Source organism: Amphritea atlantica (assembly GCF_900111095.1).
Taxonomy (GTDB): Bacteria; Pseudomonadota; Gammaproteobacteria; order Pseudomonadales; family Balneatricaceae; genus Amphritea; species Amphritea atlantica.
The window spans coordinates 115,344-346,029 of record NZ_FOGB01000001.1 but is presented as its reverse complement, the minus strand read 5'-3'; the positions used below and the strand labels follow the sequence as shown (position 1 = coordinate 346,029).

The following is a 230,686-nucleotide window of genomic DNA, read 5'->3' as shown; positions in this document are numbered from 1 at the left end:
AACCGGTAATAATCCAGCCATCACATTCATTCACGGCCTGCGGAAACTCACCCAGTCGAACATCCCAGCACTTAAAGCTGAACTGAGCGTCCGATAGCATGCGTTCAGTCATCAGCGCAAATGAACCGAACTGTTCCTGTAAAGCACTACTACTGGTACCTGCAGCGAGAATACCTATCTTCACTTCTACGCCCTCCCGATACAAAAAAACCGCTGTAGACAGCGGTTCAAATAAGAATCCACAGCTTAGGAAGCAGTGATAAAATCCACCATCCAGCGTGCAACACGCGCTGAATCTGTTGCCGCATCACTTGCCTGCAACTGTGCCAGTCCGGCATTGGCAATATCATCCGGGATCACTGCCCCCTTACGTATCGTCACCAGGTCCGTTTCAAACTGCAGATTGAATTCAGGATGCGCCTGCACAGTCAGGATATTGTCGCCATACACCAGCCCCGCATATTTACAGAAATCAGACTGAGCAAAAGTCCGGGCATTTTCCGGTTTTTCAGTCACCTGATAACGATGCATCGCACTGATCGAGAACGGTTCAGCACCATCCTTTATAAACCCGTTGTCGCCAAGCAGCTGATAACGGTGTAGTCCAACACCCCAGCCACCCTGATAGGCCTCAACTTTTCCGCCAAAGGCTTCAGCGATAATCTGGTGGCCAAAACAGATCCCCAGCAAAGGTCGCTTGCAGGCATCGATCTCCAGAATCAGCTTTTTCAGCTTTTGCATCCAGTCGCGATTCTCATCGACGTTGAACTTTGACCCGGTAATCACCCAGCCATCACACTGTTCAGCGCTATCAGGAAAAACCCCATCGCGCACATCAAATACATCGTATGTAAAGTCAGCATTGACCAGTGCAAACAACTGCTCAAACATATCCGCATAAGAGCCATACTGGCCCAGTAGCTCATCCGGTGTAATACCGGTTGCCAGAATACCTATTTTCATAATCGCTTACTCACCCTAAAAACCAAAGCGCCCACTCAGAGTGGGCGCTGACATAAAGCCCGGAACTACCCTACCCCTGCTTCTCCAGCAGTTTCGCCTGCCGTCGCATCTGATACATCGCAGCTGTCACTCCGATCGCCACCACGGCAATCATCAGTGTAGCCAGTGCGTTAACTTCGGGGGATACACCCAGACGCACTTTGGAGAAGATCACCATCGGCAGCGTACTGTTACCCGGACCAGAGACGAAACTGGCGATAACCAGATCGTCCAGCGACATGGTAAAAGACAACAACCAGCCGGAGATCACCGCAGGCATAATCAGCGGCAACGTCACCAGAAAGAACAGCGATGAAGGTTTTGCACCCAGATCCATGGCTGCCTCTTCCAGAGTTTCATCCAACTGGGACAGACGCGATTGTACAATTACCGCTACATAGGCCATACAGAAGGTGACATGGGCGATGATGATAGTGCTGGTACCACGTCCTGCAGGCCAGCCAAACGCGCCTTCCATCGCCACAAACAGCAACAGCAGTGACAGACCAGTTATTACCTCAGGCATCACCAGTGGCGCACTGACCCAGCCCGCTAATAGCATCTTGCCACGAAAACGTCTGAAACGACTCAGCACAAATCCCGCCATAGTTCCCAGCACCACCGCCACACTGGCGCTGATAAAGGCGATCTTAAAACTCAGCAGGGCCGCATCGATAATCTGATCGTTACGGAACAGCTCGCCATACCACTTCAGCGACCAGCCACCCCACACCGTTACCAGCTTGGATTTATTAAAACTGTATACCACCAGCGCGATCATCGGCGCATACAGAAAGATAAACCCCATGGTTGCGGTCGTATTTAAAAACAGTGATCTACGCTTCATCAGACCGCCTCCTCTTTACCCTGACTGTTGCGGATCATCATGATCGGCAACACCAGTACAATCAGCATCACAACCGCAACCGCTGACGCCATCGGCCAGTCCCGATTGAGGAAAAACTCATCCCACAATACCCGTCCGATCATCAGCGTATCCGAACCACCGAGCAACGCCGGGATAACAAACTCACCAACCGCGGGAATAAACACCAGCATACAACCAGCGATAATGCCAGGCATCGCCATCGGTACGGTGATCAGAAAGAAGCTGGTGGCCGGTTTTGAACCCAGATCTTCAGCCGCCTCCAGTAGCGTGATATCCATCTTTTCCAGCGCGCTGTAGAGAGGCAGCACCATAAAAGGCAGGTATGTATAAACAATGCCGATATAGACGGCAAAATCGGTCTGCAACATGATCAGAGGCTGATCAATAATACCGGTACTGAGCAAAAACTCATTGATCAGACCATTCTTTTTAAGAAACCCCATCCAGGCATACACCCGCAACAGGAAAGAGGTCCAGAAGGGCAGAATCACCAACGACAGTAGCAACGCCCGGGTTGTTGGTTTACTGCGGGCGATCATATAGGCAATGGGAAACGCTATCAGCAACGTCAGAACAGTCGAGATCGCTGCAATTTTTATCGAGCTAAGGTAAGCATCGATATAAAACGAATCTTCAAACAGGAACAGATAGTTCCCCAGATTCAACTTCAAATTGATAAATGCTTCATCCAGATTCCAGTCTAACAATGCCGTATAGGGCGGCACCGCAATGGCTGTTTCCGACAGTGAGATTTTAAACACCACCAAAAAGGGGATAAAGAAAAATACGGCCAGCCAGAGCATAGGTACTGCGATAACAGAAAAGCGCCCCCAGTTTAACCGCTTAAAAATATTGTACTTTGCCAGGCGTGAACCGGAGCCCTCCACCCAGGCAGAACCGGTCTGAGTACTCATGATGTCAATACCACGCTGCTGTCTTCATCCCAGTAAAGATAAACTTCATCGTTCCAGGTCAGCCTCGCACCCAGATCCCGGGTGGTGTTCGGCTGGGTGACACGCACCTCCATACCACTGGCCAGGCGCACCCGATAAACCGACAGGCTGCCCATATACGCGGTCTCTTCGATGATGCCCTTGATGCAGTTCTGCTGACCTTCCGGTTTCTCTTTGCTGATCTGAGTTTTTTCCGGACGCAACGCGACATGCACCTTCTGGTTCGGCGCACAGCTGATACCATGGTTAACAAACAATACCGCACCCGCATCTTTAGAATCGATACGGACAGAGTCAGGCAGATCCTCAATTACCCGCCCTTCAAACAGATTGACCGAACCGATAAATTCAGCAACAAAGCGACTATTGGGGTATTCGTAAACATCATGGGGCTCCGCTGTCTGCACAATCACACCATGATTCATAACACCGATCCGGCTCGCCAGTGTCATCGCCTCTTCCTGATCATGGGTTACCACGACAAAAGTTACCCCCAGCTCTTCCTGAATATTGATCAGCTCAAACTGCGTTTCCTCGCGTAACTTCTTGTCCAGCGCCCCCAACGGCTCATCCAGCAGCAACAGCTTAGGCCGTTTAACCAGAGAGCGGGCCAGCGCCACACGCTGCCGCTGTCCACCTGAAAGCTGATCTGGCTTACGCTTACCCAGATGCCCCAGCTGCACCATCTCCAGCATCTCTGCAACACGCTGCTTAACCTCTGAGCGATCCAGCCCTTCACGCTTCAGACCGAAGGCAACATTTTCTTCAACCGACAGGTGTGGAAACAGGGCATAGGACTGAAACATCATATTCACCGGACGTTTCCATGGCTGAATACCCGCCATATCAACTCCATCAATGATAATCCGACCACTTGTTGGCGACTCAAAGCCAGCCAGCATTCGCAACAGGGTGCTCTTACCCGAACCGGAACCACCCAGAAGACAGAACAGCTCGTTTTTATATATATCCAGTGAGATATTATCGACAGCGGTAAATTCACCGAATTTTTTGGTGACATTTTCTATCCGCAAAAAAGGTTTTGCCCCCTCCTGCTTCCAAAGAGGCATTTTGGAAGTCTGAGGAGATGCCGCAGGTACACTATCAGACTGCGGCTCAATTGTTACTGTTGAAGTCATACTACACCCTATACCATATTCATATACTGAACTCTGTCGGGAGCTCAGAGAGTTATTTATGAAGCCTTCAGTGTGGCAGCTATCTCGTTAGCCGTTAATCCCACTACCTGAAAGCGATATCTCTCTGGCAGAGGCTCGCCTCTGCCAGGGGCAGACTTACCGACCAGTTTTAATCTGAGTCCAGGTGCGGGTCAGCAACCGGTCAAACTTGGCGCTATGTGCATTCTGAGGAAACAGATTAGCCTTCACCTCGTCTGTGGGATAGATACCGGGATTATTTAATACCTCTTCCAGAACCATTGGCTCTGCCGCCTTATTGGCTACCGCATAGTAGGCATAGTTAGAGACCGCTGCGCCGCTGTCTCCTCTGAGGATATAATCTACCAGCTTATAAGCCGCATCTTTATGAGGCGCATCAACTGGAATCGCCATCAGATCAAACCATGCCAACGTACCCTCTTTCGGAATGACATAGCCGATGTTCACCCCCTGTCCCGCTTCTTCAGCACGACCCTGAGCCTGCAACACATCACCGTTGTAACCCAGGGACACACAGATATCACCATTGGCCAGGTCAGAAATATACGCAGAAGAGGAGAATTTACGATAATTGTCACGAGCAGACTTCAGCAGATCTCCTGCTTTTTTCAGATCTGCTTTATCCTCAGAGTTTGGATCAAGCCCCAGATAGTTGAGCGCGATTGCTACGATCTCAGCAGGAGAATCAAGCAGGGAGATACCACAATCATTCAGTTTGGCCGCTATCTCAGGTTTAAACACCAGATCCAGTGTATCAACAGGCATATCGCCCAGCCGCTCTTTGATCATATCAACGTTATAGCCGATACCGATCGTTCCCCAGGCATAAGGAACATTGTGCTTATTACCAGGATCATGACGGGCAATTTTCTCGAGTATTGCCGCATCAAGGTTACCGTAATTGGTCAGCTTACTGCGATCAAGCTCAGTGTAGATTCCGGCCTGTACCTGACGTTCAAGGAAAGAACCGGTTGGCACAACGACGTCATAGCCGGCGCCGCCAGACATCAGCTTCGCTTCAAGCACCTCATTCGAGTCATAAACGTCATAGTTAACCTTGATCCCGGTATCTCTGGTGAAGTTCTCAAGGATCTCAGGGCTGATGTAATCGGACCAGTTGTAAAAATTCACAACCTGCTCTTCAGCCATTACAGTAGTGGAAACGGACGCAGCCATTACTACTGCAAGACCAAGCTTCTTCGGATTCATTGTATTACTCCATCTCTGGTGCTTCAGATGTCGCAGCATGTGCTGACCCATCTATTAGCATTAACTCTTTAGATGCCGCAAAGCGGCGTTCATCAGAGCCACATCTTTTTGTTGTTATTGTCATGGCCGCCCCTCTGATCAGTAAGGCGGCGCTCAAGCTTCTCAAACTGTCGCAGTATTTTCTGCAACTAGTAAAAATGTACTGCAACCTCCCTGTCAGCTATATACCCTCCAGTAGGTATTAGAAAATAATAAATAAATATCAATAAGTTAAAGCAATCCCAAGTAAGATTCATACTCAATATCAGAGATCTGCTCGTTAAGTTTCCGTTGCTCCTGACGCTTCGCTGCAGCAAATACCCTGACAAACTCCTCACCAAGATACTCCTTCAGCACATCACTTTCGGCAAAAAGATCGGTAGCGATATCCCACTTATTTGGCAGAATCATCTCCTGATCTCCGTCAGCATAAGCATCACCTTCAATGGGAGCCGGTGGCATCAGCTTATTCTCAATACCGTATAACGCTCCAGCCAGAATGGCGGCTAACACCAGATAGGGGTTTGCATCAGCGCCGGACACCCGGTGTTCGATCCGACGTGCCTCACAGGGGCTTTCCGGAATTCTGATCGCCACGGTGCGGTTCTCATAGCCCCAGGTGGCAATCGTCGGTGCATGGGCGCCCGCCATGAAACGGCGATAGGAATTCATATGTGGTGCAAAGACCAGCATGCTGTCAGACATGGTATGCATCAGACCTGCAACCGCATTCTTCAGCACATCAGTACCGTCTTCGCCACCATCATCAAAAACATTATTGCCCGCCTCATCCAGCAGACTGAAATGAACATGGAAGCCATTGCCACTCTTATCCGAATAAGGCTTGGCCATAAAGGTGGCAGAGTAGCCATGTTTACGGGAGATCCCTTTGATCAGACGTTTAAACATAATCGCCTGATCTCCCGCCATCAGCGGGTCATTCACATGCAACAGGTTGATCTCAAACTGGCCGGGCCCTAATTCAGAAATAATAGTATCCGCCGGAACGCCCTGAATCTCACAAACCTCACGCACCTCAGCAAAGAACGCCGAAAGACCATCCATCTCATCGATTGAGTAACAGTCGGTTTCACTCAGACGGCGCCCATGTCCTTCGGATAAGATAGGAGGCTTTGGACGCTGAGTCTCTTCAGACTCGCCATCCATAAGATAGAACTCCAGCTCGGTCGCCATCACCGGGGTCAGACCGATCGCTTTAAAACGTTTCACAACACCGGCCAGTACCTGGCGGGGGTCACAACCAAACGGCGTCCCATCAGGGTTGGACATCATTGCCAGAATCTGATCTCTTGGTTCCTCAGCCCAGGGAACGGGGATCGGCCGGTCCCCTACAGGCATACAGATACCATCCATATCGCCCGTTTCAAACACCAGGCCATTGTCCAGCACATCGTCTCCCCAGAAATCGAAACCAAGCACTGAGCGCGGCAATTTAACGCCCTCTTCAAAAACCTTAACCGCTGCACTCGCCGGCAGCCGCTTACCCCGCAAATTACCATTCAGGTCAGCTATAAACAGATCAAACTCTTTATCTTTCTCTTTCTTAAACATCATAAGATTCTCACTCGAAATCTTTCATCCCCACACGCTGGCGGGTCACAACATACTGTTGCAATCAGTTTAGCTTAACCTACATGCTTTTGTGATCACAAAGAATAAAGTAATGTGATCACATTTTTTTGTGGCGGTCAATATCGACATCTGTTAAAAATGTCATGTAACCTATTTAATGATCGCATTACTAATAAGAGAACCTGCTAAGAGGTTCCCAAGAGAACAAGGCCAGAACCAACGTTGATTATGGACAAGAAATCTCCGATAAAAATAACATTAACTGAACGTGATGAGTCTGTAACTATCACCCAATGGGTATACCAGACTCTGCGCAACGCAGTGATGTACGGTGAGATCCTCCCCGGAAGGGTACTTACCATTCGTGAACTGGCCGGCATTCTTGATGTCAGCCCTATGCCTGTCCGGGAAGCCCTGCGACAACTGGCGGCCGAAAATGCACTGGAAATTCAGGGCAACCGCAGAGTAATGGTGCCAAAAATGACAGCAATGAAGTTCAATGAACTCTGTGAAGCCCGGATCGCCATTGAGTCTCATGCGGCCGCCCGGGCACTACCCTATATCGATAATGACCGACTGGAACAGCTTCGTTCACTGGACAGCCTGATCGATCAGGCACAGGAGGAAGACAACCTCAGTCAGATCAGCATTCTCAACCAGAACTTTCACCGCTCCCTCTATACCGCCAATCCGCATCAGGTAACCCTGCCACTGATTGAAAGCCTGTGGCTGCAGCTGGGCCCCTTCATGCGAATGGCCACCAGCGAGCTGGAGGAACACTATCTGGTAGACCGGCACAATGAAGCGATGTCCGCTATCGAACGAAGAGATGCCTATGCCCTGCAGATGGCTATCGCTGCCGATATCCGCGAAGGGATTGCGTTTGCCGGAACCCCGGAGATGCTGCATACCTTTATTGAAAACTCAGGCCACTGAGTTTTAAAGCCACCTGTTTCTTTACTCATAAACAGATTCGCCCCTTAAAAGCCGCTGAAGAGAGCTAAAAACTTTTGCGGCTTTTTTGTTGACTTTATCTTTTTGTGATCACAAAATAGTGATCACAAAATTAGATTTGATCCTGCTAGCTTCAAATCTTTTGATCGTTTTATTTATTCACCGGCAGACTGTTCACATCCGGTGACAGGTTGGGAGAGAGTCAATGCTCGAAAATAACAGCACTTCAGTAAACACAGCGGACCTACAGACCATCGATGCCGCACACCATATGCATCCCTTTACCAACACCGGTGCACTGAACAAGAAGGGAGCACGGGTGATTACCCACGCTGAAGGGGTATACCTGTGGGACAGTGAAGGCAATAAGATTCTCGACGGTATGGCTGGCCTGTGGTGTGTCAATATGGGCTATGGCCGCTCCGAACTAATTGAAGCAGCCAACAGTCAGATGAAGCAACTGGCGTATTACAACACCTTCTTCCAGACCACCCATGCACCTGTTGCTGAACTTGCCAAAGAGATCGCCAGCGTGACCCCGGGCGACCTGAATCATATCTTCTTTGCCAACTCAGGCTCAGAAGCGATCGATACTATTATCCGGATGGTACGCCAGTACTGGTCTATCAAAGGTAAGCCTTACCGCAACATCATTATTGCCCGTGAAAATGCTTACCACGGCAGCACCATCGGCGGTACCAGCCTTGGTGGCATGAGCGGTATGCATAAACAAGGCGGCCCTCTGGTACCTAATATTGAGCGGATACGCCAGCCCTACTGGTATGGCGAAGCCGGGGATATGACCGAAGAGGAGTTCGGCATCGCCTGCGCCAAAGCCCTGGAAGATAAAATTCTTGAAGTCGGTCCTGATAATGTTGCTGCTTTCGTCGGCGAACCGATTCAGGGCGCCGGGGGCGTCATTGTTCCTCCAGCGAACTACTGGACAGAAATTCAGAAGGTCTGTGATAAATACGATATTCTGCTGGCAGCCGATGAAGTCATCTGCGGCTTTGGCCGCACGGGCAGCTGGTTTGGCTGTGAAACCCTGGGCTTTAAACCTGACATTATGTCGATGGCTAAAGGACTGTCTTCCGGTTATCTGCCGATTGCGGCAGTTGCCGTGGGTGATCGCATCGCCAACGCTTTTATTGAACACGACGATGACTTCAACCACGGTTTCACCTACTCAGGTCATCCCGTTGCGGCTGCGGTTGCGATCGCTAACATCCAGCTGATGAAAAAAGAAAATATCGTTGAGTATGTAGCCAATGATATCGGACCTTACTTCCAGCGCAAACTGCGTGAAACACTGGCAGACCAGCCATTGGCTGGCCATATCGAAGGCACTGGACTGGTTGCAGGCATCGCTCTGGTAAAAGACAGAGAGACTAAAGAGTTTTTTGGAGACGATATCAATATCGGGCTGATCTGCCGTGACCACTGCTTTAACAACGGCCTGATTATGCGTGCAGTAGGCAGCCGTATGGTACTGTCTCCACCACTGGTTATCAGCCATGCAGAAGTGGATGAGCTGTGTGAAAAAGTCCGTCTGTGCTTTGACCTGACACTTAAGTCAGTCAGCTAATCAACACCCATTTTACCTGTGTAATACTTTCACTATCGTTATACAGGCAAAGGTCAGTGGCAGAACACCCTGACCCCCTTATCCGGCTGCAGTGGATCGGTATTACCGGTATTGGTCCCGTCATCTGTCATAAGTTCAGCTTAACTGACAGATGCAGCCGGATCTTTTTAATCCGTTTTAACGACCAGCGCAGGAGCCTGGCTATGCAAAGTATAAGTGCACAGCACAACGCATCTGAAAACTGGCAAAAGGAACTTGCTGCTGTTATCGACACCATACGCCTGCCTAGTTTTGGCGGTATGCTGGAAAAATTTCTCGCCACACAGTGCCATTTCGACACGATGCTGGTAGTGACTTTCAGAAAGTCACTTAAACCCTTAATTCTTCACCCCACCAACCCTGCAGAGCAAAGCCTGACACTGCATAACTATATCAACCGGGCCTACATTCTCGACCCACTGTTTAATGCGATCCGCAGTGGTACCCTTGGAGAAGGCGTCAGCCGACTGATCGACATCGCACCCGACAGCTTTGAAACCACCAAGTACTACCAGAGCTGCTACAAAGAGTTTGATCTGATTGATGAGATCAATCTGGTCATTGAGCTCGACCCTAAGGTCAGCTGTGCTATCTCACTCGGGCGCAGAACCAGCCGGGGCACCATCACCCGGCCCGAATTAAACCGTTTGAATACTATTTATCCGGTGATCAAATCACTGATTCGTCAGTTCTGGTGGTCACAATCACAGGAATTCGTAAAATATGAAAAATCCGAGGGCGCAATGAATCAGGCGATCAGCACCTTTGGCAGCGGCGTTCTCACCCCCCGTGAGCAGCAGATTGCTGGTCTGATCCTGCAGGGACACTCATCAAAGGCGATCGCCAATATGCTGGACATCAGCCTGGGAACGGTAAAAGTACACCGTAAGAATATTCATACCCGGCTCAACACCTCAACCCAGTCAGATATCTTTACGCTATTCCTCGCCCACCTGAAAGAGCTGGATCCAACGACCAGTTAGAACGGCGCTTCGCGCCTGCTAGTGGTTAGACGGAAAGCTTCGCTTTCACTTGCTAGAAAAAGCCGCCGCTCGTTGTGGTTGCTCAGAATTATCGCCCTGCACCCAAGCTGTGCAACAACTTTCTTACAGAGCTCATCACTCAAATACAGATCAGCACTAAAAAAGAAGGCTTTTATCGAGCAACAAACAAGTCACGCTTTTTGTGACGTCGAGCTACGAGCAACGGCTTTTAAAGTTATTTATAACGATCAATCAGAGACTATACTTTTAAAAGCAACTGATAAAACGACTAATTTAAAGCGGCTAATTTTAAGCGACTAATTTAAAGTGCTACCCCTCAGTATTATCAGAACTGATCCTGATCAAACGAGGCCACCTTGCCATCGTTTACCAGAAACTCCCGTCGCTGCAGATAGGCATCACGCATCGCGGTGTAACGATCTCCGGTAAGCAACTCTTCCGCGGCCAGCAAGTTTGCCCGGGTATCAATAATACGCAGCCCATAAAGCTGATTACGGGTGCGGATGGGGTCGACCTCACCTACCGGATCAACCATTGAATCCGGTATCAGACCAAGACCATCACGAATATTGGAGGGGCCTAACAGCGGCAGCACCAGATAGGGGCCCGTTTCCACTCCCCAATAGCCCAGCGTCTGACCAAAGTCTTCATTATGCTCCGGCAGCCCCATAGGCGTAGCGACATCAATAATACCGCCTAAACCGATAGTCGTATTAAACACTACCCTGGCCAGGCTCTGACCGGCATCCTCCCCCTTCAACTGCAAAGCACTATTCAAAGTACTGCCTACATCCGACAAATTACCAAAAAAATTACTTACACCGGTTTCAATAATATCCGGCGTAACCGCCTTATAACCCTGCGCCGCAGGTTTGAGTGCATAACGGTCAACCGTATCATTAAAGCTGAACATGGCACGGTTAAATCCCTCCCATGGATCAACATCCAATCGATCATCCGCTACAGCACTAACAGAAAACATAAACAAAATGGAGAGCAGACTATTTTTAATGAGCATCATGCAAAACTTCCAAAACCATATCTAAAACGCAATTGTGCCTCAGATCATATTTTTTTGCGACCGCAAAAAGCCTTATCACAGATGGCTGTTATTATTTTCAGACATAAAAAAAGGACCCTTCAGGGTCCTTTTTATCAGCTTAATCTTAAATTAAGATTAGAAGCTTACGTTGTAACCTACAGCGAAAGTATCAACTGCGTTAGTTGCATCTTCAGCTTTGCCATTTGCTTCAATGTAGTTAGCAAATACAAACGCTTGCTTGCCCAGCTTCTGCTGAACTTCAGCAATGTAACGCTTACCACCATCAACATTAGAAGCATCATCACCGAAATCAGTGATAGAAGCCAGCAGCTTGGTGTTACCCAGAGCGTAAGAGCCAGCCAGAATGATTACATTGTCAGCACCGTTACGGTTGACTTCGTCGTCTTCAACAGACAGCGCTACGTACGCATCACCAGCAGAGTAGCTCAGACCAAGAGAGTTGATGTTCTCATCAACAGTTCCTTTGTACTGCAAAGTAGACAGAGCCACACCGAAACCAGCTACAGAGTAAGTAGCAGCCAGGTGAGTCGCATCAACGTCAGCACCAGTATCACCACCAGCATCAACGCCAGGAGCCTTACGTGCAACAGCAGCAACTGCCAGTTGCAGACCACTCAGATCTGGAGAGATGTAGGCAGCAGCATTACCCTGACGACCGCCAGTACCGTAGCTGTGAGTTGTTTCAGTGTTAGCAGCAGCCATGATGTCAGTTTTACCAACAGTCCACAGGTAAGCTGGCAGCCACTGACGACCAACAAGTACGGTACCGAAGTCACCAGTAGCACCAACGTAAGCCAGACGGCCTTTATTTGGAGTACCGAAAGAACCGGATTCAGTATTTGCGTAAGTCTCGAAGTGAGCGATTGCAGTCGCACCAGAGAACAGTTCAGAAGTAGCCTTGATACCGATACGTGAAGTGTTGTCCTGGATATCCAGATCACTACCATCAGCGTCAGCAATTTGAACACGCAGTGAGCCGTACAGAGTAGCATCTGCTTGAGCAACCATTGGAGCAGTCAGAGCACCAGCAACAGCCAGAGCGATAATTGACTTTTTCATTAACATTTCCCCTTCAATATTTAACGTACTAGTAGTTAAACTTTATTATTTCTTACTTCGCTTCACGTCATCAACTACGCTCAGCTAACAAGAAAATACTATAATTCAGAAATATTTCAATGCTGTGCATGAAATAAATTCTTACACTCAATATTTCTGGCGGGCTGACTAGCGTAACAGCCCTTAGTATCTTTTAGTTGTAATCCGGTTAACATCCTGCACTTCAACCGATTCAACCAACCCATTATAGGCTATAAACCGTTTAAAACCGAGGTTTCAGAACAGCATTTAAATAAATTTGACGCATTACAGCATAGCTCCCCAGTGTTCGCAACCATTTGTTCTGGTTTTTTAAACAGTTAAGGCCTTTTTTGCAGTAATCCATTAGCAAAAACTGATACAGATCAAATTCGAACCCTGAATCATGGGCTACAGGCAGATAAAAAGCTCACCTTCGTTTATCGCTCGATCTGTTGCCACTGCTGTTTAAGCCGCTTCTCTGAGACTGTTATCCGGGTACCCAACTGCTGGGCAAACAGTGAGATACGATACTCTTCCAGCATCCAGCGGTATTCATCCAGAGCAGCATTATACCGGTTATGCTGACGGTCCAGCTGTAGCTGTCCCTGATACTGTCGGGTCAGTTGCTGCAACTGTTCGCTCAGCATACGCTGTCGTGGCAGTTCGCGTTGGTATTTTTCCAGTCTGAGCACAACACCTTGCAGATATCTTGGATATTGCTGTAATTGCTGCACCGGCACTTCGGCTAAAAAACCTTTAAATATCAGTCCATCCAGTTGCTGCCGAATATCGTTAAGGATGGTAACGGCCTGAAGATTAACCGAACCTGAAAGTTGTTTCTGTAGACGGTGATACTGTTTGGCAATCTCTTCCAGTAACAGCGCCTGTTGTTCTGCCTGCTGACAAAATTCACTTCGATACCGGTTTAACCGGTCGGTAAACTGCTTTTCAGACTGTATCTCATCGCCTTCTGCGAGAAATGTAGCGGTCACTGCACTGAACAAACAGTGCTCATGTAGCTGATTACGGTTTTCTACTTTAGCCAGTAAAATCGCTGTTTGCTGAAAACCGGGCAATCGGTTTTTGACAAATTTTATCTGCTCTGTCAGTTGTAACATCAGTAATCGGGTCAGCCCCAGACGGTTCTGTTTTACCGCCATCGCCTGGTCTTCAAACACTTTCAGTTCAACGCTGTCACCGCAGTCCTGCAACCCAGGATACACCTCCAGCTCCAGCCCTCCGGCCTGCTTCAACCTGATCGACCGGGGCAGATCACCAAAGTCCCACCCGGTTATCCCTTTTCGTCCCCAACTCTCAGACGGCGCTTGCGTCAGTGCCTGGCGGGCCTGTGAACCGAACTGCTTCTGCAACCGCTGCAGATCACGTCCTTCGGCAACGAGTTTGTTGTTCTCTCCGATCAGACGAAGATTTACCCGATAATGATCATCCAGATCGACAGCGTCCAGATCATCCCGACTGATTCTGACACCGGTCATTCTTTTAAGATGCAGCGCCAGTGCTTCATTCAAAGATCCCTGAGCAAAGACTGCTGCTTCAACAAAGGCATCCACATAATCAGGAATCGGCACAAAGTTTTTGCGTAGCGATTTAGGCAGCCCCTTTAACAGCGCCACGCACTTCTCTTTAAGCATCCCCGGCACCAGCCATTCGAGTCGCTCTGGCGGAATCTGATTCAGCAGTACCAGCGGCGTCTGAAGGGATACCCCATCATCTTTGGCCCCGGGCTCAAAATGATAACTAAGCTGCAGTTTTGCACCATTCAGCTGTAACTGCTCGGGATAACTGGCCCGGGTAACATGATCCGCCGAACGTTGTAACAGGTCCTCCTCCTGCATAAACAGGATTTTAGGATTGTCCTGCTCTACCTGTTTGCGCCACTGCTCAAAGCCTGCGCCATTGACCACGCTACTTCCGTTATGTTGCTCCAGCCGTGAAGCATAAAACTCAGCCAGAGTCTCTTCATCCACCAGCAGATCACGCCGCCTGCTTTTGGCTTCCAGATCTTCAATCGAGTTAAGCAGATTCCGGTTATGACTGAAGAACTGCCCCCGGGTATTGAATTGCCCCTCTACCAGTGCGCTACGAATAAAGATCTGCTGACTGACCCTGGGATCGACACTGCCATAGTGCACAGTCCGCCCGGGGACAATAATAAGCCCGTATAAGGTCACCTGCTCCTGCGCCACAACCTGAGCCTTTTTCTTCTCCCAGTGTGGTTCCAGATAGCTACGCTTCAGCAGATGTGCTGCCAGAGGCTCTGCCCAGAGCGGATCGATCCGAGCCACCATACGGGCATACAAACGACTGGTTTCTACCAGCTCTGCCGCCATAATCCACTTAGGCGCTTTCTTATACAACATCGACCCGGGAAAGATACTGAAGCGACGATTACGAGCGCCAAGGTACTCTTTATTTTCCTGTTTAAAGCCCATATTGCCCAACAAGCCGGCCAATAGTGATCGGTGCAAAGCGTCATAGCCGGCAGGCTGAGGGTTCTCATTATAATCCAGATTACGACAGATCAGATGCAGCTGACGATGCACATCGCGCCACTCACGCATGCGCATATAGGAGAGAAACTGTTTCTGACAGAATTTACGCAGCTGATTCTGGCTCAGATCCTGCCGCTGCTCCTCATAGAGATTCCAGAGGTTAATCAGAGTGACAAAGTCAGACTCTTCATCAGCATATTCACGGTGCTTCTGATCCGCAGCCTGCTGCTTGTCCATAGGACGTTCGCGGGGATCCTGCACACTCAGGGCGCTGGCAATAATAATCATCTCTTTAAGACAGTTATTTTCTACCGCTGCCAGCAGCATCCGGCCAATCTTTGGATCAACAGGCAGGCGACTCAGTTGCCGCCCCAGTTTTGTCAGATGACGCTTATCATCGACGGCACTCAGCTCCTGGAGCAGATTAAAACCATCGTTGATATAGCGGGAGTCCGGTGGGTCGATAAAGGGAAACTGATCGATCGCCCCCAATCGCAAGTTGAGCATCTGCAGAATAACCGCGGCAAGATTGGTACGACGAATCTCGGCATCGGTAAACTCAGGCCGGGCATTGAAGTCCTCCTCTGAGTAGAGGCGGATACAGATCCCCTCTGCTACCCGACCACAGCGGCCTTTGCGCTGATTTGCACTGGCCTGAGATACCGCCTCAACCGGCAACCGCTGCACCTTAGAGCGGTAGCTGTAACGACTGATACGCGCCTGTCCCGGATCGATAACATAGCGGATTCCAGGGACGGTCAGCGAGGTTTCCGCAACATTGGTAGCAAGTACTATTCGCCGCCCCGCCCCTCTCACCGATGTGAAAATCAGGTTCTGTTCTGCGACGCTGAGGCGGGCATACAGGGGCATCACCTCAATATGCTTGATACGCCCCTGCTGAACGGCCTTCCTCAGATATTCCGCCGCTTCGCGGATCTCCCGTTCACCGCTGAGAAACACCAGAATATCACCGGCACCCGTGATCCCCTTTTTGCGCTCCAGCTGTATCAGTTCTTCTGTAGCACAAACGATACCTTCCGGAATGCTTTTTTCACTACTGTCATCCAACTCTTCAAGGGGACGGTAGTGCAACTCAACCGGGTAGGTACGACCCGATACTTCGATCACCGGTGCGTTATTGAAATGTCTCGAGAAACGCTCCAGATCAATAGTTGCCGAGGTGATAATCACTTTCAGATCTGGACGTTTCGGCAGAATCCGGTGCAGATACCCGAGCAGAAAGTCAATGTTCAGGCTGCGCTCGTGGGCTTCGTCAATAATCAGGACTTCGTAGCGTTCGAGATAGCGATCATTCTGGGTTTCTGCCAGCAGGATACCATCGGTCATCAACTTGATCAGGGTATTGTCGGCAACCTGCTCCGTAAAACGCACCTGATAACCGACAGTACTACCCAGAGAGGTTTGCAGCTCCTCGGCGATCCGGTTGGCAACCGTTCTTGCCGCCAGTCGGCGAGGCTGGGTATGACCAATCAGCCCCACCCGGCCCAACCCCAGCTCAAGACAGATCTTGGGCAACTGAGTCGTCTTACCCGATCCGGTTTCACCAGCAATCACCACCACCTGGTGCTCTGAAATCGCTTTGGCGATCTCTTCCCTGCGGGCACTGACAGGCAGGTCCGGATAGTTCACCGGCAGACTATAGGCCCGTTTTGCTACCCTCTCTTCAGAGCGTGATAGCAGCGTCTCAACCTCGCTCAGCAAGCGGTCAGAAGGCTTATGCTCTTTCAGACGGCGCTGCAGCAGTTGGATTTTCTTTCGAATAGGAAAACGGTCGGCAATAAGACAGTTATCCAGCCGGGTATACAAATGCTTGATAGTGGCAGTCACAATGAAGTTATCAGTTAAAAAAATGGTTTAGATCAGGCGTGACCAAAACAACGACTCAGAGGTTGCTGTACACCTTCGCGAAAAACAATCATCTCGCCTGTCTGCAGCTTACGCCAATGTTCATTATTGGTCAGCGGTTCGGTGGTAACCACTGTTACTATATCGTTAGGGGTCGTTTCTTTGCAGAAATCGACCGTCAGTTCTTCGTCGGTCAGGCGCGCCCTGCCAAAGGGGGCCCGCCGGGTGATCCAGGAGAGTTTAGTTGAGCAGTATGCCAGCAGATACTCAGACTCGGTCATCAGCATATTGAACACGCCGAGCTCCCGTAACTGGTCACAGCAGCAATGTATCAGCTCAATCACCTCGGAGAAATTCTTCGGCCGCTGAGGAAACCGCTCTCTTACCTGTCCCAGCAGCCAGCAGAAAGCATATTCACTATCGGTCGTACCAACAGGGTGATAGTAATGCAGCGGCAGGTCAAACAGTTTCGGGTCCAGTTGGCCATTGTGAGCAAAGGTCCAGGAATAACCCCAGAGTTCCCGGGTAAAGGGGTGAGTATTTTCCAGACAGATACTACCGACATTCGCCTGACGGATATGACTGATGACGGTCTTACTCTTGATAGGGTGGTTTTTAATCAGGTTCGCTATTTCAGACTGGCAACTGGGAGCCGGATCATGAAACGTCTGCAACCCCTTACCCACATAAAAAGCGATCCCCCAGCCATCCTTATGGGGGCCGGTTTCCCCACCACGCTGCATCAGTCCACTGAAACTGAAGCAGATATCGGTTGGAACATTGGCACTCATGCCAAGCAGCTCACACATCGTTCAGGCAGATTCCTTATCCGCTTTGATCGTTACTTTATCCGGCAGGGAATCAATTGCATCAACACCGGACTCAACCGGCGGTGTGTGCTCTAACACACCCACCTCTTTCATACGTCGCTCACCGATAAAATTGCCTTCCGGGTGAATCGCCATTACTTTACTGATAACCGTAGCAACAACTTTGCCGCCGCGGTCAATCTCCAGTTCATCACAGACAACTTCCCCCTCAAGCAGGCCACACACCGTAATATGATTGGCTTTTACCACGCCGTGTACATGGCCACTTTTACCGATTGAGATATTATCCAGGGAGGAGATATTACCTTCAAATGTACCGTCTATATGCATCCGGCCGATAATACTCATATCGCCACTGAACTTATTACCTTCAGCTATGATAGTTATTGCTGAGCCGTTTGCAACGCCTGATTTAGCGGGTACATTTTTCGTAAAGAAGCCCATTTTACACCTTTTACTTCTGAAAACAGTGATTCGAAATTGCTTATATTCCAGGCCACAAATGGCGCCGGATCGACGGGTCGGAACAGATAGCGAACTTCATAATGCAGATGAGGGCCGGTAGAGATACCAGAATTCCCCGTCAGACCGATCAGTTGCCCTTTGCTGACAAAAGTCCCGCTTTTAACTTTGACATCACTCAGATGAGCATAATACGTTTTAAACCCCAGCGCATGCTGCAGAATAATCAGTTTGCCAAAACCACTCTGCTTATGTAACCCGGCATACTCCACCGCCCCATCGGCTGTGGCATAAACGGGTGTACCGATATCGGCTTTAAAATCTATACCGTTGTGCATAATCCGTTTCTTGTGGATGGGATGCATACGCATACCAAAGCCATCAGTGATCCGGATTCCCTGCGTCGGCTCACCATTTGGCAGCACGCTGAGAAAAAACAGCCGCTGGTTGGTCATCACAGTCAGGGCATCGGCCCGGTCAGAGGTCATCTCTTCAGAGGGGGGTAAACCCAACAGATCTTCCAGCCCATAGAGACTGGCATCCAGGGTTTCATTCAGCTCACCGATACGCAGGTTCTCTTCCTGTAAGTGATCGCGCTCAACCTTCAGCTCCTGCAGGGTAGTGGAGAGCTGATCGAGCTGGCCTTTTTGCAGTTCCTGAGCCCCCAGAGTCATCTCGTACTGGCTCGCCAGGGAATTAATCCCCTGCTCCAGATCGTCCAGTTCATCCGAGGTTTTGACCAGCAGCAGGTTGGAGACAAAAAAGCTACAAACCGACATCACCAGAAACAGCGCAAGCAGATACCTGGCCAACTGGCCCAGAGTATACTGCCGCGATCCCCGTGCAGTTGTTAATGTAATAACCAGCTTTTTACGCAACATGACCGGCAAACCAATATTTACAATAAAAAATATCGGTGAAATATACCTTTATTGGTGCTAAAAGTCATAAAAACGACATCAAAAATACACCACTTTATGACATTTAGCTGACACGGCTCACACTGCGGCTAGCGCTCCCCCTTGTCATCCCCCCCGATAGCAGGGGCTGCAGCGATAATGCGGTCTGCAAGGCGGGAAAACGGCAGACTCTGAACCCAGACACTGCCAGTCCCGGAGAGTGTCGCCAGCCACAGACCCTCTCCCCCCAGGAACATCGACTTTAACCCCTTAACCATCTCAATGTCATAATCGATCCCCTCACTGAAGCCAACCAGACAACCGGTATCAACCCGCAGGGTTTCATTGTTCAGCTCTTTTCTCACCACTGAACCACCGGCCTGAATAAAGGCCATTCCATCCCCCTCCAGCTTCTGCAAAATAAAGCCTTCACCACCAAAAAAACCAGCCCCAAGCCGGCGGGAAAACGCCACTGATAAACGGGTTCCTAAAGCCGCACAGAGAAACGCATCTTTCTGGCAGTACAGTCGCTCTCCGGTCTGAGACATATCCACCGGAACAACCATCCCCGGATAGGGTGCGGCAAAAGCAACCTTGCGTTTCTGACCTCCTGTGTTTGAGAAGTGGGTCATAAACAGAGATTCACCAGTGATCATCCGTTTCCCGACAGAGAATAGCTTTGAGAACACCCCTTCCTCAGGATCGGCGCCGTCCCCCATCTTTGTTTCAAAGCTGATATCCCCCTCCATATAATTCATGGAGCCGGCTTCTGCGATCACCGTCTCGCCCGGATCCAGCTCCACCTCCAGCATCGGCATTGAATTGCCTATAATTTCATAATCCACTTTATGACACTTCATATCGCTCTCCATAACAGCTTTCTTTAACGGGCTACTAGCCACCCCATTGTTTCATCAACGGCAGCAATACAGCCAGGGTAATCAATGACACCAGGGTGGTCACCATAATCGTTGCCGAGGACAGTATTATCCGGGTGTTGTATTGTTGCGCCAGCACAAACACCATCGCCCCGGTTGGCAGACCGGCAAGCACTACCGCGCTAGCCCCCCAGAAAGGATCTAAACCAAACAGAAGCGCCAGACCAAAGGTTGCCAGAGGGTGTATTATCAGCTTGACCACTGTCAGCCAGGTTAATTCAAAACGCCCGCCCCTGACCTTCAGACCGCTGAGGGATATCCCCAATGCAAAAAGTGCCACCGGGGCTGCAGACGGAGCCAGCATCTGCATCGGTGTTAACACCATTGGCGGTAGTGTTATGCCGCTCACCGATACCAGCATTCCCAACAACGGCGCCATCATAACCGGGTTTTTAAGCAGCCCCTGTAACAACAACGTTTTCAGTTTCCCCAGCACACCGCCCCCACTGTTCTGCAACTCGGACATCACCGCCAGCACCAGTATAAAAATAAGATTACTGGACAGTGTTGCGATGATGACTGGTAAAGTGCCCTGCTCACCAAAGATAAAATAGAAGATCGGCACACCCATATAAACGGTGTTGGCCCAGGCAGAGTTCAGCGCAACCACAGTCCAGTCGAGAGGAGACGACAGCTGCATCTTTTTCCAGCCCAAAAACGCAACTCCAACCGCGATCACAGATCCCCCCAGATACACGGCGATGAAGTTCCACTGCAATACCGAGGCTATATCAACAGAAGCGGTCGAGGTAAACATCAGAGCGGGCACTGCAATGAAATAGACAAAGCGGTTCAACGCTGCGGCGCTGGACTCCTCCAGTAAACCGGACCGCCGGGAAACCCAGCCCAACACCATGAGGATAAAAACAGGAATGACGATATCAAACAGCAAATGCATCAGTTGTTCTCAGAAAATAGATGGCCGAGCGAAATTGTTATTAATGTTTCACTAATTGGCTAGAGCCTTTAGTGCTGACCGGTGATATGTTATCCCCCTGACTGCACTACATTGCAAACTATAACAATAATTACATACAGCTAATATACAGGATCCAACTATGAGCAAGAGAGAAGTAGTCGTACTGAGCGGAGTCCGGACAGCGATTGGCGGTTTTGGTGGCAGCCTGAAATCACAGACGCCCTGCGACCTGGCCAGCACTTGCGTCAGTGAAGCGGTCGCCCGTTCCGGTGCCGCACCTGAAGATTTCGGCCACAGCGTCTTTGGTAACGTGATTCATACCGAACGACGGGATATGTATCTGGGCCGGGTTGCCGCCGTTAACGGTGGCCTGCCGGTTGAAACCCCTGCGGTCACCATGAACCGTTTGTGTGGCAGTGGCCTGCAGGCGATCATCTCCGCAACACAGCAGATTGAGCTGGGCGTATGCGATGCGGCTGTGGCCGGGGGCGCCGAGGTGATGAGTCAATCCCAGTACTGGATGCCAACCGCCCGCTTTGGCCAGCGGATGGGTGATGCCGCCATTGTTGATGCAATGGTAGGCGCGCTGACCTGCCCGTTTGATAATACCCACATGGGTATTACCGCGGAAAATATCGCTGAAAAGTGGCAGATCAGCCGTGAAGATCAGGATGCTCTGGCTGTAATGAGCCACAACAATGCTGAACGGGCCATCACCGAGGGCCGGTTTAAAGAGCAAATTGTGCCTGTTGAGCTGAAATCGCGCAAAGGCGTTACCCTGTTTGATACCGATGAACACCTGCGCTATGGCTGCACTATCGATGATATGGCTAAACTGCGTCCGGCGTTTAAAAAGGATGGCAGTGTCACCGCCGGTAACGCCTCAGGCCTCAATGATGCAGCAGCAGCAGTAACACTGATGGCCGCCGAAACCGCTCAGGCGAAAGGTTTACAACCGATGGCCCGGCTGGTCGGATACAGTTTTGCCGGGGTTGAACCTAAATATATGGGTATTGGGCCGGTTCCAGCGGTACGTAAACTACTGGCTGACAATCAACTGGCTACTGGCGATATTGATGTCTGGGAAGTCAATGAAGCCTTTGCTGCTCAGGCACTCGCGGTTTGTCGTGATCTGGAACTACCGCTGGAGAAGGTTAACATCAACGGTAGCGGCATCTCGCTGGGTCACCCGATTGGAGCAACCGGTGCGATTATCACCGTAAAAGCGCTGTATGAGCTGCAACGCAGTGGTGGTCGCTATGCGGTCGTGACTATGTGTATCGGCGGTGGCCAGGGTATTGCTGCTCTGTTTGAGAAAATCTGAAACGCCCCCGCATCATTGTTTTAACCCAAGCCCGCTGCGTCATAACAGCGGGCTTTTCTATTGACCACGCGCAACGATACACGCACCATTTTCAGGCTACCTGATACGGATCACATACGGGTAAGCTATGCTCTGTCTGACATTCAATTAATTCACTGACAACAGGCTCCCTATGTTTCCTCTCACGTTATATTTCACAGATCAGCAGGTTAAATGGAACGCAGCGCAGCTGTGGAACAATATCCCGGCGTACTACTGTGCAGATGAAGCGACGATGGAGTCTCAGCTCACAGAACTGACAGCGCAGTTACAGCTTCCCCCTCTCAGAGCGCTTGTCACTGACGATATACAGCAGGGAGCCCTGTGCTGCCCCATTGAACTGAAAGATGCTGACAAACTAACCGGTGATGAGCAGATCGCGCTGACCTCTCTGGCCGAAAGACTGCTTTACCTGCCGGATCAAAACAGTATTACGCGATTTATAGAGGAGAAGCTGACCCCGGCTAACGGGCAACCTTTCTTTGAACGAAACTCCACAGCAATACAACAGACACATACCTGGAAGCAAGCTATCCGACAGCAGAGAATCACTGTGTCCATCCAGGCCCACAACATATTCAGTCAACTGGCTGAACGGTTCGATTATCCTTTTATCCGCACCACCCTCAGCGATACCGTCACGCGTCTGAGACAGAGAATCATCTTCAGCGACAGTATCCCGCAGATTAGCGAGATTCCGGAAAACTACGCCTACAGTCTTCATCTGCTGACTGAAGGGGTGGTCACGGCAGAGGCAGCCAGAATCGCTCTGAACCGATATCTGGACGCGATCAAAGCGATATCAGCACAGAAGCCCCACTGCCGCGCTACCCCCTCCCTTTCCGTCAAACTGTCTGCACTAACCCCCCGTTTCGCCCTCCTCAAAGCACCTGCAGTGATTGAAGAGGTAACGCAAAGGCTGTTGCATCTGCTGATTCTCGCCCGCACTGAAAATATCACGATTACTCTTGAAGCCGAGGAATCCTGCCACGTGGATCTGACACTGAAGGTTTTTGAAAACCTGCTACGCAGTGATCTTTGCTGCGGCTGGGGCGGACTGGGGGTGACTGTGCAGGCCTACTCTAAACGAGCCCTGCCGATCCTTGGCTGGTTAAACTTTCTTGCCCAGGAGCTACAGACAGATATTCCGGTGAGGCTGGTTAAAGGTGGTTATCTGGACACAGAGATAACCCGTGCGCGGCAGCAGGGGCTGGCGGATTATCCGGTTTATACCCGTACCGAAATAACCGATCTCTCTTATCTGATATGCGCCGCCTATCTGTTACAGGATCAGTGCCCCCGACTTACTCCACAGTTTGCCAGCCACAACAGCAACACCCTTGGTCAGATAGTAACGTTGGCCGAGCAAAGCACTAAACCCATTGAGCTGCAACAACAACCGGGGCTTGGCGAAACCCTGCTTACCCAGCGGCAAAACGCCAATAGTGCGGTGACACAAAGAGTTTGCATAATCATTGGCTCTCAGGCGCAACTGCCCCCACATCTGTATCGCCTGCTACATAACAACCTCTCCGTTGCTCCGACAAGTTTATCGGTCAATGAAAGTGCGGAAGCTGACGTTTCTGCCGAAATAAGCGCAGCCGCTGTGATGATCGACACGCAATCCCAGCGCCAACAACTACTGAAAAAGGTCGATGCATTTCGTGACCAGCAATGGCTGGCTGCACCGCTGATAAATGGCGAGCCAGTCAGATCCCAGCCACCGGAGGCCCGGTTTTCCCCCTTTAATCTGAGCTGGCAAACCGGAGAGCTGTTTCCCAGTACCCCGGATGATGTCCGCGAAGCCTACGCAGTCACCAGAGCAGGCTTTACTGGCTGGAACAGGGTCTCGCTATCCGAGCGGGTAACGATTATCCGCCACTTCGCAGACCTGCTGGAGCAGCATCGTGAAGAGCTGATCGCTCTTTGCATCCGTGAAACGGGTAAACCCCTGCGCGATGCTATTGATGAGCTCCGTGAAGCCGTTGAACTATGCCGTTTATACGCCGCACAGGCCCTCAGCCGTTTATCTCCACAGCAACTGCCACCGATAGCGGGAGAAAAGCAGACACTGCGCTATCACGGCCGGGGAATATTTGTCTGTATCAGCCCCTGGAGCTTTCCCCTGGCTATCGGAACCGGTCAGGTCGTTGCGGCACTGCTGGCCGGCAATTCAGTGATAGCCAAACCCGCCAATAGCACCCCTCTGATCGCTTATCGCGCAACCCAGTTATTATTAGATGCAGGGGTTGCCAGAGACGCTATCGCCCTGCTCCCCGGCAGCAGTGAATCAATCAATGAATCACTGCTTAAAGACTTTCGCCTCAGCGGCATCAGTTTCACCGGATCAAATCAGAGTGCAGCCTCTATAACCCGGCTACTGGCACAACGGGAGCAACCCCAGCCCGTCCCGCTGATAACGGAAACCAGCGGATTAACGGTAATGATTGCCGACTACACGGCCCTACCTGAGCAGATCGTCAGAGATGCCATTGAAGCGGCGTATAGCGGCACCGGACAGCGCGGTTCAGCGTTACGGGTGCTCTATCTGCCAGAGGAAACCGCAGAACAGCTGGAATCGATGCTGACAGGGGCGATCATGACCCTGAAGACTGGTAACCCGGATGAACCGGATACTGATCTGGGACCGGTGATCGATAACCATGCCCTGCAAGCCCTGCATGGGCATATAGAGCACAGCAGGATACATGGCCGACTGATATATGAAGGAGAATTGGATACACAGCACGATAGTGGCTATTTTGTTGCGCCTACACTGATTCGTCTGCACTCAATTGATGAACTGAGTGAGGAACATTTTGGCCCGATTCTGCATATCATCCGTTACCAGAGCGACAACCTTACCCGCATTCTGGAAGAGATAAACCGCACCAGTTATGGTCTGTCTCTGAACATTCTGTCCCAGGATAACCAGACTATTGATCAGATCTGTAACCTGATGCGCCCCGCCAGTATCACTATCAGGCGCAATCAGAGCACTGCCCATACTCATGGGCAGCGCTTCGCATCAAGAGGGCTATCGGGTACCGGTCCGAAGGCGGGCAGCCCCGATTATCTGCTCGGTTTCACCCAGCAGACGATCTGTTCCTCCGACAGTGACGATAACGTTTACAGGGTCTGAAATCAGGCGATCTCCGCCTGGACCAGACGATAACAGGGATCATACTCCTCATAATCGATCTTCATACGCCGTTGCAGCACAAAGGATGACAGCAGCACATCGAGCTCATTCACCAGTTCCGGTTCGCCAGTGAGTTCAAATGGACCAAACTCCTCGATAGCACGAATACCCGGCGCTTTTACATTACCCGCAACAATACCGGACAGTGCCTGACGCAGGGTAGCCGCCAGCAGATAATCCGGCTGGTCCCGGCTGAGATTAAGCGCCGCCATATTTTCATGGGTCGGTTCAAAGGGTTGCTGAAATTCAGAAGGGATATACAGCTGCCAGTTAAAGTGGAACGATTCGCCGGTCGCTTTACGATAGATGGTCACCCGCTCAAGCCCCGCCTTCATCTTCACCGCCACCTCGTAGGGATCGCCCACCACAATTTCATACAGTGAAGCCGCCCGGTCCCCCAGGGTAGACCGGATAAAGCGGTCCACCGTTTCGAAATAGACCTCACTCCCCTCAGGGCCGGTGAATATCAGCGGAAACGGACAGGTGCTGTTGCGTTCATGCAGCAGGATACCCAGCATGTAGAGAATCTCTTCTGCCGTGCCCGCCCCTCCGGGAAAGACAATGATGCCATGCCCCAACCGGACGAACGCTTCCAGCCGTTTTTCTATGTCCGGCATGATGATCAGCTCGTTGACGATGGGATTGGGGGACTCTGCCGCAATAATGCCCGGCTCAGATATTCCCACATAGCGGGCATCGCTGATGCGCTGTTTCGCATGAGCGATGGTGGCGCCTTTCATCGGCCCCTTCATCGCACCGGGTCCACAACCGGTACAGACGCTCATCCCACGCAAGCCAAGCTCATAACCAACCTGTTTGGTGTAGATATATTCCTCCCGACCAATGGAGTGTCCACCCCAGCACACCACCAGATTCGGCTTCACATGGGGCTCTATCGCTTTGGCGTGACGCAGAATATGAAACACCATATTGGTAATCTGTTCCCCCTCCTGCAGGCCATCACAGCACTTATCCAGTTCATCGCCAACGTAAAGCAGATCCCGCAGTACAGAGAACAGATGCTCGCGGATACCCTGAATAATCTCCCCATCAACAAACGCGCTGGCGGGTGCATTGATCAGCTCCAGCTGCACACCGCGGTGTTTCTGGCTGACTCTGATATCAAAATTCTTATGTTTTTCCAGCACCTGTTTGGTACTGTCCTCTTCACTCCCGCAGTTAAGTACTGCCAGCGCACACTGTCGAAACAGGGGATATAATCCCGCCTGGTTACGGTCCTGTAGTTTTGCAACTTCAAAAGGTGAAAGTGTATCCAGACTATCCAGTGGCGTAATATTAGCGGTTACATATTGTTCGGTCATCATGGTCCTGCCCCTCTGATCAATACCCCAGCACAGGAACAGTTCCCGGCCGTAAACAGGGCTTAACGGGTCCCTCCATTTCAATTGGACCCGTCTAAAAAATATAAAGTTCAGGTTACAATATAGTTACATTTTCTACACTACACCATTAACCCCTTGATACAAAAGAATTAACTACTGATCAAACTTTCAACAAACAGAGGCACTTCGCGGCTGGCCGGACCATAAATATGGCGATCAAATGCAGACTGTTTTTTTGAAGGCTCAAGATTAATCTCCACTGTTTCGGCCCCGACACTGTTAGCAATTTCAACAAAGCCGGCGGCGGGATAGACATGCCCCGAAGTGCCAATGGAGATAAACAGGTCGCAGCTTTCCAGGGCGTCATAAATCAGCTCCATCTGCATCGGCATCTCACCAAACCAGACAATATCCGGTCGCAGGGTGCCCATTTGACCACAACAACCACAGCGGGCATCCGGCCCGACCGGTTTGTGATGGGTAAACACCTGACCGGAGGTAGTACAACGCAGATTTAACAGCTCCCCATGCATATGAATCAGATTGCGGCTACCGGCACGCTCATGCAGATTATCAATATTCTGGGTTACCAGCAGCACTTCCCCTTTAAAGTACTGCTCCAGCTTTGCCAGCGCCAGATGTGCTGGGTTGGGGCGGATATCCGGCATCAGCAACTGCTCCCGGCGCTGATTATAAAATTGATGAACCAGCTCAGGATTGCGGGCAAACGCTTCGGGGGTAGCAACATCTTCAATACGGTGGTTTTCCCATAAACCATCCGCCGCCCGAAATGTTCTTATTCCTGATTCAGCCGATATTCCGGCACCGGTCAGAATCACAATATTCTGATATTGCACAACCCTGCTCCTCAAAAATGGTGACAAGTGGGTTTTATCCTACGCCAACTTCTGCTTAACTAACTATACAGGCCGGTTTTTTTTTTACCGGTTACTGTGTAAACATCTGAGTCGGCTCGAGAAGGAACCCCTGTATGAGTGCTGATAAGCTCTATATCCTCGATACCAACGTTTTACTGCACGACCCTAACTGCCTGTACGAATTTAAAGAACAGGATGTCGCTATACCGATGACAGTTCTTGAAGAACTGGACAACATCAAAGATCGCAAGCAGAGCGTGGCGCAGGAAGCGCGCCACGTTATCAGAGCTATTGATAAGATTCTCAGTGCCGCCACCCCATCCCAGATACTCAAAGGGGTACAGATTAAGGTTCCCGGCACCGAAGACACCACCCGGCTGGGCAAACTGAGTATATTCCCCGACCACGAACTCACCACCCGTCAGGGTTTTTTGCCTGACAATAAAAACAACGACAACCATATTATTAACTGCGCTCTGCACCTGCAGGGCAGCGATCCACACCGTGAGATCATCCTCGTTACCAAAGATATCAATATGCGCCTCAAGGCGCTGGGGGCGGGACTTCAGAAGGTTGAGGATTATCGCAAAGACCAGTTGGTATCCGATCTGGATCTGCTGCCATCCGGCCATCACCATATCGAAGGCAACTTCTGGGAAAAAGTCGAACAGGTTAAAAGCTATCAGGAAGGACCTAACACCTACCATAAGGTCAATCCCGATCTGCTACCGGATGCCTATCCCTGTCAGTATATTTACGATGATTCAAAAGATTTTGCGGCACGGGTGGTTTCAGTCAGCCATGAAGAGACTGTGCTGCTCGACCTTGGCTACGATAAGCTGATGCAACAGGAGTGCTGGGGCATCCACCCCATCAATATCTATCAGGCGTTTGCCATGCAGTCGATTCAGGACCCGGATATCGATCTGTGTCTGCTGAACGGTGCAGCGGGCTCCGGTAAAACCCTGATCGCACTGGCCTGTGCCCTGGAGATGGTGATCGAAGAGGGACGCTTCAACAAGATTATCGTCACCCGCTCTACCCCTCCGGTGGCCGAAGATATCGGTTTCCTGCCAGGTACTGAAGAGGAGAAGATGACTCCGTGGCTAAGTTCTATCCACGATAACCTGGAAGCGATGCACGAAGGTGATGAACGGCCTCAGAGCAGTGTTAAATACGCGATAGAGAAGGCCAACATTCAGTTTAAGTCGCTCAACTTTATCCGTGGGCGAAGCATTCAGAATGCTGTGGTGCTGATCGATGAAGCACAGAACCTGACACCCCAACAGTTGAAAACCATCCTCACCCGTTGTGGTAAGGACAGTAAGATGATCTGTCTGGGTAACCTGGCACAGATCGACTCCAACTACCTGACCCCACTCACATCTGGTCTGACCTATGTCGTGGAGCGCTTTAAAGACTTCGAGGGCGCATCAACTATCCACCTGGAGGGCATTTTCCGCTCAAGACTGGCGGAGTACGCTGAAGAGCATCTCTGATCTGCCCGAAAGCAGCTGTTATCAAACTTACTGCTATCAAAGCCGCGCTGTGACGCGGCTTTTGCTTGTCTACGGCTCCCCGACAGCGCTACACTTAAACGATGATTCTACGACGCTGCTTTATCTTCCTGATCCGCACCTACCAATACCTGATAAGCCCGTTTCTGGGGCCTAATTGCCGGTTTTATCCAACCTGCTCAGCGTATACCCTTGAAGCGATCGAAACCCATGGCGTGATCAAAGGCTGCTGGCTGGGTATTAAACGCCTCGGCAAATGCCATCCTGGCCATCCCGGAGGGTATGACCCGGTACCGCCTGCATGTTGCAGTGCAAATAAAGTAGACCAGGAAACCTCTTCAACACCGCCGGAATAAGTTTTTGGGTAACCTTTAATTGACCTGAGAAGCGAAGCCAGCTATAGCTTAACTGTCTGATTTACAAACTAAGCCGTTGAAGTAAGGATCAGGATGTTTAGCTCTCTTACTGTAATTCTCACCGTGACTTTGTATATGGCGGTACTTTTCGGTATCGCACAATTAGTTGAAAGACGTAGCGAGACCCGCAGGGAGAGCTTTAAAAGTCCCTGGGTTTACTGCCTCTCGCTGGCGGTCTACCATACCTCCTGGACCTTTTATGGCAGTGTCGGCTTTGCCGCCAGCTCTGGCCTGCAGTTTCTCGGCGTTTACCTTGGCGCGATGCTGGGCATTGCGTTCTGGTGGGTCACCCTGCGACGCATGGTGTTTGCCAAAGAGGTTTTTCGCATCACCAGTATCGCCGACTTTATCTCCACCCGCTATAACCGTTCCGAAACCATTGCCGCGCTGGTCACCCTGATCGCCCTGTTCGGGGTTCTGCCCTATATTGCCCTGCAGCTGAAAGCCGTAGTCGCCTCCTTTCAATTGATTACCGACCATGAAAGCTCCACCATGGGCTGGGGGTTATCCGGCTTACTGATCACACTGTTCATGATCGCCTTTACCATCATGTTTGGTATGCGCCGTTTAGATCCCACCGAACGACATCAGGGGATTATGACCGCCCTGGCAGTGGAGTGTCTGGTGAAACTGGTTGCCTTTATCACCATCGGGCTGTTTGTCAGCTTCGGCCTGTTTAATGGTTTCGATGATATTACCGAACGTCTGTTTGACCAGGGATTCGAACGGGTGATTCAGGTCAGCGGCACCTCTAACTCCGGTATTATGTGGCTGACACTGATCGTGCTCAGCTTCGCTGCCATCCAGAACCTGCCCCGCATGTTTCATGTTGCAGTGGTGGAAAATGCAGATCACAAACACATTAAAACCGCGATCTGGGTATTGCCACTGTATATGGTTCTGATCAATCTGTTTGTGGTACCGATTGCCGCCGGGGGGCTTCTGATGGGGTTGCCACAGGAGTCCGCCGACTACTATGTGTTGTTACTGCCACAACTGGCGGGTAATAACGCCCTCACATTGCTGGCATTTATCGGTGGTTTTTCTGCCGCCACAGGAATGATCATCGTCACCACGATGACTCTCTCCACAATGGCCTCCAACCATCTGATTCTTCCGGTACTGGAAAGAGTGCCTGCCTGCCGCTTCATTAAACCCTTTCTGCTACAGATTCGCTGGCTGCTGGCGGCGATGATTCTGCTGGGCAGCTACGGCTTTGCCATCGAGTTCACCGATTCCTATATTCTGGTGGCGATCGGCCTGATCTCATTTGTTGCGGTGCTTCAGTTCTCTCCAGCTCTTTTGGGTGGCCTGTTCTGGAGCAGGGGAAATAGCGCCGGAGCACTGGCTGGTTTGCTTGCTGGATTCCTGATGTGGATCTATACCCTGATGATTCCGGCCTTTGTCAGCCATGGATGGTTTCCTGAAACGATTCTCGATGAAGGACTGTTTGGCTTTGCCCTGCTGCGACCTGAAGCGCTGTTTGGCTTTGATGAGATCGGTTCCATCCCCCACAGTGTATTCTGGACCCTGCTGGTTAATATCGGTTTCTACATCTTCGGCTCACTGCTATACAATCCACACAAAGCAGAGCGAAACCTTTCCACCGAGTTTCTCTGCTCAATGAAACCCGCCCCCTCTCAGAGAGCCCGTCCCACAGGGCTGGACCGTTACATCCCTCTGGATGACAAACTTAACGAAGCACAAACTCTGCTGGAAAGTTATCTCAACAAAGACAAGACTAAAGCCGCCCTGCTACAAATCACCGAAGACCTGCAAGTCACAGGTAAGAGCCATATCGCCATTATCGAGTTGCTCGAGTTCCATCGTATGCTGGAGCACATACTCGCCGGTTCAATTGGCGCGGCCAGTGCCCATAAAGCGATGGAGAGCAGTATTCGTTATAACACCCGTGAGGCCACCGACCTGAAGGCACTCTATAGCCATCTGGTGGTTGAACTTAATCAGCAGCGAATGCCCGCGAATGAGAACCTGAATGAGGCTGAAGCAGGTAGCCAGAGCTATGGCCTGATCAATAACTTGCAAAATAAGATCAAAAAAAATGAGCAGACGATCAAAATGCTGAACAAGCAGATTGAAGATCTGGAAGCCCGCCTTGAGCTCCGTTATCAGGAGATCTTCCGTTCCCGCCTTGAAACCCAAAAGGTACGGCAGGAAAATGAAACCCTCAGAATACAGTTAGAAAATAGCCTGCTGATTGAAAAACCGTTAGACCCGGCAGAGAAACCGCTTAAAGAGTAGGAAAAAACAGCCGCATATGCGGCTGTTTCGAAAGCAGTCAGAACTACTCGCTGTCGTGCTTGTACTGATGAATATCCATCTGTGGGAACGGAATAGAGATCCCTTCCTCATCAAAGCGCAGTTTCACGCTTTCAGTAGTATCGAACTTCACTGCCCAGAAATCAGCAGACTTTACCCATGGACGCACCACGAAGTTAACGCTGCTATCCGCCAGTTCAGACACGGCAATCACCGGTGCCGGGTCCTGCAGGACCCGTTCATCACTGGTCACAATCTCTTCCAGCAATGCTTTGGCTTTCTTCAGATCATCGCCATAGCCAATGCCAAAAACCATATCTACACGACGGGTGTCACGGGCAGAATAGTTAGTGATAACCCCGCTGTAGATATTGCCATTCGGTACTATGACCTCTTTGTTATCGCCGGTACGCATAATGGTATTGAAAATACTGATGTGCTCAACAACACCGGCAACACCCGCCGCTTCGATAAAATCCCCCTCTTTGAAGGGACGGAAAACAATCAGCATTACGCCTGCGGCAAAATTCTGCAAAGAGCCCTGCAGTGCCAGACCAACCGCCAGACCGGCAGCACCCACCAGAGCGATCAGCGAGGTCGTATCAACCCCCAACTGGTCCAGTGAGGCCACAATCACCACTAACAGCAGCAGGATATTGGCAATCGAAGAGATAAAGTTGACCAGAATCTCCTCCATTTTACTTTTGCGGAGCGCTTTACCCAGCAGGTTCACCAATACCTTTGCGACCATTCGACCGACGATAAAGATAGCCGCCGCCAACGCGATATTTATAGCCCAGGGCAACACATAAACATCGATAAAAGATAGATCCATTTCCATTTCCTCTTTTGTCATAGACACTGCATTGAATAAATATTATTTCAGAATAGACGCAATTCGATCACCCATCGACAAAAATGCGCAACGCCTGCTTTCTATAAGCAGAAATATCTCACAATAACGGACAAAAATCCCGTTTAAATCAGCCATTTCCACGCTAAAATAGTCGTATGCCTCTACCCTGTCATGCAGATCAACTGCTCATCAATTCTGAACGCACATCTGGTTATTTTTATGGCCAATAGTTTTCAGCTGCGTGATTATCAGCGGGATGCGGTAGCAGCAACCCTGAACCATTTTCGCAATAGCGATGAGCCGGCCGTCATCGTTCTGCCAACCGGCGCAGGTAAAAGCCTGGTTATCGCTGAACTGGCACGCCTGGCACGGCGAAAAATTCTGGTGCTGGCCCATGTCAAAGAGCTGGTTGAGCAGAATCACAACAAATACCTGAACTACGGACTTGAAGGCGGCATCTATTCTGCAGGCTTAAAGCAGAAACAGAGTCATTATCAGGTCACCTTTGCCAGCGTGCAGTCAGTCGCCCGCAACCTCAGGGATTTCGCCACCGAACACTCACTGGTGATTATCGATGAATGCCACCGGATCAGCGACGACGAAAACAGCCAGTATCAACAGATTTTCGCGCAACTGAGGGAGTATAACCCCCGGCTGAAGCTGCTGGGTTTAACCGCAACACCCTACCGCATGGGGATGGGCTGGATCTATCGCTATCACTATCGCGGCTTCTGCCGCAGCAGCGAGTCACGCCCCTTTGAGCACTGCATCTATGAGCTCCCTCTGCAATACATGATCAAACGGGGCTTCCTCACCCCTCCCAAAATGGTCGATGCGCCGATCACTCAATATGATTTTTCAGCCCTCAATGCCAACCGTTTTGGCCACTATGCAGAGGCAGAGGTGAACCAGTTACTGGTCCGTCATCCACGGGTAACCCGGGCGATCTGTGAACAGATCGTGGAACTGGCAGCAGAACGCTGCGGGGTCATGGTGTTCGCCGCAACCGTCAGGCATGCCCATGAGATATGCAGCTACCTTCCGGAAAAGGAAACGGCGCTGATCACCGGAGATACGGCACATACAGAACGGGACCAACTAATCAGTCGCTTTAAAACAAGGCAGATAAAATATCTGGTCAATGTCGCGGTGCTGACCACCGGTTTCGATGCCCCCCATGTGGATTTTATCGCCCTGCTCAGGCCCACCCAGTCCGTCTCTCTGTTTCAACAGATCGTGGGTCGGGGACTCAGGCTGGCTGAGGGCAAACAGGACTGCCTGGTGATGGATTATGCGGGTAACGGCTTCGATCTGTACTCGCCCGAAGTGGGGCAGCCAAAACCGGATAGCAGCAGTGTGCCGGTACAGGTGTTCTGTCCGGTCTGTGAATTTGCCAATATTTTCTGGGGCAAGACAGATGAGGAGGGCAATATTCTCGAACACTTCGGCCGACGCTGTCAGGGTACCATTGAGGGTGTAGACAGCACCCCGTCTCAGGATAAAAAGTCACAATGCGACTATCGTTTCCGCTTTAAGGAATGCCCCCAGTGCAATGCGGAAAACGACATTGCCGCCCGCCACTGTCATCAGTGCGGTCACGCCATCATCGACCCCGATGATCAGCTCAAAGCAGCTCTTAAGCTGAAAGATGCCATGGTTATCCGCTGCGCCGGTATCTCGTTAAGCGAATCAAACAGCAGACTCAGAGTCATCTATCACGATGAACAGGGCGAAGAGCTGAGTGAGCTGTTTGATATGCATAATAGCAAGCAGCGAAAACGGTTTAACGACCTGTTCGGACGACGCTTTGGCCAGAGTTTACAGCCACGTCAGTTCAACTCGGTTGAGGAGGTGTTAGCGGTATCCCATCTGTTTACCGCCCCAGACTTTGTTGTCGCCCGTAAAGCCGGAAAGTTCTGGCGGGTACAGGAGCGCATCTTTGATTATCAGGGCAACTACCGCAAAGCCAATCAGCTATAACTCATGGGATCAGTCTTAAATAGCCTTATCCCGGTTTGGCAGCCAGCGTAACGAGTCAAACAGTGCCTCGATCACGTTCAACGCTGGGGTGCTGCGGTGGCGGATAAACTGGGTCGGCACTAGAGATACATCATCAGGCAGGGGTTCAAACTCCAGGTTATCACGATAGATCGATAGCTCGACCACATTGCGGGGCATCAGTGTCACCCCCAGCCCCTGAGCCACACAGCCGAGAATCCCCTCAAGTGTGCCCAGCTCACTCAGACCGTAACCGTTATTCTGATGGTTCCGTGACCACTGCAACGCTTTTTGTCGATAGACACAGCCTTCCCGGAACAGTACCAGATTATCCGCCGGAGCCACGCTCCCGGGTTTCACTAATACCAACTCCTGAGTCATGACATCAATAGTGACCAGATCAGGATGATCTATCGGCCCCGCCACAAAGGCACAATCAATATGATGCTCCAATACTGCCCGAAGCAGCTCCGCGGTCGTTGCAGCCGTGACCTGTGGTTTAAGTTTTGGGCAGCTCTCTCTCAATGCCCCCAACAGCTGTGGCAGGTGGGTTGCCGTAAATGTTTCCATGGCACCAATTTTAATCTCAGCAGCACCTTTATCCGCCAGCCTGACAGCGACACCTGCTTGCCGCTCCAGTTGAAGAATCTGTTCGGCATACTCGAGAAGAATCATACCCGGGCGGGTTAATTCAAGCCCACGCCCCTTGCGGGAAAACAGTTTAGTACCTAACTCCTCTTCCAGCCGCTGAATCCGTGTAGTGACATTAGACTGCACTGTATTCAGTTGCTTCGCCGCAGCCAGTATGCCGCCCTCTTTCGCTACCTTTTCAAAGGTTTTCAGTGCTATCAGTTCCAACCTTATCTCCATACAACCGTCAACAGATGCAATATAAGCAAACAAATCATTCTTTATTAAAGAACATATGGTTCTTAATAATTCATTAGTAACGAATAATATTAATACATACACTTACAAAAAACATAAAAACAGTCTGAGTTCTATGGATACAACTGCAAACAGGCAACATCTCAAAGTACTGGGCTCCGGTCTGCTCGGCCTGATTCTTACCATCGGTATCGCCCGCTTCTGCTATACCACCCTGCTACCCGCGATGCAGGCAGAAGCCGGTTTGAGCGACCTGGGCGGAGGCTATCTGGCCACCATTAATTATATCGGCTATATGTGTGGCGCCCTGCTGGCTGCCACCGTTGGTAACCTGAAAATCAAAGATACCTTCTACCGTGCAGGTCTGATAATAGCGGTGATTACCACCCTCGGCATGGCTCTGACCAATAACATCTGGCTCTGGGGAGTATTGCGATTTTTCTCGGGACTAAGCAGTGCCAGTGGCATGCTGATCAGTGCCGGGCTGATTATGAACTGGCTGTTGCGTCACGGCCACCGACCTGAACTGGGTATTCACTATGCAGGAGCCGGGCTGGGTATCATTGTCAGTGGTTTAGCAGCCGAACTGATGATCGGTCACCTCGACTGGAGAGAACAGTGGCTGGCCGTCGGCGTGCTGGGGTCTCTGATTGCTATCCCCGCCTGGCGCTGGTTGCCCCGTCCGGATACCAGCCATCAGACCACTGCCGGTCAGCGGTTGCAGGACAACCCTCCCAGCCGGCGCTGGTTTATACTGCTGGGTATCATGTATTTTTGTGCCGGTTATGCCTATGTGATCAGCGCCACTTTTCTGGTGGCAATCGTTGAAGCGCAGCCTGCTCTGCAGGGTGATGGCCAGATTGTCTGGGTCTTTGTCGGTCTGAGTGCGACCCCTGCGGTGATTCTGTGGGACAGAGTTGCCCGCCGACTGGGAGAGTTAAATACCCTGCTGATCGCTTTTCTGATTCAGATTATCGGCATCATACTGCCCGCCCTGAACGATACCCTCTGGGTCGTACTCATCAGCGCAGTCCTCTATGGCGGCAGCTTTATCGCGATCGTCAGTCTGGTGCTGGCGATGGCGGGTCGTTTCTACCCCACCAAACCGGCAAAACTGATGGGCAGACTGACACTACTCTACGGTATCGCTCAGATCGGAGCCCCCGCCATCGCCGGGATTATCGCCGACCAGGGTGGCAGTTATGCTGACTCCCTCTATATTGCCGCTGCGATCTCAGTGTTGGGGGCGGGAATGATTCTGATACTCAAGGCCGGTGAGCAACGAGAGCTGGCCCTCAAAACAGCTTAAAAAAAACGGCTCATCTGAGCCGTTATAATCATCTGATGCATTAACTGACCAGCCAGACCTCTCTGGCCCACTCCCACACAGTGGTCCACTCCTCAACTTCACCACTCTCCGGCGTCCAGTAAACCACAGAGCCTTCAATGGTGACCGCATAAAAACCACCATCATGGGCACAGATCGGGGTTTGCTCGCGGGACAGGCCAATCGACCAGGCATACGCAGCGACTTCAGGCAGATGGGTATGCGAAGAGGGGTCGGCCACGGTCACCGGTTCGATAGAACCGCAGATAACATCACTGACCGTCAGCAGAAACTCTTTAAAATCCGGATAAAGCGGTACACAGATCTCCTCTTCCGCCGCGACAATATCGTCAAAATCCGGCAGTTCCAGAGGCGTTACTACGTCGATATTAGCATCACGCAGCGCATCAATTACATCTTGCATAGGTGTCCCACATTACTCACTGACTTAAATGAAACGGATTGTATCAGAGCAGCTCAAGCATCGCTTCAGCGCTACTCACTTCAAAGGTTTTTGGTTCCTCGACATTGAGAGCGGTCACTACACCATCTTCAATAATCATTGAGTAACGCCGTGAGCGGATACCTCCAAATGAGCCGCTGTCCATATCCAGCCCCATCGCCTTAGTCAGATCAGCACCACCATCCGCAATCATGGTAATCTGCTCAGCATTCTGCGTTTCAGCCCACGCCTTCATAACAAATGCATCATTCACCGAAAGACAGGCGATCAGATCGACGCCTTTGCTGAAGATATCATCCGCATGAACGATATAACCCGGCAGATGCGATGCAGAGCAGGTCGGCGTAAACGCACCAGGCAAGGCAAACAAGACCACTTTCTTATCAGCAAAAAGCTGATCCGTGCTCACGGCAGACGTTTCACCAGCAAAAATAGTGCTGACACTGACAGCCGGAATTTTATCACCCACTTGAATCATAATCGTTACCTATAGATATTATTTAATGCTTAGTTATACAGATCAACATAGAAACCGGATCATCCGGGATTTCGTTCTATAACGGAAGTTTAGCAGAGCCAAGAGTAGCATCTGATAACAACCGCATCACTATAGCCGGGTTTTACTCCGTTTAATCGATTATTTCACAGCTCGTAATTAAGAATTCGTACTTGAGAGTTCGTACTTGAGAGTTCTACTGATCATTTCTACCTGATAGTTTTTACCTGACAGTTTTTATCTGATAGTTCCGTTCAGCGTTTGCTGTCACCTGAGCCCAGTAAGAAGATCGGGTTCGTGCCTGGTGTGCCTGAAATGCGGCGCGATCAGAAAACTCTTCAAAAACAACGAAGCGACAGGGATTAGTCTGACACTGAGTCACCTCGAATCGAAGACAACCCGGCTCATCCAGCGTCAGTTTTCGATGATTTACCAGCTCCCGGATGACGGCATCAAGATCCGGCTCAGGAACCCGTATAAACCCTGTTAATCTGATCTTTAACGTCACTCCTTCACCCACTTATCCATATCCATGTTAACTACGCCAATACAGAGACCAGCTCATCCTCTTGAGGTTCATTACATACTAATGCTGCAGAAATTAACAAGACCGTCACCAACAAATAAGAGAACCTGCGAAGAAAAGGAACAACCACTAAAGGCTAAGAAATTATTGCTTCTGCGCCTCTTCCAACGCTGCCGCCCTTTTTGCCGCTTCGCTCTGAATATAATCGCTCATCTCTTTGCCAAACTGCTTAACTTCATCGGGACGGGTAGGCACTTCTGGAACATCCGGGGCTGTATGCGTGGAGTTGAGGTCGGCTGATGCATCAGGTGCAACGGCTTTCGGTGCCATCTGCTGAATAGTCAGCAAACCAACAATAAGCAGCGCAACCATCAGTATGATCAGTTTCATCAAACGTCCTCACTATTCATAACTGCCGTTAAACAACACATCAGTTTAGCAAGAATATCAGACTTATAAGATCATTGATTCCTGCCAACAAAATGAATGACGTTTCCAAAAGTATTCGAATCCCTGAGCGGGTGTAGGGGTGCACCAGGCAAGGCCTGGCAAGCGACGTGTAGCTCTTCTTACACCAGCGAGCGTAAAAGCACATGGTGCTCCCCAGTATTCGAAGAACTGAGCGAGTGTAGGGGAGCATCAGGCAAGGCCTGGCAAGCGACGTGTAGCTCTTCTTACACGAGCGAGCGTAAACGCAGCATAGACATTCCCAAAACTGAGCGAGTGTAGGGGAGCATCAGGCAAGGCCTAGCGAGCGACGTGTAGCTCTCTTACACGAGCGAGCGTAAACGCAGCATGGTGATCCCCTACACCCGCTCAGCAGATGCGGGGGAGTTGCTCGGCCGAAATCCAATCCACCATCCGCCGTCCACCAAACACCGTTTCCATCTGCACAAACTTCAACGGATCTGCGGTCACTTCACCAATAATCGCAGCCTCTTGCCCTTTCGAATGTTTCCGCATCACGGCCAGCAGTTGCTCCGCTTTATCAGCCGGACAAAACGCTACCAGTTTGCCCTCATTAGCCACATAGAGCGGATCCAGCCCGAGAAACTCACAGGCGGCACTGACCTGAGGTTTAACCGGTATAGTTGCTTCGTAGATGGTAACCCCGACATGGCTGCTCTGGGCGATCTCATTCAGGGTTGCGGCCAGTCCGCCCCGGGTGGGATCCCGCATACAGTTAATCTCTGGTACTTCGGCCACCATTGCGGCTACCAGATCATGCAGGGACTGACTGTCAGACGCTATAGTGGTTTCAAAGGTTAAGCCTTCGCGCAGAGACATAATGGCAACCCCGTGATCCCCCAGGGTGCCGGAGAGGATAATCTTATCCCCCGGTTGCACCCGGTTACCGGAAAGATTCAGCTGTTCCACCAGCACACCGATGCCGGTGGTGTTGATAAAGCAGCCATCCCCTTTGCCCCGTTCCACCACTTTGGTGTCACCGGTGACGATAGCGACACCGGCCTCCTCTGCGGCCCGAGCCATGGATTGTACAATGCGTTGCAGATCTGCCAGCGGGAACCCCTCTTCCAGAATAAAGCCCGCGGAGAGGTACTTTGGTACCGCACCGGACATCGCCACATCGTTAACCGTGCCATGTACTGACAACGAACCGATATCCCCTCCGGGAAAAAACAGCGGCGAGATCACATGGCTGTCGGTGGCCATCACCACACGTCCCGGCGGCAGGGTAAAACAGGCCTGATCGTTCATCTGCTCCAGCCAGGGGTTGGAAAACGCCTGCAGAAACAGCTCATCAATCAGCTGTGCCATCGCTTTACCCCCGCTGCCGTGGGCCATCTCTACCCGGCCATTCTGCAGGTCCAGCGCATGGCTGTATTCAGTTCGCTTGGTCATTATGTATAAACCCTTATCTCTGAGCCACTTGTATTACTTGTCGCGATGTTTCATTTTGATCAGGCATGCTCTTTGGCGATCAGCGATTCCTGATGCCGGCCGTAGCTATAATAGGCCGCACAGGCGCCCTCACTGGAGACCATACAGGGCCCCAGCGGATTTTCCGGCGTACAGGCCCCACCAAACAGCGTGCAATCCCGCGGGGATTTCACTCCGTGTAAAATTGGTCCGCACAGACAGGCAGAGTTTTCCGCTGAACTGCGATATTCCACCGGAAAACGTTTTTCCGCATCGAACCCGGCAAACTCTGCTCTGATCTGCAGCGCGCTACGGGGGACAAAACCCAGACCTCGCCATTCGAAGCTATCCCGCTCTTCAAAGGTTTCATCGACAATCTGTTTAGCGCGCTCATTACCCTGCCGTGTCACGGCACGGGAGAACTCATTCTCAACCTCTGCCCGGCCCTCATTCACCTGGCGGATCAGCATCAGAATCGCCTGCAGCAGATCCAGCGGTTCAAAGCCGGCAATGACAATCGGTTTACTGTATTCGACAGCAAAACGCTCATAGGGCTGGCTGCCAATCACGGTGCTGACATGGGCCGGGCCAACAAAGCCATCCAGTTTAAGCAGCCCAAGTTCTCCCGCTTCAGGGGAATCAAGAATACTGCTGATCGCTGCCGGGGTGAGCACATGGTTACAAAACACACTGAAATTCTTCACCCCCAGCTTTTTCGCCTGATGAATCACCAGTGCTGTGGGCGGGGTGGTAGTTTCAAATCCGATGGCAAAGAACACCACCTCCCGATCGGGATTATCCTGTGCCAGCTTAAGCGCATCCATAGAGGAGTAGACCATCCGCACATCAGCCCCTTCTGCCCGCGCTTTCAGCAGACTGCGCTTGCGCGAACCAGGCACCCGCATCATATCGCCATAGGAACAGAGAATAACGTCATGGGCGACCGCCAGCTCGATCGCAGTGTCCAGACGGCTGATCGGCAGGACACACACAGGACAACCCGGCCCGTGAATCATGTTGACATTATCCGGCAGCAGATCGGGAATACCGTAGCGAAAAATGGCGTGGGTATGCCCCCCACAGAACTCCATCAGGTTGTATTGCCGTGACGGCAACGCTTCGTTACGGATACGTTCGGCGATCTCCCGCGCCAGTTTGCCATCCCGGTATTCATCAACATACTTCATGGGAGCACCTGCTGATTATCGTTGATTGCCGCTTGCAGCTCGCCCAGTTCAGCGAACAGTTCCAGTGTTTTACGAGCCTCTTCCGGATCGATCTTATTCAGAGCATAGCCCACATGCAGAATCACATAATCACCGACCGTCAGATCCTCGATCAGCGCCACATTGATCTCTTTACGAACGCCTCCGATATCGGCAATCGCGGTGTCACTATCGAGTATTTCAACCACCTCTACGGGTATTGCTAAACACATTGGGATAACCCCTTTACCGGTTGTTTATCGTTGTTATTTTGCCGGGCCAGCAGATGTGCTATCTGTGCCTGGCCAAGACTGATCCCCGCATCATTGCAGGGTAGTTTTGCAGCACTATAGACGGTTATCCCCGCCTGCTGTAAATTTTCTGTGAGCCCCTGTAACAGTATCTGATTGAGGAAACAGCCGCCCCCCAGTACCACAGTGCTGATATTAACCCTCCGACTCTGAGTGATAACCCAGCGACTCAGCCCCTCAATCAGCTGACAGTGAAACAGCGCGGCACCCCATTCAGGGTCTTCAGTATCCGCAATACACTGTAGCAGTCGATTCAGCATTGGCTGGCCGGACTCACTGAAGTCGATCAGCAAATCCAGCTGCGGATGATCAGAACGTTGCAGATAACGGCAGGCACTGGCCTCAAGCTGCATCGCCGCATCCGCCTCAAAACTGTTGCTATGACAGATACCTAACAGGGATGCGACCGCATCAAACAATCGACCTGTACTACTGGTTTGCGGGCAGTTAAAGCCCTGATCCAGCATCTGTTTAACAGTGATCGCGGCGGGTTGAGAGAAGCGGGCCGAAATCTCATCGCCACGCCCTAACCGATGCAAAACAGCCGCAGCGGAACGCCAGGGCTCGATTGATGCGCGGTCACCACCGGGCAGTGCCAGTTGAGGCAGATGACCCAGGCGGCTATAGCGATGTCCATCCACTTGCAGCAGTTCACCTCCCCATAACTGCTGATCAGGCCCCAGCCCAAGACCATCCAGCGCCAGACCCAGCACCTCTTCACTGATATTCTGTTCGGCCATGACCGAGGCGAGATGCGCATGATGATGCTGAACCCGATACAGAGGGATATCGTTCTGCTGCGCATATTCCCGGGCAAACCGGCTGCTATAAAAATCGGGATGCAGATCGCAGACCACCTGCTCAGGCTGAATGCCCAACAATGAAGTCAGGTGCCCGGTCATCTGGGTCAGCGACTGACAACAGTCCGGGTTATCCAGATCACCAATATACTGGGATACGTAAGCCCGATTCCCCTGCGTCAGACAGAGGGTATTCTTAAAAAACGCACCAACCGCCAGGGTCGCCGGACCACTCTGTGGTAAGCGAATCACCTGTGGGGCCAGCCCCCTGCCCCGGCGAATCAGCGGCATCAGATCCGACAACCCATTCACCACGGAGTCATCACAACGGATATGAATATCCCGGTTATGCAGCAGAAAACCATCGGCGATCCCCTGCAACTGAGTAACCGCCTGCTGATTATCGGTCACCAGCGGGTTGCCGCTACGGTTACCGCTGGTCATCACCAACAGCGGAGTCTGAGGTTGGCGGAGCCAGTCGGTTCCGGCAGGACTACCACATAAGCGGTGTAACAGAAGATAGTGCAACGGGGTATGGGGCAGCATTACACCACACCAGGCCAGACCAGGAGCAATGCCCTCAGGCAACTCATCCACTGAAGGACAGAGTAAAACCGGCGCATCCTGGGCCTGCAATCGTTGTTCCCGTATGACATTCAGCGACACTATCGACGTCAGCGACTGCGGATTCAGCCCCATCACAGCAAACGGCTTAACCGGGCGACTCTTACGCTGACGCAGTCGTTGAACGGCCGCCGGGTTGCGTGCATCGCACACCAGATGAAATCCGCCAATCCCTTTAACGGCAACAATCATCCCCTGCTGAATCAGCGCCACTGCGGCGGCCAGCGGATCCCCCTGTTGAGGTTCTCCCGTCCCCGCAACAAAACTCAGGTGGGGGCCACAGACCGAACAGGCATTGGGCTGAGCATGGAAGCGACGGTCGGCAGGATTAGAATATTCACGCTGACAGGCAGGACAGAGCGCAAACTCAGACATGGTCGTCTGATGACGATCGTAGGGCAGCGCCCGGATAATACTGTAGCGCGGGCCACAGTTAGTGCAGTTAATAAAGGGATAAAGATAGCGCCGGTCACCCGCATCAAACAGTTCATCTAAGCAATCCGGGCAGACGGCAGCATCAGGGGTTGCCGCCACCTGCAGATCGCCCTGGCGGCTTGCAACAATGCGAAAACCGGAGAGGTGTTGCGGCGCCGCAGGTTCCGCCTGAACTGCTTCAATCAGCGACATTGGAGGTTGTTCCTGCTCAAGCAGCTGCTGGAACAACAGCAGATCAGAGGCCGGTCCCTCTGCAAAGATCTCCACCCCTGAAGCAGAGTTGGCAACGGTACCCTTCAGGCCAAGACGGCAGGCAAGGTTATACACAAAAGGTCGGAAACCAACCCCCTGCACCTGCCCTCTGATCCGGATACTGATTGCTGCAATAATAATAGTCCGCCCCTGCTCACACCTGTTCTGACCTGGCTAACAGTCTACAAGTTATATGCCAACAGACAGAATATAACCCATCAACAGCTGTAACGGGGAGGGTTACAGTTAAACCCTGTTATATATATGGAAAGCAGCTTGTCAATTTATCAGGCATGCGGTTAGCCTACTTACAAAAAGTGCTTCTAAATATATCAAACGTTATAAACCGAAACCAAACCTGAGCAACATAAAGCACAACATGCCGGCAACAATAGTCGTCAGCAGATCCCGTCGCCAGAACGACACCAGTGCAGCGAATCCCCCCGCCAGCAACCAGGGGTTATCTGCCCGTAACCATAACTCCCCCCGGGGCAACAGAACCGCCGGAACAATAATGGCCGTCAGTACCGCCGGCGGTACGAAACTCAATCCGGTTGTCAGCCAGGGAGGGAAACGCACCTTACCCGCAACACCAAACAGCACATAGCGAACGCTGAAGGTCACCAGAAACATCCCCAGAATCAACAATGCTTCATTCATGCTCACTCTCCGGTGCTGACTGGCGTTTAAGTAGCAGGTGCAGGGATAATCCGGTTGAGATACCGCACAGTGCCGCCACCATTAACCCCAGCTTATGGGGCATGCCAATGGTTGCCATGGCGATGACACCGGATACGACTACCGCCCCCCACATCGGTTTACTCTTCAGGTAGGGAACCACCATACCGATAAAGGTGACCGACATCGCAAAATCCAGCCCCCAGTCGGTCATATCGGGGAACAACTCCCCCAACGCGATACCCAAGCCCGTGCAGAAAACCCAGTTGCCATACATCGCCAGCCATGACCCCAGGTAAAACCAGTGTGCATGCTCGGTATTGTCCTGCAGCAGAAAACGGTTGCTGACCGCAGCAAAAGTCTCATCGGTCAGTCCGAACGCCATCATCACCCGCCAGCGATGGGGCAGATGAGCAATTTTGGGTACCAGATTGGCTGCATAGAGAATATGCCGTAGATTGACGACAAAGGTGGTGGCAATAATCACAGGGATTGCGGCCCCCGCCGCCAGCAGTCCAAGGGCGATAAACTGAGCAGAACCTGCAAACACAAACACCGACATCGCCAGTGCCCCCAGCGCGGATAAGCCACTGGGCCCGGCAAGGGTACCGAAGATAATACCAAACGGGATAGCACCGATTATCAACGGCACGGTGGCTTTGGCGCCGTCGAGCATCTCCCGACGCTTTAAAGAGGTATTATCCTGATCCATAACGTTACAATTCATAGCCGTAAACTCATGCCCGTAAAGTCAGTGTCATATAGATATCGGCCCTGTCATAATAAGACTGGCCTTCAGGATGGAGAATATCCCGGAATCCCAGATTCCGATATAGCTGTAAAGCCCGCTCCAGTTTGCTCGAACTTTCAAGAAACACCTCTGAAGCGCCCAGCTCCCGGGCTTTATCCAACGCAGTCATCAGCAACCTGCGACCGACACCGATCGTTTGCCAGCTGTCATCGACTCCCATTTTCGAGATTTCATAACGCTCATTGTCATGCCTTGCCAGAGCCACACAGCCAACCACCTGGTTATCTGCCTGGTGTCGGGCAAACCAGATATAGCCTCCCTGGGCAAGATAGTAGCCTTCAGGATTATTCAGCGCCTCGCGGTCTCTTTCCAAAAGATGTCCATCAAAATAACGGTTAAGCCAGGCCAGATTGAGACGACGGAAATCATCCCGCAGCTCAGCATCCCACCCCTGAATAACGATATCCTGCCCCTCATTACGACGTGCCAGCTGTTCCACGACCGGGGTATAGAAACCTCGCTGTTGCAACAGGTTTTCAAACTCTGCAAGCGAATCCAGCAGGGGGTACTGCTGGCAACTGATCAGGGTATCAAGCTGACCCTGAATCGCCGACCAGACCGGGGTGATCTGCTCCAGCAGTTGCTCACTTTTTGGCGACAAAGCCAGCAACTGACGCCGCTCATCATCAGGATCAGCGGTTTTACTCAGCCACTCCTCCTGCTGCATTTTGCGGGCGATCTTACTGATAGCCGGATGGGTTACCCCCAGCTTCTCTGCCGCCTCAGTGACGGTCATAGCGCCCTGTTGATGCAGCATATTGAACAGTGGAAAAAAAGTCGGGTTAAGCTCTATACCCTGGCTCTGATACAGACGAATCACATCCTGCACCAGCCGGTCCGACAGCCGCTTCAACCGGCTGCCCAGTGACAGACTGCCAAAACTTCTCATGTAATCCATAGAACCCAACCCCAATACAAGACAAATATACAATACTAATTACGTAACTAGTTACATAACTTACTATAAAAAAGGGGACTATGCATCCCCTGAATGGTTGGGTGAATCGCAGGAAGGAGATTTACTGATCCGCCCTTCTAAAAAAAAGGCTTAATAGGATCAGGATATCAACATCCCTACGTGTACCAGCATGGGCGATATACCGATCACTAAACCGACTACCACCATCAGAACAGTTGAAACGATACCGATAACCTCAACACCTTGCTCTTCATGTACCATGAGTCAATCTCCAGATATGTTTTTACGATACCTCTCTTGAAGCAGAAACAGGGCCAACTCAACATACTCAATATATTTCAATTAGTTAGAAGATAAATACAACCAAAACGCCTACCGCCCCACCTCCTGCAGCGCCATCCATGTCAAATGATTTGTCATAATTGACACGCAACATACTCAATAGCATTCGCACCTCGCCTTATAAAACGGACAGCGTTATTAAGCTGAAATACAGCCGCAACAGATAAAAATGATGATGAATAAGCAACTAAACCCTGCCAGGAAAAGGCCGATAGCATTGTAAGAGTCAGGGAAGCCATTATTTGAGTCGGGGATGACAGCAGCGCCAGCAGGTTTTAATGATCAGCTTTGAGGTGCACTATGCCTAAACACTACCTTCGTCATCCGGCAGAAATTCCTATCCTGCTGAGTACGGCACAGGAATCTCAGCCTCTTAATTTTTGTTACCCGCTAAACAGAGAGTTCAGTCCGGCGGGGCTGAGCTGTCTTTCCGAAGCGTATATTTCACCGGGCTCTACAATCGAAATCAGTACCACCCTTTCACACCCCAGCCTGTCAGCCACCGGCCATGTTATCTGGTGCCAGCAGGAACAACCGGGCTTTCTCCTGGGGATCGGTTTTGATGATCCGGATCAGGCTTTTAGTGTCAGGATGATTGAGCAGGTTTGTCAGATTGAAAGCTACCGTTTAAAGCAACACAGGAGGGGCCGCCAGCTCTCAAGCGAACAGGCAGCCGTTGAATGGATCAGGCTTCACGCGGCAGATTTTGCTGCCATCGGAGAGCTGCAATAACAAGGCTAAAACAACCTCAGATATGATGTTCCGCTATAAAATCATGCAGTGAATCGTAACTCCAGTCGCTGCCATCGGGATGCTTATGATCATGCTCATTAAGCTTCTCCATCATCTGTTTCACATTATCTCCCTTCTTTCGCAGCCCCTGTACAAAATGCACCGCCTCATCAATGCGTTGTTGCATCTGCGGGTCGACGCCACCATCCCGTTCACCTTTTTTACGGATGCTAACTTTAATTCCCGGTTTCATGCTATGTTTCTCCTTCTCACTCGATTTTCTATAACGTTACCCCAGCACTCAACAACTGAAAAGGGGCAGATTCAAATGCAGCTAAAAGAACGGATTCTACACCGGTCACTTATCTTGATTCTGATCAGCATGATGCTATTGAGCAGCGGTTGCCAGCTAATATCCAGAGTGCCACAGAATCAGCCTCCAACCGGTGCTGCACAATCATCAGAGGGGACGAACGATGCCCACCCTCTGAACGGGAAAATTATCGCTATGACGACTGGGGGAGCGGTCAGTCGTGAAGCCCTGCTCGCAAAAATTCGTCACAGCCGTTTTGTCCTGATCGGTGAAAAGCATGACAATCCTGAGCACCATCAGCGAGAACTTCAGCTACTGAAGGCGCTTCAACAGGGCCCCCAGACCCGGCTGGTGCTGGAGATGCTGGACGAACAGCAGGGCGAAGCGATCAACGGACTCAACAGCGCAAGCAGCGAAACACAGATCCAAGAGCAACTTCACTGGAATGATAATAGCTGGCCCTGGCAGGATTATGGCCCACTGATCGGTGCTGCACTCAGTAATAACAACCAGCTCAGAGCAGGTAATCTGAGCAAGCCATTTTTGATGCAGATCTACCAAAGCGGCGTGCCGGATCAGCCCCGTCTGACAACCGTCAGGGGTATTTCGCAAACGATACGCTCGACAATTCAGCAGCAGGTGTATGAAAGTCACTGCCGCACGATGCCATTTGAGCAGATGGGGCCGATGACAGATATTCAGATGAGTCGGGATGCCAGTATGGCTTACGCATTAAGCGACCAACTGGGCAAACAGATGCAGGCGATTCTGATCACTGGCGCGTTCCACGCCAGGAAAGACACCGGGGTACCGCAACATCTGAAAGAACTCACATCAGACCCGGTTATCACCATCCTGCTGACCGAGGTCGATGACAGCATCAAAACAGTTCAGGAGGCGGTCAATAATAACGCTGGAATAGCTGATTATATCTGGTTTACCTCCAGATCGGAGGAGAAAGACTACTGCGCATCACTGCGGCAGCAGCCTCATAAGAAGGAGCCTTAAAAAAGAAAGCCCTTAAGCAAAGCTCTTAAGCAAAGTTATTAAAACAGCAAAAACGCTTAGTCTTCGCGGCTGGTCACTTCCAGAAGATGATAACCAAACTGGGTGCGTACTGGCCCCTGTACCTCACCCACAGGGGCAGAGAAAACCACTTTATCAAATTCTGCAACCATCTGGCCCGGTCCGAAACTGCCCAGATCGCCACCCTGACCACCGGATGGACAGCTAGAGTGTTTTTTAGCCAGGTCAGCAAAATCAGCACCCGCCTCAATTTGTGATTTAAGATCAGCGCACTGAGTCTCACTGCTTACCAGAATATGTCGGGCTGTCGCGCGTGCCATATATAAAATCCTATAGTTCAATTGATAGTCCGCACAGGATCGCTTTTTTTGCTATCGCCTGCAACCCCGGGGGGAAGGATTGACGTTATCAGTATTACTGATATGCTTGCCCGATGGAACTGGCCCGTATCAACCTCAATCTACTGATCTCTCTGTACTATCTTTTGCATAGCAAAAGTGTCACAGCGGCAGCGACGGCCCAGCATATCAGCCAGCCAGCGATGAGCCGTAATCTTCATCAGCTGCGGGAAATATTTAACGATCAGTTGATGGTTCGGGTGGGGAACAGCATGCACCTCACCCCCCGGGGCGAACAGCTATGGCTACAACTGCCTGAAGCACTGAATCATCTTGAAAGCCTTCTGATTCCGGGTCAGTTTGAACCCGCCGGTTATATTGGCGAGTTTAATATCGCAACCACTGATTTCATTACCCACGATCTGATGCCGCCACTGATAGCAGCGCTACAACAGGATGCTCCGGGCATCAGCCTGCACTTCCACCTGTGGCATCCGGGCATGATGGAAAGCCTGCGTCAGGGACGAATGGATCTGGCTGCCTGTATCCTGGACTCTGTCCCCGATGATATCTATGGAAAACAGCTGGGAAGCGGTGGCTACAGTTGCCTGATAAACCGCCACCACCCTTTGGCCGATCAGCCCCTCACCCTGTCTGACTATACTCATGCAGATCATATCGGCATCAGTGCAGGGGGCGATAAGATCAGAGCCGTGGACGAAGCGCTGCAAACGCTGAATCAGCAACGCAACATGAAGCTGACTGTCCCCTTTATCCACTCGGCCATGGCGATCACCAGCAAAGCAAACTATATACTCACCCTGCCAACCCGTATCGCAGAACACCTGGGGCCGGAGTATGGACTTAAGATCAAACCATTGCCGCAACAGCTGACCCTGCCCGCCAGCCAGTACTACCTGATCTGGCATCAGCGCCTACAGGGCGATCCGGCCCATCGTTACCTGCGCGAACGGATGCTGCATAGTTTAAGCGAATGATCACAAGTGCTCTACAAGGTCATAACTAAAACTGATAACTGCTATCTGAATACAGTATTCGCTACCTCCCTCCTCAGCCACTAGAATTCGCGGCATTAACCGGGGAGGAATGTAATGACTGAATGGCTTATTTTTGCTGGTGTAATGCTGCTTGGGGCGATGCTTCCTGGCGCTAACACCGCCATTATTCTACGCAACACCCTGCAGGGATCACGGCGCACCGGGTTTATTACTGCTCTGGGGCTCGCCACGGCTCTGGCGATCCATGTCGTGCTATCCGTTATCGGCCTGGCGGCGCTGATTGAACGTACGCCAATACTTTATGAAGCAATTCGCTGGCTTGGCAGTGCCTATCTGATCTATCTGGGAGTTGTCTATCTGGCAACCCGCTCCAGCGGGGAAAATGATGACCCGGAAAAAAGCAGTGGCAACCCCTTCATTGCCGGGATGATGGTAAGCCTGTTTAATCCCAAAATTCTGATTATGTTTGTGGCAATTTTCAGCCACATTATGGCCGAGGTGAATAGCATAGGGATGCAGGTTCTCTATTGTGTTACCCCTGTACTTGTCGAGCTTAGCTGGCTTAGCATGATTATACTGATGCTGACCCGCCCAGCCATTCAAGTCTGGCTAAAAAAAGTGCGCTCCCGTATCGAACGGGTGATCGGCGGTGGGCTGGTGCTTCTCGGTATCAAGCTGGGTCTGGGATAAACCCTTCCAGCACTCAGAGATCTATTCGATCGCTCATGACAGTTGCCGGGCGGGAATATCTCCCTGGTTCGCCGCCTTGCGTTGCCGCTGCTTATTCTGAGATAACTCGATAGCACACTGATCATCGTTATTCAGAATGACGATACACTCCATACACTGAATACACTCATTGTAATCGACCGAACCATCCCGGTTGATTGAATCAATACCACAGCGGACCTTGCATAACTGACATGGCTTGCCACACTCAGCCCGGCGGTGCAGCCAGCGAAACAGACTGAACTTGCCCAGCACTGCCAACCCCGCCCCCAACGGACAGAGATAGCGACAGAAGAACTTATGGATAAACATCCCCACAACTAATAACAACAGGGCGTAGACAACAAACGGCCAGCTACGGACAAAGACCAGAGTTATAGCAGTCTTGAAAGGTTCCAGCTCAGCCAGACGTTCCGCCAGAGTAACTGACCAGAAGGCACTGCCCACCAGGACCAGCAGCAACAGATATTTCAGTTTCTGCAGGGTTTGATGCACTTTCGGCGGAATTTTCACCTGTTTCAGTTTCAACAGACTACCCACTTTCGCCGCTATCTCCTGCAACACGCCAAAGGGACAGAGCCAGCCACAAAAGACTCCCCGTCCCCAGAGGAACAGGGTAATAAACACATAGGTCCAGAGAACAAAAAGCACCGGGTCTAAGAGGAATACCTCGATGTCGAACCCCTTCGCGATTTGCAGCAGCAACGTATAGATATTCACCACCGACAACTGGCCCTGAGCATAGATACCGATAAAGAACAGAGTGACCAGCATGACGCCCCAACGCACCTGATGAAAGCGGCGACTGTGAGCAGATAACCGGTGCTGCCAGATAAACGCTGCAGTCACCACCAGCAAGGTCATGACGAGCCCGGCAATCTGCAACCAACGATCCAGCCATAGCCGCTGCCATAGCGGCATAGGTTTAACCTCTTCTGTCACTTCAATTTTAAACAGCTCCGCGGGCAACTGATAACTGTCCTCAAACTGCGCCTGATCACGGATAAGATGATTGCGGGGCAGGTCCAGATCCAGATTCAGGGTCATAGGCTGCGATGGATCAAAGCCAGACTGGGCCTTAATCCTAAACACCCGCAGTTCTTCAAAGGCGGGGGCGTCTGCGGGGAACTGCGGCCGGGTATTATCAAAGAAGTCCAGGTCACGGATATCGACCGGCAGCCCGTTCTGAGACATACCCAGCCGACTGGGTACTGTCCCCCGGCGAAATTCCGGTTCGAGAAAACCGTATGCGCCTACCGATGCCACCAGTATGGCATGCTCACCGGGACGCAATACCGTCATCAACCGCTGATATTCCTGTTCGCCCAGAATATTCTTTCCGGTCACCGGCGTATTAAGGTAGGCATAATAATAACGCCCGGGCAGATCAGACTCAGCTAAAGCCTGCTGCAATTCAGGGTCCTGGTAATCCTCCAGCGCCAGTGGAAAACCTTGTTGAAGCTGCGCCTGAGAGACCGGCCAATAACGCAGCAGACCGTTGCTTTCCATTTGCTGCCAACTGTAGGGCTGAAAAACATCCTCACGCACGGTTACTGTCGGCGGACGCTCAAACCCTTCAAGATAGGCCCGGGCCACCTGAAGTGCAGCAGACAGTACCGTATCATTCATCACCAGCACAGAAACAGTCGCCTTGGTTATGCCGTCGATATAGACCGTTCCGGAGCCATCGGGATCCTGCCCGCTATGGCGACTATCGACAATTATCCGTTTATCAACCGTAATCCCCTCGTATTGATGGATAAACTCAACCATCGGCTGTTCCCCCAATCCGTGGAGAAAGATCGGCTCATGATGATTCAGAACCTTCAGTTTAACCAGGGTTCCAGAGGCATCCAGACCGATCAGCAGATTGATCCGTTCGCCTGAAAAGCCGGGCAAATTAGTCAGATCGTTGGTTTCGAAGACATAGCCTAATAGCTGGTCGAGCTGATACACAGGCACCACCGAAGGGTTTTCGAGGGGTTCACCAATGCGGGTCAGTTTGGGGAAAATTGAACGGATCTCTGTTTCAGACACCTGCGCCAGTGCAGTACCGCTCTGCAGCAGCATACATAAAACCAGCACGACTCTGATAAAGGCAAACGATGGCATATAGAAACTCCACGGATCAACTGTTAATAATCCATTTAGTTTCTTTACTCAGCCATAGTACTTTGCGCCTGATTAATCTACTACTTTAGCGCCACGCACTGCATCTCAGATCACTTGCAAAATTCGCTGCCTGATCCAGCGGCACATCGGGTCCCGGTGGTGCCGCTCATGCCAGTACAGATAGAAATTGATCGGAGCAGACCTCAACTCATCCGGGACCGGCTTGAGAATAATATTGCGTCCCAACGCGATACGCTGAGCAACAATCTGGGGCAGATAAAACAGCAGGTCTGAGGTTTCACAAAAATCTGCTGCGGTCATAAAATTGGACAGACGCAGCGCCAGATGCCGTTTACGACCCAGCTGTGCCAGCCGTTCATCCACATGTCCCGGTCCCTGACCGGTCATAGACACCAGACCATGACTGGCAGAAAGATAGTTATCCAATGTCAGCTCTTCGGATGCCAGCGGATGATCCGCCGCCATCATACAGACCACACCAGACTGTGCGATCAGCAGCCGGCGGTACTGCCCCTCCCCTGCCTGCGGCTCCATTCCCGTCAGCGAGAACTGCACCTCTCCCTTTTCCAGCAATTCAAAATGGTTGCGTGGCTCGGTGCGCACCTCCAGACGCATTTTTGGCGCCTGCGAGCGCAGCACTTTCATCAGCGGTGAGACAAAGCACGCCACTTCCAGATCAAGACCATAGACCCTGACCACATCCTCCGCTTCTGCAGGATTAAATTGCGGTTCCGCGATCAACTGCTCCATGCCGCTGATAAGCTTCTGCAGCCGGGGAAGAATATCAGCCCCCCGGGCACTCAGATCATACCCCTGAGCGGTTCTCACCAGCAGCGGATCATCAAAGGTGTCCCGCAGCCTTTGTAAAGCGCGGCTGACCGCAGGCTGACTCATATTCAGCCGTTCAGATGCACGGGTAACATGGCGGGTTTCCAACAGTTGTTGCAATACCACCAGCAGATTGAGATCAACGGACCTAAGATTCACTTCACGCATAACAATCATCACAACAATGCATTAGATGAATTTATTATGAACCATTAGAGTAACCATGACTACGGGAAAACAGCCCGGCAACACAACTTAACGAGGTACTCTTCATGTCGGATCAGGTAAAAGTAGCAATCGCATATCACAGTGGTTACGGGCACACTGAAGTACTTGCCCAGGCGGTTGCCGCTGGGGTAGAAAATGCAGGCGCGGTCGCGATCACAGTGTCTGTGGCAGATCTGGATGCAGTCAACTGGGAAGGCCTGGCTGACGCCGATGCGATTATTTTTGGTTCGCCAACCTATATGGGTTCAGTCAGCGGTCCGTTTAAAACCTTTATGGACGCCAGCTCAAAGATCTGGGCTGAACAGGGCTGGAAAGATAAACTGGCGGCAGGCTTTACCAATTCAGCCAGCCTCAGCGGCGATAAACTGAACACACTGATTCAGCTGTCGATCTTTGCTGCACAGCATGGCATGAACTGGATTAACCTGGCCGTCGCCAACGGCAACAACAGCAGCCAGGGTAACCCACAAAGCCTTAACCGCATTGGCAGCTATCTGGGAGCGATGGCGCAGAGTAACGCTGATGAAGGTTCGGATGTTGCGCCGCCGCAATGCGACCGGGATACCGCTCAGGCACTGGGGGCCCGGGTTGCTGCTGCCGCCAAACGCTGGAAACAGTAACCACCAGACAGTAATAACCAGATAAGATGACAGGCGGCCGATGCCGTCTGTCACCATGGATGACAACGATGGCAATACCTGTTACAGACAACCCTAAATCCTTTGGCCTGGGTTCAATTCTGCTGCACTGGTTCACTGCGCTGATGATTATCGGTATGTATCCGCTGGGGCTCTATATTGGCACCCTGACCTATTACGATGCAGACTACCATACCGTGCCTTACTGGCATAAAAGCATCGGCATGATTCTGATGGGGCTGATGCTGGTCAGAGTTCTGTGGCGCACCATGAATACGACACCGGCACCACTGCCACAGCCTAAACCACTGCTATTAGCAACCAAGGCGGCACACCTGCTGCTATATCTGCTAACGGCCACTACACTGATATCCGGCTATATGATATCCACGGCTGACGGTCGGGGAATAGAGGTGTTCAACTGGTTTGAGATACCAGCACTGCCTGCGGTAACTGAAAACCAGGAGGATATAGCCGGTGAGATCCACTATTTAACGGCAACAATGCTTATCAGCCTGGCGGCAATACATGCCCTGGCTGCACTGAAACACCACTTTATTGATAAAGATAAAACCTTAACCCGCATGATAAACATGCGTCAGGAGACAAACCAATGAACTTGAAGACCGTTATTGCTGGTGCAATTCTGGCCGGAACCATCACATCGGCTCAGGCAGCCGATTATGTGATCGATGACAAAGGCGCCCACGCTTCTATCAACTTCAGCATTAAACACCTTGGCTACAGCTGGGTTGTTGGCCGTTTCAACGAGTTCAACGGTTCATTCAGTTACGATGAAGCAAACCCTGCGGCCTCCAGTGTTACTGTCAATATCAAACCGGCCAGCGTCGACTCCAACCACGCAGAGCGTGACAAGCATCTGCGTAGCGAGGACTTCCTGGCGGTCGATAAATTCCCTGAAGCGAAATTTGTCAGCACCGCCTTCACGCCTGCTGACGATGGAAGCGCAGTACTCAGCGGCAATCTGACCCTGCGTGGTGTCACCAAACCGATCGATATCTCCGTCACAAAGATCGGTGAAGGTAAAGACCCATGGGGTGGATATCGCGCCGGTTTCCGTGGCACGACAGAATTAAAACTGAAAGAGTATGGTATCAACTTCAACCTGGGCCCCGCTTCAGAAAGCGTCTACCTCAACCTGAATGTTGAGGGCATTCGCCAGTAAGCATTACCAGCCTCTCGACTCAAGCGCGCAAAGAAGACTCAGCTTCGCGCGCTTTTTTATATACTCTGCGCCCTGACTGGCTGTGGTCGGCCATCGCTGCCAATCGCAACAAAGGTAAAATTGGCCTCGGTTACTTTCTCAATTGATTCACTGTGATGACGCTGAACCCAGGTTTCCACATGAACCACCAGCGAAGTATTGCCGTAACGCACAATTTTGCAGAAACAGCTGACATCATCACCAATATAAACCGGCTTATGGAAGGTCATCGCATCAACAGCAACGGTTACGACCCGTCGACGCACCTCCTGAGAGGCAAAGCTACCGCTGGCAAGGTCCATCTGCGCCATAATCCAGCCACCGAAAATATCTCCGTCCGGGTTAGCATCTCCCGGCATCGCAATGGTCCTGAGTGAAGGGCGTCCTTCCGGCATTTTTGACATACTGACTCCAAAGTGACTCAGGCAGGCCAGACAGTCTGCCGTCATTAAATAATGTAATTTGATCTGCATGAGCGGATGACGTCAGCGATCCACTCCTTTACTCCACTCAGGTCTGTGCGAGCTTTTCGGACAGTCGGGACAGCAACCCTTCAGGATGATTATCCACCAGCAGGAAATCCCGGTACTCATCCCGAATAAACTCCTCATCTGCGGCGTGGGCAATAAAGGCCAGAAGATGATCGAAATAGTTATGGATATTCAGTAAACCAAACGGTTTATGGTGAATACCAATCTGTCGCCAGGCCCAGACCTCAAACAACTCCTCCAGTGTGCCGGTGCCTCCCGGAAGGGCAATGAATGCATCCGCCAACTCCATCATCACCGCCTTGCGCTGATGCATATCTTCGACCACATGAAGCTCACTCAGACCGACATGAACCTGCTCCCGATCCACCAGCACCTGAGGTATCACCCCACAGACATGGCCTCCCGCTTCAAGCACACCATCGGCAACACTGCCCATCAGCCCGATACTTGAACCACCATACACCAACTCAATATTTTGCCGGGCCATCAGACTGCCCAGTTTTCGCGCTTCACTTTGATAAGGCCCCTCTGCAGGTCCAGACGAGGCGCCACAATACACAGCAATTTTCATGTCGGTCATTCGCACAGGTTTCTATTGTAGAACCACTATTCAACAACAGTGCGCAGTGAGATTAAAGAAGAAAAAAAGCAGAAGAGAAAATAACCACCGATGAAGGAGCACCGGTGGTAAGGCAGATCAGGCTGTAACCGTCACGTTATCCGCCTGCAAACCTTTCTGGCCCTGGGTAACTTCAAAGGTTACCTGCTGACCTTCCACCAGCGAGCGCCTGCCAGTGCCATTGATTGCGCGATAGTGCACAAACACATCAGCACCACTCTCCCGTTCTATAAAGCCATAACCCTTCTCATCGTTAAACCATTTAACGATGCCGGATAGAAGTTGATCAGACATAGTATCCCCGTATCTTTTATTATGTAATTCTCAGCGGCGCTGGTGACACAGCGCAATTGATTTCAGCCTTCGGTTCCAAACAGAGCCAGAATATCTTCAATGCACCCAGGACTGACAGCGGAGACTGTCAGAACAACACGACACCGTGATTCCGACTCTATTGCCGAAGCGCTAAACTCCTTTTACTGAGTAATTTTTATTTTTTCAAGAAAATACCCGTATTTTTTATAATGGATTAGCCCCAGATCAACATAACCAACGAATTCATTCAACTTTAGTATAACGTCAATCTAATCAGCAGTTGATCTGGAGCTAAATCCCGATGTCCGATATAGTTCACATCCTGAATGCGACAGAGACAGGGTAAACATCATGGCAGGATCTCTACAGGATCAGCTTCTTAAAGCAGGACTGGCAAATAAACAACAGGCTAATAAAGCCAAAGCCGAGAAGCGCAAAAAGAGTAAGCAGGCAAAAGCCGTTAAAAAAGGTGAAGTATTTAAGGATCAGGAACAGCTGGAGCGGGAGCAAGCGATTGCGGCGGCTAAAAGTGAAAAGCTGAAACGTGATAGAGAGTTAAATCGCCAGCGGGAGGATGAACTCACCCGGCGCTCAATTGACGCATCCTGCCTGCAGATGATGCAACAGAACCGTGTGCATATACCCGAAGATGGCGATATTGAGTACAACTTCGTCGATGGCACCACCATCAAGAAGCTCTATGTCACCAAGACACTGCAAGAACAGCTGGCTAAAGGCAATCTGGCCATTGCCTCAGGTAAAAATGGTTATACGGTGATTCCGGCCGGTGTTGCTGAAAAGATAAGCGAGCGCCGACCCGAGCTGATTATCAGCCGTCAGGAAGTGGCAGAGATCGATCCGGATGATCCCTATGCTGACTTCCAGATCCCCGATGATCTTATGTGGTAGTGATGCCAACCCTATTTTAGTACTCCCCCCTAAGACAACGCTGAAGAGGGGAAAGCGCCAGGGCCCCTTCTGCATTGCCTGGCCGTGCAGGAACGGGGGCAGGCCCGCCATCCTGCCCCCGTAAAATCAACACCGCTCATGCCTGACAGATAACCGTATAACCTGTCTTCCTTTCGGAACAGTACCAAAGACCCGTGAATCTACTCGGGTGACCGGAGCAGCCCAGTCTGTCATCACGACAATAAACGGTAATTATCGGCATTAACTTTGATGTAAAAAAAACCCGATAAACTAGCCAGGAGCCATATTGCAAGAATTACAGGCCCGATCAAAAAGCCAATAAGACTATAAATAACAACAAGTTAAACACATAAAACGATTTGAAAATAACGCTTTTACTATTTTGGCAAATGTCTTAGAATAAAATCAGCTTGAAAGTAAGGCCCGATTTTTATGCATCAAAGAGTCCATCAGATCAACCTGTGTGTCCCTTAGTCATAAATGTAGTTCCTGCATTCTTAGCTTAACCCGTGTATCTGATTCGATTCAGAACGCAATTATTTAAAAAAAAACTATTGTAGGGAATACAATTATGTCTACATCTACTGGTACCGTTAAATGGTTCAATGCCGATAAAGGCTATGGTTTTATCGAACAGGATAACGGTCCTGACGTATTCGTTCACTTCCGCGCTATCAACTCCGATGGTTTTAAGACTCTGAACGAAGGACAGCAAGTTTCTTTCGAAGTAACTCAGGGCCAGAAAGGTCCTCAGGCTGAGAACGTTACTATCCTGTAATGCTTTGACTGCCCGGCTGTAACCTCCGGGTTACAGCCTTATCCACCCCGCCGCCATACCAACAGCTGATTATTAGCTGGCATACCGATATCACACTCCAGCATTAAGTTCGCAGCGTGCGCCAGTGAATTAACCTGTTCGAAATCCCGGACCCCGCTATCAGGATTACGCGCTTTCAGCCAGTGATCAAACTCAGCGTTACTCTCGCTGGTAAAGGCATTATTGTAACGAAACGGACCATAGAGAATAACCCGGCCGGCAGGTTTCAGAACCGCTTCTGCACGTGCAAACAGTGAAACAACTTCAGTCCAGCTAATAATATGCAGAGTGTTAGCACTGAATATCAGATCAACCTCAGGCAAGCCGTTATCCCAGTTCTGATGGCGTAGATCCAGCACCACCGGCTCGTCGATATTGGCACAACCGTGGGCATCAAGGTTCGTCTGTAATAGCGGCAACTGCGGCGCGACCTCTGAGGGCAACCAACGGAGGCCAGTAAGCTGCTCGGTGAAATAAACAGCATGCTGGCCATTACCACTACCAATCTCCAAAACAGACTCATCACCGCTCAGGAGCGAAGTTAATTGCTGCAAAATAGGTTGGCAATTTCGCGCCGCTGATGGCGAGAAAGCGATAAAATCACGCGCTTCAGTCAAACCGGTCTGCCTGTTTCTGCAGCATCTCAAACAGATCTGCCGCTAAGGACTCGGTAGATTGTTGCAACTGGTCATTGTGCAAACGGCCATCCTCTCTGAACGCCTGCCCTGCCAGCCCTAACGAAACCTGCCCAGGAAGCGTCATTATCCCCAGATTCTGAAGATAGATGCGCAGAATAGTCAGCCCCCGGGTGCCTCCCCCCGCACCGGGAGACGCCGATAGCAAGGCCGCTATTTTATGCTGGAAAGCAAACATGGGGGGCTCATGTTCAGCCTGTTTGCGCGAGAGCCAGTCAAAGGTGTTTTTCAGCAATGGCGTTGGAAACCCATTGTACTCTGGCGATGCAATCAGCAATCCCTGATGCTCTACCATCAGCCGTTTCAATTGAACAGCTGCCTCGGGAATACCTTCTTTATATTCAAGATCCTGATTGTAGAGAGGCATCGGATATTCACTAAGATCCACAACCGTTACCTCAGCGCCAGCCTGCCGGGCACCAGCCACAGCAATGTCAAGCAATCTGCGGTTGAAGGATTCCGCCCGGGTACTTCCTGATAACGCCAGTATCTTCATGCTAAATCCTCTGGCCTAAGCCGATTCAATAAATTTAATCAACTATACTCAGGCCTAAAGGTCAGGTAAATACACAGGGATGACTCAAATTTGATTGTCTTCCTCATGCCAAAGTAAACGACCATCCAACTGATGAATTTAACTCATCATTTATCTGAAAATTGATCAGTTAACACACCTCAGACGAAAGTCTAAAATGCGCGCATATTCCGAAGGGTGATCCCTTTCTGTTTTCTGAATTTCGTTCTGACAGATCAACGCTGATCAACTGAATATATTCTCTGAACTGAATTCAACGTATGGTGAGTAAAATGGCAATTCCTGAAACCCACAACAGTATCTACCAGCAGGCAGTAAGCATGCGCTCTCAGGTACAGGCAGAGCTTATTCTGAGAGCCTTCGCTTTCGTTAAACACCGTGTTACATCAAAGACCCCAGCTTTCGGGCCACTGTCCAGCCATACAGACTACAAAATGTCGATGAAGGCGTTGGATGGTGATACAGCTGCAATCTGAAACGATTCTCTCTAAAGAGCATATGACTGGCACAAGACAGGCCGGTCTTTTTATATCGCTCTTATTTTGACAGGCCTCTGGCCTGTTTTTTTTTACCTAAACAGTGCCCCCTGCCCGCATCCTTGCTGTATACGCGTCAATCAATCCCCCCTGCTTTACACTTTATCTTTAGTTGAATTTTAAAGACTGATCTGTCGCCCGGGTCTGTTTTAAGACCAGACAGACTTCAGTCCAAACAACCCTCGCTATTTTCTTAAAAAAGTCCTGTATATTTTTCAGCCTCAGTTATAAACTGCAAATCTGCCATCTGTATAATCAAAAAACGGACAATAAAACATATTTAAAATCAAATATTTAACAGTAATGACTCAAATAACATACACAATAACTATTTGATTTATATGAAAAACAATCACAAGCCCTATTTTGCGTATCGAAACAGCAACACTTTTTTTCAGATAAAGATTTAATCGCGATAGAAAAACACACAAAATAAAAGCAACCCATTGATATCCTTCATTTTATAAAAAACAGGCACCAATATTGTATATATAGGGGTATTACTTCGGCTGATACCACCCGAAAGTTGAGCACCCCCCCCCATTGAGCCTGATGATTAAGGTGTTTCAGCTGGAGCAATAAGAATTACGAAAAAAACCGCCTTATGGCGGTTTTTTTTTGTATCGACAGGGCGTTTCAGGCACCCCTCAGGCGTTGCAGACCTCCACTATTTTCTGGCTAAAGCTGCTGAATGGTGTCGATGCCAGTTGCTCATCCTTGGCTTCATCATCCCAGCGTCGCAAACGTATCGCCTGCTCATAAAAAGGTTCTGCAAGAAAAGCGGTGATCTCATCTTCCGTCATAAAGCCGCCCTGATGCTCCAGAGAGTAGCGAGAGGCCTCTGAAAGACTATCGATATAACCCGCTTCAGTGGTACAGAGATAGCGTTTTGCGCTGACATGCAGGCGCACAGGCTCAGTCACACCAGGAGGGAAGTATTGGCTAAGATATTCAGCGCCAGCCTGGTCATGACAGAAGTCCCCATAACCAGGGTTCACCCCGGCAAACAGGTGCCCTATATCATGTAGCAAAGCCGCGACAACCATATCTGCCCGTTCACCATCTTCCACCGCCAGACGTGCGCACTGCACTGCATGCTCAATCTGGCTGACCCCTTCACCATAGTGGTTATGGCCCATCTCGCTGTAGATCTGTTCAATGTTACTAAGGATATCAGTCATCTTAGCCTCCATAGGTTATACCAACAAAATGCCTGAAAGATATGAAGCTGATGTTACGGTGTTGTTTTGGATAATCGTCGTAACACAAAAAAGGCGGATCAGTTTCCTGATCCGCCTGGGCACCTGTTCATAAGGCGACTATTGAAAACACCGATTTATCATTCAGTTAAATCGGGTCGTCCATATAGGTTTCGATAGCAGGGCAGGAACAGATAAAGTTCCTGTCGCCGTACACATTGTCTATCCGGTTTGAGGTCGGCCAGAACTTGTTTTCCCGGGTCGCGCGACTCGGAAACACCGCTTCCTCCCGGGTATAGGGGCGGTTCCACTCTTCAGCCATCATATCAGCCTGGGTATGTGGAGCCAGGCACAACGGGTTGTTATCCGCAGGCCAGTGTCCGCTGCGCACCTTCTCGACCTCCCCTTTAATCTGCACCATCGCATCAATAAAGCGATCGATCTCCACTTTTGATTCAGATTCGGTCGGTTCGATCATCAGTGTACCGGCGACCGGGAATGACATGGTCGGCGCATGAAAACCGTAATCCATCAGACGCTTGGCGATATCCTCCTCAGTAACACCGGAAGCCTCCTTCAGCGGGCGAATGTCGACGATACACTCATGGGCCACTTTGTTATTACGCCCCCGGTAGAGAATCGGATAGTGCCCTGAAAGCTTCTCCGCCATGTAGTTAGCGTTGAGAATCGCCATCTGAGTGGAACGCTTCAGCCCCGACTTGCCCAGCATCAGATTATACATCCAGGTGATCGGCAGAATGGATGCAGAACCATAGGGGGTTGCCGCGACTGCACCGTTCTCTGGGTTCAGACCTGTAACCGGGCTGACCTTGTGACTCGCCAGAAACGGCGCCAGATGGCTCTTGACCCCGATCGGCCCCATACCGGGACCACCGCCACCGTGCGGGATAGCAAAGGTTTTGTGCAGATTCAGGTGAGACACATCAGACCCGATCAGACCCGGTTTGGAGATCCCTACCTGAGCGTTCATATTGGCGCCATCCATATACACCTGGCCACCATTCTTGTGAATGATGTTACAGATCTCGACAATATCCTCCTCATATACCCCATGGGTAGAGGGATAGGTGATCATCAGACAGGAGAGATTATCCTTATGCAGCTCTGCCTGAGCCCGCAGATCAGCGACATCCACGTTGCCCTTCTCATCACAGCGGGTGACGATAATCTTCATATCCATCATCGCCGCCGAGGCCGGGTTGGTACCGTGTGCCGAAGACGGTATCAGACAGACATTGCGATGCCCCTCCCCAATGGATGCCTGATATTTGCGAATCGCCAGCAAACCGGCATATTCCCCGGACGCACCTGAGTTAGGCTGCAGCGACACCTTATCGTAACCGGTAATCTCCACCAGCTGCTCTTCAAGAAGTGTGAGCATCTGCTGATACCCTTTAACCTGCTCTGCCGGTGCGAAGGGGTGAATGTTAGAGAACTCCGGCCAGGTAACCGGAATCATCTCAGCAGTAGCGTTCAGCTTCATAGTACAGGACCCCAGCGGGATCATGCCGTGTACCAGAGAGTAATCTTTATTCTCCAGCCGCTTCATGTAGCGCAGCATATCGGTTTCGCTATGGTAACTGTTAAAAGTCGGATGGCTCAGAATCGCGTCGCTGCGACGCATCTCAGCGGTGATACCGGTTGCCGCACCGGCGACGATTGCCGCATCCAGCTCAGCCACCGACAGACCGTGCCCTTCACCCAGCACACAATCAAACAGATCGGCAATATCCTCAGGCCGGGTGGTTTCATCCAGCGAGACTCCCAGTTTATCCACGGCAGTCTGACGCAGGTTGCAACCGGCATCCAGCGCTCGCTGATAGACCTCAGCAGCGGTTTCGGGCAACGTCAGCGTCAAAGTATCAAAGTAACTGTCATTGACCACAACGCCTTTGGATTTAAGGCCATTGGCCAGAATAGCGGTCAGGCGATGCACCCGCTCAGCAATAGTTTTGAGGCCATCCGGACCGTGATAGACACAGTAGAACGACGCCATATTCGCCAGCAACGCCTGCGCCGTACAGATATTGGAGGTCGCCTTCTCACGACGGATATGCTGCTCCCGGGTTTGCATCGCCATCCGCAATGCCTGGTTACCATTGGCATCAATAGAGACACCGATAATACGGCCAGGCACCGAACGCTTGAGCTTTTCACTGGCAGCAAAGAACGCCGCGTGTGGGCCACCAAAGCCCATCGGCACACCGAAGCGCTGGGACGACCCTAACACCACATCAGCACCCAGCTCGCCCGGGGATTTCAACAACACCAGCGCTAAAGGATCGGCCGCGACAGACACCATCGCCTGCTGCGCTCTGGCTTTTTCAATCAGGGTTTTAATATCCGTAATATCACCGTAGGTGCCCGGATATTGCAGCTGAACGCCAAAGGCATCGCAGTGATCCAGATCCGTCAGCGGATTACCCACCACAATTTCAAAACCGAAATACTCCGCCCGGGTTCTGATCACATCGATAGTCTGCGGATGCACGTCATCAGCGACAAAAAAGATATCGCTTTTTTTGCGGTTGGAACGTTTGCACAGGGTCATCGCTTCCGCTGCGGCAGTGGCCTCATCCAGAAGAGAGGCATTGGCCAGATCCATACCGGTGAGATCCATCACCATCTGCTGATAATTCAGCAGCGCTTCAAGACGTCCCTGAGATATCTCTGGCTGGTAAGGTGTATAGGCGGTATACCAGCCGGGATTTTCCATCACGTTACGCAGAATCACGTTAGGTACCAGAGTATTGTGATAGCCCATACCGATATAAGAGCGGTTCACCTGATTCTGATCAGCCAGACGACGCAACAGTGCCAGCGCATCGGCTTCAGACACAGCATCCGCCATATCCAGCGCATCATCCAGACGGATTGAATCCGGTACGGTCTGCGTCATCAGCTCCTCTATAGAACTGATACCCAGCTCAGCCAGCATCGCTGCGGTCTGATCGATGTCCGGACCAATATGCCGACGGGTAAAATCGGTGGTCTGCTGAAGCGTACTTAGCGGAACAGGAGTCAATATCTCGGTAGCCATTACAATAACCTGTGTAAACTGATCGGCAGTATTACTGCAGATCTCAAAGTAAAGGGTGCGGGAAGGCCTTAACAACCTCCCCGCGTTTGCGAAAGACCCGATCGGGGGACAGTGATAGCCTGTCGTCCGATACGACAACAGTTATCAGCATAGATCAGATCTATTCAGCAATCGTAGCTGCATAAGACTCGGCGTCCAGCAACTCATCCAGCTGAGATGCATCAGCCAGTTTAATTTTAACTATCCAGCCACCATCGTAAGGCGCGTTATTCACGGTTTCAGGCTGATCTTCCAGCGCTTCATTTATCGCGACGACCTCGCCGGTTACCGGTGAATAGATATCCGATGCGGCTTTGACTGATTCAACCAGTGAGAACTCCTCTCCGGCATCGACTTCACGTCCCACTTCCGGCAGTTCAACAAAAACCACATCACCCAACAGCTCCTGCGCATGATCTGAAATCCCCATAGTGACGGTACCGTCACCATTATCCAGAACCCATTCATGGCTTGAAGCGAAACGGTAGTTAGATGGAATGCTCATAATTGTATGTCCTTTGTAAGATCAACACTGGCGCAGAACCAGCATAACGTTTGTTGGATAATAGGGTTATTTATACAGCGGAAAGCGTTTGCACAGGTTTTCTACCTGAGCGCGCACCTGCGCTTCAACTGCTGAGTTGTCATCCGGGTTGGCCACCAACCCATCCAGAACATCACTGATCAGATTGCCAATCAGGCGAAACTCTTCGACACCAAAACCGCGACTGGTTCCTGCAGGTGTACCCAGACGTATACCCGAAGTCACCATCGGCTTTTCAGGATCAAACGGAATACCATTTTTGTTACAAGTGATGCCGGCACGCTCCAGGGCTGCATCGACAACATTCCCTTTAAGGCCTTTGGGACGCAGATCCACCAGCATCAGATGGGTGTCGGTACCACCGGTCACAATATCGCAACCTCGCTCAACCATGACCCCGGCCAGCACCTGCGCATTCTCAACAACCCGATCGATGTAAGTTTTAAATTCCGGACGCAGCGCTTCGCCGAAAGCCACAGCCTTGGCAGCGATAACATGCATCAGAGGCCCACCCTGCAATCCAGGGAAAACCGCTGAGTTAATTTTTTTGCCGACGTCCGGATTATTGGACAGAATCATGCCACCGCGAGGGCCCCGCAAAGTCTTATGGGTGGTGGTTGTCACAACATCAGCATACGGCAGTGGACTCGGGTGCACACCGGTAGCAACCAGTCCGGCGATGTGCGCCATATCGACAAACAGAAAAGCCCCCACCTTATCGGCAATCTCACGGAACCGGGCGAAATCGATTATCCGGGGAATGGCAGAACCACCCGCGATAATCATCTTTGGCTGGCATTCAACTGCCAGCGCTTCCACTGCATCATAATCAATCCGGTTATCCTCCCTGGAAACTCCGTACTGAACAGCATTAAACCACTTACCCGACAATGCCGGGCGCGCGCCGTGGGTCAAATGGCCACCCGCATCCAGAGACATTCCCATAACGGTATCGCCTGGCTGTAACAGTGCCAGCATGACCGCACCGTTAGCCTGTGCACCAGAATGTGGCTGAACATTGGCAAATTCACAGTCGAACAGCTTTTTTGCACGCTCAATTGCCAACTCTTCCGCCTTGTCAGCATATTCACAACCACCGTAATAACGACGTCCCGGATAACCTTCTGCATACTTATTGGTCAGCACAGTTCCCTGAGCCTGCATCACCGCTTTAGATACGATATTTTCAGAAGCGATCAACTCAATCTGCGTTTCCTGGCGGCTAAACTCTTCGTTTACCGCAGCCATCAGTTCGGCATCCCGCTCAGCCAGATTCTGAGTAAAAAAGGCTTCACATATCGTGTCACCGCGGTACAGTTCAGTGTTATTCATCGTGTTATTCTCTATTCAGATTCAAGCAATTCAAAATCAGCAGGCAACGACGTTAACCGCCAGTCCGCCCTGCGAGGTTTCTTTATATTTGTCCTGCATATCAACACCGGTCTGACGCATAGTTTCTATAACAGAATCAAGGGATACGTGGTGTTTGCCATCGCCCCGTATCGCCAGCCGGGCAGCATTGATCGCTTTAACCGCCCCCATGGTATTGCGTTCAATGCAAGGGACCTGCACCAGCCCGCCAACAGGATCACAGGTAAGACCCAGGTTATGCTCCATACCGATCTCGGCCGCATTCTCAACCTGTTCAATAGTGCCACCCATCACTGCACAGAGCGCACCGGCGGCCATCGAACAGGCGACGCCGATCTCACCCTGACAACCAACCTCAGCAGCCGAGATAGAGGCGTTCTTCTTAAACAACATACCGATCGCTGCGGCCGTGGCGATAAAATCAAAGATACCCTGCTCACTGGAACCATGAACAAAGCGGTCGTAGTAAGCCAATACCGCCGGAATGACGCCGGCTGCACCATTAGTCGGTGCAGTCACAACCCGGCCACCGGCAGCATTCTCTTCGTTCACCGCCATAGCATAGAGGTTTACCCAGTCCATTACTGTCAGTTGATCTTTAAACGACGCTTCCGGGTTGTTACGCAACTCTTCACAGAGCTCGTGGGCACGGCGCTTTATCCGCAGACCTCCCGGCAGCTCGCCGGTTTCCGCACAGCCACGTCGAATGCAGCTGTCCATCACCTGCCAGATGTTTCGCAATCCGGCACGAACCTCATCATCACTGCGCCAGACCCGTTCATTCTCCAGCATAATCTGAGCTATGCTCATACCGCTCTGTTTACACAGCGCCAGAAGTTCTGCACCGCTATTGAACTCATAGGGCAGCGTTACACTATCCGCAATGGCGGCCTGTTGATCGACCTCAGCATCACTGAGCACGAAGCCTCCCCCAACGGAGTAATAGACCGCGTCATGCAAGACGAGGCCCGCTGCGTCAAATGCCTGAAAACGCATACCATTCGGATGCTTAGGCAGTGACTCACCAAATTGAAACAGCAGATGTTCATCAACCCGGAACTCAATTAACCGTTGACCAGCCAGATTCAGACGGCCAGTTTGCTGAATCTGGGTAACAAAAACCGGCACCTGATCCGGATCGACCCGATCAGGCATTTCACCCATCAACCCGACCAGCACTGCCACATCCGTTGAGTGCCCTTTTCCGGTCATCGCTAATGAACCATAGAGCCTGACTTTAACCTTACAGACCTGTTCAAACTGCTGGCGATGCTGCAACTCATCCAGAAAACGATTGGCTGCAATCATCGGCCCCACGGTATGGGAACTCGAAGGGCCCACGCCTACTTTAAAGAGATCAAAAATACTCAAAGCCACTGACAGCTACTCCAGCCTGATGCACAACGATTACTCCAATCTGCCATCAAATCTATAAAGCCCGGACAACAGTTCTAAACAGATTGATAGCCAACTGGCGCTCAGACTAGCAGCGCATTTTCCTAAAATCAACAAAAAGTTTCTTTTAGGAAACTTTTCCATATTATGCCATCAAACTAGAAAATATGGCCTTCTTTCAATGCCCAGATCGGTTGTGTACTATTATCGGAAACAGGGAGAACACCCCCTTGCCAAGCAGTATTAACGTATAAAAACGGAGTAACCGATGCCAGATAAGCCATCCTTTCTCAAAGAAGAGCAGCAGTTCTTTTCGGTTACCCGGGATAATGCAGAAGCCAGTGTCGAGCCACTTGAACTTGGCAAGCGAGTACGCGAAATCCGCCTGAGTCAGAACCTGACACTGGAAGAAGCCAGCAAACTGACAGGTCTTGCCCGTTCGACACTCTCAAAGATTGAAAATGAGCAGATATCACCCACCTTTACCGCCGTTAATAAACTGGTTAAGGGGCTGGGCATCGATATCCCACAACTATTCACTCAGCCGAAAAAGAAAAGCCCCGCCAGTGGCGGCCGCCGTGACATCACCCGTCGCGGCGAGGGAAAGCCTCACCCGACACCCACCTATGAACACGAACTGCTGGCAACGCAGCTGTCCAGCAAGAAGATGATCCCCTTTAAAACCACCGTACGCACCCACTCCTGGGATGAATATCAGGACTGGATCCGCCATGACGGCGAAGAGTTTCTCTATGTGCTTAGTGGCAGCATCATGTTCTACACCGAGTTCTATGAACCGATCGAACTGGTCGCCGGAGACAGCGCCTACTACGATTGCGAAATGGGCCATGCGCTGGTATCCACCAGCAAGAAAGACGCCGAGGTGCTCTGGGTTACGGCTTAAAAACAGAACCCAGTTTTCTTTGCTCGTTGCTCGGGATACCCTTTACCAACCAAACTCAACGACTTCCTTACAAAGCGCTCAACCTGATCGCTTAATCATGGAACCATTTAGAAGGCTCTTACGAGCAACGAACAAGTTACGCTCTTTGTGACGTGCGAGCTACGAGCAACAGCTTTTGAAGCTCTTTGTGACGTCAAGCTACTATCAACGGCTTTTAAATATTTCAAAAACGACCCAAACTTTCTCGTCAACGTAACTTTCTGCTTGCAAACTATTCCCTGATCAATTAACTTTGTTTCCTATTGGAAACTTTTCCCTTTTGCCAGAATTTTCTCTGCTAATCTGTTGGCAAAGAACAAAGGCGTTATTTAGAACATCAACAATGGAGACTCCCATGTCAGAACTGAACAAAACACCGCTTTACGATCTGCATATTGAACTGGGAGGCAAGATGGTTCCCTTCGCAGGTTTCGAGATGCCTGTTCAGTATCCGATGGGGGTTAAAAAAGAGCATATCCATACCCGCGAACAGGCGGGTCTGTTTGATGTTTCTCACATGGGTCAGGTAAAACTGACCGGCGCTAACGCCGCTTCTGAACTTGAAAAACTGGTACCGGTGGACATTATCGACCTGCCCGCTGGCAAGCAGCGCTACGCACTGTTCACCAATGCCCATGGAGGCATCATGGATGATCTGATGGTCACCAACTATGGTGATCATCTGTATGTTGTCGTCAACGCAGCCTGCAAAGCTCAGGACATTGCCCATCTGCAGGCGAACCTTGGCGAAGGGGTCGAACTGGAAGTGCTGGATGACCGAGCTCTGGTGGCATTGCAAGGGCCTGAAGCCGCGACAGCACTGTCGCGTATCTGTCCTGAAGTCAACGAACTGGTATTTATGGACTCACGCCATATTGCTATCGATGGGGTTGAGTGTTTTATCAGCCGCTCCGGTTACACTGGCGAAGATGGTTACGAGATCTCCATCCCCGAAGCGGAAGCTGAACGTCTCTGCCGTCTGTTTCTTGCGCAGACTGAAGTTGAGTTCATCGGCCTCGGCGCCCGGGACTCTCTGAGACTGGAATCCGGTCTCTGCCTCTACGGTCACGATCTTGATGAGAACACCACACCTATCGAAGGTAGCCTGATCTGGGCGATCAGCAAATGTCGTCGCGCTGAAGGCGAACGGGCCGGAGGTTTCCCCGGTGCGGAGAAGATCTTTGACCAGATTGCCAACAAGAGCTTCACCCGCAAACGGGTGGGTCTGATCGCCCAGGGCAAAGCCCCTGTCCGCGAAGGTGCTGAACTGGTCAATGCCGAAGGAGTCCGCATTGGTGAAGTGACCAGCGGTAGCTTTGGTCCAACCGTGGGTGTACCAATTGCGATGGGATATGTCGCTTCTGAGTATGCAGCACTGGAAACAGAAATATATGCTCTTGTGCGCGGTAAACTGTTGCCAATGGTGGTATCTAAGACCCCCTTTATCGAACAACGCTATTATCGCGGTTAAAGCAGAACCTGGTAAGACAGACAGATCGACTCAAAAGATCTGCTTAATAAGGTCGACACAGTCAGTCGGGTGACGGAGAACAGGCCCAGCATAACCGCCAGGCGCTTCGTCACCGGCTACACAGCACATGACACAGATTTAGACGCAGCGGAGGCCTCCCCAGATGGCGATGATTCCTTTAAAAGAGCTGAAAGGCGAATCAAAAATGTCCCGTCTGCGGGAAAAACCCGATCCCACCCGGGAGCGACTACGTAAGCCGGATTGGATCCGCATCGATTCGCACTCCAACGCCAATGTTAAAAAAGTTAAGCAGCAGCTTCGCGAACTCAATCTGCATACTGTATGTGAAGAAGCCTCCTGCCCTAATCTGGCTGAGTGCTTCAGCCACAAAACAGCAACCCTGATGATCATGGGTGCTATCTGTACCCGGCGGTGTCCATTCTGCGATGTCGCTCATGGCCGGCCGATGCAACTTGACCCGGATGAGCCCAAGAACGTCGCCCGCAATATCGCTCAACTGGGACTACGCTATGTGGTAATCACCTCAGTAGACCGGGATGACCTGAAAGATGGCGGCGCAGGCCACTTTGCCGAGTGCATTAAAGAAGCAAGAGCCCTGAATAAAGAACTGAAGGTTGAAATACTGGTGCCGGATTTCCGGGGCCGGATGGATATCGCTCTGGAAAAGCTATCGGAGCAACTGCCCGATGTGCTCAACCATAATCTGGAAACAGTGCCCTCCCTTTATAGCAAGGTACGTCCCGGCGCTGATTATTTCTGGTCACTGAATCTGTTGTACCGCTTTAAACAGCTGCATCCACAGGTGGATACCAAATCCGGCATTATGGTCGGGCTGGGTGAAACCCAGGAAGAGGTCGTTAAGGTGATGCAAGATCTGCGGGCTAACAATGTCGATATGATCACGATTGGTCAATACCTGCAACCGAGCAAGCATCATCTGGCCGTGGAACGTTATGTCACGCCTGAAGAGTTTAAGGAGTATGAACAGATTGGTTATCAGCTGGGCTTTAAAAATGTCGCCAGCGGCCCGATGGTGCGCTCTTCGTATCATGCGGACCTTCAGGCCCAGACAGTTTAATTAAACCGTATAAATACTCTGAACACACTACAACTGAACACCGAATAACAGGGTTGTCACCGACGACCGAACGAGTAAAGGAACTGACGATGTCTGTTTACACACCCGTCACCCGGGAGCAACTTGAAAGCTACCTGCAACAGTACAACGTGGGCAAGCTGATCGATTTTCAGGGCATTGAAGCCGGTGTGGAAAACACTAACTATTTTGTCACCACCACAGAGGGGCCGTTTGTCCTCACGCTGGTTGAATCGATCAGCAGCGATCAGCTCCCCTTTATTCTTGATTATATTGAGCACCTGACACAGCATGGCGTGGCCTGCGCTAAGCCGATCCACCTGAATGACCAGCGTCTGTCCGGGCAACTCAATGATCGTCCTGCCGTGCTGATGTCCCGGCTGGCTGGCAGCCCATTACAAACCCCCAACGATCAGCAAGCCAGTGTTATCGGTGTAACACTGGCGCAGATGCATCAGTTGGCAGAGCAACTGGAAAACAAACACACTATCGATATCCACCAATGGTGTTCAGATCTGGGGACAAAACTGATGCCTCATCTGGCAGAAGATGAGCAGCAGAGCCTTCACTATAATCTGATGGATTCCGGACATATCCCCTGGGAAAGCCTGCCAGCCGGCCCTATCCATGCCGACCTGTTCCCCGACAATGCACTGTTTGAGGGCGACAAACTCTGTGGCCTGATCGATTTCTACCACGCCTGTTCAGCCCCCTATCTGTATGACCTCTGTGTCACGCTGAATGCCTGGTGTTATGACGAGCGCACATCCGAATACGATTTCAACAAAGCGTTACTGATGCTCGACAGCTATCAGTCGGTTCGCCCACTGAATAGTGATGAACAGCGCAGTTTCAGCACCATGTTACAGGTTGCGGCAATGCGTTTCTGGCTGTCCCGATTGAGGGATATCCACTTCCGCAAGGAGGGTGAGGTTGTCACCCGTAAAGATCCACAAGGTAAACTGCAACTACTGAAACTCCTGTGCGGGCACCAACAGCTGAAGATGACCGGCTGAATCACTCAGCGACCGGCTCAACCCGATAACCACGCTGCTGCAACTGATTAATAAGCCCCTCTTTACCGGCCAGGTGACCGCTGCCCACCAGCACAAACTCCACCGGCCGGTCACGCAACATAGCATCGATCTGCGGCAGCCATTGCTGATTTCGGTCGACCATCAGGGCACGAAAACTGGCGGGCGATTCGCGACGCATGTCATCAATAACCAGATGTTCAAGATCAGCCAGACGGCCACCCCGCCAGGCAGCCACCATCTCGTTGATGATCCCGCCAGACTGGTCCAGTTCATCCAGAGAGATCCGCATGAATTTTTCTTCATCACCGGCGCCCATACCCGACAACAAGCGGATCTGCTGCTCCACCGATTCCAGCCCAGCGACGGGTTTGCCATCCGCAGTGGCCCGACTGTGATAAAAGTCATCAATACCCTGCGCGTCCACGCCTATCTGTTTCAGGTTAAGCATCGTCAGAGTAATAACGATGCCCGAGGGACGCAACCGATCCAGAGCCTCTGCCGGCAAACCATACTGAGTCCAGACTCTGACGATACGCTGATACAGGGGCGCAGAAACCCGCTTATCCAACCCACTGATCCCCTCAGGGTAACGCACTGCCTGTTGCATTCGCTGCAGCACCTCAGCAGAGTGCAGCTGTTCAAGATCCGTTTCAAAAACCAGCTTATCGGCGTGCTGATAAGCGCGATCAAATTCTGGAGGAAGCGGGTAGTCGCTCTGACGCAGAACATGCAGCGTCCCGCCAACATAGACCACATTATCGCCTGAACTCACCTTCCAGACACTGGTTGCTGCCGTGGCTGTCACTGTAACAACCGATACGACACAAAGCACAACAGCTCTGAACAGCCTCGCTGTAAATCCCACCATAACCCTTTCCTTCCTCTGCAAACTTATGCGCTGTATTCCCGCACCACCTCGACAACCTGAACCCGATATGAGGTATACCACCGGGCTCGCCCCTTTTGCTGAGCTAACCGATGCCCGGCATTCTCTTTCCAGGCACGAATCTGCTCTTTGCTGCGCCAGTATGAGATCGCGATCTCATGATTCCCCTCTGTCACGGCGGTAAACTCCAGGCAACCATACTCCTGCAACGCAAGGTCCCGCATCCGGGCAGCCATCTGGTTGTACTCATCATCTAACTGGGCGATCTCTGCCCGGAAAATCACCGCATACATATCGGTCTCCCTGAATTAACAGTGCTACAGCGCTGTCCCTGTATATCATTTCTTAACGCAGATTACCGCCCGCTGAACAATATAAAACAAAAAACCGGCACGGGGCCGGTTTTAAAACGTCTGATCAACTGCATCTATTCGTTTATGTAACGCTTATGCACCCGACGGGTAATGCCGGTAAACAGCGTATAAGGGATTGTATCGCAGTAGGTTGCAACCTCTGCAGCAGTCACATTTCGTCCCCAGAACTCCACCTCTGTACCGATGCCAGCGTCTGGTATACCGGTCAGATCAACCCCCAGCATATCCATCGACACCCGGCCAATGATCCGCGCGCGCTGACCATTGATCCACACCGGTGTACCGGTGACAGCATGGCGCGGGTAACCATCAGCATACCCAAGGGCAACCGTCCCTACCCGGGTCGGCTTATCGGCAACGAAGTTACCACCGTAGCCGACGCATTCGCCTGGTTGTACATCGCGTATAGCGATGACTTCAGAGGTCAGCGTCATGGCCGGTAGCAGTTTATCAGCCTGCTCCTGCGCTTCCGGGAAAGGTGTCGCACCGTACAGCATCAGTCCGGGACGCATCCAGTCACGACGCGCATCCTGCCAGGCCAACACTGCGGCAGAATTAGCCAGGCAGTGGGGTGCATCCAACCCCTCACTGGCGCGGTTGAACACCGCCAGCTGCTGCTCAGTCGTCGCTTTATCCAGTTCATCAGAACTGGCAAAGTGGGTCATCAAAACGATATCTGATACATTTTCCAGTTGCTGCAAACGCTGAAACGCCGCCTGATAATCATCCGGATGGATACCTAAGCGGTTCATACCGGAATTCATTTTCAGCCAGACCGTAATCGGTTTACTCAGAGAGGCTTGCGCTATCTGCTCTATCTGATACAGGCTGTGCACCGCACACCACATGCCATGTTCACTGATATAGGGCAGCTCACTGACTTCAAAGAAGCCCTCGAGCAGCAAAACAGGTTTTTGTATACCGGCTTCAATCAGCTCGATTCCCTCTTCAATACAGGCAACACCGAATGCATCCGCTTCAGCTTGCAGCGCCCGGGCCACCTTAACGGCGTTATGTCCGTAAGCATCTGCCTTGATAATTGCTGCAGCATTACCCGCTGTATTAAGGGAACGTGCCAGTCGGTAATTCTGTCGGATAGCCTCCAGATCAACCGTAATTTTTGCTGCTCGACTCATGTAACTCTTACCTTAAGCTCTCACTTTTATTCAGATGCCTGCACAACACAGGCATCAAAACCAGAATCCTGCGGCTCAGCCCAGAACCATCACCGCTTCAACTTCGATATCGGCATCTTTTGGTAACGCCTTCACTGCATACGCAGCACGGGCGGGATAAGGCTGATCAAAATAGCGTGCCATCACTTCATTGACCGTGGCAAAATTAGCCAGATCGGTCAGCAGAATGTTCACCTTCACCAGATCATTCATTGAGCCACCCGCTGCTTCAGCCACCGCTTTCAGGTTATCAAACACCTGCACAGCCTGGGCTTCAAAAGACTCAGTAACCATCTCCATGGTTGCCGGTACCAGTGGAATCTGACCCGACATATATACAGTGTTATCGACTTTAACAGCCTGCGAGTATGTGCCGATTGCAGAAGGTGCATTTTCAGTGGCAATAATAGTCTTGGTTGGCATGGTATAAATCCTAAGTAATCGTTCTTAAAATAGTTTGTCAGCACTGGCCCGGAGCATCTCTGCGCTGGCCATTGCTGCTCAGATTGGTTTACTCTCCAGCAACAGAGTGCCGCAGATTATAGCCTGTAATAAAAAGTGAACACAGAGGCAGAAAAGGTGCTTACGAGGTGCGTAAAAGCCCCTGTGTTCAAAACCGTTATTGCTTAATTCTGGCCATAACGGGCGACGGAAAGTCCTTCTGGATCGATATCGGTTTTGTTACCGCTGATGACATCGGCAACAAACTTGCCTGACCCCAGAGACATGGTCCAGCCCAGGGTGCCATGACCGGTGTTCAGATAGAGATTCGGATAGCGTGTCCCGCCAAGAACAGGTGTACCATCCGGGGTCATTGGCCGCAGACCGGTCCAGAACTCAGCATTCTGAATATCCCCCCCGCCGGGAAACAGATCACCCACGGTAAACTCAACATTCTTACGACGCTTCTCCTGCAGCGAGGTGTCATAGGAGGTAATTTCAGCCGTACCACCCACACGAATACGATCATCGAAACGGGTCACTGCAACTTTATAGGTTTCATCCATCACGGTTGAAACCGGCGCTTTGGTTTCATCAACAATCGGCAATGTCAGTGAGTAACCTTTAATCGGATAGACCGGAATCGCAACCCCGACATTAGCCAGTAACAGGGTGCTGTAGCTGCCCAGACACATCAGGTATCGGTCAGCGGTGAATGTGCCCTGACGGGTTTTAACGCCTACAATCTGGTTATCATCGCTGATCAGACCTTCGATCTCAGTATCAAACTTAAATTCGACCCCCAGCTTCTTACACTCTTCAGCCAGCGCGCTGGTGAATTTGAAACAGTCACCGGTCTCATCACCGGGCAGACGCAGGCCACCGACGATTTTCTCTTTAACAAAACCCAGAGCGGGTTCACGGGAAACACAACCGTCACGGTCCAGCAGTTCATAATCGACGCCGCACTCTTCCAGCACAGAGATGTCTTTTGCCGCCGCATCCACCTGTTTCTGGGTGCGGAACAGCTGCAACGTGCCCCCGGTACGGCCTTCATAATCAATTTCGATATCAGTACGCAGATCTTTGAAACAATCGCGGCTATACTCAGCTAAACGCATCATACGGGCTTTGTTGGTGTGATATGAACTCTGAGTGCAATTGGATAGCATCTTGGTCATCCACTTCAAAGTATTGGCATTCACTTTAGGGTTGATCATCAGCGGCGCAAGATCCTGCATCATCCACTTGATCGCCTTTAATGGTACACCCGGTGCGGCCCAGGGAGCGGAATAGCCAGGCGAGATCTGACCGGCATTGGCAAAACTGGTTTCCATCGCCGGTGCGCTCTGGCGATCGATGATAGTAACCTGATGGCCCTGTTTAGCCAGATACCAGGCGCTGGTTACACCGATAACGCCGCTACCCAAAATCAAAATCTTCATTGCAACATACCTATCCGTTTTTATATTTATCACCAACAAATGATTTGACTAGTGTATTGTATCTTTGACAGATTATTTTTTTGTATTTAAACTATTTTCAAAACTATTACCCTGCAAAATAGCGCCTGTTATAAATTTTACCTCCAACCGGAGACTGCGGACGAAGTAACCCTATGAATACAAAACAAAAACGTAAGCTGGATAAGATCGATCTGAATATACTGAGAACCCTGCAGGAAAACGGCCGCATCAGCTATGTCGACCTGGCAGACATTGTTGGTCTCAGTACGACACCCTGCATGGAACGGGTTAAACGGCTGGAAAAGGATGGTTTGATTCAGGGTTATTATGCCCGCATTGATCCTCAGGCAATGGGTTATGGGATGCTGGTTTTTGTTGAGATCTCACTCTCCTACCAGTCACCGGATGCCTTCCTTAAGTTTAATAAAGCGGTAGCGTCCCTGCCCTATGTGCTGGAGTGTCACCTGGTTTCGGGGGATGCTGATTTTCTGATTAAAGCGCGGATTGCCGATATGTCCGAATACCGGGCGTTATTGGGAGAGATGCTGCTGACCCTGCCCGGCGTGAAAAACTCCAAGAGTTATATTGTCATGGAGGAAGTCAAAGAAACTCTCAGCCTGCCAATTAATCCGAGTAGTCCGCGGGGCTAAATAGTAAGTTGACGGCCATTACGCTCAGCCTGGCTGACTGCCAATCTCGATAAGCCAGTCATGCACGGCTTTAATCCTTGGATTATTCAGGGCGCCATGAGCATAAACAATATAATAACGGCAGCGACACTTTTGCTTTGCGTAAGGAGCGAATAAGCGCCCACGAATAATCTCATCCGTCAGTAGCGACTCCCGGGCAATTGCCACGCCCAGCCCTGATTCGGCAGCCTTAATCGCCATATCACCGCGATTGAAGTAGTGCCCCCGGTCAGTTTCAATCGTATTCATGCCACTGGCTCTGAGCCAGTAGCGCCACTCCGAATCGGGTTCGGCATCCGCCCAGGGGGCGGTGTCATGCAACAGTGGTACCCGATTCAGCGCCTCCGGAGTACTCCAGTCAATGTCACTGAAGTACTCAGGACTGACAACCGGAAAAAGATTTTCATTCATCATCAATGAACAACTCAGGCCGGGATAGCTTCCCAGGCCATAATCGATCGCAATATCGAAGTCCCGGTTTTTCAAGTCCAGCAGACTCCCCTCTGCTATCGTCTCGATGCGAATATCAGGATAGCGCTTCTGGAAACCGCCCAGACGCGGAATCAGCCACTTAAATACAAATGAGGGAATCGAACGCAACCTGACACTACCTTTCAGATCGGATCGTTTGATACGACTGAGGCAGTTTTCGATACTCACCAGCGCAGGCCTTACCGTCTCATAAAACTGCAACCCCTCTGCCGTCAGCTCCACCTGTCGAATCTTACGCGTAAAGAGCATAACCCCCACCTGGCTTTCCAGATTTTTGATCTGTTGGCTGACCGCCCCGGGAGTAATCGACAATTCACTGGCCGCCTGACTGAAACTATGTAACCGTGCCGCTGCTTCGAACGTTCTCATGGCCGCGAGAATCTGACTATTAGTATGCATAGGCTCCGTTTTTATTCTTGCTTAGTTTAGTTGAACTTAACCATACAATAGAAATCATCGTTTGTTTAGCCCGACCTAAGATCACAGAATACACCCACTGCACCATACAAACATAACAAACTGCAGAGCGATCTATGGGTAAACTAATTGATACACCACTGGGAAAGGCTCTCAGTACCGGCAAGCCAATACTCTGGCTGAACCCTGAATTACACGCCAAAAAAGCCTGCCACAACACCGAACTCACTCTTTCTGATATCCATCAGGCAGACCAGCGCCTGCGCCGTTGTGCAGCGCTGCTACAACAACTGTTTCCTGAACTCATCAGTAGCAATGGACTGATCGAGTCAGCCCTCCTCTCAGCGACTAACCTACAACAACAGCATTATCCCGAATTGTCAGGCAAACTAATGATAAAAGGTGATCATGCTCTGCCTGTTGCCGGATCGGTCAAAGCCCGGGGCGGCATTCATGAAGTACTCTGTCATGCAGAGCAACTGGCACTGGAACATGGCATCATCAGCGGCTACGACGATAACTACCTTAAATTACTCAGTGCAGATGCTCAGGCACTTTTCAGCCGTCATGAGATAGCGGTCAGCAGCACTGGAAATCTTGGCCTGAGTATCGGCATCATCAGTGCAGCTCTGGGCTTCAGATCGGTAGTACATATGTCGGTTGAAGCGAAGCAGTGGAAAAAACAGCGACTGCGTGACCGCGGCGTTACCGTTATCGAGCACAGCGATGATTACAGCGCTGCCGTGGCTGCGGGCCGGGCCGCCTCCAACGCCGACCCAGACAGCTATTTTGTCGATGATGAAAACTCGCCTCGCCTATTCCTCGGCTACGCCGTTGCCGCCCTGCGCTTGCAACAGCAACTGATTGAACAGCAGATCCCTGTTGATGCAGAACACCCTCTTTTTGTTTATATACCCTGCGGGGTCGGCGGCGCACCTGGCGGTATTAACTTCGGTTTGAAGCAGGTTTTTGGCCCTCATGTGCACTGTTTCTTTGCCGAACCGGTTGAGGCACCCTGCGTACTGATCGGCATGCAGGCTATCGATAAAGAGCACCCGGACTCGGTCTATCAGGTCGGCCTCAGGGTTGACACCGAAGCAGATGGTCTGGCAGTTAGTATGGCGTCCGGTTGGGTCTGTTCTGTTATCGACAATATGCTTAGCGGTATTTTTACCGTCACCGATGATGAACTGTTCAAAAACCTCTTCCGGCTAAGCCAGAGTGAAGGTATTGAGATAGAACCCTCAGCCGCAGCAGGATTTTCAGGGCCTACCTGGCTAACCGGAACAGAACAGGGACAGAACTATCTGCAACAACAACGGCTAAATCACGCAATGCACAACGCCACTCACCTGCTGTGGACCACCGGAGGCCTGTTTGTACCGGCAGAAGAGATGCAGAAATTTCAACAGCGCGGCAATCAACGTCCCACACGGTAAAACCAACCTCTTTTCCCAGCGCTAAGGGGCTGGTTGAAGAGGCCTGAACAACCAGTATTTCAGAATATCCGGGTATAAAAACCAAGGGCGCATCCGCCTGGATTATTTATCCGTTTTTTCAAAAAACGACCATTAAAACGGCAACGTTCCCAGCCGGATACTCAGGTGAAAAGCCTGCTGGAAGGGAACAACAATAATTAAGGAGTTTATATGGAAGCTATCACCTCAGTAATCCACACGATTAACGGTATCGTCTGGGGACCGATGATGCTGGTCCTGATCCTCGGTGTCGGTCTGTTTCTGATGTTAGGTCTGAAACTGATGCCGATTCTCAAACTGGGGACCGGCTTTAAGCTGCTCTGGAGCGGCCGCTCAGCAAAAGGTGAAGAGGCCAATGAGGGTGAAATCCCTCCTTATCAGGCACTCATGACAGCACTATCAGCAACCGTCGGTACCGGTAATATTGCAGGTGTTGCGACAGCCGTTTTTCTTGGCGGCCCCGGTGCGCTGTTCTGGATGTGGTGTACCGCACTTGTGGGCATGGCCACCAAATACGCCGAAGCGGTGCTAGCCGTAAAATATCGTGAGGTTGATGAAGAGGGCAACCATGTCGGCGGGCCAATGTATTACATCAAGAACGGTCTGGGCACACACTGGGCCTGGCTGGGCACCGCATTTGCTATCTTCGGTGCAGTTGCCGCTTTTGGGATAGGCAACACCGTTCAGTCAAACTCGGTGGCCGATGTTATCCATTCCAACTTTGGACTGAATGTCTGGGTAACCGGCGCAATTCTGATGGTACTGGTAGGCGCTGTTCTGATCGGTGGTATCAAACGTATCGGTAGTGTTGCGGGGGCTCTCGTGCCTCTGATGGCGATCGCATACCTGGTAGCAGGCCTCGCGGTTCTGGCAATCAACGCAGATGCAATCCCTGCCGCGCTGAACCTCATTTTCACTTACGCCTTCACTGAAAGTGCGGCTGAAGGCGGCTTTGCCGGCGCTGCAATCTGGATGGCGATCCGCTTTGGTGTTGCCCGGGGTATTTTCTCCAACGAAGCAGGCCTTGGTTCTGCGCCGATAGCGCATGCGGCGGCCCAGACGAAAGACCCTGTGCGTCAGGGTTTGGTCGCGATGCTGGGCACATTTATCGATACCATTGTCATCTGTTCGATTACCGGACTTGTGATCATCACCTCCGGAGAATGGACCTCTGGCGCGTCGGGCGCCGCGCTGACGTCAGCTGCTTTTTCTCACTCACTGCCAGGTATCGGTAATTATCTGGTCGCAATCTCGCTGGCGATTTTCGCCTTTACCACCATCATCGGCTGGTCATTCTATGGTGAGCGCTGCATTGAGTTTCTTTTCGGAGTCAAAGCGATCACCCCCTACCGTGTCCTATGGATTATCGCCGTACCAATCGGTGCCGGCGTCAGCCTTGATTTCATCTGGTTGCTGGCAGATACCCTCAATGCAATGATGGCGATCCCTAACCTGATCGCACTGGCATTGCTGAGCCCGGTTGTCTTCAAACTGACCCGCGAATACTTCGCCGCTAATAAATAGTTTTACAAAGAGATGTTAAAAAGGAGGCCCTGGCCTCCTTTTTCATGTCTGTTAGTTGTTCTACCGGTGACCGATCAGGACATCACAATTTATAGTCCCCTGAAATAAGTCTGTTCATCGTTCTAACTGATTCACGAATTCCGACTACACTTTATTCTGTATCTCAGTGGGAGGAATCGATGACAGAACTTGGACAAGCAGCAAAATTGTCATCTGAGCCGATACAGCGGGTTCATCCCGGCCTGACAGACCGCTGTCTGCCAGAAATGGCGCTGCTGGAGGAGCTGATCTGCGAACATGCCAAACAGCTTAAAGTCCGAACGCTGGCGTTAATAGAGCATCAGTCTGACAGTCAGCACCATCAGCTACCGATCTACAGCCTGCAGTTTGGCTCCGACAATCCAGATGCACCTACCCTGGCATTTGTCGGCGGGGTGCATGGGGTTGAACGGATCGGTACCCGGCTGCTGCTCACCTTTCTCAGTTCACTACTCAAACGTTTAACCTGGGATCGCGGTCTGAACTATGAGCTGCAACACCTGCGGCTTGTTTTCTGTCCTCTGCTCAACCCGTCCGGAATGGCCCTGGGGCAGCGCAGCAACCCTCAGGGGGTCGATCTGATGCGCAACGCGCCTCATAACGCCAGCGATAAAACCACCTGGATGGTGGGCGGTCACCGGCTCAGCAACCGCTTGCCCTGGTATCGTGGCGAAGAGAAAAAACCGATGGAAACAGAGGCGCTGGCGTTATGCGACTGGGTGCATGATGAGCTGTTTAACTCACCCCTGAGCATTGTTCTGGATTGTCATTCCGGTTTCGGGCTGCGCGATCGCATCTGGTTTCCAATGGCCGGTTCCCGCGAACCTCTGCAACACCGGGCAGAACTCGCCGCGCTGGTTCATCTTTTTGAAACAAGCAACCCCCATCATAATTACATTATCGAGCCCCAGCACCATAGCTACCTTACCCATGGCGACCTGTGGGATTATCTGTACCACCAGTCACTCAGCCTGGAGGCGACAGTTTTCCTGCCATTAACGCTGGAGATGGGGTCATGGCGCTGGGTAAAGAAGAATCCGCGACAGTTAACCTCATTTATGGGCCTGTTTAATCCGTTGGTACCGCATCGGGAAAAACGCACCATGCGCCGCCATCTGTTATTACTGGAGTTTCTTATCCGCAGCTGCTGCGCCTATGAAACCTGGTTACCGGTAAGCCCAATGAGCCGACTGCGCTACGAACTTGAGGCAAAGCAACGCTGGTATGGCTGAACAACACTGGATATTACTGCGCGGACTGTGCAGGGAAAGCCGGCACTGGGGAAAGTTCCCACAACAGATGCAGAAACTGCTGCCCGACACCCGGGTCAGCTGTATCGATCTGCCGGGCAACGGAAAACGTTATCAACACCCCAGCCCCACCTCAGTCAATGAACTGATCAACGATCTGCACCGCCGCCACCGCCCTGAACAGCCGGTGTATCTTCTGGGGCTCTCTCTGGGAGGCATGATCGCCTATCACTGGATGCAGGAATATCCGGATGATCTGCGGGGGGTAGTGATGGTTAATAGCAGCCTCTCGCCCTGGAACCCTCCTCATTACCGCTTACAACCCGGCGCCCTGCCAAAACTGGTGCGGGCGATGCTCACAAAAGGTTATCCGCGGGAGCGAACCATCTTTGATCTGACATGCGCATCGCAACGCTATCGAAATGAGTCCCTGTCTTTCTGGCAGATGTACCAGTTGGAGTATCCGGTCAGCTTCAACAATTTTCGCCGCCAGCTGCAATTGGCTATTGCCTGTAGTGCCCAGCCCTACCCGCCCAAAAAACCGGTGCTTCTGGTCAGCGGAGGACAAGATAAACTGGTCAATCCGTACTGTTCAGAGCAGCTCGCAAGCGCCTGGCATTCACCCCATATCAGCCACCCGGATGCCGGTCACGACCTGCCCCACGACCAGCCGGAATGGCTTATTCAACAGATCAGTCAATGGCTCAAAGAATAAACCTGGAGCGCTTACTCCAACGCCTGAATGTGCTGAGTCAGCAGCTCAATAAACAGATCCCTGGGTTTATTCAATGGGCCCGAACGGCGACTGATCGCCGCAACCTGTAGATTATAGAACCGGGTGTCGGGCAACAAAGCCCGCATCCGTCCCTGCTCAACCCACTGCTGAGCAAACTTCTCAGCCAGAAAGCCCACATAAACACCCGATAAAATCATCGTCGCCCGGGTTTCGTAGTAGTAGGCTTCTGCTGCCTTATTCATCTCGGCCAGCTGCATACTCGCTTCAGAGCTGGTCAGCACGCCGGCATGTACCAGCTTACAGGCTTTCAGTGATTCATTAAGCTGCTGCGCATCCTGCTCATGAAACAGCGGATGGCGGTCGCCACAATAGAGCAGTGACTTATCTTTATACATCAGCAGAAAATCCAGCCCCTCGATATCTCTGTGATGGGGAATAAAACCGACATCCGCCTCTCCGTTGATCACCCGTCGCTCAATCTCTCCCAGCGGGGCGGTATCAAAGCTGATATACACATCCGGTGCCAGGGCGGCAAACTCGGCCAGCACCTTATCCAGGCCACAACGCTCATCCAGACTGATGGTATCCGATGTCAGAATTCTCACTTCACCGGTCATCTGCTGGTGCAGGGCGTTAACAGTAGAGCGAAACTCCGCCAGTCGGGAAAACAGCTGTCGGGTGGCGTTGTAGATAGTCAGCCCCTCCTCGGTCAGGGCAAATCCGGAACGCCCCCGCTGACAGAGTTTAAGCTTCAGACGCGCCTCCAGGTTGGACATATGCACCGAGATGGTTGAACGACTGATATTCAGTTCCACCTCAGCCGCAGAAAAACCACCACACTCAACCACCGTTTTAAAAACCCGCAGCAGACGAATCTCATAATCCCCTACCTTGGCCATGCTTTGCAACGCCTTACCCACCATCAGACGACCCTCAAAATAGTTTTATAAACATCAAAGTAAGCATTCAATGTTTGTTATTTATAAGACTTTAACACTAGCGTTACTATGACTCCATAAGGCCACCCTTTAAAAAAACCGTTCTATGCTGAACTGATCTCAGTAACCGGCCATTACTAATAACTTAAACAGGGTTTTCCCATGAGCACGAACATCAATATGGATGCGTTCTGGATGCCATTTACGGCGAACCGGGACTTCAAAAGCCAGCCACGCATTATCCAGCGTGCTGAAGGCGTTATGTATTACACCAACGAAGGTCAGGAAATACTGGACGCCACGGCGGGCCTGTGGTGTGTCAACGCGGGACACGGTCGTAGTGAGATCGCTGATGCAGTCAGCCAGCAACTGCGTGAACTGGACTATGCTTCACCGTTCAACTTTGGTCATGAGATCGGTTTTGAATTTGCCAACCGGCTGATCAGGCACACCCCCACCGGGCTGAACAAAGTCTTCTTTGCTAACTCCGGCTCTGAAGCCGTTGAGTCAGCCCTGAAGATCGCACTGCAATACCACAAGTCACGGGGTAAAGGAGGAAAAACCAAATTCCTTGGACGGGAGATGGCTTACCACGGCGTTAACTTCGGTGGTATCTCCGTTGGCGGCCTGACTCCAAACCGTACTGGTTTTGGTCCGCTACTGCCAGTTGACCATCTGCCACATACTCTGGATATCGCTAACAACGCGTTTAGCAAAGGTCTGCCTGAACAGGGTATCGATAAAGCTGAAGCGCTGGAGCAACTAATTCACTTCCACGGTGCCGACAGCATCGCCGCAGTTATCATTGAGCCAATGAGTGGTGCCGGTGGCGTTATTATGCCACCGAAGGGTTACCTCAAACGGATGCGTGAGATCTGTGATCAGTACGATATTCTGCTGATCTTTGATGAAGTGATCACCGGCTGGGGTCGGCTGGGGTCCGCTTTTGCTGCAGAGGAGTTTGATGTGGTACCGGACATGATCACCTCTGCCAAGGGGATCACCAACGGTGTTATCCCTCTTGGAGCCGTGTTTGTTAAGGATGGGATCCACGATCAGATCGTCAATAACGTAGCGGTCGGAGGTATCGAGTTCTACCACGGTTATACCTATTCGGCGCACCCGGTTGCCTGTGCAGCCGGTCTGGCAACCCTGGATATCTATGAGAAAGAGGGATTACTGACCCGCGCCAGCGGCGACATTGGCACTCACTTTGAAAACCAGCTGCACAGCCTGAAAGACGCTCCTAAAGTGATCGATGTGCGTAACTACGGCCTGGTTGGCGCAGTGCAGTTTGACGCCTCGGTAGCTTCTAACGGCCCGATCGGACTGGACTTCCAGAAAGGCTGCTATAAGCGCGGAGTGATGGTGCGGACAATGGGCAACATTGTTGCGTTCTCCCCTCCTCTGACCATCGAAACCAACCATATCGACCGCCTGGTCAACGTGCTGCGTGAAACCGCAGAAGAGATGTTCGGTTAAGCCCGCCCTGGCGTTTTAAAACCACTGGAGTCGGATGGTCGTCCCCCACCGGAGCCGGTTTTTTATCGGACCTCTTGAAAAAGAGGTCCGCTTTTTTATTTCCCCACCCAACGGCACTCATTGCAACAGGCTACTCTGATTAGCGAGCTTGCTTAGTCCAGAGTCCAGAGTCCAGAGTCCAGAGATAATATTTACCGGTTAACGTTTAAATAACAGTTAACTAACGCCTGACTACCTTCTACTATCGGTTTATCAACAGAGGAAATCTGCCAACCAGTTGAGAATTTCCCGCGAGGAATCGGTTATCATCTGACCCACATCCGGCTACAGCACTCTAAACAACAGATGAGACTGAGCAGACCGGAACCAACCATGGGGGAACCTATGAAACGCTATTTTGAAAATCTGGCGAAAGCCCTTCTGGGGCAGAGCTACAGCTCGCTGGCCGAGAAAGAGCAGAAAGTCATTAACAGTATCGCCGAACACACCACGGTATCTGAAAATGTGAACAACGCTTTCAGTGATAGTCTGACGACCGGACAGAGAATCGCGGATGTTGTCGCTCGCTTTGGCGGCTCATGGTGGTTTATCAGTCTGTTTTTTCTCTTTATCGTCGCCTGGATAGGCGTCAATAGCTATCTGCTGATTGATACCCCCTTTGATCCCTACCCCTATATCCTGCTAAACCTTGGGCTTTCCAGTCTGGCCGCGTTTCAGGCGCCGATTATCATGATGTCGCAGAACCGCCAGGCCGCAAAAGACAGGATCAAGCAGGATGCGACCTATGAAATCAACCTGAAGCTGGAGCTACAGATCATGCGCCTGCATACCAAACTGGACCAATTGAGCGCAACGACAGAGCATACAGATAATTCTGACCATAAAGATAATCCAGACCCGGAGATAAAAAAGGGATGAAATACCTAATCGTTATCGTGCTGATTGCCACCTATGCCATCGCGATCCGCTTTATTAACCGCAATATCAACCGGCTGGGGAAGCTGAAAGACACAGACCCATATCGTATTAAGTATATTGCCAAAACACTTAATATCGCCCTGACGCTGCTGTTCTTAACACTGCTGACACTGCTATTAGGGATCCACTATTCTCAGCTATCGGTATTTCTCTCGTCGGTTTTTGCAGTGATTGGCGTGGCGATGTTTGCCCAATGGTCAATTCTGAGCAATATAACCGCCAGTCTGATTATTTTCTTCGGTTTTCCCTACCGGGTTGGCGATTTTATAAAGATTGTGGATAAGGATGAAAATATCAGTGGCATCGTCGACGAGATCACGCTATTCCACGTCATTATCCGTCGTCAGGGAGAGATCATCACCTACCCCAACACACTGATTCTGCAAAAGCCGGTGATCAAACTGGATGGGGACACCCCCTCAGACACAACAATCAGCACCCAGGAAAAGCCCGCCGCTGAAGCGGCAGAAAAAACGCAAGCCAATGGTTAAACCGATGGGTTAGCGCTGATTATTTCGCACACTTCATCCGAAATATTACGAAAACGATGGGGCCGGTTACTGTTGAAATAGTAGCCGTCCCCCGCTTTCAGATGGTACACCTCAAAGCCCACCGTCAGCTCAATCTCACCACTGATCACCACCCCACCCTCTTCGCCGGGGTGTTGCAACATCTCAGGTCCGGTTTCCGCACCGGGTTCATAGCGCTCTTTCAGAAGATCCATTGAACGCCCCTTATTACGCGCACCTATCAGCTTAAGACTGACATTATTGGAGCCGATATCGGGCATATCCTCAGCCTTATAGACGACACTTTCAGACTCCATCTCATCAATATCCAGGGTGAAGAAATCTCCAATAGAGATCGGGATACCCGAGAGCACTTTCTTTAATGAACTGACCGAAGGGCTGACACCATTCTTTTCGATCATTGAGATCGTACTGTTGGTCACGCCCACACGTTTTGCCAACTCCCGTTGTGAGAGCCCCTTCATCTTGCGAATCGCCTTTAACCGTTCGCCAACATCCATATTTTCCACTTCAGTTACCGCCGTCTGTATTGAGTTATTGGAATCAACATCCGCGCATGAACAGCATCAGGTGTGCAAAATATTTTATAGAAAGAACAGGAGGGAGTAAAAGGCTGGCTCATGGTAGGTCGTTAGAAGGTCGCTACGCGAATCGTTAGACGCGGCTTCGCCCCTTGCCAGGCGCTAGAAAAAGCATAGAGAGTCAGACGACTCTAAGCTCAATTCAATCATAAAGAGACGCCCCTCAAAAATCCGATCTTCTCGCAAAGCGTACTTTCCACCCATATAGAGGAAGGTCCAAATAACGAGCAAGGTGCGAAGCGCTGTTGGAACAACAAGCAGCGTCTTGAAAATCAAGACGCTGCTTCAGTTATCATCGATAAGACTTACATCAAACCCAGTAGTTTGGGAAAGAACAGTGACAGCTGTGGCACTAAGCTGGTGACCACCATCACCGGCAGACCGACTAACCCCATCAGTGCGATTGCCGGCATAACAGCCTTATGAATAGGCACCTGTCCAATTCGGCAGGCCATATAAAGAATCGGCGCTACCGGTGGGCTGTTGGCTCCGATAACAACAGAACAGGCAACAATTGAAGCGTAATGAATCGGGTCTACCCCACTGGCCACCATCAGAGGCATAAACAGAGGAGCAACCACGACCGTCACAGAGACATCATCCATAATCATGCCGGCCACAATCAGAAAGATATTGACGGCAATCAGAATCATCAGAGGATCTTTCACCAATCCGGTAATAACCTCAGTCAACTCCTGCGGAATCCGCTCAGATGCCAGTATCCGACCAATCATAAAACTGAACAGCAGGATAAGAATGACGGTACCTGTTGTTTCAGCCGCGGCAATAACACTTGAGCTCAGGCGCTTGATATTCAGGTCACGATAGACAAAAAATCCGATCAGGATCGCCATAAAGGCAGCAATCGCAGCGGCCTCAGTCGGCGTACAGATACCGCCATAGATCCCCCCCAGAATAACGACTGGCAGAGACAGTGCAGGCAGCGCATGAAATGCAGCAGTCCCTTTGGAGGGCAGCTCTTCCAAACCATCTTTAGCCTCCGCCGACACCTCCTGAAAAAGGCGGCCAACACTAAAACGGTTTGCCAAAATCAAACCAGCGATTAACAGTAGTGCGGGGCCGATGGAGGCGGCAAAACAGGCGGCAACTGACTGTCTGGTAACCACGGCAAAAAGAATCATTGTGATCGAGGGAGGAATCAGAATACCCAACAGTGAGGAGATTCCAAGCAACGCAGAGGAGTAACCGCGGGGATAGCCACGCTTCTCCAACGGGCCGATCATAATCGTGCCAATCGACGCGACAGCTGCTGTGGCAGTCCCGGCTATGGCACCAAAAATACCGGATGCCAGCACCATTGAGGCTCCCATCCCTCCCTTGCGCTTACCCACCAGCACTTCAATAAAATTCACCAGCCTCAGAGCGATTCCACCACTCTGCATCAGGTATCCGGTGAGCACGAACAGCGGCAGGGCAATCAGAATGACCGAATCAATAGAGCGGTATCCCTGCAGCATCAAAGTATTAAAATTAGCATCATATGCAAATGTCAGATACGCCAGTACACCGGCAAAAGACCAGGCAACAGGCACACCGAAAATCATCAGGAACAATAATATTCCTACTGCAATTAAACCTTCCATCAGCGAATATCCTGCTGGTTTACTTCAGCGATAACTACCGGCTCCGGATGGTAACCGATCAGGCATTGAATAAAATCCCTCAGGGCGTAAAGGGCGCAACCGATACTGGCAAAAAATATTGCGCTTTGAGGAATCCACAGGGGGATTGACAGGCCCGGGGTATGCTGTGGCCGACGCAGGCCCCAGGTCAGCATCCGGTAAGACAGATAAACAAAGAAGGCCGTGATCACCAGCGTTATCAGGGAGATGAAGCCCTGATGCAAGCGGCGAATCTGCCGGTCGCGGATACTGGTCTGTAGAAAATCGACTACCAGGTGTTCCCGTTTACGGCTGGCAATCAGTCCACCCACCATATACAACCACATACCAAACAGCATGATCAGTTCCAGCAGGCCGATAATCGACCAGCCAAAAATATAACGGGCCACAACGAGAAACAGCATAAGCCCTACCAGCATAAGACTGCTGATAAGCGCCATTGCATTGAGCAGCCAACCGACTCTCTGGTCCAGCCCAGTAAATAAACGCACAATCATGGTACTACCTCTGAAAGCAAAACGGCGGAGCAGTCTCTGCTCCGCCGTCGGCGACTCTAAACGTTACAACGGCGTTGCGTTTTTCCGAATGGTGTCCATAATTTCAGAGCCAATCTCCTGATCCATCAGCGGCCATACTTTTTCACGGGCAGCCCGGGCGAACTCTTTAATCTGCTCGTCAGACAGCTCAAAGTATTTCATACCCGCTTTTTCAGCTTCAGCAACATAGTGCTGATCCTGCTCTTTAGCGGCTTTGAACTGGGCCATCATCACTTCATTTGCGGCATCAGCAACTACTTTTTGCTCAGCTTCAGTCAGCCCTTCAAACGAATCCTGATTCATACTCAGAACACCGGTCATGAAGAAGTGCTTGGAGCGTACGTAGTAGTCCAGCAGATCACGGAAGTACTCATAGTCCCAGTAGATTACGTTACCCGCTTCACCATCTACGACACCTGTCTGCAGGGAGGTATATACTTCACCCCAGTCGATTGCAGCTGTCTGATAACCCAGCGCCTGCATTGTCTGAGGCGCAGGAAATACTGTCATGGTGCGAACTTTAAGCCCTTCGGCTTCGGCAATATTCGTGGCATATTTGCCCCGGGTCGCAACACCGTTAAAGCCTTCAGGCCAGGGACCAAAGAACTTCAGGCCGATATCGGAATAGATGCCTCCGAGCATATTGTTGACCCAGCCACCCGGACTATAGGCTTTGAGGGCCTCATCCCAGGAGAGAGTCATGTAAGGGGTATAGATAACGCCAATTCGTTTATCATAGGAGGTCATTGGCCAGTTGAGCATGAGATCAACATCACCTGCCACATGCAGATCGAATACCTCATTCTGACTGCCCAGTTCGTTCTGATAGAACACCTTTACATCGATATCACCACCTGAATTTTTCTCAATCAGTTCAGCCCAGCGATCCAGAGTGTCACCGGCAGGCGAACCCTTAGCGCCGGAGTCAGTAGCCATCTTCAGAGTAACTGCCTGTGCCGAACCCGCCATCAGGGTTCCGGCAGTCACCAGACCGGCCATAAATGAAAATAAGCCTTTCTTACTAAATACAGACTTACATTTCGGGGTATCAATCTTGCTCATCTCTTCTACTCACCGCTGTTCTTATAGTTGAAATAACCACTGCATCACTGCAGCAGAATCCGCTCTGTTTTTCCCGGGAACACATAGATACCAGCAATAAATATCATCGGTCAATTACATCCAATACAGAAAAATACATCTGAATTTTTCAATATATACAGATGATACAGATGGAATACAAAATAAAGACAGGATAATAATTCACGCATTTAATTTATGGCGATTTGATTACCTTAAACCGATTTTTTAGCCACTTCGCAAACAGATAGGCTAAGCGTCGCTTCTGAAATAGTCGATAAAAGCTGCAGCAAAAAAACGCCATAATGGCAATGATAAAGGTCAAGTGAAGCAATGCTGATAAGGACAGGATCTGAAATATTTAAAGCGGGAAAAACGAAGCACAAAAAAGGAGCCATGCAGCCCCTTTGTAAACAACATTCTGAAAACAGCTTTCGTGGATAATACTCAGATGAGATGCTAATCGATCATTATGCGGCTGCAGGCGCCGTGACGCTTAACAACCGGGTCTTTCTCCATGGCTACCGGAGTAACCTGATGGTTCCGGAGAACACCACCCTTCAAGGAGGGTCTGATCCGGTTTATAAATCTCAACATGCAGCGGATAGCAGGCCGCTGTATCGCTGGAATGTTCAGCACTGCAATCTCCCCCCGGACAGGCTGACAACGCCCCCAACAGATCGATCTCGGCGAAAAACTCCAGATAGTCCCCTGGCCTGACCGGACTGGCCTTCATAAAGTATTGATGACTATCCCGGGTAAAACCGGTGCACATAAATACATTCAGAACATCGTGCACATGAGTTTCAGCCTGCTGCAGTGACAGCCCGGTTTCAGCGGCCAGTGCCCGGGTCAGATTCGAGTGACAGCAGTGGTGGTAATCCTGACCACTCAGCAGATGATGGGTATAAGGGTCGCAACGGGTGCCGATAACATCGTGAACCGACCCGCCATCTGAATCAAAACCATACCAGTCGAGCGTATCCCAGGTAATGGTCGCCATCGGCCGCAAATGAGGAAAACTGCTCCACATCCGGTCGCCGGTACTCAGATGGGTGCCATGCAGCGCCCGGGTTTTGCCGCTGTAAAAGCGTTCATTCAGATCGCCCTCTGACCAGAGATTCAGATCGCCAACCTGCGCGCCCTCAACACTGACAATACGGAAGAAATGACCTGCCGGAACCCGGAAAACGCTGGCTTCACGGGGGGCTACAATTACCGTATCAACCAGTTTCATAGTTTTACGCGCGGCTGTATAAAGGTGCATTTCAGGCTTGGGTAACGTATCGACCGGATAACAGATAACCGGCCGGATCGATTTACGGGCGTCGCCATCTGCCGGGGCGGTGTTGTGTCGAGTGTGCTTCATATTCCCCGTGTCCTTCTGTAAGTATCAGAATATCCACCGCTCGGGAGTCAGATGACCAGGATCATCACCTGTCACGGGTGACCGGTTAAAAGGATGGTATAGCAACCCACTTCTGAAGATGCAAATATTCAGCAATCAGCCTCAGACGCACAGCCACTGCTAAAACATACGGTAAGGTATAGGGGTAGAGTTAGACGCAGCCAGATAGGATTCAGAGAACCCCCATCTGGCTGCAGCAAGACTATTTCAGATAGCTACAGAACCAAAACTGGGCTCAGCCTGCGCCGAATGTAACACCGCAACAGACCGCTTCATACTGGCGAAGAAACCGCTCTCTTCAATTGGCTCTTCGACCTCGACACCGCTCTGCTGCTGAGAAACCGGAGTCACCCCTTTTCGTTCATCTCTCGGGGAGATGCCGATATGTTTGCGATAGCAACGGCTGAAATGGGGGGTCGAGACAAACCCACATGCGGTGGAGATCTCTACAATCGCCATACTGGACTGTTTTAACAACTGTCTCGCCCGGTCCAGCCGCAGTTTCAGATAATAACGGGACGGCGAGCAGTTGAGATATTTAAGAAACATCCGTTCCAGCTGGCGCCGCGATACATCAACGAACGCTGCCAGCTCATCCAGCCCTATCGGCTCCTCCAGGTTGTTCTCCATCAGCTCAATGACATCCACCAGTTTCGGCTTGCTGTCGCCGCAATTATGTAACTGACGCAGGGGGACACGCTGCTGGTCGAACTCACTGCGAATACGGTCGCAGATAAACATGTCCGACACTGCCATCGACAGTTTCGGACCATGCTGCAGAGTCACCATATGCAGGAACATATCCATCGGAGAAACGCCGCCGGATGAGGTCATACGGTTTCTGTCTATGGTGAACAAACGGTTATTACAGTTTACCTTTGGATAGTGCTCCTGCAGGGAGGCCATGCACTCCCAGTGAGTGCTGCAGTCATAACCATCCAGCAAGCCTGCATGGGCAAGCAGATAAGCACCGGTACAGATGCCACCCAGTGTCACTCCTCGACGCCCCATTAACTGTAACCAGCTAACCTGCTTGTGGGTAAAACTGCGGGTGATATCAACGCCTCCACAAACGATCAGCAGATCGAGCTCAGGCATATCCGCGATGGAAAAATCGGGTGTGAAACTCAAGCCATCACTGGCGCTCACCTGTCCGCCGCTTTCGGACACCATATGCCAGCTATAAAGCTCATGACCGGAAAGCTGGTTTGCCATCCGCAGAGGCTCGATGGCTGACGCCAGCGCGATCATAGTGAAGTTATTCAGCAATAAGAAACCCACACGGGTAACTTTTTGGTAATCCTTGATCGGTTCCAAAGCTGTGGACGTAGTCATAGTCGTGCCCCCTTATTTAACGCGTAATAGAAGATGCAAAGAGCCTAGCAACGTCGCACCGATGCTACTCACGTTAGTTTTCTTATTTTCCAGGACAATTAAGAATGGCCGAAGAACTCACAGAACTGTGATTTCGCCTGCCCCTTTTGTCGTTTTTTTACTCAGCTTTTTACTGTATGTTTTATCTTCTTGCTGAACGACTCGATCAATATTATTTGATTTAGATCAAACCAAGAATACCTGAAAACGACCTGACTTCAGTTTCACATACCCCTGAGCGACATCAGCCAACGCATTAATTGATCAACATCAATGTACATAAGAGCTGTCAACACACAGTTTCACCGTCAAAAACTGCGTTTCACTGAGATTTTTCTGTTTCACATGTCGGTTCTGATCAATTCCTGCGCGGTGGCAGGCAGTCGAAGCCTGCAATCAGCGCCTATGATGTCCTGACATCTGCCAGCCTTAATGACGGCAGAGGAGTAGAAACACAATATTGGATCCAAAATTTAATTATTTAATATCTAATATTGTAATTATTGCGTTATTGTATCCAATACATCTATTTCAGGTGTACCAATACAAAAATAACAGGAGTATTACCATGTGTAGCAACCATGCCAACCGTGGTGTTGTCTATAAAGGCCCGGGTGAAGTCGCAGTTGAGTCAATCGCCTTCCCAGAACTCTCTCTGGGTAAACGTAAGTGCAATCACGGTGTCATCCTGCGGGTGCTGACCACCAATATCTGTGGTTCCGACCAGCATATGGTGCGTGGACGGACCACCGCGCAGGCCGGTCTGGTACTGGGCCACGAAATCACCGGTCAGATTATCGAGTGCGGTAATGATGTCGAATTCCTTAAACCGGGTGATATCGTGTCAGTGCCTTTCAATATCGCGTGCGGCCGCTGCCGCAACTGTAAAGAGGGTAACACCGGAATCTGCCTCAACGTCAACCCCGCCCGCCCGGGTGCCGCTTACGGTTACGTCGATATGGGTGGCTGGGTAGGAGGACAAGCAGAGTATGTCATGGTGCCTTATGCTGACTTCAACCTGCTGAAATTCCCCGATTCCGATCAGGCGATGGAGAAGATCCGTGACCTGACACTCCTGTCTGACATCTTCCCAACCGGCTTCCACGGTTGTGTGACGGCTGGCGTTGGCCCTGGTTCAACTGTATATATTGCTGGCGCAGGTCCTGTGGGTCTGGCAGCGGCAGTATCCGCCCAGCTGTTAGGGGCAGCCTGCGTCATCGTTGGCGACATGATTGAGGATCGCCTGGAGCAGGCGCGCAGCTTTGGTTGTGAAACTCTCGATCTGCGTCAGGAAGGCGAGATGGCCGATAAGCTGGAAGCGATTCTGGGTGAGCGTGAAGTCGATGCATTCGTCGATTGCGTTGGCTTTGAAGCCCATGCCTGTGGTTGCAACCACGGCAAAGAAGCTCCGGCGACGGTACTCAACTCTGCCATGCAGATGACCCGTGCCGGCGGTGCTATCGGTATTCCAGGTCTGTATGTCACAGAAGATCCGGGCGCTATCGATGACGCGGCTAAACATGGCGCTCTGAGTATGCGCTTTGGCCTGGGCTGGGCGAAGTCCCACTCCTTCCACACCGGCCAGTGCCCGGTTATGAAATACCACCGTGCACTGATGCAGGCTATTCTGTTTGACAAAGTTGATATCGCTAAAGCGGTCAACGTACAGATGATCTCCCTGGATCAGGCGCCGGATGGCTATGCTGATTTTGATGGTGGTGCAGCGAAGAAATTCGTTATCGACCCCCACGGTTCAGTAGCCGCTTAAGATCTCAGCGGTTATAGCAAAAAAAAACCACCGGACACACCGGTGGTTTTTTTTGCCTGTTGCCATCCGTCAGATCCAGAGATCACTGATCGGTACAGAGGGACTATAACGGTGCTGAATCTGCGCCTGTAATAACTCTGCGGTGGCAATGGCATCAGTCAGCGCATGGTGCTGTCCATAATGTGGCAAGCTATACCGTAGTCGACTGTCCCCCAGGCGGATCGACTCCTGTTTTGCCCCTAACAGACGTTTAATCTGGCTGCAGATACCGCGCCGATAGAGCTGCGCTTCCAGCTCCATAGTATCGACCATTGGAAAGAGGATCCCCTCCCCCAACCGCTTTTTCACCGCTGTGTAAAAAAACTCCCGCTCAATATAACGGTAATGCACGACAACAATTTTACCGGCAACGGCAGCCAGCACCTGTTCCAGAATATGAATAAGGTCGGGGGCATCATCCAGCTGCGAATGGGTAATACCATGAAAAGGAACAGATGTTTCTGTTAATCCCTGATTGGGCTTTAATAACCAGTAACGACTCTCGCGCAGACGGATGCGGTTCAGATCAAAAGGAACCAGACCGATGCTGATGATCTCATCCTGCTCAGCACTCAGCCCTGTGGTTTCAAAATCCAGCGCCACGAAAGAGACCTGATCCAGCGGCGTTTCGGCAGCAACAACTCCCTGCTGATAAAACCAGCGAAGTCGCTCATCATCGACAGTATCCACCCTGTCCCGATAAACTGCGGCCCAGTTCTCCCCCTCCTCCGCAGTGATCTTGGAGTGGCCACCTTCCCTGACGCCGGGGGGGATACGAGCACTTTTATTGGTCACAATAGTCACTCTCTATCTGCCAGAAAATGGGTAGCGGAATTTCAGGAATCGCTGACTATTACTGAGCACCTGAAATGCCTCTTTCAGATTACGACGATCAAAGTCGGTCAGCTTCTCTGGTTTTACGTTATTGGAAGGTTCCCGTCCGGCCTCAATATCAGCCGCCTGATGACGAATCCTGACCATCGAAATGAACTCCAGCGCATCTCTCAGGTCGGCAGCTTTGCCTGGTGGCAGAATATCAGCATCCACCACATCATCCAGCCGCTCGAAAGAGTTTTGTACTCTGGAACCAACTGCCAGTGCATGTACCCGGATCAGGTCGGCAAGCGGGGCGGTACCCCGGCGTTTAAGGTTAATAGAGTTACGGTGCTGACCATCCTGCTCCATAACAAAATTCTTAAAGAACCCTAACGGCGGTGTCCTGTTCAGGGCGTTACGCGCCAGACTGGCAAGAAACTTTGGTGACCGCTGAGCCCGTAGAGAGATAAAGGTATTCAGCTGCGAGGCCCACTCAGTTTTCCCCCAGACGCCATCAAGATCAAAAAATATTGAACAGTTGAGCAATGCTTCCGGCAACGGATTATCCATCCAGTCAGCAAACGTCGATTCCCACTGCTGCCGGGTTTTGCGCCATTCAGGATTGGTCGCCATAATCTTTCCGGTGCAATAGGTATAACCGCATCTATTCAGACCATCACTGACAAAGGTCGCCAGCTGTTTGAAATACTCACCATGAATTTCCGGCCGATAGCCATTATCAAGAATCAGGGCATTATCCTGATCAGTCACCACCAGTTGCTCGTCCCGGGCCATTGAGCCCAGCGCCAGGAAACAGTATGGCAAAGGGGGTGGTCCCAGCTTCTCCTCTGCCAGCTCCAGCAAGCGTTGCTTAAACGTTCTGCCTATCACCGACATCGCACTGCCAATCATATGGGAGTTAGCATCTTCACTGACCATACGCACAAAACACGCGCTGATCTGTGGCTGTAACTTGGCCAGTTCCTCAACGCTGGGTTGACGCATGATATTACTGACCATATAGAGACTGCTTTGCGACTCATAACGAACAATATCAGAGGTTGCCAGCACCCCAACAGGCTTATCATCATGTAGCACCGGCAGATGATGAAGGTTATAGCGCAGCATGGTCAGCATCGCTTCAAAGGCATAAGCATCATCATCCAGAGTAACCGGATCCTGGGTCATCACCTGGGTCACCGGGGATTCCAGATCAAGACCGGTAGCGACCACCCGGGTGCGCAGATCACGATCAGTGATAATACCCGCCAATGTGTACTCTGCCGATCCATCATCCCCCCGCTGCGGCTGCATAATCAGCAGCGAAGATACCCCCTCCTCGGTCATCTTCTGTGCTGCCTGGCGAATCGTGGTAGAGGTATCTAACCAGACCGGCGTCCGGCTGATCAGTGCGGTCACTTTAGACACCATCAGATCACTGCTTTCCTGTTTGCTGGATACCGCCTGGCGCAAACGGTTATCGTCCATCTCAACAAAATAGGCAAATGAGTCAAACCGTTCACACAGAGAGCTGAACAGCGTTTCGGGGATAAAGTAGATCAGCGAGTCCTCTATCGTTCGGGCGGGCAATCTGACTCGCTGACTCATCAGCAGACTCAGCTGGCCAAACAGCTCTCCCTCACTCAATCGGTTATACAGATCCCCATTGCGACGATAGATCTCAACCGCACCGCTGCGGATAACACACAGATCATGGATCTCATCGCCAAACTGAAACACATCGCTATCAGCCCTAAAATAGCTGATCTCAACCTGACAGGCGATCTCATCGATCACCGGTTCAGGCAACGCATTGAAGGGCGGGTACTGTTTCAGAAAACCTGCAATCTCTATCTGTTCTGCCTGCATCGTATCGTCCGGCTAATATTGAGTTAACAACTGACTGTACTCAAAGCGACTGCTTTAAGCGAAAAAAATCGCCCGCAGGCGATTTTTTAATGTTTCCTGAACAGCCGTCAAAAATCGATCACAACATCTGTTGTTGCTGTGGTGCAGCAGGAAAGCACATATCCATTAGCCACATCGTCGTCGGTTATACCGCCGTTATGCTCCATGACGGTTTCCCCCTCTTTAACCAGCACTTTACAGGTACCGCAGATCCCCATACCACAGGCTTTTGGAATCAGCAGATCGAGTTTAGCCGCGGCAGTATGCAGGGTATCACCAGGAGCGATATGAATACTCATCCCTTTACTGGCAAACTCAACCCGTATCATATCCTCCTGCGTCAGCGCCTCCGCTTCTTCCTGAGCGATCTCGGCATTTTCAAAGGCTTCCTCTTCAATCTCTACCGGAGTCGCACCAAATGACTCTTCATGATAATGGCTCATATCAAAGCCGTTATCCTGAAGCAGCTTTTTAATGGCATTCATATAAGGCGTCGGACCACAGCAGAACACTTCACGCTCAAGAAAATCTGGCGCGATCAGTTCCAGCTTGGCCTGATCCAGGTAACCACGATAACCGTGCCAGGCCTGACCATTTTCAATCTTTTCACAGATCAGATGCAGGCCGAAATTACTGACTCGTGATGCCATATGATCCAGCTCTCGCTGAAAGATAATATCTTTAGGCGTGCGGGCACTGTGAACAAAAGCAATATCAACATCGGCATTGGTATCAAACCACCAGCGCGCCATCGACATCATGGGAGTGATGCCGACACCACCGGATAACAGCAACACTTTTCTGGCGGGGAAATCGATACAGTTGAACAGCCCTACCGGACCATGCACCGCCAGTTCATCGCCCTCTTTGAGGTTCTCATGCAACCAGCTTGAGACCTGTCCATTAGGGTCTTTTTTCACCGTAATGGAGAAACTATAAGGCACCGATGGTGAGCTGGAGATAGTGTAGGAGCGCATCACCATCTGCCCTTCGATCTCTAACTCAAGGGTGACAAATTGTCCTGGTTTAAAAAAGTACATCACCGGCTGTTCAGACATAAAACAGAAGGTACACACATCCCAGGTTTCATGGATCACTTTGACACAACGGACATTGTGACGACCATTGACCCAGGTCTGGGTATTGACCGGGATGAAGCTATCGGAGCCAACGGTGGCAGGGATGGTATTTGTCATAGCGTATCTCTCATCTGTGCACAGCTATAAATCGGTTCAGTCATCAGGCTGAAAGCTTGTCCCAACATCGGGTTATACAAACTTCAGCCCATCAATCATACTCAATGAGTGCATTGTCTGCCCAGCAGGTTTTGAAATATTAACTACAAACGACATTTATTTGCTTATTGCGACCATCCCAATAGATATGGGCATTACAGGTCGATTTATGTACTTATTCCTGTCGTTAATGGTCAATCCTGTAAATACACCTTGGAGGAGGATTAGCTCGTTCTATATCACTATTCAGATCGGGGTTATTCCTGATCGACTATAATAAACAGCACAGCAGTGCATTGAAGGAAGATCGAACTGATGAACCAAAATGATCTATTAAACACCACCTGCGCGACTATCCATGATGCGCGCCAGGAAATGGCGACAATGCTTGAGGCCCGTCCGGCGAATTACTCCCTGCCTCAACCACTGTATAACGATCCACTGATGTTCCGGATCGATGTTGAGGAAGTATTCCAGAAAGAGTGGCTGTTTGTGGGTATGACCAGTGAGATTCCGGCTAAGGGCGATTATTTCACGGTTGAGATCGCACAAAACCCAGTGCTGGTAGTGCGCGATGCGGATGGCAGTGTCAATGCTTTTCATAACACCTGCCGTCATCGTGGTTCACGTGTGTGCACTGAACATCGCGGTAAAGTGGCGAATCTGGTTTGCCCATACCATCAGTGGACCTATGACCTGAAGGGCAACCTGCTGTTCGCGGGCACCGAGATGGGTGAAAGCTTTGAACTGAAAGAACACGGCCTGAAAAAAGCGTTCTGCAAAACCGCCGGTGGATTTATCTTTGTCTGCCTGGGTAAAGAGGAACCTGAAGGCGACTTTGACCAGTTCCTTAGCACACTGGATGAATATATGGAGCCCTACGATGTTGAAAACACCAAACTGGCGGTGGAATCCAACATGTATGAGCAGGCTAACTGGAAACTGGTTATCGAAAATAACCGTGAGTGCTACCACTGCGTTGGTAACCATCCAGAACTGCTGAACACGCTGCTAGAGTGGGACGACACCAACGATCCACGCGCATCTCAGGAATTTAAAGATTACTGTAAAGACCAGGCCGCACAGTGGGATGCCGAAGGCATCCCTCACGAGCATCGCAGTTTCGGTCCAGGCCTGCGCAACCGTATCGTCCGTATGCCACTGAAAAAGGGCACCAAGGTCATGACGATTGATGGAGAAACCGGCTGTAAGAAAATGCTGGGGCGGATTAAGAATCCACAGCTGGGCTCAATGCGCATCCTGCACCTGCCTAACTCCTGGAACCACATGCAGTCTGACCATTTTATCGTCTTCCGGGTGCTGCCAATCTCTGCACAGGAATCTATCGTAACAACCAAATGGTTTGTTCACAAAGATGCAGTTGAAGGTGTGGATTACGATCCAGAGCGCCTGCGTCAGGTCTGGGATGCCACCAACGATCAGGATCGTATTCTGGGTGAAGAAAACCAGCGCGGTATTAACTCTGTCGGCTATCAGCCAGGCCCTTACTCAGAAACTTTTGAGTTCGGTATTGTTAACTTTCTGGAATGGTACAGCGACACCGTACAGAAGAACCTGAAGGCAAAATAAGCGTCTCTCATATACGCAAAAAAGGCTGATGTGTCATAACATCAGCCTTTTTTATTTGTATACAGCTCGATTTTTTACGACAGTCTTTGCTGCCACTTACCTCAACATCACTCTGGCAGCAGCTACTTACTTTCAATATCCGCCCCCTGAAAACCGGTTAAACACATCCAGTCTGCTGACCGCCATCGCTCTCATTAACGTAAACCATTACCGTAAACGACACAGCCACCAACCGCTTTTGCGACACCAGGTCAGCAGGGCACAAAAAAGCCGATAAATAGCTTATCGGCTTGATACACTATCGTTTTCAGATCAGCCATTTTCAGACCAGCCAGCAATCGCCTATAAAGCATCGGCCAACACAGCTAAAGCATCCTGCACCTCGGGCAACATCACCGGTATCTGTTTCTGCAACAGAGCAACAGACTCAGCGAACTGAGCACGTCCCAGCTCATCCTGAGTGGACAACCAGTGCAATGCAGCCTTACTACACTCCCATGGAGAAAGCCCTTGCTCAAGCGGCACACCTGCGCCTTTCAGATACTCATAGAAATCATCCTGATCAATCAGGTCAGTAATCATCATATTGACGTTCTCGCACTATTTTTCCTGAATCACACTTACGCCGCATTTAAACAGAGAAAGCTAAACAGTCTGAATTAAACAAAAAAAGCTGGCACCAGGCCAGCTTTTTCCTAAACGATGAATCTCAGACTGGCTTATACCTCTGTCTTCAATCCCTTGTAGATACTGATACACATCAACAACAGGATAACAGTAAATGGCAAGCCGGTGGTTATCGCGCCAGCCTGTAATGCTTTAAGTGCTTCGGATCCACCACCATACAGCAGAACACCCGCAATCAGCCCTTCCAATACCGCCCAGAAGATACGCTGTGGCACCGGTGCATCAACCTTACCACCTGCGGTAATTGAATCAATTACCAGCGAACCGGAATCGGATGAAGTGACAAAGAAAACCAGCACCAGAAGAATTGCCAGAGCGGAAGTAATCTGAGCCATTGGTAAGTTTTCCAGCATCTGGAACATCGCCAGCGACACATCACCCAGACCATTTGCCAGTGCACCTGTACCACTCTGAACCTGATCCAGCGCCTGAGCACCAAATGCCGCCATCCAGACCGCTGAAACCACTGTAGGAATCAGCAGGACTGCGATCATAAACTCACGCACTGTGCGACCTTTTGACACCCGCGCAATAAACATACCGACAAAAGGAGACCAGGATACCCACCAGGCCCAGTAGAACACTGTCCAGCCGCTGTAGAATTTCTCATCTTCACGGCCAATCCAGTTACTCAGCGGCAGAATTTCAGTTGTATAACTGCTGACGGTCAGCCACAGGTTACTGAAAAAGCCTGACAGCGAACCAGCAACGATCACAAACAGAAGCAGCAGTGCAGCAAGCCCCATATTGATATTACTGAGTATCTTTACACCACCATCAAGTCCGCGGACAACGGAGAAAATCGCGATTGATGTCACGACGACAATAACCGCAATCTGGGTAGAGATCGTATTATCCACACCGAACAGGAAGTTCAGCCCTGCTGAAGCCTGAGAAGCCCCCAAACCGAGGGACGTTGCCAGACCGAAGATAGTTGCCAACACTGCAACAATATCAATAACATGACCGATTGGGCCCCATACCCGCTCACCCAGTAGTGGATAAAAAGCAGAACGAATTGTCAGTGGCAGACCTTTATTGTAAGTAAAGAATCCCAGCGCCAGCGCTACGACACCATAAATGGCCCATGGGTGTAGTCCCCAGTGAAACATGGTGGCGCCCATCGCTGCAGCTTCACCGGCAGGGGTTTTGGCTTCCGCGTTCAGAGGTGTTCCCCACCAGTCGGTGTAATAAGCCACCGGCTCTGCCACACTCCAGAACATCAGACCAATACCCATACCCGCAGCAAACAGCATTGAGAACCACGACATGCGGCTAAACTCCGGTTTGGCTGCAGCTCCACCCAGGCGAACCTTACCCACCGGCAGAACAATCATCAGCAGACAGAACAACACAAAAACGTTGCCGCCAATCATAAACAGCCAGTCGAAAGTTTCAATCGACCAGGTTCGCGCGCCCTCAAGTATCGCTTTTGCGTCTGCCGGGAAGATCAGAGTCAGTGTGATAAAAGCCAGAATGGCCACTGCACTGGTGGTAAAAACAGGGTTATGGATATCCATCCCCAACACCTGAATATTATCCTGCCCAGCTTTATAGTCCGAGGTATATTCCTCAGACTTAGGGCGGAAGTGAACTTCTTCATTCATAGAACTACTCCAGTTTCTTTTTATATATCTATCAAGCCTGCACGCAGACCCCCAAGAATCGCCAGAGCCTATGGCGATATGATCTGCAACTTTTCTGACAGTTCCTGCATCAACTCTTAACTGCTGTAGCCAGCAACGACTTCCGGTTAATTATTAAACAGGTCGCTTCGATTCTACGACCAAAGGCTAGTCAACAGCTGACTTATAACGACACAAAGAATCACAAAATGACCGTTCTCGACAGATAGCTTTTAACGCAGAAAAGAGGAGAAAAACAACAAAGCAGATATAAAAGGCAGACCATAATGGCTGGTTTAGGACATATATAATCCGGCATGAAACAAACATTAAAAGCCCGGAGTCCCAGACTCCATGCCAGATTAAATCCTATCTGCAGCAACATCGGAGTTAGTCTAACAAAACAGAGGGCAAACCGCTAACGGACCCAAATCGGACCAGGGCAAAAAAAAACCACTCCGAAGCCGTGAACCTTCGGAGTGGTCAACAATTGCCTGGTGAATCGGATTAGAGATTCAGTTTTCGGGTCAGGCTGTTTCTGATAGAAACTAAGTGCAAGAAGCAGGATCAATAGTACAGAACAAAAATCACATGATACCCACAGTAAACGGCACTTTATTTACAATTAACGACAATTCATAGCATTATTACCAACTGTCGCTATTTTAAATAAAACAGGATTCTGACCCGATCCGCCAAACCTTAGCGAAGAACCCCCTCCTCTTTGAGCAGATCAAAGATCGCCTGCGCCTGCTCAGCTGCAGACTCATTCTTCATCACTTTACCACCATCACCCTGGGATTTTGCAGTCGCCGCCTTAAAGCGCTCTGCAGCCGTTTTAGCTTTGACAACTTTCAGACGCTTAGGCCGTTTACGGGCCGCCGCCTCTTCCCAGGCCTGACGTACGTCATCAACGGAAGCGCTGACCACTTCGATATCCATCAGTGCGCGACTGGCGGGGCCGAAGGCGCTCTGCCTGGCCTCAGGGGCAGCAGAATCAACACTGGCGATGAAGGGTAGCTTGACCATTACAGAACGTCTCTGACCCCGTGGCAATGCCTGTAATACCTCAGCCACACCACCTTTCACAGAAACGATATCCGCCACCCGTGGCACTATCGGCCAGCCGAGTTTTTCCGCCAGTTGATAGGGTACCATTCCGGAGGACTCACCACTCTCGGCGCGTACACCGGTCAGTACAATATCGGCACCGCACTGTTGCAGATGCTGCCCTAGCGGCAAAATGGCATCGGCGGCCGGATCAAGCTGTAATACCCGTACCGATTTTAGCCCCATCCCCGCATAGCTTCTCAGGTTCGGCTCGCCGGGATCACCTGCGTGCAGTACCACCAGACTTTCGCCTGAGTGGTTATCACCGGTCAGTTTAAGGCCCAGCTCGACAGCGCGACTGTCCTGATCTGCCCGACGCATACGGCCAGACTGAGGATGTTTCCCCACCGACACCAGCGATACTATTTTCAGTTTATTCGCCGCATCGACGTTGAATTGATTAGGCTGCATCGCGATCACCTCCGGCAGATTGCTGGGCACGGAAATCTTCTGCCAGCTTTATCAGTTCACCCAGTATTGCTTCACTATCACCAATCACACTGAGCGCGGCACGCTTAACCATATCGCAGCCCGCATCAGTATTGATCGCGATCACCTTGTCACACTGCCCAATCCCCTGCATATGCTGAATCGCACCGGAGATCCCCACCGCCAGATAAACCCGGGCAGTCACCCAGGTACCCGTGGCACCAACCTGACGGAAGCGCGGCATAAAGCCATCATCCACCGCGACCCGGCTGGCACCCTCGGTGGCACCCAGCACAGCAGCCGCTGAGTGGAACTGATCCCAGTTATGGATACCGTTACCCGCAGAGAGAATAAACTCTGCCTCAGCCAGCGAGATCGCATTCGGATCAACGGCTACCTGTCCCCGATCCTGCAGCTGAGCAATTACAGCAGGCACCGAATCCAGTTCCACCGGTAGTGCTTCGTGACGGGTTTCATCGATCGGATCGGCACACTCCTCTGCCAGCATCAACAGACGCGGTGTACTGCGGGTGATATCCGTAGTCCCTCCCGCACCCCGACAAACTGTGGAGTCACTATCGACCAGCCAGGCTTGTACCGCCGGACGCTCGCCAATACGCGCTGCCAGACGGGAGCCCAGATCAGAACCACCATTGACACTGTCGGGAAATAACCAGAATTGTGGCTTATAAGCAGACTCGACCTGCACCAGCGCTGCCAACCGCTGTTCGGGACGGTAGCCTTCATAGCACTCATCCTCCAGCAGCAACAGGCGGTCAACACCGGCCGTGTCAAAATGTTCCTCTTTACTCTGACCAAAGCAAACGGCCAGCACCGCGCCGTTACCTTCAGCTCCGGTAATCAGTTTATGCGCCTGACCAATGACATCTTTATCGTGAGCGGTCAGACGACCACCCACCATATCCGGTACCACCACAACATAGAAGTCGGGGTTTTCCACCTGGTGCAACGGCAGCTGAATATCCTGTGCAGCACTGCTGCGGCGGCCTTTTCCGGCACCCGCTGCATTGCCTTTTAAGCGATCGATACGCTTAATACCATTGGGACCAATAAAGCCAACCTTATGGGGGTTTTTACGCAGCAACCCTGTCGGCCCGCGCACCTCACCCATATCAGCACTGACAACAGAGCCATGCAGAGGGTGTAAACGGTTACGGGCGATCCACTCAGCACGGGGATCCCGGCGCAACAGATCCTGTGAATTATGAGCGCTCATCAGTGCACCTCCTCAGCCAGTCGATCCTGACGTGAATTTTCAGCCGATGGATCGACAAGCTGATCCATCAGAATCTCGGCAATATCTTTCACCTCAGGGCGGGGCTCAACAACACCCTCGAGCATCGCAGTACACTGCTGGCAGCCAACAGCTACCAGCTCAGCACCGGTGCTGCTGGCATCTTCCATCCGCATATCCGCGATACGGCGTTCGCCCGGAATATCGGTAATCGGAGCCCCCCCTCCGCCACCGCAGCAGCGGGAACGGAAGCCGGAACGTTCCATCTCAGCGATCTCGATACCCATGGAGCGCAACAGCTCACGGGGCGCTTCATATTCACCATTATAACGTCCCAGGTAGCACGGGTCGTGATAGGTTACTTTTGCGCCACTAAAGTTATTCAGTTTCAGACGGCCCAGTTGAACCAGCTGATTCAGGAAGGTTGTATGGTGCAGCACCTCCACTCCATCCAGGGCATCTGAACCAAAGTCACTGTATTCATTTCGCAGACAGTGATACGCATGGGGATCGGTGGTAACGATCTTACTGAATGTATACTGTGACAATACCTCAAGATTACGCTTCGCCAGACTCTGGAAAGTGGCATCATCACCCAGACGACGGGCAACATCACCACTGTCCAGCTCTTCATCACCCAATACCGCAAAGTCAACATTAGCCGCTTTCAGCAGTTTGACGAAAGCGCGCAGGATGCGCTGGCTACGCATATCAAACGCACCATCAGAAACCCAGAACAATACCTCGGCTTGTTTCACATCGCGCATCAACGGCAGGTTCTGATCCGCAGCCCAGTTAGTACGACTGGCCGGCGCATAACCGTTAGGATTATCGGTGGCGATAATGTTATCCAGTACCTCTGCACCCTTGTTAGGCGTTTTACCTCTTTCCATAGTCAGGTAGCGGCGCATATCGACGATGGCGTCCACATGCTCGATCATCATCGGACACTCTTCGACGCAGGCACGACAGGTGGTACAGGACCAGAGGGTTTCAGGATCGATCAGGCCATCGGTAATAATATGATCAGGACCGCCCTTGGCATTACCGACCTCTTTACCCGGGTAAGGGCTACCGGCATAGTTAGCATCCGTTCCGCCGGCAAGACCCACCACCATATCCTGAATCAGTTTCTTTGGATTCAGAGGCTGACCGGCCGCAAATGCAGGGCACATCGCTTCACACTTACCACACTGAACGCAGGCATCAAATCCCAGCAGCTGGTTCCATTTAAAGTCGGTTGGCTTCGCCACGCCCAGCACACCACCAATCTCTTTAGCCAGAGTCAGATCAACCGGCTTCAGGCCGGTCGAACGACCGCCACCAAAGCGCTCCTGACGGCGATGGAACGCCAGATGCAGCGCGCCAGCAAAGGCGTGCTTCATCGGACCACCCCAGGTCATCCCGAAGAACAGCTCACCCATACCCCAGATAATCAGCGCAGTCAGTATCACGGTCAACAGCACGCCGCCACTACCGTCAGGCAGTACACCGGCAGCCGGCAGTGTCAGCACAAAGAATGCGCCAGCAAACGCCAGCAAACTTTTGGGCAAACGCATCCACGGACCTTTTGAGATCCGGCTGGGGGGATGTAGGCGACGCTTAAATACAAACAGCGCGCCGACAAACATCAGAGCCAGTGCTGCCAGCAGCGCCCAGGCCAGAATCTGGTTGTCGAAGCCCAGCAGATGAACCAGGATGATTAATAATGCGGAGAGCACAAAACCACCGCCAGTCGCAGCGTGGGTTTTGGACATATATTTGTCGCGCTCGACGATATCATGCAGGTCATGCAGATAACGTCCGGGCATCGCCATGAGACCCGCGATCAGATTGATCCGATCCGGTTTACCGGCACGCCACAGATTCACCCGGCGCACAGCACCGATCACCGCCAGCACCAACGCTGTCGCAATCAGTAAAGGATGTAACCACTCAAAACTCATAGGGTACCCCAACAAAAAACAGCTATCGGGCTGTTACGTCAGCCCTGTTATTCTTACCAGCCCGGTATCACCGTGCTTAATATTTCTCAGGTGTTGCACTGACCAAACACGTTATAAGCGCATGCAGGGAGCAGCCAGGGCCAGGCGAAAACAATACGCCTCGATTAGCCCGAAGAGCGCCCGTAACTGCTGCCGGAGGAGCGAAACAGCGATACTCCCCGGCAACATTTACACTCCCCTGCCAAGCGCAGTCGCGTTACAGGTCCTTGCAGAGACGCAACGCGTCGTACATAGCCGCATGTACATTACGCTGAGATACACAGTCACCCAGACGCCACAGAATCATGCCATCACCAGACTCACTCAGGACTGGCTGCGGTTTGATATCAAACAACGCCTCGTTGTCGATCTGACCGTTGTTACGTGACTCAGCTTTCAGTGCGTAATACAGCTCCTCATTAGGACGGGTGCCGTTTTCAACAACCACCTGATCCACTACCCGCTCTTCACGCTGACCGGTGTACTCGTTTTCCAGCACTGCTACCAGACTGTCACCTTCGCGATAGACTTTTTCCAGCAGGAAGTCAGAGGTCATAATCACCTCTTTCTCATACAGAGAGCGGTAATAGGTTGGGAAGGTTGTGCCGCCGATCCCCACACCGGGCTTGATATCGTCGGTGACGATCTCAACCAGCGAGCCTTTCGCTGCCAGATAATCCGCTGCTGATAACCCTGAGAATTCACAGATGGTGTCATAGATCAGCACGTTTTTACCCGGCTCAACCTTACCGCTGAGGATATCCCAGCTAGAAACCACCAGACCCTCTTCAGCACCCCATTCAGGGTTCTGATCGATAAACGGACGTCCGCCGGTAGCGATCACACAAACATCAGGCTTCAGCTCGCGCACTAACTCCTCGTTAGCTTCAGTGCCCAGACGAATATCAACACCCAGACGCTCCAGCTCCATGACCAGCCAACGGGTAATACCAGCAATCTGATCACGCTGTGGCGCTTTCGCTGCCAGGGTAATCTGACCACCCAGCTCGTCAGCTTTTTCAACCAGCACAACATTATGGCCGCGTTCAGCTGCCACACGTGCCGCTTCCAGACCACCAGGGCCACCACCAATAACTACGACTTTACGCACCTGACCGGTGGTTTTCTCGATAATATGCGGCAGTCCCATATACTCGCGGGAGGTCGCGGCATTCTGGATACAAAGCACGTCCAGACCCTGATACTGACGATCGATACAGTAGTTCGCGCCAACGCACTGACGGATCTGATCCACCTGATCATTTTTAATTTTGGCAATAATATGCGGATCAGCAATATGTGCCCGGGTCATGCCGACAAAATCGACATAGCCGGCTTCAATAATACGCTTAGCCTGATTCGGGTCCTTGATGTTCTGAGCATGAATAACCGGAACAGAAACAACCTCTTTAATACCCGCCGCCAGATGCAGGAATGGCTCCGGTGGATAACTCATATTCGGGATAACGTTTGCCAGAGTGTTGTGAGTATCACAACCGGAACCAACTACGCCGAAGAAATCCAGCTCGCCGGTGGCATCATAGTAAGCGGCGATCTGCTTCATATCGTCATGATTCAAACCGTCCGGGTGGAACTCATCACCGGTAATCCGCATACCGACAACAAAGTCACGCCCTACTTCAGCACGGACTGCTTTCAGTACTTCCATACCGAAACGCATACGGTTTTCGAAGGTTCCGCCCCACTTATCGGTGCGCTTATTCACCCGGGGAGACCAGAACTGATCAATCAGGTGTTGGTGTACTGCAGACAGTTCAACGCCGTCCAGACCACCCTCTTTCGCCCGACGTGCAGCCTGAGCGAAATCACCGATAACGCGCCAGATCTCTTCCTCTTCAATCACTTTACAGGTGGCACGATGCACAGGCTCACGAATACCGGACGGAGACATCAGGTTCGGCCAGTTTTCACCATCCCAGCGGGAGCGACGTCCCATATGGGTGATCTGAATCATGATCTTGCCGCCGTGCTTATGCACCGCATCGGCCAGATTCTGGAAGTGTGGAATAATCCGGTCGGTGGACAGATTTACAGAACTCCACCAGCTTTGTGGACTGTCGATGGAAACTACACTGGAACCACCACAAATACAGAGGCCACAGCCACCCTTGGCTTTTTCCTCATAGTATTTTACATAGCGATCAGTAGTCATACCGCCATCGGTGGCATACACCTCGGCGTGAGCGGTACTGACAACACGGTTACGAATTGTCAGATTGTTAATCTTTAGTGGCTCAAACAGAACATCAAACTGGGACATGATATCTCACCCCGATATATTTTAAGTGGGAGTGGCTGCTTAAAGCTCTTATCCTTTTAGCAACCATCTCTGCCGGTATTAAATTTATTATTTAACTTTTTACAGTGGAGTTACTTCAAAGTAACCGACGTCACAGCCGTCCTCTGCAGCACACTGTGTCTGGACCGCTTTGGTCCGTACCGAATAGCCAAGGCTCTCAGCTATCTGATCCAGGGCACCCGCAAACCAGCCGGTAAACATGTAATCAACTTTGCGGTTAACTTTGCCGTACTGGTAAACAAAAGCTGAATTTTCCAGCCGTACCTTAGCAGTGCCCGCTTCGATATCCAGCTCTTCAGTAATGAAGAAACCCCAGCCGCGCTGAGACAGACGCTTCATATAGTGATCCCAGACATCTTTCCCGGAGATCCCATGCTCAGCAGCTTCCTTTTCACACCAGTAATGAGCAGATTTATAACCTGCCTTGTAGAGAATATCGGCATAACGCTCTGCTCCAATCTCCTCTTCAATCCCCATGTGGTTATTGACAAAGAAATGGCGCGGAACATACAGCATCGGCAGCGCGTCAGTTGTCCATACTCCGGTTTCATCATCTACTTCAATTGGCATTTCTGGCGCATGTACACCCATCGTCTCTACCTCAAAATTCTTTATGTTTTGTACTAAAAATTATATTTACTTTGTAAAGCGTAGTAGCTTTAAGAACCCCAGACATCCTTCAACAATGTCATCCAGTTCTCACCCATAATCTTGCGCACCTGGGTTTCAGAGAAACCATCCTTCAGCAGCGCTTCGGTCAGATTCGGGAACTCACCCACTGTACGAATACCCTTTGGATTGATGATCTCGCCAAAACGGGTCAGACGACGGGCATAGCCTTTGTCGTGTGTAAGGTACTCAAAGAAGTCATGGCCATGACCCTGAGTGAAATCGGTACCGATGCCGATGGCATCTTCACCAACGATGTTATAGATGTAACGGATCGCTTCGACGTAGTCTTCGATAGTGGCATTCACCCCCGCTTTGAGGAATGGCGTAAACATAGTAACGCCAACAAAGCCGCCTTTATCGGCGATATATTTCAGCTCTTCGTCGCTACGGTTACGCGGATGCTCTTTCAAACCGGATGGCAGACAGTGGGAGTAACAAACACGCTGCTTAGACTCATCAATCACCTCTTTCGCGGTGTTCGGGCCAACGTGAGACAGATCACATAGCAGACCATGCTTATTCATCTCAGCAACAATCTCACGACCAAAACCCGATAAACCGCCATCGCGCTCGTAGCAACCGGTACCCACCAGGTTCTGAGTGTTGTAACACATCTGCACAATGCCCACGCCCAGGTCTTTAAAGACCTTAACGTAGCCGATCTGATCTTCAAACGGATTGGCATTCTGGAAACCCATCATGACGCCAGTCTTACCTTCACGCTTGGCGCGTCTGATATCTTCCGTGGTGCGCACTTTGACCAGCAGATCACTGCTCTCTTCGATCAGTTCATTCATCTCAACGATATTACGAACCGTTCCTTCAAAGTTCTCCCAGAAAGCCACGGTGCAGTTAGCGGCAGTCAGGCCACCTTTCGCCATATCTTCAAACAGGGCGCGCTCCCATTTGGCGCAGATCAGACCATCAATAACGATGGCATCATTGTGCAGATCAGCTGCATTCATTGTTGGTATCCTTCTGAATCAGAGTTTAGCAGCACCCGGTGAACCCACAGGCCTGCAGGCAAAAAGATCCACATCAGACCTTTTCATCATTAAAGCCAGTGTAGTTATTCAGAAAAATGAAACGGGGCTGGAAACGACTTACACACTACTAAAAGCGACGATGGGTGGTGATTTTGTTCTGTAATCGACCTCCCAACTGAGAAAGGAAAGTAAGGGGCTATCGATGCTAAACCCGCTATAAACATGCTCCGGAAGGCTCCACCACGTCAGTAGATAGCGCTTCAACTGAAAATACAGACGCACTTCTCAAACAAGATACTGGCAATCACGAAACAGGTAAAACAGAGACTCCAAACAGTATACGGGTCAAAGAGGGGCATCATCTTACTGATGATGACGCTCCCCCTTATTATCTTCTGGCTCCTTTTTGATGGAGAGTTACAACCCAAAAAAACCACTATAAAGCGTGCCCGCTACGATGGCGAAAGCGATAATAAAACGCAGTGTCGAGGGAACCATTCCATGAGCCAGTTGAAAGCGGTTCCATAGATCGAGTTTCTGTTGCAACTCATGCTCGTCACCCGGCAGTAAAACCGGGTATTCAGCCGGACAACTGCCGGCATGCGGCGCGACCTCAAGAGCCTTGTTTTGCAACAGATGCTGAGCAATTTTCTCTTCACTTGCAACCAACTCTTCAAGTGTCGCAGACTTGATTTCACTGAAGGTATACAGCAGATTGTTCATCAGTGTCGAAGCCGCTTCACACCATTCGACCCAGTTCTTTTTGTTAACGTCGGCGATATCAAACTCAGGAAATCGCTCTGACCAGTTTTCAAAGCCCGTTGCTTCCACGATTGGCTCTGGCAGCACAATTTTTGCCGCAACAGCGGAGATTTGCCGCATCTCATTCTGTACAGCGTTGCACACTTTAAGTATACGCCGCTTCTCAAAATGACCCACTTTGCCATCGGCGGTGATCACTTCCCAGGTGTTAACCAGGAGTGCGATCTCATTTTCAATGTTGGCATGCAGGTGTTCGCTACAATGAAGCAATCGAATCAGGGACTGCAAATAGTTTTCCCACCCCTGTCCACACTCTCTGGCACCCTGCAGATGAGCAGCACGACAGCGGGCATCATGTACCTTTAAATGTTCCGCTACCGCTGCCCGCTCGGCATGAACCTGCTGCAGCGCAACGGGAATATCGTTTTTCTTCAGCTCATTACCCCGATGACGGATAACGCCGCCGGAGGGTTTAAGTTGTCCGGACGCTAGCCCTTTCAGGGTATAACTTTCCAGATCCAGACTCCTCGCCAGGTCCAGCTGCTGTGCCAGCGATTCAGGGTAGAGTGATGCAATTGACTCAGCTGCAGAGCCCTTCAAATCAGCTGCATGCAGCATCTCATCGATACTAGCGAAATGACGCACCGGGCTACGACTCAGGTAGGTACCCCTATATTTGGATGCAAAGGAACGCTTGCTAAAGCGGTCAACAACGGCATCTTCAGCAGCAATCGGCTCCATTTCCGCAATTTTCTCTGCATTATAAAAATTCAGGCTAACTTTCTGACGCAGCCCGGCCGGATCAGAAAAGACCTGCCAGGAAGATCGCCGATCAATATTCGCAGCGATATAGATATGCTTTGCGTTGTCTTCACGATCCCTGTTCGCCGGGTGTGTCGACCACATTTGCGGTGGCCGGGCCATATCCTCAGAAAACACCCGGTGTTGACTGACATCATCGCCATCCGGCTGTGGCACTACGCCATAGCTCGCGTCATTGAGCACCTCACCAATAACACTCACCGCTTTTTTCTGGGCACTGAACAGATCGCTGATAAACTTGCCTTTACCAGCCTCAACATTGGCAACACCAAGAGTTGTCTGCCAGGCATTATCGGCGGACTGCAACTTATGTAAAGCATTGACCAGGGCATCACTGCCGGTGACTGAGACGGCGACCAGATCAGCGTTAAACTCCATCTCCCGGCTCAATGCCCGTTCAGCAATAATCACCAGCCGGAACAAGGTATCCATCAGTGAACGGATCGACCATATCACTAACCCCAGGATCCAGCCTACCCAGGCGATACGCAGATCAATACGTGAGATAAACCGTACGACAGAGTCAAGCCAGTCACGGGTAGACACCATATGGGCGATAATTTGCTGCGCGATATATACCCAGCGGCCCACCATCATCGAGCCTTGCGCAAAGTGACCAAACTCATGCGCCAGCACCGCCTTAAGCTCACCCAGATTGAGCACGTTGACCAGACCTAAACCGATAATCAGATTCTTCTTCGAAGGGAAGATCATATTGATCAGTGACAGATCATAGAACACAGCGGCATTGACATCCGGCGTGATAAAAACCCGGTGAGGTCTCGGGGCCCCTATCTCATCGGCGAGGGTATGCAAAAAGTCGAAAAGTTTCGGCTCTTCCTGGGCGGTGACCTCTATACCATCAATACGGTCAGACTTTCGCACTGAGAATAAAGACTTGATCATGAACAGGCTCAGCAGAGATGCGATGCCGGCAAACAGCAGATTAAACAGATCCGAATGACCTGCCTGAATTTTTACAATGTTGCTATAGGCAATCCAGCCAAAACATGCGGCTAACGCCAGATAAAACAGCATAAAGACCGTGAGCCCAACCATGGCTAACCAGGCCTGGCGTTTATAGCTGGCGGTTGCGCGGGTCAGATCTTCAGGTATATTACCTGGACTGGATGGATAGAGCGATAAATCAGACATGTTACGTCTCCCTGTTAGTCGTGTTCGTCCTTGCTAATCAAAACGGATAACATTCAAAACCGTTATCCAGCGTTATTCTGTTTCTCACATTTATCAATTATCGGTTCAGGCGATTACAACCTGCCGTCTGACATATCATCTGTCATCCAGGCGCAACAGCTCCCTGCCCCATACAATACAGGGAGGAGAGGACAACAATGACTGCGCCAGATTACAGAAGCCCCAGTGGCAGGAAGACTATGAGTAAAAACCTCACCGCAGCCAGAGATAGCCGGGAGAGCAGACAGCATCCTTGTCCACGATCAGTACAGCCTGTGGCAGCAGGCATATCCCTAAACCTTGAATATAAAGCATTTTAACTGGATTCAGAGTTATAATTGATAACCCCGGCGGCTGCAAGTTTTCTCCCCCCTGATACCCGCGAACCTTTGCTTCAAACAGGAAGATTTAACCGGATCTGATAATGCAGGACTCCTTTTAAGGGGGAGTCTAAGGGCGATTCGCGCGTCAGGACAGTCTGGGGCTAGTTCATAGTCAGATATTCAGCGGCGGCATGCACCTGATTACGTCCCATTCGCTTGGCGCGATACAGAGCAATATCCGCTTCACGCAGCAGCGGTTCAGTACCATCCATCGCTTCCGGCACAATCGTTGCAGTTCCAACACTTACGGTAACCACGGTGCCGGCAGAGGAATGCTCATGTACAATCGCCATATCCTGCACCGCCTGGCGGACAGTTTCGCCGACTGTAGCCGCACCTTCAGCATCGGTATCCGGCAGTATAATCATAAACTCTTCTCCCCCGTATCGGGCAATCAGATCGGCCGGACGAAATAACGTTTCCCTCACCTTTGCAGCCACCGCAATCAGACAATCATCACCCGCCTGATGGCCATAGCTATCGTTAAATGCCTTGAAGTGGTCAACGTCCAGCATAATCACCGACAGCGGTTTCTTTTCCCGCCGCAGTCGTCGCCAGACTTCAAGCAGATAGGCATCCCCTCGGCGACGGTTAGCAACCCCCGTCAGGCCATCACAATCCGCAAGCCCCCGTAGTTCAAGATTGAGTTGCTCCAGGCTGGCGGTCCGCTCAATGACCTTCTCCTCCAGTGTCCGGGAGTATTCCTGAATCTGCTCGTACAGACGCGCGTTCTCGATGGCAACCGATGCCTGAGCCGCCAAAAGGCGAATAACTTCCACTCTCCCCGAGGTAAATACACCACTGGCAAGGTTATTCTCTATATATAAAACGCCAGCGAAACGCTCACGCAGGAGGGGCACACAGAGTACAGAGGCAGGCTGAACCTCAAGAACATAGGGGTCCTGTACAAAGGCGCCCTCTGAGGCAGCATCCCGGAGCACCACAGCCTCACCGCTGTGCAGCACTTCACTGATCAGCGTCACCGGCAGGAAAACCGGCGCTCCCTGAGAGCTCTGCACCAGCGAACGCCCCGGCAGATCATCTGCTGATAAGCCGGATTCGGGGAAAGTACCCGCCTCGACAACCAGCCCTGCTTCGCGTTTAACCACTAAGCAACCCCATTGTCCTCCGGCATTTTCCAGCAGAATCGTCATGGTTTTTTTCAACAGCCGGTCGAGGATGATCTCTTCTGAAATCGCCCGGGAGGCTTTCATCACCGAGGCGAGATCCAGATCACCAACCGCATCAGTACCATAGGGCGTACCCGCCAGCGGCGATAGCTCACGCAATACCGCAAACTCCTGTTCCAGCAGAGCCACTTTACGATGGGCGCCCCAGCGATCATATATCCGGTGTGCCGCGCGCAGATAGCCTTCCGCTGAGCGTCGCCGACCGATAGTCAGAAGATGACGCGCAGCCCGCTCACAGGCGGTGGCTTCATCCCGTAGAAAACCACTCTCACGCGCTGCGTCGATGGCGATATCGTAACCCTCCAGAGCGGCCTCATGCTGACCGTCCAGCCGTTGCAATTCTGCGTCCATCAGCAGCTGCAGATGACGAAAGTTAGTCTCGCAACTGTCGGCCCAGCGTTTCATGCGCGCCAGGTCTCGCTCAAGCCGGGCACGGGTTTCTGCCTGCTGTTCCACCTCCATATCGGGATACAGCGTTGACAGTGTCAGAAACGAAGTGATGTAAAAACGCACCAGTTGAGGCAGTGACATCGCCGACTTTATCAACACATCCTGAGCCCTGACATGCTCAAGGGCACGCTCATATGCACCGTAAAGAAAGCAGATCTCTGCACTGTAAATATGGTAGTTGGCAATTCCGGTCATGAACTGACGCTGACGCATCCCCTCCAGGCAGAGCGCTTCGTCAAACTGATCATCACTTAACGAACAGGGAGCATCCGTCAGTCCCAATAGATTACGTTGTAACTGTAAGAACAAAGTGCCGGAATCCAGCGAATCCTGATAGGCGCATTCACGCACGATCTCCATATTATCACTGTGCAACCGGTAAGCGGTTTCCAGATCCATAGAGGGATCCCAGATGACACAATCCTGAGCACTGTAGGCAAGATAAAGCAGATCGCCGGACTGATAACCCGCTTCAATCCCCTTTCGAAACAAAGAGGTCAGCCCTGACCAGGGCTTACTCCAGTGATAGACAAACATCGCATAGACATAGATAACCCGCGCCCGCAGCGCCAGATCATCCAGTTTTTCATTAATCGCCAAACCCGCACTGGCATACTGGAACCCCTCTTCGGGCTCATCATATTCACCACACAACAGCATCCCATAGGCGGCATAGGCGAAAGCGGTTTCCGGACAATTACCATGACTCAACGAGAGATTGACCGCTTTTGTCACCAGATAGGGAAACAGATTGCCACTGCCCGACAGAAATGCCGCAGCAAAGGTCTCCATCAGCAGTCTCATAGCGGTGAGCGTAGCAGGGTTATCAACCGGCTGAGCGTTAACCAGCTCAGCAATAGCCCGGCCACCTAAATTCTCTGTAACCCGTTGCCGTTCCCGGGCGACATCCTCCACTCCGGGATGTTGAATGAACTCAACACCCAGAATAGCCAACCCCTGAATGGCTGAAAGAATGGAGTCTTCCATCCGCCCGAGGGTTGCATATTGCCGGGTGCGGATCGCAAGAATATGACTGCGTTCCAGATCGGATTGAGCGTTTTCCAGCATCACTTCAATCCATTCATCTGCCTCTTCAACCCGCCCGGTCAGATAAGCACATTGCTGGGTTTCCTCTGCCAATGCCTGCATCAGTGATGGCACACTCTGCCAGGGGTCGGCAGGTAAAAATTCGGCACTGATCTGAAGATATCCGAGCGCCACCTCATAGGCAGACGCCTGTTTGGCACGAATGCCTGCGCGCAGATTAAGCTCAGCCAGCGACCGCTGTTCATCAGCAGAGGTTATCAACTGCCGGCCTTCATTGAGATGCGCAACAATATCGATCAGTCTGTCATCGGGCACCTGGTTATCGGCATGCTGTAACATCAAACGCCCTACCGAAAGATGAACAACCGGCCGCAACGACAAGTCGATTAATGCATATGCAGCCTGCTGCACACGGTCATGCTGGAACCGATAAACGGGATTAACAGTCACCGGGGCCTCAGAGTCAGTTGCCGAAACATCCCCCACAAGACGGTAATCACTGTTGAGCGGCTGCACAGTATGTTGTTTGAGTGCCGGCAACAGCGCCATAGCCGTTGCATCAACTGAAGCTTCATAAATGGCTGCAAGGGTCAGCAGGTCAAACGTCCCGCCAATACAGGCCGCTAACTGGAGGACCTGCTGCGTCTGCGGTGTAAAGCGTCGCAGATTGTCCACCATAAACTCGACCACATCGTTACTCACACCAGACCAGCGAGCTGCATCTAAATCCCAGCTCCACCGTCCGCTAATCTGATCGGCGACGATAGCGCCCTCTTTATGCAACTGACGCAACAGTTCAGTGGTAAAAAAGGGATTTCCCTGAGCCTTATCATAGAGCATGTCACTCAGTGGTCGGGTTTGTTCCACATTGCTGCACAACGCATCAGAGACCATATGTCTTACAGAGTTGCGATCCAGCTGGCCGAGATGAAGCTGATGGATATTCTCCCGGCCACCCAGATCCTCAAGCAATAGTCGCAAAGGATGACTCACACCAACTTCGTGATCCCGATAAGCCCCAATCAGCAATAAGTGACTCAGCTCTCTGGAGGTCACCAGACGGCGCATGAGTTCTAAGGTAGGTACGTCACTCCATTGCAGGTCATCGAGAAATAACACCACCGGGTGCCCATCGCTGGCGAACACCCGGAGAAATGCGATCAACGCCCTTTGCAAACGGTTGCGCGCCTCGGCGGGAGGAAGCTCGGCCACCGCCGGTTGTGGCCCGACAATCAGTTCCAGCTCAGGTACCAGATCAATCACTAACGCTGCGTGTGAAGCCAGAGCAGCCAGTAAATCTTCCCGCCACCGGGCAAGTTTTTCCTCGGGCTCTGTCAGGATCTGCTGCACCAGACCACGGAATGTGGCGGCAAGCGCCGTATAAGCTTCACCATGTTGAAACTGTTCAAACTTACCCTGAACAAAGAAACCCCGTTCACGCACAAGTGGCTGATCAATCTCATTCACCAATGACGATTTACCAACACCGGAATACCCTTTAACCAGGCAGAAGACATTCCCTCCAGTGACAACGGTTTCAAACAGATCGAATAGTTGCCCTAATTCTGCTTCACGGCCATAGAGTTTTTGCGGCACCAGAAACTTCTGTACAACCTCTTTTTGCCCCAGCTCAAAGGGGTCGATCAACTGCCCTGCAGCCAGTCGATCAGCGCAATAACTCAGATCATAAATCAGTCCCCCGGCACTCTGATAACGCGCCTCGGGACTTTTGGATAACAGTTTCAGGATGATGGCTGAGACAGCCTCAGGCACCTCAGGATCTATTTCGTGAGGTGCCGGGGGGATTTGGCTGATATGACTGTGCACCCACTCCAGTACGTTATCAGCCTGAAAGGGTTGCTGTCCGGTAAGCAGCTCAAACAGCAGCACCCCCAGAGAGTAATAATCGGAACGGTAATCCAGGTCGCGATTCATGCGCCCGGTCTGTTCCGGAGAGATATAGGGTAACGGCCCCTCTAACTGACGCGACATTTGCAAAGCCTGTCGCTCCTGATCCAGCTCAGAAGCGATACCGAAGCCAGCCAGCCCTGTCGCTCCGTTGAGCGGATTAAACAACACGTTCCCAGGCGTCAACGCTTTATGAACAATATCCCGGCTATGAATACCACCGAGAGTGTGAGCAAGACTCAGAGCGATTTCGAGACATTCGGCCAGCGGCAAACCACCGCCCCCCCTGAGGGCAAGGTGAGATCTGAGAGACTGCTCAAACGGTTCGCACACAAGCGCCAGATTGCCACTGCCATGGGAGATCACGGCATACACTTTACGCACACCAGCAACATCAGCTAATCGTTGCGCGATCTCACCTTCACGACGAATTTCAGCCACCTGCTGACGATCTGGAAACTCCGCATCCAGAGTCTCAACGGCCACCACCGCGCCATCCACCGCACTACGTGCGCGATAAACAACACGCCCATCCGCACGGCATATTATCGCCTCAGGCTGATAGCCAGGCAGTTGTGGCAACGGCTCCTTCACACAGATTCTCCTAACCGCCGGTCAGACACCGAAGATACGCTGGAAGGTGGCGTGATAATCCTCATAAGCGGTCTCACGCAGTGGATCGCCATGACCACACAGAGCATGCCTGAATGGCAATGTTTTCAGGCGTGCAAAATCATCTCCCTCAGGTGCAGCAGCCTGAAGCCAAACCGGGCCCAGATTAGCAGGGGTAAAGAACTCCATCGTCTGCATCAGCTCCCGTGAAGCATCAGAAAAATACTCATCCGGCGCCAGCCAGTTTTGTAATGCATCACAGGCAATCAGAATCCCACCTGCGCGATCAATACGCAGTATCGCTTCCGGTATCTGAGTAGTCCGGAACAGGAACAGAGAGGCATCCGAAATTGGTAACGTACCATCCTCTGTCAGTGTATGTGTCGCTTGCAAGCCATCTGCCTGCTCAACCCCGGGCAGTGTCCAGTAATCAGCATGATAGCGGTCAACATAGAACTGATCATCCCGGCCATGCAAGCAGCCCAGCCTGACCACATCAGTAACACGCCCCAGCTGATCAAGCTCAGCGAGGCTCTCATCGCTCAGACGAACACTGTTAATGATGATCAGGCGGTCGCCATCACGCACCACGGTCATATTGCGGCTGAATTGCCAATCCATCCCCTGAAGAACGGTTTCCATCGCGCCGCGGACGAAAAAGATATCCGGAAATACCTCTTCAATGGCGCCATGTGCAAGTACCTCTGGAAACTGATTCATTACTCTATTCCTTACTCAGTATTGTCGTTGGTGTTGTCGTTTGAGCTGTCGCAGGGTTTGAGCCGTAGTCGAAACGACCGACGTAACGGTACTCTCGGGCATACTCATTGAGATAGCTGTTAAGGTAGCGCCATTGGGCATCACTGATACGCCCCTGACGGATATCTTCCAGCGACTCATTACCGTCACTGCTATCCAGTCGTTTAATGTGGTACAGAGTCATATCCCTTCCACCAAAAAAAACCTTCAGGTAATCATGTAACGGCCGGGCTTCAGACATATCAAAAACAGCCCCGTACAGTGCGGTATACAACGGCTGATTCGCCAGTGTCGTCGCGTTGAATCGGGGGTAGTCGCCTGCCGGCGGTTTGAACCGCGGGTATTCATCTGGCTGATGAACCGGGTGCTCTGTCAGGTAAGATACAAATTCTGATGCTAACCCAGCGGATCGAGCCCCTTCGATCAACAGGTTAAGATAGCGTTGGGTTGGCAGGCAGGCATCATTGATAAACTCTGGCATCCCGACATAGGCGAAAGCTGATGCCTGAGTACCACCATCATCCTCTACCTCAACAGTGATACGGTCATAACCATGGCCGTAAGCTTCCATGGCATCCAGCGAGGTAAGCGCCTCGTCCGGGCAGTCATACAGTACACCCAACACCCTGTCATCCGGATTGCCGGAACGTTCGATGTTGCCAACCCCCCCTTCATGACGAAAGAAATGTTGTACATTAAAACGCAGTCGCCAACCCCGTAAAACCGCTCGTCTGGATGCCAAAGGCTCAACACCCTTCGCCCGCAACGAAGTCATGTTCATGTTGGATCCAAAACCAAAATAGCGAAACATCTATATTACCATCCACGATGAATCGAAAATATTACCCGCCGAAGCTGTTTTAATAACACCTTAAACGCCTAACAATACAGGGTTAAAGGTCGAAATCAATAGGTTACAACTCTGGCACTTCAGGCCTGGCGAACGAACGTGGACATTTCTTCCCTTTACCTGCATCGCTACTGCGTTTTATCGCAGTTCGGGATTAAACCACACTTAATCAGACGCTCAGTGTCTTATAACACAGACAGAACATTAATGGGGAAATTCTGTAGCCGGGCATGAGGGGGAATAATCGGGTTTTCGCTATTGCTTGCAGCGTCAAAGACAGGGCTGAAATCAGAGCATTCCCTGCAATCGCCAGTTGCATCTGAAATACCCATCGGGTATCTGGCAATACCGGTTGAAGCCTGGAAAATCGGCAGCCTGCGCCCTATTTATCCCGCTTTCCTTTCAGATGAACCGAACCAAAAGTTGACTCCGTTTTCGCTTCGGAAAGGGTATCTCTGGAAACAAACTCTTTTGCCTCAGATGGTAACCTGGTGAACTGAGCAGACTTGATAGCGGCCGCCTCGAACAGCTCTTCATCATCCCCCTGAACCGCCAGGGTACGCTCATCCCGGGGCGGAATCCCCATCTGTTCGCGATAACACTTACTAAAATGGGGACTAGAGACAAATCCACAGGCCGCAGCGATATCAATAATCGACATCGAGGTCTGTTTGAGCAACTGCCGTGCTCTGAGCAAACGCAGACGCAGGTAATAACGGGAAGGAGAACAGTCGAGATATTTCTGGAACAGTCGCTCCATCTGGCGACGGGACAGGTTGACATAATGCGCCAACTCATCCATCTCGATCACCTCTTCAATATTGGCCTCCATCAGCGCCACTATTTCCAGTAATTTTGGCTGGGTTGTCCCCAACACATGGCGCAACGGAATCTTCTGCTGATCACTTTCATCACGAATGCGATCACAGATAAACATCTCTGATATCGCCGTTGAGAGCTGATAACCATGCTCCAGCTTAATCATATTGAGCATCATATCCAGAGGCACGGTGCCACCGGTGCAGGTCATTCGATTGCGATCAAAACTGAACAGCCGGCTGGAACACTTCACACGTGGAAATGCTTCTTGAAGCGCAGCGAGATACTCCCAGTGGGTACTGCACTCATACCCATCCAGCAGGCCTGCTGCGGCTAACAGGTATGCGCCGGTGCAGATCGCCCCGATTTTACACCCTTTGCGCTCTCTTTCCTGCAACCAGTTGATATGGATACGGTTGTAAACTTTAGTGACATTCAGACCACCGGCAACGATCACGGTATCCAGCCCGGGACAGTTATCAAAACCGGCATCAGGAGTGATGGTAATCCCGTCGCTGGCACTCACGGGCTGACCATCGATAGTGATTGTGTACCAGACGTACAGCTCTTCACCACTAAGCTGATTGGCCATCCGCAGGGCTTCAACCGCCGCTGCCAGAGAGATCATAGTGAAATTATTTAACAGCAGGAATCCAATGCTTCGCGGACGCCCACCGTTAATCTCATTCGTCATAAGCAAACCTGTAATCACGCAGCATTCCTTACGGAACTGCATAGGGAGTGTTAGTTAGTCTCTAGAATCTGATTTCTTCAATCTGATCTCTTGAATCCGACTATACCTCAATCGGCCCGCCAGGGATTCAAAAACGCCATTTTAGTGATAAATGGCGTATATCTGAACCCTGTCTTTCAAAAAAACAGACGTGTAATAAAGAGATTATAGTGCATTAACTATCAATACCCTTAACACTCGATTGCGTTTACCGCCAAACCGCCGCGGGAGGTTTCCTTATATTTATCCTGCATATCCATACCGGTGTCGCGCATGGTTCTGATCACTTTGTCCAGCGAGATAAAGTGTTTACCATCGCCGCGCAGCGCCATCTGAGTGGCATTGATCGCTTTCATGGCACCAATAGCGTTGCGTTCAATACAGGGCACCTGCACCAGTCCACCCACCGGGTCACAGGTCAGACCCAGATTGTGTTCCAGACCGATCTCTGCAGCATTTTCTACCTGTTCAGGGGTGCCCCCCAATACTTCACAAAGACCTGCCGCCGCCATGGCACAGGCAGAGCCGACCTCTCCCTGACAGCCCACTTCTGCGCCGGAAATTGAAGCGTTTTTCTTACACAGGGCGCCAATTGCCGCCGCCGCCAGCAGGAAATCGACAACGTTTTCCTCGGTCGCATTCGGGGTGAACTCGGTGTAATACATCAATACCGCGGGAATAATACCTGCCGCGCCGTTAGTCGGTGCCGTAACCATCCGCCCACCGGCAGCATTTTCTTCATTCACAGCCAGTGCATACAGGTTCACCCAATCCATCGCTCCCAGTGTGGAGGAGATAATATTGGGTTTAGTCGAACGGATCAGCGACTTGTGCAGCCCCATCGCCCGCCGTTTGACGTGCAAGCCCCCAGGCAGTATCCCTTCACTATGAAGACCGTTAGCGATGCACTCTTTCATCGCCGCCCAGATATCCATCAGTCCATCGCGAACCTCTTTCTCGCTGCGCCAGACCTTTTCGTTTTCCATCATCAACTGACTGACAGTGAACTTGTTCTCCTGACACAACGTCAGCAGTTCGACGGCATTATTAAACTCATAGGGCAGCTCAACCTGGGGGACCACATGAGCATCTGCAGTTGCTTCACTTTCATCGATGACAAACCCACCACCGATGGAATAATACACATTGTCATACAGCAGATTATCATCGGCGTCGAATGCACTCAGACGCATTGCGTTCGGATGGTAGGGAAGGTTCTCCTCCAGCAGATTCATATCCCGCTGCCAGATAAAGCTGATCGGGAACTGCCCCAACAGATTGAGGGTGTTGCTCTCTTTTACTGCGGCAACCGCAGGCAGAATCATCTGTGGGTCAATGCTATGGGGTCTCTCCCCCATCAGGCCGACAATAACTGAGTTATCTGTTCCGTGTCCCACGCCTGTGGCGCTCAGAGAGCCATACAGATCAACCCGGATCTGCACAACCGCCTGAGCCAGATTATGCTGTGCCAGATGGTCAGCAAAATTTGCTGCTGCAACCATCGGACCAACGGTATGGGAACTGGACGGACCGACGCCTATTTTAAAAAGATCAAAAACAGAGATAGACATAGAGTCTCCACCGCGCATTCTGAGCGCAGAAATTGATAGTAAAAGTCGATTATCAGCTTATATAAGTGTAGTTGTATGTCAGTTAACGACCTGAAATTTTCTTAAAACGATTAATATCGTTTTTGCAGGCTTATCGACTGAAAAAAGTAAGAAAAAGAGGCCAGTCAGGATGAGCCACACACTACATACCTCTCTGGAAGAGATAATCCTAACTGCCCTCGAAAAAGATACGCAACACAACAATTTGTGCTGCGTAAATCAGCGATAGAAAGGGGAACTTTATCAGCTGGAAAACACAATGGTACGTCCGCCATTGAGAAATACCCGCTTCTCAATGTGATAACGGATCGCGTTAAACAGGGTGACCCGCTCAACATCCTGCCCTTTGGAGATCAGATCCTCTGGATAAAATGCATGATCGACGGTCTGGATCCCCTGGGTAATAATCGGACCTTCGTCCAGATCATTATTGACGTAGTGAGCAGTGGCACCAACCATCTTAACCCCTTTCTCCCAGGCCTGATGATAAGGTCTCGCACCCTTAAAGCCCGGCAACAGGGAATGGTGAATATTGATCGCTTTACCATTCAACTGATCGCACATCCACGGGGACAGAACCTGCATGTAACGAGCCAGCACAACCAACTCGATATCGTACTGTTCCAGCAGCTTAACGATCTCTGCTTCCTGGTAGGGTTTGGTCTCCGGGGAGATCGGCAGATGGTGGTAAGGGATACCATGCCACTCAGCCAGATGCTCCAGATCAGGATGATTGGAGATAATCACCGGTACTTCAATATTCAACTGACCGGTGCGATAGCGGTACAGCAGATCGTTGAGACAGTGATCGTACTTAGACACCAGAATCGCCACGCGGGGACGGTGATCCGGCTTAGTCAGATCCCACTCCATGCCAAACTCTGCAGCTCTGGGCGCAAACTCGGCGTTAAATTTTTCCTCGCTAAACCCGTCCTTGATTGGCTGAAACTCAATACGGATAAAAAAGCGTTTAGAGACCCGATCATCAAATGAGTGGATCTCATCCACATAGTTACCCGCTTCAGCCATATAGCGGGTGACCACATCAACGGTACCCAGCATGCTTGGACAGCTGGCAGTAAAGATCCAGTGCTTTGGTTTTGTTGTATCTGTCATTTGAGGACTCCTGCTCTTATCTGCTGCATTGAATTGCGGCTAGCCGTCACAAACTCAACAGAAGCAAACGGATAAAGCCAGCCCCGGTCAGGGCTGGCATCTGGTTCAGTATAATCAGGCTTCGATCACCAGGCCGTACTCACGGCTGGCATCCTGCAACCAGAGCCAGATATAGTCCGCAAACGAACGACGGATAACCAACTCATAGCGCTGCTCACCAGAGCGGCGAATGACCGCCCCGCTCTTAGCAAACAAAGTCGAAACCACTTTCCCAACCGGGAACGCCTTAGGATGCAGATCCACCGGCGTAGACTTTTTCAGCACTTCAAGCACATTTGCACCGGACAGTTCCAGAACGGTCGATCCACCACTACTGTTTACCAGTGAATAGTGGCCCGGCATCTCGTCGCGGAACTTCGTTTCAATATCAAAGGTTTCCATCCCTGGCACCAGAATCAACCACTCATCCGGTGACATCCAGCGAATGGAGTAAGCACCGTTCTCAGCAGAAGTCAGAGGCTGAAGCGGCAAGGCAACACCCAATACACGCTCAACGGCTGCCAGTTGCTCGGCATTTTCTGCATTACAACGCAGGGTCAGATGGCCCAGCAGCTTTAGTTCACGCAGATGTACGCCACCAGTTTTAGGGCCTTTCTGTGCCAGGCTTTCCAGGTCCGCATGGTGCAGCGGAGACTGGCCCTGAATCTCAGGGCCGGGAACCTGATTCATTACTGCCGCTTTAGTGGCTGCGCTCTCTTCAGGAGTCATTACATTCAGATCAGACATTTTGACGCTCCCCTTTCGGATCAAAGAAGATCGGGCTGCAAATTTCAGCTTCAATCACAGTGCCATCAGCCTGTGGGTAGTAAACGGTTTCACCCATCTTATCCAGGCCGCCTTTAATAAAGCCCATCGCAATCGAGTGGCCCAGGTTTTCACTCCAGTAACTGGAGGTCACATGACCTTCTAAAGGCATCGGAACCGGCGCCTTCGGATCAAGTACCGCCTGAGAACCTTCCGGAATCACCTGCTTAGGATCTTTAGTTTTCAGACCGACCATCTGCTTACGGTTTTCACGGGTACAGTCACTCCGGTTCATACCACGCTTACCAATGTAACTGAACGGTTTCTGGTTAGATACACACCAGCCCATACCCAGGTCGTAAGGATGTACCGAACCATCGGTGTCCTGACCGGCGATAATGAAACCTTTTTCAGCCCGCAGAATATGCATGGTTTCAGTACCGTATGGCGTCAGGCCATATTTTTCACCCGCTTCATGCAGTTTTTCCCAGACATGCATACCGTAGTTCGCCTGAACGTTAATCTCAAACGACAGTTCGCCGGTAAAGGAGATACGGAACACCCGGGCAGGTACACCAGCCACAGTGATCTGTTTCCAGTCCATGTATTTAAAGTTTTCGTTGCTGACATCATAATCGGTCAGCTCAGCCAGCAGCTTACGGCTGTTCGGCCCGGTAATCGTCGCTGTCGACCAGTGATCGGTTACCGTATTGAAATACACTTCCAGTTCCGGCCACTCAGTCTGATGGTAGATTTCCAGCCACTCATACACATGTGCTGCACCACCGGTCGTGGTAGTCATGACGAAGTGGTTCTCGCCCAGACAGGCGGTAACACCATCATCAAATACCATGCCGTCTTCGCCACACATCAGACCATAACGACACTTACCTACCGCCAGCTTGGCCCAGGCATTCGTGTAAACCCGGCCCAGGAATTCACGCGCATCTTTACCCTGAATATCGATCTTACCCAGTGTTGATGCATCCAGAATACCGATAGAATTCCGTACCGCCAGACACTCACGATTCAGCGTCTGTTGCATGGTTTCCCCTGCTTTCGGGAAATACCATGGACGTTTCCACTGACCGACATCCTCAAACTCTGCACCGTGCTCAACATGCCACTTGTGCATCGCTGTGAAACGCTTCGGCTCAAACAGAGCACCGCTATGGCTGCCCGCAATAGCACCAAAAGCAATCGGCGTGTAGTTCGGACGGAAAACCGTGGTGCCGGTCTCAGGAATAGACTGGTTCAGCGCTTTCGCTGCCACTGCCATACCATTGATATTACCCAGTTTACCCTGATCAGTACCAAAACCCATCGCGGTATAACGCTTGACGTGCTCAATCGCTTCAAAGCCTTCACGACATGCAATCTCGATACCCGCAGCCGTAACATCGGTCTGATAATCGACAAACTGTTTCGGTGCCTGAGACGTTGGCTTCAGATGCGGAACATGGAACAGGCTCATTGGCGCTGCCACTTTAAGCATCTGCGCTTGCGGCAGAACCACTTCTGCGGCTGCCAGACCCACTTCAACCAACGCTTTCTGACCGGCGTCAAAACCCTCTCGCAGAGCGGCGGCAGTTTCATACTGACCGTTGATACCGCCGGCGGTCAGTTGCTTCTGTACCGTCTCGCCTGGCAGGAAGCCAACGATCTCTTCATTCCATACCGGACGACTACCGGTATGACAGGACAGGTGAATCACCGGACTCCAGCCACCGGAAGAGGCAACCGTATCGGCTTTCAGCTTAGTCACAGAACCGATCACTTTAGAGCCGGACGCACTGATCGCCGCCACAGACACACCCGTGACCCGTTTGCTGCCCTGCACTTCAATCACCGCAGAACCGGAAATAATATTCAGGCCTCGCTTGCGTGCTGCTTCGGTACGGTCACCGACCGCTGCTTCACGGGTATCGACGATAGCCACGACCTTACGACCCGCATCAGCCCAGTCCAGCGCTGCCTGATAACCATAGTCGTTGGTGGTCATTACGACCAGTTCATTACCCGGTACAACACCATAGCGATTGATGTAAGCAGAAACCGCACCAGACACCATACAGCCAGGCACATCGTTATTCGCGTAAACCAGTGGACGTTCATGAGCGCCAGTGGCCAGAACAACCCACTTAGCACGCACCCGATGCATCCGCTGACGCACCTGATTGACCGGCGCAATATCCGCCAGATGATCAGTACAACGCTCATGAATCGTGAGGAAGTTATGATCGTGATAGCCGTTCACGGTTGAACGCGGCAGCATCAGCACATCTTCATAGGTCCCCAGCTCTTCTACGACAGCGCGTACCCACTCAGCAGCAGGCTTGCCATCCAGTGTCTCTTTGCCATTCAGCAGGCTACCACCGAACTCATTCTGCTCGTCGGCAATAATCACACGGGCACCACCACGGGCAGCCGTCAGCGCCGCCGCAAGACCAGCAGGACCCGCACCCACTATCATCACATCACAGTGCTGATTAATGGAGTCATAACGATCCGGGTCACCTTCACGAGGTGCACGTCCGAGACCTGCAGCCTTACGAATCACTGATTCGTAGGTATGCCACATCGACTGTGGAAACATAAAGGTTTTGTAATAGAAACCCGGTGGCATCATATTGCCACCAACTTTACCCATCAGGCCCATGACGTCGGTGTCAACACTTGGCCAGCCATTGGTCGAAGCCGATACCAGGCCATCAAACAACTCTTGCTGAGTGGCACGTACGTTAGGCACCTGAGTCGCTTCAGTCGCGCCCAGCTGCAGCACCGCATTCGGTTCCTCTGCACCACAGGCGACAATCCCCCGCGGACGGCTGTATTTAAAACTTCGGGCAACAACGTTGATGCCGTTTGCCAGCATCGCAGATGCCAGCGTGTCGCCCTGAAAACCTTGATACTGCTTACCGTTATAGGTAAACGTCAGCGGCTTGGAACGGTCAATTCGACCTCCGCTGGTGAGGCGGTTCTGTTGTGTCATTATTCCGCTCCTGTTACTCAGCCACTACAGATGGCTGCTCGCCGATCTTGTAGACTTCTTTAATTTCATAGGTCTGGGTGTCGCGGGTCATATTGAAGAACTTACGACAACCGGCTGCGTGTACCCACAGTTCATGGTGAAGACCACGAGGGTTCTTCCGGAAAAACAGATATTCGCCCCACTCCTGATCGGAGCAGGCTTCCGGGTCTAGTGGACGCGCTATATGCGCCTGACCAGCGCAGTGAAACTCTTCTTCTTCGCGATATTCCGCACAGTGCGGGCAGTAGATATGCAACATGTTAATTAGCCCCTGTTAATGTGCTACACCGGCAGCGCCGTGTTCATCGATCAGTGCACCGGTATGGAAGCGCTGTATAGAGAAAGGCTCCGCAATCGGATGAGGTTTGCCATGTGCCAGCGTATGCGCGAACAGGTTACCGGAGCCCGGAGTCCCCTTAAATCCACCCGTACCCCAGCCACAGTTGAAGAACAGGTTCTTCACCGGCGTATCGGAAATAATCGGACTGGCATCAGGACAGGCGTCGACAATACCACCCCACTGACGGTTCATGCGCACGCGGCTGGTGCACGGGAACATCTCAACAATCGCCTGAAGCGTATGTTCGATAATGCCGTAAGAGCCACGCTGGCCGTAACCAACCCAGCCATCGATACCGGCACCAATCACCAGGTCACCCTTATCTGACTGGCTCATGTAACCGTGCACATGGTTAGACATCACAACCGTATCAAGGAAAGGCTTGATCGGTTCAGATACCAGCGCCTGCAGCGGGTGGGATTCAACCGGCAGTTGGAAACCGGCCATCTTAGCCAGCACACCACTGTTACCGGCCACTACGCAACCCACACGGTCAGCCTTGAGGACACCGTACTGCTTGGTTTTGACACCCGTAATCTTGCCGTCACTGATCTCCATATCAGTTACTTCGCAGTTCTGAATCAGATCGACACCCAGCGCATCGGCTGCACGGGCATATCCCCAGGCCACGGCATCATGACGGGCGTTACCGGCACGACGCTGCACAGACGCTCCCATAATCGGGTAACGGGCACCCTTAGAGCAATCGAGGGAGGGAATCTCTTTCTGCAGCTGTTCGGCATCAACCATTTCGTTGTCAATACCCTGCAACCTGTTGGCGGAAACCAGACGTTCGTTGGCACGCATATCCTGCAATGTGTGACAGGTATGGTATACGCCGCGCTGGGAGAACATAACGTTGTAGTTCAGTTCCTGCGCCAGACCTTCCCACAGTTTCATGGAATGCTCGTACAGAGCAGCGGACTCGTCCCACAGGTAGTTTGAACGCACAATAGTGGTGTTACGAGCAATGTTACCACCAGCCAGATGCCCCTTTTCCAGCACAGCCACGTTGGTGATACCGTGTTCTTTCGCCAGATAGTATGCAGTAGCCAGACCATGACCGCCGCCACCGATGATAATCACATCGTACTTCTTCTTCGGCGTAGGGTTACGCCAGACACGCTGCCAGTTCTCGTGATGACTCAGACTGTGTTTCAACAGTCCGAAACCAGAATATTGCTGCATATCATCAGCTCCAAAAATAGGGGCAACCATCGATAACTGGCTGCCGGGTGTTTAAATAAGTTTTTGCTACACCGACCTGCTTATCTGCAGACCGGTGACGAAACCATCTTTACTATAAGACTCAGCTATAAACCGGGAAGTCAGCACACAGCGCTTTAACCTGCTGCTGCACTTCAACGATCTTCGCTTCCAGCGCTTCTGGCTGATTCAGCACATCCAGCAGATCAGCAATCCAGCCTGCCAGCGTACGACACTGTTCTTCTTTAAAGCCACGGGTAGTCACAACCGGAGAACCGATACGCAGACCAGAAGTAACAAACGGTGACTGAGGGTCGCCCGGTACCGCATTCTTGTTAACCGTGATATTGGCACGACCCAATGCAGCATCTGCATCTTTACCGGTCAGCCCCTGCTTGATCAGGCTCAGCAGGAACAGGTGGTTTTTAGTGCCGCCAGAAACAATCTCGAAGCCACGCTCAACCAGCACTTCAGCCATCGCATTGGCATTTTTTACCACCTGCGCCTGATATTCTTTGAATTCAGGTTCCAGTGCTTCTTTGAAGGCAACCGCTTTAGCGGCGATCACATGCATCAGCGGGCCACCCTGACCACCTGGGAATACAGCAGAGTTAAGCTTCTTCTCCAGCTCGTTATCGCGGGAGATAATCAGACCACCACGGGGACCACGCAGAGTTTTATGGGTAGTGGTAGTGACAACATCAGCGAAAGGCACAGGATTCGGATAAAGACCCGCAGCTACCAGACCAGCAACGTGAGCCATATCCACAAACAGATAAGCACCAACTTTATCAGCGATTTCGCGGAAGCGAGCCCAGTCAACAATCTGAGAGTAAGCAGAGAAACCTGCAACGATCATTTTAGGCTTGTGCTCAACCGCCAGCGCTTCAACCTGATCGTAGTCGATCTCGCCGGTCGCTTCGTTCAGACCGTACTGAACAGCGTTGTAGATCTTCCCGGAAAAGTTCACATGAGAACCGTGGGTCAGGTGACCACCATGGGCCAGACTCATCCCCAGAACGGTATCACCCGGCTCGCACAGCGCCATGTAAACGGCCGCGTTTGCCTGAGAACCAGAGTGTGGCTGCACGTTGGCATAAACAGCACCAAACAGCTCTTTAGCACGATCCAGCGCCAGTTGCTCAACCACATCCACATATTCACAACCGCCGTAGTAACGCTTTTCAGGATAGCCTTCAGCGTACTTATTGGTCAGTACAGATCCTTGCGCCTGCATCACCCGGGGACTGGTATAGTTTTCAGAAGCGATCAGTTCGATATGCTCTTCCTGACGCACCTCCTCTTTGCAGATCGCATTCCACAATACATCATCATATCCCTGGATCAGGTCTTGTTTCTTAAACATCTGTACCTCCGCACCAAACCGGGTCTGGCGAGTCATCTCTGTTATCGTTATTAAGGTTGCTTCTGACACCACAGCAATAGCCACACGCCAGAAGCATTTTTCATGAGTTTGATAGTAGCGGGTCTGATAAACAGCCCTATGCTCGAACACGCCGGGTGTATGTCCAAATACGACAGGGGCCGAAAAAGTTCAGGAAGCGGCGCTTTACCTGCAACAGGATTAGCTTAGATTCTTTCTGAAGCGCTCCCTGAGCTGACTGGGTGACAAACCAAAATAATCTTTAAAGCAGTTGCTGAAATGACTTGATGTTACAAAACCAGAGGCTATTGCAACATCAGTGACTGAAGCGTTGCTCTGTAACAATAATCTGCGGGCATAAGTGACGCGCAGCTCCAGATAGTAACGCCCCGGAGATGTTTGCAAATAATTCTGAAACAGCCGTTCTATCTGCCTTCGCGAGATGCCTAAACACGCCACCAGATCATCCATACTTAACGGATCGTCAATGTTAGCCCGCATCAACTGAATAATCTCCAGCAGATTTTGTGGCATGACCGGATTTTCTTCGATACTCAGGAGTCTTGTATTACCCGGATCCACGACCTGATCACAACTGAGAATTTCCCGGATCGCCCGCATGATAGCCCGGCCTTTCAAGCGACCAATCAACTGCAACATCATCTCCAGCGCACTGGCCGGACCTGCACTGGTCACAACCTGTGACTCGATCTCTAATATATTTCCAGTGACAGATACTTTCTGAAAGCGCTCACGCATAAACGCATGATTATCAGGATGAAGTGCACAGTTGAGGTTATCCATCAAACCTGCATACGCCAGCGGAATAGCTCCGTTCCAGATTCCCGCAAAAATAATGTCGTTCTTTGCCGCTGATCTTAATATGTTGCTTAACTGATGATTTTCAGTCATTGAGCAGCGATATCCGCCACACAGAACAATCAGATCATATTTATCCAGACGACATGATTTAAGATCACTCAGTCCGCCATCCGTTGAGATCTCTATGCCCAGATCACTTCTGACCGTTGCATCACCTGCCGCATAGGTTTCAAAACTAAATAATGGTCCAGTGTGTACCAGATTCGCAGTCACTAAAGCATCCACAGCAGCAGTAAAGGACAACATCGAAAAGTGCTCTGGAAGAATAAAACAGACTCTTCGTATCTGAGTATCAACCTCGTCAAAAGGCAAAAAAGCTCTGTTAGCTTCCCGCCACAAGTGACTAAATTCTTTTTTGTTTTCCTGCGCTACAGACCTGAAAGCTCCTGGCAGGACTGTTTCTGTACTATCGGTATGATCAATATGCTTCAGCATTATTCTTATTCTCCATATCAGCACCCCGGCATCTCTTACGCTTAGAGCCAGAATGTAAGCACTGCTCTTCTAGGTTCAGTGCGTAGATCTCCCATGTTAAAAATCACACCAGCATAAGTCGAAGCAATAGTTTTAATAACAGCATTTGCATTACTTATGACTTATGGCGTAGAGTTCTTTTTAAGAACACCTCCTGTATAACAACCAAGCTTAGGCCTGACACAATGAAAAACTTGCCGATGGATCTACTGAGAACTTTTGTTACCATCAAAGATCTGGGTGGTTTCACTCACGCGGGTGAAATATTAGGTCGATCCCAACCCGCCATCAGCTTGCAGGTAAAACGTCTCGAAGAGCTACTGAACATCCAGCTTTTCAACCGGGCGGGCGGGTTAAAGCTCACAGAAGAGGGCCACCTGCTTTATGAATACGCCTGCAAAATTCTGGCGATGAATGACACTGTTGTTTCAAGGCTGGCAGCCCCTTCTGTCAGTGGTTCGGTACGCTTAGGCACCCCAAACGATTTTGAAGTATCCTTCCTCCCGGTATTATTATCAAAATTTTCTCAGTCTTATCCCAACATTACTCTAGATGTTATTTCTGACCTCAGTATCAACCTGCGGGAAGACTATAAAAAAGGGACTTATGATCTGGTTATGTCAATGGATGAATATCCAGAGCACAATTTTGAAGAAGACAACTTCATAGTTGAAAGCCTTTCATGGATAGCAAATCCCGGTTTCTCAATTAATAAAGATCAACCTATTCCTCTTGTTCTCTATCCAGAGGGGTGCATATATCGTAAGTACATTACCACAGCACTTAATAAAGCCAATATTCCCTGGCGGGTTATGTATTGCTCATCAAGCCTTTTAGGCATTCAGTCTGCTATCAAAGCTGGCTTAGGCATTAGCGCACTGGTTTTGAATACTATTCCTGATTTTTTTCGTGCTGCACACAACTTTAATGAGCTTCCAAAATTGGGCAAAGTAACTATTGGCTTAAACTATGATAATGCAAATCCAACGCCGGCAGTTGCCTTGTTACTCGACTCGTTACGTCAAGGACTAAAACAAAACCAACCTTATCAGGTACCACTTTCACCATTCCTTCAAAATTGAAATAATCTACCAACCAAGCACCAAAACAAAAAACACCGGCAACCCTTTCATAAAAACAACTAAACAATCCATAAAGTAGAAACAGCATTACAACTAGTAATTAACACAGCCTTTAATCCTGTCTATAGAAAATTCAATCTTCAGGTTGGGTGATAAACGTTGAATTGCTACTATTAAATTCATTTCAACAATAGGCCGTGTCAATCGAATCCTGATTTTAGAAGTAAACGATGTATCTCTATTCAAAAAACTTCTCGAATGATATTGATTAAGGTATTCAACAACTCCTCCATGACTCTCTAGAATATTTCGAATATCATGATCAAGCCCAAAACGATATCGTCCCTTTATATTCAGAATCATACAGTCAGAAAAATTAGAGTACTCACTATCGATATCATTAACGATAATATCAAGACCTTTAGCTGAATACTCTTCAAACATTTTACGAGCATACGATACATAAGCCATTGGCAAACGAACAGTGTACATCGTTGAAACATGCCCAGCGACAATAGTCTCTTGACTATTAAGAAAAACCCCTTCCATCAAAGCAATAGTCTCAACGAACTTATATTGAAGTTCAGGATTATCTCTACCCATCGTAGTTATTAACCAATTTTTCATAATCACTCGAGAACCTAAAACCCAAAAAAAATAAACGGAGTAATGTTAAAACATCGATAATTGACACAGCATACTTATCTTTAGTGAAAGATAAGCGAAAAAAGGCAATGTTCCGATGGTAAATTACTAATATTCACAACCGGAACATAAATTCAGTTAGTCTGAAAATTGCATTTGGATACTAGAGGAGATCCCCTTAACACAGACATCCATGAGTAGCTTGCCACTTTCCGCTGTTGCCTTACGAGCTGAAGAAAGAGTTCCATGTGATGGAACCCAGCCTCGATCTGAAGGAAAAATATCATATGGGGGAAAAGTTGCAGGAGCCTGATCAATAACTTTATCCATATTAACCAGCTCAGGATGCAGATGCAGCATCAGCGACGTTTCTAAAACGCCGCCATGCTCAACATCCCAACCAGTAAACCCATCAGGAAAAACTTGCTCAATGGTATCCTGATTTACATAATCCCAATATGACAACAACATCACATTAGCATCAATACCATCATGACGAAGGCGTTCAAGTGCCAGATCAATACCCTCGACAATGAACATCGAATTCTCATAATGACCATTGACCAGTACAAACTTTCGGTTACCATGCCGAGCGTATGCGACGACCACATCCCTGATCATATCAATCAACGTCTTACCATCGATACAGGTTGTACCTGGGAAAAAATTCCCTCCACCTGACTTCACCTGAGACTTGTAACCATAAGAGATTGGATGTGCTACCAGTGCATTAACAAGCTGCTCTGCAACACTGCAAGAAATAGCTTCAGGAATTAATACATCAGGATTCATTGACATATGAGGACCATGTTGCTCTATTGCGCCTATGGGAAGCAGAATAACGGCTTCACCATTAGCTACACGTGACTCATAAGTTTTCCAGTCGAGATCTGCCAGTTTCACCATCGTTAAACTCCTCTTTCAGTCATTACGACACTATATGATTCTTGTTTCAATCGGGATTCTTCCCTTACACCTTTAGCAAGTGCAAAACACATAAGCACCATCAACAATGAAAAAGGTAGAGCTGCAGTTATTGAAGCCGTCTGCAAAGTACTCAGTGCCGCGCTTCCTCCTGTGACCAACAATACCGCAGCCATTGCTCCCTGAATAACCCCCCAGATAAGACGGTGGCGTTTCAGCGGATGTTCTTCCCCTTCACTCATAATAGTTGTGAGCACCAAAGTTCCAGAATCAGAAGATGTTATAAAGTAGGTAGAAACCAACAGCGTTCCGCCAATAGTCGCTAAGTACCCTATAGTTCCTGCGTCCATCGCGGCAATTGTCGCGTACAGAGCATCAGCGACATTATTCTTAACTATGTCCGCAATCCCTCCTGGTCCAATCAGATCAATGTTCAGCGCCGTCCCGCCATAAGCCGCCAACCAGACAAATGATAATAAGGAAGAAACCCCGACAACACCGAAGATAAACTCTCTGATCGTACGCCCGCGTGAGACCCTGGCGATGAAGACTCCAACAAAGGGGGCCCAAGACATCCACCATCCCCAGTAGAAGACACTCCACCAACCTTGCCACATACTCTTCCATGTTGCATCTGCATCTCCCCATGACTGGGTTTGAGGCTCAATATAAACATTCATTGGGATAAGGTTAACCATGTAATCTATAGAAGCACTAACCAGAAGTTTAACAATATAAACGGTAGGTCCCAGCAACAGAAAAAATGCCAGCAATACAAAGGTAAGCCACATGTTAGCAACTGACAGGTACTTTATTCCCCGCTTTAAACCCGTTAGAACAGAGACCAGAGCACATGCACTAATCACAACAATCAAAACTAACTGGACTTTGATATTCTGGGGGATATCCCAGATTGCACTCAGCCCCGCATTAATCTGTTGCACCCCCAAGCCCAAGGAAGTTGCTATGCCAAATAAAGTGGCAAATACTGCAATGACATCAACAGCCACACCAATCCAACCATTCACCTTTTCACCCAGTAAAGGATAAAGTGTATAACGAATGCTTAGCGGCTTTTTAAGTCTGTAGCAAACAAATGCTAAAGATACTCCAACCACACAATAGATTGCCCAGGCGTTTAGTCCCCAGTGGAAAAAAGCCACCTTCATAGCATCTTCAGCCGCCCTGGTTGTACCAATATCTTCACCAAAAGGAGTACCACTAGAGAAATGATACATTGGTTCCGCGATAGACCAGAATATTATTCCAATCCCCTGCCCTGCAGCATATAACATGGCAAACCAGGCAAAATAGCCAAATTCCGGGCGTTCATTATCGTCTCCTAAACGAATTTTCCCATGACGACTAAATGCTAGCCATGTACAGAATGCCAGGAAAAAAGCTGTCAGCCCTACATACCAGGCATTTGCTGACAAAGTTATAAAAGTACGGGTTTGATCAATCAGAGCTGCTGACTGCTGAGGCGATATAAGTGTATATAGCGTAAATGCTGTAGCGACGGCTATAGAAATAAAGACAATATAAGGATTAACTCCTTTCATTGGCCCACTAGTAATAATCATTTTAGAACCCTCGTTGGACCTTATATTTAGGTCCTTTTTATTCTTATTAGAAAGACCCGCTGTCTAACATAACCAATGCTCAAATAAATCAGTTTAAGGTTCAAAACATTTATTCAGAACCTGAATTGATAAACAGCGGACGAGTACTACACTAAAAATCAGGATTTAACGATGTTATGTTCCGGACCGAACGGGAACTTAGTGATGTTTTCAACACTGTCTTCTCCGACTACAAGAATGTCGTGTTCACGGTAACCACCGGCACCCGCGAGTCCTTCAGGTAGCATCAGCATCGGCTCCATAGATACCACCATGCCCGGCTCAATGACGGTATCGATATCTTCCCTCAACTCCAGACCTGCTTCACGACCATAATAATGGCTCAGAGTCCCGAAGGAGTGGCCATAACCAAAAGTCCGATACTGCAGGACATCGTGCTCCAGGAATATCTCATTCAGTTCAGCAGCAATATCGCAGCAGCGGGCTCCTGGGCGAATCAGTTCCAGTCCGCGACGATGCACCTTACAGTTGATCTCCCACAGTTCCAGGTGACGATCTGAAGCAAACTCGCTGAACAAAGTACGTTCCAAAGCAGTGTAGTAACCTGCGATCATAGGGAAAGTGTTCAGGCTGAGGATATCGCCCGCTTCCACTTTGCGGCTGGTAACGGGATTATGTGCACCATCGGTGTTGATACCGGACTGGAACCAGACCCAGGTATCCATCAGCTCGCCATGGGGATAAGTGGCTGCGATCTCGCGCACCATCGCCTGCACGCCAGCCAGGGCAATTTCGTATTCAGGAACACCGACTGCAATCGCTTCACGAATAGCAGCACCACCAATATCAGCAACCCGTGCACCGTTTTTAATCACGGCGATCTCTTCCTCTGACTTGATCATGCGCATCTTCATAGTCGGCACGCCGATATCGGAAAAATCTGACGAAGGGAAAGCCGCTTTCATTTTTTCCAGGTTCTGCAACGGCATATGATCATATTCAACGCCGATGTTCGCGCCATCCTTTATGAGGTTTTTCAGGGCATAGAAGAAGTTGTCTTTCTGCCAGTCGGTATACACAACATTGTCACCTAACTGGTTGCGCCGATACGGCTGACCGCCATCAATATTCGCAGTGACGGTGGTATAGGAGTCCTGTGTAACAACCAGCCCATAGTCACGCCCAAAACGGCAATAAACAAAATCGCTGTAATAGTTAATATTATGGTAAGACGTAAACAGCACGGCCTCCAGATTACGTTCAGACATATACTGACGCAGTTTTGCCAGGCGGGCTCCCAGTTCCTCTTTTGAGAAAGTAGGCCTTACCTTTTCACCATTAGGGATCGACAAAGTTTGTGGCATCTGCATATTTAAAATCCTCTTATTTTTAATTTTATACGTATGACCTAAGACGCTTTTGCTGGTCTGAAGGTGATATCAGCAAGTTATTGGATGCTGTGAAATCAGATTAACCGTCACCAGGACATAATAGAAATCAATAGTTCTTATACAAACATTTACAATACAAATGACTCGCTATCATGTTCATCTAAGAGGATTTGTAGATATATCAAAGGAGAGAAAAGCACTTACAACAGAGCTTATCTCTAGCTCCGATTAACGATGTGAGGAAAGCTTTGGGCTTTATACATACAGAAACCTGACCGCCAGCAAGTGGCACACTCCTTCCCTGCAGCCCGACAGATCAAACGTGTCTAACCACTGATAAACCGCAATACCCAGAGACACAGCATACCGCCCATGACCGGCCAGAACACACTGCGGCTAAACTTAGCGATCAGAATCGCCACCAGGGCCGCCAGCAACTGAAAAGAATCAACCTGATATGCTGTCAGTGGCCGGGTAAAGATGATTGCGGGAATACACAGCGCCGCCAGAATCGCCGGGGGCAGTAACATCAGAATATGCTTGCTACGGGCGATCAGCGCTTCGGCGCTGCCATGCAACTGAATAAACGACAGCCGTATCAGAAAGGTGCCCAGCCCGACGGCAAAAAACAGCAACCAGAGCTGCAGATTCTCACTCATCAGAGGACGCCCCCTTCTTCAGCAACCCGGGCAACAGCAGACCAGCAGAGACACCGGCCACCACCGCCACAATAAATCCGGTATTAAAAGGTAACTGTTGGAACAGCACCGCACAACTACCGGAAATAATCGCCACCATAAACAATAACCGACTGGTAATGGTAGTCACCAGCATCGCCAGAAAGGCCAGAGGGATGGTGAACTCAAGTGACCAGCCCGGCGGGATTCCGGCACCCAGCACAATACCCAGCAGAACCGAGATCATCCAGGTGACATACAAAGCCAGGGTCGCCCCGGCCAGATACCAGATACGTTCTGCCGTGTTTTTTTGCATCTGCTCAGGCATTGAACAGAGTCCGTAGGTCTGATCCGACAGCATATAGGCCAGGGTAAAGCGATACCGTTTGGGCAACGGCCCCAACAACGGTGCAAAGGTGGCACTATAGATGGAAAACCGCAGATTGATCACCATAGCGGTTGCCAGAATAATGACAAATGGCGCGTTATCCTGAATCAGAGAGTAAGCAGCCAGCTGAGCAGATCCGGCAAAAAACAGCGCCGTCATCCCCATCACCATCTCCGGGCTCATCCCCAGCGATATACCGGTTGCCCCAACAATCATGCCAAACGGGGCCGCCCCGGATACCAGTGGCAACAGATCCCTGACACCCAGCCAGAACTGCTGACGATAGTCCTTCAATTAATCTTTCCTTACGACAAAAACAGAACCCAAGCCCTGTCATTAAAGTTCATAAAACCATATAAAGACATTGGGCTACTGAAAAAATCAGAGGTAACATCAGACAATAATTTTACGGGACAGAGAACATAACAGCAGATACTTATAGCGGCAACGTTGTACACTTAACTTTTCAGGGATATTGTTCAACGGATCAACCTGCTACTGAAACAATCCCGCACGCTCAGCTCAACGGTATAGCCCGATAACCAGAGATTCAAACATGCACGACACCAGCAAAAAACGTGATTTCAGCTCAGCCATGCGCAGCAGTAACAGTTGTTATCTGTCTGCTGGGGTCGCACCGGACAAACCGGTCAAGGTCGGGTTTGTGCTGCTGGAACATTTTTCGATGATGGCTTTCACCGCGGCAGTCGATGCGCTGGTCACCACCAATCTGGTACGCACGGCGCCGCTGTTTGAGCACATTATTCTCGGCGTGGATTCGCGCAAAGTCCTGAGTGATCTGGGTATTGAGATCGCTACCAACACCACACTTGAGCATTTCACCATTGAGCACCGCGGCAACATCGATATTCTGATCGTCTGCGGTGGTTTTCGTTGCGACCTGAACGAAAATCCGCAACTGACTGAAACACTCAAAGCAGCCGATAAACTCGGTCTGACCCTTGGCGGTATCTGGAATGGCAGCGTTGCTATTGCTCATGCAGGTCTGTTAGATCAACAACGCTGCGCTGCGCATCCGGATAACCATGCGTATATCCGTGAGCAGTTTCCCCGGGTTGAAGTGGCTGATACCGCACTGGTCATCACAGAGCGATGTGTCACCTGCGCAGGCCCTGTCAGCGCACTGGAAATGATGTTAACCCTGATCCGAAAACAGTATGGCGGCGATATTGTCCGGGCAATCCGCGAGATTCTCAGTTGCGATCAGGTTGCCGAAAGCGGCGGTAAAATGAAGTTACAGGCCGGGGACGATCCCACCCACCCTGAGAATCTTCGTTCCCTGATGCAACTGATGAACAACAATATTGAAGAGCCTTTAACCCTGGAAGAGCTGACCGCCCACGTTGGTGTCTCCCGACGGCAGATGGAACGGCTGTTCCAGACCCATCTGGAAACCAGCCCTTCCCGTTATTATCTGGAACTGCGCATTACCCATGCCCGACGCCTGCTGCTGCAAACCAATGAAACCATCACCAATGTCGCTCTGGCCAGTGGCTTTGTCAGTACCAGTCACTTTAGTAACTGTTATAAGGATTATTTTGGCATGTCACCCAGCGCGGCACGCCAGAAACAGCACAGCTGAGTTCTGGCCGTTTTTCAACCCGCTCACTTAACCTTTTTACCTTTCTACCTACTTTCCCTTGCCCTACGCCCCTTTCCAAACGCACCTGGCTATTATCACCCTTCTGTATCAGACATTTTCGCCCCACCCTTCTGTGCTTCCATTCAGCAGCTACAACCAGTTAACAAACACCGGGGGCCGATGAGCCAAGAGCAACACTCAATGCCATGACCGATATTTCACCGGTTATGTTTACTGCCCGTTCACGCCAGAAATATATCTTTTTACGACACCACAGTAAACAAATGTATAAATTTCAACCAGAACAAAAATATTGAATTAATTGATGTAAATCAGACAGTTATAATAAGACACACAGAAAAATATAAAAAAACACTCTCTATAATCGCTGGCACCAGCCTTTAAGATTCTAAAAACGACACCGATCTTTTTTTGACATTTGCCTATAAAGTAGCCAGTATTATTTTTAATTAAACGATCAATTAATAAAAATCATCATGGCAGATGGCTCTTCATTGTCTCTCAGTGGCCAAGTTTATTTACGTCACTTTGCCAGTATGAGTGAAATACCAATAGCGATGCCGGATGCAGATCTCTGGCAGCGAAGATACGAGATAAAAACCGATGCAAACCGCTTTATATATCAATGGCCGTTATCAGGAAGCCACCTCCGGTGAAACCTTTACTACGATCAATCCTGCCACCGGGGAGACCCTGGCAGAGGTGCAACAGGCGTCACTGGCGGATGTCGACCTGGCTGTTGCATCAGCCAAAGAGGGCTTCAAAGTCTGGTCTGCAATGAGTGGCGCAGAACGGGGCCGGATTCTGATGCGAGCGGTCGCACTGCTGCGCGAACGGAATGATGAACTGGCACTGCTGGAAGTACTGGATACCGGTAAACCACTACAGGAAGCCAACTGCGTCGATATCGTCACCGGCGCTGATGTCATTGAATACTACGCCGGGCTGGCGGCAACCATTCATGGACAACAACAGGATCTGGGCGGCACCAACTTCTTCTATAGCCGCCGCGAACCACTGGGAATCTGCGCCGGTATCGGTGCCTGGAACTATCCGATTCAGATCGCTATGTGGAAATCGGGCCCGGCTCTGGCGGCCGGCAACTGCATGATTTTCAAACCCTCAGAGGAAACCCCGCTGAGCGTGCTTAAACTGGCAGAGATCTTCACCGAAGCGGGTCTCCCCAACGGCGTATTTAATGTCGTACAGGGTGATTATCGCGTTGGTCAGGCACTCTCCCGCCACCCGGAGATCGCCAAAGTCTCTTTCACCGGCGAATGCGGTACCGGCAAGAAGGTGATGGCCGATGCGGCTGGCTCCCTGAAAGAGGTCACCATGGAGCTGGGTGGTAAGTCACCGCTGATCGTATTCGGGGATGCCAATCTTGAAAATGCGGTTGCAGGCGCAATGCTGGCCAATTTCTATACCCAGGGGGAGGTTTGCACCAACGGTACCCGGGTGTTCGTCCACGACAGTATCTACGATGAGTTTGTGCGCAGAGTCGCTGAACGTACCGAGCGAATGATTATTGGCGATCCAACGGACCTGAAGACCCAGGTCGGAGCACTTATCTCTGCCAGTCATATGGAAAAAGTCCTCGGCTTCATTGATGCGGCTAAAAAAGCAGGTGCCCGTTTGGTGTGTGGTGGAGAGCAGGCAGTGGAAAACGGTCTGGACAAGGGCTGCTTTGTAAAACCAACCGTATTTGCCGATTGCACTGATGAGATGCCTAACGTCAAAGAGGAAATCTTCGGACCGGTGATGTCGATCCTGCGTTTCAGCGACGAAGATGAGGTGATCCAGCGGGCCAACGATACCAGCTATGGACTAGCCGCGGGCATTTTCTCGACCGATTTCTCCCGTGCTCACCGGGTGATAGCCCGCCTCCAGGCAGGCATCTGCTGGATCAACACCTGGGGCGCATCCCCCGCCGAAATGCCGGTTGGCGGCTATAAGCAATCGGGTATTGGCCGGGAAAACGGTATCGAAACCCTAAATCACTATACCCAGGTCAAAAGCGTCTATGTCGAACTGGGCGATATTGAGTGTCCGTATCAGTAACAGTTTTTTAACGGTAGCAGTATGACAGATCAGAACAGATACGATTACATCATTGTTGGTGCTGGCTCCGCCGGTTGCGTCCTGGCCAACAGGCTCTCTGAGGATGGCAACAGCAGTGTATTACTGCTTGAAGCAGGCGGCAGCGATAAAAGTATTTTTATCCAGATGCCCACCGCCCTCTCCTATCCAATGAATACCCCCCGATACGCCTGGCAGTTTCATACGGAAAAGGAACCCTATCTTGATGGCCGTTCGATGCACTGTCCCCGGGGTAAAGTGCTTGGGGGTGGTTCCTCGATTAACGGTATGGTTTACGTGCGCGGCCACGCCTGTGATTTTGATGAATGGGAGGAGCACGGCGCCAAAGGCTGGGGTTATCAGCAGTGTCTGCCCTACTTCAAAAAGGCTGAAAGCTGGGCTAAAGGGGGTGATCAGTATCGTGGGGATAGCGGACCTCTGACCACCTGCGGTGGCAACGACATGCAGCTCAACCCACTCTATCAGGCGTTTATTGATGCCGGCAAAGACGCCGGTTATCCAACCACTGAGGACTACAACGGTTATCGTCAGGAAGGCTTTGGCACGATGCATATGACCGTCAAAAATGGCGTGCGGGCATCCACTTCAAACGCCTACCTGCGTGATGCAATGAAACGTAGCAACCTGACACTGATCAGCGGCGTTCTGAGCCGCAAAGTGCTTCTGGATGGCAAACGCGCTATCGGTATCGAGTTTGAAAAAAATGGCCGGATCACTGAAGTGACTGCGGGCAAAGAGGTGATTCTGGCAGCCGGTTCTGTGGGGTCTCCCCAGCTGTTGCAACTGTCCGGTATCGGCCCTGAAAAAGTCTTGCGGGATGCCGGGGTTAATGTGGTGCATCACCTGCCCGGTGTCGGTGAAAATCTTCAGGACCATCTGGAAGTGTACTTCCAGTATCACTGTAAGCAACCGATCACACTAAACAGTAAACTGGGGCTGATCAGTAAAGGCCTGATCGGTACCCGCTGGATGCTCTTCAAAGATGGTCTTGGCGCCACCAATCATTTTGAATCCTGTGGCTTTATCCGCTCAAGAGCAGGCCTTAAATGGCCCAATATCCAGTATCACTTTCTCCCGGCGGCGATGCGCTACGACGGTGGTAAAGCGATTGAAGGCCATGGTTTTCAGGTGCATGTCGGTCCAAATAAACCGGAAAGTCGCGGCCGTATCTGGATCAGATCTGCCGATCCTGAAGATAAACCCGCTATTCTGTTTAATTACATCAGTACCGAACAGGATAAGCAGGACTGGCGCGATACCATTCGCCTGACCCGTGAACTACTTCATCAACCGGCCATGGATAGCTACCGGGGCGATGAGATCCAACCGGGGGCACGAATAACCTCCGATGAAGCGATTGATCAGTGGGTTCGGGAAAACGTTGAGAGTGCCTATCACCCCTCCTGTAGCTGCAAGATGGGCGCGGACGACGATCCGATGGCAGTGCTCGACAGCAAGTGTCGGGTGCGGGGGATTGCGGCGCTCCGGGTGGTCGATTCATCGGTCTTCCCAACCATTCCCAATGGCAATCTCAATGCCCCTACGATTATGGTGGCGGAAAAAGCAGCAGACATGATTCTGGGTAAACAGCCTCTTGCTGACGCCAGTGCTGAAGTCTGGATTGATGAGCAGTGGCAAACACGGCAACGACTGGGGTGTGCAAAAAGACAACTGGTTTAACGCTGGCAGGCAGGCTGACAAGCTGCCTCAGGCTGTACCGAAACCCGGTGCAGCTCGAAATCAATAATGGGATAAGAGAACCGTTAGCACATATAAAATTACTAAATAAAGGGTATCTATCAATGACGACACAACGGAAAAAAATCAGCAGGAAATCTTCCCTTCGCAGGGGTCTATCAACCGTACTGGGGCTGGCTATGGCAGCGGGATTCTCTGCTTCGGGGGCATTTGCGGGAGAGTGCGATAATGTTCGTTTCTCAGATGTAGGCTGGACCGATATTACTGCAACCACCGCAGTGACCAGCGAGCTTGTTTCTGGTCTGGGTTATAAACCATCCACCCAACTGCTCTCTGTGCCGGTCACCTATACCTCTCTGGCCAATGCCGATATCGATGTTTTCCTCGGTAACTGGATGCCCACCATGGAAGCGGATATCGCTAAATATCGCGAAGCCGGCAGCGTAGAAACCGTTCGGGCCAATCTTGAGGGTGCAAAATACACGCTGGCAGTACCTAAATACGCCTATGACGCAGGCCTGAAAAGCTTTGCCGACATCGCCAAATTTAAAGATAAACTCAAAGGCCGGGTCTACGGCATTGAACCAGGTAACGATGGCAACCGCCTGATTCAAAGTATGATTGATGATGATGCCTTTGGCCTGAAAGGCTTCAAACTGGTTGAATCAAGCGAAGCCGGAATGATCTCTCAGGTATCCCGCGCAGCTAAACGGGAACAGTGGGTTGTCTTCCTGGGCTGGGCACCTCATCCGATGAACGCCAACATTGAGATGGAGTATCTGTCCGGTGGTGACGACTTCTTCGGCCCTAACTACGGCGGCGCCAATGTCTATACCAATGTACGCAAAAATTATACTGAAGAGTGTCCGAATGTCGGACACCTGCTGAAGAACCTCTCCTTCACACTGGAGATGGAAAATCAGATCATGGGGTCTATTCTGGATGATGGCATGAAGCCAGATGCGGCAGCCCGTGCCTGGTTAAAGGCTCACCCGGAGACACTGAACGACTGGCTACAAGGTGTGACCACACTAGACGGCAAAGATGGCCTGACCGCTGTTCGCGCCCATCTCGAACTTTAACACGCTGATACGTTCCCTCGCTGAGGGTTCGTCTATCACGATCGTTCAACCGCAGGCAGATTAACCATTGATCCCCGATCTGCCTGCGCGGTTGTTTTCCACCGCCCGTATTCGCCTGTCTGCTTTGAATACTGGCGATCTAACTGTAACAAAGGCCGTTGTATGAACTGGATTACAGAACATAAAATCCCTCTGGGTAGCTGGATGGAAGCTTTCGTTGACTGGCTGACATTTAATGCAGCGGGTTTTTTCGATGCTATCTCTGTCTCTCTGGAATGGGTAATTCTCTCAGTTGTAGAGATCTTTCAGTGGTTTCCCCCCTATGTGCCGATGATAATGGCCGCAGCCCTCGCCTGGGCTCTGCACCGCAGTATTTCACTGGTGATTTTTGTGGTACTCGCTCTGCTGCTGATCCTCAATCTGGGATACTGGCAGGAGATGCTGGAAACCTTTGTGCTGGTGCTTACTGCCACCACGCTATCGGTGGTAATGGGTGTTCCCATCGGAATACTGGCGGCACACAAGCCCAAACTCTATACCTTTATGCGGCCGATACTGGATATGATGCAGACCATTCCTACCTTTGTGTATCTGATTCCAACGCTGGTGTTGTTTGGTCTGGGGGTAGTCCCAGGACTGATCTCAACGATTATCTTTGCCATCGCAGCGCCGATCCGTCTGACTTATCTGGGCATCAGCAAAGTACCGGAAGAGCTGATCGAAGCCGGTAAAGCCTTTGGTGCTACACCATCAAAACTGTTGTTTAAGGTGGAGTTGCCTGCTGCGATGCCCAGTATTATGGCGGGTATCACCCAGTGCATCATGCTATCACTCTCCATGGTGGTCATCGCCGCACTGGTTGGCGCCGATGGTTTGGGTAAGCCGGTCATACGTGCACTCAACACCGTTAACATCTCTCAGGGGTTTGAAGCAGGCCTGGCAATTGTCCTGGTCGCCATCATCCTTGATCGTATCTTTAAAAACCCGGGCTCAAAAGAGGAAAGCTAATCATGTCTGCTATCAGTATTCGCAATCTGGATGTGGTTTTCGGCGATAAGGTCAGCGCCAGCCTCAACCTGCTTGATCAGGGTAAAACCCGACAGGAGATTATAGACCTGGGCGGCAATGTGGTCGGCGTACACGATGCCAGTATTGAAGTCGCCGAAGGAGAGATCTGTGTTCTGATGGGGCTGTCCGGATCGGGGAAATCAAGCCTGCTGCGGGCTGTAAACGGATTAAACCCGATCAGCCGTGGTGAACTGCTGGTCAGAGATGGAGAGCAGATGGTCGATATCGGCTCCTGCGACGAAACAACCCTGCGCCATATGCGCACCCGCCGTATCTCGATGGTCTTTCAGAACTTTGCGCTAATGCCCTGGCTGACCGTATTGGATAACGTTGCCTTTGGTCTTGAGATGCAGGGCATGGGCAAACAGGAACGCCGTGAGAAAGCGATGGAAAAGCTGGAGATGGTTGGATTGCATGAGTGGAGTGATAAATATGCACATGAACTGTCCGGCGGTATGCAGCAACGGGTGGGTTTAGCCAGAGCCTTCGCGATGGACAGTGATATCTTGCTGATGGATGAACCCTTTTCTGCGCTGGACCCACTGATTCGCAGTCAGCTGCAGGATGAACTGATTGAGCTGCAACAGCGGCTGAATAAGACCATTCTGTTTGTCAGCCATGACCTGGATGAAGCGCTGAAAATCGGCACCAATATCGCCATTATGGAATCTGCAAAGATTATTCAGCACGGCAGACCAGAGGATATCGTGCTGAATCCGGTCAACCATTACGTTGAACAGTTTGTTGCGCATACCAACCCGCTCAATGTCCTTAAGGGGCGTTCACTGATGACCCAAACCTCCGAGTTAGAGCGTCTGGAAGATATGCTGGTGCTCAACCGCAATGATAACACCTGTGTCAGTACCAACAGTTCCGGTCAAGTAGTGTCTGCCTGCCGTCAGGGCAAACCACTAGCACTGCATCACTGGCAGGAAGGTCAGAATATCAGTCAACTGCCGGAAGATACCCTGGTGATGGCAACACCGGATATCTCTATGCGTCAGGCGATCGAGATTCGCTATCGCACCGGACATCCGGTGTTACTGAATGAGAAAGAGAGCCTGGTTGGCATACTTTCTGACAAAGATTTCTACCACGCATTGCTGGGGAAACACTTCTCGTCAACCAACGCCAGTGCGGCTATCTGACCCTGGTCGTCCCACTGAAACCGTAAACTGATCGTTTAAAAACCTATTTAGCCACTGCCTGACACCTCAGGCAGCGGCCAAACTCAGCCCAAAATTCGGCAATATAACGAATATGGGAACACAACCATCCTAAAGTCGGGGATTAACCATGTTTAAAAAACTACTACTCAGCAGCCTAATCGCCTCCTCTGCAACCTTTGCGCTGCAGGCACAGGCCGACGTTTCCGCCACCGTCACTCTGGTGTCCGATTACGTCTATAACGGTGTCAGCAATACCGATGGCGACCCAACCCTGCAGGGCAGCGTTGACTGGTTTAACGATGCCGGTTTCTATGCCGGAGCCTGGGCTTCAGGCCTGGATGAAAATGCCTATAGCAGTGCTGAAGTCGAGATCGATTACTATGCGGGATATGCTGGCAGCATCAATGATGATTTCGGTTATGATGTGGGTTACGCATACTATACCTACCCGGGCGCTGACGATGCCGGTGCTGAATCGGATTATGGCGAAGTGTACGGTTCAATCACATACAAGGAAAACACCACCGCTAAGGTGCTTGTCTCGGATGATTATTTTGGTGAGATGGGCAACTCAGTGGTCATCAATCTGAGCCACACCATTAGCCTGCCGGAAGATTTCAGTCTGACCCTTGAAGCGTCTCACACTAAACTGCTGGATAGCAAAGTAAATGCTTATTTTGGACCTGGTGCGGATGACGATTCTTACTCTCACTGGGGCGCATCTGTGGCAAAGAGCGTTGCTGGGTTTGATCTCTCTCTCGCCGTCACAGACACCAATATTGACAAAGATTACTGGGGTGATACCGCCGATGCCAGGGCAGTACTGAGCATCAGCCGCACCTTTGAGTGAGTTACGCTTCAGAGCATACAGAAACAGCACTCCCCCTTCAGCGCTGTCGATGTAAAACAGAAAGCCCCCGAAAATCGGGGTCTTTTTTCTCTGCAAGAATCACCAGAAATCAGCTTAACTGATGCTCCAGATAATCGGTGATCATTCGCTGGGCCAGTTCGGCATTAATCCCCTGGGGAGAGAGCGCCCCACGCAACCAGATACCATCGATCAGCGCCGCAATTCCCTGAGCAACAAACGTCGCTTTTTCTGGCGGCAAGACCTTCTTCAATTCCAGCGTCAGATGAGAGATCAGCCGTTTCTCATTCACCCGCTGAAGACGAAACAGCATGTCGTCATGCATCGACTGCGACCAGAACGCCAGCCAGGTCTTGACCACTTTACTGTCCAGTTGATCCGGTGAGAAATTACCGCCAACGATTGCCTGAATCCGCGCGATAACATCATCAGGCCCCGCCTCCTGCAGACGACTCCTGACGCCATCCGACAGCTGTTTAAGAATCGACCGCATGGTGGCTTCAAGCAGACCACTTTTTCCGCCAAAGTAGTGATTAATAATGGCAGGAGAAACCCCCGCATAACTGCTGATCATCACCACACTGGCCTTTTGCAAACCCACAGAATCAATCGCTTGCATGGTGGCGTTAATCAACTGAGGCTTCCTGATTTCAGGCATTCCTACTTTAGGCATTTACAAGATCCGTATACTTAAATAGACGTTTAATTAAAAATGCCTTTCTGACTCTTAACTGTCAACCCCACATAAGTAGGCATCAGGCTGAAAACGGCAGGAAAGGTTCCTCATTATCAGAATGGTAAACTACGGCGGCGTCATCTTCTTAACCTGTTGCCGCTCCTCCTCAGTCAGTTCGCCATAGCCTCTGGGATAAGACCAGCCATAACCCCAGCGAAATCCAGTCGGTAAAGCAGGAGAGCCTCCAACCCTGACACCCACCAGCATCAGCAGCGCAGTTTTTGGCTTACCCAGTGCAGCAACACACTGTTTAAGCTGCTGATCAGCATCAAGACGCTGCTGATATGTGCCCCCTTGCCAGTACGCCCGGTCATGCTCCTCACAGCAGGCTAACCAGAGTGTATTCTCTTCCAGTGTGCCATCAGGAAACGCGCTGCAACCATCACTGGTAAAGGGTTTCAGCTGATCGGCAAAAGCGTAACCGGGCAGCAGGCAGATCGATAGCAGCAGGATCAGATATTTCATCCCCGAAACCTCTTCTGATTAGTGAATATACCTGGATCAGGTCTGCTAATTATGTCTGCAACTCCGTCAATCACCATTGATACAGATTAGCTCTTGCGAAAAAGATCTCTGAGAGAAGCAGACCAACATCCCACCCCGATAAGCGTCACCTCAGACATGAGGAAACAGACATAAAAAACTGTTCATAAATTGAGCAATCTGAAAAATCTTTCCTATACTGCTTTGTCACCGAAACACAAAACAGAGGAACAGGCAATGAAAGCCCTGCGTCTGAGAAACGTACCCAAACCACCTGCAGCCAAAGAAACCCACGAGTCTATTCGTCATCAGACCAGCCAGTTTTTACAGCAGGGCGGCAGAATTACAGTAGTACCTTCCGGCTTTAGTGGTATCCCCAGGTTACAGGGCCCACAGCAACGAACCGGCAAAAAACTACTGCTCTGAACCGTCGCGGCTATTCCGCCAGTTTCAACTGCAGCGCTGCTACGGTGCGCTCGAGTTCAGCAATACGCGCCTCCAGAGCCTCTATCGTCTCACGACTGACACGCGGGCTGCTTGCCGTTGGTACATAGTCAGACGGATCAGCCGCTTCGACCTCACCACTGAACAGGTGCGCATAGCGGGATTCCCGCTTACCCGGCTCCCGGGGCATACGCACCACCAGCGGATATTCCTCCCGCTCGCTCATCTTCTGCAGTACCGCTTCGGTCTCATGGACATCACTGAAACTGCACAAACGGTTAGTCCGGCTGCGCAGTTCACCCGGCGTCTGCGGACCTCTCAGAAACAGCGTACAGACTATTGCCAGCTCTTGCTCGCTTAGCTTCAGCTCAGAAAATTCGGTGTTACAAAAGCGGTGTTTATACTTGGGGACGCGGCTGCCAAAACTGCTCTCCTCGCGAATCAGATGTTTCCTGTTCAGTTCATCGAGCACCTCCTGAACCTCGGTGTCTGACAGGTCCAGCACCGGGTCTCGATTACTTTTCTGATTACAGGCAGAGGTGAGGGAGTTCAGCGTGAGAGGATACTGATCCGGCGTGGTTTTCTCTTTCTCAATCAGACAACCAATCACCCGGGTTTGCAAAAGACTCAGATCCATATCCATGTTATGCCCTCTTACAAAAAATAATTAACACATTCATAAGGTTACCCTATTTTCAGCAAATGGCACCTTAATTATTCAGACAAATTCAACTTTAGCCCGCCGCTCCAACTGGTGATTTCAGTCACGCCACTCTACACTGTTCCACTGACTCAACAGAGGACAGAAACATGCAGTCACGCTCAGTATCAGTTGATGGTATCTATATCGGCCAGCTAAACACTATCGGTCCTGACAATACGCCAACCGGTATTTTTAAAACGTTGTCGGAGGGCAGTCATGAGATCACCGGACTGGGACTCAATGGCGATATACAAGTGGACAAACGTGTTCACGGTGGGCCAGAAAAAGCGATCTACCACTACCCGGCTGAACATTACGCATTGTTTCAACAAGCGTTGCCCCATCTGAGCGACAGTTTTGTCCCGGGCTCTATGGGTGAAAACATCTCCACCTGCGGGTTAACCGATAACGAAGTCCATATCGGCGATACCTTCCGTTTGGGCACAGCTATTGTGCAGGTATCGCAACCCCGTCGTCCCTGTTGGAAAGTGAATCAGAAATATGGCAACGCCCATATCGCCTCGCTGATCATGTCCGAAGCGATCTCCGGCTGGTATTACCGGGTATTAGAAACCGGCCAACTGAGCCCCGGCGATTCACTGGAATTACTTGATAGAATGGAAAACAGCATCCCGGTTGCAGAGATCTGGCAGATATTTATGGCTCGCTTTGATAAAAGCCTCAGTTACACAGCACCACAAGTGATTCCGGGACTTTCCGAGGAGTGGCGGTTTGAATAGGGTTTACACCTCACGCGCCTTCCAGCTGTTTCAGTTTGCGGTACAGGGTGGCACGACTGATGCCCAACTCTGTCGCTGTTGCTGAAATATTGCCTTCGTTCTGTTCCAGAACCTGCTGAATGGTTAAGAGTTCACTGGTTTTCAATGTCCCAACAACCGGGTTAAACGACATATTGCCCTCAGCAGATTGTCCCTGACTGTTCAGCTCTTCGAGAAAATCATCACTGATATGACAGCTGTTAATCTCCACTTCATCCGGTTCCATAAAGGCGATAGCCACCCGCAGTGTAGTTTCCAGTTGACGTATATTACCGGGCCAGTGATAAGCTAACAGCTGCTCCATCAGCTCAGACGCAATCTCAATCTGGCGACCATCCGGTGTCAGTTGCTGCAGGAAGTAGCGAATAAAATCCGCTTTATCGGTACGGTCACGGAATGCAGGAATACGCAGACAGACACCGTTGAGGCGATAGTACAGATCTTCACGGAACAGACCTTCAGCCACCAGCGCTTTCAGATCCCGATGAGAGGCACAGATCACCGCGATATCCAGCGCGATCTCATCTCCACCTCCCAAAGGCGCAATGGTGCGTTCCTGCAATACCCGCAGCAACCGGGCCTGCAATGCCAGCGGCATATCGCCGATCTCATCAAGAAAGAGGGTTCCTCCCTGAGCCTGTTCCAGCCGCCCGATCATCCCGCCTTTGCGGGAACCAGTGAAGGCTCCTTCCCGATAGCCAAACAGTTCCGATTCGATCAGCCCTTCAGGTATCGACGCACAATTCACCGCGACAAACGGCCCGCTATTACGACGACTATCGAGATGCAGTGATTTAGCCATCACCTCTTTACCGGTACCGGTCTCCCCCTGAATCAGCACCGGCAGTTCGTGGGACAGTGCCCGGCTGCCCATTCGCACACCTTTCTGTAAGCGGGGATCCTGTCCCGCCAGTTCTTGCAGGGGAGGCGCATTCAAAGGAGCCGGAGCGGGCTTACTGCGATTTGATTTGAGCGGAGCTTTATAAGTTGTCGGAAAGCTATTGGGAAAGTGCAGCAGTTCACAGTAGAAATCACCGCCGCGGGTTCGTAACTGCCCCCGTCCTTTACGGTGCAGATCGGTCAGCAGTACTTCAGGACGCACTCCAAACAGCTCTTCAAGATTACGCCCCACCAGCTGTTCCCGCTTACGGTTCAGCAGTTGGCAGATCTGTTCATTGGCCGCCTGAATATGGCCATCCAGCTCCAGTGCCAACATCCCCTGCCATGAGGAGCGCAGATACTCCGGACGGCTATGAACACTGAGAACAATATGCTGCTGAAACTGGCCGCTGAACATGCGATTCTCGATAGAACGCACCGCCTGCTGCACCAGACTGAGATTGGGCGGAAGATCCCGATTATCGGTGGGTGAGGTCAGATCCAGCACTCCCAGCAACTCACCTTTAGGGTCGGTAATCGGCGCAGAGCAGCAGGAGAGGTAGCCGATGGAATCGAGAAAATGCTCATTACCCCGGATCATCAGGGGGGAGCGGTTAACAATAGCGGTGCCCGGACCATTGGTGCCGCGTAATTCTTCGCCCCAGTTAGCCCCCGGTGCAAGTGCATAGCGGGTGGCAGAATCCAGATGCCGGGTTTCACCCTTGATCTTGAGAATCGTCGCCGATTCATCAGTCAGCATCACCAGTCCGCCATCGGAACTAAAATAGTCAACCAGCTGTTTAATTTCAGGATGAGCCGCTTCGATCAGCCCCCTGTTTTTCTCTTGCAGGGTGTCAATCCTGTCTCTGGAGAGATTTTCCAGATCAAGTGGAGCTTCACAGTTAAGACCGGCATTGACACTTCGCTGCCAGGAATCTTCAATCTCACTGCGTAAGACGCCACTGGGAACTTCGCCTTCCTGAACAAGCCGATTGCGGGCGACCTTCACCGAATGAAGGGGGTCGGTAGGTAACACGGAATCTGTCGACTTCTTCATAGTACTGATTACTCGCTACTGCTTAATTGAACAACTCAAATACAGGCTATCAATTTTTTTACCGTATCTGTGTAACTATAGCAATCAAATAGTGTTCCACTGATCGGCCTGTGACTTTTTTATCGGAATTGATTAACCACCTGTTTCAACAGCAAAAAGCCACGGCGCCGGAAACCGGGCCGTGGAAAGCGACATGAAGGTAACCGTGAAACTACCTTTTTATCGCGGCTGAAGGAGCAGGGCCTCCCTTACAATGACATCAGTTCAACGGTGTTGATTAGTAAAGATTTTTAATTAGTAAAAGTACATCAGCACCGCCTGCAGGTAGAGATTGCTATTATCATTGGCCTGATTGGCGATCACGCTGCTGCCATCCGGGGTGTAGTAACCGACCATCGGGCTGAAGATGAAGTTATCGTTGATCGACCAGAGCGCATAGAGGTCCACTTCGTTACCGGCGGTGTCAGCTGCATCAGCCTCTTTACCAAAGTCCCAGTACTGCAGACCAACCGTCAGATCTTCCCTCGGTTGCAGCATCAACTCGACACGATCCACCCTGTTGCCACTGTTGGCAGGACCCGCATAGTTAGATGCCACTTCCCCCTGGAACCAGGTGCCAAAACCACGGGTAAAGCCGAAAAACAGGGGATCAAAGGCTTCGTTATCGGTGGTCGATGCATCGTCTCCGGAGAACTTAGCATGACGATAGTTGAGGGTTGGTGACCATGGTAGACCGGTAAACGTCCAGCCGCCTTCGACATACCAGGCATTAGCATCATTTTTGACTGCTGTATCACCGCCACTCTCATTGACATATTCAAATGACAGAAACAGGTTTTCCACCCCCATACTGCCCTGCCCGCGCAGGCTGACAACATCCATCCCCTTACGCTGATCCCAGATACCAAACCCGGCTCCCTGGTCAACATCCAGCACCGATAGATAACTCAGACCCAGTGTGCCTTTAGCCTCATAAACCCATTCAAGGTTGACTCCGCCCAGCTCTGTATCCTGATGATAAGGATTATCTGACTGCAACCAGAACAGATCACCCCGCACCGGGCCTTCGGGATCGACTTTCAGGATCGCGGTCTTGTCGAAGCTTTTCTGTCCCGCCAGATAGTAAGCACCACCACGGTCAACATCGACACCCGGAATCCCCATATCACCGAGGCTGATCGCATCACCGGCAATAATAAAACCATCCCCCAGCATGAACTGCTGACGACCGGCTGACAGATCGAAAACACCATTACTGCTTTGCCAGCCGACAAACGCGTTTTCTATTTTCAGCTCACTTTCATCACCCGAGGTATAACCACCAGCATCGCCGTCACCACCGGTGCCCAGCGCAATGACACCCAGTCCGCCATAGACGGAGCCGCTGCCAGTCGCCTTGCGGCCCACCAGGTCCCCCTTCAGATAACCTTCCTGCCAGTGATTGCCGCCATCATCGACACCGTTATAGTTCTCATCGGTAGAGAAAATACCTGCCATACCCTCGACATTAAATTCAAGGGACTTGCCATCCTGGTCATAAACCGGAGCGGCCTGCACCGCTGATGCAGAGAGCAACACAGCGACCAGTGCGTTTAACTTCAGGAATGTACTGTTATTGTTTTTCATATTCAGATTCCATAAAACGATTAAAGATAGTCTGCCCGTTATCAGACCCGGCTGATCAGCCGTCTATTGTTTCGGCCAGATATTCAGGCAAAGTCCCCCCTGAGCAGCTTCAGTTGAAGCTACCCGGAGGGAGTATTCAGCGTTAAAAAGGAGTGTTAGCGAACAAATGCCTGGGCGGTGGTGGTGGACATATCCCCACCGGGCAACTGAATGGTTTTCAGCCGTTCAAGGCTATCGCCATCGAAGACAGCGACATGATTGTTGGTACCCGCCAGATAGACTTTGCTGCCGCTCTGGTTGACTGTCACGCAGTAGTAGGAGTGATCCAGCTCAGCCGCTTTCAGCAGCGTCTGCTTCTCAATATCATATTTGGCCAGTCGGTTAAGCACGCCATACATAATGTTGGGGTCTTTCGGTGAACGGGTGCCGGTGAAATACAGCTCGGTGATCGGGCCGAAATCTTTGGTTTCCGTTGCCCCGGTGTCCAGATTGATATTGAAATAACCATACAGCCAGTCGGCGGTATCCAGGTCTTCAGAGCCTTCCTGAAAGCGCGCCGTGGTATACAGAATAGTGAAGTCTTTAGTCGGTGTTTGCACCGCCCAGACGTTCAGTACATCTGGCTGGACATAGCGCTCACGTTTCCAGTTACGACTTGGAACGGCCACCTCGTATTCACCGGTTTTTACATCCATTTTATAGATGTCTGCACCGGCCATATACAGACCACCATCTTTACCTACCTGCATTGCCGTCACCAGGCGGGGTGAGGGGAAGATCCGCACCGGTTTGGCATCCATCCCAGCGTCGGTGCTATACACCGCCAGCCGGGTTGGCTGAACTACATAATGATCCCGCTCCATCAGGGTTGGGTTCTGTACTGCATATAACTCTTTGCCGTCATAACTCAGGGCAAAGGCATAGATGGTTTTAGTCCGCTCTTTTTTGCTTTGCGCCATCTTCGCGTGGAATTTTACCTCGCAGGTGTCCATATCCACACCATAGATATCCTCATAACCATTGTTGAGGATATAGGCAGTTTTCTTGTCCGGCGCGACCTGCAGTGCTCCCGGACCAAAACGGCCCGGCATATCGCAGGTTTTATAAAGTGTATCGCTTTGCAGATCCAGCACGTGCATCTGGTTGGGATAGTTAGCCACCACCATATATTCGTTGCCAGCTTTCAGCGCAGGCCCCTTTGCGGCAATCGCCAGACCACTGGTTAAAGCGGTTACACCCAGCGTTAAGGTCGTCAGCATGACAGTCATGCTGCGAGGAAGCATATTTCTTTTTCTCATCGTTAGCATCCTGTTCGGTTAGTCTTTATCAGCCGGGAACACGGTTCCCAGATTGCGCCAGTTATCCAGCGTGCTGGCTGCATTTTCATTCCAGTCCGGATAGGTATTCATGGTATCCGGCACCTGGGCTGGCCACCAACAGGGGTCGGCACAACCATACAGATCGGACTCCATCGGCTGACACAGGGAGGTGACACCACCAAAGGCGTCAATTTCCCAGCCGGGATCGGTGGTGGCGGTACAACCGGCGATGGACTGCATCGCCACGACTTCTTCTACCTGATCATCGGCAACGGCCTTAGTCAGAGTGTGTGCTTTATTATTAACAGGCTTGAGATGTTTCATATCAGTGAGCCCTCCGGGGAGATATGTAACTGTCGATAAAGGCCGGATTCTCGGCCATGATGCGGCTGTAGACTTCGATACCGAAGTCCACCCAGTCACGCATCAGATCGCAGTAGTGATAAACGGGTTGAGTCGGGTCTTCAAAACGGGCATAGCTTTCATGGTAGCAACCACCGGAACAGAGATTACGGATACGGCAACTGGAACAACCGGTATCGGTACGATCCAGACGCTGCTCAAGGAAGCCGCCCAGACGCTCTTTATTGATACCGGTCTGTACATCACCAAAGGTCTCCAGATCTGATCCGGTAAAACGGTGACAGAGGTTCAAACCACCCTCATGATCCACCGCCAGCAGTCCCACACCGGCGCCACAGGGCAGTGCTTTCTTGTTGCCCTCATGGAGGTCGGTGATCAGCTGATGCATATTGGAGAAACCGATATTACGGTGCTGCAGCGCAGCCTCCAGATACTGCTGACCGAGCAGCTTCATATTATGGAAAACCTCGGCCAGCTCCTCATCACTGAGGTTGTAATGGCTGATATCACCGGAGGTAACCGGTGCAAAACCAACCTCGGCGAAGCCCAGTTCATTGAACAGATGGTCCCAGATCCGCTGCACATCGGTAATCCCTCTGGTCAGCGTAACCCGGGCACCCACCGGGCGCACACGAAAGCGGGACAGCAGCATTTTCGCTTTGCGGCTGACCACATCATAGGTGCCTTGCCCACCCACGGTGATCCGGTTCTTATCGTGAATCGCCTTCGGGCCATCCATACTCACCGAGAGCCCGAAGCGGTGTTCATTGAGCCAGTCAGCAATATCTTCCGTCAGCAGGGTGGCGTTGGTGGTCATGGTAAAGTCCACCGGCTTACCGAGCTCAGCGAAGCGCTGTTCAGCGTAACTGACGACATCCTTTATCAGGCCGAAATTCGACAGCGGCTCACCGCCAAAGAAGACGATGTTATAACGCGTCTCATGGGGTGACTCAGCGATCAGCATCTCAAGCGACTGTTTCGCGGTGTCGAACTGCATCTTCCTGCCTTCAGAGGGTTTATCCAGATCCTCTTTGTAACAGTAGCTGCAGCTAAGGTTGCAACCGGTATTCACATTCAACACCAGGGTATTGATGGGAAACTCGGTAATCTTCTTCAGTGCAATCTCCGGCGTTAACGGCGAACCATCACTCACCAGTTCCAGTGCGATCAGCTCTTGCAGCGTTTCTGCAATCTGATCTGTGGGATACTGTGCTGACAGTTCACCAATCAGTTGCTCTGCGGTTTGCTCTGGCCGCTGCCGCAATAGCTCAATCAGCTGCGCAGTCAGACCATCCAGCTCAAACAGACTGCTTGAAGGTATATGAAACAGCATCTGCCGCGAACTGACAGCCACCAGATGCAGATTCTGCTCTACCAGATTTAATTGGGCGCCCATAGAACGACCCTCCTCACTATTATTTTTTCGGTATGCTGTGATCTCTTCTAACAGACCAGCAACATCGCTCATTAGTAGTCAGGAACTGCTTATGGCAGGGGTGGATTATTCCAGCGCTGTACAGTCACAATCATCTGGCCTTCAGCACTCAGAGTCTCGGCATCCTCCTTAACTTCGGCCACCACTTTCAGATTGCCGGCATTATTGGTTGACATGCGACGCTCGGGGTTTGGACCTGATCCAGCGGTAGTAAATACACCGGTTGTCTCATCCATCCGGCCGGTAAAATGGGTATCCCGGTCGGCAGCCGCCTGCTCATCAAATGGCTCAACATGCCATTTAGCCGGGACAAAACCGATGCGCATATCATCCTCAGTGCCAGGCTTGCCATCCGCACCATTCATCCATGCTTCCGCCTGGAAATGGCCATTATATTTCGGCGTAGAACCGCCATTTCCACCGACGCGAGCCACCGCAAAATCGGGCACCACTTTAACACTGCCGATCTGATCATAGACGGTCAGCATGGCGCCATTGGCCTTACCTGCAACCACATTGCGGGAGCCCGGTTTCGCCTGACTCTCAGCCGTCGCCTGAACAACCACTTTGTTATCATCGCGGTAGAGTTCACTGATAACCCGGATGCCATCGCCCAGGGAGACCTGTTTACCCAGCCCGGTGCCGACCAGTGTCAGCACGCCGGTACTACCTGCACGGATATAGCCCGGCTGAACAGCGAGCAGGGTTGGCGTAGTGCCGGCTTTCACTGCAGTGAAGTCCATCCCCGCTTCATCGTGTACCGCTTCAAACATGCGGCCGGTCAGTTCGGAGCCATCCTTCGACAGGGCAAATACCTGACGCATTTTCACCCCATCAATGGTCAGATTGGCACGCCACTCATAACCGGTGTAAACGATAGCGCTACCGCTGCCTTTCAGCGCAGAGCCATCGGCATACTCACCGTCGACACTCACCTTATACTGATCATCTTTACCACCAGAGACCGTCATGACGCCGCGAATATCGCCTTTTCCTGGCATCTGAGCACTGAAACTCCAGCTACCGCTGGCAGGCATTTTCTTAGCGCTCTGCCATTTATCCCAGCTGGCTGATTGCAGTGGCAACTCTTTCGCCAAAGCAGGCACCATCTCGTTGAGGGCCAGACCTATCCAGTCACGATCCCGCGCCAGCGCCTGATATTCCAGAGAGGGCCACTGTCCCAGATGGAAGTTCACCAGATGCTTCCACTCCGATTCCGGCCGACGCTGAAGTTTCACCCGGGCACCGGAATGACAACGGGCACACATATCGGTGAATTCTGGTGAGTCAAAGTTTTCCATGGTGTTCAGACGACGCTCCATGGCATAGCGGGAACCTGCAGTTTCTTCCGGTGCAAGCCCCTGCTTATCAGCAAAGTACTTCACCAGTGTGCGCCGTTCATCGTCGGTGACTTCCAGGCCATGCATCACCTGCATCCGGGCGATCGTCATCAACCATCCCTCAGGGGTTTTACGCTGATGACTCATGCGGCTCATCTGCAGAGGCTTGGCGCTCTCCTGGGTATGACATGCCACACATTTATTCTGAATAATGGCTTCAGCATCACCCGCCTGAACAGCCCCTGTTGGCAAGAATAATCCTGCCAGCAGAAGCCCACCCGATAGCCGGGGTAATCTCAATTTCTTCATCAAGGCCAGACTCCTTTTGTTGTTTATTTAGTTGAGCTGCTGAACGCAACCCAAAGTTCTAACCTGAAGGGATATAAAGCACGGCCTGTGCCAATAGAGATATCTGTATATTTTTCAATGAATTATGAAAAATCAGGGTAATCCTGTAGAAAAAATCAAGACGGCCACTGTTCAATAACGCAACACCGTTGTTCAAAAATGTAACAGTCAGGCAAAGCCAGAACGGTAACCGGGTGCAACATCCATCTGATGGCACACAGACAGAGCGGCCAACTGACTTATTTTTTAACACCCTGTCTCAGAGTAAAACAATCAGGCAGCGCATATTCCCCATATGAATTCTCATATTTATTCATATAAAACAATCAATTAAGACTATTCAAGCACTCTGGCACAGCCCTTGCGATAACCGTATCACTAAGTGTCGGGTTGCCTGAGCAGTATTCAGGCCTCTCTTAATATCTGCATACAACTATAAACAGGTCTATAAAATATGAGCGAATCACAATTTTCACCATCGGCACAAGCGATGGACTTTATTCAGCGGCAACATAAACTCCTGATTGGTGATCAGTGGCTGGACGCTGAAGATGGACGGACACTGCCTGTCATCAATCCCGCAAACGGCGAACAGATCGCTGCGGTCCCAAGCGGCAATAAAGCAGAGATTGATAAAGCGGTCGCTATGGCCCGCAAAACCTTCGAAGATTCAGACTGGAGCCGAATCAAGCCAGTTGATCGACAAAAACTACTGTGGAACTTCGCCGACCTGATAGAGAAGCATGCCCGACTGCTGGCAGAGATTGAATCGCTGGATAATGGTAAGAGTGTAGTGATCGCAGAGCATGTGGATATCCGCCTGGCGATCGATTTCCTGCGCTATATGGCCGGCTTCGCGACAAAGATCGAGGGACGCAGTGTCGATGTATCTGTACCGTTTATGCCGGACGCCCAGTTTCATGGTTATACCCGCCGGGAAGCGGTGGGCGTCGTCGGCGCCATCGTCGCCTGGAACTTCCCCCTGCTATTGGCCTGTTGGAAACTGGGCCCGGCACTGGCAACCGGTTGCACAGTTGTTCTTAAACCTGCCGATGAAACCCCGATGACCGCACTGATGCTGGGCCAGCTGGCACTGGAAGCGGGTTATCCACCGGGTGTCCTGAATGTGGTCACCGGCACCGGTATCGAAGCGGGTGCCGCCCTCTCCCATCATCCGGATGTGGATAAACTCACCTTTACCGGCTCCACTGAGGTGGGCAAACTGATCGGCAAGGCCGCGATGGACAGTATGACCCGGGTCACCCTCGAGTTGGGTGGTAAGTCCCCCACTATCGTGTTGGAAGATGCCGATCTGCAGACCGCCGCAGCTGGTGCCGCCAACGCGATCTTCTTCAATCAGGGCCAGGTATGTTGCGCCGGTTCACGCCTTTATGTGCATAAAAAGCATTTCGATAATGTGGTCGCCGATATCTCCGCTATTGCTGAAGGAATGACCCTGGGCCATGGTCTCGATCCCAATGCTCAGATGGGGCCACTGATCTCAGCCAAACAGCAAAACCGCGTGTGCAACTACATCGAACAGGGACGTAACGGCGGAGCCACTGTTACCACCGGAGGTATTGCAGTACCCGGCCCGGGCTTCTTTGTTAAACCCACGGTGATGGTGGATGTAGATCAGAACGCCAGCGTGGTGCAGGAGGAGATCTTCGGGCCGGTACTGGTAGCGATGCCGTTTGATGATATTGAAGAAGCGGTGCGTATCGCCAACGACAGCCAGTACGGCCTCGGCGCCAGCATCTGGTCAAACAACCTGTCACAGGTACACCGCATGATTCCGCGCATCAAGTCCGGTTCCGTCTGGGTCAACTGCCATACCGCCCTCGACCCTGCCCTGCCGTTCGGAGGCTTTAAACAATCCGGCCTGGGCCGGGAGATGGGCAGCGATGTCATTGAACACTACACCGAGGTTAAGTCGGTGCTAATGAGTATCTGAATCAGATAAAGGTTCACCCGAAAAGAGCTGCAGAGTCTGCGGCTCTTTTAACTTTCTCTGCCAAACGACACCCAGTCTCGATAATTACTGGCTGATACAGGAAACTATTTACCACCAATCGCCGTCCTCCTGAGCCCACAGGCCTCCTCTCTGATTCGCTGCTGGAAGCAGCTCCTACTCCCCTACCCCAAATACGCTAAGAGAAAGGGACACCGACTTTTTTAACAAAGTATCGCTTTTAGTAAGCGCTTGTCATGTATCAGTATTCACTATTAATCTTTGGAAACAGAGTTTGGCTATCCATTATGCCGCCCCTTCTGATTAAGGTTTATAATGAATGAAAATTCATACAGCCACCCTTGAGTTGAATTACCTGATTCCAATTTGTTAGCCGAGATATCATTCATAAGCAGATAATCGGATAGCCGGGATCATCAACCCTGGCCTCTGTATTTTATCGGCCTCTCGATTACGTGGAGAAACAAAGATGTTTTTTAGCCCCAAGAGTGCGAAGAAACTACTAACGCTGACCCGGATTGATCCCACTAACCCGCTGGCCTCATACTCTAAACACGCCTTCGAACTGGATGGTTATGAGTGGCCCTCAGTCGAACACTATTATCAGGCGATGAAGTTTGACGATACGCTATATGCTGAGCAGATCCGCCAGGCCCTCCATCCAGCCGATGCGACCAAACTGGGCAAAAGCAAAAAGCACGAAAAACGCAATGACTGGGACAGAGTTAAAGTGACCGTCATGACCCGCGGTACCTATATCAAATGCCGCACTTATCCGGAAATTGCACAAATGCTACTGGATACCGGTGAGATCGAAATTGCCGATGTCACCCAGTACGACTACTTCTGGGGCAGTGGCCGCGATATGCGCGGCAACAACGCCTTTGGCAAAATGCTGATGGAGATTCGCGATAAACTGCGCGAAGAGATGGCGCAGCAAACATAGAGCAAAAAGAGGACCGAACTATTAACGCTTCAGACGCGCAATAAACTCTTTAAATTTATCAACTTCTCCTTCCCGCTCAGCCCACTTTTCAATCTCATCAGGGCGATACTCCCCAACCTGATCATGGGCAACCCAGACGGCCTGTTCGAGAGCCTGTCGATCATTCCAGTGAAAATAAGCTGCAAGGCGGTCTTTTATGCAATCTTCCGGGGTAATCAGTGTAAAGGTTCCTAACGGTGTACTCAAAGTAGACCAGTTTCGAACAGGGTCATCACCCACTGAGAGCGGTCCGGAAGGAAACTCAACGACAAATGGCGAATCCGGATGTTCGAAATAACGCCCAACCGGTGTGAAGCCGATTTCAGACATCGCATCCTTAAGCTTTTTGCCTGGCGTATATGAGCGGTCAACAAAATCAAGGTCGTCCGATTGATAGAAGTTATCTGAGTAGATTGACACACAAGTTCCACCTACCAGAGTGACCTCGATCCCCTTTGCCGCCAGGTGAGAAGCTATCAACCCGGCCAGGTCCCGGGCAGTGATCGCTTTATGAATCACAGACTGATCAGCCATTGGCACGGGTCAATTTCAGGGGTTTCTCTGGTTTGCGGGGGCGACGACGATTATTCATCAACGCATCGTAAATATCTTCTGGATAGAACTCCAGTATCCGGTTTATCAGTGCTGTAAGCTCGTTGATATATACACAACGTGGATTCAGTGCATATACACGGGATCTGCCGACAAACCGGCTATACAGAACCCCAGCGGATTCCAGATTCTCAGCCTGTTTCTGAATAGGTGTAAGCGGGGCATTAAAAAATGCGGCTATCTCACGGGGATAGCCGTCACCCCGTGCTATCAAATATACCAGAACCCGTTCTTTGTTGATGTTGCCTAGTACACCTTCCAGCATTGTATTTTCCTGCCTGCACCACCTATTTAAACCCAGGTGTATGAGTAAAGCGTCTGTTAAATTGCTTGTAATCACACCATATCGAACCAATTATAGGTTCAAATGAACCGCTTAGTAAATCAAATAAACCTAAATAAAGGTCATAAAACCAGCTAACCTAAAGAAGCTCGTTGATAAGTATCGGTTAATTACGTGTATCTATTTCAGGTAAAACAATAAAAAATATTTATAGTCGGCTTTTCTATCAGCGTTCCACCTTCAACCAGCGGTTCTGATACAACCAACGGGTCAGCCCAGCGGCGATGTCGGGACTCATCCCCAATACTGTTTCAAGACAGGAATGCGGACTGGTCCCCTGCTCTCTGCTCTGCAGTGCCCGTACTACCGGCGCCATCGGTATACCATTAAGGTGCCATATCCCCAGCGGCTGGTCATTGGTGGTCACCACCTCATGTTCCTCAATCAGTCCATTGCTGACCACCGGCATACTGACTACCCGGAGTGAGTCAGGATCCGTTTCCTGGTGCAGGGGTTTGCTATCCGGCCAGTTGCGGCGAGTGGCCCAGAACGGGTTATCCCACCAGCGCTCTTCTGAGGCGTAAAAGTCCCGACCTATGCGGGCAAAACGGTGGAACAGATGATCAACCCGCTGCTGATAAAACTGTTTCGCCAGGGATCGGTTCTGAGGTTGTTGCAGCAGGGTATTAATTACCGCGGGAGCCTGCAATGCGCTGGAGAGTGCCTGAAAAATTCCATTACCTGAGAGAGGATCAACCGCCATCGCGGCATCGCCAACCCTGATCCAGTTGTCGCCGACGGCCTCACGGCAGAGTATCGGTGTGCTGGTGCGGGCGTGGATAACCCCGGTTGGCTTAGCGTTGGCAATAAAGGGTTGAGCGCTGGGCAGAGTGCGCAGGATAGCGTTACAGTGATCGATCAGCTGGGCTTTGTCCGGCAGATCGGCGCTGGCGACATCAAAGGTCAGTTGCAGATAGCGGGTACCATCGGACCAGGCGGCCATCCAGGCCCAGCCATCCTGAAAACTTTCAGCAGCGGACTGCGGCTGACAGGGTTCACCCTGCCAGTATTGCAACAGGGACACGGTTTCACTGCCCCGCAACCGCGCCAGTCCCGCTGCAGGCGCACTGCGACCACGGGCCTCCACCAGAAAGTCAGCCTTTAGCGGAGCAGCGTCCTTTAGCGGAGCTTTCTTTAGTAGAGCAGTCTCTGAGTCTTTCAGGGCAACGGAAAAACCGGCATCGGTCTCACTGACTTTGCCAACCCGCCCCGGTATCAGCTTCACCCCGGCCGCCTCGAGATCCCTGCCGATTCCCCGGTCCAGTTCACTACGGTTGATCAGCATCTCGGTATTGGCGCTGTTGGTTGCGCCGTTCCAGCTGGCAAGGCGTGGTGAGGGTGGCGGCAGGTTCACCAGGGCTTGCTTAAACCCCGCATTGCGCAGCCCTTCCAACACCCGCTCGGAGATCCCTTCGACCGCTTTAAAGGGTCTTGGCTCGGCGATCACGGTGACATCATAGCCCAGTTTTCTCAGGCCCAGAGCGGTGGCTCCTCCGGCAGGTCCGCCCCCCAGCACAATAATATGGGATAACGATTTTTGTTGAACCATACTCATCAGGCCTCACCTCGACTGTCAGACTTAACCGCCTGAGGGAAACGGACTTCAACACCAAAATAGTCCGCCTGACTCTCCAGCCAGCGATCCACTGAGGCCAGATCGGCAGCACCACCCTGGCTCAGATAGCGGCCGATATGGCCGGTTAACTGAGCACATCCCGCACTGGCCCCGATCACGCCGTTGCGGGCTGTAACATAGCCACCAAAATCCGCGTACTGGGTTTTCAGACAGGAAAGCTGCTGCGGATTTTCACAACGGGCATCGCCGGTCATACGCAGCACACCGGGATAAGCCGAGGGATAGACCGGATCGCCTTTAGCCGGTGAGGAGGCACAGATAATCACCCCGGCAGCCAGTGCCCGCTCGCAGGCAGTGCGTAAAATCTCGCGATCATTGCGCAGCCCCAGACTGAGGTTGATCAGATCCACCTGCTGTTCTACCAGCCAGTCGATCGCCGCGGCAACCTGAGCCGGAGTTGTCGCTAATCGCTCGGTGAATATCTGCGCAATAGCAAACTCAGCATCGGGTGCCTGCTCAGCAATCACCTCTAATAGCGCTGAGCCGTGCCCCAACTGATCATCAATGACCGGTGTTAAAACGATACCCTCATCGAACCGGAATGCCTGAGAAACAACCACCCGATCAGTCCCGGTTGGCGGTGATCCGGCAAAACCAAAACCGCTGTCGACCAGACCGATCAGCACTTTATCAGACTCCTTGCGCATCATCTCAGCTCACCTCCGGCAGCCTTTTTTCAGCCACTAACTGGCCACGGTTTAACTCAATTCGCACATCAACACCGCTTAATGTTGAAGCCCTGTGACTGATCAGAATGCGGGTTTTACCGGCAAAGATACGGTTAACATTGGCGATCACTTCGGTTTCGGTGGCTTCATCCACCGCCGAGGTCGCTTCATCCAGTATCAGGATGGCCGGTTGTTGCAGAATCGCCCGGGCGATCGCTACCCGCTGTTTCTGACCACCGGAGAGCTGACTGCCCCGCTCACCCAGTGGCGTTTCCAGCCCCAGCGGCAGAGAGCCGATCAGCTCCGTCAGTTGTGACTGTTCACAGGCAGCGATAACATCAGCATCGCGGGCTTCAGGTGCGGCATAACGGATATTTTCCATCAGGGTACCGCGGAACAGGGTGATATCCTGACTGACCAGCGCCACCCGTTTACGCAGCGCCATCGGCGGCAGTTGTTTCAGATTCACGCCATCGATGAGAATGCGCCCCTGCTCTGGGTCGTAATAACGCATCAGCAGATCGATCACGGTGGATTTACCCACCCCGGATGGCCCGGTCAGGGCGATACTGGCACCCGCCGGAAACACGGTATTCGCATGACTCAGAATCGGCTCATTTCGACCCTCATAACTAAAACTGACCCGGTCAAAACTGATCTCACCGCGCATATCATCCGCCAGTGAAGCGGGTTGTTCCGGAGTGGTGATATCCGGTTCTGCCCGGCGCAGATCCATCACCCGGTCGAGGCTTACCGACATCCGTTGGATCGCCACATACAAGCCTAACAGGCTCTGTACCGGGCCGGTAGCCATACCTAAATAGGTGGAAAATGCGATCAATGAACCCAACTGCCACTGCCCTTCGATCACCCAGTAACCGCCGATCAGAAACGCCGTGGCGCGGGTCAGTGAGGTCAGTGTGCCAGGAATCGCCTGGGTAAAGAATTCGGTCACCTGCAGCTTTAGCAGGTCGGTCAGATAATTGTCGCTGAGGCTATGGAGTTTGCGTGATTCCCGTTTTTCCTGGGAGACCGCCTGAATAAACTTCATCGCCGGCAGGGTTTCCACCAGAAATGAGCTAAGATCGGCTGAGCGTTCACGAATGATACGCGCCTGACGTTCGACTTTACGGCGCATCCAGCGTAACCAGAGTACCTCCAGCGGAATCAGCACCAGCACCAACAGCGACAGTTTCCACGACAGGGTCACCAGCAACACCAGCGCCCCCACCAGTCCCAGCACACTGCTCAGGGCGGAGAACATACTATCGACTGCAAAACGCTGAATCTGTGATACATCACCGTCCAGACGGGAGAGAATATCGCCGATGCGGCGGCCGCCAAAGAACTGCGGCGACAGGGTTTGCAGATGTTCATAAAGATGTTCGCGCAGGGAGAAGAGAATTTTGCCCGATAGCCGGGTATGCAGATAACGGTTGATACCCGACAGCGTGGTACTGATAATGCCGACGAAAATCATGCCAACGGCCATCGTCACCAGCATGCCGTAATCTTTTGCCAGCAAACCTTCGTCGATCAGCAGCTTGGTCAGCCAGGGTTGCAACAACACCAGGGCGGAGGCAAACGCAGACAACAGCATCAGACCGATGATAGCCCTCGATTGCGGCCGGACAAAAGTGTAAAGCCAGCGGAACGCCTCTTCTAACCGGCCCCGGTCCTGGCCATCAATTGCTGCACTTAGCCATCTGATCATGCTTACGTCATCTCTTTTCAGCAGATACAAAAAAGGCTGTCAGAGGACAGCCTTTACTTACCAGACTATCAGTCTGGTTATCGGAGTAATAGTCCCGATCTACTTCAATCCCGAATTACTTTAGATAAGCAATGCGCATGCCTGAAGTGGACATATCACCCGGTAACTGAATTGAACCAATTTTTTCCAGGGTATCCGGATCATGGATCGAGATATCACTGGAGGTACCGCCCACATAGATGGTGCGGTCATGGGTCATGTTCAGATCGTAATAGGTATGTTCCATGTTATGCACAGCCAGCGTTTTATGCTCACGAATGTTGTGCTTTGACAGTGTATTAAACGCTCCATAGATTACATCACTATCTTCCGGATCGGTAATAAAGTTGAAGATAATAAACTCAAAAGGCACGGTTTCGGTTTGCTCAACTTCACCGGTTTTCAGATCAACCCGGCTCATCCCCCACCAGAACTCAGCCTTCTCCATATCACCCGGATCGCCATTCCACTTGATGGTGAAGTACGGCATGATAAATTCGTCGACATGTTCACCCAGAGAGTGCATGGCGAACGCATCAGGCTGCACCCACTTATCAGCGGGTCTGTCCCAGTGTTGCAGCTTACTCAGCATCCGTATCTCACCGGTTTGCGGATTAATCGCCTGCAGGTCTGGCCCACCGAGAATCACTTCTCCGGTATCCATCGCCGTGATTTTAGTAATCTGACGGCCCACAGGGAAAGTTCTGATCGGCTTGGCATCCAGACCTGCACTGGTATCGTAAACAGCCAGTTGGGGCTCCATCACCTCATACCGGTCAGATAACTTACGGGTTGGGTTCTGTATGGTATACAGTTCCTTACCGTCCCGGCTGACCGCCAGAGAGACAAAGCTTTTAACGGTGACGGTTTTATCCGACTGCTTAGCAAAGAACACCATATCGCAGTTGGTAATATCAAATCCGGCAACGTCTTCCCACTTGTTGGTACCGACATAGGCGATCCGGCCATCCGGTGAGGGTTCAACCGTTCCCTGACCGAACACACCCGGAACATCACAGCTGCGGACAATCTTATTGGTTTCGGTATCAATCACATGCAGCTGATTAGGACGGCTTACCGTCAACAGATACTCATGACCACCACCTTTCATACCATTGAGCGATGCGGATGGGTTGGTTGAACAACCGGACATCAGCGCAACACTGCTTACAGCACCGATCAGCGCTGCGGCTTTTATCATATGGGTAAATTTCATCTGCGCCTCCGTTACTTCTGCTCTTCCGGGAAAATGCCATCCAGCTTGCGCCAGTCTTCATTTGCCTTGGATACATCCTGAGACCACTCAGGGTAGTTACTCATAGTGTCTGGCACCTGGGCAGGCCACCAGCAGGCATCCGCGCAGCCATAGAGGTCAGATTCCATCGGCTGGCACAGGGAACCCAGACCACCAAAGGGATCAACTTCCCAGCCCGGATCATTCGTAGAGGTGCAGCCGACTATAGTCTGCATCGCGACGACTTCTTCTACCTGATCAGGGGAGGTAGTCTGATCAAGCATTTTCGCTTTTTTATTAAACGACTTCAGATGTTTCATTTAAGCACTCCTTCTAGGAGAGACGTGGGCTTCGAAAAAGCCCGGATTCTCTATCATGATGCGGGTGTACGCCTCGACTCCGAAATCGACCCAGTCTCGCAACAGGTCGCAGTAATGGTAGGAGGGTACGGTCGCATCACCGTATTTTGCGTAACTTTCGTGATAACAACCGCCGGAACAGATATTACGGATACGGCAGGTTTCGCAACCGGTATCACTGCGGTCCAGACGGGTTTCGATAAACTCAGCCAGAGCGGGCTTATCCAACCCCTCACTGACATCACCGAACAACGGCTGATCCGACCCGGTAAACCGGTGGCACAGGTTGACGCCACCTTTGGTATCCACCGCCAGCAAACCCACACCAGCACCACAGGGGAGCTGTTTTTTGTTGCCCTCATGGATGTCGGTCATCAGCATATGCATATTGCCGAAACCCAGGTTTTTACCTTCCAGTGCTGCCGCGAGATACTTCCGGCCCAGACGTTTCATCCCCGCAAACACCTCAACCATCTCCTCGGCAGTGAGATTAAACGAGGTAATATCACCGGAGGTAACCGGGCCAAATCCGACTTCAGAGAAACCAAGATCGTGATAAAGATGGTCGAAGATCGCTTCCACATCGGTGATGCCCCGGGTCAGAGTAACCCGGCAACCGATCGGCCGTGCGGTATAGCGCGAAAGCAACATCTGCGCCTTCTGCTTCACCACATCGTAAGTACCCTGCCCACCGACGGTAATCCGGTTTTTATCGTGCATCGCCTTGGGACCATCCATCGAGATCGTCAGGCCAAAGCGGTGTTCGTTAAACCAGTCCACCAATTCTTCGTTGAGCATGGTGGCGTTGGTGGTCATGGTAAAGCTCACCTCAGCTTCCAGCGTCGCAAAACGCTCTTCACAGTAGGCCACCACATTACGGATCAGCGGCATATTGGTGAGTGGCTCACCACCGAAGAACACCACGTTGTACTGACGCTGGTCCGGAGACTCTTTCAGCATCATCTCAACCGACTGCACCGCGGTGTCAAAGCTCATCTTGTCACCCTTTGACGGGGTGGTCAGATCCTCTTTGTAGCAGTACGTGCAACTGAGGTTACAACCGGTATTGGTGTTCAGTACGATGGTGGTCAGCGGAAACTGCTTCACCGGCTTGGGCTCATTATTAATCTGCGCCCAGGTGCCCGCTTCAGCAATGACCTTCAGTGTCTTTAACTCTTCCAGAGTATCCACCACATCACCAGCACTGAACCGGCCATCAAAGCGGTCACGAATCTGCAGCGCAGACACTTCCGTTTCAGATGAAAACAGTTCGATCAGTTCCCGGCCCAGCGTATCCAGCTCAAACAGGCTACTGGTCGGCACATGGAACAACATCCTGCGTTCCGCTACATCAACCAGATGCAGGTTGGGTTTTACCAGAGTTAAAGATCCCATTGTCAGTCTCTCTTCTTGTTATTCGCTACAACAGATGTTGGCGGTTGTTATCAGTGTTACTGAATAGCGCGTTTGATATAGCTCGGAACAGCCACCAGCAGGTCTGACTCACCCTCAACAGTGCTATCGCCATCTTTAACGGAAGCCACCACTTTCAGCATGCCAACGTTATTGGTAGACATCTTGCGCTGTGGGTTCGGGCCAGTATCACCCGGAGTAAAGACGCCGTTGCTGTCGATGGTGCCGGCAAACTCAACATCCCGATCCTCTTCCGCCACTTCATTCTGTGGTTTCAGCGACCAGGTGGCAGGCATATACCCCAGCCGCAGATCATCATCAGTGCCTGGTTGGCCATCTTTACCAGCACTAAACGCCAGCGCGCGGTAGGTTGATTGCACTTTTGGAATCTTACCGCCGTTGCCACCGATACGTGCCAGCGACTGAGGTGGTGATACCTGCACGGTTGCAACCTTGTCATAGACAGCCAGTTGCGCTTTGGCTTTGGTTGCGCCCACCGCGACATCACGCATTCCGACAGTGGCTGAAGCAGACGCTTTAGCCGCTACTACCACCCGGTCAGCATCACGGGACAGGACTTTAAGGACTTTGACACCAGCCCCCAGATTAACGCTGCCTTTCAGATAGCCGCCAAAAATGGTGACCTCGGATGTTTCACCCTGCTTCAGGGCACTCGGAGACAGACCAACGATGGCACTGCCATTGACCGCTCTCAGATCCCCGCCAATCTCATCGTGGGCACTCTGATACATACGACCGGTCAGGGAGGTGCCATCTGTAGAGGCGGCCATAACCTGACGCATGCTGACACCATCAATCGTCAGAGACGCGCGCCATTCATAACCGGAAAAGACCTGCGCGGCACCATTACCACTCAGTAAAGAGCCATCGGCATAATGGCCATCCAGATTAACGGAATACTTATTATCTGAAGTTTTTACTACTTTCAGGATAGCGCTGTAATCACCCTTAGCAGGCATATAACCCGCGACAGACCAGCTACCTTCCAGCTTAGGTTTTGCCATTTTCTGCCACTGTTTCCAGGCAGCATCATTGAAAGCATAATCCATCGCCAGCTTAGGGGCTGTTTCATTCAGGGCGATGTCGTACCAACGACGATCCCGTGCCAGAGCATGTAACTCGGTAGTGGGATGGATCGCCATGTGAGTGTTCACCAGCTCTTTCCACTCATCCTCGGTACGGCGCTGTAAGCCGAACCGGGCGTTAGAGTGACAACGGGCGCACATCTCTTTGTACGCTGGATCAACGTCTTCAACAACGTTTGGCTTCTGTTCCAGCACATAGCGGAACGGCGCGGCTTCAGAAGGCGCCAGCCCCTGGGTGTCAGACAGGTATCGGATCACTGCCTGAGTCTCTTCAGAGGAGAGCACCAGACCGTTCCGATGCTGCATTCGCTGCAACGTCATCTGCCAGCCTTCAGGCGTTTTACGCTGCTGACTGATTCTTGAATATGGCGTTTCGGGGTTTCCGGTGCGCGTATGGCAGCTCAGACATTTTTCCTGAATCACCTTCTCACCATCCATCGCCCAGGACGCCGCCGGGGTCAGCATAGTCCCCATCAGTGCCAGTGCACTCACACTGAGTAGTGCATGCTTGGATTTATTATTGTTCAAGGCCAATCACTCCTGTAAGAATTTTCTGTGCAGCATCTGTTGCGGTAAATCGGAACAGATGCAGGCCCTCATCGATTTTTTTAGTTCGCCGGTCTCCCAACTCCAACTAACCTAACCGTCCGGTGTAAATGAATTTCCGTGAATTTGTGCTAAGTTGTTATCTAATGTAACAGGATGTAACTACGAATCTTTGATCGAATATAACTCATTATTAATAAAAGATTTTTATCTGAAACATGATACAACACAACTTATTGAAGATATCTGTTCCGAATCGCGATAGCTTGCTAGACTCAAGTCTGACGATCAACCAACCCCTTATAATAGTAGTAGACCATGACCGCTCCCACTGAACAGACGCACATCCTAATCGTAGAAGATGATTTTGCCTCCCGCTCTCTGCTGGTCAGCTACTTTGAAAACGAAGGTTATCGGGTGAGTGAAACCGACCATGGTGAAAGCCTGGTACAGCGGGTGCTTGATGAGAGAATCGATCTGGTGCTGCTGGATATCAATCTGCCCGGCAAGGACGGACTGACACTGACCCGCGAACTCAGAGCCCACTCAAAAGTCGGCATCATACTGGTGACCAGCAAAGGCGATGAGATTGATCGTATCGTCGGACTGGAGCTGGGCGCCGATGACTATGTCACCAAGCCCTTTACCCCCCGCGAACTACTGGTGCGGGCCAAGAATCTGATCTGGCGGGTCACCGATCAACCGGGTAAAGCGGAAACCAGGGAGAAACACCTGATTCAGTTTGAAGGCTGGACGCTGGATTGCAGCAAGCGCTTACTGGAAAGTCCGGAAGCTGTTTCAGAACGTCTGCCAGAGGGCGAATTCAAACTACTGAATGCACTCATCAGTCGCCGGGGTCAGGTGCTCAGCAGAGATCAGTTGATGGATGCCATTCATGATCGGGAATGGAACCCCAATGACCGCTCTGTCGATGTGCTGGTTGGACGCCTGCGACGTAAACTTAACGATAATCCGCTTGATCCCCACTTTATACTCACGGCACATGGCGCTGGGTATATGTTCGCCGGGGAGATTGACTGATCTATGTCCCATGTTCCCGGCTTTCAGGTCCAGACCATTATCCACCGGGGTAAACACTGCACGGTCAGTCGCGCCCTCAGGGAGAATGATCTGCAGCCAGTCATCATCAAACAGCTCAACAAAAACTCAACCACTCCCGAAGATATCAGTCGTTTTGAGCATGAATATGAACTGCTCAGCAGCCTGGATATCAGGGGGGTTATAGCACCTTCAGTTCTGACCAGCGTCAACCACCAGACCACGCTGATATTTCCTGACCAGGGAGGCATATCCCTGAGGCAGATGATGCAAAAAAAACAGTATTCCTGGGAACAGATTCTGCCGATGGCAATCGCGCTTTGCGAGCTGCTGGGACGGCTGCACAGCGAGCGGGTGATACATAAGAAACTGTCTCCGGATAATATTCTCTGGTTAGCAGAAACCGGAGAGGTGCAACTGATCGATTTCGCCATTGCCACCCGGCTGACCCGCGAACAGGCCAGCTGGAACTCACAACAACTCTCCGTTGATGACCTGCGTTACATGGCGCCGGAGCAAACCGGGCGGATCAACCGACATATCGATTTTCGCAGTGACTTTTACAGCCTGGGTGTCACCCTCTATGAAATACTCTGCGGACGTCCACCCTTTACCGGTAAAGATCGTCTGCAACTGATCCACAGCCATATTGCCAAACACCCGCAGGCACCCCACAAAGTTAAACCTGAACTGCCGGAGATGCTCAGCCGGATTGTCCTGAAACTGATGGCCAAAGATGCCTCGGAGCGGTACCAGTCAAGCTTCGGTATCTCTGAGGATCTGAAACGCTGCCTGACGCTTTGGACGCAGCACCAGAGTATTCCGCTGTTCAGCCTGGCCCGTAAAGATATCTCTGAACACTTCTCCATCCCTCAACGTCTCTATGGGCGTGCGGCAACCATCCAGAAACTGCGTAACAGTTTCGATCAGGCGAATCTGCGACGTCAGGAGCTGATTCTGATTACCGGTTACGCGGGCGTGGGGAAGTCGAGTCTGGTTCACGAACTGCGTCACTATATCCATGAACAGAACGGGCGGTTTATCAGCGGCAAGTTTGATCAGTTCCGTCGAACCCGCCCCTACTCCGGTATTTTTCTCGCCCTGCAGGGTCTGATCAGGCAGCTGTTAACCGAGAACGAACAGGAGATTACAGGCTACCGGGATCAGATCCTCAATGCCCTGGGGCAGAATGCCCACGCCCTGATACGCCTGGTGCCTGAACTGGAACTGATCATTGGCCCACAAAAAAATACGCCCCGCTTTTCTATTCTCGAAGAGCAGAACCGCTTCTCCCGTCTGGTGAAATCACTGCTCAGCGTATTTGCAACGGCAGAAACCCCGTTGCTGCTGTTTCTCGATGATCTTCACTGGGGGGATCTGGCGTCATTCAACCTGATCACCTCATTGTGTGAAAAGGGTGATATGTCAAACCTGCTGATTGTCGGCAGCTACCGGGATCAGGAAGTGAGTCCGACTCATCCCATGACGCTGGCGATCAGTAAGATAAAACAGGGCAGTAGCAACATCAGTGAGATCTTCCTTGAACCGCTGAACAAATCCCAGATTATCAGACTGATTGCAGATACCCTGAGAACCGAACCGCAACACTGCACCGAGCTGGCGCAGATCTGTCTGGAGAAGACCCAGGGCAACCCGTTTTTCCTCATTCAGTTTCTTTACTCACTGCATGATGAGGGACTGATCCGCTTTCAGAACAACCGCTGGCAATGGGATGAACAAAAAATCCAGTCACGGGAGATGAGTGATAACGTCATCGACCTGATGGTCAGTAAGATACAAAAGCTGTCTCATGCGAGTCAGAAAGCGCTGCAGATGGCCGCCTGTATCGGCAGCCCGTTTGATCTCAACACCCTCGCCGTTGTCTTAGAACAGAGTCCCCACAGCACCACCGGAAACCTGATGGATGCCATGCGTGAAGGGCTGCTCATTCCGCTGGATATCAACTACTCAAGCCGCTCAGGACTGCGCTTCGAACGTCACCGCTATCGCTTTGTCCATGACCGGATTCAGCAGGCGGCCTACTCTCTGATCCCCGAAAATCAACGGCAGCAACTGCACCTGCAGATAGGCCGGCTGTTACAACAGCGTTTTCCTGATCAAAACAGCCGGCCGGTGTTCGAGATAACCAACCATCTGAACAGCGCCCGCACGCTGATCGAGTCCACCGCGGAGCTGACCGAGCTGGCATCACTCAACTGCCAGTCTGGCATGCAGGCACTGGATTCAGCTGCCTTTGATGCCGCCCAGGAATATTTTCAGACCGGCATTGAACTACTGCCGGATAACAGCTGGCAACAACATTACGAACTGACCTTAACCCTCTATAAAAGTGGCGCTGAAGCCGCCTATATCCGCGCCCAGTATGAGCAGATGAACTATCTGATCGATCAGGTGATACAGAATAGTGAAAACGTGCTCGACCGGGTCAAAGTCTTCGAGATCAGAATTCAGTCGCATATTGCCAGGAACCAGTTCGACCAGGCGATGAAAGTGGCCCTGCAGGTGCTTAAACTGCTGGGGGTAGAGCTACCCTCAAAACCCAGCAGACGACATATCTGGCAAGGCGTTTTAAGAACCCAGTGGTTACTGCACAGACGCAGCCGGGAGCAGATACTCAACGCCGCCCCCATGCAGGACCCTCATGATCTGGCAGCCCTGTCGATACTGGCCAGTATGTTCGGGGCGGTAAAATTTTCCAGCTCGGCCCTGCGGCCACTGGTGATGGCCAAAGAGGTCGAACTCACCCTCACCCGGGGTATTACAGCGCACTCCCCGATGGCCTTTGCCGGTTATGGCGGTATCCTCTGCGGCAAGTATTTCGCCATTGAACAGGGATATCGATTAGGTTCCATCGCCATCGAGCTAGACCAACGCCAACCCGACCGCCTGTTGCATCATCGCACCATGTCTCTGTTCGACTCTTATGTACGCCACTGGAAAGAACCGCTGCAGAACTCACTGAGTTCGCTGATGGAGGGACATCAACAGGCGATCAACTGTGGCGACATTGAGTGGGGCAGCTATAGCCTGGCAGCCTGGATCCAGTATGCGTTTACCCAGACAGACAATTTTGCAGAGTTACAGCCGACACTGGAAAACTACACCAATGCACTGCTGCAATATGGGCAAAAACCATCGATACAGTATTCACTGCAGGCATTACAGGCAATCGATAACCTGCTGGGGAAAAATGAAGATCCAACCCGGTTGTTTGGCCGCTTTTTCAATCAAACAATGCTGGATGAACACCACAGTGAAGACCATCGCACCGCGATCGCCACCTATCACCACTACTGTGCGCTGCTCTGCTTTATTTTTGAAGACTATCAACAGGCTAACTGGCATTGCGAAACAGGCGCGCCCTATCTACCGCATATCGTCGGCACCTACTCCTCTCCCTGCTTTGAATATATAACCGCCCTGTCCAGGCTCGCACTTCTATCTGATATCAGTATTCTGCAGCAGAACAAAAAGCTGAAACCTATTCGCAGAGCACTTCGCAGAGCCAAACGCCAGGCTCGCCACTGCCCTGAAAATCATCAGCATTTTGCTTCTCTGCTGCAAGCTGAACTGTATCGGGTCACTCGCCAGTTTCACAAAGCGATGGACTATTATGATGCGGCCATCAGCTGCGCTCAGCGGAACCATTTTCATCTGATAGCCGCACTTGCCGCAGAGATGGCCGGCCGTTGCTATATCGAGTGGGATAAACAGAATATTGCCCACACCTATCTTAATGATGCCTGGGACCGGTATCAGCAGCTGCAGGTCAAACCAAAGCTGCAACAGCTACAGAGCCGCTATCCGGAGTTATTCGCCAGTCGTAGCATCAGCCACAACGAAAAGAACAAAACACTGACCAGCACAGATGACGGCGACACCTTTTCCAATCAGCAGCTGGATACCATTTCGGTTATCCGCTCTTCCCAGGCCATTTCCGATGAGATCGTGCTGGAGAAACTGCTCGGCAGGCTGATGGCACTGGCGCTGGAGAGTGCCGGAGCACAACGGGCTATTCTCATACTTAAAGAGCGGGACGAATACTATATCGAAGCGGAAACTGAGCTGGATCAGCCGCCCCGGTTCTTCAAAAATCTAACGCTGGATGACTGCACCAGGCTGCCGGTCAGTATTGTTCACTATACCGCCCGCACCAAAGAGATTGTGGTGCTCAGTGATGCCCACAGTCATGATATGTTTATGCAGGATAGTTATATCCGGGCGCACAAACCCCGTTCGTTGCTGTGCATGCCGATCCTCTACCACGGCGAGCTGACCGCCCTGCTCTATCTGGAAAACAATGAAAGTCGAAATGTATTCGATCCATCACGCATGGAAACCCTGCAAATACTCTCGGCCCAGGCGGCCATCTCCATCGAAAATGCCAAGCTATACTCCAGCCTGGAACAGTCAGAACAGGAGTTTCGCTCACTGTTTGAAAACACCGTTGAAGCCATTTTCAGGGCCAGTGCGCAGGGGCATTTTATCTCTGCTAACCCGGCTCTGGCTGAACTGTTAGGCTATTCCAATCCACAGGAGTTTCTGCACACCATCACCGATATTGGCAGCCAGTGCTTTGCCAACAGCATCGACCTGCACAGCTTCCTCAGTCAGTTATCTGCCGATAACCGGGTGCTAGGCTTCGAAACCGAGTGGCTGCGCCGCGATGGTACCCCCGTAAATGTCTCCATCTCGGCACGCCGGGAGCTGGATGACCAGGGTAATGTTGTTTACTACGAGGGATCACTGAGCAATATCACCGAACGTAAAGCGAAGGAACAGGCGCAGCTGAATCTGCAGAAGTCAGAAGCCGCCAGTCAGGCAAAGTCTGAATTTCTGGCAACCATCAGCCACGAGATCAGAACCCCCATGAACGGGATTCTGGGGATGGCTCAGCTGCTTAATAAAGGCAACCTTCTCCCTGACCAGCGGGAACAGGTCGAGGCGATCTACCAATCCGGTCAGAACCTCCTGTCAATCCTCAATGATGTCCTCGATTTCACCAAGGCTGAAGCGGGTCAGGTGGAGCTGCACAACGCGCCCTTCTCCGTCAGACAGGTGCTCAATGAACTGGAGTTGATGCTGCGGCCAATGACACTGGAAAAACGTCTGTCACTGGAACTGGTGATCAGTGACTCGTTGCCCGACAGGGTTTTCGGTGACCGACGCAGTCTGGTACAGGTATTGATGAACCTCTGCGCCAATGCCATTAAGTTTACCCAGCAGGGTTACATTAAAATATCGGTCGACGCCCTTCAGAGTGATCAGACCACCAGAATCCATTTTACGGTTGAAGATAGTGGCATCGGTATTCCTGAAGAATCGCACCACCGGATCTTCCAGCACTTCTCCCAGGCAGACTCGTCCATTACCCGCCGGTACGGTGGCACCGGTCTGGGGCTTGCCATCAGCAAAAAAATGGTCGAACTGCAACAGGGCGAGATCGGCTTTAGCAGCATCGCGGGACAGGGCAGCCAGTTCTGGTTCACCATCCCCTATGCGCTAACGACAACAGAGCAGGACAACCTGATAGACAGCCTGCCTGCCCCAACAGCTCCAACACCACTGGATATTTTGCTGGTCGAGGATACGCCCATCAATCAACAGGTGGCGAAAGGCCTGCTGGAAAGCGATGGACACCGGGTTGAGATCGCTGAAAACGGTTATACCGCCCTGCAGAAACATGATCAGCACGACTACGATCTGATACTGATGGATATCCATCTGCCGGATATGGATGGCATGGAAACCACCCGCAGAATCCGCCAGCATCGCACGCCGGAAAAAGCCAATGTGCGGGTGATCGCCCTGACCGCCAGTATTACCGAAGCGGAGATCAACAACTATCATGCCGCCGGGATCGATGCGGTGATCGGCAAACCCCTGCAGTTTACCGAACTACAACGACTACTGAGTCAACATCCGGCAGCCGTTAACAATACCGAGCTTCACGCATCTGTGCCGAATCCTTCAGAAACGGTGACAGCAACAAATGAGATGACGACTATGCTCGATGAACATCTGGTTGGCCAACATTGCAGCATGCTGGGCAGCGAGAAATTTATCCGCCTGCTTAATCAGCTAGAACAGCAATGTCAGCAACTGACTGAGAAGATGCAGCAGGCATACGAGGCTGAAGATTTTAAGGCGATGCAAAGTTTCGCCCATCAACTGGCCGGAGCAGCGGCAAATTTCGGTCTGCATTCACTGGCCGTGCGGAGTAAAGCGATAGAGATGGATAAAGAAGTAATCACATCAGACACCTGTAACGAACTGAAAAGCCTGGTAGCTATGGGTCTTGAGGCGCTGCACCAGTTTAGTCAGCAGAGCGAAACCAGCAACTAGCGGCAATAAAAGGCTAAAAAAAGCCCCTCATCAGAGGGGCAAAGCTATCGTTTATAGCCAGGAAGAAAGCTCCGGAAAACGAGGCCCCGGATCACGAGAGCTCCGGAAAACGAGAGCACCGGAAAACGAAAGCACCGGGATACGCTCCCGGCAGGGCGATCAAGAAACAGGATTTAACAGAGAATTCTGATAAACAAAGGCGAAACAAGTATAAAAAGAGATAACAGAAAGCAGCCTCTACCACTTAATCAGGCTGCTTCCTATGCTGTGCTGCGCACTTAGCAGCAACGATTATTTATTGATATTAAGAACCTGTGCAGAGGTATATTCCATCAGACCTTCCTGACCAAACTCAACGCCGAAGCCTGACATCTTACAGCCACCAAAAGGCGCATAAGGCAGCAGCTCTGCATGACCATTGATCCAGGCCGTACCACACTCCAGACGTCCGGCAATCTGCGTTGCTTTAGCAATGTCTGACGACCAGACAGATCCACCCAGCCCCACGTCTGTTGCATTGGCTCGTTTAATCGCATCCTCAATATCGGTGTAACGGATAATTGGTAACACCGGACCGAACTGCTCCTCATCCACCAGACGGCAGCCGTCAGTCACATCAGCCACCAGAGTCGGTGGATAAAAATAACCAGCGCCATCCACCAGAGAGCCACCACAGATAATCCGGGCACCATTGGCGCGGGCATCTTCAACCAGTTCGTTTACCAGATTCAGCTGAGCACGGTTCTGTACCGGTCCGAAGGTCACACCTTCATCCAGACCATTACCCATCACTTGTTTTGCCGCAACATCAGCCAGCTTCTCACACAGCTCTTCATAGATAGAGTCATGCACATAGAGACGCTTCAACGCGGCACAGGTTTGCCCCATGTTAAGGAATGCGGTCTGGAAAATACCCTCAGCAGCCTTCGCAGGATCGGTATCCGGCAGCACGATACCGGCATCATTGCCGCCCAGTTCCAGAGTCAGGCGTTTAAGGTTATCGGCCGCACCGCGCATAATGGTTTGCCCGGTAGGGGTCGATCCGGTAAATACAATTTTGCGAATGCCCGGATGCTTGGTCATACCGCTGCCGATACCCGTTTCACCGGTGACAACATTGACCAGTCCTGGAGGCGCCACTTCATTGATAATCTCCACCAGACGGATAGTATTCAGCGGTGTCAGACCGGAGGGCTTAGAAACCACCGTATTACCGGAACGGATCGCCGGCATGATATGCCAGACAGCGATCATCAACGGCCAGTTCCACGGCGTGATAGAACCAACGACACCAAGAGGCTTACGATGCACCTCCACCCGTTTAGTATCACTGTCTTCAAGAATATCCACCGGCATTTCCAGCTCAGCGGTGGCACGGGTCCAGGCAACAGCACCGCCAACTTCCATCTGTGCCAGAAACAGCGGCTTACCCTGTTCCTCAACGATAATCTGCGCCAGCTCAGCAGCATTGGCCTCAATACGATCAGCGATGTCATGAAGTAACTTTTTCCGCTCGGCATCGCTGGAATGCTGCCAGCTTTCGTAACATGCCTGTGCGGCACTGACCGCTTCATCCAGCTGTTCAACACTCGCCTGAGGGCAGAGAGCAACCACTGCTTCGGTCGCCGGGTTCAGAACGTCAAAAAAACCACCCTGAGGCGCGGTCTTCTGACCATTGATCATCAGTGAATACTCTTTCATACTCATATTCCTTTGTTGGAGAGATACAGGGCCTCTGCCGAAGCCCTGTTTTTTTATCATTATGTTGTGTTAATCAGAACGGCACGATAGCGATAACCTGCGCGTAAGTATTGGTGTCATCGTTACCCTGCGTGCTGTTAGCATTATCCGGTGTGTAGAAACCCAGTACCGGACTGATAATCAGATGATCCATCGCCACCCACTCAGCCCAGATATTCAGCTCATTAGCAGACATATCAACTGAATCGGTATCGTTCTTGTCTTCAAAGTTGAAGTAACCGGCGCCCACGGTGAGCATCTCGCTCGGATGCGCTGTTACCCCCAGGTAGTGGATATCGGTACCTGTACCAAACGGTCCGGCGTAGTTAGCGGCGACCTCGCCCTGGAACCAGGTTCCATAACCTCGGCTAAAGCCGAAGAACAGTGGATCATAGCCTTCATCGTAACTGGTGAAGCGGTAGTTCACACTGGGTGCCCATGGCGCATCAGCAAAGGTCCAGCCTGCTTCGGCATACCAGGCGTTTGTGTCATCACCACTGACACCATCTTCCTGAGAAACATACTCTGAAGAGAGGAACAGGTTTTCAACACCGGCATTACCCTGATAGCGAACGCTGATGGTTTTCTGACCATCACGCCCCTCAAGCCCCATGAATGCGGCTTCGCCAGCATCCACACCCAGGCCTTTTATATACATCGCTCCAAAGGTGCCTTTTTCAGTCACATACTCAAGATTGATACCCGCCAGCTCCATACTGGCCTGACCGGCGTTATCTGACTCTAACCAGAAAATATCTGAGCGTACGCCATCATCGCCGCCAACACGGGCAACCACGGTTTTATCAAATGCTTTACGGGCCGCCAGCCAGTATGCACCACCTCGGTCAGGCTCAAACGCAGGGTCAATACCCTCAAGGCCTTTACCTAAATTAAGTGAATCGCCATTAAGAATAAAACCATCACCGATGCTCAGATTCTGACGACCAACGGAAAGCTCAAACATATCGGTGCGGAAACCTGCGTAAAGGTCTTCAATTTTGGTTTTGCTCTCATCACCGGTTGTTAACCCTGCAGCATCGCCATCACCCCAGGTGCCGGAAGACACAGCATTAGCAGCGCCGAACAGGGATGCCCCATTACTCAGCTCGCGAGTACCGCTGAAACCATACTTAATATAGCCTTCCTGCCAGCTTGGTTTTGACTCACTATTACCATAGGTTTCATCACTGCTGAACACACCAAAAACAGCTTCCACATCCAGATTAACCTCAGTCCCATCCTGTGAGTAGAGGTTGTAAGCCTGTGCCGGCATAGCCATGGCTGCCGTTGCCGCAGCAACTGCAGCAGATAGCAGGTAACCAGACAGGTTATGGCCATTTGATTTCTTCATCGATATTTCCTCCGCGAACACGCGATATTTTTATAATCGTCAGGCAGCGGATCATCGCCGCTGTCTTGCAATGGCTGCCGATTAACCTGTCAGAGTTCGAAGGGGGAGAACTCTGTACAGGTCAGGACAGACTGAGCACAGGAAACAGAGTAGCCTGAGGGTGTAAACCAGATTCCGTGGAAATGTATAATGTTGTATGAAGATGTAACAAAATATAACAAGCGGAGAATATGGGCTTTCTAAGCGTAAGAAAGCCCGGATTAAGAAGACTAGCCGCTATTCAGCGTTACGCATCATCTCAGCCAGATTGAATACAGGCTCTTTCAGCATTTGAATCAGCTCTTCTGAAGCATTCAGATTGACCAGAGCCTGATCCATGCAGCGCAACCACTGATCCCGTTCGTCACTGCCGATCGTAAACCTGGCGTGCTGACTCGACAGACAGACGGTTCCATATTTTTGAAAATAGAGGTCCGGTCCGCCCACCCAGCCGGATAAAAACATAAACAGTTTTTCCGCAACCTCCGAGGTATCTTTTGCATGCATAGCGCGAATTGTGCTGGCTTCAGCGCGTTGTGACATCACCTTATAAAACTCGTTCGCCAGCGCCCTGACACCGGCCTCACCGCCGAGTAGCTCGTATGGAGTCGACATAAAACCTTCCTATGACTTAACTATTTTAACCGGACGCTGGCTGTGGATGACATTCGCTCTGTGAATAAACAGTGCAGCGCCACTGGCCAATACGCCAAAGCCAGCCACTAAAGGTAACACAGTGGCATCAAACAGTTGCCCCACCAGAGTGCCTGACACCACCGCCAACAGTGTTGAGACATTACCAATCACTGCCGATGCGGTGCCTGCAATATGGCCAAATGGCTCCATTGCCATAGCATTCAGATTACCAAACTGTAGGCCGACAAAAAACAGTGTCACCCCGAGATAGATCATCAGCCCCCAGAGCGGCGGAACTCCCTGCAACAAAAAAGTAATCAGATACATAACCGACGAGAGTAACACCACCATCACCGCGGCACTCAGCGCTAGCCGTTTGGTGCCAAAGCGCATCACTAAGCGTGAATTCAGGTATGAGGCCGCCGCAAAACTAATGGTCAGGGTGGCGAACAGTAGTGGAAAGGCCGCCCCCATCTTATAGATCCCTTGCAACACCGGCTGCACGGTGTTGAGAAAACCGATAAAGGCACCAAAGATAAATCCCAGCGCAATCACGTAATAAACCGCAGCATGCTCGTTCACCATCCGCCGCAGATTTCTCAGCGTCTCTTTAACTGAAAATGGTACCCGATCTTCGACAGCCAGCGTCTCCGGTTGCCGTAACCAGAACCATAGCCAGGCGATGCTGGCTAAACCGAGCAGAAAAATAAAGATCTGTCGCCAGCCAAACAACCAGAGTATACCCTGACCGATCAGCGGGGCTATCACCGGCGAGATAATAAAGATTGTCATCACCAGCGACAGCACCCGGGCCATCTCATTGCCTTTATACTGATCGCGGATAATCGCCAGGGTAATGGTTCTGGGCCCCGCAGCACCGAGGCCCTGCATAAAACGACCAAGCAGCATCATCTCCAGGTTATCTGAAAACAGTGCCACCAGGCTTCCGAGCACAAAGATCAGAATTCCCAGAGATATAGCGACTTTACGCCCTTTCGCATCGGCCAGAAAGCCATAGATTAACTGTCCAACAGCCATACCGGCATAGACAATCGCAACCACCAGCTGAATATCATTGCTGTTGCTGACATTCAGATCTGACGCCATCGGCCCCAAACCTGGCAAAACCGCATCGATCGAAAGCGCCACCATGCACATCAACAGCGCCATCAGGGCAACAAACTCTCCAGACGGATGGTGCAGTGTTAGCTGTTTCATTGAGTACTCGCAAACGGCAGACAGGGTTTCAACATAGATTCAGGCCCGTTGATGTTAAAAAAACGTATTTAAGGGCGGCCTTCCATAATCGCTCGTAAGCCGTTTTTCAACTGTCTGGACTGTTCATCAGACAGAGCGCTAAGGACTTCGGCTTCGTGCTGTTTGGCCAGATCCAGCAGTGTATCGGCCAGCGAGGTACCCGCAGGCAACAAACGAAGGGAACCGTCGACCAGCTCAACCAGTCCCCGGTCCTGCATCCACTCAGCAGTCTGTAGCAACGCCACGGCTGGTTGCATCACTAACGGAGCCAGATCGTCGGTTTTCATGGCACCATGATCACGAAGCATCGCCAGTATGCGCCACTCTTCCGGGTTAACACCGCCGTGCGCCTGCAACTTCGGATAAAGATCTGAACTGAAGCGATTATAGGACTCACGCAACATATACAGCAGATAGTCTGAGATAAACTCACCGGACTCGTCCCCGGCATCGTATTTAACCGTAGATGGATGCTGGCTGGAGACGGAATAACTCCCCCGGGCAAAGACCAGTGGCAGATTGCTGTCGTTATAGCGGTAATCCAGTACCTCACCCACCAGAATCAGATGATCCCCCCCTTCGTACACGGCCCAGGTCTTACATTCGAACTGGGCTGAATAGTCGTTCAGCAGAGGACTGTCGCCCACCCCTTTGCCATAGATAACATCTTTAAATTTATCTTCGCCACGGCTGGCAAACCGGTTAGACAGATCAACCTGATCCCGGCTCAGCACATTCACCGCAAAGTGTTGCGAATTTTCAAAGGCCGCCAGACTGTGCGCGCCCTTATCAATACTCCACAAAATCAAAGGTGGCTCAACAGAGACAGAGTTGAAACTGCTGGCGGTCACACCAACCGGGCGGCCCTGCTGATCATTTGTTGTGATAACCGTAACACCGGTCGGAAATTGCGAAAGCGCGCGGCGAAAATCACGCGCATCAAAATTTTGCATACTCATACTTACCACCTTTTCTTCTTATAGAACTGTCACCCCCGGATGACTTACCTGCCCAACTGATCGGCCGGTACACCGGATATGCCAAAGTGTTTTTTAGGGATCTCCTGCAACAACACTCTGATGCTCTCTTCCGGTGAGGAGATAGCGCTCATTACCGCATCAGTCACCTGGCGGATCAGCGCTGCTTTTTGTTCATCCGTACGCCCTTCCATCATCTGAATATTGACGATTGGCATCTTAATCACCTCTTCAAGTCTTAATAAAATTGTCTGTAAACGCTCTGTTTCCTATTGTGATCGAAACAGTAAACCGCCGTTGTCCGGTATGAATAACGCTGGCTATGCACACCGGGACGATGCTAAAACCGAACCGCTCGCTTAAGTAAGAACGCTAAGGAAACGCTCGTTAAGCACGCGGTCATGGTAGAAAATCGCCTTACCCAGATCCTCAGCTTTCCAGGTCACCGGCTCATGATCGGGGTAGTGATAATCGCCACCGCAGAACACTTCGTTACGGTTACCCGATGGATCGAAGAAGTAGATCGTCTGGCCATGGGTCAGGCCGTGGCGGGTCGGGCCGATATCGATGGACGTGTTGGTCATGGAGATCAGATCCGCAGCACGCAGCACCGACTCCCAGGTTTCCAGGTAGAACGAGGCGTGGTGGAATTTACCCGGCTCTGGGCAGTCGATAAATGCCACATCATGGGCTTTCATACTGGCTGTCAGGAACGCCGCAACACGATTACCTTCCGGATCAACCACCTGTTCGGCCAGATCAAAGCCCAGCACATCGCGGAACAGCGCATAAGTATCTTCAACATTCGGCCCATACAACAAGCAGTGATCAAAGCGCGTGGCTTTCATCCCTTTCAGATCCATCGGCCAGGCTTCCGGATTAACATTGGATACCCCCCATTTACCGGGCTGCTCTTTTTCCGCATAGAGTTCAAAGCGGTGTCCGGTCGGTGCTTCAAAACGGATGCGACGACCGCAGCCACTCAGCTCACCCGCTGCAATATGCTCCACCGCACAGCCGTACGCTGTCAGGTCGCTCTCAAGCTTCTCCAGCACTGTATTGTTGAGCACCTTAAAGCCCATAAAGTCCATACCCGGCTCATCGGCCTGACGCAGGACAACGGAGAACTTATCCACTTCGGTCCAGCCTTTCAGATAGGCACGCCCCTGATCATCACGCTCCACCTCAATCAGCCCCAGCAGATCCCGATAATGAGCCAGCGCTTCTTCGATATCCAACACCCGGAGCTGCACATGACCGGGACGCATTACACCCTTTTTCATTTTGTTAATCCTCTTATTGTTGTTTTAGTCAGCTATTTCTAATGAACTATTTTTTTATCAGCTTTGTTTTCACATCGATTTAACCGGCTATCGGTGACAGCCAGTACCGACAGCATTAGTTTTCAATCGGCACAATCATCACCGGCCGGTTACTCAGCTGTATCACCGACTGGGCGGTCGAGCCGACAAAAAATCGCCCCAGCACTGAGTGAGTCCGGGTCCGTGTCCCCATCACGATCAGATCAGCATCCAGCTCATCGGCAACCTGAATAATGGTTTCTGCCGCAGGCCCCTCCTCTATCCGGGCTACCGGATGATTCTGCAGCGGCTCACGGCCTGAAAGCTCCTGCAGACAAAACTCTGAAATACGACTTTCCATCAACGCCTTCAGATTGCCGAAACCTTCAGAACGCATCCCAGCAATCACCTGAGGATTAAGGTATCCCTCCAGCAGGGTTGTCGTTGAAGTACCGACAGGCTCCACCACATTCAGAAAGATCAGATTAGCGTTATGTTTAAAGGCCTCTTTAGCCGCCATGTAAAACGCCTTTTTAGAGCCATCCCCAAGATCAGATGCATACAGAATTGTTTTGATATCAGGTATCATGGTTCAACCTTTTTATTGTTCTAACGTCGGTTCCTGTTCAGAAAGCCGCTCAAACTAACGGCTTTCATAACCCAGATCTCATAGCCCGGAAGTTTCAACTCACCATCCCCGGCAGAATCAGAGAGATTGCCGGTACCGTTGCGATTAATAGCAAACGCACAATATCTGCGATCCAGAAAGGGGTAACGCCTTTGAAAATCGTCGATAACTTAACATCAGGCAGCACCGACTTAAGGACAAAGACGTTCAGCCCGACCGGCGGCGTGATCAGGCTGATCTCTGTTACTACCACCACCAGGATGCCGAACCAGATCAGGTCAAACCCCATCGCCTGCACCAGTGGATAAAACACCGGAACCGTCAGCAGAATCATCGACATACTTTCCAGTACACATCCCAGCAGCACATAGATCCCGATAATGGCGACAATCACCCAGATCGGGCTCAGCCCCATTCCGAGAACGGCATCGCGCAACGAATCGGGTAACCCTGCCAGATTGATAAAATTGGAGAACAACACCGCACCGATCACCAGAAAGAACAACATGGCGGTGGTACGTACCGTACTGACCAGCGTTTCAACCAGACGTTTAAAGGTCAGGCAGCGACGAAACAGAGCGATAAAAAAAGCACCGGAGGCGCCGATACCCGCCGCTTCTGTGGGCGTAAAAATACCGCTGTAGATGCCGCCCATGACAACCAAAAACAACAGACAGATCGTCCAGACATCTCTGAAAGCGATGAAACGCTCAGCCCAGCTGGAGCGCTCCCCGGCAGGGCCAGCTTCCGGCTTGAGATATACCGTCACACTGACAGCAGCCATGTAGAAAATAATACCGATCAGCCCTGGCAGTAATCCGGCGATAAACAACAGACCGATATCCGTTTCAGTGATCATGCCATAGACCACCAGAATCACACTGGGTGGGATAAGAATGCCCAGCGTCCCCCCGGCTGCGATTGAACCGCTGGCCAGGCCATCGGAATATTTATACTTTCGCATTGAGGGCATTGCGACTCTGGACATGGTGGCTGCAGTCGCCATAGAGCTGCCGCAGACTGCCGAAAATGCACCGCAGGACACCACTGTTGCCAGCGCCAGGCCCCCTTTAAAGTGGCCCAGAAACGCATTCGAGGCGCGATATAACTGGGAGGACAATCCCGCCTCAGTAATAAAGTTCCCCATCAGAATAAACAGCGGAACCACCGACAAGCTGTAGGATAAACCGGTTTCAAAGGACACCTGAGAAATCATGTTTAACGCTGCATCCCAGCCCCGTGGATTACCAAACTCCACCTGTTGCACATAGGCAAAACCGCAGACACCGACAATACCCATCGCATAACCCAGCGGTACACGCGCGAAGATAAGGAACAGCAAGGCGGCAAAACCAATCAGACTTATTTCCATAGGATTACTTCACCTCTTTAACAGCAGTATCACCATGATCATGGCTGAACAGTTTTTTGCCTCGCTTAAACACCAGCATCAGCATCAGTGCCCAGGTGGACAACGAACAGCAAACCGCCATCAGAAACACCAGCCCTGCAAAAGGGATCTGCAGAATGGCCGTGGTGTCTTCATATTCGTAGGTGCGGATCGCCAGTTTCCACATCATCCAGGAGAGGGCTGCAAATGCGATAAGGTTAACCACGCAGATAGCAATATCCTGCAAGGGTTTGAGAAAAGCCGGAATGGTCGAGTCCATAATGTCCACATCGACATGGGACCCTTCCGCCGTCACCATTGGCAAACCGAGAAATATGAGTGATGCAAGTAGCAGCTCTGTCACTTCAAAGCCACCTGGCAGGGGCGCAGAGAACAGATCCCGCCCGACTACATCCACCAGCGTTACCACCATCATGGTAAACATGGCCAGCGCAGCAGTGTAGGCAAGCACCCGTTCGAAAAGAAACTCGAACGGGCGGATCCATACCTGAGTCCTGAACAAAGATTTCAAGAAGCTCATAAGCGGACTCGGTTACTTGTTATAACTTGCGGTAATCTGACGCAGCTCAGCCAAAGCGGCCGCTCCATCGACACCACGCTTTCCGGCTTCTTTAATCCAGTCAGACTCAAGGTTAGAGGTGCGCTGTTTTATCTCTGCGATAAACGCATCATCAGCGACGGTGATCTCATTGCCGTTGTCCTTCATCTCTTTCAATGCAGCCGCATCCGCAGCATCCCAGACGCGCCCTGCTAACTGGGAAAAGGCTTCACCGGACACACTCATGATGGCATCCTGATCCTGTTGTGACAGACTGCGAAAGCGATCTTTATTCATCACCAGAAAGAAGCTGATGTTATAAAGGCCACCGGGCACCATTGTGGTGTGGGTAACAATATCTTTAATTTTGAAGGCGGTAACCGATTCCATCGGCAGCAGTGTGCCATCGGCAACCCCATGGGAGAGCAACTCATAACTTGCAGATGCAGGTTTCAACAGTGGCACCGCCCCCAGAGAGGTCGCCACATCATTGACCACACCGCCGCCAACACGCAGTTTCATACCGTCCAGATCTGCCACCGACGCAACTGTTTTCTTGCTGTTGTGGATCATGCCCGGACCGTGGGTAAAGACACTCAGAAGTTGTGTATCTTTATGTTCATTGGCTTTGGCCAGGTATTTCTGGTGTACACGCCAGTAGGCTACGGACAGCGCTTCAGCACTGTTACCACTAAAGGGAAACTCAACCACCTTAGTCAGCAGAAACCGGCCGGGGGTATAACCATGAACACTGTAAGTAATATCAGCCAGACCATCTCGGGCAATATCATAGTGAACCTTTGGATGTCCCAGTCCCTTGGCCAGAATATTGATCTTCACCCGCCCCTCGGTGGCCTCTTCAACCTGTTTGGTCCAGGGCACAATCATCTGTGACACAACCGGGTGAGAAGGGGGTAACCACGAAGACAGCGTCAGCGTGGTATCCGCGCTGGCGATGCCATGACTAAGGGTTAGTACAAATCCTACAGCAACTGTTTTGAGAAACTTTTTCATTTTAAAATCTCCTGATCGCTCTCATTTTTATAGTTTTATTGAAAGTAATAGTGCTTCTTAAATCGCCCGCTTCATCTGTTTTAAGTTGAAAACCACCCTGAGAAGAGCGTCTGAATATAGTTTACATTTCAACTATATTCAGACAGTTCATCCCTATTTATGACGCATCATTAAAGCTCTGTCTTGCCGCTGAATCGGTCGTCGCTTGCTGGATCAGATATCCAGAACCAGCTTGCTACTTTTCGCCCGCGAGCAACACAGGATAATCTGGTCGTTATCCTCCCTCTCCTCTTCGTTGAGAAACTTATCTTTATGATCGGGCGTCCCCTCCAGCACATCGCAAAGACAGGTGCCACAGACCCCCTGTTCGCAGGAAACATCTACCTTAATGCCCGCAGCTTCCAATGCTTCAACAATGGTCTGATTTTCACCCACCATTACCGAAACACCACTCTGCTCAGCAACCACCTCGAAGGCTTTGCCGGAGGAGTCGATATCCGCATTGAAATATTCAAAATGGACATTATGTTTGTCGAATCCGGCGTTTTCAGCAGTCGAGATCACCCAATCCATAAAGCCTGAAGGGCCACAGACATAGATATGAGTATCCGCTGTCACCGGCGCGAAAGCCCCCTGAGGATCAAAACGCTGCCCGTCGCCCTCATCATCAAAGTGCAGCTTTACACAATCACCAAACTCGGCGGCCAGTTCATCGAGAAAACCAGCACTGCTGCGGGTTCGGCAACAGTAATGCAGTTCAAACGCTTTACCCGCCGCCCGCAGTGTATAGGCCATGGTCAGCATCGGCGTGATACCAATCCCACCACCCACCAGAATGGTGCGCTCTGCAGACAGGTCCAGAGGGAAATGGTTACGGGGGGCGCTGATCTGAATCTCAGCCCCAGTGTGAAAGTTTTTATGGATCGCAACCGAGCCGCCCCGTGACGCAGGATCATTCAAAATCCCCAGGCGATAGACAGCACTGTTATCAGGGTCATTACTGAGGGAGTACTGACGCACAATATCAGGTGTCACATGCACATCGATGTGGGACCCGGCATCAAAGGCAGGCAGGTTATTGCCATCTTTTGCCATCAGTTCAAAGACCGCTACGGCGTCCGCCTGGTCCTCACGCTTACTAATAACAACATCAATCAGCTGTTCGCTCATAATCTCACCCTTAAAAAGTCGTACTGTCGGGCCTGCACTCCAGGCCCGACTGAATGCCCGGGTCTTAATGCCCAAGTCTTAACGCCTTAGCGCATGAAAATTCCGCCATTCACATCCCAGGCAGCACCTGTGACAAAAGACGCTTCAGGACTTGCCAGTTTCGTCACCATATCCGCAACAAACTCAGCATTACCCAGCGCTTTAACCGGAATCATCTCGTTGATTATCTGCTCAAGACGCTCCGGTGGTACCAGTGCACGTACTGAAGGCAGATCGATAGGTCCCGGTGCCACAGCGTTCACCGTGACACCTGACTCTGCTAGTTGACGGGCAAAGATTTTCGTCATCGTCAGGATGGCGCCTTTGCTGGATGCATAGTGAGCTCCGGAAGCGGTGCCGCCATTCTGTCCTGCCAGTGACGCCAGGTTAACGATGCGCCCATAGCCTTTGTCGGCAAAATACTGACCAAACACCTGACAACCGAAGAAGGTTCCGCGCATATTCACGCTGACGACCTTGTCAAACTCCTCCGGAGTAATCTCCATCACCGGTGTCGTCGGTGTCATCGCTGCGTTATTCACCAGCGCATCGACTTTGCCAAAACGGACCACAGCGGTCTCAAGCGCTTCAGAAAAATCGCTCTTAAGCAGTACATCCAGCTTCAGCGCCAGTACACGCTCCTGAGAGGCATCAATCTCAAGGGCCGTCTCTTGTGCTCCGCCCTCATTGGCATCGGTAACGACAACAGCAAATCCTGCATTAAACAGACTTTTAGCAATTGCTTTACCCAGCCCCTGAGCAGCACCGGTGACCAGAGCAACCTGATCGGTTTGTGTTTTCTCAGTCATCTGGACCCCCTTAAAGGATGTAACCAATACTGCTCAGATAAGCATCTGCATTCTGTAACCGAACGACCTTTTCTTCGATCTGGAAGTCGTTACCGGTCCTGGCCAGCTTATAGGTGACATCGGCCGGATAGCTCTTCAGATTGCCGTGACGGCATTCGCTCAGATACATGGCACAACGAACGGTGACATGGCTGTCGCTATCCTCAAGAATACGGAAGCGGGATAAGCCGCGAACGGTTTTATCGGTTGTCTGGGTTGATACGGCTTCGCCGCTCAACAGACGGTTCACCCGCAAACGCCGCATTTCGGCTTTGTCGTAGGCATAGTTAAGTGTATTGGCAAAGTCGGTTTCCTTAGGATCGACCGGCACCACGTAGACACCGGTATCACTCCACAGCCCCAACCACTCGTTATACTCCTGAAAATCAAGCATATCGGCTTCGGTGTTAATAAAGGCCGTTACCTGATTCAGCAAACTTAAATCTGTCATTTTTTTATCTCCTCTCAATCAGCTCAATCAGGCAATCATCATCTTTTTCCACTGCTGGTAAGCAGCGCGCATGCCGGTCTCAGAACACACCGCACCGGAGACATTGCCATCCGGACTGGTGGTCAGATGGTTCTGGCCGCGATTCAGCAGAATCCACTCCTCATTACCCGCCTGAGAACCTTTCTGAACCCGCTCCCATGCTTCCGCATCGTCCGGTGTTCCAAAGCCCATTGGCCCCTGGAAATGTTCATGTAAACGCAGACGCATCTGGTTAAATGCCGCCGGAGCACCCTCGCCCCCCAGAGCCACATGGTGGATCTCTGTCTCATTCACGGAAACCGGTGCCAGCACGCGGAAAAACGCCATCGAGCAGGCAACATTCGGGAACAGGTTAAGGTTGAAACCAGAACCGCCAACAGCACGCACCATACGGCGAACTTCCAGATCAGAATGGCCTTCAGCAGCCAGTTCATCCGCCAGATCCTGGAAGCGTTCCGGGATCGGGGCTTCAAGATCATGCTCCAGATCGACCAGTTCAGGAATCATCACCATCACACTGTGGCCATTACCCAGATCCTCGACATGACCTTCACCATCGAGGAAGTCGAAGATATCTGCGGTTTGCTCATCAACTGAGGAAACAAAAGACTTATGCACAATCGGGAAGTGGTAAGCATCCGTGGTGTTTTCCAGCTGAATTTTCCAGTTACCCGGAAAACGGAAACGGTGATCTCCGAGTACTTTCAGTGGAAAACCGCCGCTCTGTTTAACAAACAGATCGATCCATTTTTTTGCCCCGCCAAGGAACTCCTCCAGTGGCTGAATATCCTCTTTAAACGTGGCAAAAATCAGCCCCTGATAGGTTTCAAAGCGCAGACTGATCAGCGGCAGTTCTGACTTATCAAATACACCTTCATACTCTTCCGGCTTGGGAATTGCGCGCAGCGCGCCGTCGAGAGAGTATCCCCAACCGTGGTAAGGACACATAAAGCTTTTGGTTTTGCCTTTTTTGCCTTCGCAGACAGTCGCGGCACGGTGACGGCAGCGATTTAGCAAGACATGAATATTGCGCTTACGGTCACGGCTGACGATCACCGAATGACGACCGATCATCGCGGTTTTATAGGAGCCGACCTCAGGGACTTCACTTTCGTGGCCGACCCAAACCCAGGTGTTGTTAAAAATTTTATCCAGCTCTTCCTCAAAGATCTCTGGATTAGAATACAGAGAGGTGTGCACTTTATCCGGCTTGACCATACTCTCGTAATCAGCCGCGATATTTTTTACATCGATCTTATTACTCATGGGATTCCCCAACTCTTGTTCTTTTATTAACTGCTTTTGATTTAGTCAACAGGCCGGTCACTCAGGCACTGGCAGATCAGCAGGCTGATCCCAGGGCGTTTTTACCGGCCGGTTAAACAAACTTTCGGTCTGAAAGTGGCTGATACGCCACTCATCCTGCTCACAACGAAACCGGACTGTGAGGCGCGCACTGCTCAGCTGAGACTTACCGCTGCTAAAGGTCGAGGTCTGCAATAACACCCAGCTTCCAGACGCTTCCTCCCCCTGCACATCAATCAACTCGCTGGTGAGAAAATGCACATTGGTGGCAAAATGCGCTGGCGGTTGCGTGTATTTGGCGAACATCGCCTGAATCGCATCAGCGCCCTGGTGACAGCCAAAGGTTTTACCGTAGCGTCTGCCATGTCCTTCCCAGACGGCATCTTTGGTAAACAGCGCCATCAGGTCGTTCAGTTCAAAGCCAGCATCCAGCAGGTCGCACAGGTACATATAGCGGTTCATGCAACGCCGAATCGCGTGTTCATCCTCAAACCGTTTCAGGCGCTTTGATAAGGATGCAACGGTTTCCCGGGTAGCCATCAGACAGTCTCCAGCAACCAGATCAGGACGGAACCACAAGTTCGCGACCGATACGGGCCTCAACCTTGCAGTACTTCCAAAGCTTGTAGGTGCCGTCACCCACCGGGGTTGAACGGAAGAAGTTACAGGCTTCAATAATCGTTTCCAGGTCAGGCACATCCGCCATAATGTAAGCGGTCCACGGTGAACTGGTTGAAGGTCCCACCTGAATCCGGTCATCATCCATAATCCCCAGCACGTTGACTCCGGGGAGCTCTGCAATCCCCTTCATCATGGCACTGAAGGCCTGCCAGACATCGCCCATTTCACTCTGGGGAGCATCCATAAAGTTCTGATTAACGCCGATACAAAAAAGAACCCGGTGCATAGTGTTTTCGCTCATAACATTCTCTCTCTTAGAATCTGGAGGTTAAAAAACCTGCGGTTTGGATTACAGATAACCAGGCAGCGGCTGATGTTCAAACAGCATCGCCCCGGCATTTTTGTATGTAATTGCCCCCATAAAGGCATGCTGCGTACACATCATGGAATCACGCATAATGCGTGACAGAGGATGGTCGTTATAGGCGCCCGTCATACCGGAAACCTGATAAGCGATGCGAATCGCTTCAGCACATTCGTGGGTCAGATTAGTGGATGCCAGCCGTAGCATGCTGACCTGTTCCGGTGATGGGGTCCCCCCCTTCTGAATCGCCTGCCATGCGTCATCTGTCGCTTCGTAGAAAAACGCCCGGGAAGATCGCACTTTCGCTTCCGCCTTGGCGATCTCCATCTGTACATATTCACGCTCACCCAGGTTGGGCGCTCCGGTCACCGATTTACGACCGGCTGCCATACCCAGCACAACATCGATCGCTTCACGGGCCAGACCCAGTGTTGTCACCGACAACACCTGAGTGGCAAACGCCAGCGAGGGATACTTGAAAAACGGATCATCAAGGTTAGGTTTGCCACCCCGGGTAAAAGTCCACTCCTCAGGCACCACCACGTTGTCGACCACCAGATCGTGGGAACCGGTGCCAACCATACCGATCACATCCCAGGTGGGTTCAATGGTCAGCTTCTCCTGCGGCATCACCGCCATCCGGGGTAACGACTGGCCATCATCCGGCGCAATACCCACACCACAAACACTGGCGCCCATGCAGCCACTGCCAAACTGCCAGCGTCCCTTGACCAAAAATCCACCCTCAACCCGCTTCGCAGGTTGCGGCGGAAAAATACCACCGGCAAATACAACATCCGCCGTTTCCGCCCACACCTTTTCAATGGTTTCCAGGGGTAAACAGGCCAGATACGCAGGGTTCATTCCAAAGCTGGCAACCCAACCCGCTGAACCATCAGCGGCGGAGATCGCTTCCACCATCTGTAAAAACTCAGCAGGTGATTTTTCATCCCCACCAAAACGTTTCGGCACTAACGCCCGGTAAACACCGATCGATTTAAACCGTTCGATAATATCCTGAGAGATATATTTCTGATCTTCAAACTCCTGGCGACGACAACGAATCTCTGCCAGCAGGGAATCAAACTCTGCAGCGCCGCCCCAGATCTCTTTGTTGATGACATTGGAAGTCATTACTCAATACTCCACACTGTTATTATTTTGTTGAGGTAAAAACTCACTCAATACGCAAGCGAGTTCGCATAGCATTTCATCTTCACCTTTGCGCCCCACCAGCTGCAGTCCAACCGGACGGTTGTCAGCGGTTTGAAGAGGGACAGAAAGAGCCGGATGGCCCGATAGATTGAATGGACGCACCAGCGCAGAGATGCTCAGATCAGTTTTGCCCGCCAGCGCATCGGCAAGGCTCATCGGAAATGCGGGAAGTGTTGGTAAGACAAGAACAGAGACCTGCTGTAGTGCCTCATCTACCTGTTTAGTAAAGCGTTCGCGGACAACTTCGGCTTCACGCAACTGATCATCGGTGGTATTAGCGGCATTGGCTAAACGCAGCGCTACATCCTCACCGACTTTGCCGGTTTCAAGGAGATCACCGCAGGCGCGCCAGGTTTCCGCATTAATGACCACCATTCCGGCTGTAAACGCATCAGAAAATGAAGATAAAACCACCGGAGTAGTGTCATACTTCAGGCGACTTAAAAATGCGTCAATGGTGTCTGAGATAAGCGGATCGGCGGCGACATCCACCCGACCGAGGCGAATAGTCTTCGGTAATACAGTCGGCTCAAAGGATGGATCAATCACCTGCATGGCGGTTTTCAGCATTTTTGCAGAAGTGGCAAATATGCCGACACAGTCGAGCGTCGTTTCTGCAGGCAAAACACCCCGGCGACTCACCCGACCAAAGGTTGGCTTGAGGCCGTAAACACCACAACAGGCAGCAGGTACCCGAACCGATCCCCCAGTATCAGTCCCGATAGAGAAGTCTGCCTCTCCTGCAGCGACCGCCACAGCAGAACCACTGGATGAGCCGCCCGGAATCAGATCCGGGTAGTGATAGTTAACCGGCGTTCCTGCCCAATGATTAACCCCGGTCATGCCATAGGCAAGTTCATGCAGATTGGTTTTACCGACTAACTGGCAACCTGCATTCAAAGCCGCATTAACGACGTCTGCATTCTCTTGCGCAGGCAAGGCATCTTCAAGCGCCTGACACCCCGCAATGGTCGGCAAACCCTGCACATCTATCGTATCTTTCACGGCTACCCGGTAACCCTGACCACCCTGAGAAATACGCTGAGAAAAAATAGACATCATTCAGCTACTCACATCATTCTTGTTCTAATTAATCATCACTCTCACCAAGAAGAGTGTTGATTGTTGATCTGAATCAAGAATTATATATTTCACTTGAAGTGTCAACTAAATTTAGTTGAATATTCATCTATTATTTAGCGAAAAAAACACCTTAAAGAAACACAAGACAAGTATAATTACTTACTAATCAGTGACTTAATAAACACAAATAAATTGAAGGAATGATATAAAAATTCACAAAAAATTATTTTTTTAATACTATTTTTCAAGATATAACAGCATTCCGAAGCCAAAATTCAGGTACAAAAAAGCCCCCGTTCAGTTGCCTGAACGGGGGCTTTTCCCTGAGACCGGAAAGTCTATTCGGCTGACATATTGATAAAATAACGCCGAAGCAGCTCAGTAGATTTCTTAATCTGGGGCTCTGTGAACCCCTTAAAAGCCTTAGCAAACACCTTTTTTTCAGTCGTCTTTAATACCATTTTAACTTTGTCGTGGCCCTCGTCAGTCAATGACACCACGGTAACACGACCATCCGTTTCTGACGCATTAACCTCAACCAGCCCGGCATCACGCATACGATAGACAATTTTTGTCATGGTTGGCAGCTTACCGATCGCATGTTCTGCAATATCAGAAATACTCAAGGTGCCATACAAACTCAGCAGCACGGCTACCCGCCAGCGGGCGATATCCATCCCCAGGGGTTTCAGCGTTTTTTCCATTTCCTGGGAATACAAAGCGTTTACACGAGCGATCCAGTAGAATGGAAACTCATTAATATCGAAAAACTGGCTGGATGGACTATATTTTTCCAGCTTTGACGAGTGAAAAACCATGGCAACCTCAATACGCTTTGCTCGATAGCAGCAATCTCTGCGCTACCGTCACTAAATTGGCGCAACCATACCAAATAAATAGCTACCAGACGAGTATAGTGCCATTCAATTGAATAATTAATTGAACAGTAAACCACCTGATATCAATTTTTTAGGCGAAGTCATGGCCTTTACTTGCCCCTTTACAGCTATCTATACCCGTACCAGTTCCCCCTTTTATAAAAAAAAACCCGGCTAAAGAGCCGGGCTAAGCTTCAACAAGGAAGAAAGATCCAACAAGGAAGTACATAGTGAAGAAGAGATCAGCGCTGGTCGAAATCCACCACGACGGTGTCAGAGATCGGGTGGGCCTGACAGCTGAGCACATAACCCGCTTCAATCTCGTGGGGTTCCAGACCATGGGAGATATCCATATCCACCTCCCCTTCGACCAGCTTACATTTACAGGTGGAGCAGACACCGGCTTTACAGGAGTATGGCAGGTCGAGACCATTGTGCATCCCGGCATCGAGTATATTTTCACCCACTGTGGCCAGATCAAACATCACCGCCCGGCCATCTGCACGCACGGTCACTTTAGACATTTTCTCTTCGCCAAACTGCTCTTTACGTTTAGCGGCTTTTTCCAGCATCTCTTTCGAATCTGCCGAGGAGTTAGCAAACAGTTCATAATGAATCTGCTCATCGGTCAGCCCCTCCAGACGGAACCCCCGGGAGACCTCTGACATCATCGATTCAGGGCCACAGATAAAGGCATCATCAACCGTTTTAATATTGATCAGTCCGGCTTTCTGCAACGCGTAACCTTTAGCATTGTCGATCCGGCCATTCAGCAGATCAGCCCCCTGATCTTCATAGTCCATTATATTGATCCACTGAAAGCGGTTCATATAGCGGTTCTTAATGAAGTTCAGTTCATCTTTAAACATCACCGAGTTACTGCGGCGGTTACCGTAGATCAGCGTTACCTTTGAACCCGGCTCAGTATCCAGCACCGATTTCATAATGGAGATCATCGGCGTGATGCCGGAGCCCACAGCGATACACATATAATCTTTACTGTTTTCAGGGCTCAGTTGAGTATAGAAGCTCCCCTGTGGCGGCATCACCTCAACGGACATACCGGGCTTAAAGGTATCGTTAGCAAAATTGGAGAACTTACCGTTCTTAACCCGCTTGATACCTACCCGCATATGACCATCATTGACGCCAGAGCAGATCGAGTAAGATCGACGGACATCTTCACCATCGATGGTGGCACGCAGAGTCAGAAACTGACCCTGAATAAATTTGAACTTATCGGTTAGTTCAGCCGGTACTGCAAAACTGACGCAGATCGCGGTGTCCGTTTCCGGCTGCACATCGGCGATTTTCAGCGTGTAGAAATTGGTGTCTGACATGCTTCACCTTTTGTTTTTATAGAGCTGATTAATCATCAGATCTTTTTGAAATAATCGAATGGTTCACCACAATCATCACACTGAAACAGTGCTTTACAGGCGGTGGAACCAAACTCACTGATTCTTCGGGTATTACGTGAAGCGCAGTGGGGACAGGCTGCATGCGCATCCGGGGTTAACCCATCGTCATCCAAACCAGCATCCTCAGGCGGTGCAATACCATATTCACGCAACTTCTTACGCCCTTCTGGCGACATCCACTCCGAACTCCAGGCGGGTGAAAGTGACAGTTTTACCGTCGCATCCCGGTAACCATTGTCATTCAACAGCTGAATCACATCGGTGGTGATATTGTCCATTGCCGGACAGCCGGAGTACGTTGGCGTTATGGTGACTATCACCTGTTCGCCGTTACGCTGCACATCACGTAAAATCCCCAGATCCCAGATGCTCAGCGCGGGGATCTCCGGATCTTTAATCGCATCCAGCAGGTCCCAGAGCATTTTCACATCGTCAGCATTACGCTGCTGCAAACGCTGGTACTGCTCTTCTGGCATCAGTGAGATCTCGTTCATAACCCGTTACCACTTACAGCCAGGGTGAGAACGGTGCACTATCTGCATCTCTGTGAGCATATGCCCCAGATTCTCAGTGTGATAGCCAATACGGCCTCCGCGAACAGCCCAGCTGTCTTCAGGCACCGTCAGCGTCGCTTCAGTGAGAATAGCGCTGATCATCTCTAACCAGCGATCACGCAACCCGGCAACATCGACACCGATTCCTGCATCCGCCAGCAACTGTTCAGTCTCATCCATATCGAACAGCTCATGGGTATAGCCCCACAGCTGATCAACCGCTTTCTGAGCGCGCTGATGACTCTCGTCAGTACCATCACCCAGACGCAACACCCAGTCACGGCTGCGGCGCAGATGATATTTCGTCTCTTTGATCGCTTTAGCGGCGATAGCCGACAGCGTCTCATCTTTAGATTGCAGCAGCTCAGGCAGCATCAGTGTGTAGTACACATCGGCAAACAGCTGACGTACCTGTGAGTAAGCGAAGTCACCCTTTGGTAGCTCCATCAGCAACAGGTTGCGATATTCACGATCATTGCGCATATAGGCGAAATCATCTTCATCGCGACCATCATCGGCCAGCTCTGCGGCATAGGTGTAAAACATCCGCGCACGACCGATGTAATCCAGAGCTACGTTGCCGTAAGCGATATCCTCTTCCAGGAAAGGCCCATAGCTAACCCATTCGGAGATCCGGTGCCCCAGTACCACAGAATCATCGCCCAGACGGGTCGCGTATTCCTGTGTTGCTTGTTTAATCTGATCACTCATATTCGATTCTCCCCGATCACATGTTGTTTACTGGGTCAGGCAAAACGTAATAGGTCGCATGACGGTAGGGCTTGTCGTCACTTGGGTCGTAGAAGCAATCGGCATCATCTTCCTGAGAGGCACAGATATCGCTGGATTTAACTACCCAGATGCTGACGCCTTCACTACGACGGGTATAACAGTCGCGGGCATATTCCAGTGCCTGCTCATGATCTTCAGCATGCAGGCTGCCAACATGCTTATGGTCCAGACCACGCTTGGAACGTACAAACACTTCAAACAGTTCCAGTTTTTCAGTAACGGTTGTCATCTCATCTACCCCTTATGCCGCATGCTGTGCGTTTTTAGCACGTTTCTTTTCGTTATAGGCTGTGATTGCGTCCCGAACCCATTCACCCTCATCATGAGCAGCAATATGGTGTTCAACACGCTGGCGGTTGCAGTGACCGTTGCCATTGATCACACTCCAGAACTCATCCCAGTTCAGGTCGCTGCTGTCGTAATGGCCACGCGCTTCATTCCATTTAATATTCTTGTCCGGATGCTCCAGGCCCAGCACTTCGATCTGCTTTACTGTCTGATCAACAAATTTCTGCCGCAGGTCATCATTGGTTTCACGCTTGATCTTCCACTCCATCGACTTTTGCGAATGAGCGGATTCTGAATCGTGAGGGCCAAACATCATCAGGGCCGGCCAGTAGAAGCGATCCAACGCATCCTGAGCCATCGCTTTCTGACCTTCTGAACCTTTAGCCAGTGCCAGCATCGCTTCATAGCCCTGGCGCTGATGGAATGATTCCTCTTTACAGATACGGATCATGCCGCGGGAATAGGGGCCATAAGAGGTACGCTGCAGAGACACCTGATTGACAATCGCCGCACCATCCACCAGCCAGCCAATCGCACCCACATCCGCCCAGGTCAGGGTTGGATAGTTGAAGATCGAGGAGTACTTAGCCGCCCCGCTCTGCAACTGTTCAATCATCTCTGAACGGGAGATTCCCAACGTTTCACAGGCACTGTACAGATACAGACCATGGCCCGCCTCATCCTGAATTTTGGACAGCAGAATCGCCTTACGACGCAGAGACGGCGCGCGGGTCAGCCAGTTCCCTTCAGGCTGCATCCCAATCACTTCAGAATGGGCATGCTGGGAGATCTGTCGAATCAGGTTTTTACGGTACGCATCAGGCATCCAGTCTTTCGGCTCAATCTTCTCTTCGGCCGAAATTTTGCGCATGAAGTTTTCTTCTTGTGGTGTTGTCATTTCAATCGTCTCCACTTCGTTTTAAGAGCGTTATGCACAGCTCTCAGGCGATGACTTTTTGGCGATCTGGCAGCAGACCCGCCTGTTATTTTATTTTCGGACGGTTATCAAACACCCGCTTAGCCTTGCCTTCTGAACGGGGAATAGATCCGGGTTGAAGAATCTCAATCTGGGTTGAGATACCTACAACCGCCTTGATATGGTGGGCGAGCTCTTTGGCGCTCTGATCCTGACGGGCGCCCGCCGCTTCTGAGGTCAGTTCAACCTTCACCAGCACGGTGTCAAGATTGCCTTGTTTCTCAACGACGATCTCATAGTGAGGCGCCAGTGCCGGAATCTTGAGAATCTGCTCTTCGATCTGTGTCGGGAAGACATTCACACCCCGGATAATCATCATGTCATCGGAACGACCGGTGATCTTATCGATTCGACGCATCGGCCGCGCGGTGCCCGGCAGCAGACGGGTCAGATCACGGGTGCGATAACGGATAATCGGCAGAGCTTCTTTGGTCAGCGAGGTGAACACCAGCTCGCCGTATTCACCATCGGGCAGTACTTCACCGGTATTCGGGTCAATGATCTCCGGATAGAAATGGTCTTCCCAGATGGTCGGGCCATCTTTGGTTTCGATACACTCCTGCGCCACCCCCGGCCCCATTACCTCTGAAAGGCCATAGATATCTACCGCATCAATACCCAGACGATTTTCGATGTTTTTACGCATCTCATCGGTCCATGGCTCTGCACCAAAGATACCGCAACGCAGTGCCATCTTGTGGGGGTCCAGCCCCTGACGTTCGATCTCATCGATGATGTTGAGCATGTAAGACGGGGTGACCATGATGATATCGGGATCGAAATCATTCATCAGCTGAACCTGTTTCTCGGTCTGACCGCCGGACATTGGAATAACGGTACAACCAAGACGCTCAGCACCGTAGTGCGCCCCCATACCGCCGGTAAACAAACCGTAACCGTAGGAGATATGCACCTTATCACCGGCATGACCACCAGCGGCACGGATGGAGCGGGCAACCACATCGGCCCAGACATTGATATCATTCTGGGTATAACCCACTACCGTTGGTTTGCCGGTTGTACCCGAGGAAGCATGCACCCGCACCACATCGGTCATCGGTACCGCAAAGGAGTTAAACGGATAGGCATCTCTCAGATACGCTTTAGTGGTAAACGGAAAATGCCGCAGATCATCCAGCTGCTTCAATTCAAACGGATGAACTCCGCTTTCGTCGCACAATTTTTTATACGCCGGTACATTATTGTACGCGTGAGCGATACTCCACTGCATACGTACCAGCTGCAAGGCACGAAGCTCATCGATGCTGGCGGTTTCAATGGGATCAAGCGCCCGACGGGAATGCTTCTCATATTTCATAACTTTGCTCGTCCTGTATTTTTATATTGCCGTAGTCAGAACATTGAAAAATCAGCTTGTCAGGATGCTGTCCAGTGCCAGGCTGATTAACGTGTTACCGGTTTTACACTCGCTCGATGATCAGCGCGATGCCCTGCCCTACACCGATACACATGGTGCAGAGCGCATAGCGGCCACCGGTGCGATGCAGCTGATACATCGCAGTTGTCACCAGACGGGCACCACTGGCACCCAGCGGATGTCCCAGCGAGATAGCCCCACCGTTCGGATTGACATGGGCTGCATCATCAGCCAGGCCAAGGTCACGCATCACTGCAAGCCCCTGAGACGCAAACGCTTCATTCAGCTCGATCACATCCATCTGTTCCAGCGTCAGCCCGGTTTTAGCCAGCACTTTACGGGTAGCCGGTGATGGACCAAAGCCCATAATGCGGGGCGCAAGACCCGCCGTTGCCATACCCACAACACGGGCCTTAGGCGTCAGGCCATACTTATCCGCGGCGGCTTGAGACGCGATAAGCAAGGCACAGGCCCCATCATTAACCCCGGAGGCATTACCGGCTGTGACTGAGCCGCCTTCACGGAACGGTGCTTTCAGTTTAGACAGATCTGCCAGGGTTGTTGAGCCGCGGGGATGTTCATCGGTATCAACCACCAATGGCTCACCTTTACGCTGCGGAATCACCACCGGCACGATCTCTTGCTTAAACAGGCCTGCAGCCATCGCAGCAGCGGTTTTTTGCTGGCTACGCAGGGCAAACAGATCCTGATCTTCGCGGGAAATATTGAACTCTTCGGCAACGTTTTCAGCTGTTTCAGGCATACTGTCAACGCCATATTCAGCCTTCATCTTTTTATTGATGAAGCGCCAGCCGATTGTGGTGTCGTACAGGCCATTTGGGGTACGGCTGAAAGCAGCCTCCGCTTTACCCATCACAAAGGGCGCTCGGGACATCGATTCACAGCCACCGGCAATCATTAGTTCGGTCTCGCCCGCTTTAATCGAGCGCGCCGCCATACCAATGGCATCCATACCGGAACCGCACAACCGGTTGATGGTGGTACCAGGCACATCGGTGGGCATACCCGCCAGCAGAGCCGACATACGCGCAACATTTCGGTTGTCTTCACCGGCCTGGTTAGCATTACCGTAAATAATGTCATCTACCTGAGACCAGTCCACCTGTGGATTACGATCCATCAATGCCCTGATAGGCACCGCACCCAGATCGTCAGCCCGAACAGCAGAAAGTCCGCCACCATAACGACCAAAAGGCGTTCTGATTGCATCGCAGATATAGGCATCGGTCATGTTATTTCCTCATTCTTTTTTTTCTGAGAACACTGAGATCACTGCCATGCAGCACAGAACCCGTCAAAGCAATAGTCTCAATGATTCCCGATCGAAGTTAATATTACACAAAAACAACTTAGTGACAACTTTTTTGTATCACTTTAAATATAAAATCGGGTTGCTATTACATAATTCAATAACCCTTAAAGAAACAATAGCATCAGATAATGAAACTTAATTTATGAACAATCCAATCCCAGCTGTATCAGTAAAATTCTCCTCAGTAGAGTATAGGCAACCCACAGGATAAAACTCACTCAGGGCTCTTCCGGCCCACCGTTGATAAAACAACAGAGAAAAACACGGGAAACAGCACTATTCGTACTAAACTAAGGAGAGTTGCTCAGGGACTAGTTTCAGGAACAGGGTCGGGATAGATGTGAAGATCAGTTTCGGTATTTAATTCAGTGAACAGAATAAACAGCCAGCAACTACTGGCACGTTATCAACTCAGCTCATTCAACAATGCTTCCGTGTTTGGAGCCCTGCCGAATCCGGCGATCTACTGGTTGCTGGATCATGGGGTTATCAGAGAGGTCAAAAAAGGGGAGACGCTATTTGTCCCTGGCGAACCCGGCAACAGCTTTCACGTTATCCTGGCCGGGTCCGTGGACTACTATAAGTATCATGATAGCCGTTTTGCCTATATTCGGAAATTTAACAGCGGGGAACAGATCGGCTTCGTCAGCATGATTGCACTGCATGACCGGGTGGGCCGTGCTGAAGCGTGCGAGGAGAGCATTACTCTGGAGATAGATACCGATGTGTATCATGATTTCCATATCAGCCATCCGCTGGAGTTTGGCATACTGATGATGAACCTCGCCCGGGAGATGGCCCGCACTCTCAGAAGCACCAATAATATTGTGGTTGAACAATCACTGAAGAGTGACACCGGTCATCGATGACTGATTCCACCATAGATAGCGTGATCATGGCCGCTCAGGTAAGCCCAGAAGCGGTCGCCATAAGAGAAGTGCCACCACTCCTGAAGGTAGTTAACAAACCCTGCCCTGGTCATCACATCATTCAGGAGGACTCGATTTTTCATCGCCAGATCACTGATTCCCGTTGCATGTGTCAGACACAGGTCTGGCTCTGTTTCAGTCCAGCGATAGATATCCATGCCAACATCCAGCATCGTGCCACTGTCATCAACCAGAAACAGGTCCACTGCAGCCCCAGTATTGTGGGGCGGAATATTCAGGGTACCATCCGGATAGGCCACCGCTGAAACCATGCGGGTCGCCTCATCGAAAAGCGCCGCCACAGAGACCCCTGGCTGACGACGCTGTACCCGTTGCAGTTCATCGTTAAACAACATTTTCTGAACGATCAGGCTACGATAGCCTTCATACAAGCGCAGATAAATACCGGCTGGCAGAAGCGACTGAGCATGCAACAGACGGGAATAGATCCCCTCCCGGACCCAGGTGTAATCGTCCTGAGTTTCCGGACATTCTGGCGCGGGACCATATTGCAGACCACCCAGCAATTTTATATCCACCAGCGGTTCACCACATTCATGGACAGGCACGGCCAGCACCTGCGCAGAGGAAGGTGTCAATTGATGCATTGGACTCTCCGGTTAACCAACTCTTGCAACAAAGTCTCTGAAGACACTCATCTGCTAAAAGTATATCGGTAAACACGAAGAAGTGTGCAGCCAGAACGGCTGCACACAGATAAGATTTCAGAAATTGATCAGCTTGCGGCTATCGGCGTGATGTTAACCGCGTGTATGCCTACCTCTTTGGGTGAAGCTTCAAAGCGAACAGACTGTCCCGTCTTCAGACTTTTATAACCTTCGGTAATAATGGCCGAATAGTGGACAAACAGATCCTCTTCGAAGTCAGGTGAGACAATAAAGCCAAACCCCTTCGCATTGTTAAACCACTTAACTGTTCCCGTATGCATTCAGCACTCCTTTTTAATCATCCTTCACTGCGAGTCGTCAGAGAGTATTCAACGTCTATATCGATCTACGCTACTCTGTGACTATTTTCAGAAATCCGGGCAAACGGGTATATAAGAAAAAATCCTATTATCAGCAAACAATCAAAAGAAAGCTGGTTCAAATCAAAAAAAGGAGGGGGAAAATCAAAAAAAAGCAGGCCTGAGGCCTGCTTTCATCTGGGATTATGCCCGGTCCTGCCGGTCCATATCACCATAGATATCTCGTTTCAGCCGCTGTCTTTCAAGGCGATCCTCGATATCTCTGCGACGACTGTGGGATTTACGACCCAGCTCTTCCGGCAGCTCATCATCTGCCTCATCCCAAAAGTCGTCTGAACTGTAATCTATTGCTCGGATCGGGCGCGCACGTCGCTTGCTGCCTTTATAACTATCATACTCTTCATCCCAGTCATCCTGGTCATCTGAATAGTTACTGATACGATTCCTGTTACTCATAATACTTCTCTTTAATACCTCAAGGGCTTTTAATGCTGCGCACGGTCAGGGCAATATTTCTGAACCGTCGCCGGAAACCGATCAAGCGTTTCTGAGCAGATGATCATAAAAATATCTGATCGGCTTTTAACATACTGTTTAAAGTACAATTGGATTATTATCAGAGATTCAGAGCCTGTAAAATGATGCTTTTTTATGATTTCAATCAAAAATACTAATCGAACTTACCTATTGAGCTTTCTGCTGACACTATGGAAATAGGACTACTACGCACATTTCTGGAAGTGAGCCGTACCCGCCATTTTGGCAAGGCGGCCCAGAACCTTTACCTGACTCAGTCGGCGGTAAGTTTTCGTATCAGACATCTGGAAGAGCTGATCGGTGTTCCTCTGTTTTCCCGTCAGCGCAACAATATTCTGCTGACCGCAGCAGGAGAACGACTGATACCCCATGCGGAAAACATCATTAAAAACTGGCAGTTAGCGCTTCAGGATGTGGCTATTTCCCAGGAACAGGATCTGCAGCTGGTATTGGGAGGGATATCCAATCTGTGGGGAACCTTTCTGCAGTCCACACTGCCGAAACTGGCTGACAGTTTTCCCAGCATGGTGATTCGTACCGAAATCAACAATCATCTGGAACTCACCCGCTCACTGCTTTCCGGTACGCTGGATCTGGCCATCGTACTTGATCCACCGAGCCTCAACGAACTCGGTCACCAGCAGATTGGCCAGATAGAGCTGGCGCTGGTCAGCAGCTATAACGATCTGATGCCCGATCAGGTTCAAAGTCATGACTTTGTCTATGTGGACTGGGGAATGGCTTTCAATCTGAGAACCAATAAACTGTTTAAAAAGCCGATGACACCTGTTCTGCATACCGAGCAGAGCCAGATCGCACTGGAATTTATTCTCAGCCATGGTGGCTCTGCATTTTTACCGCTGGTACTGGTAGGGCCTTATCTGGAGTCAGAGCGGCTGCACCGGGTCAATAATATCAAACCGGTTAAGCGTTCAGTCTATGCCGTCTATGTGAAAGACTCTGAACGACATCCGCAGCTGAAACCGATTATCGATAAGTTATGTCAATATGAGCTGAAACCAGAAATGCGACTCTGACGGTTGCACGACACTCAGTCCGGGTAGCGAACCCGGATTCAGAACTCTTTGGCGATCAGTTGTCCAGTAAAATAGAGAGTGCTTCTTTGACCTCAGGTTGCATCACCGGTGTATTGTCCTGTAGTTCGGCCACCGTCACGGCAAACTGGGTACGAATAACATCGTTCTGATCGACAAGCCAGGCGAGCGCTGCCTGACTACACTGTTGCGGTGTCCATGTTTGCTTTAAAGGTACGCCCGAGCCTTTGAGAAAAGCAATAAAATCATTCTGATCCTTCAATACAGAATTCATATGCGCCTGCTCCTGTGCAACACTTTCGGTCGCTTTATTATTATGCTGTCCCTCAGAGTTATCAGAGTGAGAGACAAAAACCAGCATAAAGCTGGCCCTTATTCTGATTAGACCTTAGTTGTATACCATCAGAATCTATTGTTCAACAAATTTATCGACACTACCCGGTAGTCAATGCGGCGCAGCACTAACCTGGGGAACAATCATTACCTCACCACTGAGAATCTGACCTGCTGCCACACTCCCTGCTCATCAACCAGCCTCAGCTGATGAGGGCCTTCATCCAGTGCGACGCTGAATTCATGAAAGGTTCGGGTCTCACCCAGATAATGTTTATCCAGATGCCAGAAGAGTCTGGCTGACTCTCTGCTGGTGCTGGCCCGCAGGACAACCTCCCCCTGCAAACCATTCAGATATCTCGGCACACTGATCACCTGTCCCGGAGCCGGATAGGTGATCTCGAAGTTCCCCCCCAACATACGACGATCCGGAGAACAGGCGGAATCAAAACCGGGCAACGGTGTGTAGTCCGGATGGGCGGTCCGATAGTAAAAAGCCTGTGACGGAGGCAGCTGAAAGAAAGTTTTACTCACCACCCTGCCGGACTGATCACACTCCCGGCTGGTACGTAACCCGGTTTTCCGGTCCACCGAAACCTGGAAATGATGCGGACTGATCTTTTCGAAACGCGCTCCAGCAGGTATCAGTACTGACTCCCGGGAACAGTCAAATTTCGGCAGATAGCCGTTATCCCGGCACACCTGAATCGATTTCAGTGCCGCATCCGGTGTCTGCGGCCAGCTTAATCCGGGCATGATCTTCAGAGTATCAAACAGTATCGGTGCTGCAGCCCGGGTGCCGGTCAGCAATTGACGACCTTCTCCATTGGCATTACCGGTCCAGACTCCGACGGTGAGATCCCGGGTGGTGCCGATCGCCCAGCCATCCCGTAAGCCGTAACTGGTACCGGTTTTCCAGGCGACTTTCGCAGAACCGGCAAACAGACGATGCATGCTGTGCAACCCCGGACGGGTAACATCGGATAGCGCATCCAGCGTCAGCCAGGCGGCTCCCTGACTGATCGGTGAGTGCCCGGCCTCCGGCAGAGCTGCCTCACCGTACCTTAAAGGCAGTTGCACAATCGACTCCGCCCTCTGCGCCTGCCGGCTCAGATTAGCATAGGCCGCCGTCAGATCCACCAGACTCACCTCTGCGCCCCCCAGAATCAGGGAGAGACCATACTCTTCTGGCGTACGAAACAGATGACTGAACCCCATCTGTTTTAGCTGATCATAGAATGCCTGATAGCTGTACTGATCCAGCATCCGTACCGAAGGGATATTCAGCGAAGCGGTCAGCGCCGACCGGGCAGAAACCGCCCCCCGGTATGATTCATCATAGTTAGTGGGCTGATAACTGCCATACGCGGTAGGAATATCGGGAACCAGCATCCGTGGCGTAATATCACCACTATCCAGCATCGAAGCATACAAAAAGGGTTTCAGAGTGCTGCCCGAGGAGCGTGGCTGACTGGCAATATCCACATAGGGCGCGAACTCAGGCCGCTGACTGAAGGGCGTATTGCCAAAATAAGCCTTCACCTGCAGCGTGGCATTATCAACCACGATTAATGCAAGATTATTGATCCCAAGCGCCCCGAGTCGCTGACTATGCTGCTGTAAAATAAACTCAATTTTCCGTGTCAGACGACGGTCAATCTCAGTATGAAACACCGCCTGATCGGGGAATTCCTGGCTGAGACGGTCAAGCAGATGCCCGGCCAGGGCTGGCCATGGTTGAGGTTTATCGGGGATCGGTTCCAGCAATGACAGCCGGTAGTCCTGTTCACTGAGAATTCCCTTCTGCCATAGTTTATGCAGCAAAAAGTCCCGTTTATGGCGTAACTGTTCGCGACTGCGGGCCAGATGCATCGCCGAAGGACTGTTGGGCAGAACGGCCAGCAGCGCCGACTCCGCCCAGCTCAGTTCAGTTAACCGGCGGCCAAAATAGCGCCAGGCGGCCGCTTCAATCCCTACCGTATTACCGCCCATCGGTGCATTTGCTGCATATAGCGACAGAATCTGCTGTTTCGACAGCTGCAACTCCAGTCGTAAGGCAAGATGCAGTTCCTGTAACTTCTGCCACCAGGTGCGGGCACGGTTGCCCTCCACCATACGTGCCAGCTGCATGGTAATGGTGCTGCCACCACTGACGATCCGCCCTGACTTCAGATTGAGATAAAACGCCCGGATAATCGCCAGGGGATCAACCCCCGGGTGAGACATGAAACGCTTATCTTCAAACTGAATCAGGGAGGTGGTATAGGCTTCCGGCAGTGACGACACCGACTGGAACCGCCACTGCTGATCCCCGGCGATCCGGGCGCTGAGCAACTGGCCGTTCTGATCCAGCAGTAAACGAGACAGGGGTTGATTGAACAGCGGCTGCGGCAACGGCCATCCCAGAGAGAGGCCGAAAACCGCTACCAGTGTCGCAACGACGATGAGCCAGCGTCTATTGATCAGCCGCGATAACCGCAACACTCTGACCTTTCACCTGGGCTTTAAGGTTATCGTTATACATCGCATAGGCAGAAATCGCCGGCAGATAGAATCGACCGATAAACGAGGCATTCAACTGCACGGAAAGCATTTTCTGTTCGCCCGCTTTAAGCCCCATATAGGCACTCACCCGATCATCACGAATATCCACATAATCAAACTGACAGGCTGCCTCTGAGCAGGCCTCCCGCTCATTATCGATCTGCCAGCCACTGGCCGCGCGAAAATTAAGGGCAATATTACTGATCTCATGCCGGGTGGTATTACTCAGCCGTAGCTGCGCCGTGAGATTTGTGCCCTGGGCTAAGCGATCAATATCAACCTCGTCACCCTCACCATTTTCGTAGACCACCTCAAGTTTCAGCCCCTGCGAATACTCCAGTTCTGATCCCGGCCCGGCAACACCGCTCTGCGTCAGAGTTAACCACACCGGTTGCCCCCCGGCATTACTGACGTTCACCGCTGTTGCAGTACCACCACCTGACAGTTCCACCTCACTCACCTGCGGAGTCACTTCCAGAGTCTGCTCACTGCCCTGTTGCGCGACAACCACCTGTGAGCTGCCATGATCTGAACCACCAATGGACTGCTGAGCCTGTTGATAACGGGCTAACGCGACCAGCGCAAAGGCTGTGGACTGAGTGCTGTGCCAGCGATCCTCCGCTAACTGCCCGGCAATCTTATCGGCCAGTTCAGTGGCACTTACCGGGTCAGCCAGTTTGGCATAGAGCATCAGAAACAGAGCGTTATCCCGCAATACCGAGCCAAAACTGGCAGAGTTGGTATCGTACTGATCAACCGCTGTCAGGCCATCTGAGATCAGCGACCGGGCAACATCATCCTGACCCGCATACAGGTAGGCCAGTGACAGCAATGCCACACTGGCGCTGTCATCCACCTGCAACGCTTTAAGTCGATACATAGCAGACCAGTTAGGCTTACCATACAGACTCAGGGTAAACAGCCGGTATGCCTGGGCTTTAATCTTTTCCACATCAGAGCTGTCGACGGCAAAGTTAGACTGCTGATACTGATAGGCGAGCCACTGCTGCATCAGACTCTGCGGCACCTCATAGCCCGCCTGTTGCGCCAGCAACAGGAAATGCCCGGCATAGTTAGTGCCCCAGGCATTACTTTGCCCCTGCCCCGGCCAGTAAGCGAAACCACCATCCAGGGTCTGGAACGTCTGCAACCGGTTAATCCCCGCCGAGATATTCTTTTCAATCTCTGACTGTTGTTTCTCATCCAGCCTGCTCAACTGATCCAGATAGAGCTGTGGGAACACTGACGAGGTAGTCTGCTCAATACAGCCGTGTGGATAACGCACCAGGTAATCCATGCGCGATTTCAGGCTGACGGGTTTAAACAGACTCAGTCCCAGCGAGGCCTGATTGCTGCCAGTAATACCGAAGGGCTCCAGAGTGATCTCCTCAGAGCTCCCGGCCTTCACAAGATAGGAGCGGGTGCGGGTTGTCTGCTCATTCGGGGCATTGATATCCAGATAAACGGTTTGGCTACTGTGAGCGTGTGCGGACTCCAGTGCGATTGTAAATTCCGCTTTGCCGGTTATATTTCCGGTCTGAATAGCAAAACGGGCAATCGCCGAAGAGTATGGCGGCAGTGTCAGTTGCTGCGTTGTTTGCTCAATCTGCACCCGGGTGTCATCCCCCTGCAAACTGATCTGCACAGGGGTCGGTTCCGCGGTATTGTTAAACAGCTCCACCGGTACCTGAGCCTGTTCGCCCGTTCGCATCACCCTTGGCAGGGTTGGAAAGACCGAGATATCATCCCGTACGACCACTTCCTGTTCAGCTTTACCGTACGCAGAGCCATCTTCGGCCACCAGCATCACCCGCACCGCCCCCAGATACATCGGCAGGGTTACATGGTGACTACGCTGTTCACCGGCAGCTAATTTGAAGCTACCGATAAACTGCACCAACGGAGGAAAGCGGCGGTTCTTCTTACTTTTTTCATCATCGGATTGGGCATCACTACCACCAACCGGTAACAGGCCATGCAGCTCACCACTGTAAGCGCCGACAACATCTTTATAGAGATCCCAGGTTTTCACCTGCAATGCCTGGCGTTGATAAAAGTACTTAAACGGATCTGGGGCGCTGTAGTTGGTCAGCCCCAGCAGCCCTTCATCCACCAGCGCCAGCGTATAAGCCATTGGACGACCCTCAGATTCAGAGACCTGAATATCGAAACTGGCGCGGGAGTTAACCTGCTCCACCGTCGAAATCTGCGGATGGAGATGTTTCTGCGGATCTTCAACCTGCAGCGGGATAATCCCCATCAAGCGCATCGGCCGGTCATTTTCACGGCTGGCGTGGGGCTGCAGATAGGTTACGCTAAGATAGATATTCGGGGCCATCTCAGGGGTGATCGCGATCTCAATCTGCTGTTTCAGCCTTTTTTTCTGTGCATCCTGCTCAACCCAGAACTGTTGCAACACCCGGGTAGCGGACTCAACGGTCACCAGCGCCCGGCCCTCTTTCAGTTCCGGCAGCGTCACTGTTGCGGTTTCCCCTACCTGATAGGTCCCCTTATCGCTGAACAGTGTCAGACGGTCTACATTATCGCCCTGGGACTCCTGCTGGCGTCCCGCCCAGCCGGGCCAGTCGATATAGACCACTTTACCGCTGCAATGAGTCTCTTCTCCGGCGATACAGGCACGCACCAGATAGCGCCCCCATTCGGGATAATTGACCCGCAACGGCCATTCCGCCATACCATTCTCATCGGTGACCGCTTCACCACTGGCAATCACTCTGCTGTGCTGAGCGTCGGTGTAACGCGCCAGAGATTCAGTACTCTTCTCATACCACCACTTCCACTCAAGCTTATAAACACTGATCTCCAGATTGGTATTGCTCACCGGCTGACCAGCTTTATCCAGCACCACCAGACGGGTTTTATGATCCTCATCGGTCAGCAGCATCCCCCGGGCAGCATCCCCTTTTGGCAGTTTCAGCCCCAGATAGCGGTCATAGTAATCAAAGGGGCGGGAGAAGCTGTTACTGCTGAACTGGCCACTCTCTTCAAACACCCGGTTAGTGAAGCGTGCTTTAAGCATGCCGGGGGGTGGGGTTTTACTTTCAATCAGCAGATCAAATTCGGTATCGCCCTGTTCATTGAGTGTCCCTTCAAACAGATTGATTTTGCTGGCACGGTAATCCCGGGCCGGATCATCAAAGGTATAATCGGGGAACTTACCGGCAAACCGGGTTTTCACCGGCACCAGGGTGACCGATACATCCGCTTTCAAGCCACTGGCAGGGGCACCATGCAGCCATTGCGAGTGCAACCAAACCTTTTGCTCTACGGCGTTTTGCAAACGCAGATCCTCGGCCAGATCCAGCTCGACTTTGAGTCGGTTTGGCACCACGGTTTCGATCCGTAGCGGATGATGGAAATCCTGTCCGCCGACCCGGACCACCGCTTCCCAGTTACCGGTCGGCGCATTCATCGGCGTTGTCAGCGTGAAGGTGTACAGATTACCCACCGGATGATTACTATAGATCGACTCAATCAGTTGTCCGGAAGGGTTAAACAGTTCCACAACCACCGGATGTTCGGCAGGCAGTTCATTGAGCTTATCCTGCAGGATAAAGGTCAGATAGATATTATCGCCGGGTCGCCAGATATCCCGTTCGCCATAGATAAAACCATCGATATTGCTTTGCAGATGGGTGCCGCCGATATCAAACTGACTGGTGGTCAGGGCACTGACCTCATTCAGCTTAAGATAGCCAACCTGATCACCGGCTGCAGCCTGAAGATAAAACGCTTTACCGCTGAGTTTAACATCGACAAAACCACGTTTATCCGTCTTACCCTGACCCACCGACTGGCCCTGAAAGTTAAAAATCTCAATCTCAGTGTTGGCGATAGGTTCTGAGGTTTTCAGATTGGTGATAATGACATGGGCGATATCCGCATCCGGCGCCTGTTTCACGACGATACCGATATTGGAGCGCAACAGGTTTTTCGCTGCACGGGTATCGGCAGAATATTTATAGTAACTGTCATCGCAGGCGCTCAGGCTATTCGCACGGGAGGAGGTCTGGCTAAAGTAGTTCCATGAACTCTCACCATCCTCATGCTGCAACTGGTCGGCACTGGCGGGCAGTTTGCGTTCCGGCATCGGTACAGCATTCTCTGCATCGCTGCAGGGCAGCAGTGAGTCACCCCGGTCCAGCGACAGAGTAAGGCGGATCAGACTACCGGTCTTCTTGTTCATCAACTCGCTGATATCCAGGCGATAGTCCTGCCAGCTGCGCAAAGCACCATCATCCAGAGGGATCGACTTTTGCCAGATAAAGCGGCCAACTTTCTCCAGAGACCGATCACCGTCCAGACGGTTTTCCTGCAGGAACTGACCGACATTGTCAGCAAAAACCTCAAACGCAGTCACGGTCACTGATTTTGCGCTAACCGCCTGAAACGGCAATTCAATCCGTGCGCCATCCGGCAGAATCATCCCCTGACCGGTAAACCGTACCGCAGGCTTCATCGGCGCAATATTAAAGGTTTTATCCTGACTGGCAGCAAGGCCCACACCGCAGCGATCCTGCAGCTCTTTATGCACCGTCAGCTGCACACGTTCAGCATTGGTGTTGTTCAGCCCCAGGCGCAGCCTGTTCCCCCTCACCTGATAACGGGTAAAACGGTACTGACTGGAGATCAGATGTTTAAAAGCCTGGTCTTCATCAAGATTGCGGTTAAATACCAGTTCAAGCACACCACCGGCATCCTCGACAATGCCTCCGGAAAGCAGCTCCAGTGAACCGCTGTCACCTCCCTCGGAACCGGGCACAATAAAGACCTGCTGCTTCAGGGAATCAGCACCAGACTCACCACTGTTCCAGCTTACGGTAACCTTCTGACCACAGCTCTCACCGCGGGTTATATTGCTGATCACCAGCTCGGGTAACACCGCTTTTCCGGCCTCACCTGTTACATTTTCCGGCATAACGACTGCCACCACGGCAGTACTATCCGACACACTGATCCGCTGTTCAATCTCGGTGCTTTTTAGCCCACTGGCACCGTTGACCTGTGCATGGATAGATACGGTATTGGCGGTGTCATCCCGAACCACCGGCTGGCCCTGTTTAAGATCAGTCCAGTTCAGACTGAACGTCGAGTCTGCAGCTTCAGAGGCGTCAGGCGCAGAAGAAGAAGGAGGAGGAGCATTGTCACTACTGACAACACTATCCGCTGTATTTTCGGTGTTTTCATCCACTGCTGCATCGGCTACAACAGGTTTGACAGGTTCAGAACTGGCAGCAGCGCTACTCTCTGCCGTCTGTGCCGCGGAGGGGGCTGAATCATCACCACACCCAGCCAGGTTCAGCAGTAACAGTAGCGCAACAAAAGTCCGCAGCAGTGACAGAGAAAGAGGAGAAGCCCTTAACATATATAAATCCTTTTATAGAGTGGACGCCGAGAGAGTGAATTGTGAAGTAGAGACAGCATTATACCAATGCTTTATGTCAGTGTTATATAACATCAGTGTCTGCCTCCATGACTGGCGTATTCTGTAAAGTACAGAGTACGCAACTCCACCGACACTACCCATGCAATACTTAATCGCCCCTGAAGCGATTACAGCGGTGACTCGTTGCTCATGCCCTTCACCAACCCCATGCAACAACTTGCTTACAAAGCTATTAACTAAAACTCTTACTATCAAAACAATATAGAAGGCCTTTGCGAGCCACGAGCAAGTCACGCTCTTTGTGGCGTTCGAGTCACTAACAACGGCGGATAGCTCTTACTTCTTACGGTTCTTCGCTGCGGGCTTTGCTGTGCCACTTTTACTGCGGATAATCTTGGTCCGCCCGGCTTTATTGGTGCGCGGTCGGTGGATCTTTTTACCCAGCTTTTTTCGCAGGCCATCGCGACTGCCCACTTCGTAGCCCGGCATATAGATACGCTGGATACGGCTGCCGATCAGACGTTCGATATCATCCAGGGCGCGCTCCTCTTCGCGACTGACAAAAGAGATCGCTTTGCCCTGAGCACCGGCCCGACCAGTGCGACCGATCCGGTGTACATAATCTTCCGCCAGATAGGGAAGATTGAAGTTAACCACCAGCTCCAGCCCCTGAATATCCAGACCACGGGCCGCCACCTCTGTCGCCACCAGTACCTGAATCTTGCCCTCTTTAAAGTCAGCAATCGCACGACGACGGGACCCCTGCGACTTGTCACCATGACAGATCGCCGCAGAGATACCATCAATCTTAAGATCCACCATCAGCGAATCAGCCTGAGCTTTGGTGCTGGTAAACACCAGCACCTGAAACCACTGGTGCTTATTAATTAGCTCAGCAAACAGATCCGCCTTGCGTTTCTCTTCCACCGGATAGACAACATGTTCCACGGTATCTGCGGTGGCATTCAGTTTTGCCACCCGAACCGTTTCGTAGGGGGTCATCAGTTGCCTGGCAACCTCATTCACCCGGGGAGAGATCGTCGCCGAAAACATCAGAGTCTGGCGTTTTTTCGCGGTCTGTTGCAGCAGAGTAGTGACATCAGCAATAAAGCCCATATCCAGCATCCGGTCGGCCTCGTCCAGTACCACAAACTCCGCTTTCGCCAGACTGACGTTACACTGCACCACATGCTCAAGCAGACGCCCCGGTGTGGAGATCACAATATCAACGCCCGCTTTCAGCTTTTTCTGCTGACTATCCATGTTAACGCCGCCATATAAGGCAAGAATTTTCAGCGGCAGAAACTGAGCATAACGCTTAATCGTATCCGCCAGCTGTTCAGCCAGTTCCCGGGTTGGGGTCAGAATCAGTGTGCGTGGGCAACCTGACTCGGTGGGTTTAGGGTGATCATGCATCTGTTGCAGGATAGGTAGCGCAAATGCAGCGGTCTTTCCGGTGCCGGTCTGGGCGTTCGCTAAGACGTTTTTACCCCGGCGAGCGGGGACAATCGCCTGCTCCTGAACGGGAGTCATCTGACTATAACCACAGGCATCCAGGGCCTGCTGAATCTCAGGAGCCAGATCTAATGCTGAAAACTTCATGATAAATCCTCGGTATGCCTGTTTTTACGGGCGCATATGATAAAGGAATTTCAACATTTAAGTGAAACTCTTTACAGATCATCTCCGTTACAGCACGGTCAGATCTTTACTGTCTCCATAATGGCCTGCATACCGGGCTTATTGGCAAAGATCTCCGCTTCCGTTAACCCAACCATCTCATAGGGCAGCACCAGCCACTTATCGGAGGTGTGGATATAGAAATCAGGCACCCGTTGTGTCCGGTTATTGGCCGGTTTGAACCAGGGTACAGCGACTTTCACATCCACCGGCATATTACGCTTAGCCCGCTGAGACAGCTGGGTGATGACCGCATCAATGCTTTTGCCCGAGCCGTAAACATCATCAACAATCAGCAACTTGTCATCACGATTCAGGTTTTCCAGCAGATAGCGCAAACCATGGGCTTTAATATTCCCCTCCCCTTCGATCATCGACTGATAACCGGGCAACCCGCGATAGGAGGTGCGAATAGAGATATGGTCGGTTTTCACCCCCAGGTATTGCAGGCACTCCTGCACATAGATACCGACGGTACTGCCACCCCGCCAGATGCCAACGATGAAATCGGGGCGATAACCGCTTTCAAAGATCTGAGCGCCCAAGCGAAACGAGTCACAGATCAGTTCCTGTTCATTAATATACTGTTTTTCCACAATACTCCCCCTCCCAATCGGGAACGGCCTCCTGTTTTGCCTTTAGCCCACCCGGGGAATCAGATCACCAATGATGTCAAACAACTCCGGCCGGTGGGTCTTAATCTCATCCACGGTCAGCCCTTCAAGTGAGTGGGGATATTTCAGCCAGGCTTCGGTTTCATGGAGATAATATTCAGGGTCAACCCCGGTTTTATTCCGTGCCGGCTTAAAATAGGGTACTGCGATGCGGATATCTTCCGGTGTGTTGAGGCGGCATTTCAGTTTCAGCTCTTTGATCACCGCCTGAATTGTCAGCCCGGTATCGTAAACATCGTCAACAATCAGCAGGCTGTCTGTGGCCTGGATATTCTTGATCAGATAATCCATACCATGGATCTTCACCGCTTTAGACCGGCCATCGATACCGTCACTGTATGAGGAGGTTCGAATGGCAATATGGTCACTCTGAATACCGTAGTAGGCGAGAAACTCCTGTACCGCCACCCCAATGGGGGTGCCTCCCCGCCAGATAGCAATAATATAGGTGGGTCTGAAACCATCATTAATAATTTTTGCCCCTAAGCGGAATGAGTCTTCCAGCAGCGTCTGGGCATCGAGATATGTTTTTTCCATCATTTCATACTCTGTCGATAACGCCTGCCATCATAACAACCGGACCGCCATTTCTGTATCGGAATTTGAGCATAACGGTATATTTTAACGATGGTATTCCGTCGCCATTACCCTGTTTTCAGGATACCTCCTCGAATACTCTTGCGCGATCAGGCTTCGGAAAAAGGCAGAATACCGTCCAGACACTCAGCACAAAGGGTGCGGTCAGGGGCATAACATCAAAGAATTGCAGCAAACGACTCAGCAACACCGCCAGTAGTACACCGCAGACGAAAGCCAGTGGCCGGAGATGACTGCGTTGGTGCAACGCCAGAATCACCAGCACAGCGTTATAGCTGTATACACCCGACTGGGATTGAACCATCGGGAACTCCAGCAACAACGAAATCACCAGACTCAGAGTCACCGCGCCTACCACAGCCAGGGTAGCCGCTCTCGAGGCGATAAACAGACCCGCTAACAGCAGCGCCCCACTGACACTACTATTGAGAAACAGCACCTGCCCAACAGCCGACATAACACCGCTGAGCAGCCCAGTCACGATGCCTGGCACTCCCGGGTCAACGATATCAGGTAAGCCGGACTGGACCATCGGCTGGGGAGTGAAAAGCAGCCACAACAGCCAGACCGACAAAATAAACGGCGAGGTATAGGTAGCGCAGTCCAGTCGTTGTAAACCGCGCCCGATGATCGTGGCAAGCAACGTAACGGCGACCGTCAGCATTAACACCAGCGGCCCGCTTAACGGCCATAAACAACTCACCGCCAGCCCCACCAGCGCACCATTAAAGCCATACAGTCCCTGCCCCAACTGATTATGCTGACGATTCGACTGAATGAGCAGCGTCAGGGTACAGAGCTGTTCAACCACGCAGCCTAGAACGGCCGCAACCGCCATGATCGGTGCCTGAATCGCCACGGCGAGGATAAACAGCAAACCGGTCCAGCGGTTATGCTGCAACATAATCTGGCTGAAACTGGTTAATACACCTTGCAGGAACGGGGTTCGCCACAAAAGGCCTGGCCACGACAAAACATCACTGGACACCATCGGGAGATTCTCAAAAGTACTCAGATAAAAACCATAAGCGAAGTATGAGAGGGCGCTATGCCATCGATAACAATCTGCCGGATGCCGAAGGGGGAGGCATCAGCAGATTGTTATACAACGTGATGGCTAAGCGCCGGGATTACACGCAAAACTGCGCGATGTTTTAAGTGGGACCAATCAGAAATGCCACTTCAACAGCAGTGCCGGATTACGCTCGTCAACGCCATCGATACCAAACTTATTGTTCCAGTAGGCATACTCCACACCAACATACACCGGGGCTTTGGTACCGATCAGCTTGCCGGCATTCCATTTCAGCTGCGAAGTGAAGTTCATCTCCGAGGCTTTATCCGACTCAGACGTGGTCCAGTCGATAAAACCATCATAAAGAAACTCCGCATCGCTCAGCGAAAATGGTAGTCCCCAGGTGAGGGTCAATTGAGTATCATTGGATGACTTATCGTTATTGGCACGATACAGGTTGGCATTAAAGTACTGAAATCCCGGCACATCCAGACTGACGCCCACTCCGGCAAGAAAGTTATCAAAGCCCTCCCCGCTCTCCCAGGTGCCTGCCAGCAGCACATCTTTCACTGGGCCAAACGAGAGATCATTACCGGTCAGACTGGACAAGCTCAGCCGGGGTGACAGCTCCATATAGTTTTCGCTGTTACCATTATCCGATTCCAGCCGGTCGAGGAAGAAGAAGTTATCGCCCCAACTATGACCGCTGGCATGTTCAACCGTCACCACCTGACGGTCCGGATCGCCCACCTCATAATCGCTACCGTTCAGATAAGTGAGACTGAACGAGCTCCACAGCATCTCGGCAGAGGCCGACATAGAGAGTGTTGAGAGCATCGCTCCGGCAACTACACTGACAGACATTGGTGCTATTTTCATCTTAGGTTTCCTTATTGTTATATTTTCAGTTTTCAGACACACTTTTTTGCAAACGCGTTTTTTAAAACGAGCGTTGCCCTGCCGGCCAGTTGTGGCCAGCATGACGGGGTAAAATTACACAGGGTAGTAAGGGTTATGTCCGCTACGGGGATGCAGCGGACAGTATCAGACCGCGTGGCTGATCAGTTGGCGGCCAGTTTTCTTGCCAGTGCTTTCTGTCGCTGGATTAATTGCGCGATATCGTAATCGACGATGGCACCGTCAATCACACGCCACCGGCCAGCCACCATCACCCGGTCGGCCTGATGGGCACCGCAGAGCACCAGCGCCGCCAATGGATCGCCAGCACCGGCAAAGCGTAGCTCATCCAGTTTGAACAGGGCGATATCGGCCTGCTGCCCCACTTTAAGTGATCCCAGATCATCCCGGCCCAGACAGCGGGCAGAGCCTTCAGTCGCCCAGGACAGTACTTTCTGATGGGTAATCTCAGATGCATCGTACTTGAGGCGACCCAGCAGGAATGCCTGACGCACCTCCTGAATCATGTTCGAGCCATCGTTGGAAGCCGAACCATCCACCCCCAGCCCCACTGGGCTACCCGCCGCTTCAAGATCCAGTGTCGGACACAAGCCTGACGCCAACAGCATATTGGAGGATGGGCAGTGGCAGATACCGGTTCCCGCAGCCCCCAGACGACGCACTTCATTGTCATTAAAATGGATGCCGTGAGCCAGCCATACCCGGTCAGTCAGCCAGCCAACCTTCTCCAGATAGTCCAGTGGCCGCAGACCAAACATCTTGATACAGAACGCCGTTTCATCATGGGTTTCAGCCAGATGGGTATGCAGTCGCACATCATATTTTTGTGCCAGCTCAGCGCTGGCCCGCATCAGACTTTCGCTAACCGAAAACGGTGAACAGGGCGCCAGTGCAACCCGGCTCATCGCCCCCGCTTCGGACTGATGATACTGGCTTATCAGACGTTCGCAATCATCCAGAATAGCCTCTTCACTCTGCACTGTTGACTGGGGCGGCAAGCCTCCATCCTCTTCGCCCAGGCTCATCGAGCCACGGGTCAGATGCACCCTGACACCCAGTTTTTCAGCCTGCGCCATCTGAATATCGATAGCGTTTTCCAGCCCCTGAGGAAACAGGTAGTGATGATCACTGGCGGTAGTACATCCGGACAGCAGCAACTCGGCCAGCGCCACCTGAGTCGACACTTCAATCATCTCCTCTCCCAGCTTAGCCCATACGGGATAGAGGCTTTTCAGCCAGCTGAACAGGGATTTATTCAGCGCCTGGGGAAATGCCCGGGTGAGGGTCTGATAAAAGTGGTGATGACTGTTAATCAGTCCCGGCAACAGGACATGTTCGCGGGCGTCAAACACCTCATCCACAGGCTGAACCGGTGATGTGCCACTGGCCAGCACTGCAACAATCGTCTGTCCCTCTATCACCACCCCGCCAGCACACTCACTATCCAGTGTTGCCAGAGGGTTCTTAATCCAGATACGCCGGGAACTGTTCAACGTCTTCACTCCGTTAGTAAACTCATTTATTAAATATGACGGGCAACACTAACTATTAACACTGGAACACAGCGAGGGCTTTTGTCCCTGAGGGGTCATAGTGTCTACAGCCGTCTCTGATGCAGATTCTCTGCAAGCATTGTCTTCAGCACCCTCGACCTCTGTCTCTTCAACCTCTTCGCCATCCATATTGGTTGGCAGGATGAAGTTCAGGATAATGGCTGCCAGTGCACCAATGGTCAGCGGCGAACCGATAATATTTTTCAGTGTCGCCGGCATCGCGGACAATACTTCTGGTACAGATGCCACCCCCAGTCCCAGACCGATAGAGATCGCGGTGATCAGCATATTACGGCGGTTCAGACCCGCCTGGGAGATAATCTTAACCCCTGCCATCGCTACGGTACCAAACATAATCAGAGTGGCACCACCGAGTACCGGTTTTGGCATCTGCTGCAATACCCCGCCGATCACCGGAAACAATCCCAGTAACACCAGAATACCAGCAATAAACAGCGCCACATGGCGACTGGCGACACCGGTCAGCTGAATCACCCCGTTATTCTGGCTGAACGTGGTCATCGGCAAACTGTTCAGCGATGAAGCGATCGCCGAATTGCAGCCATCGGCCAGTACACCGGCTTTGATTCGCTTAACATACACCGGCCCGGACACCGGCTGGTTTGACACCATACTGTTCGCCGTGAGGTCACCGGTGGTTTCCAGCGCGGTAATCAGGTAGATAATAGCGATGGGCAGAAACGCCGCAAAATCGAAACTGAAACCATACTTAAACGGCACAGGAATCGCGATCAGCGCCACCTCATTCAAACCGCTGAAATCAACCTTACCCATCGACCAGGCGACAAGAAAGCCAAATGTCAGGCCAATTATCACCGCGCTCAGACGTAACATCTGCACCTGAAAACGATTAAAGATAACGATAGTAATCAGCACAACGCCTGCCAGCGCAAGATTCACCGGGGCACCCAGATCTTTGGCCCCGAAGCCTCCGGCAATATCGGTCATCGACACCTTAATCAGTGACAGGCCGATCAGCGTGATTATAGTGCCGGTAACCACCGGGGTAATAATCCGTTTCAGCTTATCGATAAAGCGGCTCAGAAATATCTCCACAAACGCGCCAAAAAAACAGACGCCGAAAATGGTTGAAAGGATCTCCTCCGGGCCACCGCCCTTGCCTTTGACAATAAAGCCCGCCGCCAGGATAGAGCTGAGAAAAGCGAAGCTGGTGCCCTGCACACAAAGAAGCCCCGATCCCACCGGGCCAATTCGACGCGCCTGAATAAAGGTTCCTATACCGGAAACTATCAACGCCATGCTGACCAGATAGGGCACCTCACTGCCCAGCCCCAACACACCGCCAACAATCAGTGTCGGGGTGATTATGCCGATAAAACTTGCCAGTACATGCTGCAAAGCCGCAAAGGTTGATACGGCAACCCCCGGCTTATCTTCCAAACCGAAGATCAGATGAATTTTGGAACTCTGATTTGCCATTGTGACATACCTATTTATTGTTATTGGTCCCCTGCAACCTATTAGGCAACAGGGTTTTCACAAGCGATCAGCCAGACTGTTTGTCCAACGAGTTATAAAAGTAATCCAGACAAATAACATTGTCCACAAAATACATTAACTCTTGTATCCACATTATGAAAACAGCCCTACGGCTTTACCCTCTTCTGAAAGCTCTGCCAAACCAACGGCCGGGCTCAAACAGTAGTGCAACGCTCTGCAACCGCTGCCACCACGGCCTTGCCGTCTTCCTGAGTTTTCCCGATGACAGCGACAGGCAGTTCGCAAACGGTTTTCAATGCGTTTACTACAAAAACACACCCATATTTTGTATACAATAACAATACAATAAAGGTATACAAAATACTCTTTTTATTTATTACAGATATTCCAGCTATATTTCACACCCACCACAGAACAATCTCCCGCATTTATTCAAACCAGCAGGTAAATACCATAGGCAAAACCGCTGGATTGCAGATCAGTGAGCTGCAAATAAGTTGACTTAAAAGTCAGGTTTTAATTTAATGGCTAAAATCCGAACTAAACTCCATAAAGATAAAACCTAAAAACAGGAGGTCCACCTTGATCAGGTTCTTACTCAACAGGGAACTGCGGGTCGAGCAGCAGCTAGACCCCAATATGACGGTACTCAATTACCTGCGTTCCGAATCCGGCAGGACGGGCACTAAAGAGGGTTGTGCATCAGGCGACTGTGGCGCCTGCACCGTGGTAGTGGGGGAGCTGGATGGCGACCGTATCCGCTATAAAAGCCTCAATTCCTGTCTGACCTTTGTCTCCGCCCTGAACGGTAAGCAACTGATAACCGTTGAGGACCTCAAACAGGGATCTGCGCTGCATCCGGCCCAACAGGCGATGGTCGACTGCCACGGCAGTCAGTGTGGTTTCTGTACTCCGGGCATCGTTATGTCGATGTTCGCACTGGGCAAGAATATCACCCATCCTGACAAAGAGGTGATCAATGAAGCACTGGCGGGCAACCTGTGTCGCTGCACCGGTTATCGCCCGATCGTAGAGGCCGCTGAAAAGATGTATGTGGATGCCACACCTGACAGTTTCAGCACGGAACAGAATGCCACAGTTGCCAGACTGCGGGAGATACAACCCACGCAACAAGCCGAACTGAGTGACGGCACTAAACGATCCTTTAACCCGACCACGGTGGCAGAACTATCAAACCTGTTAGAGCAGTATCCCGATGCCCGGCTGCTGGCTGGCGGCACCGATCTGGCTCTCGAAGTCACCCAGTTTCACCGGGCAATAGAGACGCTGATCTATATTGGTGATATCGCCGGGCTGAAACAGATCAGTGTTACCGATGAACAGATCGAGCTGGGTGCCAGCGCCTCCCTGAGCAACTGCTACCACGCCCTGAATAACGATTACCCCGACTTTGGCGCCCTGCTGCACCGCTTTGCTTCGCTGCAGATCCGCAATCAGGGTACCCTGGGGGGCAATATCGGTAACGCATCGCCGATTGGTGATTCCCCTCCGGCGCTGATCGCGCTGGACGCAAAACTGGTACTGAGAAAGGGTAACTCAGTTCGCACCATCGATCTGCAGGACTACTTCATCGACTATAAGGTCACCGACCAGCAACCGGGTGAGTTTATCGAAAAAGTGATCGTCCCCCGGGCGGCGGACAATGGCACGTTCCGCAGCTATAAGATCTCCAAACGCATCGACGATGATATATCTGCTGTGCTGGGTTGCTTTAACCTGAAAATCAGCAACGGCATCATTGAATCGGCCCGCATCGCATTTGGTGGTATGGCCGCAATTCCGAAGCGTGCCAGCCTCTGCGAACAGGCGTTGGCAGGCGCTCCCTGGACGATGGCAACGATCGAACAGGCCAAACAGGCGCTGCAACAGGATTTCAGTCCGATCTCAGATTTCCGCGCCTCAAAGGAGTATCGCATGCAGGTCGCTGGCAACATGCTGACCCGCTACTTTGTTGAGATCGAATCCCCAGAAGTTG

At 51.2% G+C, this 230,686-nt stretch carries 198 protein-coding genes (2 of these 198 only partly in view); 52 read left to right on the top strand and 146 right to left on the bottom strand.

All coding sequences use genetic code 11. The annotated features are described in order from the left end of the window. The 7 genes from BMY09_RS01535 to BMY09_RS01505 form a co-directional block, all read right to left on the bottom strand. Positions 1 to 184 carry the start of a type 1 glutamine amidotransferase gene (locus BMY09_RS01535; RefSeq protein WP_139203117.1) on the bottom strand. 524 nt of this gene lie to the left of the window's left edge, so the window shows 184 of its 708 coding nt (coding positions 1-184); the start codon lies at positions 182 to 184; its stop codon lies beyond the left edge, outside the window. A gap of 62 nt (positions 185 to 246) precedes the next feature. Next, a complete protein-coding gene (locus BMY09_RS01530) occupies positions 247 to 963 on the bottom strand; it encodes a glutamine amidotransferase-related protein (RefSeq protein ID WP_091353005.1) in 717 nt (238 codons plus the stop codon). A gap of 70 nt (positions 964 to 1,033) precedes the next feature. Continuing rightward, on the bottom strand, positions 1,034 to 1,849 hold the full coding sequence (locus tag BMY09_RS01525) for an ABC transporter permease subunit (RefSeq protein WP_091353003.1): 816 nt from the start codon (positions 1,847 to 1,849) through the stop codon (positions 1,034 to 1,036). Continuing rightward, positions 1,849 to 2,805 (bottom strand): ABC transporter permease subunit, encoded by a 957-nt coding sequence (locus BMY09_RS01520; RefSeq protein WP_091353000.1) that lies wholly within the window; start codon positions 2,803 to 2,805, stop codon positions 1,849 to 1,851. Before BMY09_RS01520 ends, BMY09_RS01525 begins: the two co-directional genes overlap by 1 nt. After that, the gene (locus tag BMY09_RS01515) at positions 2,802 to 3,983 is read right to left on the bottom strand and encodes an ABC transporter ATP-binding protein (protein WP_091352997.1); all 1,182 of its coding nucleotides are present in this window, start codon (positions 3,981 to 3,983) and stop codon (positions 2,802 to 2,804) included. The genes BMY09_RS01520 and BMY09_RS01515 overlap by 4 nt, the downstream gene beginning before the upstream one ends. 156 nt (positions 3,984 to 4,139) lie before the next feature. Then, entirely contained in the window at positions 4,140 to 5,231 is a 1,092-nt protein-coding gene (locus tag BMY09_RS01510) for a polyamine ABC transporter substrate-binding protein (RefSeq protein ID WP_091352995.1), read from the bottom strand. A 270-nt stretch (positions 5,232 to 5,501) separates the two neighbouring features. After that, positions 5,502 to 6,842 (bottom strand): glutamine synthetase family protein, encoded by a 1,341-nt coding sequence (locus BMY09_RS01505; RefSeq protein ID WP_091352992.1) that lies wholly within the window; start codon positions 6,840 to 6,842, stop codon positions 5,502 to 5,504. Positions 6,843 to 7,091: 249 nt separating this feature from the next. On the opposite strand from BMY09_RS01505, the gene BMY09_RS01500 reads away from it, so the two are divergent. From BMY09_RS01500 to BMY09_RS01490, 3 genes are all read left to right on the top strand, one after another. After that, the gene (locus tag BMY09_RS01500) at positions 7,092 to 7,799 is read left to right on the top strand and encodes a GntR family transcriptional regulator (RefSeq protein WP_091352989.1); all 708 of its coding nucleotides are present in this window, start codon (positions 7,092 to 7,094) and stop codon (positions 7,797 to 7,799) included. Positions 7,800 to 8,022: 223 nt separating this feature from the next. Continuing rightward, positions 8,023 to 9,402 (top strand): aspartate aminotransferase family protein, encoded by a 1,380-nt coding sequence (locus BMY09_RS01495; protein WP_091352987.1) that lies wholly within the window; start codon positions 8,023 to 8,025, stop codon positions 9,400 to 9,402. A gap of 203 nt (positions 9,403 to 9,605) precedes the next feature. Beyond that, on the top strand, positions 9,606 to 10,424 hold the full coding sequence (locus tag BMY09_RS01490) for a response regulator transcription factor (RefSeq protein WP_091353896.1): 819 nt from the start codon (positions 9,606 to 9,608) through the stop codon (positions 10,422 to 10,424). Positions 10,425 to 10,770: 346 nt separating this feature from the next. Here the strand turns inward: BMY09_RS01490 and BMY09_RS01485 are convergent, their stop codons facing one another. From BMY09_RS01485 to BMY09_RS01450, 8 genes are all read right to left on the bottom strand, one after another. Continuing rightward, positions 10,771 to 11,466, bottom strand: coding sequence for an MlaA family lipoprotein (locus BMY09_RS01485; protein ID WP_091352984.1), 696 nt, complete (start codon positions 11,464 to 11,466; stop codon positions 10,771 to 10,773). Positions 11,467 to 11,622: 156 nt separating this feature from the next. Then, positions 11,623 to 12,567 carry a porin gene (locus BMY09_RS01480; RefSeq protein WP_091352981.1) on the bottom strand — a complete coding sequence of 315 codons (945 nt, stop codon included), beginning with the start codon at positions 12,565 to 12,567 and terminating at the stop codon, positions 11,623 to 11,625. Between the two features lie 458 nt (positions 12,568 to 13,025). Further along, positions 13,026 to 16,949 carry an ATP-dependent RNA helicase HrpA gene (gene hrpA / locus BMY09_RS01475; protein WP_091352971.1) on the bottom strand — a complete coding sequence of 1,308 codons (3,924 nt, stop codon included), beginning with the start codon at positions 16,947 to 16,949 and terminating at the stop codon, positions 13,026 to 13,028. Between the two features lie 32 nt (positions 16,950 to 16,981). Then, positions 16,982 to 17,776: a class II glutamine amidotransferase gene (locus tag BMY09_RS01470; protein ID WP_091352968.1), complete on the bottom strand. Its 795-nt coding sequence runs from the start codon at positions 17,774 to 17,776 to the stop codon at positions 16,982 to 16,984. Positions 17,777 to 17,779: 3 nt separating this feature from the next. Beyond that, on the bottom strand, positions 17,780 to 18,241 hold the full coding sequence (locus tag BMY09_RS01465; protein WP_091352966.1) for a bactofilin family protein: 462 nt from the start codon (positions 18,239 to 18,241) through the stop codon (positions 17,780 to 17,782). Further along, positions 18,181 to 19,140: a M23 family metallopeptidase gene (locus BMY09_RS01460; RefSeq protein WP_091352963.1), complete on the bottom strand. Its 960-nt coding sequence runs from the start codon at positions 19,138 to 19,140 to the stop codon at positions 18,181 to 18,183. The genes BMY09_RS01465 and BMY09_RS01460 overlap by 61 nt, the downstream gene beginning before the upstream one ends. A gap of 128 nt (positions 19,141 to 19,268) precedes the next feature. Then, positions 19,269 to 20,018 (bottom strand): TIGR00266 family protein, encoded by a 750-nt coding sequence (locus BMY09_RS01455; RefSeq protein WP_091353893.1) that lies wholly within the window; start codon positions 20,016 to 20,018, stop codon positions 19,269 to 19,271. 34 nt (positions 20,019 to 20,052) lie between these two features. Further along, complete coding sequence (locus BMY09_RS01450) at positions 20,053 to 20,994, bottom strand: AEC family transporter (protein WP_091352960.1); 942 nt, start codon at positions 20,992 to 20,994, stop codon at positions 20,053 to 20,055. Between the two features lie 160 nt (positions 20,995 to 21,154). Between BMY09_RS01450 and bktB the strand changes: the two genes are divergently transcribed. Both bktB and BMY09_RS01440 read left to right on the top strand, forming a co-directional pair. Beyond that, on the top strand, positions 21,155 to 22,339 hold the full coding sequence (bktB, locus tag BMY09_RS01445; RefSeq protein WP_091352957.1) for a beta-ketothiolase BktB: 1,185 nt from the start codon (positions 21,155 to 21,157) through the stop codon (positions 22,337 to 22,339). 172 nt (positions 22,340 to 22,511) lie between these two features. Further along, positions 22,512 to 25,520, top strand: a complete 3,009-nt coding sequence (locus BMY09_RS01440; RefSeq protein ID WP_091352954.1) for a proline dehydrogenase family protein — start codon at positions 22,512 to 22,514, stop codon at positions 25,518 to 25,520. Between the two features lie 2 nt (positions 25,521 to 25,522). On the opposite strand, the gene ppnN is transcribed toward BMY09_RS01440, so the two are convergent. Continuing rightward, on the bottom strand, positions 25,523 to 26,905 hold the full coding sequence (gene ppnN, locus BMY09_RS01435) for a nucleotide 5'-monophosphate nucleosidase PpnN (RefSeq protein ID WP_091352951.1): 1,383 nt from the start codon (positions 26,903 to 26,905) through the stop codon (positions 25,523 to 25,525). Between the two features lie 167 nt (positions 26,906 to 27,072). Then, the gene (gene cobB / locus BMY09_RS01430) at positions 27,073 to 27,780 is read right to left on the bottom strand and encodes a Sir2 family NAD+-dependent deacetylase (protein ID WP_091352948.1); all 708 of its coding nucleotides are present in this window, start codon (positions 27,778 to 27,780) and stop codon (positions 27,073 to 27,075) included. A gap of 134 nt (positions 27,781 to 27,914) precedes the next feature. On the opposite strand from cobB, the gene BMY09_RS01425 reads away from it, so the two are divergent. The 3 genes from BMY09_RS01425 (at position 27,915) to BMY09_RS01415 (ending at position 31,996) form a co-directional block, all read left to right on the top strand. Further along, the gene (locus BMY09_RS01425; protein WP_091352943.1) at positions 27,915 to 29,300 is read left to right on the top strand and encodes a PhoH family protein; all 1,386 of its coding nucleotides are present in this window, start codon (positions 27,915 to 27,917) and stop codon (positions 29,298 to 29,300) included. Positions 29,301 to 29,401: 101 nt separating this feature from the next. Beyond that, complete coding sequence (yidD, locus tag BMY09_RS01420; RefSeq protein ID WP_091352940.1) at positions 29,402 to 29,674, top strand: membrane protein insertion efficiency factor YidD; 273 nt, start codon at positions 29,402 to 29,404, stop codon at positions 29,672 to 29,674. A 93-nt stretch (positions 29,675 to 29,767) separates the two neighbouring features. Beyond that, a complete protein-coding gene (locus tag BMY09_RS01415; protein ID WP_091352937.1) occupies positions 29,768 to 31,996 on the top strand; it encodes a sodium:solute symporter family protein in 2,229 nt (742 codons plus the stop codon). 43 nt (positions 31,997 to 32,039) lie between these two features. Here BMY09_RS01415 and BMY09_RS01410 read toward each other — a convergent pair whose 3' ends face one another. Further along, positions 32,040 to 32,849 (bottom strand): mechanosensitive ion channel family protein, encoded by an 810-nt coding sequence (locus BMY09_RS01410; RefSeq protein WP_091352934.1) that lies wholly within the window; start codon positions 32,847 to 32,849, stop codon positions 32,040 to 32,042. A 240-nt stretch (positions 32,850 to 33,089) separates the two neighbouring features. Between BMY09_RS01410 and radD the strand changes: the two genes are divergently transcribed. Beyond that, complete coding sequence (radD, locus tag BMY09_RS01405; RefSeq protein ID WP_091353890.1) at positions 33,090 to 34,850, top strand: DNA repair helicase RadD; 1,761 nt, start codon at positions 33,090 to 33,092, stop codon at positions 34,848 to 34,850. Between the two features lie 15 nt (positions 34,851 to 34,865). On the opposite strand, the gene BMY09_RS01400 is transcribed toward radD, so the two are convergent. Beyond that, positions 34,866 to 35,726 carry a LysR family transcriptional regulator gene (locus tag BMY09_RS01400; RefSeq protein WP_091352932.1) on the bottom strand — a complete coding sequence of 287 codons (861 nt, stop codon included), beginning with the start codon at positions 35,724 to 35,726 and terminating at the stop codon, positions 34,866 to 34,868. A gap of 145 nt (positions 35,727 to 35,871) precedes the next feature. Here BMY09_RS01400 and BMY09_RS01395 point away from each other — a divergent pair, with 145 nt between their 5' ends. Continuing rightward, the gene (locus BMY09_RS01395; RefSeq protein WP_091353887.1) at positions 35,872 to 37,065 is read left to right on the top strand and encodes a YbfB/YjiJ family MFS transporter; all 1,194 of its coding nucleotides are present in this window, start codon (positions 35,872 to 35,874) and stop codon (positions 37,063 to 37,065) included. A 40-nt stretch (positions 37,066 to 37,105) separates the two neighbouring features. Here BMY09_RS01395 and BMY09_RS01390 read toward each other — a convergent pair whose 3' ends face one another. From BMY09_RS01390 to BMY09_RS22415, 12 genes are all read right to left on the bottom strand, one after another. After that, positions 37,106 to 37,507: an SMI1/KNR4 family protein gene (locus BMY09_RS01390; protein ID WP_091352929.1), complete on the bottom strand. Its 402-nt coding sequence runs from the start codon at positions 37,505 to 37,507 to the stop codon at positions 37,106 to 37,108. A 43-nt stretch (positions 37,508 to 37,550) separates the two neighbouring features. Next, positions 37,551 to 38,024, bottom strand: coding sequence for a peroxiredoxin (locus BMY09_RS01385; protein ID WP_091352927.1), 474 nt, complete (start codon positions 38,022 to 38,024; stop codon positions 37,551 to 37,553). Positions 38,025 to 38,265: 241 nt separating this feature from the next. After that, positions 38,266 to 38,550, bottom strand: coding sequence for a putative quinol monooxygenase (locus BMY09_RS01380; protein ID WP_091353884.1), 285 nt, complete (start codon positions 38,548 to 38,550; stop codon positions 38,266 to 38,268). A gap of 162 nt (positions 38,551 to 38,712) precedes the next feature. Then, positions 38,713 to 38,958, bottom strand: a complete 246-nt coding sequence (locus tag BMY09_RS01375) for a hypothetical protein (protein ID WP_091352924.1) — start codon at positions 38,956 to 38,958, stop codon at positions 38,713 to 38,715. Positions 38,959 to 39,384: 426 nt separating this feature from the next. Further along, a complete protein-coding gene (gene hypE / locus BMY09_RS01370) occupies positions 39,385 to 40,431 on the bottom strand; it encodes a hydrogenase expression/formation protein HypE (RefSeq protein ID WP_091352921.1) in 1,047 nt (348 codons plus the stop codon). 59 nt (positions 40,432 to 40,490) lie between these two features. Further along, a complete protein-coding gene (hypD, locus tag BMY09_RS01365; RefSeq protein WP_091352918.1) occupies positions 40,491 to 41,636 on the bottom strand; it encodes a hydrogenase formation protein HypD in 1,146 nt (381 codons plus the stop codon). Then, complete coding sequence (locus tag BMY09_RS01360) at positions 41,633 to 41,887, bottom strand: HypC/HybG/HupF family hydrogenase formation chaperone (RefSeq protein WP_091352915.1); 255 nt, start codon at positions 41,885 to 41,887, stop codon at positions 41,633 to 41,635. The genes hypD and BMY09_RS01360 overlap by 4 nt, the downstream gene beginning before the upstream one ends. Beyond that, positions 41,878 to 44,190, bottom strand: a complete 2,313-nt coding sequence (hypF, locus tag BMY09_RS01355) for a carbamoyltransferase HypF (protein ID WP_261833007.1) — start codon at positions 44,188 to 44,190, stop codon at positions 41,878 to 41,880. The genes BMY09_RS01360 and hypF overlap by 10 nt, the downstream gene beginning before the upstream one ends. Positions 44,191 to 44,415: 225 nt before the next feature. Next, complete coding sequence (locus BMY09_RS01350) at positions 44,416 to 44,736, bottom strand: AzlD domain-containing protein (protein ID WP_091352909.1); 321 nt, start codon at positions 44,734 to 44,736, stop codon at positions 44,416 to 44,418. Next, positions 44,729 to 45,481 (bottom strand): AzlC family ABC transporter permease, encoded by a 753-nt coding sequence (locus tag BMY09_RS01345; RefSeq protein WP_091352906.1) that lies wholly within the window; start codon positions 45,479 to 45,481, stop codon positions 44,729 to 44,731. The genes BMY09_RS01350 and BMY09_RS01345 overlap by 8 nt, the downstream gene beginning before the upstream one ends. A 10-nt stretch (positions 45,482 to 45,491) precedes the next feature. Then, complete coding sequence (locus BMY09_RS01340) at positions 45,492 to 46,463, bottom strand: bifunctional helix-turn-helix transcriptional regulator/GNAT family N-acetyltransferase (RefSeq protein WP_091352903.1); 972 nt, start codon at positions 46,461 to 46,463, stop codon at positions 45,492 to 45,494. Positions 46,464 to 46,622: 159 nt separating this feature from the next. Next, positions 46,623 to 46,745 carry a hypothetical protein gene (locus BMY09_RS22415; RefSeq protein WP_261832999.1) on the bottom strand — a complete coding sequence of 41 codons (123 nt, stop codon included), beginning with the start codon at positions 46,743 to 46,745 and terminating at the stop codon, positions 46,623 to 46,625. 381 nt (positions 46,746 to 47,126) lie between these two features. Here BMY09_RS22415 and BMY09_RS01335 point away from each other — a divergent pair, with 381 nt between their 5' ends. Further along, positions 47,127 to 47,558, top strand: coding sequence for a PilZ domain-containing protein (locus BMY09_RS01335; RefSeq protein WP_091352901.1), 432 nt, complete (start codon positions 47,127 to 47,129; stop codon positions 47,556 to 47,558). Between the two features lie 16 nt (positions 47,559 to 47,574). Here the strand turns inward: BMY09_RS01335 and BMY09_RS01330 are convergent, their stop codons facing one another. Beyond that, positions 47,575 to 47,811, bottom strand: a complete 237-nt coding sequence (locus BMY09_RS01330) for a hypothetical protein (protein WP_091353882.1) — start codon at positions 47,809 to 47,811, stop codon at positions 47,575 to 47,577. A gap of 75 nt (positions 47,812 to 47,886) precedes the next feature. Between BMY09_RS01330 and BMY09_RS01325 the strand changes: the two genes are divergently transcribed. Next, the gene (locus BMY09_RS01325) at positions 47,887 to 48,879 is read left to right on the top strand and encodes a ChaN family lipoprotein (protein ID WP_175483413.1); all 993 of its coding nucleotides are present in this window, start codon (positions 47,887 to 47,889) and stop codon (positions 48,877 to 48,879) included. Between the two features lie 56 nt (positions 48,880 to 48,935). On the opposite strand, the gene BMY09_RS01320 is transcribed toward BMY09_RS01325, so the two are convergent. After that, positions 48,936 to 49,217, bottom strand: coding sequence for a peptidylprolyl isomerase (locus BMY09_RS01320; RefSeq protein ID WP_091352896.1), 282 nt, complete (start codon positions 49,215 to 49,217; stop codon positions 48,936 to 48,938). A gap of 113 nt (positions 49,218 to 49,330) precedes the next feature. Between BMY09_RS01320 and BMY09_RS01315 the strand changes: the two genes are divergently transcribed. Both BMY09_RS01315 and BMY09_RS01310 read left to right on the top strand, forming a co-directional pair. Further along, positions 49,331 to 50,233 carry a LysR family transcriptional regulator gene (locus BMY09_RS01315; RefSeq protein WP_091352894.1) on the top strand — a complete coding sequence of 301 codons (903 nt, stop codon included), beginning with the start codon at positions 49,331 to 49,333 and terminating at the stop codon, positions 50,231 to 50,233. Positions 50,234 to 50,347: 114 nt separating this feature from the next. Further along, complete coding sequence (locus BMY09_RS01310) at positions 50,348 to 50,944, top strand: LysE family translocator (RefSeq protein WP_091352891.1); 597 nt, start codon at positions 50,348 to 50,350, stop codon at positions 50,942 to 50,944. Between the two features lie 33 nt (positions 50,945 to 50,977). On the opposite strand, the gene BMY09_RS01305 is transcribed toward BMY09_RS01310, so the two are convergent. Both BMY09_RS01305 and BMY09_RS01300 read right to left on the bottom strand, forming a co-directional pair. Continuing rightward, positions 50,978 to 53,095, bottom strand: a complete 2,118-nt coding sequence (locus tag BMY09_RS01305) for a 4Fe-4S binding protein (protein ID WP_091352890.1) — start codon at positions 53,093 to 53,095, stop codon at positions 50,978 to 50,980. A 105-nt stretch (positions 53,096 to 53,200) separates the two neighbouring features. Continuing rightward, positions 53,201 to 54,112, bottom strand: coding sequence for a LysR family transcriptional regulator (locus BMY09_RS01300; RefSeq protein WP_091353879.1), 912 nt, complete (start codon positions 54,110 to 54,112; stop codon positions 53,201 to 53,203). A gap of 104 nt (positions 54,113 to 54,216) precedes the next feature. On the opposite strand from BMY09_RS01300, the gene BMY09_RS01295 reads away from it, so the two are divergent. From BMY09_RS01295 to BMY09_RS01285, 3 genes are all read left to right on the top strand, one after another. Continuing rightward, on the top strand, positions 54,217 to 54,792 hold the full coding sequence (locus BMY09_RS01295) for a flavodoxin family protein (RefSeq protein ID WP_091352887.1): 576 nt from the start codon (positions 54,217 to 54,219) through the stop codon (positions 54,790 to 54,792). Positions 54,793 to 54,860: 68 nt separating this feature from the next. Beyond that, positions 54,861 to 55,427 (top strand): cytochrome b, encoded by a 567-nt coding sequence (locus BMY09_RS01290; RefSeq protein WP_091352886.1) that lies wholly within the window; start codon positions 54,861 to 54,863, stop codon positions 55,425 to 55,427. Further along, positions 55,424 to 55,996 carry a YceI family protein gene (locus tag BMY09_RS01285; RefSeq protein WP_091352884.1) on the top strand — a complete coding sequence of 191 codons (573 nt, stop codon included), beginning with the start codon at positions 55,424 to 55,426 and terminating at the stop codon, positions 55,994 to 55,996. Before BMY09_RS01290 ends, BMY09_RS01285 begins: the two co-directional genes overlap by 4 nt. A 56-nt stretch (positions 55,997 to 56,052) precedes the next feature. On the opposite strand, the gene BMY09_RS01280 is transcribed toward BMY09_RS01285, so the two are convergent. The 3 genes from BMY09_RS01280 to BMY09_RS01270 form a co-directional block, all read right to left on the bottom strand. After that, positions 56,053 to 56,439: an acyl-CoA thioesterase gene (locus BMY09_RS01280; RefSeq protein ID WP_091353876.1), complete on the bottom strand. Its 387-nt coding sequence runs from the start codon at positions 56,437 to 56,439 to the stop codon at positions 56,053 to 56,055. 106 nt (positions 56,440 to 56,545) lie between these two features. Beyond that, the gene (locus BMY09_RS01275) at positions 56,546 to 57,106 is read right to left on the bottom strand and encodes an LOG family protein (protein ID WP_338024128.1); all 561 of its coding nucleotides are present in this window, start codon (positions 57,104 to 57,106) and stop codon (positions 56,546 to 56,548) included. Between the two features lie 117 nt (positions 57,107 to 57,223). Next, a complete protein-coding gene (locus tag BMY09_RS01270) occupies positions 57,224 to 57,439 on the bottom strand; it encodes a cold-shock protein (RefSeq protein WP_091352881.1) in 216 nt (71 codons plus the stop codon). A gap of 372 nt (positions 57,440 to 57,811) precedes the next feature. Here BMY09_RS01270 and BMY09_RS01265 point away from each other — a divergent pair, with 372 nt between their 5' ends. Both BMY09_RS01265 and cspE read left to right on the top strand, forming a co-directional pair. Then, complete coding sequence (locus tag BMY09_RS01265; RefSeq protein ID WP_091352878.1) at positions 57,812 to 58,369, top strand: DUF2058 domain-containing protein; 558 nt, start codon at positions 57,812 to 57,814, stop codon at positions 58,367 to 58,369. Positions 58,370 to 58,961: 592 nt separating this feature from the next. Beyond that, complete coding sequence (gene cspE / locus BMY09_RS01260) at positions 58,962 to 59,168, top strand: transcription antiterminator/RNA stability regulator CspE (RefSeq protein ID WP_091352876.1); 207 nt, start codon at positions 58,962 to 58,964, stop codon at positions 59,166 to 59,168. Positions 59,169 to 59,206: 38 nt separating this feature from the next. Here the strand turns inward: cspE and BMY09_RS01255 are convergent, their stop codons facing one another. Then, positions 59,207 to 59,824 (bottom strand): DUF938 domain-containing protein, encoded by a 618-nt coding sequence (locus tag BMY09_RS01255; RefSeq protein WP_217647367.1) that lies wholly within the window; start codon positions 59,822 to 59,824, stop codon positions 59,207 to 59,209. Continuing rightward, the gene (locus tag BMY09_RS01250) at positions 59,817 to 60,398 is read right to left on the bottom strand and encodes an NADPH-dependent FMN reductase (RefSeq protein ID WP_091352873.1); all 582 of its coding nucleotides are present in this window, start codon (positions 60,396 to 60,398) and stop codon (positions 59,817 to 59,819) included. The genes BMY09_RS01255 and BMY09_RS01250 overlap by 8 nt, the downstream gene beginning before the upstream one ends. A gap of 311 nt (positions 60,399 to 60,709) precedes the next feature. On the opposite strand from BMY09_RS01250, the gene BMY09_RS01245 reads away from it, so the two are divergent. Continuing rightward, positions 60,710 to 60,913 carry a hypothetical protein gene (locus tag BMY09_RS01245; protein WP_139203115.1) on the top strand — a complete coding sequence of 68 codons (204 nt, stop codon included), beginning with the start codon at positions 60,710 to 60,712 and terminating at the stop codon, positions 60,911 to 60,913. A 707-nt stretch (positions 60,914 to 61,620) separates the two neighbouring features. Here the strand turns inward: BMY09_RS01245 and BMY09_RS01240 are convergent. From BMY09_RS01240 to BMY09_RS01220, 5 genes are all read right to left on the bottom strand, one after another. Beyond that, positions 61,621 to 62,154: an HD domain-containing protein gene (locus BMY09_RS01240; protein ID WP_091352867.1), complete on the bottom strand. Its 534-nt coding sequence runs from the start codon at positions 62,152 to 62,154 to the stop codon at positions 61,621 to 61,623. Between the two features lie 166 nt (positions 62,155 to 62,320). After that, positions 62,321 to 65,233 carry an aminomethyl-transferring glycine dehydrogenase gene (gene gcvP, locus BMY09_RS01235; protein ID WP_091352864.1) on the bottom strand — a complete coding sequence of 971 codons (2,913 nt, stop codon included), beginning with the start codon at positions 65,231 to 65,233 and terminating at the stop codon, positions 62,321 to 62,323. Positions 65,234 to 65,393: 160 nt separating this feature from the next. Further along, positions 65,394 to 65,780 (bottom strand): glycine cleavage system protein GcvH, encoded by a 387-nt coding sequence (gcvH, locus tag BMY09_RS01230; RefSeq protein WP_217647382.1) that lies wholly within the window; start codon positions 65,778 to 65,780, stop codon positions 65,394 to 65,396. Between the two features lie 63 nt (positions 65,781 to 65,843). Then, positions 65,844 to 67,148: a serine hydroxymethyltransferase gene (gene glyA, locus BMY09_RS01225; protein ID WP_091352858.1), complete on the bottom strand. Its 1,305-nt coding sequence runs from the start codon at positions 67,146 to 67,148 to the stop codon at positions 65,844 to 65,846. 36 nt (positions 67,149 to 67,184) lie between these two features. Next, entirely contained in the window at positions 67,185 to 68,564 is a 1,380-nt protein-coding gene (locus BMY09_RS01220) for an L-serine ammonia-lyase (RefSeq protein ID WP_091352853.1), read from the bottom strand. A gap of 286 nt (positions 68,565 to 68,850) precedes the next feature. Between BMY09_RS01220 and BMY09_RS01215 the strand changes: the two genes are divergently transcribed. From BMY09_RS01215 to BMY09_RS01200, 4 genes are all read left to right on the top strand, one after another. Then, a complete protein-coding gene (locus BMY09_RS01215; RefSeq protein WP_091352850.1) occupies positions 68,851 to 69,486 on the top strand; it encodes a helix-turn-helix domain-containing protein in 636 nt (211 codons plus the stop codon). A 394-nt stretch (positions 69,487 to 69,880) separates the two neighbouring features. Beyond that, a complete protein-coding gene (gene gcvT / locus BMY09_RS01210) occupies positions 69,881 to 70,996 on the top strand; it encodes a glycine cleavage system aminomethyltransferase GcvT (protein ID WP_091352848.1) in 1,116 nt (371 codons plus the stop codon). Positions 70,997 to 71,159: 163 nt separating this feature from the next. Continuing rightward, a complete protein-coding gene (gene lipA / locus BMY09_RS01205) occupies positions 71,160 to 72,095 on the top strand; it encodes a lipoyl synthase (protein ID WP_091352846.1) in 936 nt (311 codons plus the stop codon). Positions 72,096 to 72,184: 89 nt separating this feature from the next. Further along, positions 72,185 to 73,129 carry a homoserine kinase gene (locus BMY09_RS01200; RefSeq protein WP_091352844.1) on the top strand — a complete coding sequence of 315 codons (945 nt, stop codon included), beginning with the start codon at positions 72,185 to 72,187 and terminating at the stop codon, positions 73,127 to 73,129. Between the two features lies 1 nt (position 73,130). Here BMY09_RS01200 and BMY09_RS01195 read toward each other — a convergent pair whose 3' ends face one another. The 5 genes from BMY09_RS01195 to BMY09_RS01175 form a co-directional block, all read right to left on the bottom strand. Continuing rightward, positions 73,131 to 74,018, bottom strand: coding sequence for a TraB/GumN family protein (locus tag BMY09_RS01195; protein ID WP_091352841.1), 888 nt, complete (start codon positions 74,016 to 74,018; stop codon positions 73,131 to 73,133). A gap of 23 nt (positions 74,019 to 74,041) precedes the next feature. Then, complete coding sequence (locus BMY09_RS01190) at positions 74,042 to 74,329, bottom strand: antibiotic biosynthesis monooxygenase family protein (RefSeq protein WP_091352838.1); 288 nt, start codon at positions 74,327 to 74,329, stop codon at positions 74,042 to 74,044. Positions 74,330 to 74,463: 134 nt separating this feature from the next. Then, entirely contained in the window at positions 74,464 to 75,546 is a 1,083-nt protein-coding gene (gene alr, locus BMY09_RS01185; RefSeq protein ID WP_091352836.1) for an alanine racemase, read from the bottom strand. Positions 75,547 to 75,621: 75 nt separating this feature from the next. After that, a complete protein-coding gene (locus tag BMY09_RS01180) occupies positions 75,622 to 76,008 on the bottom strand; it encodes a RidA family protein (protein WP_091352833.1) in 387 nt (128 codons plus the stop codon). Between the two features lie 203 nt (positions 76,009 to 76,211). After that, positions 76,212 to 77,471: a D-amino acid dehydrogenase gene (locus BMY09_RS01175; RefSeq protein WP_091352830.1), complete on the bottom strand. Its 1,260-nt coding sequence runs from the start codon at positions 77,469 to 77,471 to the stop codon at positions 76,212 to 76,214. Between the two features lie 173 nt (positions 77,472 to 77,644). Here BMY09_RS01175 and BMY09_RS01170 point away from each other — a divergent pair, with 173 nt between their 5' ends. After that, positions 77,645 to 78,142, top strand: a complete 498-nt coding sequence (locus BMY09_RS01170) for an Lrp/AsnC ligand binding domain-containing protein (RefSeq protein ID WP_091352828.1) — start codon at positions 77,645 to 77,647, stop codon at positions 78,140 to 78,142. Between the two features lie 24 nt (positions 78,143 to 78,166). Here BMY09_RS01170 and BMY09_RS01165 read toward each other — a convergent pair whose 3' ends face one another. Then, entirely contained in the window at positions 78,167 to 79,072 is a 906-nt protein-coding gene (locus BMY09_RS01165; protein ID WP_091352825.1) for a LysR substrate-binding domain-containing protein, read from the bottom strand. Between the two features lie 134 nt (positions 79,073 to 79,206). On the opposite strand from BMY09_RS01165, the gene BMY09_RS01160 reads away from it, so the two are divergent. The 4 genes from BMY09_RS01160 (at position 79,207) to BMY09_RS01145 (ending at position 84,096) form a co-directional block, all read left to right on the top strand. Beyond that, positions 79,207 to 80,529 carry a D-serine ammonia-lyase gene (locus tag BMY09_RS01160; RefSeq protein WP_091352822.1) on the top strand — a complete coding sequence of 441 codons (1,323 nt, stop codon included), beginning with the start codon at positions 79,207 to 79,209 and terminating at the stop codon, positions 80,527 to 80,529. A gap of 210 nt (positions 80,530 to 80,739) precedes the next feature. Continuing rightward, positions 80,740 to 82,092 (top strand): alanine/glycine:cation symporter family protein, encoded by a 1,353-nt coding sequence (locus BMY09_RS01155; RefSeq protein ID WP_091352819.1) that lies wholly within the window; start codon positions 80,740 to 80,742, stop codon positions 82,090 to 82,092. 179 nt (positions 82,093 to 82,271) lie between these two features. Continuing rightward, on the top strand, positions 82,272 to 83,363 hold the full coding sequence (locus BMY09_RS01150; RefSeq protein ID WP_217647366.1) for a M14 family zinc carboxypeptidase: 1,092 nt from the start codon (positions 82,272 to 82,274) through the stop codon (positions 83,361 to 83,363). After that, positions 83,356 to 84,096 (top strand): alpha/beta fold hydrolase, encoded by a 741-nt coding sequence (locus BMY09_RS01145; protein WP_091352816.1) that lies wholly within the window; start codon positions 83,356 to 83,358, stop codon positions 84,094 to 84,096. Before BMY09_RS01150 ends, BMY09_RS01145 begins: the two co-directional genes overlap by 8 nt. An 11-nt stretch (positions 84,097 to 84,107) precedes the next feature. Here BMY09_RS01145 and BMY09_RS01140 read toward each other — a convergent pair whose 3' ends face one another. Then, positions 84,108 to 85,040 carry a LysR family transcriptional regulator gene (locus tag BMY09_RS01140; RefSeq protein WP_091352814.1) on the bottom strand — a complete coding sequence of 311 codons (933 nt, stop codon included), beginning with the start codon at positions 85,038 to 85,040 and terminating at the stop codon, positions 84,108 to 84,110. A gap of 177 nt (positions 85,041 to 85,217) precedes the next feature. On the opposite strand from BMY09_RS01140, the gene aptA reads away from it, so the two are divergent. The 3 genes from aptA to BMY09_RS01125 all read left to right on the top strand — a co-directional run bounded on the left by aptA (position 85,218) and on the right by BMY09_RS01125 (position 88,006). Beyond that, a complete protein-coding gene (aptA, locus tag BMY09_RS01135; protein ID WP_091352811.1) occupies positions 85,218 to 86,537 on the top strand; it encodes an omega-aminotransferase AptA in 1,320 nt (439 codons plus the stop codon). 384 nt (positions 86,538 to 86,921) lie between these two features. Continuing rightward, on the top strand, positions 86,922 to 87,455 hold the full coding sequence (locus BMY09_RS01130; RefSeq protein ID WP_091353863.1) for a DUF1003 domain-containing protein: 534 nt from the start codon (positions 86,922 to 86,924) through the stop codon (positions 87,453 to 87,455). After that, positions 87,452 to 88,006, top strand: coding sequence for a mechanosensitive ion channel domain-containing protein (locus BMY09_RS01125; RefSeq protein WP_091352808.1), 555 nt, complete (start codon positions 87,452 to 87,454; stop codon positions 88,004 to 88,006). Before BMY09_RS01130 ends, BMY09_RS01125 begins: the two co-directional genes overlap by 4 nt. On the opposite strand, the gene BMY09_RS01120 is transcribed toward BMY09_RS01125, so the two are convergent. The 6 genes from BMY09_RS01120 to gbdR (BMY09_RS01095) all read right to left on the bottom strand — a co-directional run bounded on the left by BMY09_RS01120 (position 88,003) and on the right by gbdR (BMY09_RS01095) (position 94,628). Next, positions 88,003 to 88,545: a cupin domain-containing protein gene (locus BMY09_RS01120; RefSeq protein WP_091352805.1), complete on the bottom strand. Its 543-nt coding sequence runs from the start codon at positions 88,543 to 88,545 to the stop codon at positions 88,003 to 88,005. The two genes, BMY09_RS01125 and BMY09_RS01120, sit on opposite strands and share 4 nt — an antisense overlap. A gap of 386 nt (positions 88,546 to 88,931) precedes the next feature. Further along, positions 88,932 to 90,230 carry a TRAP transporter large permease gene (locus tag BMY09_RS01115; RefSeq protein ID WP_091352803.1) on the bottom strand — a complete coding sequence of 433 codons (1,299 nt, stop codon included), beginning with the start codon at positions 90,228 to 90,230 and terminating at the stop codon, positions 88,932 to 88,934. Beyond that, the gene (locus BMY09_RS01110; RefSeq protein WP_091352801.1) at positions 90,230 to 90,766 is read right to left on the bottom strand and encodes a TRAP transporter small permease; all 537 of its coding nucleotides are present in this window, start codon (positions 90,764 to 90,766) and stop codon (positions 90,230 to 90,232) included. Before BMY09_RS01110 ends, BMY09_RS01115 begins: the two co-directional genes overlap by 1 nt. A 63-nt stretch (positions 90,767 to 90,829) precedes the next feature. Then, positions 90,830 to 91,867 carry a TRAP transporter substrate-binding protein DctP gene (gene dctP, locus BMY09_RS01105; protein WP_245756475.1) on the bottom strand — a complete coding sequence of 346 codons (1,038 nt, stop codon included), beginning with the start codon at positions 91,865 to 91,867 and terminating at the stop codon, positions 90,830 to 90,832. A gap of 514 nt (positions 91,868 to 92,381) precedes the next feature. Further along, positions 92,382 to 93,254, bottom strand: coding sequence for an urea carboxylase-associated family protein (locus BMY09_RS01100; protein WP_091352798.1), 873 nt, complete (start codon positions 93,252 to 93,254; stop codon positions 92,382 to 92,384). A gap of 246 nt (positions 93,255 to 93,500) precedes the next feature. Further along, a complete protein-coding gene (gene gbdR, locus BMY09_RS01095) occupies positions 93,501 to 94,628 on the bottom strand; it encodes a choline metabolism transcriptional regulator GbdR (RefSeq protein ID WP_091352796.1) in 1,128 nt (375 codons plus the stop codon). A 607-nt stretch (positions 94,629 to 95,235) separates the two neighbouring features. On the opposite strand from gbdR (BMY09_RS01095), the gene fdhA reads away from it, so the two are divergent. Then, complete coding sequence (gene fdhA, locus BMY09_RS01090) at positions 95,236 to 96,435, top strand: formaldehyde dehydrogenase, glutathione-independent (protein ID WP_091352794.1); 1,200 nt, start codon at positions 95,236 to 95,238, stop codon at positions 96,433 to 96,435. 69 nt (positions 96,436 to 96,504) lie between these two features. Here the strand turns inward: fdhA and BMY09_RS01085 are convergent, their stop codons facing one another. The 3 genes from BMY09_RS01085 to BMY09_RS01075 all read right to left on the bottom strand — a co-directional run bounded on the left by BMY09_RS01085 (position 96,505) and on the right by BMY09_RS01075 (position 100,394). Continuing rightward, a complete protein-coding gene (locus BMY09_RS01085; protein WP_245756474.1) occupies positions 96,505 to 97,269 on the bottom strand; it encodes a 3'-5' exonuclease in 765 nt (254 codons plus the stop codon). 12 nt (positions 97,270 to 97,281) lie between these two features. Further along, positions 97,282 to 99,159, bottom strand: a complete 1,878-nt coding sequence (locus tag BMY09_RS01080; protein WP_091352792.1) for a putative nucleotidyltransferase substrate binding domain-containing protein — start codon at positions 99,157 to 99,159, stop codon at positions 97,282 to 97,284. 107 nt (positions 99,160 to 99,266) lie between these two features. Further along, entirely contained in the window at positions 99,267 to 100,394 is a 1,128-nt protein-coding gene (locus BMY09_RS01075) for an FAD-binding oxidoreductase (RefSeq protein ID WP_091352790.1), read from the bottom strand. Between the two features lie 354 nt (positions 100,395 to 100,748). Here BMY09_RS01075 and BMY09_RS01070 point away from each other — a divergent pair, with 354 nt between their 5' ends. Continuing rightward, positions 100,749 to 102,023, top strand: coding sequence for an aromatic ring-hydroxylating oxygenase subunit alpha (locus BMY09_RS01070; RefSeq protein WP_091352788.1), 1,275 nt, complete (start codon positions 100,749 to 100,751; stop codon positions 102,021 to 102,023). Positions 102,024 to 102,365: 342 nt separating this feature from the next. Here the strand turns inward: BMY09_RS01070 and BMY09_RS01065 are convergent, their stop codons facing one another. From BMY09_RS01065 to BMY09_RS00965, 21 genes are all read right to left on the bottom strand, one after another. Further along, on the bottom strand, positions 102,366 to 102,608 hold the full coding sequence (locus tag BMY09_RS01065; protein ID WP_091352786.1) for a hypothetical protein: 243 nt from the start codon (positions 102,606 to 102,608) through the stop codon (positions 102,366 to 102,368). 134 nt (positions 102,609 to 102,742) lie between these two features. Further along, positions 102,743 to 104,317, bottom strand: coding sequence for a BCCT family transporter (locus tag BMY09_RS01060; RefSeq protein ID WP_091352784.1), 1,575 nt, complete (start codon positions 104,315 to 104,317; stop codon positions 102,743 to 102,745). Positions 104,318 to 105,037: 720 nt separating this feature from the next. Further along, positions 105,038 to 105,856 (bottom strand): electron transfer flavoprotein subunit beta, encoded by an 819-nt coding sequence (etfB, locus tag BMY09_RS01055; RefSeq protein WP_091353858.1) that lies wholly within the window; start codon positions 105,854 to 105,856, stop codon positions 105,038 to 105,040. Next, complete coding sequence (etfA, locus tag BMY09_RS01050; protein WP_091352781.1) at positions 105,846 to 107,111, bottom strand: electron transfer flavoprotein subunit alpha; 1,266 nt, start codon at positions 107,109 to 107,111, stop codon at positions 105,846 to 105,848. Before etfA ends, etfB begins: the two co-directional genes overlap by 11 nt. Next, positions 107,111 to 109,075 carry a (Fe-S)-binding protein gene (locus BMY09_RS01045; RefSeq protein WP_091352779.1) on the bottom strand — a complete coding sequence of 655 codons (1,965 nt, stop codon included), beginning with the start codon at positions 109,073 to 109,075 and terminating at the stop codon, positions 107,111 to 107,113. The genes etfA and BMY09_RS01045 overlap by 1 nt, the downstream gene beginning before the upstream one ends. 256 nt (positions 109,076 to 109,331) lie before the next feature. After that, positions 109,332 to 111,395, bottom strand: a complete 2,064-nt coding sequence (gene dgcA / locus BMY09_RS01040; protein WP_091352775.1) for a dimethylglycine demethylation protein DgcA — start codon at positions 111,393 to 111,395, stop codon at positions 109,332 to 109,334. A 99-nt stretch (positions 111,396 to 111,494) separates the two neighbouring features. Continuing rightward, positions 111,495 to 112,025 (bottom strand): 4-vinyl reductase, encoded by a 531-nt coding sequence (locus BMY09_RS01035; RefSeq protein WP_091352772.1) that lies wholly within the window; start codon positions 112,023 to 112,025, stop codon positions 111,495 to 111,497. 68 nt (positions 112,026 to 112,093) lie between these two features. Further along, positions 112,094 to 113,071 carry a dipeptidase gene (locus BMY09_RS01030; protein ID WP_091352768.1) on the bottom strand — a complete coding sequence of 326 codons (978 nt, stop codon included), beginning with the start codon at positions 113,069 to 113,071 and terminating at the stop codon, positions 112,094 to 112,096. A gap of 438 nt (positions 113,072 to 113,509) precedes the next feature. Then, on the bottom strand, positions 113,510 to 115,831 hold the full coding sequence (locus BMY09_RS01025) for a M48 family metallopeptidase (protein ID WP_091352765.1): 2,322 nt from the start codon (positions 115,829 to 115,831) through the stop codon (positions 113,510 to 113,512). A 523-nt stretch (positions 115,832 to 116,354) separates the two neighbouring features. Then, complete coding sequence (locus tag BMY09_RS01020) at positions 116,355 to 121,442, bottom strand: diguanylate cyclase (RefSeq protein ID WP_091352763.1); 5,088 nt, start codon at positions 121,440 to 121,442, stop codon at positions 116,355 to 116,357. 21 nt (positions 121,443 to 121,463) lie between these two features. Beyond that, complete coding sequence (locus tag BMY09_RS01015) at positions 121,464 to 122,180, bottom strand: MBL fold metallo-hydrolase (RefSeq protein ID WP_091352760.1); 717 nt, start codon at positions 122,178 to 122,180, stop codon at positions 121,464 to 121,466. 4 nt (positions 122,181 to 122,184) lie between these two features. Beyond that, the gene (locus BMY09_RS01010; RefSeq protein ID WP_091352757.1) at positions 122,185 to 123,030 is read right to left on the bottom strand and encodes a gamma-glutamylcyclotransferase family protein; all 846 of its coding nucleotides are present in this window, start codon (positions 123,028 to 123,030) and stop codon (positions 122,185 to 122,187) included. A 421-nt stretch (positions 123,031 to 123,451) separates the two neighbouring features. After that, positions 123,452 to 124,582 carry a choline metabolism transcriptional regulator GbdR gene (gene gbdR, locus BMY09_RS01005; protein WP_091352754.1) on the bottom strand — a complete coding sequence of 377 codons (1,131 nt, stop codon included), beginning with the start codon at positions 124,580 to 124,582 and terminating at the stop codon, positions 123,452 to 123,454. A gap of 230 nt (positions 124,583 to 124,812) precedes the next feature. Continuing rightward, a complete protein-coding gene (locus BMY09_RS01000) occupies positions 124,813 to 126,192 on the bottom strand; it encodes an L-serine ammonia-lyase (protein WP_091352752.1) in 1,380 nt (459 codons plus the stop codon). A gap of 282 nt (positions 126,193 to 126,474) precedes the next feature. Continuing rightward, positions 126,475 to 127,347, bottom strand: a complete 873-nt coding sequence (gene purU / locus BMY09_RS00995) for a formyltetrahydrofolate deformylase (RefSeq protein WP_091352748.1) — start codon at positions 127,345 to 127,347, stop codon at positions 126,475 to 126,477. Positions 127,348 to 127,461: 114 nt separating this feature from the next. Then, complete coding sequence (locus BMY09_RS00990; protein ID WP_091352744.1) at positions 127,462 to 128,133, bottom strand: sarcosine oxidase subunit gamma; 672 nt, start codon at positions 128,131 to 128,133, stop codon at positions 127,462 to 127,464. After that, the gene (locus BMY09_RS00985) at positions 128,126 to 131,143 is read right to left on the bottom strand and encodes a sarcosine oxidase subunit alpha family protein (protein ID WP_091352741.1); all 3,018 of its coding nucleotides are present in this window, start codon (positions 131,141 to 131,143) and stop codon (positions 128,126 to 128,128) included. Before BMY09_RS00985 ends, BMY09_RS00990 begins: the two co-directional genes overlap by 8 nt. A 13-nt stretch (positions 131,144 to 131,156) precedes the next feature. After that, a complete protein-coding gene (locus BMY09_RS00980; RefSeq protein ID WP_091352739.1) occupies positions 131,157 to 131,441 on the bottom strand; it encodes a sarcosine oxidase subunit delta in 285 nt (94 codons plus the stop codon). Between the two features lie 15 nt (positions 131,442 to 131,456). Then, positions 131,457 to 132,710 (bottom strand): sarcosine oxidase subunit beta family protein, encoded by a 1,254-nt coding sequence (locus tag BMY09_RS00975; RefSeq protein ID WP_091353855.1) that lies wholly within the window; start codon positions 132,708 to 132,710, stop codon positions 131,457 to 131,459. Between the two features lie 121 nt (positions 132,711 to 132,831). Continuing rightward, positions 132,832 to 134,094: a serine hydroxymethyltransferase gene (gene glyA / locus BMY09_RS00970; protein WP_091353853.1), complete on the bottom strand. Its 1,263-nt coding sequence runs from the start codon at positions 134,092 to 134,094 to the stop codon at positions 132,832 to 132,834. Positions 134,095 to 134,313: 219 nt separating this feature from the next. After that, positions 134,314 to 135,333: a GlxA family transcriptional regulator gene (locus BMY09_RS00965; RefSeq protein ID WP_245756486.1), complete on the bottom strand. Its 1,020-nt coding sequence runs from the start codon at positions 135,331 to 135,333 to the stop codon at positions 134,314 to 134,316. Positions 135,334 to 135,653: 320 nt separating this feature from the next. Here BMY09_RS00965 and BMY09_RS00960 point away from each other — a divergent pair, with 320 nt between their 5' ends. Next, positions 135,654 to 136,550, top strand: a complete 897-nt coding sequence (locus BMY09_RS00960) for a LysR substrate-binding domain-containing protein (RefSeq protein WP_091352731.1) — start codon at positions 135,654 to 135,656, stop codon at positions 136,548 to 136,550. Positions 136,551 to 136,643: 93 nt separating this feature from the next. On the opposite strand, the gene BMY09_RS00955 is transcribed toward BMY09_RS00960, so the two are convergent. From BMY09_RS00955 to BMY09_RS00930, 6 genes are all read right to left on the bottom strand, one after another. Then, the gene (locus BMY09_RS00955) at positions 136,644 to 137,153 is read right to left on the bottom strand and encodes a hypothetical protein (RefSeq protein ID WP_091352728.1); all 510 of its coding nucleotides are present in this window, start codon (positions 137,151 to 137,153) and stop codon (positions 136,644 to 136,646) included. 180 nt (positions 137,154 to 137,333) lie between these two features. Next, complete coding sequence (locus BMY09_RS00950) at positions 137,334 to 138,101, bottom strand: creatininase (RefSeq protein WP_091352726.1); 768 nt, start codon at positions 138,099 to 138,101, stop codon at positions 137,334 to 137,336. Positions 138,102 to 138,103: 2 nt separating this feature from the next. Then, on the bottom strand, positions 138,104 to 139,702 hold the full coding sequence (locus tag BMY09_RS00945) for a BCCT family transporter (protein WP_091352723.1): 1,599 nt from the start codon (positions 139,700 to 139,702) through the stop codon (positions 138,104 to 138,106). Between the two features lie 158 nt (positions 139,703 to 139,860). Next, positions 139,861 to 141,072, bottom strand: coding sequence for a M24 family metallopeptidase (locus BMY09_RS00940; RefSeq protein WP_091352720.1), 1,212 nt, complete (start codon positions 141,070 to 141,072; stop codon positions 139,861 to 139,863). A gap of 347 nt (positions 141,073 to 141,419) precedes the next feature. Further along, on the bottom strand, positions 141,420 to 141,752 hold the full coding sequence (locus BMY09_RS00935) for an AzlD domain-containing protein (RefSeq protein ID WP_091352718.1): 333 nt from the start codon (positions 141,750 to 141,752) through the stop codon (positions 141,420 to 141,422). Further along, on the bottom strand, positions 141,745 to 142,452 hold the full coding sequence (locus BMY09_RS00930) for an AzlC family ABC transporter permease (RefSeq protein WP_091352715.1): 708 nt from the start codon (positions 142,450 to 142,452) through the stop codon (positions 141,745 to 141,747). The genes BMY09_RS00935 and BMY09_RS00930 overlap by 8 nt, the downstream gene beginning before the upstream one ends. Positions 142,453 to 142,714: 262 nt before the next feature. Between BMY09_RS00930 and BMY09_RS00925 the strand changes: the two genes are divergently transcribed. From BMY09_RS00925 to BMY09_RS00895, 7 genes are all read left to right on the top strand, one after another. Beyond that, positions 142,715 to 143,761: a GlxA family transcriptional regulator gene (locus BMY09_RS00925; protein ID WP_091352713.1), complete on the top strand. Its 1,047-nt coding sequence runs from the start codon at positions 142,715 to 142,717 to the stop codon at positions 143,759 to 143,761. Positions 143,762 to 144,385: 624 nt separating this feature from the next. Next, positions 144,386 to 145,843, top strand: a complete 1,458-nt coding sequence (gene betB / locus BMY09_RS00920) for a betaine-aldehyde dehydrogenase (RefSeq protein ID WP_091352711.1) — start codon at positions 144,386 to 144,388, stop codon at positions 145,841 to 145,843. Between the two features lie 21 nt (positions 145,844 to 145,864). After that, complete coding sequence (gene betA / locus BMY09_RS00915) at positions 145,865 to 147,562, top strand: choline dehydrogenase (protein WP_091352708.1); 1,698 nt, start codon at positions 145,865 to 145,867, stop codon at positions 147,560 to 147,562. A 197-nt stretch (positions 147,563 to 147,759) separates the two neighbouring features. Next, positions 147,760 to 148,662, top strand: coding sequence for a choline ABC transporter substrate-binding protein (locus BMY09_RS00910; protein WP_245756472.1), 903 nt, complete (start codon positions 147,760 to 147,762; stop codon positions 148,660 to 148,662). Between the two features lie 162 nt (positions 148,663 to 148,824). Further along, complete coding sequence (choW, locus tag BMY09_RS00905) at positions 148,825 to 149,670, top strand: choline ABC transporter permease subunit (RefSeq protein ID WP_091352702.1); 846 nt, start codon at positions 148,825 to 148,827, stop codon at positions 149,668 to 149,670. Between the two features lie 2 nt (positions 149,671 to 149,672). Beyond that, a complete protein-coding gene (gene choV / locus BMY09_RS00900) occupies positions 149,673 to 150,878 on the top strand; it encodes a choline ABC transporter ATP-binding protein (RefSeq protein ID WP_091352700.1) in 1,206 nt (401 codons plus the stop codon). 148 nt (positions 150,879 to 151,026) lie between these two features. Next, positions 151,027 to 151,749 (top strand): TorF family putative porin, encoded by a 723-nt coding sequence (locus BMY09_RS00895; protein ID WP_091352697.1) that lies wholly within the window; start codon positions 151,027 to 151,029, stop codon positions 151,747 to 151,749. A gap of 109 nt (positions 151,750 to 151,858) precedes the next feature. Here BMY09_RS00895 and betI read toward each other — a convergent pair whose 3' ends face one another. Beyond that, the gene (gene betI / locus BMY09_RS00890) at positions 151,859 to 152,440 is read right to left on the bottom strand and encodes a transcriptional regulator BetI (RefSeq protein ID WP_091352695.1); all 582 of its coding nucleotides are present in this window, start codon (positions 152,438 to 152,440) and stop codon (positions 151,859 to 151,861) included. 129 nt (positions 152,441 to 152,569) lie between these two features. Further along, on the bottom strand, positions 152,570 to 152,968 hold the full coding sequence (locus tag BMY09_RS00885) for a hypothetical protein (protein ID WP_091352692.1): 399 nt from the start codon (positions 152,966 to 152,968) through the stop codon (positions 152,570 to 152,572). Positions 152,969 to 153,223: 255 nt separating this feature from the next. Here BMY09_RS00885 and BMY09_RS00880 point away from each other — a divergent pair, with 255 nt between their 5' ends. Continuing rightward, on the top strand, positions 153,224 to 153,412 hold the full coding sequence (locus tag BMY09_RS00880; protein ID WP_091352689.1) for a hypothetical protein: 189 nt from the start codon (positions 153,224 to 153,226) through the stop codon (positions 153,410 to 153,412). Positions 153,413 to 153,422: 10 nt separating this feature from the next. Here BMY09_RS00880 and BMY09_RS00875 read toward each other — a convergent pair whose 3' ends face one another. Continuing rightward, positions 153,423 to 154,073, bottom strand: coding sequence for a YceH family protein (locus BMY09_RS00875; protein WP_091352687.1), 651 nt, complete (start codon positions 154,071 to 154,073; stop codon positions 153,423 to 153,425). 167 nt (positions 154,074 to 154,240) lie between these two features. Between BMY09_RS00875 and BMY09_RS00870 the strand changes: the two genes are divergently transcribed. Continuing rightward, positions 154,241 to 154,873 carry an MOSC domain-containing protein gene (locus BMY09_RS00870; protein WP_091352684.1) on the top strand — a complete coding sequence of 211 codons (633 nt, stop codon included), beginning with the start codon at positions 154,241 to 154,243 and terminating at the stop codon, positions 154,871 to 154,873. 10 nt (positions 154,874 to 154,883) lie between these two features. Here the strand turns inward: BMY09_RS00870 and BMY09_RS00865 are convergent, their stop codons facing one another. From BMY09_RS00865 to peaA (BMY09_RS00840), 6 genes are all read right to left on the bottom strand, one after another. Then, a complete protein-coding gene (locus BMY09_RS00865; protein WP_091352682.1) occupies positions 154,884 to 156,848 on the bottom strand; it encodes a sigma-54-dependent Fis family transcriptional regulator in 1,965 nt (654 codons plus the stop codon). 294 nt (positions 156,849 to 157,142) lie between these two features. Then, complete coding sequence (locus BMY09_RS00860; RefSeq protein WP_175483412.1) at positions 157,143 to 158,474, bottom strand: alginate export family protein; 1,332 nt, start codon at positions 158,472 to 158,474, stop codon at positions 157,143 to 157,145. 155 nt (positions 158,475 to 158,629) lie between these two features. After that, a complete protein-coding gene (gene peaD, locus BMY09_RS00855) occupies positions 158,630 to 159,772 on the bottom strand; it encodes a quinohemoprotein amine dehydrogenase subunit beta (protein WP_091352679.1) in 1,143 nt (380 codons plus the stop codon). Between the two features lie 18 nt (positions 159,773 to 159,790). Next, positions 159,791 to 160,117, bottom strand: coding sequence for a quinohemoprotein amine dehydrogenase subunit gamma (qhpC, locus tag BMY09_RS00850; RefSeq protein WP_091352676.1), 327 nt, complete (start codon positions 160,115 to 160,117; stop codon positions 159,791 to 159,793). A gap of 1 nt (position 160,118) precedes the next feature. Continuing rightward, entirely contained in the window at positions 160,119 to 161,552 is a 1,434-nt protein-coding gene (gene peaB, locus BMY09_RS00845) for a quinohemoprotein amine dehydrogenase maturation protein (protein WP_091353848.1), read from the bottom strand. 89 nt (positions 161,553 to 161,641) lie between these two features. Continuing rightward, entirely contained in the window at positions 161,642 to 163,240 is a 1,599-nt protein-coding gene (peaA, locus tag BMY09_RS00840) for a quinohemoprotein amine dehydrogenase subunit alpha (RefSeq protein WP_091352674.1), read from the bottom strand. Between the two features lie 493 nt (positions 163,241 to 163,733). Here peaA (BMY09_RS00840) and BMY09_RS00835 point away from each other — a divergent pair, with 493 nt between their 5' ends. Next, positions 163,734 to 165,233 (top strand): aldehyde dehydrogenase family protein, encoded by a 1,500-nt coding sequence (locus BMY09_RS00835; RefSeq protein WP_091352672.1) that lies wholly within the window; start codon positions 163,734 to 163,736, stop codon positions 165,231 to 165,233. 487 nt (positions 165,234 to 165,720) lie between these two features. Beyond that, on the top strand, positions 165,721 to 166,197 hold the full coding sequence (locus tag BMY09_RS00830) for a riboflavin biosynthesis intermediates N-glycosidase (protein WP_091352669.1): 477 nt from the start codon (positions 165,721 to 165,723) through the stop codon (positions 166,195 to 166,197). A 21-nt stretch (positions 166,198 to 166,218) separates the two neighbouring features. Here the strand turns inward: BMY09_RS00830 and BMY09_RS00825 are convergent, their stop codons facing one another. From BMY09_RS00825 to peaA (BMY09_RS00785), 9 genes are all read right to left on the bottom strand, one after another. Then, positions 166,219 to 166,770 (bottom strand): hypothetical protein, encoded by a 552-nt coding sequence (locus BMY09_RS00825; RefSeq protein WP_091352666.1) that lies wholly within the window; start codon positions 166,768 to 166,770, stop codon positions 166,219 to 166,221. Beyond that, complete coding sequence (locus BMY09_RS00820; protein ID WP_091352664.1) at positions 166,763 to 167,113, bottom strand: winged helix-turn-helix domain-containing protein; 351 nt, start codon at positions 167,111 to 167,113, stop codon at positions 166,763 to 166,765. Before BMY09_RS00820 ends, BMY09_RS00825 begins: the two co-directional genes overlap by 8 nt. Positions 167,114 to 167,357: 244 nt before the next feature. Next, complete coding sequence (qhpG, locus tag BMY09_RS00815; protein WP_245756471.1) at positions 167,358 to 168,746, bottom strand: flavin-dependent monooxygenase QhpG; 1,389 nt, start codon at positions 168,744 to 168,746, stop codon at positions 167,358 to 167,360. After that, the gene (gene qhpE / locus BMY09_RS00810; RefSeq protein WP_245756470.1) at positions 168,746 to 169,477 is read right to left on the bottom strand and encodes a subtilisin-like serine protease QhpE; all 732 of its coding nucleotides are present in this window, start codon (positions 169,475 to 169,477) and stop codon (positions 168,746 to 168,748) included. The genes qhpG and qhpE overlap by 1 nt, the downstream gene beginning before the upstream one ends. Before the next feature lies 1 nt (position 169,478). Continuing rightward, positions 169,479 to 171,209: an ABC transporter ATP-binding protein gene (locus tag BMY09_RS00805; RefSeq protein ID WP_091352662.1), complete on the bottom strand. Its 1,731-nt coding sequence runs from the start codon at positions 171,207 to 171,209 to the stop codon at positions 169,479 to 169,481. Positions 171,210 to 171,324: 115 nt separating this feature from the next. Continuing rightward, entirely contained in the window at positions 171,325 to 172,464 is a 1,140-nt protein-coding gene (peaD, locus tag BMY09_RS00800; RefSeq protein ID WP_091352659.1) for a quinohemoprotein amine dehydrogenase subunit beta, read from the bottom strand. A gap of 11 nt (positions 172,465 to 172,475) precedes the next feature. Beyond that, positions 172,476 to 172,802: a quinohemoprotein amine dehydrogenase subunit gamma gene (gene qhpC / locus BMY09_RS00795; protein ID WP_091352656.1), complete on the bottom strand. Its 327-nt coding sequence runs from the start codon at positions 172,800 to 172,802 to the stop codon at positions 172,476 to 172,478. Next, on the bottom strand, positions 172,803 to 174,236 hold the full coding sequence (gene peaB, locus BMY09_RS00790) for a quinohemoprotein amine dehydrogenase maturation protein (protein ID WP_091352653.1): 1,434 nt from the start codon (positions 174,234 to 174,236) through the stop codon (positions 172,803 to 172,805). A 56-nt stretch (positions 174,237 to 174,292) separates the two neighbouring features. Beyond that, the gene (gene peaA / locus BMY09_RS00785) at positions 174,293 to 175,888 is read right to left on the bottom strand and encodes a quinohemoprotein amine dehydrogenase subunit alpha (protein ID WP_091352651.1); all 1,596 of its coding nucleotides are present in this window, start codon (positions 175,886 to 175,888) and stop codon (positions 174,293 to 174,295) included. A 336-nt stretch (positions 175,889 to 176,224) separates the two neighbouring features. On the opposite strand from peaA (BMY09_RS00785), the gene BMY09_RS00780 reads away from it, so the two are divergent. Both BMY09_RS00780 and BMY09_RS00775 read left to right on the top strand, forming a co-directional pair. After that, positions 176,225 to 176,947: a response regulator gene (locus BMY09_RS00780; RefSeq protein WP_091352648.1), complete on the top strand. Its 723-nt coding sequence runs from the start codon at positions 176,225 to 176,227 to the stop codon at positions 176,945 to 176,947. 3 nt (positions 176,948 to 176,950) lie between these two features. Then, positions 176,951 to 183,331: an AAA family ATPase gene (locus tag BMY09_RS00775; RefSeq protein ID WP_091352646.1), complete on the top strand. Its 6,381-nt coding sequence runs from the start codon at positions 176,951 to 176,953 to the stop codon at positions 183,329 to 183,331. 291 nt (positions 183,332 to 183,622) lie between these two features. On the opposite strand, the gene BMY09_RS00770 is transcribed toward BMY09_RS00775, so the two are convergent. From BMY09_RS00770 to pcaF, 27 genes are all read right to left on the bottom strand, one after another. Beyond that, positions 183,623 to 185,032, bottom strand: a complete 1,410-nt coding sequence (locus BMY09_RS00770; RefSeq protein WP_091352643.1) for an aldehyde dehydrogenase family protein — start codon at positions 185,030 to 185,032, stop codon at positions 183,623 to 183,625. A gap of 73 nt (positions 185,033 to 185,105) precedes the next feature. Further along, a complete protein-coding gene (locus BMY09_RS00765; protein WP_091352640.1) occupies positions 185,106 to 186,422 on the bottom strand; it encodes an alginate export family protein in 1,317 nt (438 codons plus the stop codon). Positions 186,423 to 186,698: 276 nt separating this feature from the next. Then, entirely contained in the window at positions 186,699 to 187,076 is a 378-nt protein-coding gene (locus BMY09_RS00760) for a group II truncated hemoglobin (RefSeq protein WP_091352637.1), read from the bottom strand. A 9-nt stretch (positions 187,077 to 187,085) separates the two neighbouring features. Continuing rightward, positions 187,086 to 188,315, bottom strand: coding sequence for a multidrug effflux MFS transporter (locus tag BMY09_RS00755; RefSeq protein WP_091352635.1), 1,230 nt, complete (start codon positions 188,313 to 188,315; stop codon positions 187,086 to 187,088). Between the two features lie 68 nt (positions 188,316 to 188,383). Then, positions 188,384 to 189,313 carry a flavin reductase gene (locus tag BMY09_RS00750; RefSeq protein ID WP_091352633.1) on the bottom strand — a complete coding sequence of 310 codons (930 nt, stop codon included), beginning with the start codon at positions 189,311 to 189,313 and terminating at the stop codon, positions 188,384 to 188,386. Between the two features lie 44 nt (positions 189,314 to 189,357). Next, positions 189,358 to 189,549: a 2-hydroxymuconate tautomerase gene (locus tag BMY09_RS00745; RefSeq protein WP_091352631.1), complete on the bottom strand. Its 192-nt coding sequence runs from the start codon at positions 189,547 to 189,549 to the stop codon at positions 189,358 to 189,360. A gap of 141 nt (positions 189,550 to 189,690) precedes the next feature. Continuing rightward, on the bottom strand, positions 189,691 to 190,614 hold the full coding sequence (locus BMY09_RS00740) for a catechol 2,3-dioxygenase (protein ID WP_091352627.1): 924 nt from the start codon (positions 190,612 to 190,614) through the stop codon (positions 189,691 to 189,693). Between the two features lie 115 nt (positions 190,615 to 190,729). Further along, positions 190,730 to 191,221: a universal stress protein gene (locus BMY09_RS00735; protein ID WP_091352625.1), complete on the bottom strand. Its 492-nt coding sequence runs from the start codon at positions 191,219 to 191,221 to the stop codon at positions 190,730 to 190,732. A 94-nt stretch (positions 191,222 to 191,315) separates the two neighbouring features. Beyond that, positions 191,316 to 192,632 (bottom strand): TRAP transporter large permease, encoded by a 1,317-nt coding sequence (locus BMY09_RS00730; RefSeq protein ID WP_091352623.1) that lies wholly within the window; start codon positions 192,630 to 192,632, stop codon positions 191,316 to 191,318. A 4-nt stretch (positions 192,633 to 192,636) separates the two neighbouring features. Next, complete coding sequence (locus BMY09_RS00725) at positions 192,637 to 193,191, bottom strand: TRAP transporter small permease (RefSeq protein ID WP_091352620.1); 555 nt, start codon at positions 193,189 to 193,191, stop codon at positions 192,637 to 192,639. Between the two features lie 12 nt (positions 193,192 to 193,203). Beyond that, on the bottom strand, positions 193,204 to 194,223 hold the full coding sequence (locus BMY09_RS00720) for a TRAP transporter substrate-binding protein (protein ID WP_091352619.1): 1,020 nt from the start codon (positions 194,221 to 194,223) through the stop codon (positions 193,204 to 193,206). 213 nt (positions 194,224 to 194,436) lie between these two features. After that, entirely contained in the window at positions 194,437 to 195,393 is a 957-nt protein-coding gene (locus BMY09_RS00715) for a PDR/VanB family oxidoreductase (RefSeq protein WP_091352616.1), read from the bottom strand. Positions 195,394 to 195,479: 86 nt separating this feature from the next. Continuing rightward, positions 195,480 to 196,241 (bottom strand): SDR family NAD(P)-dependent oxidoreductase, encoded by a 762-nt coding sequence (locus BMY09_RS00710; RefSeq protein WP_091352614.1) that lies wholly within the window; start codon positions 196,239 to 196,241, stop codon positions 195,480 to 195,482. Positions 196,242 to 196,251: 10 nt separating this feature from the next. Beyond that, positions 196,252 to 196,731, bottom strand: a complete 480-nt coding sequence (locus BMY09_RS00705) for an aromatic-ring-hydroxylating dioxygenase subunit beta (protein WP_091352611.1) — start codon at positions 196,729 to 196,731, stop codon at positions 196,252 to 196,254. 27 nt (positions 196,732 to 196,758) lie between these two features. After that, complete coding sequence (locus BMY09_RS00700) at positions 196,759 to 198,036, bottom strand: aromatic ring-hydroxylating oxygenase subunit alpha (protein ID WP_091352610.1); 1,278 nt, start codon at positions 198,034 to 198,036, stop codon at positions 196,759 to 196,761. A gap of 57 nt (positions 198,037 to 198,093) precedes the next feature. Next, the gene (locus BMY09_RS00695; protein ID WP_091352607.1) at positions 198,094 to 198,615 is read right to left on the bottom strand and encodes a nuclear transport factor 2 family protein; all 522 of its coding nucleotides are present in this window, start codon (positions 198,613 to 198,615) and stop codon (positions 198,094 to 198,096) included. 22 nt (positions 198,616 to 198,637) lie between these two features. Beyond that, complete coding sequence (locus BMY09_RS00690) at positions 198,638 to 198,997, bottom strand: IacB protein (RefSeq protein WP_091352604.1); 360 nt, start codon at positions 198,995 to 198,997, stop codon at positions 198,638 to 198,640. 48 nt (positions 198,998 to 199,045) lie between these two features. After that, positions 199,046 to 200,194 (bottom strand): acyl-CoA dehydrogenase family protein, encoded by a 1,149-nt coding sequence (locus BMY09_RS00685; RefSeq protein ID WP_091352601.1) that lies wholly within the window; start codon positions 200,192 to 200,194, stop codon positions 199,046 to 199,048. Between the two features lie 3 nt (positions 200,195 to 200,197). After that, positions 200,198 to 201,334: an amidase gene (locus BMY09_RS00680; protein WP_091353835.1), complete on the bottom strand. Its 1,137-nt coding sequence runs from the start codon at positions 201,332 to 201,334 to the stop codon at positions 200,198 to 200,200. A 362-nt stretch (positions 201,335 to 201,696) separates the two neighbouring features. Then, positions 201,697 to 202,176, bottom strand: a complete 480-nt coding sequence (locus BMY09_RS00675; RefSeq protein ID WP_091352598.1) for a MarR family winged helix-turn-helix transcriptional regulator — start codon at positions 202,174 to 202,176, stop codon at positions 201,697 to 201,699. A gap of 302 nt (positions 202,177 to 202,478) precedes the next feature. Continuing rightward, on the bottom strand, positions 202,479 to 203,576 hold the full coding sequence (paaE, locus tag BMY09_RS00670; RefSeq protein WP_091352595.1) for a 1,2-phenylacetyl-CoA epoxidase subunit PaaE: 1,098 nt from the start codon (positions 203,574 to 203,576) through the stop codon (positions 202,479 to 202,481). Positions 203,577 to 203,611: 35 nt separating this feature from the next. Beyond that, positions 203,612 to 204,151 carry a 1,2-phenylacetyl-CoA epoxidase subunit PaaD gene (paaD, locus tag BMY09_RS00665; RefSeq protein ID WP_091352592.1) on the bottom strand — a complete coding sequence of 180 codons (540 nt, stop codon included), beginning with the start codon at positions 204,149 to 204,151 and terminating at the stop codon, positions 203,612 to 203,614. Between the two features lie 6 nt (positions 204,152 to 204,157). After that, entirely contained in the window at positions 204,158 to 204,922 is a 765-nt protein-coding gene (gene paaC, locus BMY09_RS00660; RefSeq protein ID WP_091352589.1) for a 1,2-phenylacetyl-CoA epoxidase subunit PaaC, read from the bottom strand. A 16-nt stretch (positions 204,923 to 204,938) separates the two neighbouring features. Then, on the bottom strand, positions 204,939 to 205,232 hold the full coding sequence (gene paaB, locus BMY09_RS00655) for a 1,2-phenylacetyl-CoA epoxidase subunit PaaB (protein ID WP_091352587.1): 294 nt from the start codon (positions 205,230 to 205,232) through the stop codon (positions 204,939 to 204,941). A 12-nt stretch (positions 205,233 to 205,244) separates the two neighbouring features. Next, positions 205,245 to 206,189, bottom strand: a complete 945-nt coding sequence (gene paaA, locus BMY09_RS00650) for a 1,2-phenylacetyl-CoA epoxidase subunit PaaA (protein ID WP_091352584.1) — start codon at positions 206,187 to 206,189, stop codon at positions 205,245 to 205,247. Between the two features lie 85 nt (positions 206,190 to 206,274). Next, positions 206,275 to 207,585 (bottom strand): phenylacetate--CoA ligase PaaK, encoded by a 1,311-nt coding sequence (paaK, locus tag BMY09_RS00645; protein WP_091352581.1) that lies wholly within the window; start codon positions 207,583 to 207,585, stop codon positions 206,275 to 206,277. 103 nt (positions 207,586 to 207,688) lie between these two features. Then, positions 207,689 to 208,897 (bottom strand): 3-oxoadipyl-CoA thiolase, encoded by a 1,209-nt coding sequence (pcaF, locus tag BMY09_RS00640; protein WP_091352578.1) that lies wholly within the window; start codon positions 208,895 to 208,897, stop codon positions 207,689 to 207,691. Positions 208,898 to 209,346: 449 nt separating this feature from the next. Here pcaF and BMY09_RS00635 point away from each other — a divergent pair, with 449 nt between their 5' ends. Beyond that, on the top strand, positions 209,347 to 209,847 hold the full coding sequence (locus tag BMY09_RS00635) for a Crp/Fnr family transcriptional regulator (protein ID WP_091352574.1): 501 nt from the start codon (positions 209,347 to 209,349) through the stop codon (positions 209,845 to 209,847). On the opposite strand, the gene BMY09_RS00630 is transcribed toward BMY09_RS00635, so the two are convergent. The 3 genes from BMY09_RS00630 to BMY09_RS00620 all read right to left on the bottom strand — a co-directional run bounded on the left by BMY09_RS00630 (position 209,838) and on the right by BMY09_RS00620 (position 211,351). Beyond that, positions 209,838 to 210,515 carry a M15 family metallopeptidase gene (locus BMY09_RS00630; protein WP_091352572.1) on the bottom strand — a complete coding sequence of 226 codons (678 nt, stop codon included), beginning with the start codon at positions 210,513 to 210,515 and terminating at the stop codon, positions 209,838 to 209,840. The genes BMY09_RS00635 and BMY09_RS00630 overlap by 10 nt on opposite strands. A gap of 128 nt (positions 210,516 to 210,643) precedes the next feature. Further along, positions 210,644 to 210,856: a cold-shock protein gene (locus BMY09_RS00625; protein ID WP_091352569.1), complete on the bottom strand. Its 213-nt coding sequence runs from the start codon at positions 210,854 to 210,856 to the stop codon at positions 210,644 to 210,646. A gap of 222 nt (positions 210,857 to 211,078) precedes the next feature. Beyond that, positions 211,079 to 211,351: a hypothetical protein gene (locus BMY09_RS00620; protein ID WP_091352566.1), complete on the bottom strand. Its 273-nt coding sequence runs from the start codon at positions 211,349 to 211,351 to the stop codon at positions 211,079 to 211,081. A 251-nt stretch (positions 211,352 to 211,602) separates the two neighbouring features. Between BMY09_RS00620 and BMY09_RS00615 the strand changes: the two genes are divergently transcribed. Further along, positions 211,603 to 212,469, top strand: a complete 867-nt coding sequence (locus tag BMY09_RS00615; protein ID WP_091352563.1) for a LysR family transcriptional regulator — start codon at positions 211,603 to 211,605, stop codon at positions 212,467 to 212,469. Positions 212,470 to 212,524: 55 nt separating this feature from the next. Here the strand turns inward: BMY09_RS00615 and BMY09_RS00610 are convergent, their stop codons facing one another. The 7 genes from BMY09_RS00610 to BMY09_RS00580 form a co-directional block, all read right to left on the bottom strand. Continuing rightward, positions 212,525 to 212,848, bottom strand: coding sequence for a hypothetical protein (locus BMY09_RS00610; protein ID WP_091352561.1), 324 nt, complete (start codon positions 212,846 to 212,848; stop codon positions 212,525 to 212,527). Positions 212,849 to 212,967: 119 nt separating this feature from the next. After that, a complete protein-coding gene (pbpC, locus tag BMY09_RS00605) occupies positions 212,968 to 215,304 on the bottom strand; it encodes a penicillin-binding protein 1C (protein ID WP_091352558.1) in 2,337 nt (778 codons plus the stop codon). Then, positions 215,276 to 220,750: an alpha-2-macroglobulin family protein gene (locus BMY09_RS00600; protein WP_091352555.1), complete on the bottom strand. Its 5,475-nt coding sequence runs from the start codon at positions 220,748 to 220,750 to the stop codon at positions 215,276 to 215,278. Before BMY09_RS00600 ends, pbpC begins: the two co-directional genes overlap by 29 nt. Before the next feature lie 357 nt (positions 220,751 to 221,107). Beyond that, entirely contained in the window at positions 221,108 to 222,373 is a 1,266-nt protein-coding gene (locus BMY09_RS00595; RefSeq protein WP_091352552.1) for a DEAD/DEAH box helicase, read from the bottom strand. Between the two features lie 98 nt (positions 222,374 to 222,471). Next, the gene (locus BMY09_RS00590; RefSeq protein WP_091352549.1) at positions 222,472 to 223,047 is read right to left on the bottom strand and encodes a phosphoribosyltransferase; all 576 of its coding nucleotides are present in this window, start codon (positions 223,045 to 223,047) and stop codon (positions 222,472 to 222,474) included. 42 nt (positions 223,048 to 223,089) lie between these two features. Beyond that, positions 223,090 to 223,665: a phosphoribosyltransferase gene (locus BMY09_RS00585; RefSeq protein WP_091352547.1), complete on the bottom strand. Its 576-nt coding sequence runs from the start codon at positions 223,663 to 223,665 to the stop codon at positions 223,090 to 223,092. A 115-nt stretch (positions 223,666 to 223,780) separates the two neighbouring features. Further along, positions 223,781 to 224,713, bottom strand: coding sequence for an urea transporter (locus BMY09_RS00580; RefSeq protein ID WP_091352545.1), 933 nt, complete (start codon positions 224,711 to 224,713; stop codon positions 223,781 to 223,783). Between the two features lie 44 nt (positions 224,714 to 224,757). Here BMY09_RS00580 and BMY09_RS22410 point away from each other — a divergent pair, with 44 nt between their 5' ends. After that, positions 224,758 to 224,880, top strand: a complete 123-nt coding sequence (locus BMY09_RS22410; protein ID WP_281243211.1) for a hypothetical protein — start codon at positions 224,758 to 224,760, stop codon at positions 224,878 to 224,880. Positions 224,881 to 224,890: 10 nt separating this feature from the next. Here the strand turns inward: BMY09_RS22410 and BMY09_RS00575 are convergent, their stop codons facing one another. The 3 genes from BMY09_RS00575 to BMY09_RS00565 all read right to left on the bottom strand — a co-directional run bounded on the left by BMY09_RS00575 (position 224,891) and on the right by BMY09_RS00565 (position 228,669). Continuing rightward, positions 224,891 to 225,616: a DUF5020 family protein gene (locus BMY09_RS00575; RefSeq protein ID WP_091352542.1), complete on the bottom strand. Its 726-nt coding sequence runs from the start codon at positions 225,614 to 225,616 to the stop codon at positions 224,891 to 224,893. A 182-nt stretch (positions 225,617 to 225,798) separates the two neighbouring features. Continuing rightward, a complete protein-coding gene (locus tag BMY09_RS00570) occupies positions 225,799 to 227,148 on the bottom strand; it encodes an 8-oxoguanine deaminase (protein WP_091352540.1) in 1,350 nt (449 codons plus the stop codon). A 48-nt stretch (positions 227,149 to 227,196) separates the two neighbouring features. Beyond that, positions 227,197 to 228,669, bottom strand: coding sequence for a nucleobase:cation symporter-2 family protein (locus BMY09_RS00565; RefSeq protein ID WP_091352537.1), 1,473 nt, complete (start codon positions 228,667 to 228,669; stop codon positions 227,197 to 227,199). A gap of 603 nt (positions 228,670 to 229,272) precedes the next feature. Here BMY09_RS00565 and xdhA point away from each other — a divergent pair. Beyond that, positions 229,273 to 230,686: the 5' portion of a xanthine dehydrogenase small subunit gene (gene xdhA, locus BMY09_RS00560; RefSeq protein WP_091352534.1), read on the top strand. 26 nt of this gene lie beyond the right edge of the window; the window shows 1,414 of its 1,440 coding nt (coding positions 1-1,414); the start codon lies at positions 229,273 to 229,275; its stop codon lies off the right edge, out of view.

What these genes read in the sequence shown, in the direction of transcription:
- BMY09_RS01530 (WP_091353005.1), bottom strand. Translation starts at nt 963, where the DNA reads ATGAAAATAGGTATTCTGGCAACCGGTATTACACCGGATGAGCTACTG.
- BMY09_RS01525 (WP_091353003.1), bottom strand. Translation starts at nt 1,849, where the DNA reads ATGAAGCGTAGATCACTGTTTTTAAATACGACCGCAACCATGGGGTTT.
- BMY09_RS01520 (WP_091353000.1), bottom strand. Translation starts at nt 2,805, where the DNA reads ATGAGTACTCAGACCGGTTCTGCCTGGGTGGAGGGCTCCGGTTCACGC.
- BMY09_RS01515 (WP_091352997.1), bottom strand. Translation starts at nt 3,983, where the DNA reads ATGACTTCAACAGTAACAATTGAGCCGCAGTCTGATAGTGTACCTGCG.
- BMY09_RS01510 (WP_091352995.1), bottom strand. Translation starts at nt 5,231, where the DNA reads ATGAATCCGAAGAAGCTTGGTCTTGCAGTAGTAATGGCTGCGTCCGTT.
- BMY09_RS01505 (WP_091352992.1), bottom strand. Translation starts at nt 6,842, where the DNA reads ATGTTTAAGAAAGAGAAAGATAAAGAGTTTGATCTGTTTATAGCTGAC.
- BMY09_RS01500 (WP_091352989.1), top strand. Translation starts at nt 7,092, where the DNA reads ATGGACAAGAAATCTCCGATAAAAATAACATTAACTGAACGTGATGAG.
- BMY09_RS01495 (WP_091352987.1), top strand. Translation starts at nt 8,023, where the DNA reads ATGCTCGAAAATAACAGCACTTCAGTAAACACAGCGGACCTACAGACC.
- BMY09_RS01490 (WP_091353896.1), top strand. Translation starts at nt 9,606, where the DNA reads ATGCAAAGTATAAGTGCACAGCACAACGCATCTGAAAACTGGCAAAAG.
- BMY09_RS01485 (WP_091352984.1), bottom strand. Translation starts at nt 11,466, where the DNA reads ATGATGCTCATTAAAAATAGTCTGCTCTCCATTTTGTTTATGTTTTCT.
- BMY09_RS01480 (WP_091352981.1), bottom strand. Translation starts at nt 12,567, where the DNA reads ATGAAAAAGTCAATTATCGCTCTGGCTGTTGCTGGTGCTCTGACTGCT.
- BMY09_RS01470 (WP_091352968.1), bottom strand. Translation starts at nt 17,776, where the DNA reads ATGTGTGAGCTGCTTGGCATGAGTGCCAATGTTCCAACCGATATCTGC.
- BMY09_RS01465 (WP_091352966.1), bottom strand. Translation starts at nt 18,241, where the DNA reads ATGGGCTTCTTTACGAAAAATGTACCCGCTAAATCAGGCGTTGCAAAC.
- BMY09_RS01460 (WP_091352963.1), bottom strand. Translation starts at nt 19,140, where the DNA reads ATGTTGCGTAAAAAGCTGGTTATTACATTAACAACTGCACGGGGATCG.
- BMY09_RS01455 (WP_091353893.1), bottom strand. Translation starts at nt 20,018, where the DNA reads ATGAAGTGTCATAAAGTGGATTATGAAATTATAGGCAATTCAATGCCG.
- BMY09_RS01450 (WP_091352960.1), bottom strand. Translation starts at nt 20,994, where the DNA reads ATGCATTTGCTGTTTGATATCGTCATTCCTGTTTTTATCCTCATGGTG.
- bktB (WP_091352957.1), top strand. Translation starts at nt 21,155, where the DNA reads ATGAGCAAGAGAGAAGTAGTCGTACTGAGCGGAGTCCGGACAGCGATT.
- BMY09_RS01440 (WP_091352954.1), top strand. Translation starts at nt 22,512, where the DNA reads ATGTTTCCTCTCACGTTATATTTCACAGATCAGCAGGTTAAATGGAAC.
- ppnN (WP_091352951.1), bottom strand. Translation starts at nt 26,905, where the DNA reads ATGATGACCGAACAATATGTAACCGCTAATATTACGCCACTGGATAGT.
- BMY09_RS01425 (WP_091352943.1), top strand. Translation starts at nt 27,915, where the DNA reads ATGAGTGCTGATAAGCTCTATATCCTCGATACCAACGTTTTACTGCAC.
- yidD (WP_091352940.1), top strand. Translation starts at nt 29,402, where the DNA reads ATGATTCTACGACGCTGCTTTATCTTCCTGATCCGCACCTACCAATAC.
- BMY09_RS01415 (WP_091352937.1), top strand. Translation starts at nt 29,768, where the DNA reads ATGTTTAGCTCTCTTACTGTAATTCTCACCGTGACTTTGTATATGGCG.
- BMY09_RS01410 (WP_091352934.1), bottom strand. Translation starts at nt 32,849, where the DNA reads ATGGATCTATCTTTTATCGATGTTTATGTGTTGCCCTGGGCTATAAAT.
- radD (WP_091353890.1), top strand. Translation starts at nt 33,090, where the DNA reads ATGGCCAATAGTTTTCAGCTGCGTGATTATCAGCGGGATGCGGTAGCA.
- BMY09_RS01395 (WP_091353887.1), top strand. Translation starts at nt 35,872, where the DNA reads ATGGATACAACTGCAAACAGGCAACATCTCAAAGTACTGGGCTCCGGT.
- BMY09_RS01390 (WP_091352929.1), bottom strand. Translation starts at nt 37,507, where the DNA reads ATGCAAGATGTAATTGATGCGCTGCGTGATGCTAATATCGACGTAGTA.
- BMY09_RS01385 (WP_091352927.1), bottom strand. Translation starts at nt 38,024, where the DNA reads ATGATTCAAGTGGGTGATAAAATTCCGGCTGTCAGTGTCAGCACTATT.
- BMY09_RS01375 (WP_091352924.1), bottom strand. Translation starts at nt 38,958, where the DNA reads ATGAAACTGATCATACTGATGGTTGCGCTGCTTATTGTTGGTTTGCTG.
- hypE (WP_091352921.1), bottom strand. Translation starts at nt 40,431, where the DNA reads ATGACCAAGCGAACTGAATACAGCCATGCGCTGGACCTGCAGAATGGC.
- hypD (WP_091352918.1), bottom strand. Translation starts at nt 41,636, where the DNA reads ATGAAGTATGTTGATGAATACCGGGATGGCAAACTGGCGCGGGAGATC.
- BMY09_RS01360 (WP_091352915.1), bottom strand. Translation starts at nt 41,887, where the DNA reads ATGTGTTTAGCAATACCCGTAGAGGTGGTTGAAATACTCGATAGTGAC.
- BMY09_RS01350 (WP_091352909.1), bottom strand. Translation starts at nt 44,736, where the DNA reads ATGAATGAAGCATTGTTGATTCTGGGGATGTTTCTGGTGACCTTCAGC.
- BMY09_RS01345 (WP_091352906.1), bottom strand. Translation starts at nt 45,481, where the DNA reads ATGAATTGTAACGTTATGGATCAGGATAATACCTCTTTAAAGCGTCGG.
- BMY09_RS01340 (WP_091352903.1), bottom strand. Translation starts at nt 46,463, where the DNA reads ATGGATTACATGAGAAGTTTTGGCAGTCTGTCACTGGGCAGCCGGTTG.
- BMY09_RS22415 (WP_261832999.1), bottom strand. Translation starts at nt 46,745, where the DNA reads ATGGTACATGAAGAGCAAGGTGTTGAGGTTATCGGTATCGTTTCAACT.
- BMY09_RS01335 (WP_091352901.1), top strand. Translation starts at nt 47,127, where the DNA reads ATGCCTAAACACTACCTTCGTCATCCGGCAGAAATTCCTATCCTGCTG.
- BMY09_RS01330 (WP_091353882.1), bottom strand. Translation starts at nt 47,811, where the DNA reads ATGAAACCGGGAATTAAAGTTAGCATCCGTAAAAAAGGTGAACGGGAT.
- BMY09_RS01325 (WP_175483413.1), top strand. Translation starts at nt 47,887, where the DNA reads ATGCAGCTAAAAGAACGGATTCTACACCGGTCACTTATCTTGATTCTG.
- BMY09_RS01320 (WP_091352896.1), bottom strand. Translation starts at nt 49,217, where the DNA reads ATGGCACGCGCGACAGCCCGACATATTCTGGTAAGCAGTGAGACTCAG.
- BMY09_RS01315 (WP_091352894.1), top strand. Translation starts at nt 49,331, where the DNA reads ATGGAACTGGCCCGTATCAACCTCAATCTACTGATCTCTCTGTACTAT.
- BMY09_RS01310 (WP_091352891.1), top strand. Translation starts at nt 50,348, where the DNA reads ATGACTGAATGGCTTATTTTTGCTGGTGTAATGCTGCTTGGGGCGATG.
- BMY09_RS01305 (WP_091352890.1), bottom strand. Translation starts at nt 53,095, where the DNA reads ATGCCATCGTTTGCCTTTATCAGAGTCGTGCTGGTTTTATGTATGCTG.
- BMY09_RS01300 (WP_091353879.1), bottom strand. Translation starts at nt 54,112, where the DNA reads ATGCGTGAAGTGAATCTTAGGTCCGTTGATCTCAATCTGCTGGTGGTA.
- BMY09_RS01295 (WP_091352887.1), top strand. Translation starts at nt 54,217, where the DNA reads ATGTCGGATCAGGTAAAAGTAGCAATCGCATATCACAGTGGTTACGGG.
- BMY09_RS01290 (WP_091352886.1), top strand. Translation starts at nt 54,861, where the DNA reads ATGGCAATACCTGTTACAGACAACCCTAAATCCTTTGGCCTGGGTTCA.
- BMY09_RS01285 (WP_091352884.1), top strand. Translation starts at nt 55,424, where the DNA reads ATGAACTTGAAGACCGTTATTGCTGGTGCAATTCTGGCCGGAACCATC.
- BMY09_RS01280 (WP_091353876.1), bottom strand. Translation starts at nt 56,439, where the DNA reads ATGTCAAAAATGCCGGAAGGACGCCCTTCACTCAGGACCATTGCGATG.
- BMY09_RS01275 (WP_338024128.1), bottom strand. Translation starts at nt 57,106, where the DNA reads ATGACCGACATGAAAATTGCTGTGTATTGTGGCGCCTCGTCTGGACCT.
- BMY09_RS01270 (WP_091352881.1), bottom strand. Translation starts at nt 57,439, where the DNA reads ATGTCTGATCAACTTCTATCCGGCATCGTTAAATGGTTTAACGATGAG.
- BMY09_RS01265 (WP_091352878.1), top strand. Translation starts at nt 57,812, where the DNA reads ATGGCAGGATCTCTACAGGATCAGCTTCTTAAAGCAGGACTGGCAAAT.
- cspE (WP_091352876.1), top strand. Translation starts at nt 58,962, where the DNA reads ATGTCTACATCTACTGGTACCGTTAAATGGTTCAATGCCGATAAAGGC.
- BMY09_RS01250 (WP_091352873.1), bottom strand. Translation starts at nt 60,398, where the DNA reads ATGAAGATACTGGCGTTATCAGGAAGTACCCGGGCGGAATCCTTCAAC.
- BMY09_RS01245 (WP_139203115.1), top strand. Translation starts at nt 60,710, where the DNA reads ATGGCAATTCCTGAAACCCACAACAGTATCTACCAGCAGGCAGTAAGC.
- BMY09_RS01240 (WP_091352867.1), bottom strand. Translation starts at nt 62,154, where the DNA reads ATGACTGATATCCTTAGTAACATTGAACAGATCTACAGCGAGATGGGC.
- gcvP (WP_091352864.1), bottom strand. Translation starts at nt 65,233, where the DNA reads ATGGCTACCGAGATATTGACTCCTGTTCCGCTAAGTACGCTTCAGCAG.
- glyA (WP_091352858.1), bottom strand. Translation starts at nt 67,148, where the DNA reads ATGAATAACACTGAACTGTACCGCGGTGACACGATATGTGAAGCCTTT.
- BMY09_RS01215 (WP_091352850.1), top strand. Translation starts at nt 68,851, where the DNA reads ATGCCAGATAAGCCATCCTTTCTCAAAGAAGAGCAGCAGTTCTTTTCG.
- gcvT (WP_091352848.1), top strand. Translation starts at nt 69,881, where the DNA reads ATGTCAGAACTGAACAAAACACCGCTTTACGATCTGCATATTGAACTG.
- lipA (WP_091352846.1), top strand. Translation starts at nt 71,160, where the DNA reads ATGGCGATGATTCCTTTAAAAGAGCTGAAAGGCGAATCAAAAATGTCC.
- BMY09_RS01200 (WP_091352844.1), top strand. Translation starts at nt 72,185, where the DNA reads ATGTCTGTTTACACACCCGTCACCCGGGAGCAACTTGAAAGCTACCTG.
- BMY09_RS01195 (WP_091352841.1), bottom strand. Translation starts at nt 74,018, where the DNA reads ATGGTGGGATTTACAGCGAGGCTGTTCAGAGCTGTTGTGCTTTGTGTC.
- BMY09_RS01190 (WP_091352838.1), bottom strand. Translation starts at nt 74,329, where the DNA reads ATGTATGCGGTGATTTTCCGGGCAGAGATCGCCCAGTTAGATGATGAG.
- alr (WP_091352836.1), bottom strand. Translation starts at nt 75,546, where the DNA reads ATGAGTCGAGCAGCAAAAATTACGGTTGATCTGGAGGCTATCCGACAG.
- BMY09_RS01180 (WP_091352833.1), bottom strand. Translation starts at nt 76,008, where the DNA reads ATGCCAACCAAGACTATTATTGCCACTGAAAATGCACCTTCTGCAATC.
- BMY09_RS01175 (WP_091352830.1), bottom strand. Translation starts at nt 77,471, where the DNA reads ATGAAGATTTTGATTTTGGGTAGCGGCGTTATCGGTGTAACCAGCGCC.
- BMY09_RS01170 (WP_091352828.1), top strand. Translation starts at nt 77,645, where the DNA reads ATGAATACAAAACAAAAACGTAAGCTGGATAAGATCGATCTGAATATA.
- BMY09_RS01165 (WP_091352825.1), bottom strand. Translation starts at nt 79,072, where the DNA reads ATGCATACTAATAGTCAGATTCTCGCGGCCATGAGAACGTTCGAAGCA.
- BMY09_RS01160 (WP_091352822.1), top strand. Translation starts at nt 79,207, where the DNA reads ATGGGTAAACTAATTGATACACCACTGGGAAAGGCTCTCAGTACCGGC.
- BMY09_RS01155 (WP_091352819.1), top strand. Translation starts at nt 80,740, where the DNA reads ATGGAAGCTATCACCTCAGTAATCCACACGATTAACGGTATCGTCTGG.
- BMY09_RS01150 (WP_217647366.1), top strand. Translation starts at nt 82,272, where the DNA reads ATGACAGAACTTGGACAAGCAGCAAAATTGTCATCTGAGCCGATACAG.
- BMY09_RS01145 (WP_091352816.1), top strand. Translation starts at nt 83,356, where the DNA reads ATGGCTGAACAACACTGGATATTACTGCGCGGACTGTGCAGGGAAAGC.
- BMY09_RS01140 (WP_091352814.1), bottom strand. Translation starts at nt 85,040, where the DNA reads ATGGTGGGTAAGGCGTTGCAAAGCATGGCCAAGGTAGGGGATTATGAG.
- aptA (WP_091352811.1), top strand. Translation starts at nt 85,218, where the DNA reads ATGAGCACGAACATCAATATGGATGCGTTCTGGATGCCATTTACGGCG.
- BMY09_RS01130 (WP_091353863.1), top strand. Translation starts at nt 86,922, where the DNA reads ATGAAACGCTATTTTGAAAATCTGGCGAAAGCCCTTCTGGGGCAGAGC.
- BMY09_RS01125 (WP_091352808.1), top strand. Translation starts at nt 87,452, where the DNA reads ATGAAATACCTAATCGTTATCGTGCTGATTGCCACCTATGCCATCGCG.
- BMY09_RS01120 (WP_091352805.1), bottom strand. Translation starts at nt 88,545, where the DNA reads ATGGATGTTGGCGAACGGTTAAAGGCGATTCGCAAGATGAAGGGGCTC.
- BMY09_RS01115 (WP_091352803.1), bottom strand. Translation starts at nt 90,230, where the DNA reads ATGGAAGGTTTAATTGCAGTAGGAATATTATTGTTCCTGATGATTTTC.
- BMY09_RS01110 (WP_091352801.1), bottom strand. Translation starts at nt 90,766, where the DNA reads ATGATTGTGCGTTTATTTACTGGGCTGGACCAGAGAGTCGGTTGGCTG.
- dctP (WP_245756475.1), bottom strand. Translation starts at nt 91,867, where the DNA reads ATGAGCAAGATTGATACCCCGAAATGTAAGTCTGTATTTAGTAAGAAA.
- BMY09_RS01100 (WP_091352798.1), bottom strand. Translation starts at nt 93,254, where the DNA reads ATGAAGCACACTCGACACAACACCGCCCCGGCAGATGGCGACGCCCGT.
- gbdR (WP_091352796.1), bottom strand. Translation starts at nt 94,628, where the DNA reads ATGACTACGTCCACAGCTTTGGAACCGATCAAGGATTACCAAAAAGTT.
- fdhA (WP_091352794.1), top strand. Translation starts at nt 95,236, where the DNA reads ATGTGTAGCAACCATGCCAACCGTGGTGTTGTCTATAAAGGCCCGGGT.
- BMY09_RS01080 (WP_091352792.1), bottom strand. Translation starts at nt 99,159, where the DNA reads ATGCAGGCAGAACAGATAGAGATTGCAGGTTTTCTGAAACAGTACCCG.
- BMY09_RS01075 (WP_091352790.1), bottom strand. Translation starts at nt 100,394, where the DNA reads ATGACAAATACCATCCCTGCCACCGTTGGCTCCGATAGCTTCATCCCG.
- BMY09_RS01070 (WP_091352788.1), top strand. Translation starts at nt 100,749, where the DNA reads ATGAACCAAAATGATCTATTAAACACCACCTGCGCGACTATCCATGAT.
- BMY09_RS01065 (WP_091352786.1), bottom strand. Translation starts at nt 102,608, where the DNA reads ATGATGATTACTGACCTGATTGATCAGGATGATTTCTATGAGTATCTG.
- BMY09_RS01060 (WP_091352784.1), bottom strand. Translation starts at nt 104,317, where the DNA reads ATGAATGAAGAAGTTCACTTCCGCCCTAAGTCTGAGGAATATACCTCG.
- etfB (WP_091353858.1), bottom strand. Translation starts at nt 105,856, where the DNA reads ATGCAGCCTAATCAATTCAACGTCGATGCGGCGAATAAACTGAAAATA.
- etfA (WP_091352781.1), bottom strand. Translation starts at nt 107,111, where the DNA reads ATGAGCGCTCATAATTCACAGGATCTGTTGCGCCGGGATCCCCGTGCT.
- BMY09_RS01045 (WP_091352779.1), bottom strand. Translation starts at nt 109,075, where the DNA reads ATGAGTTTTGAGTGGTTACATCCTTTACTGATTGCGACAGCGTTGGTG.
- dgcA (WP_091352775.1), bottom strand. Translation starts at nt 111,395, where the DNA reads ATGTCCCAGTTTGATGTTCTGTTTGAGCCACTAAAGATTAACAATCTG.
- BMY09_RS01035 (WP_091352772.1), bottom strand. Translation starts at nt 112,025, where the DNA reads ATGGGTGTACATGCGCCAGAAATGCCAATTGAAGTAGATGATGAAACC.
- BMY09_RS01030 (WP_091352768.1), bottom strand. Translation starts at nt 113,071, where the DNA reads ATGAATGCAGCTGATCTGCACAATGATGCCATCGTTATTGATGGTCTG.
- BMY09_RS01025 (WP_091352765.1), bottom strand. Translation starts at nt 115,831, where the DNA reads ATGTCTGATTTATCGCTCTATCCATCCAGTCCAGGTAATATACCTGAA.
- BMY09_RS01015 (WP_091352760.1), bottom strand. Translation starts at nt 122,180, where the DNA reads ATGAATCAGTTTCCAGAGGTACTTGCACATGGCGCCATTGAAGAGGTA.
- BMY09_RS01010 (WP_091352757.1), bottom strand. Translation starts at nt 123,030, where the DNA reads ATGTTTCGCTATTTTGGTTTTGGATCCAACATGAACATGACTTCGTTG.
- gbdR (WP_091352754.1), bottom strand. Translation starts at nt 124,582, where the DNA reads ATGACGAATGAGATTAACGGTGGGCGTCCGCGAAGCATTGGATTCCTG.
- BMY09_RS01000 (WP_091352752.1), bottom strand. Translation starts at nt 126,192, where the DNA reads ATGTCTATCTCTGTTTTTGATCTTTTTAAAATAGGCGTCGGTCCGTCC.
- purU (WP_091352748.1), bottom strand. Translation starts at nt 127,347, where the DNA reads ATGACAGATACAACAAAACCAAAGCACTGGATCTTTACTGCCAGCTGT.
- BMY09_RS00990 (WP_091352744.1), bottom strand. Translation starts at nt 128,133, where the DNA reads ATGTCTGATCTGAATGTAATGACTCCTGAAGAGAGCGCAGCCACTAAA.
- BMY09_RS00985 (WP_091352741.1), bottom strand. Translation starts at nt 131,143, where the DNA reads ATGACACAACAGAACCGCCTCACCAGCGGAGGTCGAATTGACCGTTCC.
- BMY09_RS00980 (WP_091352739.1), bottom strand. Translation starts at nt 131,441, where the DNA reads ATGTTGCATATCTACTGCCCGCACTGTGCGGAATATCGCGAAGAAGAA.
- BMY09_RS00975 (WP_091353855.1), bottom strand. Translation starts at nt 132,710, where the DNA reads ATGCAGCAATATTCTGGTTTCGGACTGTTGAAACACAGTCTGAGTCAT.
- glyA (WP_091353853.1), bottom strand. Translation starts at nt 134,094, where the DNA reads ATGTTTAAGAAACAAGACCTGATCCAGGGATATGATGATGTATTGTGG.
- BMY09_RS00960 (WP_091352731.1), top strand. Translation starts at nt 135,654, where the DNA reads ATGAAAAACTTGCCGATGGATCTACTGAGAACTTTTGTTACCATCAAA.
- BMY09_RS00955 (WP_091352728.1), bottom strand. Translation starts at nt 137,153, where the DNA reads ATGGGTAGAGATAATCCTGAACTTCAATATAAGTTCGTTGAGACTATT.
- BMY09_RS00950 (WP_091352726.1), bottom strand. Translation starts at nt 138,101, where the DNA reads ATGGTGAAACTGGCAGATCTCGACTGGAAAACTTATGAGTCACGTGTA.
- BMY09_RS00945 (WP_091352723.1), bottom strand. Translation starts at nt 139,702, where the DNA reads ATGATTATTACTAGTGGGCCAATGAAAGGAGTTAATCCTTATATTGTC.
- BMY09_RS00940 (WP_091352720.1), bottom strand. Translation starts at nt 141,072, where the DNA reads ATGCAGATGCCACAAACTTTGTCGATCCCTAATGGTGAAAAGGTAAGG.
- BMY09_RS00935 (WP_091352718.1), bottom strand. Translation starts at nt 141,752, where the DNA reads ATGAGTGAGAATCTGCAGCTCTGGTTGCTGTTTTTTGCCGTCGGGCTG.
- BMY09_RS00925 (WP_091352713.1), top strand. Translation starts at nt 142,715, where the DNA reads ATGCACGACACCAGCAAAAAACGTGATTTCAGCTCAGCCATGCGCAGC.
- betB (WP_091352711.1), top strand. Translation starts at nt 144,386, where the DNA reads ATGCAAACCGCTTTATATATCAATGGCCGTTATCAGGAAGCCACCTCC.
- betA (WP_091352708.1), top strand. Translation starts at nt 145,865, where the DNA reads ATGACAGATCAGAACAGATACGATTACATCATTGTTGGTGCTGGCTCC.
- BMY09_RS00910 (WP_245756472.1), top strand. Translation starts at nt 147,760, where the DNA reads ATGGCAGCGGGATTCTCTGCTTCGGGGGCATTTGCGGGAGAGTGCGAT.
- choW (WP_091352702.1), top strand. Translation starts at nt 148,825, where the DNA reads ATGAACTGGATTACAGAACATAAAATCCCTCTGGGTAGCTGGATGGAA.
- choV (WP_091352700.1), top strand. Translation starts at nt 149,673, where the DNA reads ATGTCTGCTATCAGTATTCGCAATCTGGATGTGGTTTTCGGCGATAAG.
- BMY09_RS00895 (WP_091352697.1), top strand. Translation starts at nt 151,027, where the DNA reads ATGTTTAAAAAACTACTACTCAGCAGCCTAATCGCCTCCTCTGCAACC.
- betI (WP_091352695.1), bottom strand. Translation starts at nt 152,440, where the DNA reads ATGCCTAAAGTAGGAATGCCTGAAATCAGGAAGCCTCAGTTGATTAAC.
- BMY09_RS00885 (WP_091352692.1), bottom strand. Translation starts at nt 152,968, where the DNA reads ATGAAATATCTGATCCTGCTGCTATCGATCTGCCTGCTGCCCGGTTAC.
- BMY09_RS00880 (WP_091352689.1), top strand. Translation starts at nt 153,224, where the DNA reads ATGAAAGCCCTGCGTCTGAGAAACGTACCCAAACCACCTGCAGCCAAA.
- BMY09_RS00875 (WP_091352687.1), bottom strand. Translation starts at nt 154,073, where the DNA reads ATGGATATGGATCTGAGTCTTTTGCAAACCCGGGTGATTGGTTGTCTG.
- BMY09_RS00870 (WP_091352684.1), top strand. Translation starts at nt 154,241, where the DNA reads ATGCAGTCACGCTCAGTATCAGTTGATGGTATCTATATCGGCCAGCTA.
- BMY09_RS00865 (WP_091352682.1), bottom strand. Translation starts at nt 156,848, where the DNA reads ATGAAGAAGTCGACAGATTCCGTGTTACCTACCGACCCCCTTCATTCG.
- BMY09_RS00860 (WP_175483412.1), bottom strand. Translation starts at nt 158,474, where the DNA reads ATGAAAAACAATAACAGTACATTCCTGAAGTTAAACGCACTGGTCGCT.
- peaD (WP_091352679.1), bottom strand. Translation starts at nt 159,772, where the DNA reads ATGAGAAAAAGAAATATGCTTCCTCGCAGCATGACTGTCATGCTGACG.
- qhpC (WP_091352676.1), bottom strand. Translation starts at nt 160,117, where the DNA reads ATGAAACATCTCAAGCCTGTTAATAATAAAGCACACACTCTGACTAAG.
- peaB (WP_091353848.1), bottom strand. Translation starts at nt 161,552, where the DNA reads ATGGGCGCCCAATTAAATCTGGTAGAGCAGAATCTGCATCTGGTGGCT.
- peaA (WP_091352674.1), bottom strand. Translation starts at nt 163,240, where the DNA reads ATGAAGAAATTGAGATTACCCCGGCTATCGGGTGGGCTTCTGCTGGCA.
- BMY09_RS00835 (WP_091352672.1), top strand. Translation starts at nt 163,734, where the DNA reads ATGAGCGAATCACAATTTTCACCATCGGCACAAGCGATGGACTTTATT.
- BMY09_RS00830 (WP_091352669.1), top strand. Translation starts at nt 165,721, where the DNA reads ATGTTTTTTAGCCCCAAGAGTGCGAAGAAACTACTAACGCTGACCCGG.
- BMY09_RS00825 (WP_091352666.1), bottom strand. Translation starts at nt 166,770, where the DNA reads ATGGCTGATCAGTCTGTGATTCATAAAGCGATCACTGCCCGGGACCTG.
- BMY09_RS00820 (WP_091352664.1), bottom strand. Translation starts at nt 167,113, where the DNA reads ATGCTGGAAGGTGTACTAGGCAACATCAACAAAGAACGGGTTCTGGTA.
- qhpG (WP_245756471.1), bottom strand. Translation starts at nt 168,746, where the DNA reads ATGAGTATGGTTCAACAAAAATCGTTATCCCATATTATTGTGCTGGGG.
- qhpE (WP_245756470.1), bottom strand. Translation starts at nt 169,477, where the DNA reads ATGATGCGCAAGGAGTCTGATAAAGTGCTGATCGGTCTGGTCGACAGC.
- BMY09_RS00805 (WP_091352662.1), bottom strand. Translation starts at nt 171,209, where the DNA reads ATGATCAGATGGCTAAGTGCAGCAATTGATGGCCAGGACCGGGGCCGG.
- peaD (WP_091352659.1), bottom strand. Translation starts at nt 172,464, where the DNA reads ATGAAATTTACCCATATGATAAAAGCCGCAGCGCTGATCGGTGCTGTA.
- qhpC (WP_091352656.1), bottom strand. Translation starts at nt 172,802, where the DNA reads ATGAAACATCTGAAGTCGTTTAATAAAAAAGCGAAAATGCTTGATCAG.
- peaB (WP_091352653.1), bottom strand. Translation starts at nt 174,236, where the DNA reads ATGGGATCTTTAACTCTGGTAAAACCCAACCTGCATCTGGTTGATGTA.
- BMY09_RS00780 (WP_091352648.1), top strand. Translation starts at nt 176,225, where the DNA reads ATGACCGCTCCCACTGAACAGACGCACATCCTAATCGTAGAAGATGAT.
- BMY09_RS00775 (WP_091352646.1), top strand. Translation starts at nt 176,951, where the DNA reads ATGTCCCATGTTCCCGGCTTTCAGGTCCAGACCATTATCCACCGGGGT.
- BMY09_RS00770 (WP_091352643.1), bottom strand. Translation starts at nt 185,032, where the DNA reads ATGAAAGAGTATTCACTGATGATCAATGGTCAGAAGACCGCGCCTCAG.
- BMY09_RS00765 (WP_091352640.1), bottom strand. Translation starts at nt 186,422, where the DNA reads ATGAAGAAATCAAATGGCCATAACCTGTCTGGTTACCTGCTATCTGCT.
- BMY09_RS00760 (WP_091352637.1), bottom strand. Translation starts at nt 187,076, where the DNA reads ATGTCGACTCCATACGAGCTACTCGGCGGTGAGGCCGGTGTCAGGGCG.
- BMY09_RS00755 (WP_091352635.1), bottom strand. Translation starts at nt 188,315, where the DNA reads ATGAAACAGCTAACACTGCACCATCCGTCTGGAGAGTTTGTTGCCCTG.
- BMY09_RS00750 (WP_091352633.1), bottom strand. Translation starts at nt 189,313, where the DNA reads ATGAGTATGCAAAATTTTGATGCGCGTGATTTTCGCCGCGCGCTTTCG.
- BMY09_RS00745 (WP_091352631.1), bottom strand. Translation starts at nt 189,549, where the DNA reads ATGCCAATCGTCAATATTCAGATGATGGAAGGGCGTACGGATGAACAA.
- BMY09_RS00740 (WP_091352627.1), bottom strand. Translation starts at nt 190,614, where the DNA reads ATGAAAAAGGGTGTAATGCGTCCCGGTCATGTGCAGCTCCGGGTGTTG.
- BMY09_RS00735 (WP_091352625.1), bottom strand. Translation starts at nt 191,221, where the DNA reads ATGATACCTGATATCAAAACAATTCTGTATGCATCTGATCTTGGGGAT.
- BMY09_RS00730 (WP_091352623.1), bottom strand. Translation starts at nt 192,632, where the DNA reads ATGGAAATAAGTCTGATTGGTTTTGCCGCCTTGCTGTTCCTTATCTTC.
- BMY09_RS00725 (WP_091352620.1), bottom strand. Translation starts at nt 193,191, where the DNA reads ATGAGCTTCTTGAAATCTTTGTTCAGGACTCAGGTATGGATCCGCCCG.
- BMY09_RS00720 (WP_091352619.1), bottom strand. Translation starts at nt 194,223, where the DNA reads ATGAAAAAGTTTCTCAAAACAGTTGCTGTAGGATTTGTACTAACCCTT.
- BMY09_RS00715 (WP_091352616.1), bottom strand. Translation starts at nt 195,393, where the DNA reads ATGAGCGAACAGCTGATTGATGTTGTTATTAGTAAGCGTGAGGACCAG.
- BMY09_RS00710 (WP_091352614.1), bottom strand. Translation starts at nt 196,241, where the DNA reads ATGACTGAGAAAACACAAACCGATCAGGTTGCTCTGGTCACCGGTGCT.
- BMY09_RS00705 (WP_091352611.1), bottom strand. Translation starts at nt 196,731, where the DNA reads ATGACAGATTTAAGTTTGCTGAATCAGGTAACGGCCTTTATTAACACC.
- BMY09_RS00700 (WP_091352610.1), bottom strand. Translation starts at nt 198,036, where the DNA reads ATGAGTAATAAGATCGATGTAAAAAATATCGCGGCTGATTACGAGAGT.
- BMY09_RS00695 (WP_091352607.1), bottom strand. Translation starts at nt 198,615, where the DNA reads ATGGCTACCCGGGAAACCGTTGCATCCTTATCAAAGCGCCTGAAACGG.
- BMY09_RS00690 (WP_091352604.1), bottom strand. Translation starts at nt 198,997, where the DNA reads ATGAGCGAAAACACTATGCACCGGGTTCTTTTTTGTATCGGCGTTAAT.
- BMY09_RS00685 (WP_091352601.1), bottom strand. Translation starts at nt 200,194, where the DNA reads ATGACTTCCAATGTCATCAACAAAGAGATCTGGGGCGGCGCTGCAGAG.
- BMY09_RS00680 (WP_091353835.1), bottom strand. Translation starts at nt 201,334, where the DNA reads ATGTCTATTTTTTCTCAGCGTATTTCTCAGGGTGGTCAGGGTTACCGG.
- BMY09_RS00675 (WP_091352598.1), bottom strand. Translation starts at nt 202,176, where the DNA reads ATGGTTTTTCACTCGTCAAAGCTGGAAAAATATAGTCCATCCAGCCAG.
- paaE (WP_091352595.1), bottom strand. Translation starts at nt 203,576, where the DNA reads ATGTCAGACACCAATTTCTACACGCTGAAAATCGCCGATGTGCAGCCG.
- paaD (WP_091352592.1), bottom strand. Translation starts at nt 204,151, where the DNA reads ATGAACGAGATCTCACTGATGCCAGAAGAGCAGTACCAGCGTTTGCAG.
- paaC (WP_091352589.1), bottom strand. Translation starts at nt 204,922, where the DNA reads ATGAGTGATCAGATTAAACAAGCAACACAGGAATACGCGACCCGTCTG.
- paaB (WP_091352587.1), bottom strand. Translation starts at nt 205,232, where the DNA reads ATGACAACCGTTACTGAAAAACTGGAACTGTTTGAAGTGTTTGTACGT.
- paaA (WP_091352584.1), bottom strand. Translation starts at nt 206,189, where the DNA reads ATGACAACACCACAAGAAGAAAACTTCATGCGCAAAATTTCGGCCGAA.
- paaK (WP_091352581.1), bottom strand. Translation starts at nt 207,585, where the DNA reads ATGAAATATGAGAAGCATTCCCGTCGGGCGCTTGATCCCATTGAAACC.
- pcaF (WP_091352578.1), bottom strand. Translation starts at nt 208,897, where the DNA reads ATGACCGATGCCTATATCTGCGATGCAATCAGAACGCCTTTTGGTCGT.
- BMY09_RS00630 (WP_091352572.1), bottom strand. Translation starts at nt 210,515, where the DNA reads ATGCATCAATTGACACCTTCCTCTGCGCAGGTGCTGGCCGTGCCTGTC.
- BMY09_RS00625 (WP_091352569.1), bottom strand. Translation starts at nt 210,856, where the DNA reads ATGCATACGGGAACAGTTAAGTGGTTTAACAATGCGAAGGGGTTTGGC.
- BMY09_RS00620 (WP_091352566.1), bottom strand. Translation starts at nt 211,351, where the DNA reads ATGAGTAACAGGAATCGTATCAGTAACTATTCAGATGACCAGGATGAC.
- BMY09_RS00615 (WP_091352563.1), top strand. Translation starts at nt 211,603, where the DNA reads ATGGAAATAGGACTACTACGCACATTTCTGGAAGTGAGCCGTACCCGC.
- BMY09_RS00610 (WP_091352561.1), bottom strand. Translation starts at nt 212,848, where the DNA reads ATGCTGGTTTTTGTCTCTCACTCTGATAACTCTGAGGGACAGCATAAT.
- BMY09_RS00600 (WP_091352555.1), bottom strand. Translation starts at nt 220,750, where the DNA reads ATGTTAAGGGCTTCTCCTCTTTCTCTGTCACTGCTGCGGACTTTTGTT.
- BMY09_RS00595 (WP_091352552.1), bottom strand. Translation starts at nt 222,373, where the DNA reads ATGAAGTTTTCAGCATTAGATCTGGCTCCTGAGATTCAGCAGGCCCTG.
- BMY09_RS00585 (WP_091352547.1), bottom strand. Translation starts at nt 223,665, where the DNA reads ATGATGGAAAAAACATATCTCGATGCCCAGACGCTGCTGGAAGACTCA.
- BMY09_RS00580 (WP_091352545.1), bottom strand. Translation starts at nt 224,713, where the DNA reads ATGGTGTCCAGTGATGTTTTGTCGTGGCCAGGCCTTTTGTGGCGAACC.
- BMY09_RS22410 (WP_281243211.1), top strand. Translation starts at nt 224,758, where the DNA reads ATGAGAGGGCGCTATGCCATCGATAACAATCTGCCGGATGCCGAAGGG.
- BMY09_RS00575 (WP_091352542.1), bottom strand. Translation starts at nt 225,616, where the DNA reads ATGAAAATAGCACCAATGTCTGTCAGTGTAGTTGCCGGAGCGATGCTC.
- BMY09_RS00565 (WP_091352537.1), bottom strand. Translation starts at nt 228,669, where the DNA reads ATGGCAAATCAGAGTTCCAAAATTCATCTGATCTTCGGTTTGGAAGAT.